Source organism: Geodermatophilus sp. URMC 65, assembly GCF_053502545.1.
The window spans coordinates 1,591,946-1,819,208 of sequence record NZ_CP199954.1; the positions used below are offsets into that span (position 1 = coordinate 1,591,946).

Genomic DNA, 227,263 nt, shown 5'->3' on the forward strand with positions numbered 1-227,263 from the left:
GCTCGTCCACGCCAGGCACGCTAGCCACCACCACCGACGACGGCGCTCAGCCCAGGCCCACGCCCACGGCGCCGGTCCGCAGGTCCTTGGTGTAGAGGTCGCGCAGCCGGTTGACGTCGGCCGCGGTCAGCGGCTGCGACGTCGTCACCAGCACCCGGTCGCCGGTGACCGCCACCAGCCGCCCGTACTCGGCCGGAGTGATCGCGCCGGTGGGGCCGGTGGTGGGGCGCCCGGAGGCGTCGGCGGTCACCAGCACGAGCGGCCCCGGGATGCCGCCGTCGAGGTCGCGCCGGTAGTGGTCGGTGTGCCCGTTGGTGTCGGCCGGCAGCGCCGCCGCAGTCGTGGCGTAGAGGGCGTAGCGGCCGGTCGGGTCGCGAGCTCGACCTGGTGCTCCCACACCGTCGTCTGCCCCGTCCCAGGCGGACGACGGCGCCGGTGACGGTGTCCACCCCCGTCACGCCGGTCGGGGCGGGCGGCGGGGTGAGGTCGGTGGGCGTGGCGCTCGCCGTGGCGGAGCCGGAGCGCTTGCCGTGGGCGTCCACCGCGACCAGCGCGTAGGCGTACGTCGAGTCGTTGGCCAGCCCGGGATCGGTGTACGTCGACCCGGCCGGTGTCGCGATCTCCACACCGTCGCGCAGCAGCACGTGACCGGCCAGGTCGGGCTCGGGACCCGCCGTCCAGGAGAGGGAGACCTGCCCGTCGCCGCGGACGGCGGTGAACCCGGCCGGCACGGCCGGAGGCGTCAGGTCGGGGGGCCGCGCCGCCGCGGCCCCGGACGGCCCCGAGGCGTTGCCCGAGGTGTCGACGGCGACCAGCGCGTAGCCGTACGTCGTGTCGTTGACGACGGCGGTGTCGGTGTAGGCCGTCCCGGTCACCGTGGTGAGGACGGCGCCGTCGCGCAGCACGCGGTAGCCGGCGACGTCGGGCTCGCCGTTCGCCGTCCAGGTGAGGTCGACCCGCCCGTCGCCGCGCGCAGCCATCACGCCGGTGGGGGCGGCCGGTGCGACGGTGTCCCGCGGCGTGCCGCGGACGGGGGTGCTGGCCTGGCCCACGTACGTGGTGGGGAAGAGGAACACGACCTCGCTGGTCACGGTGCGGACGGTGACCGTGTACTCCCGGCCGTTGACCAGCCCGGTCAGGGTCGCGGTCCGGGTGGCGGCGTTCGTCGTGACCCGGGGCGTCGTCTCGGCGTCCACGAACACCTGGTAGCCGCTCGTGGCGGTCTCGGCCGACGCGGTCCAGGTGACGGCCAGGGCCCGGTCGGTACCGGTCACCACGACGCTCGCCGGTGGCGCCGGGTCCTGGGTGCTCACCGTCTCCAGCCGCGGTGCGGGCACGGGCTGCCCGCCCAGCGCCACGGCGAGCACGGCGAGGACGACGGCCAGCAGCCGCAGCAGGCGGCTCCGGGAGCGCCCGGCTGCGCGCTGAGCAGCCCCGGCGTCGCGCATCTGTCGCGTCCCTCCTGCCGGAGGCGCCCGCGGACCGGCGGGTGCCGGAGTCGTCCTCGACACGCACCGGGACGTTGCTTGAGGCGAGCCCGACGGCCCCACCCGGACGGGGGACTCAGGGGACGGCGGCGTCCACGTCCCCCAGCTCGGTGCGGTCGCGGCGCACCGGGCTGCGGCGGGTGGCCAGCACGCAGCCGAGCACGACGACCGGCAGGCCGACCGCGAGGCCGAGGGTGAACGGCTCGTCGAGCAGCAGCACGCCGAGCAGCACCGCCACGGCCGGGTTGAGGAAGGTGATGACCAGCGCGCGCTGAGGGCCGACCTCGCGGATCAGCGCGAAGAACAGCGCCAGCGCCACGGCGGTGCACACGACCCCGAGGACGAGCACGGCCATCAGCGCGTCGGCGGGCGCCCGCGCGGCCGCGCCCAGCCGGGGGACGGCGAACGGTGCGTAGACCAGCGCGGTGACGGTGAGCGCCACCGCGCTGGCGGCCACGCCCGGCACGTCGGGGAGCGCGCGGCTGACGATGAGCGGCGCGGTGGCGTACCCGACGACGACCAGCGCGACCGCGAGCAGCGGCAGCGGCGCGATGCCCTCCACGTCCAGGCCGAGCAGCACGGCGATGCCGGCCACGCCCAGACCCATGCCGAGCAACCGGACGCGGCCGAGCCGCTCCTCCTCGCCGGTCAGCCGGCCGGCCAGCGCGGCCACGAACGGCACCCCGGCGACGAGCAGGCCGGTGAGCGAGCTCGACAGCGTCTGCTCGGCGTAGGCCAGCAGCAGCCACGGGCCGGTCATCTCCAGCACGGTGAAGGCCAGCAGCGGCCGCCAGCGCCGCAGCGCCGGGCGCAGCTGGCCGCGGGCGACCGTCCAGGGCAGCAGCAGCGCCGCGCCGAGCACGCACCGGCCGAAGACGACGACCACGGGCGGCAGCTCCTCGACGGCCACCTTGATCAGCAGGTACGGCACGCCCCAGATCAGCGACATCGCCAGGAACAGCGCCCAGCCCCGCCGGCTCACCGCTGCCCCCGCGCCTCGCCGCACTCCCGCACCCCGCCATCCTGCCCGGGCGTTTCCCGTCCCTCGCACCGGGCACCGCCCGACGGTGCGCGCTCCTCCCCCGTCCGGACGGCGGCTGACGGCCTCGGGGCTGCTGTTCGGCGCCGGCCTCATGGGCTCGGTCGACGAGATCGTCTTCCACCAGCTGCTGGCCTGGCACTCCTTCTACGACCGCGCCGGGGGCACGGCGGGCCTGGTCTCCGACGGGCTGCTGCACGCGGCCTCGCTCTCGGCCGTCGTCGCCGGGCTGGCCCTGCTGGCCGACCTCCGCCGCCGCGGTGCCCTCGACGTCAGCCGGTGGTGGGCACTGGTACTGCTGGGTGCCGGCGCCTTCCAGCTGTGGGACGGCGTGGTCGACCACAAGCTGCTGCGGGTGCACCAGGTCCGCTACGGCGTCGACCTCACCGGCTACGACCTGGCCTGGAACGCCTCGGCCGTCGTCCTCCTCGCCGCCGGCGCGGCGCTGCTGCTGCGCGCCCGCCGCCGTGCGGCCCGGTGACCGGGCTGGCCGTCCTGGCGCTGCTGGCCGCCGGCGCGCTGTACGTGGCGGCCGGCTGGCGCACGCCCTGGCCCCTGCGGCGGACGACGTCCTGGCTGACCGGCCTGGCCGCGGCCGGGGTCGGGGTCGTGCTCTCGACCGCCCACGGCGACCTGCGCACCCACATGGCCGGACACCTGCTGCTGGGCATGGTCGCGCCGCTGCTGCTGGTGCTGGCCGCCCCGGTCACCCTGGCGCTGCGGACGCTGCCGGTCGACGCGGCCCGGCGGCTGGCCCGCCTGCTGCGGACCCCGCCGCTGCGCTGGGCGGGCGACCCGCTGGTCGCCGTCCCGGCCAACGCCGCCGGGCTCTGGCTGCTGTACGGCACCGGGCTGCACGCCGCCGTCGTCCACCAGCCGGCCCTGGGCGCGCTCGTGGCGCTGCACGTGCTGGTCAGCGGGTACCTCGCCACCGCCGCGGTGCTGGCCGTCGACCCGGCGCCGCACCGTCGCGGGGTCGGCGTGCGCGCCGCCGCGCTGGCCGCCGGCGCGGCCGCCCACGACGTCCTGGCGAAGTGGCTCTACGCCGCGCCCCTGCCCGGGGTGGCGCACGCCGCGGAGGGCGCGCGGCTCATGTGGGACGGCGGCACCCTCGTCACCCTGGTGGTCGCCGCGGTGCTGTGGCGGCGCTGGTACACCAGCCGCGCCGCCGTCCGGGCCGCGGGAGCACCCGCGGCGGCGGCCGTCGGGGCAGCATGAGCGGGTGGACGCCGCCGACCGCCTCGCCGCCCTCGTCGACACCCTCGCCGGCGAGCCGGACGTGACGCTCCCCGACCCCACCGTTCCGCGCCGGTTCGGGTCCCGGGCCCTGAAGGTCGACGGCGCGGCGTTCGCGATGGTGGTGCGCGGCGCGCTGGTGCTCAAGCTGCCCGAGGACCGCGTGGCCGCACTGTGCGCCGACGGGCGCGGCGGGCCGTTCGGCGGCCGGGGCCGGCCCTACCGCGAGTGGGTCGCGCTGGCCGACGGCGAGCCGGCCACCGACCTGCCGCTGGCGCGCGAGGCGCTGGCCTTCGCCCGCACCCGGCGAGACGCCCTCAGCTGACCGGCCAGGTCACCTCGAGGTGCGGCTCGTCGGGGACGACGTCCCGGCCGCCGAGGTACACCTCGACGGGGCTGCCGGTGCGCTCCAGCCCGGCGGCGTCGCACCAGCGGGCGACGGCGTCGTAGGCGTCGAGGATGCGCGGGAACTCCGCCTCGGCGCGGGTCAGCACGGTGACCGCCTCGCGACCGGCCGGCTGCCGCCGCACCCGCAGCTCCCCCGCCGGCCGCACCGTGCCCGCGAACGGGACGGCGACCTCCACCGGGCCGTCGCTGTCGGCGGTGACCATGCCGTGGTAGACGACCCGCAGCGCGCCGGCGCGGGTCGCACCCGACGCCGCGAGGTGCTCCTCGAGGGCGCGGGCGGCGTCGCCGATGAAGGTGCCGAGCTCCTCGACGGTCAGCCGCCGCTGCGTGGTCAGCAGCGTGGCCTCGTCGGTGGTGCGCAGGGCGACGTCGTGCACGGGGGCCTCCGGGGGGTCGTCGTCGCCGGCGAGTCGCCGGTGCAGGGAGCGGACGAGCGCCCGCCGGAGGGCGACGTCGTCCTCGACGCCGGCCCACCAGTGGTCGACCGCGGCCAGCCGGTCGGCCGGCTCGAGGTCGACCACCTCCCGCACCCGCGCGAGCGGCATGCCGGCCTGGCGCAGCAGCCCGACCAGCCGGGCGCGGGCCACCTGCGACGGGGCGTACCAGCGGTGACCGGAGTGCCCGTCGACGCGCGCGGGCACGAGCAGCCCGCGGGCGCCGTAGAGCCGCAGCGCCTTGGGCGACAGCCGGGTGCGGCGCAGGAACTCCCCGACCCGCAGCAGGTGCTCGTCCACGCCGCTCACCCTCGGACCGGCCCCAGGGGCCGGGTCAAGCGCGGCCGGTGTAGCGCCGGGCGAAGTCGGCGAAGCGCTTCAGCGAGAGGCGGACGCCGGCCACCGCGGCCGGCTTGACCAGCGGCCAGCCGGCCTGCCCGAGCAGCCCGAAGGGCAGCCACAGCTGCTCGGTCCACGTCACCAGCGAGCCCGCGCCCTGCGGCGTGACCTCGAAGGTGCCCGGCCCGCGGATGATCCGACCGGTGTGCTGGACGACGGCGCGCCGCGGCGGGTCCCACTCGGTGACGACCATCGTGTCCAGCACGCCCAGGCGCCGTCCCCGCACGGGCAGGCCGGTGCGCGCCGCCAGCCGGCCGCCGACCGCGTGCGGGTCCCCGCCGGTGACCTCGACGTCGGTCAGCAGCATCCACTCGCCCTGGCGGGTCCAGTCGGTGAGCGCCGCCCACACCTGCTGCGGCGGGGCGTCCACGACCACCCGCTCCACCAGTTCACGCATCGGTCCGCGCTCCGTTCCCGCCCGCCGGGGCGTCGTCCGAGCCGGGCGCACGCCCGGCCTCCTCCAGCCGGGCGCGCAGCGCCGCGACCTCCGCGTCGCGCTCCTCGAGCGCCTGCGCCAGCTCCTCGAGCAGCCAGTCGACCTCGGTCATCCGGTAGCCCCGGACGGTCACCGACATGCGCACCCCGCGGACGTCGTCCGCGGTGACCGGCCGGTCCTCGGGCAGCTCCAGCGGCGAGCGGTCCGGATCGGCCGGCGGCTGGGTCTCCCCCCGGCCGAGCAGCACCGAGCCGCCGAGGAACAGCAGCCCGCCGACCACCGCGACGGTGAGGACGAAGACGACCGCCTCGAGCACCGCGACCTCAGGCCCTTCCCTCGGGTGTCATCACGCGTCGCTGGGGCTGTCGTCGACCGGGAAGGCCCGCATCCCGCCGCCGTTGTCGCCGGCCTGCCGCGCCTTCTCGGCCTCCTGGACGATCCGCACGACCTCGTCGACGTCGTCGGTCACCGTGAACAGGTCCAGGTCGGTGTCCTTGATGGTGGCCGCGGGCACCATCGTCGTCCGGAGCCAGTCGACCAGCCCCGACCAGTACTCCGACCCGAACAGCACCACCGGGAAGCGGGTCACCTTGCGGGTCTGCACCAGGGTGAGCGCCTCGAACAGCTCGTCGAGGGTGCCGAAGCCGCCGGGCAGGATGACGAAGGCCTGCGCGTACTTCACGAACATCGTCTTGCGGACGAAGAAGTAGCGGAACGCGATGCCGACGTCGACCCACTCGTTGAGCTCCTGCTCGAACGGCAGCTCGATGCCCAGACCGACCGAGAGCCCGCCGGCCTCCGACGCGCCGCGGTTGGCCGCCTCCATCGCGCCCGGACCGCCGCCGGTGATGACCGCGTAGCCGGCCTCGGCCAGCGCCGCGCCGATCGCCACGCCCGAGGCGTAGTGCGGCGAGTCCTGGGGGGTGCGGGCGCTGCCGAAGACGCTCACCGCGCGCGGCAGCTCGGCCAGCAGCCCGAAGCCCTCGACGAACTCGCTCTGGATGCGCAGGACGCGCCACGGGTCGGTGTGCACCCAGTCGGTCGGACCGCGGCGGTCGAGCAGCCGCGCGTCGGTCGTCGTCCCCTGCAGGCGGGGGTCCGGCTCGCCACCGCGCAGCATCACCGGGCCGCGGTGGCGGGTGGGCCGGGGCTTGCGGGCGTTGGCGGGCTCGGGCGTGGTGGTCATGCGCGCTCCTGGTCCGTGGGCGTCGACAGGTAGGCGACGAGCGCGTCCTCGGCCGGCTGCAGCCGGTCGACGAGGACGTGCTCCTCGCGGGTGTGGGCCAGCTGCGGGTCCCCGGGGCCGTAGTTGAGGGCCGGGATGCCGAACGCGGCGAAGCGGGCGACGTCGGTCCAGCCGAGCTTGGCGCGGGCCGGGCGCCCGACGGCGGCCACGAAGGCCGCGGCCGCGGGGTCGGCCAGCCCCGGCAGGGCCCCGCCGGCGTTGTCGACGACGGTCAGCGTCACCCCGGCGGCGAGCGCGTCGGCGAAGACCTCGCGGACGTGCGCCTCGGCGGCGTCCTCGTCGCGGTCGGGCGCGTAGCGGAAGTTCACCGTCACCGTGCAGGCGTCCGGGACGACGTTGCCGGCCACGCCGCCCTCGATGCGGACGGCGTTGAGCCCCTCGCGGTAGACGCAGCCGTCGATGTCGACCTCCCGCGCCTCGTAGGCCGCGAGGGTGGCGAGGATGCCGGCCGCGCCGTGGATCGCGTTGACCCCGAGCCAGCTGCGGGCGCTGTGGGCGCGCCGGCCGGGGACCTCCAGCACCGCCCGCAGGGTGCCCTGGCAGCCACCCTCGATCTCGCCGTCGGTGGGCTCGAGCAGGATCGCCAGGTCGCCGTAGAGCCAGCCGCGGCGCTCCCGCACCACCCGGCCGAGGCCGTTCTTCACGGCCTCGACCTCCTCGTTGTCGTAGAAGACGAACGTCAGGTCGTGGGCGGGCTCGGCGCCGGGGACACCGAAGCGCCCGGCCAGCCGCAGCATCACCGCGTCGCCGGCCTTCATGTCGCTGGTGCCGCAGCCGTAGAGCCGGCCGGTGGCCTCGTCGAGGCGGCTGGGGACGTTGTCGGCGATCGGCACGGTGTCCAGGTGACCGGCGAGGACCACCCGGGTGGGCCGGCCGAGGTCGGTCCGCGCGAGGACCGCGTCGCCGACCCGCTCGACCTCCAGACCGCCGAGCGCCCGCAGCGCCGCCTCGACGGCGTCGGCGAGGGGGCCCTCGCCGCCCGACACCGACGGCGCGTCGACCAGCGCGCGGGTGAGCGTCAGGACGTCGGCCGCGGGGTCCAGCGGGGGCAGGTCGGTCACGACTCCCGAGCCTACGGTGGCGCCGTGACCGAGCCGCCACAGCGCGCCAGCGGCACCGGCCCGTCGCCCACCGTTCACCCAAGCGCGCCGACGCGTCGGGTCCCGCCGTCCTGGCTCACCGCTCCGGGTCCGGGCTCACGACTGGTGCCGAGCCCGGACCTCGAACGACCAGCTGACCTGATCATCGCCGGCTGTCGGGCCGTGGGACCCCGGCCCCCGACCGAGTCGGCAGCGCGGGACCGGCGCTCGGTAGCGTCGTCCCCGTGACCGACTCCGCCCCGCTCTCCGCCGTCGCCGCCGGTCTGGCCACCGTCACCCCCACCGGGACGGTGCTCGACACCTGGTACCCCGAGCCGCGGCTCGGCGCGTCCGAGGGCGCGCGCCCCGGCACCACCCGGCTGGGTGCGCTCGAGATCTCCGGCGAGCTCGGCCCCGACTACGGCGGCCTGGTCCGCAGCGACGAGTCACGCGGCGTCGAGGTGATCGCCGTCCGGACGGTCATCCCGGACCTCGCCGCGCCGCCCACCGACACCCACGACGTCTGGCTGCGGCTGCACCTGCTCTCCCACCGGCTGGTGACCCCGCGCAGCATCAACATGGACGGCGTCTTCGGCCTGCTGACCAACGTGGCCTGGACCAGCGCCGGCCCGGTCGAGGCGGCGACGTTCAACGTCCACCGGCTGCGCGCGGCGCTGGGCCACGTGACGGTGTTCGGCGTCGACAAGTTCCCGCGGATGGTGGACTACGTCATCCCCTCCGGCGTCCGCGTCGCCGACGGCGACCGCGTGCGGCTGGGCGCCCACCTGGCCGAGGGGACGACGGTCATGCACGAGGGCTTCGTCAACTACAACGCCGGCACCCTCGGGCCGTCGATGGTCGAGGGCCGGATCAGCGCGGGCGTCGTCGTCGGCGCCGACAGCGACATCGGCGGCGGCGCCTCGATCATGGGCACCCTCTCCGGCGGCGGGAAGGAGGTCGTCTCGATCGGCTCGGGCTGCCTGCTGGGCGCCAACGCGGGCATCGGCATCTCCCTCGGCGACAACTGCGTCGTGGAGGCCGGCTGCTACGTGACCGCCGGCTCGCGGGTGACCCTGCCCGACGGCTCGGTGGTGAAGGCCGCCGAGCTCTCCGGGCGCGACGGGCTGCTGTTCCGGCGCAACTCGGTCTCCGGTGCGCTGGAGGCCCTGCCGCGGACCGGCACCTGGGGCGAGCTGAACGCGGCGCTGCACAGCAATTGAAGGACCACCCTTCCCCCCACGCCTCGCGAGCTCGGCGCGGGACCCTGGAGGGTGGCCGTTCCAGCACGTCACCAGGCTCGCGGCGAGCCTCTGGACGGGGCCGGCGGGACCCTGCGGGTACGACACCACTGCCGCGAGTCCAGGATCCGTCCAGGATCCGCCCCTACAGTCGCGGACGATGAGCAGCACACGCAGCGCGACGGCACGGCGGACGACGTCCGCGCGCCGGCCGCCGGCGCGCCGCCCGGCTGCCCGGCGCCGCCCGTCCGGACGGCCCGCCCCGGTCCGCCGTGGGCCCACGCGGACCGCGGCGTCCTGGGGGTGGCTCGCGGCAGTGCTCGCCGTGGTCGCGCTCGTGGCGCTCTCGGTCCACGCCGACGGGGAGGACGTCCCGATGGCGACCGCGGAGTGCACGCTGCCGGCGACCGGCATCCGGCTCACCGGCGAGCAGATCGGCAACGCCCGGACCATCGCGCAGGTCGGTCACGAACGCGGCCTGCCGGAGCGGGCCGTCGTCATCGCCCTGGCCACGGCGATGCAGGAGTCCCGGCTGCGCAACCTCGACTACGGCGACCGGGACTCCCTCGGCCTGTTCCAGCAGCGCCCCTCGCAGGGCTGGGGGACGCCCGCGCAGGTGCAGGACCCCGTCTACGCCGCCGGGAAGTTCTACGACGGCCTGGTGCAGGTCCCCGGGTGGGACACCCGCCGGCTGACCGAGGCAGCCGATGCCGTGCAGCGCTCGGCGTTCCCGGAGGCCTACCAGAAGCACGAGGGCGTGGCCGTCGAGCTGGTGGCCGCGCTCGACCTCGACACCGTGCTCTGCGGCTGAGCCGGGCCGGTGGTGCCCCCGCTCAGCCGGCGAGGCGCTCCACGGCGGCGTCGATCCGCTCGTCGGTGGCGGTGAGCGCCATGCGCACGTGCCGCCCACCCGCCGGGCCGTAGAAGGAGCCCGGGGCGGCCACGATGCCCAGACCCGCGAGCCAGTCGATCGTCGTCCAGCAGTCCTCGTCGCGGGTGACCCACAGGTACAGCCCGGCCTCGGAGTGGTCGATGCGCGCGCCGGCGGCCCGGACGGCGGCGGCCAACCGGTCGCGGCGGGCGCGGTAGCGCTCCCGCTGCTCGTCGACGTGGGCGTCGTCGGCCAGCCCGGCGGTCATCGCGGCCTGCACCGGCGTGGGCACCAGCAGCCCGAGGTGCCGGCGCACCTCCCACACCTGGCGGACCAGCGCCGGGTCGCCCGAGAGCAGCCCTGCGCGGTACCCCGCGGCGGTCGACTGCTTGGACAGCGAGTGCACCGCGAGCAGCCCGGTGTGGTCGTCCCCCGCGACCGACGGGTGCAGGACCGAGCGCGGCTCGACGTCCCACCCCAGGGTGACGTAGCACTCGTCGGCGACCACCGGCACGCCGTGCGCGCGGCCCCACGCCACCCAGGCGCGCAGCTCCTCGTCGGTCAGCACCCGGCCGTGCGGGTTGCCCGGCGAGTTCAGCCACACCAGGACCACGCCGGCGGCGTCGTCCGGTGGGGTGTCGGTCCGCCGCACGGTGAGCCCGGCCAGCACCGCACCGACCTCGTACGTCGGGTAGGCGACCTCGGGGATCAGCACCGAGCCGGCGCCGCGCAGCCCGAGCAGGGTCGGCAGCAGCGCGACCAGCTCCTTGGACCCGACGGTGGGGATCACGGAGGGGACGGCGCCGAGCGGGTCGGCCAGCCGCACGCCCAGCCGGCGCTGCAGCCAGCCGGCCGCCGCGGTACGCAGCGCGGCGGCGCCGAGCGCGGTCGGGTACCCCGGCGCGTTGCCCGCACCGGCCAGGGCGGTGGCCAGCAGGTCAGGCGTGTCGTCGACCGGCGTCCCGATGGAGAGGTCGACGACGCCGCCGGGGTGCCCGGCCGCCTCGGCCCGCGCTGCTCTCAGCGAGTCCCAGGGGAAGTCGGGCAGCCGACCGGCCGCCGTCCCCGGGGTGGTGGTCGTCAGTGACCCTCACCCTGCGGCGGCAGCGCGGCCACGAGCGGGTGGTCCTTGCCGATCTTGCCGGTCTTGGCGGCACCACCGGGGCTGCCCAGGTCGGAGAAGAACTCCACGTTGGCGTTGTAGAAGTCCTTCCACTTGTCCGGGACGTCGTCCTCGTAGTAGATGGCCTCCACCGGGCACACCGGCTCGCAGGCGCCGCAGTCGACGCACTCGTCGGGGTGGATGTAGAGCATCCGGTCGCCCTCGTAGATGCAGTCCACCGGGCACTCGTCGATGCACGCCTTGTCGAGGACGTCGACGCAGGCCTGGGTGATGACGTAGGTCACGGGTGTTCCCTCCCGGGGACGTGCGGGGCTGCTCCGCCGGCGCGACGGCCGGTCGTCTCTGGCCTCAAGTATGGCCCGTGGCGCTCTCGTGAAACGGAACGGGTGGCCCGGTCGACCCCGGCCGGGTGAGACCCCGTCGGATGGCCCCCGTGCCGACGGCGCAGGATCGGACCGTGGGACAGAGCCGGTCACCCCTCGACGTCGCAGGCCTCGAGCGCCTGGCCACCCGCGGCTGGCGCGGCGCGGAGGAGGCCCCGCTCGGCGAGTGGCTGCTGCGCGCGGGTGGCGGCTTCACCGGCCGGGCCAACTCCGCGCTGGTCGTCGGCGACCCCGGCATGCCGCTGCCCGACGCGGTGGACGCCGTCACGCGCTGGTACACCGACCGCGGGCTGCGGCCGTGCGCGATGCTGCCGGGCCGCCAGTCCCGCGCCGCCGACGACGCCTTCGCCGTGGCCGGGTGGGAGCGCGACGAGGACGTGCTGGTGCTGACCGGGCCGCTCACGCCGGTGCCGGCCGACGGCGTCCCGGTCGACCTCTCCCCCGAGCCGGACGACGCCTGGCTGGCCGGCTACCGGCACCGCGGCCGGCCGCTGCCGCCCACCGCCCGCGGCGTGCTCGTCAACGCCGAGGACGTCGTCTTCGCCTCGGTGCGCCTCGACCCGCCGCCGGCCCCGCTGGCCGCCGTCGCCCGCGGGGTGGTCACCGACGGCTGGCTCGGCGTCGCCGCGGTCACCGTCGAAGAGCGGTACCGCCGGCAGGGGCTGGCGACCGCCGTCATGGCCGCGCTGCAGCGCTGGGGTGCTCGGCGCGGCGCCCAGTGGCTGTACCTGCAGGTGTCGGCGTCCAACACCCCCGCGCGGGCGCTCTACCGGCAGGCGGGCCTCATCGAGCACCACCGCTACCACTACCGGTACGCACCGGCCTGACGCCGACCCGCGGCGTGGTCACCCGCTGGGGGCAGAGCGGGTCGGCCGGCTCAACACCCGTGCGACGACGGCCGACACCGGAGACGTGTCCGTTGCCAGGCTCCTCACTGCCAAAGCGTCGGCCCCGTACGACGCAGAGACCGCGGTCGAACGGCTCCTGACCCGCGTGCGGCAGCAGGTCCGCGCGGCCCGGGTCGTCGTGTGGGTGTACGAGGCCACGACCGAGACGGTCGTGGCCTACCGGCAGTCGGTGTCGGCCCAGACGACGCCGGGCTCGGGGCCCCTCGTGCTGCACCACGCGGTGCCGGTGGCCGGCTCCCCCCTGATGTCGGCCGTGGTGCACGACCGCCGGCCGGTGCGGGTGGAGGACGGGGACCCCGATGCCATCGCGCCCGGGATCGCCGCGCGGCTCGGCGTCCGATCGGTCCACGGCGAGCCGCTGCTGTTCGGCGACCGGGTCGTCGGGGTGCTCACCGTCGAGCCGGCCGCGGCGGCCGGGGAGCGTGTCGAGCAGGCCGCGCCGGCCATCGCCCGTGCGCTGTCAGCGGCATGGACGCGCCGGTCGGAGACCCGGCGGCTGGCGCAGGCAGAGGTGCTGCTCGGACTGATCGAGACCGCCGCCCGGGCCGAGTCGACCGAGCACCTGCTCGCGGCGGCCTGCGAGCTGCTGGCCGAACTCGGCGAGGCGGAGCGCGCGTGCGTGTTCCTGCTCGAGGACGACCGCCTGGTCCCGCGCATGGCCAGCTACGCCGACGGGCGTCGCGACGCCGAGACCTGGCGGCTGTTCCGCAACGCCCCGGTCCCGCTCGAGCTGGCCGAGGTGGTGCTCCGCACCGGTCAGCCGCTGGCCGCCGACCGGGACTCCGAACTGCTGGCGGGCTGGTGGGCGGACGAGTTCTCCATCGCCTCGGCCTTCGCCGTCCCGCTGGGCCGCCGGCCGCACGTCTCGGGCGTCCTCACGCTCGACAGCACCCGGCTGCGCCCCTTCTCCGAGGACGTCCGTCGGCTCGCTGCCGCCGCCGGCGCCCACCTTGGCAGCGTGATCGAGCAGGCCCGGACCAATGAGGCCCGCGCGGCCTCGCTGCGCACGGCCCGCGCCGTCCGGCAGATGCTGGTCGACGGCTCCGGGGCCATCGGGGCGGACGAGGCGGCGGAGGTCCTGGCCCGCGCCGTGCAGGACCTGACCGGCACCGAGCGCAGCGCCGCCTACCTCGTCGACGACGACGGCATCGTGCAGTCGGTCCAGCACCTGGACTGGTCGGACGAGCACCGGCAGGTGATCACCGAGCGCGTCGTGGGCAGCGCGGCGGACGACGTCCCCCTGTGGCGGGTGACCGTGCGCGACCGCCGTCCGGTCTTCGTCGAGGACGCCGAGGCCAGCGACCTGCTCGACCCCCGGCTGGTCGCCGCGCTGCGGCTGCGCTCCTACGTCAGCGTGCCCCTGCTGTCCGGCGACCGGCTGCTCGGCCTGGTCGTGTCCGGCGCGATCGAGTCGCCCCTGCAGTGGTCCCCGGCGATGCAGGAGGGCGTCCGGCAGGTCGCCCTGGAGGGCTCCCTGGTGGTGGAGGCCGCCAAGCTGCGCGAGGTCGAGCAGCTGCGTCTGCAGCAGCTGGCCCGGGACGCCCACCACGACCCGCTCACGGGCCTGGCCAACCGGCGCCGGTTCACCGAGGAGCTGGAGCGCACCGTCTACGGCACCGGCGACCGCCGGTGCGCGGTCGTGATGATCGACCTGGACCGGTTCAAGGAGGTCAACGACAGCTTCGGTCACACCGTCGGCGACGACCTGCTGTCCCTCGTCGGTCCGCGTCTGGAGCAGGCCCTGGGGCCGGGCGACCTCCTGGCCCGGATGGGCGGCGACGAGTTCGCCGTCCTGCTGCCGGATGCCGACGAGGCCCGCGCCCGGGAGGTGGCCGTCCGGATCGGGGACGTGCTGCACGAGGCGTTCGTCCTCGACGGGATGTCGCTGACCGTCGACGCGAGCATCGGCATCTCGCTGTGCCCGGACCACGGCCGTGACCGCTCCCTCCTGCTGGCCCGGGCCGACACCGCCATGTACGGAGCCAAGCGGGGCCGGCACGGTTTCGAGGTGTGGGGACCCGACGCGGACACCGGCTCGCGCACCCGTCTGCAGACCCTGGAAGACCTGCGCGTGGCGCTGGAAGCCGAGGAGCTGGACAACCACTACCAGCCGAAACTGGACCTGCGCACCGGCCGGGTCACCGGCGTCGAGGCGCTCGTCCGCTGGCAGCACCCCGAGCGGGGGCTGCTCGCCCCCGGTGCGTTCCTACCGCTGGCCGAGCAGGCAGGGCTCATGCGGCGGCTGGCGCTGCAGGTGCTGGAGCGGGCCATCAGGGACCTGCGCGACTGGCGCGCGGCTGGGCACTCGCTGTCCATGGCGGTCAACCTGTCGGTCTCCAACCTGCAGGACGTCGAGCTGCCGGAACAGGTGCAGCTCCTGCTGGACACGTACGGCGTCCCCGCGGACGCGCTCGTCCTCGAGATCACCGAGGACGTCCTCATGGCCGACGCGGCGCGCAGTCAGCAGGTGATGGCGGCGCTGCGCCGGCTCGGCGTCCGGCTGTCGATCGACGACTACGGCACCGGCTACTCGTCGCTGGCCTACCTGCGCGCGCTGCCCGTCGACGAGCTCAAGCTCGACCGCAGCTTCGTCTCCTCCCTCACCACGGACGCGAAGGCGGCCGCGATCGTGCGCAGCACCCTGCAGCTGAGCCGGGACCTCGGGATGACCATGGTGGTCGAGGGCGTGGAGGACGAGGCTGCACTCGACGCCCTGCGTCGGTGGAACTGCGACGTGGCGCAGGGTTACCACATCGCCCGCCCCATGCCGGCCGACCGGTTGGTGTCCTGGCTGGCCGGCCGGCCGGTCGACGCGGTGGTGTCCTGACCGGGTCCGACGTCAGGACGGCCGGTCCGCGCCCGCCCGCGGCGCGGCGAGCACCTTGCCGACGGCGAAGGCCGCGGCCACGACCCCGGCCAGCAGGAAGGCCAGCGAGAGGAACCCGAGGACGCCGCCGCCGGTGAGCAGCAGGTCGCCCTCGGGACGGCGCAGGCTGGCGCCCACCGCGACGACCAGCCACACCACGGCGGGCAGCACCGCGCCGAGACGGGAGCCGGTCAGCCGCGCGGCCAGGCCGACCAGCAGCAGGTTGCCGACGACCGCGGCCACCACGGACACGGGCACGGGGACGCCGAACACCCGCAGCGGCAGCCAGAAGACCTCGACCAGCGCCAGCCACGCCGCCAGCACGGTGACCAGCAGGGCCGCCCCGAGCCTCCGGATCACGCGTCCAGACCGGCGAACAGGTCGTCCTCCCAGCCCTCCCGCGTCACCGCCGGACCCCGCTGGCCGCGCACCAGCCGGTAGTACTCGGTGCCGAGGACCTCCTGGCCCAGGTTGTTCGACAGCGCGAAGAACGGGCCGTCGACGGTGATCTGGGTGGCGTGCGCGCGCATCGCGGCGTCCTTGCGCCCGGCGTGCGCCCGCCCGTCGACCGCCGCGGCGACCAGCTCGTCGGGGACGGCGAAGGGCACGTCGTCGAGCTCGCCCAGGGACTCGAACGGCGAGGCCTCCCCCAGCGCGGCCATCGCCTCGATGCCCTGCCGCATCACCGAGCGCGGCACGCAGCACCAGTAGACCTTCGCGACCTCCCACGCCGCGCCGAGGTCGGGGCGGTAGGCGGGGTCGGCGGCGGCGTCCACGGCACGCATGGCGACGCGGTGGGCCTGGATGTGGTCGGGGTGGCCGTAGCCGCCGTTCTCGTCGTAGGTGACGACGACCTGCGGCCGCACCTCGCGGACGACGGCGACGGCGTGCGCGACCGCCTCGTCGAGGTCGGCCTGCCAGAAGGCGCGGGGCTTGTCGTTGGCCGGCGTCCCCATCATCCCGGAGTCGCGGTAGCGCCCCGGGCCGCCGAGGAAGCGCCAGTCGGCGACCCCGAGGGCCGCCATGGCCGCGCTCAGCTCGCTGATCCGGTACCCGCCGAGCTGGTCGGCGTGGTCGGCGGCCAGCAGCTCCAGCTCGGGGACGAGCACCTCGCCCTCCTCACCCAGGGTGCAGGTGAGCAGGGTGACCGAGGCGCCCTCGGCGACGTAGCGGGCCATGGTGGCGCCGTTGTTGATCGTCTCGTCGTCGGGGTGGGCGTGCACCAGGAGCATGCGGCGGGAGGGCGTCACGCGCTCCATCCTGCAACGCCCGCGATCGCGGAGGACGACGCCGTCACGCCCGCCCCCTCCACCAGTCGATCATGGGGTTGGAGCGAGCGACACGGCCGGACACGCCGTGGCCACCGGCACCAACCCCATGATCGACTGCGGGACGTCCGTCGTCCGGGAGGACGGTGTCATCCCCTCACTCGGCGTCGACGGGGACGACCGTGCGGGCCTCGGCGAAGTGGCAGGCCGAGGGGTGGCCCTGGCCGCGGTCGACGAGCGCCGGCGCCTCCTGGGCGCAGATGTCCTGGGCCTTCCAGCAGCGGGTGCGGAACCGGCAGCCCGACGGCGGGTTCGCGGGGCTGGGCACGTCGCCCTGGAGCAGGATCCGGTCCTTCTGCCCGCGCAGGTGCGGCTCGTGCAGCGGCACCGAGGACAGCAGCGCCTGCGTGTAGGGGTGCGACGGCGAGCCGTAGACCTGCGCGTCGGTGCCCTCCTCCACCACGCTGCCGAGGTACATGACCGCGACCCGGTCGGAGATGTGCCGGACCACCGACAGGTCGTGCGCGATGAACAGGTAGGACAGGCCGAACTCGTCCTGCAGGTCCTCCAGGAGGTTCACGACCTGCGCCTGCACCGAGACGTCGAGGGCCGACACCGGCTCGTCGCAGACGATCACCTCGGGCCGCAGCGCCAGCGCCCGGGCGATGCCGATGCGCTGCCGCTGCCCGCCGGAGAACTGGTGCGGGTAGCGGTTGACGTAGTCGGGGTTGAGTCCGACGCGGTCGAGCAGCTCCTGGGTGCGCTGCAGCCGGCCCTTCCTCGGGGCGACGTCGGCGTGCACCGACCACCCCTCGGCGACGATGTCGCCGACGGTCATCCGCGGGTTCAGCGAGGCGTACGGGTCCTGGAAGATGATCTGGACCTCGCGCCGGTAGGCCTTCAGTGCGCGGCCGTTCATCTTCGCGACGTCGCGGCCCTTGTAGAGGATCTGCCCGTCGGTCGGCTTCTCCAGCGCCACCAGGAGCTTCGACACCGTCGACTTGCCGCAGCCGGACTCGCCGACCAGGCCCACGGTCTCACCGCGGTGCATGGTCAGGTCGACGCCGTCCACGGCTCGGACGTGACCGATGGTCCGCTTGAAGACGATCCCCTGGGTCAGCGGGAAGTACTTCTTCAGGCCCCGGATCTCCAGCAGCTTCTCGCCGGGGGTGGATGCGGCGGTCGCGCCGGTCGTGGCTTCAGACACCGAGGACCTCCTCGCTGTAGTGGCAGGCCGCCTCGCGGCCCGGGACGACCAGGCGCAGCGGCGGGATGTCGGTGGCGCACTCGCGGCCGGGTGCTGCCGCGGCCCCCAGCCGGCGGCGCGAGCACCGCGGGTGGAACGGGCAGCCGCTGGGGATCGCCGCCAGGTTCGGCGGCTGCCCGACGATCGGCTGCAGCCGGCCGCCCTTGGCCTCCACCTGCGGGACCGAGCTCATGAGGCCGTCGGTGTACGGGTGCGCCGGGTTGCCGAAGACGTCGTCGACGGTGCCGCGCTCGACGATCCGGCCGGCGTACATGACCGCCACGTTGTCGGCGACCTCGTTGACCACGCCCAGGTCGTGGGTGATGAGGATCAGGCCCATCCCGGTGTCGCGCTGCAGGTCCTTGAGCAGGTCCATGACCTGCGCCTGCACCGTGACGTCGAGGGCGGTGGTGGGCTCGTCGGCGATGAGCACCCGCGGGTCGAGGGCGATCGCCATCGCGATCATGACCCGCTGGCGCATGCCGCCGGAGAACTGGTGCGGGTAGTCGTCCACCCGGGACGCGGCCGCGGGGATGCGGACCCGGTCCATCAGCTCGATCGCGCGCTTCTTCGCGTCCCGCTTCGACATCCCGCGGTGCGCGCGGAACATCTCGCCGATCTGGTATCCGACGCTGTAGACGGGGTTCAGCGAGGACAGCGCGTCCTGGAAGATCATCGCGATCCCCGGACCGCGGACCTTCCGCTGCTCCTCGGGCGGGAGCTGGAGCAGGTCGTCGCCCTGGAAGTGGATCCCCCCGCCGGTGATGACCGCTGGCGGGCTGTCGAGGATCCCCATGATCGCCTGAGCCGAGACCGACTTGCCGGAGCCGGACTCGCCGAGGATGGCCAGGGTCTCCCCCTCGGCGAGGCTGTAGCTGATGCCGTTGACGGCGTTCACCACACCGGAGCGGGTGCGGAACTCCACGTGCAGGTCGTCGACCTCGAGCACGGGCGTGCCCACGCCGGCGCCGGGCACGGGCGAGGCGGACAGGTCGGGTCGGGTCATGCGCGCTGCCTCGGGTCGAGGGCGTCGCGCAGGGCGTCACCCATCATCACGAACGCCATCACGGTCAGGGTCAGGATGATGCTGGGGAACAGCACCAGGTGCGGGGCGCTGCGGATCGAGTCACGCCCGGCCGCGAGCTGCAGTCCCCAGGAGATCGCCGGCCGCTGCAGCCCGACGCCGAGGAACGTCAGCGTCGCCTCCGCGGCGATGAGCACGCCGATCGTGATGGTCGTGTAGACGAGCACCGGCGCCACCGCGTTCGGCAGGATGTGCCGGACCAGGATCCGCCTGTGCGACGCCCCCATGGCCCGGGCCGCCGCCACGTAGTCGGAGCTCTTCACCGCGATGACCTGTGACCGCACCAGCCGCATCGCTGTCATCCAGCCGAACAGCGCAAGGGCCAGGGCGACCGCCCCTGGTCCCCGGCTGTTGATGATCGGGATGTCGGTGGCCGGCCCCACTCGCAGGAGCACCAGGGCGCCGAGGATCAGGGGCAGCGCGTAGAAGATGTCGGCGATCCGGGACAGCACCCCGTCCGTCAGCCCGCCGAAGTAACCGGCGATGGCGCCCACGACGACGCCCAGGACGAGGACGACCACGACGGCGAAGACACCGATGATCAGCGAGTTGCGCGCGCCGTAGACGACGTTGGCCAGGTAGTCGCAGCCCTGCACGTCGTAGCCGAACCAGTGGTCGGCCGAGGGCAGGGCCTTGGAGTTGGCCAGGTCGCAGGCCCGCGGGTCGGCGCCCCGGGCGAACAGCTGGGGCACGATCGCCATGAGGACGAACAGGAGGCACAGCACGGCGCCGATCCAGAACAGCGGGTTGCGCCTGAGCTCGCCCCAGGCGTCGCTCCACAAGCTGTTCTGCCGGGACTCGGTGACGTCGACCGACGGGCTGGCCAGCCCGGTGGTGGTGCCGGCCTCGACCTCGTCGTGCCGCAGGTCCAGGTGCTGCTGATCAGTCATAGCGGATCCTCGGGTCGAGGACGGCGTAGAGCACGTCGACCACCAGGTTGAAGAAGATGAAGAAGGCGACCATCAGCGTCACGATGCCGACGACGACCGCACCCTCCTGAGCACGCACGGAGTCGAAGACCTCCCGTCCGATGCCGGGCAGGTTGAACACCGTTTCGGTGACGATGGCGCCGCCGAGCAGCGTGCCGATGTCGGCTCCGATGAACGTGACGACCGGGATCAGGCTGTTGCGCAGGGTGTGCCGGACGATCACCGTCCGGTTGGGCAGCCCCTTGGCCCGAGCCGTCCGGACGTAGTCGGCGCGCAGGTTCTCCGCGACGCTGGTGCGCGTCAGCCGGGCCACGTAGGCCAGGGAGCCCGACGCCAGCACCAGGCCCGGGAGCAGGTAGCCGTAGAGCCCCTCGCGCGTCCCGGCGATGGGGAACCAGCCGAGCTTGAGGCCGAACAGCAACTGGGCGACGAAGGCCAGCACGAGGATCGGGATCGAGACGATCAGCGTGGTCGAGACCAGCACGAGGTTGTCGAAGACGCTGTTGCGCCGGATGCCGGCGAGCACACCGGCGACCAGACCGATGACGGCCTCGAAGACGATGGCCACCAGGGCCAGCTTGACGGTGACCGGCAGGGTCCGCTCGATCGTGTCGAGGACCGGCCGGCCGCGGAAGTCGGTGCCCAGGTCCCCCCGGAACAGGCCCTTGAGGTACTCCCAGTACTGCACCCACAGCGGGTCGTTCAGGTGGAAGCGCTCGCGCAGGACCTCGACGACCGCCGGCGAGACGGGGCGGTCCCCGGCGAGTGCCCGGATGGGGTCACCGGGGAGGGCGTACACCATCCCGAAGATCAGGAAGGACGCGCCGAGCAGCACGGGGATGGTGAGCAAGAGGCGGCGCGCGACGTAGCGGCCCATGTTCCCCCTCGGGTCGTCGTGCCGCCGGGCTCCGCCGGTGACACGGGGTTCATCGTGCCCGCTGGGCGGCACACGCGCGCCGCCGGGGGCGACCGTCCTGCTCGGACGGGCGCCCCCGGCGGGTGGTGCGGTCCTGCTCGGCCGTCAGCCGGTGACGGTGACCTCGGACCAGACCGGACGCTGGAACAGGTCGATCCGGACGTTGTCCACGCGGTCGGTGTGCACGCTCTGGATCTTGGTGAAGAACAGCGGGGCCATCGGCATGTCCTGGGCGATGATGTCCTCCGCCTGCTGGTAGTCGGCGATGGCCTCGTCCTCGCTGGCCGCCTGGTCGCCCTGGGCGATCAGGTCCACCACCTGCTGGTTGGAGTAGAAGCTGTAGTTCGAGCCGATCGGCGGGAACGACGACGGCGTGAACAGCGGGGTCAGGTAGCTCTCCGCGGCCGGGTAGTCGAAGCTCCAGCCATAGCGGTACGGGCCGGTCCAGCCCTTCTGCTCACCGAGCGGCAGGTACTGGGAGAAGTCCAGGTTGCCCTGCAGCGAGAAGTCCACGCCGAGGTTCTGCCGCAGCTGGTTGCCCACGGCCTCCATCCAGGCGTCGTGACCGCCGCCGGCGTTGAACCACAGGTTCAGCGGCTGGCTGCGGTCGAAGCCGGCCTCGTCGAGCAGCTGGTTGGCCCGGTCGGGGTCGAACGTGCAGAACTCGCAGGAACCCTCGCGGTAGCCGTCGACGACCGGCGAGATGAACGAGTCGGCCGGGGTGCGGGTACCGGAGAAGATGGCGTCGGAGATGGCCTGCCGGTCGACGGCCATCGAGATGGCCTGGCGCACCCGCGGGTCGGCGAAGCGCGGGTCGTAGGTCGGGAAGCCGAGGTAGGTGATCTGCGAGACCTCGGTCTCGATGAAGCCGTCCCCGAACGCGTCTCGGGCCGACTCGATGACGTCGGGCGGGATGACGTCGACGATGTCGACGTTGCCGTCCTGGGCGTCGGTGTAGGCGGTGGCCTGGTCCGCGTACACGATGAACTCCATGCCGTCGGCCTGGGCCGCGTCCTCGCCGGCGTAGTCCTGGTACCTGGTCAGGGTGATGCCCTGGCCGGGGACGTAGTCGCTGTCGGCCTGGAACGGGCCGTTGCCGATCGGGCGGGTGCCGAAGCCCTCGGGGTCCTGGAAGAAGGCGTCGGGCAGCGGGTCGAACGAGTTGTAGCCGACGACCGCCGGGAACAGCCGGAACGGGGCACTCAGCTGCACCGTGAAGGTGCGGTCGTCGACCACCTGCAGCCCGCTCAGCGTCTGGGCGGCGCCGTCCTGCAGCTCCTGGAAGCCTGCGATGCGGGACAGGTAGGAACCGCCGTCCTGCGCGTTGGCCGGGTTGGCGGTGTAGTTCCAGGCGTCGACGTAGGACTGCGCGTCGACCGGCGTCCCGTCGTGGAAGGTCCAGCCGTCCTTGAGCGTGATCGTCCAGTTCTGGTTGTCGGTGGAGTCGATCGACTCCGCGACACCGGTGTACTCCACCTGACCGTCCTGGGAGTAGCCCACGAGACCGGTCCAGAGGGCGGCGATGACCTTGGCGCCCTCGCTCTCGGTGGTGTTGCCGGGGACGAGCGGGCTCTTCGGCTCGTTGATGTAGGCGGTGAAGGTGCCCCCGCCCTCGCCGCCACCGCCACCGCCGGAGCCGCCGTCGTCACTGCCACCACCACAGGCGGACAGGACCATCGCGCCGGACAGGCCGGTCGCGATGAGCGCAGCGAAGCGCTTGCTCAACCTCACGTGCAATGCCTCCCTCGTCCCGCTTCGCGGGGGGAACGGACTGGTTCGCCGGCAGCCGGGCGTCCGCGGACGGGCGGCCGGGGTCGTGCGGGCACACCGAGTCAACCCGGTACGAGCGGGGACCCTAGGCGCGCTCCGCGAAGGGCGTCCACGACCGTCACCGACTTGTGACCTCGAGTCAGCATCCCACAGGGTGGAATCGCACTTGCCACCGCCCAGGTCGCCCCGTTCTTGAGGACTTCCGCCCGGATGCGGGTCCCGCCGGACGTCTTCCGCCCTCACCGCCCCGGCGTGTCAGGTGCCTCGTGCGCGGGTACCCCGATGGGACCGAGGAGAGGAGTTCACATGAGCGGCGTCGACAAGATGAAGAACAAGGCCGAGGAGCTCTCGGGCAAGGGCAAGGAGAGCGTCGGCGAGGCGACCGGCGACCGCGACCTGCAGGCCGAGGGCAAGGCCGACAAGGCCTCGGGCAACCTCAAGCAGGCCGGCGAGAAGGTCAAGGACGTCTTCAAGTGAGCCGTGGGTCCCGTCCGGGCACCCGCCCGGACGGGACCCGCTCCCCCGGTCACCAGCTCTCGGCGACCAGCTCCACCTCGAACCCGGCGGCGTTTTCCAGGTAGGCCGCGTAGTGCTCCGGGCCGCCCGCGTGCGGGTGCCGGTCGGCGAACAGCAGCGACCAGCCCCGCCGTCCGGCCGCGGCGACGAGCGCGTCCACCTCGGCGCCGGTCGGCACGCTGAAGGCCAGGTGGTTGAGCCCCGGCCGACGGCGCTCGTGGACCCCCTCGACGACGTCGGGCCCGCTCTCCAGGACGACGTAGGTCTCCCCCAGCCGCCACGACCGCCCCCACGGCCACGACCGCTCCGGCGCCCACCCCAGCTCCGCGAGCAGCCAGCCCAGCGACGCCTCCGCGGCGGCGAGGTCGGCGACCCACAGCTCGACGTGGTGCAGCGTCCCGCGACCGGCCACGGTCAGTCCGGCCCCGGCCGGGCCAGCAGCGCGCGGACGGCGGGCAGCAGCGGCCGGTCGGCGGGGATCCAGTCCAGCGACTCGAGCTCGTCGGCGCCCAGCCAGCGCAGCTCGCTGTGCTCGTGCGCGGTCACCTCGCTGCCGGGCTGCACCCGGCCCCACCACACCCGCAGCGTCGACGCGCCGGGCAGCCCGCCGGCGACCACGCCGTCGAGCACCACCTCGCCCAGGAACGCCCGGGGGACGACGGCCACGCCGAGCTCCTCGCCGATCTCGCGGACCAGCGCGGCGAGCTCCTGCTCCCCCGGTTCGACCTTGCCGCCGGGGAACTCCCAGCAGCCGTCGTAGGGCCCGCCCGACCGCTGGGCCACGAGCACCCGGTCGCCGTCCACCAGCGCGGCGCCGACCACCTGGACGACGTCGAGTGCGCGCCGGGCCGCCGCGGCCGCGTAGCCGTCGAGGTGGGCCCGCATCGCGCGGAGCACCGGCCGCCGCAGCAGCGGGTCCACCACCCGCCCGAGCGGGCGCGGCAGCGCGGTGGCCCAGTCGACCTGCTCCTCGACGAGCGTGCCGGCGCCGGTGGCGGTGAACCGGCGGGAGTGGGTGAGCCAACGCCAGCCGCGGCCGGGTCCCACGGCGTACACGTCGCGGGTCGGACGGACCGACACGACCTCCTCCAGCGGCACCGGCCAGGGGCGGCCGAGGGCGCGGGCGACGTCGAAGGCCACGGTCAGCGGCGCCTCCACCAAGGTGGTGAAACGCAGCTGAGACACGGTGTCACCCTCCCAGACAGGGCAGACTGGCGGCCGTGCGCATCACCGCCCGGGTCGACTACGCCGTCCGGGCCGCCGTGGAGTTGGCCGCGGCGGCACCCGGAGCCCTGACCTGCGACCGCATCGCCGCGGCCCAGGGCATCCCCTCCCGGTTCCTCCAGTCGATCCTCGGCGACCTCCAGCACGCCCGGCTGGTCACCAGCCAGCGCGGCCGCGAGGGCGGTTACCGCCTGGCCCTGCCGCCCTCCGAGGTCTCCATCGCCCGCGTGATGCGCGTCGAGCAGGGCTTTCTCGCCGAGGTGCACGGCCAGCGTCCGGAGGACGTCGAGTACTCGGGCACCGCCGTCCCGCTGGCCTCGGTGTGGGTGGCCGCGCGGGAGGCCTACCGGCGGGTGCTCGAGGAGGTCACCCTCGCCGACGTCGTCGCCGGCAAGCTGCCGTCGCCGGTCGCCGAGCTGGCCGCGCTCGAGGAGGCGTGGCGCTCCTTCAGCGACGGGTCGACAGGCGACTGAGGGGGGCCGTGGCGCGCCACAGACCCGGCGTGGCCACTGCAGACCGACCGCCACGAGGGTGACCAGCCCGTGGCCCACCCGTCCGGCCGTGAGCCCGTCCGTCGGGTCCACCGCGTGGTTGGCCCACCCGTTGGCCACGGCGTCCGACACCAGCACCGCGACCGCCAGGACGACGCCGCTGCGCCGGCGCCCCGCCAGCAGGAGGGCGGCGAGCGGGTCGAGCACGGTCAGCGACAGGAAGTAGGTCCGCAGCCAGCCGGGCAGGTCCGGGTACGGGTCTCCGCCGGCGACGGCGAGCCGGGGGCGGGGCGGCGGGGCCGCGAGGCGCTGGGCGAGACTGGCGGCATGCCAGCTGAGCCGCGCCCGGGCGTCACCGTGTTCCTCACCGGCCTCTCCGGGGCCGGCAAGTCCACGATCGCCGACGCGCTGGTCGCCGACCTGGAGGCCGAGGGCCGGCCGGTGACGGTGCTCGACGGCGACGTCGTCCGCACCCACCTGTCCAGCGAGCTCTCCTTCTCCCGCGAGGACCGCGACCTCAACATCCGCCGGATCGGCTTCGTCGCCGGCGAGGTCGTCAAGCACGGCGGCACCGTGGTCGTGGCGGCGATCGCGCCCTACGAGGCCGCACGCGAGGCGGCCCGGGCGCTGGTCGAGCGGCACGGCCGGTTCGTGCTCGTGCACCTGTCCACGCCGCTGGAGGTCTGCGAGGGCCGCGACGTCAAGGGCCTGTACGCGCGGGCGCGCTCCGGGCAGATCACCGGGTTCACCGGCATCGACGACCCGTACGAGCCGCCGGCACGCGCGGAGGTCGTCATCGACACCTCGGTCACCCCGCTGCCCGAGTCGGTCGCCCGCATCCGGGAGGCGATGGACGGGGCCGTCGCGCCTGTCTCCTGAGTCACACTCCTCCGGCCCCGCCGCGTGTGGGACCATGGGGGCGTGACCGGTCGCGCCCTCCTCCTCGTCGCGCGCCGTCACATCGACCTCGCGCTGGTCAGCAGCGCGGTCTGTCGCCCCGCGCGCTGACCCCGGTCCCCCGCAGCACCCGCTGCGCCTCCCGATCCGGCAGCGCCCATCCCGTCCGGTCCGGCGCCGCGACGGCCGGCGCAGAAGGAAGTGCCACCGTGACCACTCCCCGCACGAGCAACAGGCCCCAGCGTGGCCAGGGCCAGTGGGCGCTGGGCTACCGGGAGCCGCTCAACCCCAACGAGCGGATGAAGAAGGACTCCGACGGGCTCGAGGTCCGCCAGCGCATCCTCGACATCTACGCGCACACCGGCTTCGGGGGCATCGACCCGAGCGACCTGCGCGGCCGCATGCGGTGGATGGGGCTCTACACCCAGCGGGCCCAGGGCATCCCCGGCGGGAAGACCGCCGTGCTGGAGCCCGAGGAGCTCGAGGACTCCTACTTCATGATGCGGGTGCGGACCGACGGCGGGGCGCTGACCAGCGCGCAGCTGCGGACCATCGGCGGCATCAGCACCGAGTTCGGTCGCGACGTCGCCGACGTCACCGACCGGCAGAACATCCAGTACCACTGGATCGGCATCGAGGACGTCCCCGAGATCTGGCGCCGGCTCGAGGAGGTCGGCCTCACCACGACCGAGGCCTGCGGCGACACCCCCCGCGGCATGCTGAACTGCCCGCTGGCCGGCGTCCTGGAGGACGAGGTCCTCGACGCCTCCGACGTCATGGCGGAGACCGTGGCCAAGTACGTCGGCAGCCCCGAGTTCAGCAACCTGCCGCGCAAGTGGAAGACGTCGATGTCCGGCTGCGTCGACCACTGCACCGAGCCGGAGATCGACGACGTCTCCTTCGTCGGCGTGCGCAACGCCGACGGCGAGGCCGGCTACGACCTGTGGGTCGGCGGCGGGCTGTCGACCAACCCGATGTTCGCCCAGCGGGTCGGCGTCTTCGTGCGGCCCGACCAGGTGACCGACGTCTGGGCGGCCTGCACCTCGATCTTCCGCGACTACGGCTACCGCCGGCAGCGCAACCGCGCTCGCATCAAGTTCCTCATGGCCGACTGGGGCCCGGAGAAGTTCCGCCAGGTGCTGGAGGACGAGTACCTGCACGAGGCGCTCCCCGACGGGCCGGCTGCGGCTCCGCCGAAGCACGAGTCCCGCGACCACGTCGGCGTCGCCCGGCAGAAGGACGGCGCCAACGCCGTCGGCTTCGCGCTGCGCACCGGCCGGATCACCGGCAGCCTGCTCACCCGGATCGCCGACCTCGCCGACGAGTACGGGCAGGGCCGCACCCGGACGACGACGCAGCAGAAGATGGTCATCCTGGACGTGCCGGACGAGCGGGTCGAGGACCTCGTCGCCGCGCTCGCCGAGCACGACCTGCTGGTCCGCCCGAGCGCCTTCCGCCGCGGCACGATGGCCTGCACGGGCCTGGAGTTCTGCAAGCTCGCGATCGTCGAGACCAAGCAGCACGCCCAGGACCTCTACGCCGAGCTGGAGAAGCGGCTGCCGGACTTCGACGAGCCGATCGGCATCAACGTCAACGGCTGCCCGAACAGCTGCGCCCGGTTCCAGACCGCCGACATCGGCTTCAAGGGCTCGATGGTGCGCGACGACAGCGGCGAGATGGTCGAGGGCTTCCAGGTGCACCTGGGCGGCCACCTCGGCACCGAGGCCGCCTTCGGCCGCAAGTTCCGCGGCCACAAGGTGACCAAGGCCGAGACCGCCGACTACTGCGAGCGGGTGCTGCGCGGCTACCTCGAGCGCCGCGAGCCCGGCGAGCGGTTCGCCGCCTACGTGGCGCGGGCGGAGGAGTCCTGGTTGCTGTGACGGAGGAGTCCGCAGGTGCCGGCGGAAGGGCACGGCAGCTGCCCGTGTTCTTCTGCCCGTACTGCGGGGACGAGGAGCTGACCCCGCACGGGGACGGGAGCGAGTGGCACTGCGCCGCTTGCCTGCGGACCTTCACCGTCCGGCTCACCGGGACAGGAGTGCACCGACCATGACGACCGCCGTCCGGCCCACGCCGGAGCTCGCCGCAGCGGCTGATGCCCGCTTCGAGGGGATCGCCGACCCCGTCGAGCAGGCGCTGGCCGTCCTGCGCTGGGCCGGGGAGACCTTCGGAGACGACTTCGCGGTCACCTCCTCCATGGCCGACGGGCTGCTCTCCCACCTGGCGTCGCGGGCGGTCCCAGGCGTCAACGTGGTCTTCCTCGACACCGGCTACCACTTCGCCGAGACCATCGGCACCCGCGACTGGGTCAGCGGGGTCATGCCGATCACGCTGGTCAACGTGCTGCCCGAGCAGACCGTCGCCGAGCAGGACGCCGAGTACGGCGCGCAGCTGCACGACCGCGACCCCGACCTGTGCTGCTCGCTGCGCAAGGTGCAGCCGCTGGCCAAGGCCCTCGCCGGGTACGCGGCGTGGGGCTCGGGCGTCCGCCGGGACGAGTCGCCCACCCGGGCGGGCACGAAGGTCGTCGACTGGGACGCCAAGCGCGGCATGGTGAAGGTCAACCCGCTGGCCGCCTGGACGCAGGACGACGTCGACGCCTACGTCGCCGAGCACCAGGTCCCGGTCAACCCGCTGCAGGAGATCGGCTACGCCTCGATCGGCTGCGCCCCGTGTACCCGCCCGGTGGCCCCGGGCGAGGACGCGCGCGCCGGTCGGTGGGCCGGCCGTGGCAAGACGGAGTGCGGGCTGCACCTCTGAAGGACCTCGTCCCACCCCACGCTGCAAGGACCCCGTCCTCCTCACCCCTCGCGAGCGCAGGGCGAGCCTCGGGACGGGGCCGTACGCCGTGGGCCCCTGGAACGAGGCCGTGCCAGGGCGGCAGGATGGGCCCGTGCCCCGACCGCCCCGCCTCTCCCCCGACGAGCTGACCGCCGCCCTCTCCGGCCTGCCGCTGTGGTCGGGGGACGGCGCGGGCATCCGCCGCAGCGTCGAGCTGCCCGGCTTCCCGGACGCCGTCGCCGCGCTCGTGCGCATCGCGTTCGTGGCCGAGCAGGTGGACCACCACCCCGACGTCGACCTGCGCTGGCGCACCCTGCACCTGACGCTGGTGACCCACTCCGCGGGCGGGGTCACCGAGCTCGACCTCCAGCTGGCCCGCCGGGTCGACGAGCTCTTCCCCGGCTGAAGACCCCCTGCCCGCCACGTCCGCACGCTCGGCGCGGACCCTGCAGCGGGGCCGCTTCAGCTGCCGACGCGGCCGCCGTCCTCGCGGGCGACCACCACCACGCTGGGCCGCGGGAACGGCCGCTCGTCCAGCCGGTCGGGCCAGGTGCTCGTGGGGGTGTCCCGCGTCGAGCCGGTGGTCTCGCCCGGGTGCTGGACGGACACGAACACCGACCGTCCGTCCCGGGGGATCATCGGGCCGCTGCACTCGGCACCGATCGGCACGGTGAGGAAGGCCTTGAGGTGCCCGCGCTCCGCGCCCTCGGTCGGGACGGCGAAGAGCCCGTCGTTCGTGCCCCCGATGGTGCCCGCCTCCTGGTTGCGGGTCGACAGCACGGTGCCGTCGGTGGAGATCCACAGGTTGCCGGCCGGGTCGAACTCCAGGTTGTCCGGACAGGACATGGCACTGACCTGGGACTTGTCGTAGCCGGCGAAGTAGGTCCCGGGGTCCTCCGGGTTGCCGGCCAGGATGAAGACCCGCCAGGAGAAGGTGTCCCCGGCGATCGAGCCGGTCTCCTCCCACTCGATGACGTGGCCGTTGCGGTTGCCGGGACGCTCCTCGTACCGGCCGTCCTCGGCGTCGAAGGCGAACGACCGGCTCACCGGGTTGGCCTCGTCCGCCCCGGGCCGCCCGTCCTGACCGGTCCGGTTCGAGTTGTTCGTCAGGGCGGCGTACACCCGCTGGTTGACGGGGTTGACCTGGATGTCCTCCGGCCGGTCCATCTTCGTGGGGACCTGCCCCGGGTCGACCACCACCGGGTTGGCCGGGTCGGGGAAGTCCCCGTTGGCGTCGAGCTGCTTGCCCAGGCGGTCGGCGGCCAGCCGGGTGAAGGTCAGCACCCAGGCGACGTCCTTGCCCGGGATCATCGAGCGGCCGTCCTGCACCAGCGGGACCCACCGGCCGGTGCCGTCGAACTCGCCGTCGGCGGGCAGGGTGCCGCTGCCGTCGATCTCCGCGGCCGGCGAGTCGCCGCCGAAGTGGGCGACGTAGAGGTCGCCCTCCTCGAGCAGCGTCATGTTGTGCGCCCGCGTCGCGCGGTCGTCGCCCTCGCAGTACTTCTTCTTCGACACGAACTTGTAGATGTAGTCGAAGCGCTCGTCGTCCCCGGAGTAGGCGACGACCCGGCCGTCCTCGGCGATGCGGACGTTGGCGGTCTCGTGCTTGAAGCGCCCCAGGGAGGTGTGCTTCCGCGGGGTCGAGGTGGGGTCGTGGGGGTCGACCTCGACGACCCAGCCGAAGCGGTTGACCTCGTTGGGCTCCTGCGCCAGGTCGAACCGCGGGTCGACGGCCTCCCACCGTCGACCGGCCGAGTCCTCGGCGCTGACGCTGTACCGGCCCAGGCGGGGCTCCCGCGGGTCCTCGGTGATCGGCGCGGACGTCCCGAAGTACTGGTTGAAGTTCTCCTCCCCGTGCAGCGTCGTGCCCCAGGGGGTGATGCCGCCGGCGCAGTTGTTGAGCGTGCCCAGGACGGTGCGGCCCTCGGGGTCGGCCGTCGTCCGCAGGTACTCCGACCCCGCGGCGGGCCCGGTGACCCGGAAGGGAGTCGAGGCGGTGATCCGCCGGTTGCGGTCGCGCTCGGGGGTCGGCAGCCACACACCCGAGTCGCCCTGCCGCTGGACCTGCACCACGGAGATGCCGTGGGCCATCATCGCGACGCGCTTCTGCTCGTCGGTTGTGGGCGCCTCCTCCTCGGCGACCCCCGAGAACATGAGCTGCTCATTGGTGTACTCGTGGTTGACGACGAGCAGCGCTCGCCCGCGCCCGAGCGGCAGGAACCCGATGAAGTCGCAGTTGTAGCCGAACTGCTTGGCCTGCGCCTCGGCGGTCTGGGCGTCGACGTCGAACTCCGGCGCCCCCTCCTCGACCGGGTCCCCCCAGCGCATCACGACGGCGGAGGCGTAACCGGCCGGGACGACGAGCTCGTCGAGGAAGTTCTGCTCGACCGGCTCGAAGGTGAGGGCACCGTCCCCGGCCGCGCCACCGCGTCCCGGCGCGGCCGCCGCCGACTCCGGGAACAGCGGGCCCGCGGCCACCACGAGGGCCCCGGCGCCGGCCGCCTTGAGCAGGGCGCGCCGGCTGAGGGCCGTCTGGACGACGGACTCGAACGTGGGGTTGTCCGTCCGGTTCGGCACGGCCGCGTCGCACGCGTTGCCGCACTTGTAGTAGCAGGTCGTGTGGCTGCGAGTGCCGTGACGGACCGAGTTGAGCAGGGGCAGGAAGAGGCGGCGGCGGGAGTTGGAGATGTCCGTCATCGGGTCCTCGGCTCTGGGAGACGTCGGTGCCCGGACGCTAACGGGGCGCACCGACGCCCGCATGACGCGCGGGCATGGGTCTCGTGAAGCCGCTCGTCACCTGCCGTTCACCCGGACCGGGGTACGGATGGTCAGGACCTGGTTACGGGCAGGACCAGCAGGTCCAGCAGCCGGTCGGCCTCGGCGTCCGGGTCGTCGGTCAGCCCGGTGTGCACCGGCCCGGCCTGGACGACGGTGCTGCGCGGTGCGGTGAGCCAGCGGAACCGCGAGCCCAGCGCCTCCCGCCCGGCGGCGCCCGAGGCGGGGTCGGCGGCGCAGACGTCGGCGGCGGCCTGCAGCGCGCGGCGGATCGCCTCGGCGTCGGCGGTGGGGTCCAGGGCGCGCAGCCGGTCGGTGTCCAGGTGCACCCGGGAGCCGAGGTAGTCCCGCTGCCGGCAGTACACGAGGACGCCGGCGTTCAGCGACTCCCCGCGCTCCACCCGCGGCACCACCCGCAGGACGGCGTACTCGAAGGTCTCGCGGCTCACCGCTGGCTCATCCCTGCCGGCGGTGGCGGGCCCAGCCACGACGGCCGGTTCTCCCCCCGCGGTGCCCTGCGGCGCGACCCGCCCGCGGCCGCGGTGGTCACCAGCGGCGGCAGCCAGGCGTCGCGGGCGGCCAGCCGGGCCAGCACCTGGTCGACGTAGCGGGTGCGCACCGCGTCCGGGGCGTCGTCCGGGGACGGGCCCTCCAGCCAGTCGTCCGGTACCTGCGCCAGCACCGCCTCCAGCAGCGGCCGGGTGACCCGCGCGCCCAGCGCCGCGTCGGCGGCGCGGACGTCGGGCGAGCACTCGACCAGCGCGTGCTGCGCGGCGTCGTACGGGCGGGCCACCGCGGCGGCCGCACCGGACCAGTTGTGGTGGAAGGTCAGCGCGGCCCCGTGGTCGATCAGCTGGAGCCGGCCGTGCCAGAAGAGCATGTTGGGGTTGCGCCAGGAGCGGTCGACGTTGCCGACCAGCGCGTCGAACCAGAGGACCCGGCCGGCCAGCTCCGGGTCGACGCCGTCGGCACCGGCCTCGAAGTCCAGCGCCCCGGGCAGGTAGTCCAGCCCCAGGTTGACCCCGGCCGAGCGCTGCAGCAGCTCCTGCACCTCGACGTCGGGCTCCCCCACCGCCAGCTCGGGCGCCACGTCGACGGTCACCAGCGCCGGCACCGGCAGCGACAGCGCCCGGGCCAGCTCGCCGCAGACCACCTCGGCGACGAGCACCTTCACGCCCTGCCCGGCGGCCCGCCACTTGACGACGTAGGTGCCCAGGTCGTCGGCCTCCATGAGCCCCGGCAGCGAGCCACCCTCGCGCAGCGGGGTGACGTAGCGGGTGGCGGTGACGGCGGGCAGCACAGTGGCCGCGACCCTACCGGCGGGCAGACCGCCGGTCCGCGGTGTCGCCGGGGACACTGCGGACGTGGGCCTCCTCCGTGCGACCGACCCTGCCGACCTGACCGACGTCCCGTTCACCTACCCGGAGGTGGGCGGGACGCGGGAGCCGGCGCTGCCGGCCGGCTACGGCACCGTCGAGCGCGCGGTGGTCGTCGGCTCGGGGACGGCGACCTTCGAGCGGGCCGCGGCGGCGGTGTTCGACTGGCGGATGCAGCGCGGCGTCGGCCTGCGGGTGCGAGCCACCGGGCCGGCGGGCGAGCCGGGCACCGTCGTCGTCCTCACGGCGGGGCTGCCACGGCTGGGCTACGACATCCCCTGCCGCGTGGTGTGGGCGCAGACGACCGGCGACGAGCGCGGCTTCGCCTACGGCACGCTGCCCGGCCACCCGGAGAGCGGCGAGGAGGCGTTCCTCGTGCGGCTCGAGCCCGGCGGGGACGTCGTCTTCACGCTGCGCGTGTTCGCCCGGCTGGCCTCGCCGCTGGCCCGCCTCGGCGGGCCGGTCAGCACGCTGGTCCAGCGGCTGGCCACCGAGCGGTACCTGACCGCGGTCCGCCGGGCGGCCGCCGGGCGATGAGTCCGCGGCCGGTCCCCGGTCGAACGACCAGGGACCGGGACCGGGGAGGCGACGTGGGGCTGGCAGAGGACGCCGAGGCAGCGGTGGCCGGTGCGGTGGCCGCCGGGGAGGTGCCGGGCGCGGCCTGGTGGGTGGCCCGCGGGGGCAAGGTCGCCCGCGGTGCGGCGGGGACGCACACGCCGGGCGCGGACGACCCGGTCCGGCCGGACACCGTCTTCCGGATCGCCTCGACCACCAAGCCCGTGGTGGCCGCTGCTGCACTGTCCCTGGTCGACGACGGCACGCTGGCGCTCGACGAGCCGGTGGACGCCCACCTGCCCGAGCTGGCCGACCGGGTGGTGCTCGCCGATCCGGCCGACGCCCTCGCGGGGACGGTGCCGGCCCGCCGGGCGATCACCGCGCGCGACGTCCTGACGTCCCGGCTGGGCCTCGGCCTGGACTTCACCGTCCCCTGGCCGTCGCCGGCGGTGGCCGCGCTGGCCGACGCCGGCCTGCCGGCCGGCCCACCGGCCCCGCAGGCCGCGCCGGGTCCGGACGAGTGGCTGCGCCGGCTGGCCACCGTCCCGCTGGCGTACCAGCCTGGTGAGCGGTGGCTGCACCACGTCGGGGCGAGCGTCCTGGGCGTCCTCGCGGCGCGGGCCGCCGGCCGACCGCTGCCCGAGGTGCTGCGCGAGCGCGTGCTGGACCCCCTCGGCATGCCCGACACCGGTTTCGCCGTGCCCGAGCACGCCCGCGACCGGTTCGGGCCGCACTGGACCCCACCCGTCGAGGACGGCAGCCGGGAGGTCTACGACCCGCCGGACGGTCAGTGGGCGCGTCCCCCTGCCTTCGCCGACGGAGGCGACGGGCTGGTCTCCACCGTCGACGACCTGGCCGCGTTCGCCGGGATGCTGGCCGCCGGAGGCCGCACGCCGACCGGCGGACGGGTGCTCGACGAGGAGACGGTGCGGGCGATGACGACCGACCAGGTCGGCCCGGTGGACGACGAGGGCGGCGGCTGGGGGCTGGGGATCGGCGTCCGCCGCACCGCAGAAGGACCCCCTGCTCCCCACCGCTCGCTCGCGGCGGGACCCTGCAGGGGGCCGAACCGGGCGGCCGCTCCGCTGGCTCGTACGGCTGGGACGGCGGCCTGGGCAGCTCCTGGTGGACCGATCCGGCGACCGGGACCAGCGCGGTCCTGCTCACCAACCAGATGTGGTCCTCACCGGAGCCGCCGGGGGTGTTCCGCGCCTTCCACGCGGCCGCCTTCGCGACCTAGACGTCGCGGCGCTCGACCAGCGCGACGCCGAGGCCGACCGCGCCGGCCGTCGAGCTCGATCACGCCGGAGAGCGTGGCGAGCACCGTGCGTCCCGCGGGAGGCTCGGCGGGACGGCGTCCTCAGCGGCCGGCGGCGGACCGCTCGCGCTGGATGAGCTCCTTGCTGCGCACCAGCCGCAGGAACGTGACGACGACCAGCCCGCCGACGACGTTGAGCAGCGTCGTGTACCAGAACCAGGCCAGCCAGTCGCCGTAGCCGTACGGGGCGCCGTGGTGGATGGCCCCGAAGACGATCAGCGAGTCCAGGATCGAGTGGAACAGCACCAGGCCGGCGAGCAGGAACGCCCCGGCCACCGCCGCGGCGAGCTTGCCGGCCTCGGAGTCGGCGCCGTGCTGCATGCGGGTCATCAGCGTGATGAAGGCGCCGGCGAGCAGTGCCAGCGAGACCGCCTCGAGGTCCAGCGGCGCCTCGACGAAGGTCCGGCCCGACTCGACCGCGGTCGCACCGAGCTCCGGGAGGCCGTGTACGACCAGCCACATGACCAGCCAGCCACCGACGAGGTTCGCGACCAGCGTCCCGGCCCACAGCTTGAGCAGCTGCCCGGTGCTCGCCCGGCCGGCCACGACGGCGGTCACCGGCACGAGGAAGCCCTCGGTGAACAGCTCGCTCTTGGCCAGCATCAGCGCGATGAAGCCGATGCTGAACGCCAGCCCGGCCAGCAGGTGACTGCCGGTCGCGGCGTAGACGGCCAGCAGCGCGACCACTCCGGTGGCCACCTCGAGCCCGCCGGCCAGACCGGTCGTGAGCACCTCCCGCCAGCTGCGGTGCAGCCGCTGCGCGCCCTCGTCGACGATCCGGTCGAAGGCCTGGACCACCTCGTCCTCGACCGGGGCGTCGGTCTCGCCCAGCTCCTCGCGTGCGGTCTGCGCCACGGCAGGCCTCCTCTCGGGCGGTCCGCCGGCTCCCGGGTCCGGGGCGGAGGCGGGACCGGACGAGGGCTACCCGAGTTCCCCGCGGCCGCACACGTCGGCGTCGCTCAGCCCGGCCGGGCCACGGCGGGCGCGTCGTCCACGAACGGGATCTTGGTGACGTACTGCTGGTAGAGCTTCACCCCGTCATCGACGGAGAGGGTGCCGAACTCCAGCAGCGTGGCGAGCCCCTCGAGTTCGGCGTCGGCTGCCTCGACCGCGCTGAGTTCCGCGACGGGGTCGCGCGCCCTGGTGATGTTGGTCAGGACCGTGGCGCCGACCGAGACCAGCAGCGCCAGCAAGCAGAGCGTCTTCCACACCGTCGAGGTGCTCCCGAGGCCCAGCAGGTTCTGGACCGCCTGGGCGAACGACACCCCGCCGAGCGCGGGCCCGGCGGTGAAGACCGCCGACAGGGAGGTGAGCACGAGCGTCACCGTGGCCCACCGCCGGACGCGGGGTCGGCGCCGGCGCAGGTATGCCTCGACCCCCGCCCGGCGCGCGTTGATCCGCAGCAGCAGGTCCTGCCGGCGATCGGTCTGGTCGGCCATGCCAGTCTCCCCGTTCCGCAGCACAGGAAGCACGCAGGGTAGCGGCGGTCCCGGCTCGACAGGGTCCTCGACGACGGCCCCGACGCGGCGCGAGCCGTCCGTGACGGGGAGGATCGGACCCGTGACCACGCGACGACTGGCGACCCTGCACGTGTGGGGCGTGCCGGGCCGGTCGGTGCCGACCGCGCTGCTGCGGATGGCGACCGACCGGCGTCCGCTGCGCCGCAGCCCCGGCCTGCGGTTCGCGAAGCTGCTGGGCACCGGCACCGGCCGGACCTTCACCGTGCGCGACGCCGACCCCCGCCGCTGGGCCCTGCTCGCGGTGTGGGACGACGAGCGCGCGGCCGCCGCCTTCGAGACCGGCGACGTCGTCGCCCGGTGGCAGCGGATCGCCGACGAGCAGTGGAGCGCCCGGATGCGGCCGCTGGCCGCCCGCGGCCGCTGGTCGCGGCAAGAGCCCTTCGGGAAGCCCTGGCCGCAGCGCTGGGACGGCCCGGTCGCCGCGGTCACCCGCGCCCGGCTCACCCCGCGCAAGGCGCTCACGTTCTGGCGCGCCGTCCCGCCGGTCTCGGCCGACCTGCACGAGAGCCCGGGGCTGCGCATGGCCCTGGGCATCGGGGAGGCTCCGCTCGGGCTGCAGGGCACCTTCAGCGTCTGGGACTCCGCCTCGGCGCTGAACTCCTTCGCCTACGACCGCGCCCCGCACGCCGCCGTCGTCACCCGCACCGCGCAGGAGGGCTGGTACGCCGAGGAGCTGTTCGCCCGGCTCGCGCTGCTCTCGGCGGAGGGGACGCTGGGCGGCCGCGACCCGCTGGCCTGACGCCAGTCCCGGTGGTGCGCTGAACCCCCGAACCTCGACCGCTGCCACTCCTGTGGGCAGCGGTCGAGCCTCCGCGACGACCGGTGGGCGGGGATCGGTCCGCGGTGGGTGCACCCCCCTCGGACCTCCACCCCTGCTTCCTCGTGTGAGCAGGGGTCGGAGCGGGGAGCGGACCGGGGCGGGGGTCAGGCCGACGGACACCGCGTCATCACAGCCGGCAGGTGAGGTGCAGCTCGTCGCGGTCGTCGCCGGGCGCCACGCGGATCGCCCCCGGCATCCGGCCGAACTCCCGATAACCGAGCTCCTGGTAGAACGCCTCCAGGCCGGTGCCGCCGCGCGCGGTGAGGTGGAGGAACTCCAGCCCCCGCTCCCGGGCGATGTCGTGCACCCCGGCCATCAGCACCCGCCCGAGGCCCTTGCCCTGCAGCTCCGGGCGCACCTGGACGCGCAGCACCGTGGCCCAGTGCCGCCGCAGCGGGCTGACCGGCAAAGACAGGACGGCGAACCCGGCGGCCTCCCCGTCGACACGCAGCAGCGCGATCAGCTCGCGCCCCTGGTGCACCCGCTCGATGACCGCGTCGAGGTAGGGCGCGAGGTCGGCCTCCGTCACCGGGGGGACGAAGCCGACCGACCCGCCGGCGTTGGTCACGTCGGTCCAGCAGGTGAGCAGCTGCGCCCGGAGCTCGTCGTCGACGGCCTCGACCGGGCAGACCTCGGTGTGCACGTCGCCATCCTCCCCGGGGAACCCGCGGGCGGGAGCCTCAGGAGGGCAGGTTCACCCGCTCGCGCCGAACCGCTCGACCCGGATGTCGGGGGCGGGGACGCCGAGGTCGACGAGCAGCTGACTGGCCGCCTCGGCGAACCCGGCCGACCCGCACACGTACGCGGTCTGGCCCGGTCCGCACAACGGCAGCAGGTCCGCCGCGGTCAGCCGCCCGGCCGGGCGCAGACCGCGCGGCTCCCGGGTGGTGACGACGAGCGCGCCGGCCTCGAGCAGCTCGTCGGCGTAGGGCAGTTCGGCGAGGGTGCGCGTGGAGACGACGATGCGCAGCAGGTCGGTGCGGCCGAGCTCGCGGGCGGTCCGCAGCATGGCCACCAGCGGGACGACGCCGGTGCCGCCGCCGACCAGCAGCGCCGGCCGCTCGCCGTCCCACACGAACCAGCCGCCGATCGGGCCGCGCACCTCCAACCGGTCGCCGGGCTCGACGACGTCGGCCAGGTAGGTGGAGACCTCCCCGTCGTCCAGGCGCTCGACGAACAGCTCCACCTGGGGCTCGCCGGGCGCGGAGGCCACCGAGTAGGACCGCTGCGCCGTGTAGCCGTCCTCGGCGGTCAGCCGGACGACGTAGTGCTGGCCGGCCAGGTGCTGCACCCGGTCGGGGACGTCGAGGCGCAGCTCCACGGCCCCGGGCACCGGCCGCCGGACACCTGCGACCGTGGCCGTGCGCCAGCCCCGTCCGGCCCCGTCCCGAGGCTCGCCCCGAGCCTGCGAGGGGTCCGACGGCCTCGGTGCAGGGTCCCGCCGCGAGCTCGCGAGCGGTGGGGGGCAGCGAGGTCCTTCCGGGGGGCCTTCGTCAGTCACCCTGGTAGCGCTGCTCGCGCCAGGGGTCGCCGCGGTCGTGGTAGCCGTTCTGCTCCCAGAAGCCGGGCTGGTCGCGCTGCAGCAGCGTCAGCCGGGTGACCCACTTGACGCTCTTCCAGAAGTACAGGTGCGGGACCAGCAGCCGCACCGGGCCGCCGTGCTCGACGGGCAGCGGGCCGCCGTCGTACTCCCACACCACCCACGCCCTGCCGCCGGTGACGTCCTCGAGCGGGAGGTTGGTGGTGTAGCCGGTCTTGGACGTCGCGACGACGAAGTGCGCGTCGGCTGTGGGGCGGGCCGCCTCGAGCAGGGTGTCCACGCTGACGCCGGCGAACCAGGTGTCGAACTTCGACCAGGTCGTGACGCAGTGGATGTCGCCGCGGTACTCCGAGCGCGGCAGCCGGTGCGCCTCGTCCCACGTCCACGTCGTCGGGTGCTCCACCCGGCCGTCGACGGTGATGCTCCAGGTCTCGGGCGAGACGCGCGGCGTGGGCTCGGCGGTCAGCACCGGCCAGTCGCGGCCGACGTCGTACTGCCCGGGCGGCAGCCTGGGATCGCGCTCACGACGGCGACCGAGGAATCCTCGCGTGGGTCCAGCCATGCCCTGCTCCTCCCCCACCGGGACGTCCGCCAACCCCGCGAGAGGTGTCGCTCGGGACACGCGGGCCGCGCACCATAATCGCCGGAGCCGGTAAGGGCACCCTTACGAGAGCTGTGTCACCACGTGTTCACGTGGTCGTGGGCCTGGTAGAGGCATACCTTCGGTGGCTGTGGTGACGGTGACACAGCCCGGCCAGCGCAGAGCGCCCAAGGCCGCGAAGACGAGCTCGGTCTTCAAGAAGGTCGTGATGGCGGTCAGCGGCATCATCCTGGTGCTGTACCTGATCGCGCACATGATCGGGAACCTCAAGGTCTTCGCGGGCCGCGAGTCGTTCAACGGGTACTCCGAGTGGATCCGCACGATCGGTGAGCCGGCCGTGCCCGCGCAGACGACCCTCACGATCATCCGCATCGTGCTGCTGGCCGCCGTGATCGCCCACATCTGGGCGGCGATCGCGCTGTGGCGGCAGGCCAAGCGCGCGCGGCCGAACGGCTACGTCACCAAGAAGGCGGTGGCGCAGAGCTACGCCTCGCGGACCATGCGCTGGGGCGGCGTGATCGTCGGCCTGTTCGTCATCTACCACATCCTCGACCTCACGATGGGCGTGGCGAACCCGGAGGGGCCCGGCACCACGCCCTACGACCGCCTGGTCGCCGGGTTCTCCAACCCGCTCATCACCGCGGTCTACGTGATCGCCCTGATCCTGCTCGGCATGCACCTGCGGCACGGCATCTGGAGTGCCACGCAGACGCTCGGGCAGAGCAACAAGCGCCGGGAGAAGACGGTCAACCTCTTCGCCCTGGTCTTCTCCGTGGTGCTGATCGGCGGCTTCCTGCTCGTCCCGTTCAGCGTCCTCTTCGGGCTCGTCGGCTAAGGAGCTCAACGCGATGCCTCTCGACCTCTTCACCGTCGGTGACCCGATCGCCGACACCAAGGCGCCGATGGACGTGCCGATCGGCGAGCGGTGGAGCACCCGCCGGTTCCGCGCCCGGCTGGTCAACCCGGCCAACCGCCGCAAGCTGACCGTCATCGTCGTCGGCACCGGCCTGGCCGGTGGCTCGGCCGCCGCCACGCTCGGCGAGGCCGGCTACAAGGTCAAGAACTTCTGGTTCCACGACAGCCCGCGCCGGGCGCACAGCGTCGCCGCGCAGGGCGGCATCAACGCCGCGAAGAACTACCGCAACGACGGCGACAGCGTGCACCGGCTGTTCTACGACACGGTCAAGGGCGGCGACTTCCGCTCCCGCGAGAACAACGTGCACCGCCTGGCCGAGGTCAGCGTCAACATCATCGACCAGTGCGTCGCCCAGGGCGTGCCGTTCGCCCGCGAGTACGGCGGCCTGCTCGACAACCGCTCCTTCGGTGGCGCGCAGGTGTCGCGCACCTTCTACGCCCGCGGCCAGACGGGCCAGCAGCTGCTCTACGGCGCCTACCAGGCGCTGGAGCGGCAGATGGCGGCCGGCACCGTCGAGCAGTTCGCGCGGCACGAGATGCTCGACCTGATCGTCGTCGACGGCCGAGCCCGCGGCATCGTCGCGCGCAACCTCATCACCGGCGAGGTCAGCACCCACTTCGCCGACGCCGTCGTCCTGGCCACCGGCGGGTACAGCAACGTCTTCTACCTGTCCACGAACGCCAAGGGCTCCAACGCCACGGCGATCTGGCGGGCCCACAAGCGGGGCGCGTACTTCGCCAACCCCTGCTACACGCAGATCCACCCGACCTGCATCCCGGTCAAGGGCGACTACCAGTCCAAGCTCACGCTGATGAGCGAGTCGCTGCGCAACGACGGCCGCGTGTGGGTGCCCAAGGAGCGCGGGGACACCCGTGACCCGCGGGACATCCCCGAGGACGAGCGCGACTACTACCTCGAGCGGATCTACCCCGCGTTCGGCAACCTGGTGCCCCGCGACATCGCCTCGCGCCAGGCCAAGAACGTCTGCGACGAGGGCCGCGGCGTGGGCCCGGGTGGGCTGGGCGTCTACCTGGACTTCGGCGACGCGATGAAGCGGTTGGGCCGGCCGGCCATCGAGGCCAAGTACGGCAACCTCTTCGACATGTACGCCCAGATCACGGGCGAGGACCCCTACGAGACGCCGATGCGGATCTACCCGGCGGTCCACTACACCATGGGCGGGCTGTGGGTCGACTACGACCTGCAGTCGACCATCCCCGGCATGTTCGTGATCGGCGAGGCCAACTTCTCCGACCACGGCGCGAACCGCCTGGGCGCCAGCGCGCTGATGCAGGGCCTGGCCGACGGCTACTTCGTCCTGCCGAACACCATCAACGACTACCTCGCCGACGGCCCGTTCGAGAAGGTCGACGACGGCCACCCGGCCGTCGTCGAGGCGCTGCAGGAGGTGCAGGGCCGGGTGGAGAAGCTGCTGTCGATCAACGGCAACCGCACCCCGGCCTCGTTCCACCGCGAGCTCGGCCGCCTGATGTGGGACCTGTGCGGCATGGAGCGCTCGGAGGAGAGCCTGCGCAAGGCGCTGGACCGGATCCCCGAGATCCGCCAGGAGTTCTGGACCAACCTCAAGGTCTCCGGCGACGAGAACACGATCAACCCGACCCTGGAGCACGCCGGCCGCGTCGCCGACTTCATCGAGCTCGCCGAGCTCATGTGCGTCGACGCCCTCCACCGCGCCGAGAGCTGCGGTGGGCACTTCCGGGCCGAGAGCCAGACCCCCGAGGGCGAGGCACTGCGCGACGACGAGAACTTCGCCTACGTCGCCGCGTGGGAGTGGACGCCGGAGAGCGCTCCCCCCGTCCTGCACCGCGAAGCCCTCGAGTACGAGTACGTCCACCTCGCCCAGCGGAGCTACAAGTGACTGCGACACGTGAGGGCGCGAGCTTCGCGTCCGGCACGGCGACCGACCCGGCCATGGCACCTCACGGCATGACCCTGACGCTGCGCATCTGGCGGCAGAGGAGCTCGGCCGACAAGGGCCGCATGGTGACCTACCAGGTCGAGGACATCTCCCCGGACATGTCGTTCCTGGAGATGCTCGACGTCCTGAACGAGAAGCTGATCCTCGCCGGCGACGACCCGGTCGTCTTCGACCACGACTGCCGCGAGGGCATCTGCGGCAGCTGCGGCCTGATGATCAACGGGACGGCGCACGGCCGCGGCACGTCGGGTGGTCCCACGACCACCTGCCAGCTGCACATGCGCAAGTTCAAGGACGGCGACACGATCGACATCGAGCCGTGGCGCGCGACGGCGTTCCCGGTGATCAAGGACCTGTCCGTCGACCGGAGCGCCCTGGACCGGATCATCCAGTCCGGCGGCTACATCAGCGCCCCCACCGGCACCGCGCCCGAGGCCCACTCGATCCTTGTCCCCAAGAAGGACTCCGACGCGGCCTTCGACGCGGCCACCTGCATCGGCTGCGGCGCCTGCGTGGCGGCCTGCCCGAACGCCTCCTCGATGCTGTTCACCGCGGCCAAGGTCAGCCACCTGGGCCTCATGCCGCAGGGCCAGCCCGAGCGCAACGAGCGGGTGGTCAACATGGTCGCCCAGCAGGACCGCGAGGGCTTCGGCGGCTGCACCAACATCGGCGAGTGCTCGGCGGCCTGCCCCAAGGGCATCTCGATGGAGAACATCTCCCGGCTCAACCACGACCTGCTCGGCGCCCTGCGCGCGGGGGCGCGGCCGAAGAGCTGAAGGAGGACCCCTCTGCCCCCCACCGTGGAAGGACCCCGTCCTGCTCGCCCCTCGCGAGCTCGGGGCGGTGCCCTGGACGGGCGGCCGGCGGCGGGCCCCTGCAGAAGGGCCACGGAGGGCGGGGACCCGAGCACCGGGTCCCCGCCCTCCGGCGCACCGGGGTCAGTCGCCGGCGGCGTCGACGTCCTGCCGGCCCAGCGCGCCCGCCTCGACCAGGACGTCGAGCGCGGGCTCGAGCCCCTGCAGCGCCCGGGCGAGGTCCTCGGGCCGGGCGATCGTCCAGGCCTGGCTCTCCACGTAGCAGCGCACCGCCGCGTCGAACGCCTGCTCGCCGGCCGCCTCGCGGGCGACCGCCAGCGCCGCGGCGCCCTTGCCGTACACCAGCGCCTCGTACTCGTCCTGGTCGTCGAAGTCGGCCATGGAGCCGCCGACGGCACCCGGCCGGTCCAGGTCGTCGGTGTCGACGTGCCCCTGGGCGTACGTCGCGAAGGCCTCGTCCAACCAGGGGTCGCGGAACTGCGAGTTGCCGACCATGCCGTAGAACCACATGTGCGCCACCTCGTGGACGAGGAGGTCCTCGTCGGCGTCCCCCATGAGGATCGCCGAGGAGTACTCCTCCCCACCGCTGTCGTCGGAGACGAGCGGCACGGTCAGGGTCGGGTACGGGAACGGGCCGAAGCGGCCCTCCAGCTCCTGGACCGCCTCGGCGGTGCTCTCGGCGAGCTCCTCGGCGGAGGTGTCGGCGTCGGCCAGCACCCCGGCGGTGACCCTGGTGCCGCCGACGTCGACGGTTGCGGTGTCGAACTCGCCCACCGCGACGAGCACGTCCCGGGCGACCGGGTCGTGCGACTCCCAGACCCGGCGGCCGCCCGGCTCCTCCCGCGGCGGCGCCTGGTCCCCCGACATGAGGACGACGAGGTCTCCGGGTGCCGAGACGCGCAGCGTGGTGTCGGCGGCGGGCGCGGCGGTCGTCTCACCGCTGACCTCGACCATCGGGTCCCTCGCCCAGCCGTGACCCGGCTCCCAGGTCAGCAGCGGGATCCCGCTCCCCCACCACGTCACGTCGTCCTCGACGCCGAGGCGGTCGAAGCCGGCCGGCGTCCGCTCGTCGGTGAGCCGCAGCCGCAGGTCCAGCTCCACCGCGACGGTCCCGCCCGCCGGCACGGGCTCGCGCAGGTCCACCCGGTACAGGCCGCCCGGCGTCCCCGGGGCGGCGCCGTCGTCGACGTACCCGCCGCCGGCCACCAGGTCCCCGCGCACCGCCTCGACGGTGAGCCGGTGCCCGGCCGACTACGGCGCGTTCGGGACCAGCCGGAACCACAGTTCCTCCACCGGGAGGTCCGGGGTGAGGGCGACGGTCTCGGTGCCGGTCACCGTGCGCCGGTCGTCGGCGAGCCGCAGGTCGAGGCCGACGACCGGCCGGTCCGGGTCGGGAGCGGCCCGTTCGGTCACCGGGCAGTCGGCGCCGGGCTCGGGCGCCGCCACCGGCCCGTCGGCGGACGTGCACCCGGCGAGCAGGACGAGCGCGCCGCAGACCGAGGCCGCGCGGACCGTCGCAGCGCGCATCGGCCACCCCCGCCCCGGCAGGTCGGCCCGGACCGCGTCCCACGAGTCCCGTACCCGCCGCCCCGCTCGTGGCGACCCTAGGGATGCGGGGTCGTTCCGCAACAGGCCCCGGCGTGCGGCGTCAGCCGACGGGGGTGGTGCTCCGGGCCTCGAGCCACGCCTCCAGCTGCTCGGGCGGCAGCGGCCGGCTGAGGTGGTAGCCCTGGACGACGTCGCAGCCCAGGGCGGCCAGCGCGTCGACGGTCGCCTGGTTCTCGGCGCCCTCGGCGACGAAGACCAGGCCGAGGGCGTGCGCGAGCTGGAGGGTCGAGGTGACGATCGACGCCGACCGGTCGCTGCCGGTCATCGCGCCGACGAAGGCGCGGTCGAGCTTGAGCTCCGTCACCGGCAGGGTGGCGAGGTAGGCGAGGCTGGACCAGCCGGTGCCGTAGTCGTCGATGGCGACGCCGACGCCGGCCTCGCGCAGGGCGGCGAGGACGCGGACGGCGCGCTCCCGGTCCTCCATGAGCAGGCTCTCGGTCACCTCGAGGACGAGTGCGGTCGCGGGGACGCCGTGCCGTGCCAGCATCCCGGCCACCTCGTCGGGGAAGCCCTCGTCGACCAGGTTGGAGGGGCTGACGTTGACCGCGACGGTCAGCTCGCGCCCGCGGTCGGACCACGCCCGCCGCTGCGCCAGGGCGGTGTCCAGCACCCGGCTGGTCAACGCGGCCATGAGGCCGGCGGACTCGGCCAGCTCGATGAAGGCGTCGGGGAACAGCAGCCCGCGCTCGGGGTGCTGCCAGCGCACCAGCGCCTCCACGCCGCCGACCCGGCCGGTCTCCAGGCTCAGCTTCGGCTGGTAGTGCAGCACCAGCTGGCCCTCGTCCACGGCTCCCCGCAGCTGGGCGACGGCCTCGAGGCGGTGCCGCCCGGAGCCGTGGCGCTCCTCGTCGTAGACGACCGGGCCGCTGCGGCTGGCCTTGGCCGCGTACATGGCCAGGTCCGCCATCTGCAGCAGCTCCTGGGCGTACCGGGAGTGCCGCGGGCCCAGGGCGATGCCCACGCTGGCCTCCACGCTCAGCGCCATGCCGGCGAGCTGGAACGGCCGCTCGAGCGTCGTGCAGAGCCGCCGGGCCAGCGCCAGGGCGCCGTCCTCCCCCAGCCCGTCCGCCAGGACGACGAACTCGTCACCGCCCAGGCGGGCCAGCAGGTCACCGGAGCGCAGGTGCCCGGCCAGCCGCGGGCCGACCTCGCGCAGCAGCGCGTCGCCGACGCCGTGACCGAGGGAGTCGTTGATCTCCTTGAACCGGTCGAGGTCCAGGACGAGGACGGCGGTGCCCCCGCCGGCCGCCATCCGCGCGTCGGCGGCGGAGAGGGTCTCGAACACCTGGCGGCGGTTGGGCAGGCCGGTGAGCTCGTCGGTGCGCGCCTGGTGCCGGCTGTCGGCCAGCGCCCGGACCTCGCGGAAGGTCAGCGCGGTGCGGGCGAGGGCGGCCACCACGGCGCCGAAGGCCAGCCCGCCGGCCAGCGGGTCGCCGTCCTCCAGGTAGCCCCGCAGCAGCAGGACCAGCGCGCCGACCGCGCACAGCCCGGGGACGACGAGCGCCCGGACGCCCCGCAACGAGTCGGAGGTGCGCGGCCGGGGCACCTGGCAGGCGGCCAGGCCGTAGCAGACGAACGCCACGCCCCAACCCACGTCGAGCGGGCCGCCCACGACGTAGTCCCCGTGCGCCACCTGGTAGGCGTAGACGGTGTCGGTGACCACGAACAGCGCCGTCCCGGCGGTGAGCCACCACCAGCCGGCACCGGCGCCGCGGCCGATGACGACGAGGGCCCCGGCGATGAGCACCAGCAGCAGCAGGTCGGCGATCGGGTACGCGGCGACGAGCACGGCGCCGTGCAGGGCGAGGTCGAGGTAGGCGCCGAAGGCGAACGCCACCGCGAACGCCGCGGCGGTCAACCCGGTGACGACGGCGTCGAGCCACATGCTCGACGTCAGCCGCGGCGCCCGTGTCCGGAGCAGCCGGAACAGCGCGGCGCAGGCCAGCGGGTGGAAGCCGACGAAGGCGACGTCGAACCAGTCGGGGCGGACGACCGGCCCCGGCGCGGCGTCGGCGATGGCGTAGCCCAGCGAACCGACCGTGTAGGAGCCCACGGCGGCGGCGAACAGCAACCAGGCGCCGCGGTCCTCCCGCACGGTGACCGCCCGCAGCACCAGCAGTGCGGTCAGCCCGACGAGGAACACCCACTTCCCGCCGACGGCAAGGGCGCCCAGCAGTCCGCTGCCCCCGAGCCCGTGGGCCGCCAGCGAGAGCACGTAGGCCGACGCCAGGACGGCGGCGCAGACGCGGACGACCCGCAGCGGCCGGTCGACCGGGTTCCGGGTTCGGCCGCGCCGGGCGCGCGGGGGGACCTGGACCACGGGGACAGCATCGGCCACCCGACGGCGGCCCTTCACCCCACGGCCGGTAACACCGGGCCTGCCTCACCCCGCGGAGGGGCACGCTCACCGGGCGTCCTGACTGCCACACTGCGCACGTGCCGGCCCGCCCGCCCCTCGTCCTGGCCGGGGGCCTGGGGGTCTGCGCCGCGCTGCTCGGGACCCCGCCGCTGGTGGCGTCCCTGTTCGGCGGCCCGGTGGCGCTGCCGCAGCCCCGACGGTCGCGTGCGTCCGCTGCTCCACGGCGGCCCCCGTCGCCCCGTACACCCGGTGACCCGCGCAGGTTCGGAGGGTTCCCGGGCCGCCCCGGTGCGGCGTGCCCGGCTGGCTATGCTCGTCGGCAGTCCAGTCAGGCGTCGAGCACCCGGCACCAGGCCGACGAGCGACGACTGGCATCGGGGGATCGATGACGACCGGCACGCCTGGGCCGGGACAGCAGGGGTCCGGAGCACCTGAGCCGCGGGACACGGCGACCCGGCACGACGACGCGACGCGTTCCCTCCTCACCGCCGAGGTCGACCGGTTGCGGAACGACCTGGACAGCGTCAGCCGGCAGTCGGAGAACCTGCAGGCGGCACTGGAGAGCAACCGCCGCATCGGCATGGCCATCGGCATCCTCATGGCCACCCGGCAGCTCACCGAGGCTGCCGCGTTCGACTGCCTGCGTCAGGTGAGCAACCAGCGCAACGTGAAGCTGCGCCTGGTGGCCGAGGAGGTGATCTACGAGGGCGCGCTGGACTAGCGGCTCTGCAGCGCGTCGAGCGCGACGGCCATGGACGCCGCGACGCGGAAGTCCAGCCGCGGGTCGGGCACGGTGACGGTGTAGCGGTCGCGGATGGCCTTCTGCCGCTCGCTGGTCATCACCGGGGCGCCGGTCGCGGTGTCGACGAAGTCGAAGTGGAAGACGAAGGGCACCCAGACGTCACCGAGGTAGGGGATGAAGTCCCAGACCCGGCGCAGGATGGCGATCGACTGCCGGCGCTCGCGACCCACGGCGTTGAGCGTCGGGGTCGACAGGGTCCAGGTGGAGCGCAGCAGGCTGGCGCCGAACTCCTTGCGGAAGTACCCGAGCGGGTTGCCGTACTCGTCGAAGACGTCGTGCTCGGCCGCGACGTCGAGCCGCTGCCGCGCCTTGAACCGGAAGACCGGGCGGCTCTTCGAGGTGTCGGCGTAGAAGACGACCTCCTCCTTGAGCTTCATGCGCTTCTGCTCCGCGAACGCGAGCAGCGGCCCCTCGGAGCCGTCGGGGTTCATCCCGACGACCTCGTAGCGGTTGACCATCAGCGTGATCCGCTGCCGCACGAAGAAGGCCGGCACGACCATCGGGGCGGGCGGCTGCTGCGGTCCGGGCGGAACGGTCACGTCGGGTCTCCCGTACGGGTCGAGGGTCGGTGGTCGGAGGTCATCGTGTCCCATCGGAGGCCGTCTGCGCTGGTCGAGGGTGTGGACCTCAGGCGTGGTCGGTCGGCGCGGGGCCGGACCGGGTGCCGACGAGGGAGGTGTGCAGCCGCTCGACGAGCCCGTCGAGCACCGAGGGACGGCGGTCGGGAGGCAGCGGCGCCGACGGCAGCAACACCCACAGCAGCAGGTAGACGACGACGCCGGCACCACCGGCCACGGTGAGGCCCACCATGCCGACCCGCCACAGGACGGCGTCGATGCCGCTGTACTCGGCCAGGCCGCCGCAGACGCCGCCGAGCATCCGGTCGGTGCCGCTGCGGCGCAGTTCGGGTCGGGAGGGGGCGGGGAGCGGGGAGGGAGTGGTCATGGCACGAGCCTGGCCCCGCCCGGACGGCGCGGGAACCCGGGAACGCCCGGATCGCTCCCGGGTTCCGGCGGTCGGGGTGTCCCCGGTGCGGGCTCCGGGTGTCGGCGCCGCGGCCCGGGGCTGCGGCGCCCGACGAGCTGGCGCGGGACCGTGTGGTCGCCGAGCTCGGCGCGCGGGCCGTCACGTCAGGAGCCGGCGGGCGTGCGGCTGCGCTGCTCGGCGCCGACGTCCCCGTACGGGTAGTCGGCGCGGCCGGGGTCGCTGGCCGCGTCCAGCCGCACGACGTCGTCCGGGTCCAGGTGTCCTCGAACCAGCCGACGCCCAGGCGGCGCCCACGGTCCCCCGGGGGCACCCTGCACGTCGGCTGGTTCGAGGACACCCTGCCCGGCTTCGCCACGCACCCCGGGCCGATCGCGTTCGCGCACATCGGCGCGGATCTCTACAGCTCGACGGTGACCATCTTCCGTGAGGCCGAGGACCGTCTCGTCGAGGGCTCGGTGCTGCTCTTCGACGAGTACTCCAACTCCCCCGGCTGGGAGCAGCACGAGCACAAGGCGTTCACGGAGTTCATCGAGCGGACCGGTCACGGCTTCGAGTACCTGGCCTACAACTCCCTGCACGAGCAGGTGCTGGTCCGGCTGACCAGCTGACCCGCCGGCTCCCGCGGTCGCCCGAGCCGGCCGGTGTCGTCAGCGGCTCCGCGGGTCGGCTGCCGCCCTGAGGAGGCCGGCGACCTCCGGTGTGGCGGCGTACGCACCGGAGGCCAGGAAGGACTGCTGGATCACCCCGCCCAGGTCGTGCCGCGACATCATGTCGTTGCCCATGGCGCGCTGCTCGGCCACACCGGGAGCGAAGACCACCGTCCGGGTCCCCGCCCGCTGCAGTGCCCTGACCTCGTGCTTCAGCAGGCGGGCGGCGTGCCGGCGCGAGGCCGCGTAGACGTCGGGGAGCCAGCCCGCGGGGCCGCTCATCGGCGAGATGACGATGACGAGGTCCAGCCCCCGACCGCGGAGGACCGCGGCGTTGGTGGGCGAGTGCACGCCCCCGTCGACGTACTGGGACCCGCCGATCTCGACCGGAGCGAAGTACCCGGGCACGGCACAGGACGCCGCGACCGCCAGGTGGACCGGCACCTCGGGCGTACCCGGGCGACCGAACACGACCCGGCGCCCGTCGCGCCGGCGGACGGCACAGATCCACAGGTCGGGTTCCGGCCACCCCGGTCCCTCCAGCTCGCGGAGGGCGGCCAGCTGTTCGGCGATGTCGTGCCGTCCGGGGGCGATGAGGGCCATGCCGGCCGCCAGCGGCCGGAACCGCCACGGCCGGGTCAGCGCCCGCTGCACCATGTGCCGCCCCGGCAGCCGCAGGGGCCGGCGCAGGACGTGAAGCGGGTTGAAGGGCGCGAGCTCGGGGACGGGAGTGCCGGCCACGTGACGGAGGACCTCGTCCTCGTCCGACAGCGGGGCCTTCACCGTCCAGGCGGCGAGGTCCTCGGCCGAGACGCCCAGCCGCAGCAGCGTGCCGGTGATGGAGCCGGCCGACGTCCCGACGATCACGTCGACCGTGCGCGCGTCGAAGCCGAAGTCGTGCTCGAGCACCGCCAGCACGCCCGAGTGGTACGCCTGGCCCACGACGCCGCCACCGCCCAGCACCACGCCGACGCGCATCACGCAGCGAGCGTGCCAGGCCCCCTGTCCGGTGCGCGACCACGTCCGCGGTGCGGGCCGACCACCGTGCCGGTCGGTGGAGGCGGTGCAGCTCCCGCCTCCACCGACCGCTGCGGCTCAGGTGCGGCTGCCGCCACCGATCATGGGGTCGTCGCCGCCGTCCCGCACGCCCGTCTCGACGCCCTCGGTGGAGGACGGCGCGGTGTAGCCCGCCGGGTTCGACTCCGTGGTCAGCGCGTCGTCCCGCACCACGTCCGGGGGTGGCTGCTCGACGACGGTGACCTCCTGGGGCTGGCGCACGCCCTCCTGCGGCTGCTGCTCCTGCTCGCTCCGCTGCGACGCGACCGCGGCGGCACCTGCCGCCGCAACGCCGGCCACGGCCGCGACGCCGGCGGCGACGGCCTTGCCCGACACCCCGGCCTTGCCGCTGTCACCGTGCGACCCGACGGCGTCCCCGACGCCGGGCGTGCCGACGTCGAGGTCCTCGTTGATCGAGCCGCGCCAGGCACCGGTGGCGTAGCCCTCGTCCTCGATGAGCGCCTTGAACCTCTCGAGGTCGGAGTTGACCTGCCGCCCGACGATCCCGAGCTTGTCACCGACCTGCTCGACCACACCCTCGGGCTCGTACTCCAGGGTCAGGTAGACGATCGTCGAGCTCGGGCCGGCGGCCTCGAACCGGACCGCGCCGGCGTTCGTCGCCCCACTGGTGGCGGCCCAGGCGACCTTGCGGTCCGGCTCCTGCTCGAGGACGGAGGCGTCCCACTCCCGCCGCACACCCGCGATCTCGGCGACCCAGTGCAGGCGCCGGTCGTCGAGCTGGCGGACCTCCTTGACCCCGCCCATGAAGTACGGGAAGTCCTCGAACTGGGTCCACTGGTTGTAGGCCTGGTTCACCGGTACGTCGACCTGGATCGACCTCTCGACCTTGGTCGTCATGGCTGGTCCTCCCTCGTCACGGGCAACGGACCACCCCCGCTACCCCCGGACGCGACAGGTGATGCACGCCACCCCTGAGCGCGCTGCGCTACGTGAGGCCCGTGTGACGCCCGGGTGCGCGCCGTGGGCGTCGGCCGCCGATGAGGCGGGCATGCGCGCCAGCCACGTCGCCACCGCCCTCGCCGCCTTCCTGGCCGGTTCGACCGCCGCCACGGTCCTGCACCGCCGGGCCGCCCGCCCGACCCCCGCCACCACTCCCCTCCCGGCCGCTCCGGCCGAGGAGCACGACGCCGTCGTCCTGGCCTTCCCCCGCCCCGTGGCCGAGCAGCCGGCGGCGCCGGCCGTGGCCGCTCCGGCCCGCTGCGGTGACAGCGGCGGGCGCACCAGGGCCGGGGCGCCGTGCGGCGCCCGCGCCACCGCCGGTGGCCGCTGCCACCACCACCCGCTGGCCGCCTGAGCCGATCCACGTTCCCGCGGGGACCTCTCGCCGGCGGACGCGGGCTCGAGAGCACCGCCGGACCCGGATCCACCCTGACTCGCTGACGGCTCGGCAGCGGTGTGCGCGGATGCGCAGTTCCTGGACGGCGAACTGCGCATCCATTGCACACCGTCGAGCCGTGTCGGCCCCACCGCGGGAGCGGAGCGCCACCGGGTGGGTCGATCGGCGTCGGCCATCGCCGAGTGGGGCGCGCGACGCCGCTCCTGGGCCCCCTGGCGGCCCGACCGGCCGGGCCGGTGCCCGGGTCCGACCGACAGGACGGGTTGCCGCGCCACCTGCTGGGTAGCTGCGGGCGACGGCCGTCGACGTGGCGGCCCGGTCGCTCACGACAGGGGGCAACCATGACACTGCCGGATCGGGACGCGGCGAGGGACTGGATCGGCCGGACGGTGGTCGACCGCGACGGCGCCGAGATCGGGGTGTGCGCCGCCCTGTTGGCTGACGAGGCGACCGGACTGCCGGAGTGGATGTACGCCGAACGCGACGAGGTGACCGTCGTGGTCCCGCTCCTCGACGCGACCGGCAGCGGGAACCGGGTGCAGGTCACGGTCACCGCTGCCGACGCCGACGGCGCGCCACGGTTCGGTCCCGCACGTGAGCTGTCCCGGGACCAGGAGGCGGAGCTCTACCGCCACTACGGGATCGACTACTCGACGGCCACCTCGGACAGCGTCCTGCCGGCCGAGGCCGAGGCGACCGGGGTCGAGGCGACGGAGGTGCAGGCCCCCGCGTCCGAGTCGGCCCGGTCCGAGCCGACCGAGGTCGAGGCCCCCGTGTCCCAGCCGACGGACGCCGAGCCGACCAGGGCCGCACCCGACGCGGCCGTCGGTCAGCACGCCGCGAGCGGCGCCGGGCGGCGCGGTCGCGCAGTGGCATCCGCAGTGGCCCTGCTCGCGGGCCTGGCAGCAGCCGTCGTCGCGGCGGCACGCCTGCGCCGCGGGTCGTCCCTCGGGTCGGTGCGCCTGCCGTGGCGCCGGACTCCCCCGCCGAGGTCGGTCGTGCAGCGTGCCCTCGCCCGCACATCCGCCGTCCGCGCTCGGGCCGTGCAGGTCGCAGCGGCGGCCGGACCGGCACTGGAGGCCTCGAGCCGCCTGGCGCAGGGAGGCGCCTCCGCCGGTGCTCAGGTGGTCGGCCGCGCTGCCATCGGTGCCGCGCAGCGCGCCCGCGAGGCGTCGACGGCGGCCAGGACCTACACCGACGCCGCTGTGACGCGGCTCGCGCCGCTGCTGACCACGACCGGACAGGCGGCCTGGCGAGCTGCCCGCGCGAGGACGGACTCGGCCCTGCGGGCGACCGATGCGGCCACCTTGGCGGTCGCGGCAGCCGTGCCGAGGGTGGCCACCGGCGCCGGTCGTGCCGGGTCGACGGTCCTGCACGCCGTGCTCACGGTGGGCGCGGCAGTCGAGGCGGTACCCGAGGCGATCGCCGCGACCGAGGAACGACTGGAGAAGGGCTGGAGGAGAGTCATGGGCAGGTTGTCGTTGGGGCTCGGTTTCGGTGTCGGCTACGTGCTCGGCGCGCGCGCCGGGCGAGCCCGGTACGAGCAGATCAAGCAGGCCGCGGCCGGCGTCATGGAGCGGCCGGAGGTCCAGCAGGCCGTGGAGCAGGTCAGGGCCGCCGCGCCGGCTCCCCTGCAGGGCAGCATCGACAAGCTGTCCGGGCGCGGGTCCGACCGGCAGGGCACCGGCGCCGGCACTGGCACTGGCACTGGCACCGTCGACGTCGAGACGGTCGCCGTCGCCGAGACCGACGTCGTGGTCACGCCACCCCCGCCGGTGTCCGGCACGGGCGGCCCCCGTGGAGCGGACACTCCCGTGCCCGACCCGCTGGTCCCGCCGGCCAAGTCGGACGACGGTCCCGCCGGACGGGCCTGACCACGGCACAGCCGTACCGGCCACTGCGAGTGCCGACCGCTGCGTCGGATCGGCCGGGGCGGGCGGCTGTCCTCCAGCCGCCCGCCCCTGTGACAGCCGGGCTCAGCGGTAGACGAGCGTCCCGTCCTCGAGGTCGGCCTTGGGCAGCAGCTCCGCCTCCTCCGCGTGTTCCAGCATGTGGGTCCACGGCTCCCGGTCGCCCTGCTTGAACAGGACGTGCTGCGAGCGCATCACGTACCCGGCGTTGAAGTTCTCCGGGTCCGACCACGGCCGGATCTGCATGTCGGCGTCCTCCGGCCGCAGCGTCGGGACGACCATGGTGGCGCCCTTCGTCTCCATGGTCTCGAACAAGCGGCAGACCAGGTCGCTGACGAGGTCTGCGCGCAGCGTCCAGCTGTGCCGGAAGTAGCCGAACACGTAGGCCATGTTCGGCACTCCGGTGATCATGATGCCGCGCCAGGTGACCCGTTCGGGGAACTCGACCGGCTCGCCGTCCACGGTGAAGGCGACGTCGCCGAAGGCGGACAGGTTGAACCCGGTGGCGCTGACGACGACGTCGGCCTCGAGCTCCTCGCCGGAGCCGACCCGGATCCCCTTCTCGGTGAACGTGTCGATGGTGTCGGTGACGATCGAGGCCTTCCCCTCGCGCGGTGCCGCGAACAGGTCGCCCTCCGGGACGATCGCGATGCGTTGCTGCCACGGGCGGTAGCGAGGCGTGAAGTGCTTCTCGATGTCGAAGCCCTCGGGCAGCAGCGGTCTCAGGGAGTCCATGAGGAACGTGTGCAGCTCGTCGGGTGCCTCGAGCGACATCCGCGCCAGCTCGTTGAACCGGGCGGCGTAGGCACGGCGGAGGATCTCGTGCGTCCAGTCCTCGGGGATGTCCAGCTGGCGCAGCGTCACGGCCAGCTCGTGCGTCAGGGGCGGGGCGAGGAAGTAGGAGGGCGAGCGCTGCAGCATCGTCACGTGCTCGGCCTCCTGCGCGATCGCCGGGATCAGCGTGGCGGCCGTGGACCCGGAGCCGATGACGACGACGCGCTTGCCGGCGAGGTCGAGGTCCTGGGGCCACTGCTGCGGGTGGATGACCAGCCCCTGGAACCGGTCCAGGCCCTCCCACTGCGGCTGGTAGGGCTTCTCGTGGTTGTAGTAGCCCTGGCACATCCACAGGAAGTCGGTGGTGAACTACAGCTGTTCGCCGGTGTCGCCGCGGGTGACCTCGACGGTCCACCGGCGGTCCTCGGTCGACCAGCTGGCCGCGGTGACGCGGTGACGCGGTGGTGGTAGCTGATGTGCCGGCCGAGGTCGTCCTCCTCGATGACCTCGTCGAGGTAGTCGAGCATCTCCTCCCCCGCGGCGATCGACGGTCCGCGCCAGGGCTTGAACCGGTAGCCGTAGGTGAACAGGTCGCTGTCGGAGCGCACGCCCGGGTACCGGTGGGTCCACCAGGTGCCACCGTGGTTGTCCTGGGCGTCCAGGATGACGACGACCGGTCGGGGAACTGTTCCTGGAGGTGGTGCGCGGCGCCGATCCCGGAGACCCCTGCCCCGACGATGAGGACGTCGACGTGCTGGGGCTCGGAACTGTCGCTGCGCGGCTCCTGGACGGGTGCCGCTTCGGTGGTCGTCGTCATGGGGGGGACCTCCAGTGTCCGGGAAGTGACTTAAGTCACATTGCCGTCCGACTGGGGTGCCCCAGGAGCGGTTGCGGAACCGCAGCGACCCGTGGGGCGGCTCTCTGGGCGTGGACGGGTCGCGTCCTCGCGACGCCCCTCGACGGGGTCGCCGAGGCGCGCTGGACGGATGGTCCAGGCGTCGGTCAGGAGAGCCGGTGCTCGGCGAGGAAGTCCTGCACCAGGGGCAGGAACTCCTCGGCGCGCTCGACGCCGAGGGCGTGGCTGGAGCCCGGGCCGGTGAACACGTGCAGCTTCGCCCCGGGGATCGACTCGGCCACCTGCCGGCCGTGCCACGGCGGGGTGAGCAGGTCCTGCTCGCCGGCGATGACGAGGGTGGGCGCGGTGATGCCACCGAGCCGGTCGAGCGTGTCGTGGGCCAGGTCGGCGTCCCACTGCTCCACGGTGGTCCGGACCTGCTGCTCGGTGTTCGGGAACAGCGGCAGCAGCTGCTGGATGAGCTCGCCGAAGTCGGGGCTGTCGAGCAGCTGCGGTGAGAAGGCGATGCCGAGGGCCGTGAGCGCGGCCTCGATGTCACCGGTGCGCCACGGGTGCGCGAGCCCCGTGATGACCGCGCGCCGGAAGCCGTCGGTGCGGGCCCAGGTGCAGTAGAGGACGAGGGAGGCCACCCGCTCCGGAGCGGCCAGCGCGAGTTCCTGCGCGATGGCGCTGCCCAGGGAGTAACCCAGGACCTGTGCCCGCTCGATGTCCAGCGCCTCGAGCAGCCCCCGGGCGTCCGCCGCCAGCGAGGCGACGCTGATCTCCCCCGACCCTCGCGCCGACCCGCCCATGCCGCGCAGGTCGTAGGTGACCACGCGGTGGCGGCCGGCCAGGACCGGCGCGCTCTCGGCCCAGAAACCCAGGGACTGGGTCGTCCCGTTGATGATCAGCAGCGGTTCGCCCTCGCCGTACTCCTGGACCGCGACGGAGATGTCGCCGACCTGGACGGTTCGCTGGGGGTGCGTGGTGGGTGCGGTCACGCCGTCTCCGTCGCTGATCCGTGGCGGGAGAGGAAGGGGGTGAGCAGACCACAGGGGCGAGACGGTCCGGAGGGGCGCACGTGGTGGCGGGCCGGCGCAGCGGGCCGCACGGCGCCGACGACCCGGTCCCGCCGGACCACTCAGGACGACCTAGAACCCCAGGGCCCGCCAGGTCGCAGGCCCGACGATGCCATCGGCCACCAACCCGGAGCGCCCTTGGAAGTACCGCACCCGAGCGTCCGTCCTCGGACCGAAGTCGCCGTCGACCACGAGTGGCGGGAGGCTCGGATACCAGCGGTTGAGCGTCTCCTGGAGTCTTCGCACCGCGTCCCCCTGGCTCCCCAGCCGCAGCACCGGCATGGGCGGCGGGGGTGGAGGCGGCGGTGTGCCGCCCGCCATGACCTGGTTGAGCCGATCCACGGTCAGCCCGCCGTTGGCAGCCCACCACATCACCTCGACGTGCCCGTGGTCGAGGTGCGGCGAGGACCCGGAGTACGGGCGCCAGTCCGGCGCCATCGACGACCAGATGCTCCGGTTGTGGATGACGCACTGGAGACCGAGTTCGTACGAGTTGAGGCGGAGGGTGTCCATCACCCCCCAGGACCAGTTGTTCCCGACCGGGGTCCCCAGGTCGGCGGCCCGCCCCTCGGCATGGACGCTCAGTACGGATCCGCCACCCACCGGACGGCAGTTGTAGATGCCGAGGTTCGTCGCGCCCCGGTTCCCGTAGGCACCGAGCCACCACGACATCAGGTTGCGCGCGCCCTGCGTCGGGCCCCCGGTGCAGCTCCGCGCCCCCTGGTAGCCCCCGATCTGGATGGTCACCGGCCGGCGTCCTCCGGTGCGGGCACCGCATGCGACGCCGGCTCGACGTAGTCCGGGTGCTCCGGGTCCACGATCGGCTCGGGCAGGCGCTCGGGGCCGCCCACGCCGGGTCCGAGTGCCACCTCCGGGTCGACGTCGAGCTCGTTCCGGGAGCCGGGGCCAGGGTCCGACATCGAGTACCTCCTCCCCCGTCGGGGCGGGTCCGTGGCGGGGTCCTCCCGGCGGCGTCGCTCACCGAGGACGAGCCGTTCCGCATCCGCGAGGCGCACTCTGCCCGCGTCGCCCGGACGTCGACCAGGGTCGGTCCCCGACACGCAGGGCCCGACAGGCCGACGGACGGCGCGGCGGACACGCGCAGTCCGCATCGCGCTCCCCGCCACAGCGGCGTCCCGGCTCGTCGCTCCAGCCCTCGAACGGAGGACGACGGACGAAGGCCCTGCACGTGTCGCAGCCCACGAGCGCGGGCGAGGCGCTCCGCGACGGCCTCGGGCATGCCAGCGGCCGGCGAGCACGGCCGGCACGAGGGTCGTGGGGCCAGATCGAGCGGAACGCCGGCCGCGCGCGGTGGATGCCCGGGCCCGTCGTCGACCGCGGCGCCCGGTGTGGCCAGGGCCGTGCAGAACGGCGCCCGCACGGCCGCCGGCAGGAGCGCAGCGGTCTCGGCCGCCAGGTCCTGCTCAGCCGTGGAGGACGCCGGTCGCCACAGCACCCACAGCGGACGGGGTCACAGCTTGTACAGCGGCGGATTGGGCAGCACCGTGCGTCCGAAGGTGGACGCACTGACCCCCGCGAGGCACGCGTACCAGGCGACGGCGGCGGTGAGGAGGCCCAGATAGCCGCCGACCCTCACCACGCTCTCGTTCTGCGCCACGTCTCCGAACCCGAGGAGGAAGAAGGTCGCGGCGAGGAGCGTGAAGAGCACGGCCAGCACCGCGGTGGTGCGCAGGGAGGCGACCCACATGATCACCGTGAAGATGCCCCAGCCGATGAGGTACCAGCCGACCGCGGTCGACCGGTCACCGGCATCCGGGATGTCGGCCGCGTAGAAGGTGACGAACGCCCAGAACGACAGCCAGAAGGCGCCGTAGGAGGTGAAAGCGGTCGCGCCGAAGACGTTGCCCTTCCGGAACTCCCACATGCCGGCGAGCACCTGGATCGCACCCCCGTACGCGAGTGCGACACCGAAGACGATCGGCTCGCCCGCCGCCGGCAGCAGACCTGCGTTGAACAGGCTCAGCAGGAACGTCGTCAGCGCGAAGCAGCCGAGACCCAGGGGCGCGGGGTCGGCGATCATCCGCACGTTCTCCGAGGCGAGCTCCCTCGCCATGGCCACCCGGCCGGCGGTCGGGTCGCTCAGGTCGGCGAGGAACTCCCTACCGACGACTACGGTCTGCGTACCTGCGTCGGGTGTTGCGTTGACTGCCACTGCGAGGCTCCTCCTGGTTCGACGCGGGGAGCGGCACGGCCCGGACGTGGCCGCGAGCAGCTCCTGCACAACGGGACACGACGTCTCTGGTCTGCGGATCCACGAACCTCCATGGCCACCATCGAGGTCGAGGTCGCCCTGTTTGCGCCCGCCGATCAGACGCGGAGGCCACTCTCATGCCGCCGGCGGCGGGTCGGTCCTGGCCGTCTGGCAGCGCTGGTCGGTCTGCCCGGCTGTGGGTGTCACTCGGGGTCGGCTACGCCCTGCCACAAGACGGTGAGGGAGACACATCGGGGCGTCAATACGGTCCTGCACCTCACTGCCCGGCCGGGACGTCGGACCAGTCCCTCGTCGTGCTCAGGGTGTCGACTGCCTCGCTCGACGGTGGAGGCAGCCGTCGTCCCCCCACCGGCGCGCTGCCCGTCGAGCGGACGTCCCCAGCGTGCGCGGTCGTCGTTGGACGCCGATCGGGATGGCCGCTGAGCAGCACTGTCATCGATGGGCAGCGTAGGCCGTCAGTGGTATGGGACGGGAGTCTCGTCGACTGCTTGTCCCCTGACGTCGACGCGCTCAGGCGTGGCGTCAGCTCCGATGCCCAGCGCCGCAGCGAGTGGCAACCCGGCTGTCCAGCATGGCCTTCAGGACGGCCGGTGGCTGGAGGAGCCCCGAAGGTGCTCTGCGGAGCGGCCAGGACCCCGAGGCCGGACCCGGATTCCTCGCCGTCGGCTGTATCTCCCGGGGCTGGGACGCGCTCTGTCTCAGTACAGGACACATCCTGGGAGGTGTGACCGATGGACCTCCTCCCCTACGCCCTCCTCGCGTTCGCGCCTGCAGGATCCCCCATCGCCTTCGCCGCGGCGCTCGAGTGGTGGACTCGAGGAAATGACGGGACCCGATCAGGCGCCGAAGTGCCGGGCCCGGAGATCGAACGGCTCGTGGCCGATCTGCGTCAGCTCGAGTGCGACTACTGCCGGATCGAGCGCTCTGATCTGTTCGACGGGATCCAGCGTCCGGAGATGGAGACGTCCCTGGCGCAGTGTGGCGTCACCTGGTGACCGTCACGCTGCAGAGGGACTCGAGGAAAACCGTCCAAGCCTGCTCGTGAACAACAGGAGGAACTCATGGCCACGATCCTCATGGAGTCCGACGACGGCGAACTCCCATCGGCATCGGCCGTGCTGCAGGTGAGAGCGACGAACGCGGAGTACAACCAACCGGCGCTGCGGATCGATCAAGCAAGCGATTCAGGTGGCGCTGCTTCCATGAAGATCTTCGATCCGAATCCCGACATCGAGTTCGTCGAGTTGGGCGCAGCCGATGCCGCTCACCCCGCGAGGGGGAAGTACGAGATCGCAGTACAGTCCGACGAGTTGCAGATCAACGGCCGCAAGGAAGACAACTCCGACTTCGATCCCATCATGGTGTTCCAGAGGCTGGGGGCAGGCGGGGCAGGCGGGAACGTCGGCTTCCGGACGGGAGACCAGTTCGGCGGCGGCCGGGGTGTCATCGCGATCGCGAATGCCATCGCCGCCCCATCGGCCAATCCTGGTGGCGGCGGCGTCCTCTATGTCGAGGGTGGGGCGCTCAAGTACCGCGGTTCCAAGGGCACGGTGACGACGATCGCGCCAGCCTGACCCTGGTCCCTCGTGAGGGCGGCGGCGTGTCGAGCACGGGCTGACCAGGAGCGCCTCCCCACTGAAGGGAGTTGGCCCTCCTGGTCCGCCCGCCCACGGCCATCTCGACATCGGGCTCGAAGAGCGTCAGGACGGCCAGGTGACGGCTGGCTTCAGTCGTCGCGCCCGACACCGCGATCGGGTGCGCTCATGTCCCCCGTCGCGGGCGTGCCACCGGCGAGCCCGTAGCGCAGGTACACGGTGCCCTTCGGAGTGGCCACCGGCGGTTCGAGGAGTGCGACGTTCGTGGGTACCGCGCCATCGTCGAACACCTTCTTGCCGACGCCGAGCACGATCGGGTGCACCCACAGGTCGAGACGGTCGAAGAGCTTCTCGCGCAGGAGGGTCTGCACCAGGTCCAGGCTCCCGACGACCTTGACGTGTTCGTGCCGGTCCCGGATCTCGCGCACCGCGCCGGCCAGGTCCGGGCCGAGCTGCGTGGACCGGGCCCACGAGAGGTCGGGCCTGCCGCGGGAGGCCACGTACTTCGGGACGCTGTTGAAGAGCCTGGCGATCTCGTCGTCCTCACCGCCCTCCTGGTGCGGCCAGTGGGCGGCGAAGATGTCGTACGTCCGCCGGCCGAGCAGGAGGGCGTCCGTGCCCTCATACGCGGCCATGACCTGCGCCCCGGCGACCTCGTCCACCAGGGGCGCCTGCCAGCCGCCGAACGGGAACCCCTCCGGGTCCTCCTCGGGGCCGCCGGGCGCCTGCCCGACGAGGTCGAGAGTCGCGAACATCTCGATGTGGATGAGGCCCATGACTGCTCCCGATGAGTCGGTCGTCCCGGTCAGGAGGTAGACCGGTGGGCGCCGGCAGACTCAGCGCTGCGACCGCACCCGTCTCCCCACTCGTCGACCGCCTCACCCGGTGCACCGACCACCCCGCCCTGCGGTCGGCGTCCTCGCCGTGCGCCTCGATCCAGGCCCGCACGTCCGGCTTCCTCGAACAGCGCATGTCGGTGTCGTGGGCGGGCAGCCGCTCGGTCGAGTCGACGAAGGCGACGTGCGCGTCGGCGGCCTCGATCTGGGCGTAGGCGCCGAGGTGGGTGGACCAGGCCTCGTGGAGCTGCCGGCTCGCTGGTGGATGCCGGGCACGCCTCGGCAACCACCACTCTGTCGACCTACTCGCCACCTCTGGCCGAGCACCGAGGACCGCACGCGGTCAGCAGCGCAGGCCTTGCTCGCAGGATCCTGTGGACTGGATGTTGGCTGAAGCACCAGCGCAGGCCTCCCGACCGCCCCGCTAGCGGCCCGGGGAGCTGTTCGTCGATCGCAGCGACGACCATGTTCCTACTGGCGGCTGCTGCGCGCCCGCGGGTCACGCCGCCGCGGGATCCTCCACGGCTCCGGCCGGGGACCGGGGCCACCAGCGCTGGGGTGGTGACCGATGCTGCCTGGCTGCACGATCTCGCCGCGACGCTCCGGCCCGGGGCACAGCGTTCGGCGCCGCAGCCGGTAGTGGCGTCGCCGTCGACTCCTCGGGCCGGACTCCCGCGATGCGCCGAGGACTTCGACGGCACCAACGACGGCATCGCCTGCAAGCAACGCCCACACGGTCGGTGGATACGCCGCTGCCGGTCGCCGCGCGAAGCCAAGGTCTGTGGGGCCCTGCGCGCCGCCGACCTCCGAGCATCGACGCCGGCTGACCCGGGACAGCTTCCGCGCGAGTGTCCTGCCCGAGGAGGACAAGGCGCGGCACCTGGCCGCGGTGGCAGCGAGCCAGCCCTGACGGCGTCGAACTGGTGGTGCACCTGAAGGACCCGCCGCCCTCCCCTGCTGCTGTGGTGGGTCAGAAGCCGGGCCGTGAACTCTCCTCGATCCGTTCTGCCCGACACACGCCCGCTCGCACTCCCGCGCGAGCCTTCACCGCTGTCGGCTGCGGTACCGGCCCGGCGTGACGCCGATCCGCTTCTTGAACTCGCGGGTCAGGTGGGGCTGATCGGCGAAGCCGCAGTTCGCCGCGATGTCGGGGAGGGAGGTGCCGGTGCGCTCCAGCAGCGTGCGGGCGCGTTCCACACGCTGCTGCAGCACGAATGCGTGAGGCGTCGTGCCGATCGTCGTGCGGAACTTGCGGGTGAAGTGGAAGCGGCTCAGTCCGGCGACGGCGGCGAGGTCGTCCAGGGAGATGGTCTCGGCGAGGTGGTCCTGGATGTAGTCGCGGACCGTACGGTCCTGCGCGAAGGTGAGCCCGTCAGGGCCGCCGGATCCCCGCAAGAGGACATGCGCGTGCTTCCGCAGGAGCTGCACGGCGAGCTGGCAGGACAGTGAGTCGACCATCAGCTTGCTACCGGCGGCGCCCTGGGCGGCTTCCTGAGCGATCTGCATGACGGTGCGGTGGATCGCCGGGTCGTCGGCCTTGACCGTGTCGTGCAGCTCGACCTCGTCCACGTCCCTCTCGTACATCTGGCGACACGTCGCGGCGAGCTCGTCCTGCGTCAGGTAGACGTGCACGACCTCGATGTCCTGGGGCCACACCCAGTGGGATTCGGCGGCGCGGGTGAGCAGCGAGACATCGCCCGGGCGCAGGTCCTCGGCCGTCCAGGTCGCGTGGACGCACCGGCGCATCGGGGTGGCGCCCCGCCGGTAAGCGATGACCGTGTAGTCGCGCAGTGGTGGCACGACGACGTCCGACGGCCCGTAGCGGTACCCGCGGACCGACAGCCCGTCCCAGCCGACGTCGGGGTTGTGGACGGTCAGCCGTCCGGGCACCCAGGCCGGCAGCTGGTCGGGGGCTATCAACTGCTGCGCCATGGTGGGCCTCCGGGTCCGCCCCGGCGTCGACGCCGACGACCTCTCAGAGAGTAGGTCCGGTGGCGCGGGTCACGACAGCCGCCGATCCGCTACTCCGTCGGACAGCCGACGTGCAGGCCGCTCCCCCGCACGTTCCTTCAAACCCGGCCACCCGGGGCTTCAAGCCCTGGCCGGGGATCGAGGGGCATGGTCACGGCATGCCACTCACCCACGTCCGTACCGGTGTCGGCCTGCACTACGAGATCACCGGGGAGGGAGAGCCGCTCCTGCTGGTCATGGGGACCTCAGGGGCGATCGGACTGTGGGCGGAGAAGGTCCGGCGGCTCGCCCAGCGGTACCGGGTCATCGCCTTCGACAACCGAGGACTCGGCGGCAGCGAACGCGGCGAGGGACTCATCACCGCGGCGTCCATGGCCGAGGACGCGTCGGCCCTGCTGGAGGCCCTGGAGATCCCGAAGGCGCACGTCATCGGCTGGTCGCTCGGCTCGGCGGTGGCCCAGGAGATGGCGCTCGCGCGCCCGCAGCAGGTCGCCACAGCCGTCCTGTACGCCACGTGGGGCCGCTGCGACGGCTTCCAGCGCAGCATCTTCACCGCGCTGCGGCACCCCTACGCGACCCGCGACATGGAGGCAGCGCTGGCGGTCGCCGGACTCGCCTTCTCACCGCAGATCCTCGACCACCCCGACTTCCTGCAGCTCCTGGAACCGATGGCGCCCTTCTTCCCGCAGAACGAGGAGCAGATGGCGGTCACCACGGAGCAGTGGGACGCGGACCTGGCACACGACACGCTCGACCGGCTCGGCGGCATCACCGCCCCCACCCTGGTCGTCGTGGGCGAGCAGGACCTGCTCACCCCACCGTGGCAGTCCAAGGCGGTGGCCGACCGGATCCCCGGCGCCCGTTACGAACTGCTCACCGGGCCCGGCTCGAGCCACTGCCTGCACTTGGAACGGCCGGAGGACCTGGTGGGCGTCGTCACCGACTTCCTCTCCGAGCACCCCGTCAAGGACTGACAGCCGCCCCGTCCGGCGGTGCCGACGCCGACCGCCGAGATCGAGAGCACCCGTCCAGCAGTGAACCCACTCCGCACGAGCGCGACACAGAAGGAGGAACCCATGGACACCGAGGTCTACGAGGTCGCCATCCTGGGAGCCGGCCTGGCCGGGCTGGGCATGGGCATGAAGCTGAAGATGGCCGGCGAGGAGTCCTTCGTCATCCTGGAGAAGGAGGACCGCGTCGGCGGCACCTGGCGGGACAACAGCTATCCCGGCGCCAGCTGCGACGTGCAGTCACACCTGTACTGGTTCTCCTTCGACGAGCAGCCCGACTGGAGCCGGGTCTTCGCCCTGCAGCCGGAGATCCAGGCCAACATCGAGCGGCTGGTCGCCCGACGCGGCCTCAACCACCACATCCGGTTGAACGCCGAGGTGACCGAGGCGGTGTGGCTGGAAGACAGCGGACACTGGCTCGTCACCACCCTCACCGGAGAGCAGGTGCGGGCCCGGGCGTTCGTGGCGGCGTGGGGACAGCTCAACCGGCCCAGCTTCAAGGGCATCGAGGGCCGGGAGCACTTCGACGGGGTCTCGTGGCACTCGGCGAGATGGCGGCACGACGTCGACCTGACCGGCAAGCGGGTCGCCAGCATCGGCAACGGGGCCAGCGCCGTCCAGTTCATCCCCGAGGTCGCCGAGGTGGCCGGGCACCTGTCGGTGTTCCAGCGGACGCCGAACTACTGCGTCCCCCGGCTGGATCGCCCCTACACCGAAGAGGAGCGGCGGCTGTTCCTGGACGACCCGGCCCGGCTGAAGGAGAGCCGGGACGGGTTCTACTGGGAGCACGAGGGCTGGATCGGGGCGATGAAGCTGGAGGACAACCCCGTCGCACAGGAATTCACCCGGCTCGCCCGACAACACCTGGAATCCCAGGTCCCCGACCCCGAGCTGCGGGAGAAGCTCTGGCCGAAGTACCCGATCGGCTGCAAGCGGCTGCTGATCGCCGACACGTTCTACCCGGCGCTCATGCGCGACAACGTCGAACTGGTCACCGAGCGGATCGACCGCATCGAGGCCGCCGGGGTCCGGACGGCCGACGGCCGGCTGCACGAGATGGACGTGATCGTCTACGCCACGGGCTTCGAGACGCTGTCGTTCATCGGCCACGTCGAGATCATCGGCCGGTCCCCGAAGAGCTGGCCGCCCCGGCGCGGCGAGGGCGTCTCCCTGCGAGACGCATGGCGGGAGGCTCCAGAGGCCTACCTCGGGATGACCGTGTCGGGGTTCCCCAACCTCTTCATCCTGTACGGCCCGAACACCAACCTCGGCCACAACTCGATCATCGCGATGCTCGAGTGCCAGTTCGACTACGTGCTCAAGGCCGTGCAGGCCGCCCGGCAGAAGGGTGCCGCACTGGACCTGAAGCCCGGGGTGCTCGAGCACTACAACGCGCAGTTGCAGGAGGAGCTCCGGAACAGCTCCTTCGCCGGGAACTGCAACAGCTGGTACAAGACGCCGGACGGCCGCATCACCAACAACTGGTCCGGCAGCGTCGAGGACTACCGGGAGCGCACCGCCGAACTCGATCTCGCCGACTACGAGCTGGTGCCCGCAACCGTCTGACCGTGAGCCGGCGCATCGGTGCCGGGCCGCTGCCGGGACCGAGCGGCACGGCCCGACGGAGACGGACGGCGTTCGGGGTCCCGCGACGGGCACTGGTCAGCGGCTCGTCCGCCAGGACCCTGACCGGGTTCGTGGTCGGTACAGGTCCGGTCGTGGCACTCGCGACGGGGCGGTCAGGAGTCGTCGATGAGGTGACCGTGCTCGGGGCCGGCTCGTGGGAAACGACGGTCAGCGCGTTGCTGTGCCGCCGTGCACAGTCCGTTCGAACAGCGACCGCGCTGCGGCGATGACGTGCGCCGTCACATCACCCGAGGGGTATCGATGGAGGTATCGGAAAGCCTGCGCACCACGCTGCGGGCGGTGCTCGTCGCCGCCCTGTCCGCGCTCCTCTTCGCCGTCCTCGTCGGCACGGCGAGCGCCGCTCCGTCCACCGAGGCGCCGGGCTCCTCCGCTTGCGCCGGCCGCAGCATCCCGGCGAGCAAGGTCTCCATCCAGCTGTGGACCTTCGCCGAGTACATCGGCTTCGGCTCCGACGCCGCCATCCAGGCGCGCCACGAGGAGGTCCTGCGCCGGCTCTCCGAGATGGGCTACCGCACCGTCGAGCCGTTCACCCTGAGCGGATCCACCGCCGAGCAGTACGCGGCACTGCTGCGGGGGTACGGCCTGAAGGCCTCCGGACGACACGTGGACGTCGGGGCGCCCGAGTCCCCGGTGAACATCACGCAGATCCTGGAGGAGAACCGGGTCCTCGGCACCACGTACTTCGGCTCGGGCAGCACCCCGCGGGACCACACCACCGAGGCGCAGTGGACGGCATACGCCCAGTACCTCGACACCGTCGGCGAGCAGGCCCGCACGGCTGGCCAGACGCTGATGATCCACAACCACGACTGGGAGCTCGCCACACTCGGCGACGGCCGCACCGGCTTCGACATCCTGATGCAGCACACCGAGCCGAAGAACGTCGTCTTCCAGCTCGACCTGTACTGGGCGACCTTCGCCGGCGCGGACCCGGTCCAGCTGATCGAGGAGTACGGCAACCGGATCCAGCTGTTCCACGTCAAGGACCTCAATCCCACGCTGAACAACCGGATCGAGATCGTCGGCCGAGGCAACATCGACTTCCCGTCCATCTTCGCGGCAGCCGGCGGCAGCACCCGGTACTTCGTCGTCGAGCACGACCCGCGCTTCGGCGACCCCACGTTCAACCCCTTCGAGGCCGCGCAGGAGGGCTTCGCCTACCTCACCTGCACGTCCTACTGACGCACAGCACGACCGCACCTCCACCGAGGACGGCCCCACGTCCTACGCCACGCGTTCGCTGCCGGACCGGATTGCGACCATTCCGGCATCATAGTTCTCGTCCCAAGAGATCTCCTTCTTTTTTCTATCAGTCTTGCCCCTGTCCAGCAATCGCCCGAAAGCGGAGCCCAGCGCGGCTGCGATCACCAACAGGACCTCGGTGGCGAGATCCTGCGTGAACACTTCGTCGCCCCCGTCGGGGGCTCATCGGTCCCGCTGCTGCAGGCAGTCGCCACGCACTTCTCAGCCCAAGCACAGGGCTAACTATCCATCCGACTGCCAATGGGTTCGATTCGGCAGCGTGTAGGCTTGCCCCGCACATCGACGCGTAGTGGAGTTCCACCGTCATCGTTCAGCGTCGCAGATGCAACTCACACGTTGAAGCGGAACATTGGCCCAGGGGCGGCTGACCAGCGCAGCCGCCCCCAACTTTCGCCCTGACCTCGAAAGACGTCGCCCGACCGCTCCCGTCGGTTCCCTGCATTTCTCATCCCCCTGTGCCCCAGATGTGCCCCGGGCGGAAAGGGTGGGCTTGACCTTGAGGCACTCTCCCGGCGAGGTCGGCCAGCGTCGAGGCGACCCGAAGCACACCGCCCAGCGGAAGTGACTGCTGGATCAGCCACTTCCGCCTACCGGGCGGGCCGTGCCCGTCCTCACTCGCAGATTTCCTCGCCCAGTTCTGCCTCATAGCAGAAGGGCTCGTAGTCGGGGTCACCCGGCTGGACCGGGGCGACCGGGTCGACGGGGTCAACGGTCGAGGTGTCCTCGCCCAGGTTGCCTACCGTGGTGGCCACCCCGTTGGCCGCGTAGAGCCCGAAGATCCCGACCACGATAACGGCGAGCATGATCACGATGCCGAGGGCGAGGGCGATGGTCGCCAGGGTGCGGTTGATCTTTTGATGCATGTCGATCCTTCGGTTGATCGTGGCAACGGCTTTGAGCATGGCCTGATCCCGGAAGCCGCGGCCGCGATGTCGCCGAACAAGGAGCCGGGCCAACGAAGGCACCATCGGCAGTCCGATGGGAAGCCTGAAGCAGAAGCGCGGCCCTGCATGCCACGGGAGGGGCAATGGCTTGGCCGAACTGTTCGGGGCAGCGTCATGTCAGGGGCACGCCTGACCTCGTCACGCCGGGCGGCGTGATCTACAGGAATGTTGGGCTTGATTATCCTCAGTCAGCTCCAGCTCGTGGCCAGCCGGATACGGACCAGGGCGGCCGGGTGAGGGAAGCCGAAGCCGACTCGGCAGGTGGCCCGGACGGCGACGCGGTCGCCGGTGAAGAACCCGACCGGTCGGCCTTGACCTCGGCGTCGTCCCGGACGGCGGTGACCACTCGCTCAGCCGGGAGGCCCCACACCGTGCCGACCGGGGCGTGTTGGCGCTGCGAGTCACATTCCAGGACCCGGGGGTGTACCGGCTCGCATTGCTCCGGGGCGCGGCGGCCCGCTCTCGGTTGGTCGACGGGTCCAGCGATGTGGAGCCGGACCCACGGGGATGGACGGGCACGCGTCACTCGAACGGGTGGACTTACCCGCAATATTGCGGATCCCGGGTGACCGTGGAGGCTCCGTACCTTGTCCGGGCGGCCCTCGGCCCACGCCCGCGCATCCCAGGCGCGCCACAGCGCCGGCCCGGGCGTCTGACCGGGGTGTGCGGTCGTCCACTGGTGTTCGTAGCGGTCTCGGTGGCGTCCGATCTGCGCCGCCCGGGCGCTGAAGGGACCGATGTAGTCAGCGAGCTCCAGTACTTCTCCAGTCGCTCAAGGTGTAGCCGTGGCTGGCTAGTGCGGCTCGGAACTGCGGGTCGGTGGCGACCGCGGCGTGTCCGATCCCGTTGACCGCGGCGAGGAAGTCCCGCACGCCCACGGTGTGCAATCCCCGCCATCGCCCGGCGGCGAACACCCGGGCGTTTGACCTGCAGGTGCAGATGCCGGTGTGGATCCCCGGCCCGGGAGGTGTGGTGGCGCACCGTCACCGCCTCCAGCACCTTCACCGGCACCTGCACCTGCCCACCGCGCGGCCCCACCCGGGTGGTCGCGTGCTGCGAGAGCCAGCCGAGGATCTGGGTCGCGGCGCGGTCCTGCGCGGCGTCGTAGGCGGCGGCGATGTCCGGGTGCAGGGCAGCGGCCAGCGACCACGACTTCGGCCCGTTGACCACCACCTCGACGAACCGCACCGCCCGCTCGTCGGTGCGCAGCCGACCCCGGGCCGTCCCGGTGTCGGGGTCCAGGCCGGCCACCCACGCCTCATAGGCATCCCCAGCCAAGGGCGCCAACTCCTGCACCCGGCCGCCGCCGGCGGAGTAGCGGCGCGCGATCCCGGTCCCCGCGGTCAGGTAATAGTCATCGGCCCGGCCCCGGCCGGCCTCCACATAGTGCCGAGTCGCCGACGGGGCACCGGCGTAGACCTTCATCCCGCCGTGCAATTGTCAACGCCACCCAACAATGACCAACACGTCACCCCCAGGAACGGCAGTGGGCCCCGCGAAGGGGGGCCCGGATTACCGCTATGGGTAGCATGCGTGCCGCTCTACAGTAAATGCTTGGGCGGTGACGGTAGGCATTGGTAGCTGTTAACCCATTCATCAAGGGCGGCCGAGATGCTGGGTTAGCAGTGACTCTCGATGGCTATCGAACCGCCTGGCCATCGATCTAGCGGCAGCTAGATGTACCGGCCATCAGGTTGGCGCCAGGCGGCTAATCGGCGGTAGCCCGCCGAGTGCGCTGCGGCGGCGTTTGGTGTTGTAGTGCTCGGTCCAGGGAGCAAGCGCGGCGGTGCGCTCGGCGTTGCTGGTGCAGACCTGCCGGTAGGCCCACTCGGTGACCAGGCCGCGGTTGAGGCGCTCGACCTTGCCGTGCGGCCAGGGGCAGTGCGGGCGGATGAACTTCTGCCGCGCCCCGAGCGAGGCGCACACGCCGCGCAAGGAGTACCGGTAGGCCCAGGCGTTGTCGGTCATCACCCGCTCGATGCGGTCGAAGCCGTAGGCGGCGAAGTAGGCCGCCGCGCGGGTGAGAATCCCGCGCAGGTGGCGCCCTTCTCATTGGGCAGCACCTCGGAGTAGGCCGGCCGCGAGTAGTCGTCGACCAGGGAGTGGACGTAGTCGTAGCCGATGCGGGTGGCCCGGTCGCGGCTGGTGCTGTCGGCGGCGCGGCCGTGCGCGCGCCAGCGCCCGCCGCCTCCGGAGGCGGCCCAGCTTCTTGACGTTCATGTGCACCAGCTCGCCGGGACGGGACCGCTTGTAGCGAGTCGCGCTGGCCTTGGAGGACCGGATCACCTTTCCGGTCATCGAGTTCAGCTCGCACAGCCGGGGCTGCCCGCGGCGGCCAGTTCCGCTCTAGCGCGTTCGTCTGGACGCTGAAGAACAACGGCTTGGTCGGCTCGACGGGAGATCGGCGCCCTTGGGACTTTGGGGTTTTGCAGCTCCCGTCACCCCGTACCGCAGTCGCTCGCTTGCTCGGCAACGACACCTTCATCCAGCCAATAGTCGCCTTCGATGCCAACCTGCTTATCCTCTGGCGATAGAGTCGTCGGCGGTTCACCCAGGTTCACGCGCCAGTCTACGTGGACATCCGCAAATTCCAGGTGGTCCCACGTGGCGTCCGTTATTTCGTCAACCTCCGAATCGCCCTCACCTTCGCGGACAAGGAAGGATCCAACCTCCGAGAGATCAACCGTGAAAATGGTGCACGGGGGAATCGTCCCCACAGTGATCACTGGCGGTCCGTGGACTTCCACATCGTCCTAGAGAGTTTCGGGGCCTTCCTGCGGTGGTGAGCTCTCGTACATCGCCTTGTATCGAACGACTACGTCAGTGATTGGCACGGGCGACCTATTCTGGAGTCGCAGAATATCGGCACCGCCTTATCGCCACCACGATACTCGCATTGCGTACTCAGTCCGCTTTTCGGCGCGCAGTTCATCGTTAACTCGGAGCTGCTCTCGTGTTGCGAAGATCTGGAGGATGAGGGCAGCCGACGACACAAACAAAGCAAGTAGAGCAAAAATGACGGTCCAGATGGAGGCCCGCGCCTGCGCGACTTCTGCGACGTTCGGAATTGGCGCTCCGTGTCCTGACCCAGTCGCCATGGCGCCGTCCCCCGTGTCCGACTGGCACGTCGCGTCATTCCTCGTGGCCTGACGTGTCAGTCACTAGGGTACGACCGGCACTCCGTGTATGGAGGTCGCAAGCTCACGCGACCGATGCGCCGAGGTCTACGGGGCGGCCGGACCGAACGAAGCACGATCGCTACGGGCGCACTTCCCGCACATCGGGCTGGCTCGCGTTCCTCCTGTGCATTGTCCTTGTCTTTGGGCGTTCGAAGACCTCCTCGCAGGTGATCACCCACTCCCGGGCCGGGACTGCCGCGCACAGGCATGCGAGCAGCGACATCTGTGCGGCTAGGCATAGGTAACTGCGCGTGGACCCCGGTTTCGGACCCGTGGGACCGCTCGCAAGGCGTCAATAGGGTTGGGCGTAGCCCGGCGGTTCTCCGTTTCATGTGCGCTGGCGACGGCGTAGCTCAGCTCTGTGGCTCGGTCGGTCCCCTAGGACAGGGCGCGCTCGACCTCGATCAGCTCGTTCAAGGACTGCGGGGGCTGTACGTCGATGCTCCGGCAGCGCTGTCCCACCGCGGTGGGACGGAACTCACTGAACGGTCCCGCACCCTTACCAGCCTCATCCACCTCGGCGAGCTGACCCTGCTCGGCCCCGCAGGATCTTTATGGCACGAGGCTCCAGGTCCCCGATGGGGGAAGAGACGTTCACAGCGGCCGACTCGGGTCGTCCGCGGTGACATCGCCACCCAGCGTGGGGCGACCGCTGCTGCCGGCCTGGGTCACGTACAGCGTGATCGGGTGATCGGGGCCTAGCACCCGGAGGCAGCGCCGCAGCGTGTCCTGACCCAGGGCGCGAGCCGGTCCCTCCTCGCCCATTGCGGTTAGGGCGCCGGTCAGGGCGCTCGCCGCTATCAAGGTGGTTGGGCGGTCCGGGCCGAGCACCCGGCGGCAGCGCTGCAGCGTGTCCTCGCCCAGAGCGCGGGCCTGCACCGCCTCACCGAGCTGAACCAGGGCAGAGGTGAGGGCGGCCGCCGCCCACAGGGTGGTGGCATGGTCCGGGCCGAACACCCGACGGCTGCGCCGCAGGGTGTCCTCACCCAGAGCGCGAGCTGGCTCCGCCTCGCCCAACTGGGCCAGGGCGAGGGCCAAGCCGGTCGCCGCTCCCAGGGTGAACCAGTGGTCCGGGCCCAGCACCCGGCGGCTGCGCTGCAGGGTGTCCTCGCCCAGAGCGCGAGCTGGCTCCGCCTCGCCCAACTGGGCCAGGGCCAGGGCCAGGGCGCCCGCCGCCCCCAGGGTGAGGAAGTAATTAGGGCCGAACACCCGGCGGCAGCGCTGCAGGGTGTCCTCGCCCAGGGCGCGAGCCGGCTCCGCCTCCCCCAGCCCGACCAGGGCGAGAGTCAGCGCAGCCGCGGCCGACAGCGTGGTGGCGTGGTCGGGGCCGAACACCCGGCGGCTCCGCTGCAGGGTGTCCTGACCCAGGGCGCGGACCGCCTCCGCAGCCCCCCCTCGAACCAGAGCGGCGGTGAGGGCAGCCGCCGCCCACAGTGTGGTGGCGTGGTCGGGGCCGAACACCCGGCGGCTCCGCTGCAGGGTGTCCTGACCCAGGGCGCGGGCCGCCTCCGCCTCCCCCTGGACTAGGGCCAGGGTCAGCCCGGCCGCCGCCAGCAGGGTGGTCGGATGGTCCGGACCCAGCATCCGGCGGCAGCGCTGCAGGGTGTCTCGGCCCAGGGCGCGAGCCGGCTCCGTCTCGCCCGCAAAAACCAGCGCAAAGGTGAGCCCGCTCCCGACGGTCAGGGTGTCGGGATGGTCAGGGCCGAGGACCTCGCGCCAGCGGTCGAGCAACTCCTCGCCGACGGCCCGGCCGCCGGAGCTGTCGCCGTGAACCTGCAGATAGCGGAGGGTGTCCAGGACCAGGTGCCGGCCGGCGGAAGACTGATCACCCAGGGGGGCTGTGGCCAACACGTGCGCAGCGAGCTGGGCGTAGCCAGCCCAGCTGACCGGGTCCTCCGGATCGCCGGCGGCTGCGGTGGCCAGCAGCGCCACCACCTGCTCGGCGGTGGCCTGCTGCCGGTCGGGGGACAGCTGGGTGCGGATCACCGCCTGCACCAGCCGGTGCAGCTGGAAGCCGCCGGCGGAGCGGCGGGCCAAGGAATAGCCGACCAGCGCGCCGACGGTGTCGGCGAGGGCGTCGGGATCGGCGGCGACGGTGCGCAGCGGCTCAGCCAACAGCTCAGCCTGCTCGCTGACTAGGGACAGCGGAATGGGCTCCGGCGCCAGGAAAGCGGCCAGCTCCAGCAGCTGCACCGCGGCCGGATCCTCACAACGCAGCCGCTCCAGCGACAGCGCCCAGGCGGTGTCGACCCGCCCGGAGTAGCCCACCACCTCACCGCGGGTGAGCAGGGTCGCCCGGTGGGCGCGGAAGCGGCGCAGGTAGTCCACGGGTGGCAGGTCGGTCTGCTCCAGGTAGCCGGCGGCCTGCGCGGCGGCCAGCGGCAGGTCACCGAGCTCGGCGGCGAGCTGGTCGGCCAGCTCCTCATCCAGGGCCGGAATGCGGGCGCGCAGCAGCGCCACCGTCTCGACCCGGGCCAGCACGTCCACCTCCAGCCGGCCGCCCAGTGCCCCCCAGCCGGGAGAGCGGGAAGTGATGAGCACGTGCCCGGCCCCGCCGGGCCGGTAGTCGGCGATGTCGGCCGGCCGTTCGGCGTTGTCGAAGACCAGCAGCCACCGGTCCCGGCCGCGCAACTCGGCGAGCAGCCGATCGACGGTGGCGGCCACCGTCGGGCCGGATGGCAGGTCGAGCCGGGCGGCGAGGGAGGCGAGCTGCTCGGGGATGAGCACCGGCTGTTCGGCGTCGATCCACCACACCAGGTCGTAGTCGGCGGCGAAGCGGTGCGCGTACTCGGTCGCCAGCTGGGTCTTGCCCACCCCGCCCAGCCCGTACAGGGCCTGCACCACCAGCGTGCCCTCCCCGGCGTGCAGCCGCCGGCGTAGTTCGGCGAGCAGGCCATCCCGGCCGGTGAACCGCGGATTGCGGGGCGGCACCCGCCACACCGCCGGCAGCGCGCCGGCGAACCCCGGCTTGCCCGTCGGCGCCGGTCCCGCACGGGGGAATGGCGGTGCGCTCGTCGGCCGGCCGCCAGCCAGCCGGGCCCGCAGCCGGGCCGCCGCCGCGGCCTCGTCCAGGCCGGTCAGGTCCAGGTGGATCAGCGGCGCGTACAACGGCGGCAAGCGCACCGGCTCGACCAGGACCGGCACGATCCGCCCCGCGGCCGCCGCGGACCCGGCGAACGCCGCCCGCAGCTCCGCACCGCCGAACGCAGACGAGAAGTAGGCCTCGGTGCACACCGTCAGCAGCCGGTCCGCGGACTCCAGCGCCGCGGACATCCGGGCCACGAAATCCTCACCCGGCGTCCAGTCCCATACGTCCAACTCAACGGTGTAGCCGGCCTGCTGCAGCTGCCAGGCCAGCCACTCCGCCCACCCGGTGTCCCGCCCGGCGTGACTGATGAAGAAATCGGTCCCCCGACCGCTCACGCACCAGGCGTACACCCATCACGGGCCGTAGGCGATACCCGGTGCCGTCGGCCACAAGAGCAGTCCATCCGGCCACAGACCCTCACCTCGCCCGCGTCAGGTGGAACCTCGTTGTCTCCGGGAGCAACTCATTGATCATCACCCGTGCCCTGCATCCGGGACCAGAAGGACTCGATCATCGAGTTGTCGTAGCAGTCGCCGATGCTGCCCATCGAGGGCACCAGCCCGCTTGCCTTGGCGCGGTCGGTGAACGCCCAGGAGCCGAACTGCACCCCGCGGTCGGAGTGGATGATCGCTCCTGCCGGTGGCTTACGGAACTCGATCGCCATGCCGGGGCGTTGGTCACCAGCGCCGCGGTCGGTGAGGAGTCGATCGACCAGCCCACCACTCGCCGCGAGTGAGCGTCGAGCACGACGGCGCAGTAGACCTTGCCCTCGACGGTGCGGTGCTCGGTGATGTCGGTGACCCACAGCTGATTGGGCGCCGCGCGAGCAAAGCGCCGGTCGACCGGATCCATGGCGACCACGTCGGGGCGGGCGCGCACCCACCTCGGCCGGCCGGTGACGCCCTGGAGCTCCGCCCGGGCCATCAGCAGCTCGACGGTTCCGTGCGCGACGACCAGGCCGCGACCGAGAGTGAGCTCGGCGTGCACTCGCCGGAAGCCGTAGGTGCCTCGAGAGACGGTGTGGACCTCACGGATGGCGTCGGTCAGCAGCGCGTAGCGGATGCTGCGGGCCGAGGGCGCGCGAGTCTTCCACTCGTAGTAGCCCGACGCCGAGACCTGCAGTACGCGGGCGGCCAGCTGGACCGAGAGTCCTTCGCCCGCCATCACGGCGATGGCCTCGAACCGCCTTGTGGGGGCACCACCTTCCCCAGCAGCTCCGAGGCCCGCCGGTGCACGGCCAGCTCGGCCTCCAGGGCGGCGACCCGCTGCTTGGCGGCCGCCAGCTCGGACTTCTCTGCGGAGGTCAGCCCCGGTTCCCGGCCCTTATCGAGGCGGTCTTGCCGGCGCCAGATGTAGATCGTCTGGTCACTGATGCCCAGCTCCTTGGCCACGTCGGCGACCGGACGACCGGACTCCACCAGATCCAGCACCTTGCGGCGGAACTCCGCCGGATATCCACGCCGCCCCATGCGGCCCTCCCCGGAACTCGGGAGGCCTCAGAATCCAGTACCCCGGCTCCGGGAAACAGGGGGCACACCAGAGCCTCCGGACTCGCCGGGGCGGTTCACGACCGCTGGACGCCGCGGTCCTGCGTGTGACGCTGCCAGACGGCCGCCGGAGGCCTCGCTGCCCCAAACCGGATCCCCCGTTGCTTGAGACAGAGATGCTGATGCGCTCTACGTGATGGTTGGGACCAAAGTCAAGTCAGCAGCCTCGCAGTGCCAATAGTGTCGTAGAAGTTCAGCAATTCACTTCCACATTGACGCAGCACCGAGTCCCCAGGATTGCGGTCATGTCTGCTCGACGTGTCCGTGCGGGGCTCATCGCCACGTTGATCATCGCTCCTGGTCTAGTCCAGGTCCCGCTAAGTGGGCTGTCGGTCGCGCACGCGGCGAGTGATCCGGATACCGCGCCGCCTGAGTTGGTGGCGTTCGACTTCACCCCGCAGACCGTCGACATCAGCAACGGGCCTGCCTCGATCACCGTCACCGCACGAATCACCGACGCCACCGGAGCCGAGGCGCCCACGATCTCGTTCGGCAGCGACAGCACCAGCCAGTCCGCCGGTTTCGGCGTCATGACCCGGACCTCTGGTACCGCCCAGGACGGCACCTACACCCGCACCATCACCATCCCCCAGGGTGCAGCACCCGGCACGTGGTCCGCCTCGCTCTTCCCGTTGAGCGACACCGCCGGCAACCACGGCAGCTTCGGGCCGCCTGCCGGCTTCCCCAAGACCCTCACCGTCAACGCCGGCAGCTCCGCGACGACCCCGGCGGCGCCGGCGATCTGGACCCCGTGGCGCGGCGACGCCTCGGCCACCGTCCGCTGGGCCGCCCCCACCAATACCGGCGGCTCGACCATCACCGGCTACACGATCCGCACCTACCGCGGCACCACCCTGGTCAAGACCACCACCGCCAGCGCCACGGCGCGGAGCCTGACGGTGACCGGGCTGACCAACGGCACCGCCTACACCTTCACCGTGGCCGCGACCAACGCCGTGGGCACCGGTGCCGCCTCGGCCCGCAGCACAGCAGTCACCCCCGCCACCCGTCCCGGGGCGCCGGCGATCTGGACTCCGTGGCGCGGCGACGCCTCGGCCACCGTCCGCTGGGCCGCCCCCACCAATACCGGCGGCTCGACCATCACCGGCTACACGATCCGCACCTACCGCGGCACCACCCTGGTCAAGACCACCACCGCCAGCGCCACGGCGCGGAGCCTGACGGTGACCGGGCTGACCAACGGCACCGCCTACACCTTCACCGTGGCCGCGACCAACGCCGTGGGCACCGGTGCCGCCTCGGCCCGCAGCACAGCAGTCACCCCCGCCACCCGTCCCGGGGCGCCGGCGATCTGGACTCCGTGGCGCGGCGACGCCTCGGCCACCGTCCGCTGGGCCGCCCCCACCAATACCGGCGGCTCGACCATCACCGGCTACGTCATCCGCACCTACAAGGGCACCACGCTGATCAAGACCACCACCGCCAGCGCCACGGCGCGGAGCCTGACGGTGACCGGGCTGACCAACGGCACCGCCTACACCTTCACCGTGGCCGCCAAGAACGCGGTCGGCACCGGTAGCGCCTCCGCCCGGAGCACTGCAGTCACCCCCGTTGCTCCCCCGCCCCCGGCCCCGCCCGCGCCGTACTACGACAACTGCGACGCCGTCCGCGCTGCAGGAGCGGCTCCGCTCCATCGAGGACAGCCCGGCTTCCGCTCGGGTCTTGACCGCGACGGTGACGGGGTTGCCTGCGAGGTGTGACTGAGAAGCTCGCGTCTCGCTGATAGCCACGCCCAGCGACCCCCTCAGAAGCCGCCTACAGCTTCGAGGGAGTCGCTGCCTGTCAGCTTTGGGCGCACCCAGCCGTTGCTTCGATCAGCGTGGTCTTGCCGGCCTGGGTGCCGCCGCGTGATGTCCGGGATGACGTAACGATGTCGCTCAAGCCGCCGAGTCTGGTGGGCGGCATCAGCGCGGGTGTGGTGCGGTGAGGTGGGGCAAGTGCGTCTCATAAGGCGGCTGATCCGAAAATCTCCCGGGATGTGGATCAGGCTGCGGGGTTGAGGGTGACCGAGTAGCCGAGGGCCTGCAGTTCGCGGATGTGATGACGGGCCTTGCGCTCGGGGTTGTTGCGCGCGGCGTAGTAGTCCGGACCAAGGTCGGTGAACTGGGCCTGCTCGTCGGAGAGCAGCGCCCAGATGATGACCAGGATCGAGCGGCCGATCGCGACGATGGCCCGCTTCTTGCCGCGACGTCGGGCGATCCGCCGATAGCGCTCGCCGAGGAAGGTGTCGGTGCGGGCGGCGCTGACGGCGGCCTCGCCGAGCACCCGGGCCAGGTAGCGGTTGCCCTTGCCGCTGCCTGCTTTGCCCGTGGGGCGGCCGGCGGATTCGTTGACTCCTGGCGCGAATCGAGCCCACGAGGCCAGGTGCGCCGGGGTCGGGAAGCGGGTCATGTCCGTACCGATCTCGGCCAGGATCATCTGCGCGGCGACCGGCCCCACGCCGGGAATCGCATCCAGCTTGGCGACCGCGGATGCCAACTCGCCGACCTGGGCCTCGATGCGGGCCTGCACCGTGGCGATGTCGGCGGTGACCGCATCGACCCGGTGCAGCATCTGGGCCAGCAGGAAGGCGTGGTGGTCGGTGAACCGCCCGGTCAGCGCCTCGGTCAGGCGAGCGGTCTTGGACCGCAGGCTGCCGCGGGCCAGGTTCGCCAGCACCACCGGATCCCGCTCGCCGGCGATGAGCGCGGCCATGATCGCCCGCCCGGAGGCCCCGAACGGATCGCTCACCACGGCCGTCAGCTTGATCAGCGCGTCCTCGAGCAGCTTGTCCACCCGCTGCTTCTCCGCGGTGCGCACGGCCAGCAGATCGACCCGGTAGCGGGTCAGATCGCGCAGGGCCCGGATCTGCGGCGGCGGCACGAAGCTCGGCCGCAGCATCTGCCGCTCGGCGACCTTGCACAGCCAGACCGCATCCAGCCGGTCGGTCTTCGGCCGGCCCGGCAGGTGCTTGACGTCGTGCGCGTTGACCAGCCAGGTCTCGAAGCGGTCCTCCAGCAGGTAGAACGGCGCCCGCCAGTAGTCGCTGGTCGCCTCCATCACCACTCGGCTCACCCCGAGCTCGGCCAGCCAGTCGCCCAGCCCCAGCAGTGCGGCGGTCATCGTGGAGACGGTGCGGACCTCCTGCATCCGCTGCCGGCCCGGGCCGGGCACCCGGGCGCAGCACACCACCTCGGCCTTGGCCACGTCGAGAGCGGCGACCCGCTCGATGATCTCGGGCTCGTCGGTGTCGACCCGCATCGCCCTCGCCCCCTTGACCCTGATCCGGAGGCGGCCACCCGTGGGAGCTGCAGGGAAGGGCGAATCTGATCCTCGTGCTCGAAGCACACGCAACGGCCCACAGCGCAGCTCCCGGCGCCCGACTTCAGACCGGCCTCGAACGACCAAGCCACCACGACGTCGACGGGCGGCCGCGCACCATTTTCAGCCCGGAACGGCACTCCCCGACAGGGGACACCCAGGACTTCAGGGACGTCTGAGTTCGCCAGCCAGGTGTGGCTTGGGGGAAGGGGCGTCCCCTGTCACACTCCGCGACGACCGACGGCCGGAGGCCGGACGAGATGCCTGCCGGCCCTGACCGACGGAGGGGATTTGATGACCCCCACACTGGTCCTCGTCCACGGCGCCTGGCACGGCTCCTGGTGCTGGGAGCCGCTCGCTGACGCGCTCGGCGACGTGCCGGTTCAGACCATCGACCTGCCCAGTGCGGGGAACAACCCGGCCGCACTGGGCGACCTGTACGCCGACGCGGCGGCGGTCCGGTCGGTGCTGTCCAGCATCGGCGGGCCGACCGTCGTCCTGGGCCACTCCTATGGCGGAGTGGTGATCACCGAGGCAGTCACCGCCGACAGCGGCGTCGCGCACCTGATTTATCTCTGCGCCTTCCTCCTGGACGAGGGCGAGTCGCTGGCGGGCGCGGTCGGCGGCACCGTACCTCCGTGGCAGGACGTGCGTGGCGACCACGTACTGGTGAAGACGCCGGCGGAAATCTTCTACAACGGCGTCTCCCCTGAGCTGACCGCGCGGTCGGTGGTCCGCGTCTCGGCGCACTCGCTGGCCGCCTTCCAGCAGCCGCTGACGAACGCCGGGTGGAAGGCGGTGCCCAGCACGTACGTGATCTGCGAGCAGGACCAGGCGATTCCCCCGTTCGCGCAGGAAGCGATGGCCCAGCGGGCCGGCGAGGTGCTTCGGATGGACACCGGGCACTCGCCGTTCCTGTCGCAGCCCGAGGCGCTCGCCGGGCTGCTGCGGCCGATCCTCGACCGGGCGGGGTGACCGCCGGCTAGCCGGGCACTCAGTGAGCGCCCGCACCGCCTGCACGGCAGGCGCGACCGCAGCATGTCCCAGAGTGGGCCGCTTTGGGACGCCCGGTTCAACCTCTTGGCCGCGACCGCCCCACAAGGGCTCGATGACGAGCAGCACCATTGGCGCCCGGGAACGAAACGGGAACGGTGCGCCTCTCCATGCTGTCCCGCGTGACACCGAGGACGCGGCCTCGCCCCGCTCAGCCGGACGTTGCACCGGCCGTCGATGCCGAGCCGCTCATGAGCGGACTGTCCTGTCCGAGTCGGCATTCCTGTCCGATCTCCACAACCGGCCCTGATCCGGCTGCAGCGGGTCGGGGGAAGGGTGGGCCGAAGGCCCATCCCGCAGGGACGCGCAGCGCGTTTTCGACGACCTCCTGCAGCCGGCACGCTGCTGCCGGGCGGGGAGCGGCGGTCCGAGTTCAACCCTTCCAGCGGCAACCGACACGGACGAGACCCGGGTTACCGCTACTGGGGAACAACTGGAGAAGCGGCGGGACGCTCCGGTGCAGCTGAGCGCCGCAGCGATCACGCCGATCCCCGGCGTCCACATGGCAGTGGTTCGCCATAGGTTCTCGCCCCAGCCCCCCAGCAGGCCTGTGAGCGCTACACCGGGACCTCGGGCGGGCGCCGGATCGACCGACGACGAGAGGCAGCAGCATGGCCAGCATCTCGTGGTTGCCGAACGGCAAGTACCGGCCGCGGTACCGGGACGAGCACGGCAAGGAGCACGCCCGCCGCTTCGACCGCAAGGTCGACGCCCAGCGCTGGCTCGACGAGGTCACGGCTGCCGTGGTCACCGGCACCTACGTCGACCCGGGCGCAGGCCGGCAGACCTTCGCCGAGTACTACGCCGAGTGGTCGGCCCGCCAGGTGTGGGCACCCGGCACCGAGACGGCGATGAGTCTGGCCGCCCGGTCCACGACCTTCGCCGACGTCCGGATGCGGTCGCTGCGCCGCTCGCACATCGAGCACTGGGTCAAGAGCATGGCCACCCGCGGCCTGGCGCCGGCACCGTGCACACCCGGACCAACAACGTCCGCGCCGTCCTGCGCGGCGCCGTCGCCGACCGGGTGATCCCGCGCGACCCGAGTGAGGGCGTCGCCCTCCCCCGCCGGCGCCGAGCAGCCGCCGCCATGACGCTGCCGACGCCCGCCCAGGTCGGGGCGATCCTCGAGGCCGCCGACGGGCCCTTCCGCGCCTTCGTCGGGCTGTGCGGCTTCGCCGGCCTGCGGCTCGGCGAGGCGGCCGCCGTCCGCGTCGGCGACGTCGACTTCCTCCGCCGCACCCTCACCGTCGCCGGCCAGGTGCGGCGCGCCCCCGGCGGCGCGATCGAGCTGCGCGCACCTAAGAACTCATTTCAGAACGACGGTCAGCTGCCGGTAGCAGATGAGGGCGCAGGCGAGCTGGAGCAGGCCGAGGTGGATGTCGCCGCGGTGCTCGTAGCGGGTGCGCAGCCGCTTGAAGGCGTGCAGCCAGGCGAAACTGCGCTCGACCACCCACCGCTGACGGCCCAGGCCGGAGCCATGGGCGACGCCGCGGCGGGCGATGCGCGGAGTGATCCCGCGGGCGCGCAGCTGTCGGCGGTAGACGTCGTGGTCGTAGCCGCGATCGGCGAACAGCTCCCGCGGTCGCCGGCGGGGCCGCCCGCGCCGGCCGCGGATCGGCGGAACGGCATCGACCAGCGGGATGAGCTGGGTGACGTCGTTGCGGTCGCCGCCGGTCAGGCTGACCGCGAGCGGAATGCCGCCGGCGTCGCAGATCAGGTGGTGCTTGGAGCCGGGCCGGCCGCGGTCGACCGGGGACGGGCCGACGTGGTCCCCCCTTTGAGCGCCCGGATGTGGGAGCCGTCGACCGCGCAGCGGTCCAGGTCCAGCTCGCCAAGAGCGCGCAGCTGGTCCAGCAGTTGTCCGTGCAGGGCCGGCCACACGCCGGCCTCGGTCCAATCGCGTAGCCGCCGCCAGCAGGTCACCCCGGAGCAGCCGACCAGGGACGTGGGCAGCTGGTTCCAGGTGATGCCGGTCTTGAGCACGAACACGATCCCGGCCAGCGCGGCACGGTCATCGATCGGCCGACGCCCCGGATAGCGGTGTCGGCGTGGCTTCCGCGGCGGCAGCAGTGGGGCGATCCGCTCCCACAGCCCGTCCGGCACGAGTTCCTCGATCACCCACCACAGCCTCGGCAGGCCGACCTGACGCCCGCGGAAGGCGCGCCGAGCTCATCTTGAAACGATCTCTAAGTACGGCAGCGAGCGGCAGGTGTACCTCGCGCCGTCACTGGTCGACCTGCTCGCCGGTCACGTCGCCGCCCACTGCCGGGAGGGCACCTGGCTCTTCACCGGCGACGCCGGCCAGCCGCCGCACCAGAACACCGTCGGCCACCGCTGGCGGACGACGCTCGCCGCGGCCGGCCTCAGCGGCGTGAAGCTGCACGACCTCCGGCACTTCTACGCCTCCGGGCTCATCGCCTCCGGCTGCGACGTCGTCACCGTCCAGCGGGCCCTCGGGCACGCCAGCGCCACCACGACGCTGAACACCTACAGCCACCTCTGGCCCACCGCGGAGGACCGCACGAGGCGGGCCGCCGAAGAACTCTTCGCGGACAGTTGCGGACTGGGTGCGGACTCGGCCACCTCGACAAGCCGCTGAACTGCGGAAACACCGCCACCTACACGTTGAAGCGGAACTCCACGACGTCGCCGTCCTGCATGACGTAGTCCTTGCCCTCCATGCGCACCCAGCCGCGGGCCTTGGCCTCGGCCATCGAGCCGGCCTCGACCAGCTGGTCGTAGGAGACGATCTCGGCCTTGATGAAGCCGCGCTGGAAGTCGGTGTGGATGACGCCGGCGGCCTGCGGGGCGGTCGCGCCGACCGGGATGGTCCAGGCGCGGGCCTCCTTGGGACCGGCGGTCAGGTAGGTCTGCAGGCCGAGGGTGGTGAAGCCGATGCGGGCCAGCTGGTGCAGGCCGGGCTCCTCCTGGCCGATGCCGGCGAGCAGCTCGGCGGCCTCCTCCTCGGGCAGCTCGGCGAGCTCGGCCTCGATCTTGGCGTCCATCAGGATCGCCTCGGCCGGGGCGACGAGCCCGCGCAGCTCGGAGATGAGCTCCTCGTTGGCCAGCTCCTCCTCGTCGACGTTGAAGACGTAGAGGAACGGCTTGATGGTCAGCAGGGTCAGCTCGCGCAGCGGCTCGGGGTCGACGCCGGCGGAGAAGAGGGTCTTGCCCTCGTCGAGCACGGTCTGCGCGGCTCGGGCGGCGTCGAGCAGGGCGGCCCGCTCCTTGTCCTTGCGGGCCTCCTTCTCCAGTCGCGGGATCGCCTTCTCCAGCGTCTGCATGTCGGCGAGGACGAGCTCGGTGTTGATCGTCTCGATGTCGTCGGCCGGGCTGACCTTGCCCTCGACGTGCACGACGTCGGGGTCGGTGAAGACCCGGATCACCTGGCAGATGGCGTCGCTCTCGCGGATGTTGGCCAGGAACTTGTTGCCCAGCCCCTGCCCCTCGCTGGCGCCGCGCACGATGCCGGCGATGTCGACGAAGGACACCGTCGCCGGGATCGTCTTCTGCGACGAGAACAGCTCGGCCAGCGTGTCGAGGCGCGGGTCCGGCACCCCGACCACGCCCACGTTCGGCTCGATCGTGGCGAACGGGTAGTTCGCCGCCAGGACGTCGTTCTTGGTCAACGCGTTGAACAGCGTCGACTTGCCGACGTTGGGCAGCCCGACGATGCCGATGGTGAGACTCACGCGCACTTCCTCGCTTCGCTCGTCGTCCGCGTTCGTCGGACTGCTGTGCTCGTCGCCGAGCTCGCACGCTCGCTCGGGCAGCGTCCAGCCTACGGGGCGCCTGCCGGCCCGGCCGCCGCCTCACGCCGTGGCCGGCCCAGCCTGCACGCTCACCCTGCAGATGCGCCGACGCCGACGAGCTGCGCGCCGCCCGCCGCACCGCCTGCCCGGTCGTCGGGCGCCGTCCTGCGCGTGATCGGCGCCGGTTGTGTCGTGGTCGTGCCCCGACGCTCCTCGCGGCGGCGCCTCGGCGGGACAGCCGGTGGGCCGGGCCGCCGTCCACCGGTCGGCGAACCTGCGATCGACTACACGACTGGATTGACTCCACGTTCGAGCTGCGGTTCCTGGTGACCCGTGTCACGGTAGGTGGCACGTCATGATGTCGAGTACGAGGGGGATCCGGTGTCCGCTGGACCACGTCGGGTCGGGATGGCCGTCGTCGGCCTCGGAGGAGCGGTCGCCACGACTGCCGTGGCGGGGCTGGAACTGCTCCGCACCGGTGCGGGCGACACGACCGGGCTGCCACTGGCAGGTCTGGAGGTCGACGGCCGCTCCCTCGAGGAAGTGACCGGCATCGCCGGCTACGCCGACCTGGTCGTCGGGGGCTGGGACCTCGACGGCACCGATCTGCGCAAGGCCGCCGAGCTGCACGGCGTCCTGGACCCCCACCAGCTGGAGCAGGCCGGGCCGCACCTGTCCTCCGTGACCCCGTGGCCGGCTGCCGGCGACGCCGACTTCTGCCGCAACGTGACCGGCGGCAACGTGGTGCTGGCCGAGACCCGCCGCGCGCAGGTCGACGCCGTCCGGGCCGACCTGCGCCGGTTCCGGGAGGAGCACGACCTCGACGGGCTCGTGCTGGTCAACCTGGCCTCCACGGAGCGCTGGCCCGACCCGGCGGCGCCCGCCCTGCAGACGGTCGAGGCCTTCGAGGCCGGGCTGGACGCCGACGACCGGGCCATCACCCCTGCGATGGTCTACGCCTACGCTGCGATCGCCGAGGGCGTGGGCTACGTCAACTTCACGCCGTCACTGGCCGCCGACGTCCCCGCGCTGGTGGCCTTCGCCGAGAGCCGCGGCGTCCCGGTCGCCGGCAAGGACGGCAAGACCGGCCAGACGATGCTCAAGACGGTGCTCGCGCCGGCCTTCCGCAGCCGCTCGCTCACCGTCGAGGGCTGGTACTCCACCAACATCCTGGGCAATCGCGACGGCCAGGCCCTCGAGGACCCGGACTCGCTGTCGAGCAAGCTGCAGACCAAGGGCAGAGTGCTGGACTCGATCCTCGGCTACCCGGTCGAGGACCACGTCGTGCGGATCGACTACTACCGCCCGCGTGGTGACCAGAAGGAGGCCTGGGACGCCATCGACCTGGTCGGCTTCCTCGGCCAGCGCATGCAGATCAAGGTCGACTTCCAGTGCCGCGACTCGATCCTGGCCGCGCCGCTGGCCATCGAGCTGGCCCGGCTGACCGACCTGGCCCAGCAGCGCGGTCAGGCCGGCGTGCAGACCCAGTTCGGCTGGTTCTTCAAGGCCCCGATGTCCCCGGACGGCAGCACCCCCGAGCACGCCCTGCACCGGCAGGAGCGGGTGCTGCTCGACTGGGTCGCCGGCGCTCCGGCCGGCCGGTGACGGGCGGCTCCCCCGCCCTCGCCGAGCTCCGCCCGCTGCTGACCGAGGTCGGCGACGCCAAGCGGATCCGCGTCGCCGACGCCCCCGGGTCGCTGGCCGAACGGGCCTTCGCCCGCGCCTGGGGGCGGCTGGTCGCGGGTGAGGACGCGGCCGCGGTCGCGCTGTCGGAGACGGCGGCGGCCGTGGCCCGCGCCCGGCTGGCCGGCATCGACGGTGCGGTGCTCCGGACTGCGGGCCTGACCGACGACGACGCCCGCGACGTGCTGTGCCGCGGGTTCGACGAGGTCGCCGGTCCGCTGGACGCCGACCTGCGGGTCCGGCTGCGCGCGGCCCTGCCGCTCGCCGTCCCGACGCCGCAGCCGCCCGCGCTCGCCGAGCGGCTCAACCGCCAGCCGCGCGCCGGGGCCACCGCCCCGGGCAAGCCGCGGGTGGTCGTCGAGCCGCCGGAGAGCCACGGCGACCACTGCCTGACCGTCGCCGTCTACGGCGTGCTCGTCGCCCCGGTGTTCGGTGCCGATCCGGTGGCGCCGTTCCTCGTCGGGCTGGCCCACCACCTGCACAACGTCGTGCTGCCCGACGCCGGGTTCGCCGGCGAGGTGCTGCTCGGCTCGGCGCTCGACCAGGTCGTCACGACGCTGGAGGAGCGCGAGCTGGCCGCCCTGCCCGGCTCCCTGGCCGAGCGGCTGCGCACGGTGCTGCAGCTGCGGGCGGACGCCGGTGCGCCGGAGTCGCAGGCCTTCCACGCCGCCGACGTCCTCGACCGGGTGCTGCAGGTGCACCACCACGCGCGCGCGGCGGCGTTCACCGCGTCGCAGGCGCTCGACGACCTCGAGCTCGTGCACGCGGGGCCGGTGCAGGCCTTCCACCTCGACGTCCTGGCGGCGGCGGGGCTGTGAGGACGGCCGCCCCCGCCGTCCCGGTGGTCGACGGCATCCCGTACGCCCGGGCCGGGCGCGACGAGCTGCGTGCGGAGGTGGCCGGCCTGCTGTCCCACGGCGAGGTCGACCGCGCCCGCGCCGCGCTGCTGGCCGACGCCGACGACTGGTGGACCGAGCCGCCCCCGCCGCCCGAGCAGCTGGCCCGCGTGCCGGCCGCGCGCACCCTGCGCGAGGCGATGGACCTCCTCGGCATGGGCCGGGTCGCCGACTACTTCGCCCACCGCTGGTCCGACCCCACCCACCTGGCCGGGCTGGCGCTGCTGCAGCAGCACTGGCCGGGCAGCAGGCCGGTGGTGGACGTCGCCTGCGGCACCGGCACCCACCTGCGCGAGCTGGCCCGCCGCGGCTGCACCGACCTGGTCGGCGTCGACGTCGTCTGGGCCAAGCTGTGGCTGGCCCGGCGCTTCGTCTGCCCCTCGGCGCGCTACGTCTGCGCCGACGTGGTCGGCGTCCCCGACCTGGGCGTGCCGACGCCGGCCTACGTGCTGTGCCACGACGCCTTCTACTTCCTGCGGGACAAGCCGGCGGCCGCTGCGGCGATGCGCGAGCTCGCGGGGGACGGCGGCACCGTCGTCGTCGGGCACGCGCACGTCGCCGACCCGCACGGGGAGCCGCTGACTCCGGAGGGCTACGCCGCGGTGCTCGGCACCGACCTGCTCTACGACGACGCCGAGCTGACCGACGCGCTGCTCGCGGGCCGGCGGCCGCGCCCCGCCCCGGCCACCGCGCTGCACGCCAGCGAGGCGGTGGCGCTGGTGGCCGGCGACCCGCTGTCGCCCGCGCCCGTCGACCTCGGCGAGCCGCTGCCGCCGCTGCGGCCCAACCCGCTGTACGCCGACGGGGAGCTGCGCTGGCCGAGCGAGCGCTACGCCGGCGAGTACGGCCCGCGCTCGGCGTACCTGCCGGCCCGCTGGCCCGACCCGCTGCCCGCCGACGCCGCCCGCCGCCGGCTGCTCGTCGACCTGCCGGAGTCCTGGTGAGCGCCGCCCCGCCTTCGTCGAGATCACGCGATCTCGCACGGATCTGCCCCCGCATACGTGCGAGATCGCGCGATCTCGACGGAGAGGGGTGGGGCCGGTGAGCGGCGTCGGGTGGGGCGTCGCCGGCTGCGGCTGGGTGGCCCGCGACCACGCGCTGCCCGCCCTCGCCGCGACGCCGGGCGCCCGGGTCGTCGCGCTGCACGACCGCGACCCCGGCGCGCTGGCCCGCACGCCCGTCGACGCCCCCGCGCACGCCGACCTCGGCGCCTTCCTCGCCACACCCGGGCTGGACGCGGTCTACGTCGCCGTCCCGAACGCCGCGCACCGCGAAGTGGTCGAGGCGGTGGCCGCGGCGGGCAAGGCGGTGCTCTGCGAGAAGCCGCTGGCCGCCGACGTCGCCGACGCGCGGGCGATGGTGAGCGCCGCCCGCGAGGCCGGCGTCCTCCTCGGGACGGCGTACGACCAGCGCTGGCACCCTGCCCACGTGCGGCTGCGCGAGCTGGTGCCCGAGCTGGGCACGGTGACCGCGGTGCGGATCGTCTACTGCTGCTGGTTGCCCGCCGACTGGTCGCCGGACGGCCGGCCGCACGACAACTGGCGGGTCGACCGGGCGCGGGCCGGCGGCGGCGCGGCGATCGACCTGGCCCCGCACGGCCTCGACCTGGCCGGCGTGCTGCTCGGGGAGGACGTCGTCGAGCTGCGCGCGCTGCTGCAGCGCCGGGTGCAGGACTACCCGGTGGACGACGGCGCGCTGCTGTCCGGGCGCACCGCGACCGGTGTGCTGGTCGACCTGCACGTCGCCTTCAACACCCCCGACGCCCTCCCCCGCCGCCGGCTCGAGGTCGTCGGCACCCGCGGGATGGCCGTCGCCGTCGACACGATGGGCCAGGCGGCGGGCGGCTCGCTCACGCTGCACCGGCCCGACCCGGTCGACGTCCCCTTCGCCGACCACTCCCCCTTCGCCGCGCAGTTCGCCGCCTTCACCGCCGCGGTCGCCGGGCACGCGCCCTGGCCGTACGACGCCGCGCGCGACCTGGCGCTGCACCGCCTCCTCCTCACCGCCCTGGGAGACGCGAGATGACCAATCCCTACCGCGGGATGCTGCCCGACCTGCCCGCCTACGCCTGCACCAACTGCGGGCACTGGCAGCGCTGGCCGGCGCCCGGGCCGCTGGTCTGCCCGGTCTGCGCCGACGTCCGCAACGCGCTGCCCGCGAACGGCTTCGAGTTCGTGACGCCGGCGCAGGTCGAGGAGCTGGTCGAGGGCTTCTGCCGGCCGACCGCCGTCGAGGGCGTCACCGAGTTCGGGACGCACCCGCGCTTCGGCCTGGACAGCCGCGGGTGGGTGATCGAGAGCGACTCCGGTCTGGTCGGCTTCGAGTGCGCCTCCTGGTACACCGCCGACATGCTCGCCCAGCTGCGGCGGATGGCCGCGACCAAGGGCGGGTTCGACGTCCTGGCCTCCAGCCACGTGCACGGGTACGGCGCGCTGTGGCAGCTGCAGCAGGAGCTCGAGCCGCGGGTGGTGTGCGTCGGCGTCCGGGACCTGGAGTGGACCAAGGCCTTCCGGGTCACCTGGCCGGCGGACGACGAGCTGGAGCTGGCCCCCGACCTCACCCTGCACCGCACCGGCGGCCACTTCCCCGGCCACTCGGTGCTGCACGACCGCCGCCGCGGCGTCCTCTTCTGCGGCGACTCGCTCAAGGTCGACCTCGACGAGGCCGGCGCCCCGGTCGCGCTGAGCGCGCACAAGGCCTTCCACGCGCAGATCCCGCTGTCCCATGGCGAGCTGCGCGAGTACCTGACCGTGGTCGGCGCGCTGGACTTCGAGGCCGTCGCCACGCCGTTCGAGCTGGTCCGCGGGGTGACCACCGACCACGTCGTCCACCTGGTGCAGCGGCTTCTCTCCGGTCCGCCGGACGCCGCCCCCGTCGCCCTGGAGGAACTGTGACGTCGACCCTCACCGCGTCGCAGCGGTACCTGCACTCCTTCCCCACCCCGGTCGAGGAGTTCGCCATCGAGGGCCTCGACGTCCTCGACGTGCCGCTGCACAGCGCCGTCCTGCCGCCCAGCGCGGAGCACCCGGGCGGCAGCGGCCTGGGCTACGGCGCCACCCGTGAGGAGGCGCGCACCGGGGCGCTGGGCGAGATGGCCGAGATGGCGCTGTCGCTGCGCGCGCACCAGGGCGTCGAGCGGGAGGAGGGCTCCTACGCGGAGATGACCCGGCGGCACGGCCGCGACCGGGTGGCCGACCCGCGCACCCTCTGCCTGGAGGCCGGCAGCGCCTACGACGACGACCGGCCGCTGCAGTGGCTGCCGATGACCCGGCAGCGGGACGGCGAGACGGTGCTGGTCCCCGCCGAGCTGGTCGCCTCCGCGCCCGACGACCTGCCCGGCGCCCCGCCCCCCGGTGGCTGGCTGACCACGGTGATCACCAACGGGCAGGGCGCGGCGTTCGACGCCGACCGGGCGGTCGCGCACGCGCTGCTCGAGGTGCTGCAGCGCGACGGCAACGCCACCTCCTTCCGCGCGATGGACGCAGGCGTCGTGGTGGACCTCGCCGGTCTCCGCGACCCCGACGCGCTGGCGCTGCTCGACCGGCTCGACGCCGCGGGCATCGACGTCATGGTGAAGCTTGCGACGACGGAGTTCGGCGTGGTCGACCTCTACGCGGTCGGCTGCTCGCGCGACCTGTCCGAGCCGGTGCCGGTCATGGCGACGGCGTGCGGGGAGGCGGCGCACCCCGACCGCGACACCGCCGTCCGCAAGGCGCTGCACGAGTTCGCGTCGGCGCGCAGCCGCAAGGCGTTCATGCACGGGCCGTTCGACGTCGTCCTGCCGGCCACGCCGCCGAGCTACCTCGACTCCTGGCGCGGCGGGCACCCGCCGGAGCGGCTGGTCGAGGAGGACCGCGCGCTCGCGGCGATGCTCGCCTGGACCCGGATGGGCACCGGCGCGCTGGTCGACCTGCTGCAGGACTCGGTCCTGTCGCGCCGGGGGACCGTCGCGCTGGCCGACCTGCCGACCTGGTCCGGCGACGACCTGCACGCGACCGTCACCGGGGCCCTGCACGCCGCCGGGCACGACGTGCTGGTGGAGCTGCAGCCCTCGGTCGGCGACGCGGTCGCGGCCAAGGTCCTGGTACCGGGCCTGGAGGTCGAGACGATGTCCTACGGGCGGATCGGCGAGCGCGGGGTGCGGCGGCTGCTCGACCGCGGTGAGCCGCTGGTGGCCGTCGGGGCCGACCCCGGCGGCTGGGCGCGGGTGCACCTGACCGCCGACGCGGAGGATCGCCTCGGCGGTCCTGCCTGGTTCGACCGGGCGGGTGCCGACCGGCGGGTGGGCGCGCTCTACGCCCTCTACCGCGAGCCGGGTCGGCACACGGTCGCGGAGGTGCTGGCCCGGTGAGCGCGCTGCGGTACGCGTACAACACCAACGGGCTGACCTCGCACCGGCTGTCCGACGCGCTGCCCTTCCTCGCCGACACCGGCTACGCGGGGGTCGCGCTCACGCTCGACGTCGTCCACCTCGACCCGTTCGCGCCGGACGCCTTCGCGCAGGCCGAGAAGACGCGGGCGCGCTGCGACGAGCTGGGTCTGGGCGTCGTCGTCGAGACCGGCGCCCGCTACCTGCTCGACCCGCGGGTGAAGCACGAGCCGACGCTGGTCACCCCGGACGCCGAGGGCCGGGCGCGGCGGCTGGCCTACCTGCGGCTGGCCTGCGACCTGGCCGAGGTGCTGGGCGCCGAGGCGGTCAGCTTCTGGGCCGGCGTGCCGCGGCCGGGGGTGGACCGCGACGAGGCGTGGGGCTGGCTGGTCGACGGCGTGCGCGCGCTGGTCGACAGCTCCGGCGGGCGGGGCTTCGCCCTGGCCGTCGAGCCCGAGCCCGGGATGCTGGTCGAGGACTGCGACGGCTGGGCGCGGCTGGCCGAGGCGGCGCCGGGGATCACGCTGGCGCTCGACACCGGCCACTGCGTCGTCGCCGGGGCGTACGAGCCGCAGGAGGCGGTCGCCGCGTTCGCCCCGCACCTGGGCACCGTCGCCGTCGAGGGCATGCGCCGCGGCGTGCACGACCACCTGCCCCTCGACGAGGGGGACGTCGACCTGCCCGCCGTGCTGCGGGCGCTGCGGGAGGTGGGCCACGAGCGGCTGGTCACCCTCGAGCTCTCCCGCGACGGACACCGCGCGCACCAGATGGTGCCGCGCGCGATCGCGACACTGAGGGAGGCCGAGCAGGCGTGAGGATCTGCTTCGTCAGCCGCCGCTACTGGCCGGCGGTCAGCGGGATGAGCGTCTACGCGGAGAACCTGCTGCGCGAGCTGGTGGCCCTGGGCCACGAGGTCACGCTGGTCAGCCAGTACCGCGACGACGAGGCGGGCACCCGCGTCTACGGCGGCGGCCCCCCTCCGCCCGACCGGGTCCCGGCCGGCGTCGAGGTGGTCGCGCTGCCCAGCCGGGGCGAGACCGTCGTCCCCGCCGACTGGGAGGGCGACATCGACGAGATCGTGCGCACCGTCGTCGGCCTGCACGCCGAGCGGCCCTTCGACGTCCTGCACGCCCAGTACGGCTACCCGCCGGGTCTGGCGGTGCTGGCTGCCGCCCGCGAGACCGGGCTGCCGGCCGTGGTGAGCATCCAGGGCGGCGACGGCCACTGGGTGGGCACCTGCTGCACCACCCACGCCGAGGCGATGCGCACGGTGGTGGACGCCTCGAGCGCGGTGCTGATCGGCAGTGCCAGCTTCCGTGACGAGGTGGTGGGCAACCTCGGCAGCGACCCGGCGCGGTTCACGATCGTCCCCGGGGCGACCGACACCCGGCGGTTCACCCCGGCGGAGCGGCCGCTGGGCGCGCTGCGGGAGCCGCCGGTGCTGCTGTTCCACGGCCGGGTGGACCGGCGCAAGGGCGTCCTCGACCTGCTCGAGGGGCTGCCCGACGGCGTCCGCCTGGTGGTCTCCGGCATCGGCCCGGACCTCGACGAGGCGAGGGCCCGCGCCGACGAGCGGACGACGTTCCTGGGCTACGTCCCGCCCGACGAGGCGCCGGAGGTCTACCGCTCGGCGGACGTGTTCGTCAGCCCCACCTACAGCGAGGGGTTCAGCAACACGCTGCTCGAGGCGATGGCCAGCGGGCTGCCGACGGTGAGCACCGACAGCGTCGGCGTCGTCGACTGCCTGCGGCACGAGGAGAACGGGCTGCTGCACACCCCCGGGGACGTCGCGGGACTGCGGGCCGCGCTGACCCGCCTGCTGGACGACGGCGCGCTGCGCACCCGGCTGGCGACGACGGCGCTCGAGGAGGTGCGGCGGCTCTACTCCTGGCCGGTGCTGGCGGCCTCGATCGACACCGTCTACTCGGCGGTCGCCGGGACGACGCCGTCCGCCGGCTGGTCGATGCCCTCGGGCGTCGACCTGTCCTGCCGGTTCCGCTCCGCGGCGCACCTGCTGTGAGGACGACGCGCGAGGGAGCATCGCAGGGAGCACTGGCGACCGAGGAGCGGACCGAGTGCGGAGTCGAACGGGGGACGCTGTGAGGGTGCTCGCGGTCAGCCCGCACCTCGACGACGCCGCCTTCTCCGTCGGCGGCACGCTGGCGGCGCTCGCCGCGGCCGGCCACGAGGTCACCGTGGTCACCTGCTTCACCGCGAGCGTGCCCGACCCGGGCGGCTTCGCGCTGGCCTGCCAGCTGGACAAGGGGTTGCCCGCCGACGTGGACTACCTGGCGCTGCGCCGCGAGGAGGACGCCGCGGCGATGGCCGTGCTGGGCGCCACGCCGGTTTACCTGGGCCTGCCGGAGGCGCCGCACCGCGGGTACACCAGCGCCGCCGACCTGTTCGCCGGCGTGCACGAGGACGACCAGGTGTGGCGGTCGCTCGGCGCGGCGCTGGAGGGGCACGACGCCGACCTCTGGCTGGCGCCGCAGGCCCTCGGTGGGCACGTCGACCACCTGCAGGTGCTGCGGGCGGTCGCGGCGCTGGACCGGCCGGTGCTGTGGTGGCGCGACAGCCCCTACGTGCTGCGCGACCCCGCCGCCGTCCCCGGCCCGGAACTGCCCGGTGGGCTGGCCGCGGTGCACCTGCCCCAGGACCTCGACCGGCGCGCCGACGCCTGCGCCTGCTACCCCACCCAGCTGGGCTTCCAGTTCGGCGGGGTCGAGCGGATGCGCACCGCGCTGGCCGCCCTGCCCGAGGTGCTGCTGGCCGGCGACCGGGCGCGGGAGGTGCTCGCGACCGCCGCCGTCCCGGCCGGCTGAGCCGCCGGCGTCCGGCCGGACCCGGCGCCGTCCACACCCGCCGCGAGCTCGACCGGCCGGCAAGCCCCCGGGGACTGCCAGGCTGCCGCGCATGCAGCAGGCCTTCGGCATGACCGTCCCCGAGACGGTGCGCGAGATGTGCCGTCCGACGACGTCGGCGGTGCTCGTCTACGACGCGCAGGTGGGCATCCTGGCCCACGTCCAGGACCGGGACCGGCTGGTCGAGCGGATCGGCACGGTCCTGCAGGCGGCCCGGGCCTCGGGTGTCCCGGTGCTCTACGTCCGCCACGTGTCGCTCCCGCCGACCCACATGGGCGTCACGGCGCTGCGCACCGCCATGGCGTGGCAGCGGGTTCGCGAGGCGGCCGCGGTGACCGCGGCCTTCCCGCCGGACGCGCCGCACACCCAGGTCGCCGACGAGCTGGCGCCGGCAGACGGCGAACCGGTGCTCGACAAGCTCGGCATGTCGGCGTTCGTCGGCACCCCGGTCGAGCAGGTGCTGCGCGACCGGGGCGTGACCACGCTGCTCCTGGTCGGCGCCGTCCTCGAGATCGGGATCGAGCCGACCGCCCGGCACGCCGCCGACCTCGGCCTCCTGCCCGTGGTGGTCGAGGACGCCTGCGGGGTGGTCGACGCGGAGGCGGCGCAGCGCTCGCTGGCGAGCCTCGACTACAGCCTGCTCGCCCACCGCTGCAGCAGCCAGGAGGTCGTGGACGCCTTCGGGACGGCGGGCCTGCCCTCCGAGGCCGCGTCGACCTAGCCTCACCAGGTGGCCGACGACGACCTGCAGCAGCTGGTGCAGCGGCGCCTGCTGGAGCTGTCCTCGAGCGCCCAGGCAGCATCGCGGAGGGCCCAGTGGGCGATCGCGCCCGAGACCATCACGCGCATCGCGGCCGGCCGGCACTCGGGGATGGTGAGCGAGCGCCTGGCGGCGGCGCTGGCCCGCGCCCTCGACGTCCCGGAGAACCGGGTCCGCCGCGTGGTCGGCCTGCCGCTCGTCGAGGACCCCCGCGCCGACATCTGCACCGGCCCGCACCTGCGCGTCGTCCGCGACGACGGCCGGCTCGCCTAGCCCGGCCTCCCGGGGCCCGTGATCGCGCAGTGCGCCGGTCCCGGCCGGGCCCACGGCCGCGTCCGGAAACCGCCAGTCCCCCGGTCGCGGCGGTGCCATGCTCGTCGCGTGACACCGCCACTGGACGCCGAACGCTGCTACCGCGCGGTCGCCAGCCGGGACGCCCGGTTCGACGGCTGGTTCTTCACCGCGGTCGCCACCACCGGCATCTACTGCCGCCCGTCCTGCCCGGCCCGCACGCCGCTGCCGCACAACGTCGCCTTCTTCTCCACCGCGGCCGCCGCCCAGGGCGCCGGCTACCGGGCCTGCCGCCGCTGCCGCCCCGACGCCGTCCCCGGATCGCCGGAGTGGGACACCCGCGCCGACGTCGTCGCCCGCGCCGTCCGGCTCATCGGCGACGGCGAGGTCGAGCGCTCCGGCGTCCCCGGCCTGGCCGCCCGGCTGGGCTACTCCGAGCGCCAGCTGCACCGGCTGCTCGTCGGCGAGCTGGGCGTCGGCCCGCTGGCGCTGGCCCGGGCGCAGCGCGCGCAGACCGCGCGACTGCTCATCGAGACCACCGACCTGCCCATGGCCGACATCGCCTTCGCCGCGGGGTTCGCCAGCATCCGGCAGTTCAACGACACCGTCCGCGAGGTCTTCGCCGCCACCCCCACCGAGCTGCGCCGCACCACGCCGGCCGGCCCGCCCGGCACCCCCGGCCGGCTGACGCTGCGGCTGGCCGCGCGCGCCCCGTACGAGGCCGCCGAGGTGCTGCTGTTCCTGGGCGTGCACGCCGTCCCCGGCCTGGAGGAGTGGGACGGGACGACGTTCTCCCGCGTGCTCGACCTGCCGCACGGGCCCGGGGTCGTGCACCTCTCCCCCGCCCCGGACGGCGGCCCCGCGGTGACCGCCCGGCTGGAGCTGCCCGCGCTGCGCGACCTGGGGACGGCGGTGGCCCGCTGCCGCCGCATGCTCGACCTCGACGCCGACCCGGCCGCGGTCGACGGCGTCCTCGGCTCCGACCCGGCGCTGGCCGGGCTCGTCGCCGCCGCGCCCGGCCGCCGGGTGCCCGCCTCCCCCGACGCCGACGAGCTGGCCGTGCGCGCCGTCCTCGGCCAGCAGGTCTCCCTCGCCGGCGCCCGCACGCTCACCGCCCGGGTGCTGCGGGCCGCGGGCACGCCGCTGCCCGAGCCGGTGGGCACGCTGACCCACGCCTTCCCGCGCCCGGCCGCCCTGGCCGACGCCGACCTCACCGCCGTCGGCCTGACCGGCGCGCGCCGGCGCACCGTGCACGCGCTCGCCGCCGCACTGGCGGCCGGGGCGGTGACGCTCGACCCCGGCGCCGACCGCGAGGAGGCCGGCCGCGCCCTGCGCGCCGTCCCCGGGGTCGGCCCGTGGACCGCCGCGCTGGTCGCGCTGCGCGGCCTGGGCGACCCCGACGTGTGGCTGCCCGGCGACCTGGCGTTGCGGCGCTCGCTCGCGACCCTCGGCAGCTCCGACGCCGACGCCGCCACCCGCTGGCGGCCGTGGCGGTCCTACGCCGTGATGCACCTGTGGGCGCTCGCCGTACCCGCGCTCTCGACCCGACCACTCCCCCTCGAACGGAGCGCCTCATGACCCCGCTTCCCGCCCGCTCCGCCACCGTCGAGACCCCGCCCGGGCCGTTCACCGTGGTCGTGGCCCGCGACGGCGCCGTCCTCGCCAGCGGCTGGACCGCCGACGTCTCCGACCTCCTCCCCGTCGTGCACCGCGCGCTGCGGCCGGCCTGGGTCGAGCCCGTCGAGCACCTGCCGGTGCTCGACGCGGTCGAGGCCTTCGTCGCCGGCGACGTCACCGCCATCGACGAGGTCCCGGTGCGCCAGCGCTCCGGCCCCTTCCTCGAGGACGCCTGGGAGGTGCTGCGCACCGTCCCGCCCGGGGAGCCGGACACCTACGCCGCCTTCGCGGCGCGCTGCGGGCGCCCCGCGGCGGTCCGCGCGGCGGCCAACGCCTGCGCCCGCAACGCCGCGGCGCTGTTCATCCCCTGCCACCGGGTGCTCGGCTCGGACGGCGGGCTGGGCGGCTTCCGCTGGGGGACGCCGGTCAAGCGCTGGCTGCTCGACCACGAGGCGGCCCACGCCCCCGTCCCCGCCTGAAAGAGGACCCCGTCGTCCTACCCCTCGCAGGCTCGGGGCGGTGCCCTGGAGGGGGCCACCCCTGCCCCCGTCCCTCCCGAGCTCGTGTCTGCCGGGAAGTGTCGGTTCCGTCCGGCACCCTCTGGGTGTGGACGCCGCCTCGCTGCTCACCGGTCTGTTCGTCGGCGCGCTGCTGGCCACCGCGGTCACCCTCGGCGCCGTCGCGCTGGTGTCCCGGCGCCGCCCGGCCGATGACGGCCTGGAGCCGGTGCACGAGTCGCTCGACCACCTGCACCGGCTGCTGGCCGGCATCGAGCGCGACCGCGCCACCGCGCACGGCGAGCTGCGCGAGCAGATGGGCACCGTCGGGCAGACCTCGGCGCTGCTCCGGCAGGAGACCGCCGCGCTGGTGACCGCGCTGCGCACCCCCCACGTGCGCGGCCGGTGGGGCGAGGTGCAGCTGCGCCGGGTGGTCGAGGTCGCCGGCCTGATCGAGCACTGCGACTTCGTCGAGCAGCCCTCCGCCACCAACGACGTCGGCGCGGGCGTGCGTCCCGACCTCGTGGTCACCCTCTCCGACGGCCGGCAGGTGGTGGTCGACGCCAAGGTGCCGTTCACCGGCTACATCGAGGCGGTGCAGGCCGAGGACGTCGCGGTGCGCGCCGAGCGGATCGCCGCGCACGCCCGGCAGCTGCGGGCCCACGTCGACGCCCTCGCCGCCCGCCGCTACCCCACGGCGTTCCGGCCGGCCGCCCCGTTCACCGTCCTCTTCGTGCCCTCCGACGGGTTCCTCACCACCGCCCTCGAGGCCGAGCCCGGGCTGCTGGAGTACGGCTTCGCCCGCGACGTCGTACTGGCCACCCCGAGCACGCTGCTGGCGCTGCTGCGCACCGTCGCCTACTCGTGGCGGCAGGAGCGGCTGGCCCGTGACGCCGACCAGGTGCTCGAGGTCGGCCGCCGGCTGCACGCCCGCCTGTCCACCCTCTCCGGCCACCTCACCCGGCTGGGCTCGGCGCTGTCCTCGACGCTGACCCGCTACAACGAGACGGTCGGCTCCTACGAGGGGTCGGTGCTCGTGGCCGCCCGCCGCTTCGACGACCTGGGGGTCGCCGAGTCGCCGGTGCCCACGCCGCCGCCGGTCGAGGCCACGGTCCGCACGCTGCGGCCGAACGAGCTGCCGCTGCCCGGGGAGCTGCCCCGGCCGACGGAGCTGTCGCCGCGGGACGACGGGGCCCGTCCCGTGGCGCGCGACGGCACGACCGGCTGAACCCCGGGCACGACCCGGGATGCCACCGTCGTCACGTCCGCACCGCTGCGTCACAGGGACCCCGCGGTCCTCACCGGATGTGCATCCGGGCCTGCGGTTTTGGCAGTTGTGCACAGCGCGCATCGGTGCCGTCCTCCGTCGCGACCGCCTCGGCCGTCGTTACCGTTGCCCGTGACAGGGACCCCCGTACGGAGGTCCGCCACGAGGGGACGGGAGGTCCGCCATGGCCTCGGTGAGAACCGCCGACACCTGGCGTGAGTCCGGGGGGCGTGCCGACCGGCGCGTCGCCGCCCGTCCCGAGGGCGCGGACTACGTCTCGCGCATCGGCCGCCCGCCGGTCCCGCCGCCGCCCCCGCGGATGCGGTCGACCGACCTGCCGCCGTTCCCCGAGGACATGGCGCGCGCCGGGCGCCGCCGCGACGACCGTCCCGCTTCGCTGCCGCCCCGCCCGTCCGCCGACCGCAGCGCGCGTCCCGCTGCTCCCCGCGACGCCGAGCGCAGCCGTCCCGCTCCCCGCGACGCCGACCGGCCGCGGAGCCGTGAGGACCGCTCGCGCGACCTGCCGCACCTCGACGCCGACGACCGTCGCCGCGACCGCTCGCCCGAGCCCCGGCCCGCAGGCCGCCGTCCGAGCGGTCGCGGCGCGACGGCGCAGGCGCCCGAGGGCGGCGGCCGGGTGCGCGGTGCGTTCGCCGTCCTCGCCGTCTTCCTGGTCACCCTGGCCGCTGCGGCCCTCGAGTCCTGGATCGGCACCGGTCTGGGCCTGGCCACGCTCGTCACCCTGACCGCGGCCGGCGTCGTGGCCGCCGTGGTGGTCCGCCGCAGCGACCTGCTCACCACGGTGATCGCCCCGCCGCTGGTCTACGTGGCCGTGGCCGCGCTGAACACCGCGCTGGCGCCGTCGGCCTCGCTGAACGTCGCGTCGGTGGCCACCCTGCTCATCCGCGGCTTCCCGGCGATGGCGGTCGCCACCGCCGCCGCGGCGGTCGTCGGGCTGATCCGCTGGGCCGCCCGCCGCTGAGAGAGGACCCCGTCCTGCCCACCCCTCGCACGCTCAGGGCGGGCCCCGGGACGGGGCCGGAGACGCCGGTGGCCCCCTCCCGGGTTCGGGAGGGGGCCACCGTCGTCTGCGGGGTGTCCGGGCTCAGGCCGGGTCGGAGGCGGGCCTCCCTGCGCGCTTCGGGCGCAGCTCGTGCGGCAGCGCGAACACCAGGCGCTCCTCGGCGGCCTTCACCGTCTCGACGTCGGGGTAGCCGCGCTCGGCCAGCCAGTCGAGCACCTCGCTGACCAGCACCTCGGGCACCGAGGCGCCGCTGGTCACACCGACGGTGCCGACGCCCTCGAGCCAGGCCGGGTCGATCTCGGAGGCGAAGTCCACCAGGTGCGCGGCCCGGGCGCCGGCCTCCAGCGCCACCTCGACCAGCCGGACGGAGTTCGACGAGTTGGTCGACCCGACGACGACGACCAGGTCGCACTCGCCGGCCATCTGCTTGACGGCCTGCTGCCGGTTCTGCGTGGCGTAGCAGATGTCGTCGCTGGGCGGCGACTGCAGGCCGGGGAACCGGGTCTTGAGCTGGTCGACCGTCGTCAGCGTCTCGTCGACCGACAACGTGGTCTGCGACAGCCAGACGACCTTCTCCGGGTCGCGCACCTGGACGTTGGCCACGTCCTCGGCGCCGTCCACGAGCTGGATGTGCCCGGGCGCCTCGCCGGAGGTGCCCTCGACCTCTTCGTGCCCGCGGTGGCCGATCAGCAGGATGTCGTAGTCGTCGCGGGCGAACCGCTTGGCCTCCTGGTGCACCTTGGTCACCAGCGGGCAGGTCGCGTCGATCGTCCTCAGCTGCCGGGCCGCGGCCTCCTGGTGCACCGCCGGGGAGACGCCGTGCGCGCTGAAGACGACGACCGAGCCCTCGGGCACCTCGTCGGTCTCGTCGACGAAGACCGCCCCGCGCCGCTCGAGCGTCGCCACCACGTGCTTGTTGTGGACGATCTGCTTGCGGACGTAGACCGGGGCGCCGTGGATCTCCAGGGCGCGCTCGACGGCGACCACCGCCCGGTCCACGCCGGCGCAGTAGCCCCGGGGATCGGCCAGCAGGACGCGTCCGCGCTGATCAGCCATGGCCCCATGGTAGAGAAAGGACCACCTGCCCCCCGGTGTTCGCAGGCTCACACCGAGCCCCTGCAGGGGGCCGCCTGCCCCCGCCACTCGCGAGTTCGCAGCGGGACCCTGCAGGGAGGCCGCCCTCGGGTGTCAGCGAACTCACACCATGACCGTGGGGGGTCGTCGCCCGGGGACGAGACGCGTAACACCATCGGTGTGGTCCGCACCGGAGCGGGGTGTCGGGCGCGGCGATTCGGGGCAGGGTGGGGCCATGTCGCGTGAGATCCCACAGGTCGTCCGTGCGGTGATCGGCCTGGCCGCCACCGTCCTCGACGACACCCGCCAGCTGCCGCGGACGCTGCCGAGCCTGCCGGTCCGCGTGATCGGCCTGGCCATGCAGGCCACGATGAAGCTGCAGCAGCACTACTCCGGCCTGGTCGCCCGCGGGGACGAGGTGTTCACCGGGCTGCGCGGCGAGTCCGAGCCCGGCCTGGCGACCTTCGACGAGGACCTCGCCGAGCAGACCCCCGGGCGCACCTCGGCCTTCGACCGCGCGCCCGGGTTCGACGAGCCGACGTCCTTCGACCGCGCCTCGGCGCCGGTGGACGACGAGGAGATCGCCGAGGAGGTCGCCGCGCTGATCGACGACGAGGTCTCCGGGCTGCCCGCCGAGCCGGCGCCCGAGGAGGTCGTCGAGGCCCTGGCCGACATCACCGACGAGGTGGCCGCCGCCGGCCTCGACGTCGACCGCGCCGAGCCCGGCCTCACGACCGAGGACGCGCTGGAGACAGCGCTGCTGGAGGCCGACGGCGCACCCGACAGCGCGCTGGTCGACGGCGGCTCAGGGGACACCGGGACCGTCGACACCGACGAGATCGCCGAGAGCCCCACGCCCCCGCCGGCGTCCCTGCTGGACGCCGAGGCCACCGAGTTCGACGTCCACCCGTCGGCACCCACCGAGGCCCCGGCGCCGAGCGACCCGGGCGGCTCGCCCGTCGGCGAGCTAGCCGGCGCCCCCGACGTCACCACCGAGGTCGACGTCCTCACCCCGGACGGCGGTGTGGCGACCGTGGAGGGCACGGTCACCGACGAGGGCGTGGCCGCGCCCGAGGCGCCCACCGAGGACGCCGCCGCGCCGGAGACGCCCACCGACGAGACGCCCGCTGCGACCGAGGCACCGGCCGACGACACCCCCGGCGCCCCGGCCCAGGTCGACCGGCAGGACACCGGCGTCGACGAGGCGCTCGGCAGCGAGGCCAGTGACGCCGACACCCGCCCCTCCACCGAGGGCGCCCCCGCCGGTGCCGACCACGAGGCGACCGGCCGCGGCGACGAGGTCGTCACCGCCGCTGGCGCGCAGGTCGACGACGAGCTCGGCGGGGGTGAGGACACCAGCGCCTCTGCCGTGACCGACGAGACCACCACCGACCAGGCCACCACCGGCGAGGCCGGCACCGACCAGGCCACCATCGGGGAGGCCGGCACCGACGAGGTGGTCGCCACCGACGAGGGCGGCGGCGACGTGGCGGCAGCGACCGGCGTCCGCACCGACGTCGACGAGTCGGGGACTCCCGACGAGGCCGAGGACACCACCGGCGCCGTGGCCGCCGGCACCGCCCCGGTCGAGGGCTACGACGGCTTCACCATCGCCCAGCTGCGCGGCCGGCTGCGCAGCTACCAGCTGTCCACCGTGGCGGACCTGGTCCAGTACGAGGAGGCCACCCGGGCCCGCGAGCCCTACCTGCGGATGCTGCGCAACCGGCTGGAGAAGCTGGAGCGTCAGGCCGTCGAGGACAGCCCGCTGGCCCCCCGCGGGGCCTGAGGGAGGACCCCCACGCCCCCGCCGCTCGCGGCGGGGGCGTGGGGGTCGCCAGGCGGGACCGACGCCGACGCGACGACCGCGTCCACCACCCGGTGGGCCGGCATGATCGACTCCCGCTCCGCTGCGGCGTCGCCCCGGCCCTCCAGCAGGTCCACGAACCGGTCGAGCTGCACGGCGAGCGGCTCCCCGAGCGGGACCAGGGCGGGGATCTCGATGACCGTCTGCTGCCGGTAGCCCAGTCCGTCCTCGGTGGCGATCTCGGCGTCGACGTGCCGGTAGATCGTCACGCTCTGGCGCAGCAGGTCGACCTCGATCGCGCGGTCCACCTCGGTGATGCGCAGGCTCCGGATCTTCTGCTGGCCGATCCGGGACGCCGAGACCGACGCCAGCCGCCCTCCGGGGAAGGACATCAGGGCCTCGGCCATGTCCTCGGCGCCAACGGCCGACCCGGGGTGGAAGTACCCGAGCTTGGCGGTGGTGGCCGAGGGCTCGTCCTGCATCAGCCGCAGCGCGATGTCCACGTCGTGCACCAGGAGGTCCCAGGCCACGCCGGTCCTGATCCGCGGGGCGTACGGGGAGTGCCGGACCGCGCTGACGTGAACCGGGTCACGGGCCAGCCGGGCGGCGGTGACGACGGCACTGTTGTAGCGCTCGAGCAAGCCGCACATCAGCGGCACGTCCGCCTTGGCGGCGGCGTCCACGATCTCCTGGCAGCGGGTCAGGTCGTCGGCGAGCGGCTTCTCCACCAGCAGGGGGAGACCGGCGTCGATGGCCTGCAGGGCCAGGCCGTGGTGCGCGGGGGTCGCGGCCGCGATGACCACGGCGTCGACCGCCGGGAGGTCGTCGAGGGAGGGGACCCAGGCGGCGCCGTGGCGGCCGGCGACGGCCCGGCCGACGTGTTCCTGCGACTCCACCACGACGGCGAGGTCGGCACGCGCGCTGTCGTGCAGGACGCGGGCGTGCAGCGACCCCATCGACCCGGTGCCCACGATGGCGATGGACGGACGGGCCACGTCAGCCTCCCAGCGCGCGTCGCAGGGACGCCACGATCGTGTCGAGCTGCTCGTCGGTCAGGTGCTGGTGCACCGGCAGGGACAGGCAGCGGCGGACCACCGACTCGGCCACCGGCACCTCCTCGACGACCACCCGGGGGTGGTCCCGGTAGCAGTCGTGGTCGAACACGGTGCGCGGGTAGTACACGCCGGCGCCGACGCCGGCCTCGGCCAGGTCGGCGACCACGCGGTCGCGGTCCACCGTCTCGTCGAGCAGCACGGTGTACTGGTGCCAGACGTGGGACCGGCCGGGCAGCTCCCGCGGGACCGTCAGGCCGGGGACGTCGCCGAGCCCCTCCGACAGCCGCCGGGCGTTCTCCTTGCGCCGCCCGACGATCTCACCCAGGCGAGCGACCTGCGGCAGCCCGACCGCGGCCTGCAGGTCGGTCATGCGGTAGTTGTGGCCGGGCACCTCGTACTGGTAACGCTGCCGCATGCCCTGGTTGCGCAGGACCCGCAGCCGGTCGGCGAGCCCGTCGTCGTCCGTGGTCACCATCCCACCCTCGCCGGTGGTCAGGTTCTTCGTGGCGTAGAAGGAGAAGCAGCCGAGACCGAACGAGCCGGCCGCCCTGCCGTCGTAGGTGGCCCCGTGCGCCTGCGCGGCGTCCTCCACCAGGTGCAGGCCGCGCTCCCGGGCGAGGGCCGAGAGCGGCCCCATGTCGGCGGTCTGCCCGTAGAGGTGGACGGGCAACAGGGCGCGCGTGCGCGCACCGACCCGCGCGGCGACCAGGTCGGGGTCGATGGCGAAGTCGTCCTCGCGGATGTCGGCGAAGCGCACCGTGGCACCCGCCTCGAGGGCCGCGTTGAGGGTGGCGGCGAAGGTGAACGGTGAGGTCACCACCTCGTCGCCGGGCCGGAGGTCCAGCACCTGCAACGCCGCCACGAGCGCCGTCGTCCCGTTGCTGACGGCCACGGCGTGGCGGACGCCCACGACGGCCGCGAACGACTCCTCGAGGCGCTGCACCATCGGGCCCTGGGCGAGGACGCCGGATCGGATGACTTCGAGTACGAGGGGTTCGGCGTCGCGGACGTCGACCACACTGATGGGGATCACGAGGACCTGTAGCTCCCGTTCGTTGTGCAGGACCCAGGGGATCCGCCGGCCTGGCAGGGCTCGCACGCGCTGTGCACCGGGCGAGGAGATGCCGGATCGGGGTCCCCTCGTCGGCAACCCGCACGACAGCCAGGGCACCCTCGCTCACGGAGTGTCGCAGAGGGCAGGAGGGCCCCCGACGAGGACACGCGGGCAGGTCCGCCGGGCCGCGTGGGCCGCGTGGGCCGCGTGGGCCGCGTGGGCCGCGTCTACGGTTCCCGGACGGCGCCGTCCGGCACGACGGCCGCCTCCCGTCGCCCAGGAGCTGCCGCATGCCCAACCGCATCCACCCCACCGCCGTCCTGGGTCCCGGTGTGGAGCTGGGCAGTGGGAACGTGGTGGGCCTCTACGCGGTCGTGCTGGGCCCGTGCCGGATCGGGGACGACGACTGGATCGGCCCGCACGTCGTCCCGGGAACCCGCCGGAGATCCGCGGGCACGACCACGGGGCCGCCTGGGACGGCGACCTGGTCGGCCGTGGCGCGGAGATCGGGGACCACACGACGCTGCGCGAGTACGCGACCGTCCACTCGGGCTCGGCGCAGGTGACCCGGATCGGGTCGGACTCCCTGCTCATGGACAAGATCTACGTGGGCCACGACGGCGACCTCGGGGACGGCGTCACCCTGGCCGCCGGCGGCCACGCTGGCCCCGCCCTCGCGTGGTGGCGGAGGCACGCGACCGCCCGGTGAGCCGACAGGCGCCCACGACCGCCCGGGGCTCCGCTGGACCGTCGGCCCCGTCCGGCAGGCTGGAGCCCATGACCGCCCCCTCCACGCCGGAAGCCCCCTGGCCGGTCCGCACGGTGGCCCGCAAGGTCGCCGAGTGGATCGGCCGGCTGGGTGAGGTCTGGGTCGAGGGGCAGATCGCCCAGCTGTCCCGGCGTGGCGCGGCGACGGTGTTCCTCACCCTGCGCGACCCGGCCGCCGACCTGTCGGTGCCGGTCACCTGCAGCCGGGACGTCGCCGACCGCCCCGGCCTCGAGCTGACCGAGGGCGCCCGCGTCATCGTGCGGGCGCGGCCGGACTACTACATCGCCCGCGGGTCCTTCTCGCTGCGCGCCACCGAGATCCGCGCCGTCGGCCTCGGCGAGCTGCTGGCCCGCATCGAGCGGATCCGCCGGCTGCTGGCCGCAGAGGGGCTCTTCGACACCGCCCGCAAGCGCCCGCTGCCCTTCGCCCCCGCCGTCGTCGGGGTGGTCACCGGGCGGGACAGCGCCGCCGAGCGCGACGTCCTGGTCACCGCGCGCCGGCGCTGGCCCGCCATCCGGTTCGCCGTCCACCACAGCCTGGTGCAGGGCCCGTCGGCCGCCGCGTCGGTCATCGAGGGGCTGCAGCGGCTCGACCGGGACCCCGAGGTCGAGGTCATCGTCGTCGCCCGCGGCGGCGGCTCGGTCGAGGATCTGCTGCCCTTCTCCGACGAGGGCCTGGTCCGCGCCATCGCCGCCTGCCGGACGCCGGTGGTGACCGCCGTCGGCCACGAGACGGACACGACGCTGGTCGACCACGCCGCTGACGTCCGGGCCGCCACGCCCACCGACGCCGCGCACCGCGTGGTACCCGAGATCGGCGAGCAGCGCCGGCTGGTCGACGGGCTGCGCGCCCGGGCCCGGCACCTGGTCGGCACCCGGCTGGAGCAGCAGGAGCGGTGGCTGGAGAGCGTCCGCAGCCGCCCGGTGCTGGCCGACCCGCAGCGGCTGCTGCACGGCCGGGCCGACGACGTCGAGCAGCTGCGCACCCGCGCCCGCCGGACCCTCGTGCACCGGCTGGAGGGCGCCGAGCGCGACCTCGAGCACGCCCGCGCCCGGGTCGCCGCCCTCTCCCCCGCCGCGACGCTGCAGCGCGGCTACGCCGTCGTCCAGCGGGCCGACGGCTCCCTGGTCCGGGAACCGGGCGAGGTGGCCGACGACGAGCGGCTGTCGGTACGGGTGGCGGGCGGCCGGCTGCCGGTGCGGGTCGCCAGGGAGGATGGGCAGCCGTGAGCGGACAGGAACGTGGGCATCGCAGCGAGGAGCAGAGCGTTCCGCGGGAGCGGACCGAGGACAGCGTGAGCGCGACGCCGGACGAGCAGCCCACGACCACCTACGAGCAGGCCCGGGAGGAGCTCGCCGACGTCGTCCGTCGGCTGGAGGCCGGCGGGCTGACCCTCGAGGAGTCACTCGCCCTGTGGGAGCGCGGCGAGCAGCTGGCCGAGCTGTGCCGGCACTGGCTGGACCGGGCCCGCGAGCGCCTCGCCGCCGCGACCCCCGGCGATCAGCCCGAGTAGGGCCGCACCGCCCCCGCGACGGCCTCCAGCTCCTCGTCGGGAGCCGACCCGGTGACCAGCACGGTGACGTCGCCGTCGGTGCGGGAGAGCACCGTCTCGCCGCGCTCGGTCGTCCCCCGGGTCCAGGCCTGGCCGCCGAGGTCGACGGCGCCGTGCTCCTGCGCGCCGTCCAGGACGTCGTCCACCGCGCTGGCCCGCGCGTCGTCGCTGACCACGAAGCCGGCGTACTCCGACGAGGGCGTCAGGTAGCCGATCTCCAGGGTGACCGGATCCCCGGCGTCCGCGTCTCCGGCGTCGGTGCGGGCGCTGGTCGTGCGGTAGCCGTCGGGCAGGCCGTCCGGGGCGACCACCGGGTAGCCGGCGCGGGCGGCGGCCAGCTGCACGGTGCTGGTCGGGTCGACCTCGCGGACGGTGTCGACCTCGGACTGCTTGAACGTCATCCAGCCCACCAGCGCCAGGCAGATCAGCACCAACGGGCCCAGCGAGCGCAGCATGTTGGCCGCGCTCATGCGGTTGGCCCGCTCGATCGTCGGCGAGGGCGTCTGCGCGGGCGGCTGACTGGTCGGGCCGGCTGAGCTCACCCCCCTAGGATGACAGGACTCATCGCCCCACCCCGCCGCCTGCCCAACGTCCGCGGCCCCCTCCAGGGCACCGCCCCGAGCTCGCGAGGGGTGGGGAGGAGGGGGTCCTTCCACAGGAGGTCCGCGTGTCCCTGCCCCTGCCCGACGGCTCCGCGACCCACAGCGGAGGCAGCTTCCGCTCCGACCGTCCGGCCCCCGACCGCAACCTCGCCCTGGAGCTGGTGCGGGTCACCGAGGCCGGTGCGATGGCCGCCGGCCGGTGGGTGGGCCGCGGGGACAAGAACGGCGGGGACGGCGCCGCGGTCGACGCGATGCGGGCCCTCATCGGCACGGTGAGCATGAAGGGCGTCGTCGTCATCGGGGAGGGCGAGAAGGACCAGGCCCCGATGCTCTTCAACGGCGAGCAGGTCGGCGACGGCAACGGCCCCGAGTGCGACGTCGCGGTCGACCCCGTCGACGGCACCACCCTCATGGCCAAGGGCATGCCCAACGCCATCGCGGTCATGGCGGTCGCCGACCGCGGCGCGATGTACGACCCGTCGGCGGTCTTCTACATGGAGAAGATCGCGGTCGGCCCGGCCGCGGCCGACGTCGTCGACATCACCGCGCCGGTCGCCGAGAACATCCGCCGGGTGGCCAAGGCCAAGCACAGCTCCGTCGGCGACGTCACGGTCTGCATCCTCGACCGCCCCCGCCACGACCAGCTGGTCCACGAGGTGCGGGAGGCCGGCGCGCGGATCAAGTTCATCACCGACGGCGACGTCGCCGGCGCGATCGCCGCCGCACGCGAGGGCACCGGCGTCGACCTGCTCATGGGCATCGGCGGCACGCCGGAGGGCATCATCGCCGCCTGCGCCCTGAAGTGCATGGGTGGTGCGCTGCAGGGCAGGTTGTGGCCCAAGGACGACGAGGAGCGCCAGAAGGCCCTCGACGCCGGCCACGACCTCGACCGGGTGCTGCAGATCGACGACCTGGTGCGCGGCGACGTCTTCTTCGTGGCCACCGGCATCACCGACGGCGAGCTGCTGCGCGGCGTCCAGTACCGGTCCGGCGGGTGCACGACGCAGTCGCTGGTCATGCGCTCGAAGTCCGGCACGATCCGGCTGATCGACAGCTTGCACTCGCTGGAGAAGCTGCGCGCCTACTCCGCGGTGCCCTTCGACCGCTCCGAGGGCTGAGTCTCCGCGGTCCTCCGGGCCGCACCGCAGTGTCACCGCGGTCCTCCGTCGAGCGGAGCCGCTGCGTCGCTCCGTCGCGGGGACCCTCCGGGCCCCTCCTCAGGACCGGCGGGTCCTCATCTGGAGGGCGGTGGCGGCAGGGGCGGGACCGGCGGCGGTGGAGGGATCGGCGGCAGGGGCGGGACCGGTGGGGGCGGCGGTGGTGGCGGCGGCGTGAGGTGGCGGGCGGCGAGGCGGTCGACCATGGCCCGCCAGCGGCTCGCCGACTCCCCCGGCGCCAGGCTGCGCAGCCGCAGGTCGCCGAACACGCTGCGCGCGTGGACCACGATCCGCGGCGTGCCGGCCAGCCGCGGCACCGGGGCCAGCTGCGTCTTGCGGTTGCCGAAGATCGTGCGGCCCTGCAGCTCGGCGTCCACCCCCTCGGCGACGACCACGTCGACGTCGCCGAACACCGTGCCCAGACTGATCTCGATGCGGTCGACGTCGGTGCGCAGGCCGCGCAGGTCCAGCCGGACGTCACCGAAGACGGTGCTCACCCGCCGAGGCGGGTTCGAGCCGGCGAGCTTCACGTCACCGAAGACGTTGTCGAGCTCCTCGGGGACGCGCGTGCCGACGATCTCGACCCGGGGTGGCGCGTCCGGCGGCAGGTCGGCGACGAGTGCAGCGAGGTCGTCGTGCGTGGCCGCCGCATAGGCGGCCTCGACCCGCTCGCCGAACTCGGTCAGGTCGATCCGCCCCTCGGCGACCGCCTGCTGCAGGCGCGTCACGGTGGTCTCGCGGTCGGCGTCCGAGGCGCGGACGACGGGCCGGGCGGGGACGGCGTCGGGCTCCACGCGGCCGACCGTATCTGAGCCGCCGCCCGCCGGCCCCGCCCTGAGGATGTGGAGGGCCGGACCCTGCCGGAGATCCTCTTTCACTCCAGCTCGGTGCAGGAGGCGACGGTGAGCGGTTCGACCCGGCCTCCGCAGGTGCTGCCGTACCGCTCGTACTCGGAGAACGGAACGGACTGCAGGTGGAGCTGGTCGCAAGCATCGTGGTCCCCGGCGAAGCACGCCTGCCCCCGGGGCTGGGCGGCCCGCGTGGGCCAGGCCGGCGTCGGCGCCCCTGCCCCGAGCGGGACGGCGTCGGACGGCTGCGGCTCGGCTGCGGCTGCGGCTGCGACAGGCGCTCCCCTCCGTCCAGGACGGACGTCCCATGCCGGGTCGCCCCTGCCGTCCGGGCCGCTGCCACGTCGGAGCGGTCCGGACCGTGACCTCGCGGGCATCTAGGGTCCTGGGTCGGAGCACTGTCACCGACGAACACCGGGAGCCGCAGCAATGCCCGCTGAGACCCAGGCCGCCGCGCAGGACGGCGCCGACTACCGCATCGAGCACGACTCCATGGGCGAGGTCCGGGTCCCCGCGTGGGCGAAGTGGCGGGCGCAGACGCAGCGCGCCGTCGAGAACTTCCCGATCTCCGGCACGCCCATCGAGCGGGAACTGATCGCCGCGCTGGCCGCCATCAAGGGCGCGGCCGCCGCCGTCAACGCCTCCCTCGGCGTCCTGCCGCAGGAGGCCGCCGACGCCATCGGCACCGCCGCCGCCTCCGTCGCCCGCGGCGAGTGGGACGAGCACTTCCCCATCGACGTCTTCCAGACCGGCTCGGGGACGTCGAGCAACATGAACACCAACGAGGTCGTCGCGACCCTCGCCACCGAGGCGCTCGGCTCGCCGGTGCACCCCAACGACCACGTCAACGCCTCGCAGTCGTCCAACGACGTCTTCCCGTCGGCGATCCACGTCGCGGCGACGAAGGCCATCGTCCGCGACCTCGTCCCCGCACTCGAGCACCTGGCAGGCTCGCTGGAGCGCAAGGCCGAGGAGTTCGCCGAGGTGGTGAAGAGCGGGCGCACCCACCTGATGGACGCCACCCCGGTCACCCTCGGTCAGGAGTTCGGTGGGTACGCCGCGGCGGTGCGCTACGGCATCGAGCGGCTGCAGGCCTCGCTGCCGCGGATCGGGGAGCTGCCGCTGGGCGGCACCGCCGTCGGCACGGGCATCAACACCCCGCCCGGCTTCGCCGCCGCCATCATCGAGCGGCTCGCCGGCGAACTGGACCTGCCGCTGACCGAGGCGCGCAACCACTTCGAGGCGCAGAGCTCGCGGGATGCGCTGGTCGAGGGCTCCGGGCAGCTCAAGACCATCGCCGTCGGCCTGGTGAAGATCGCCAACGACCTGCGGTGGATGGGCTCCGGCCCGCGCACCGGCCTCGGTGAGATCCAGCTGCCGGACCTGCAGCCGGGCAGCTCGATCATGCCGGGCAAGGTGAACCCGGTGATCCCGGAGGCGGTCATCCAGGTGGCCGCCCAGGTGATCGGCAACGACGCCGCCGTCACCTTCGCCGGCACCACCGGCGTCTTCGAGCTCAACGTCACGCTGCCGCTGATGGCGCGCAACGTGCTGGAGTCGATCCGGCTCCTGACCAACGTGAGCCGGATCCTGGCCGACCGCTGCGTCGACGGGATCGTCGCCAACGTCGACCGGTGCCGGGAGTACGCGGAGTCCTCGCCGTCGATTGTGACACCGCTGAACAAGTACATCGGCTACGAGGAGGCGGCGAAGGTCGCCAAGCAGTCGCTGGCCGAGCAGAAGACGATCCGCCAGGTCGTGGTGGAGCGCGGCTACGTCGAGCAGGGCAAGCTCACCGAGCAGCAGCTCGACGAGGCCCTCGACGTCCTCTCGATGACCCATCCGTGACCCGCCGGCCGGTTCGGGCCGGGGTCACGGACCCGTCAGGGACTGCCGATGACCCCGTCGTGGACGGGGATGGTCCCGGCCCGAACCGCTGGAGGTCCTGCCGTGCACCGCCCTCTGCCCCACGCCCCGGGACTCCTCGCCGAGAACCGGCGGCACTACGAGCTCCTGGTCGAGATGGCCGGGCACTACGCCCACCGGGGCGACGCCGAGCGGCTGCTCAGGACAGCGGTGCTGGCGGCCAACTACGCCTTCCTCGCCCCGGTCGGCCTCCTGAGCGACCTCCGTCTCGAGCGCATGGTCGTCTCCGCCGTCCGGGGCTCCGGGGTGGTCACCGTCGACGGCGACCGCCGCACGGGGCGGGTCGTGCACGTCCTCTCCGAGGCCTATGCCATCGGTGGTCACACCCGGCTGGCGTGGCGGTGGATGAGCCGGGACGAGCGCACCAGCGACGTCGTCCTGACCAACCAGCACAGCCCGGTGCCCGACCGCCTGGCCGAGTCCGTCCGCGCCTCGGGCGGTGAGCTCCACGACCTGCGGTCGGCGGCACCCAACCTCCTGGACCGGGCGCGTGCCCTCCGCGCCCACATGGACCGGGCCGACCTGGTCGTCCTGCACGTGCACCCCTACGACGCCGTCGCGCTCGCCGCCGTGAACCTGCCCGGTCGGCGTCCCCCGGTCCTCTTCCAGAACCACGCGGACCTCTCGTTCTGGCTCGGCGTCGCCGGCGCGGACCTGCTGTGCGACTGGCGCGCCCACGCTCGAGCCCTCGACGTCGGACTTCGCGGCGTACCCGGCGAGCGGATCGGCGTGCTGCCCATGCCGGTGGACGCGATGCACTCGCCCTCCGCGGACGCGGTCCGCCGCCAGCTCCGGGTCCCGGCGGACGCCGTCGTGGCCGTGACCGTCGCCGACGACTGGAAGGTGGTCGCGTCCTGGGGGCGCGGGATGCACCAGCTCGTCGACCGGGCGCTGCACTGGGCACCCCAGCTGGTGTTCGTCCTCGTCGGGGTCACGCCGAACCAGGACTGGGAGCGCCTGGAGAAGCGCTACCCCGGACGGGTCCACACGGTCGGGCGGGTCCCCGACCCGGCTCCGTACCTCGCCCTCGCCGACGTCTACCTGGAGTCCTATCCGACCCGGGCGGGGACCACGCCCCTCGAGGCGGCCATGGTCGGCCTCCCCGTCGTCACGCTGGTCGATGTGCCCGAGGACCACCCGGCGCGCGTCTTCCAGACCGGTTCGCCCGGACTCGACGGGCGACCGGTCGCCACGTCCGCCGAGCAGTTCGCGGTGGCCGTGCGGCGTCTCGCCGTCGACGCCGACCTCCGGCGCAGGGAGGGGGTCGACGTCCAGACCGCGGTGCAGGCACTGCACGACGGTGCGGGATGGCGCGCCCAGCTCGAGTCCCTCTACGAGCGGGCCCGCTCGTTGCCGGCCGCTGACGTCGACGCGCTCAGGGAATCCACGACCGACGACCGGTTCGGCGCCGTGCTGCTCAGCGCCTTCGCCCGGGACACGGCCAGCCCCGACCCGCAGGCCGGGGCCGGGCCGCTGGGCGACCTGTTCGACGACCAGATGCGGATCGACCTGCTGGCGGCGTCCTCCCGCGGTGCGGGGTCGCCGTTCCGGGTGCGCGTGGCACCGGGCTGGGAAGACCACGAGGAGTGGACCAGCCGCCTGCTCGACCTGTGCAGCACCCACCCCCGGCTCTCGGTCAGCCTGCCCTTCCTCCGCGGTGACGACTTCGACGGCACCCGGACCCAGACCACCCTCATCGCGCTGCTCGCGGGGATCGGGCGCACCGCGGACGACTGCGGGGACATCAGCGTCGAGGTCTCCCGTCCGCACCAGTCCGGACCGGGGCTGTCCGGTGACGCGCCGTTCACCAACGAGGTGCTCGACCAGCTCGAGTCGCTGATGACCTCGGCGCTGTGGTCCGCGCCGGCCGGCGCAGGACGCGGCCGGCCGACGCACACGTCCCGAGCCGTTCCCGTCCCCGCATGAGGGACGACGGACCCGCATGAGTGCTACCGACCAGTAGCTGAGTAGCGTCCGGAGGGATGAGCGAGACAGCGAGCGCACCTGCGGCCGGCAACCCCGACGTATCCCTGCGCTACCCCGGTGGAGAACTGCCCCTGCGCGTGGTCCCGGCCACGGAGGGCGCGGACGGACTGGACACAGGCAAGCTGTTGGCGACGACCGGGCAGGTCGCGTTGGACATCGGCTTCGTCAACACCGCGGCGTGCACCTCGGCGATCACCTACATCGACGGTGACGCCGGGATCCTGCGCTACCGCGGCTACCCGATCGACCAGCTCGCCGAGAACGCCAGCTTCGTCGAGGTCAGCTACCTGCTGATCTACGGCGAGCTGCCGACGACCGAGCAGCTGGCCGACTTCGACTCCCGGCTGCGGCGGCACACGCTGCTGCACGAGGACCTCAAGCAGTTCTTCAAGGGCTTCCCGCGGGATGCGCACCCGATGCCGGTGCTCTCCTCCGCGGTCAGCGCCCTGTCGACCTTCTACCAGGACTCCCTGGACCCATTCGACCCGCAGCAGGTCGAGATCTCCACGCTGCGGCTGCTGGCCAAACTGCCCACGATCGCGGCCTACGCCTACAAGAAGTCGGTCGGCCAGCCGTTCCTCTACCCGGACAACTCCCTGGGGCTGGTGGAGAACTTCCTGCGGATGACCTTCGGCTTCCCCGCCGAGCCCTACGAGGTCGACCAGGAGCTCGCCGCGGCGCTGGACATGCTGTTCGTGCTGCACGCCGACCACGAGCAGAACTGCTCGACGTCGACCGTACGGCTGGTCGGCTCCTCGCAGGCCAACCTGTTCGCCTCGGTGTCGGCCGGGATCAACGCCCTGTTCGGCCCGCTGCACGGTGGGGCCAACCAGTCGGTGCTGGAGATGCTCGAGTCGATCCAGCGCGAGGGTGGGGACATCCCGGCGTTCGTCGAGCGGGTGAAGAAGAGGGAGCCCGGCGTCAAGCTGATGGGCTTCGGGCACCGCGTCTACAAGAACTACGACCCGCGGGCCGCGATCGTGAAGAAGACCGCGGACCAGGTGCTCTCCAAGCTCGGCGGCAACAACGAGCTGCTGGACCTGGCGCGGCAGCTCGAGGAGATCGCCCTCTCCGACGACTACTTCGTCGAGCGCAAGCTCTACCCGAACGTCGACTTCTACACCGGCCTGATCTACCGGGCGATGGGCTTCCCGACCCGGATGTTCACCGTGCTCTTCGCCCTCGGCCGGCTGCCCGGCTGGATCGCCCAGTGGCGGGAGATGATCAACGACCCGGCCACCAAGATCGGCCGTCCCCGGCAGGTCTACACCGGGGCCACCGAGCGCGCGTTCGTGCCGATCGACCAGCGCTGAACGAGGATCCCCTTCCAGCACCTCACCACCCCGCCGAGGTCCCGTCGTCCGCCCCCGGACGACGGGATCTCGGCGTCTCCGGCAGCATGGGGCCCGCCACGTCCGTCCGCACGACCGTCCCGGGAGGGAGTCCCATGGCCGAGTCCCCACCCGAGGACGACCTGGTGCTGCCCCCCGTGCCGCTGGTGACGGGTGGAGCGGTGCAGGTCGGCGGCACCGGCCGCCGGGTGAGCCGGGTGGAGCTGGTCGTCTCCACCGAGGACGGCGAGGAACTGCGCATCCCGCTCGAGCACCACCACGGCGCCTGGTGGCCGCCGGCCGAGCGCACCGCACCCCCGGCGGGCGTGTACACCGATGGGGTGCCACCTGCGGATCATCCTCACCCGGAGGGGTGAGACCGCCTCCCCCTGCCTCCGGCGACTCCCCCGCCCCGTCGATACGAGGTCTGAGCGCACCGCGGGATCCCGCGGAGCCGGCCACGTAGGACGAGACAGCCCGGGGGACCCGCAGTGCCCGCACCACGCACGTCGGCCCCTCGCACCACCGCCCGTCCCACCGCCGGCCGGAGCGCCGCCCCCCGTACCGGCACCCGTCCCACCGGCAGCCGGACCGCCGCCACCCGCAGCACCACCGCCCGCCCGCCGCTGACCCCGCAGGAGGCGCAGGCGCTGCGCGCCGTGCTCGCCGCCCGCGCCGTCGCGGCTCCGGACGGCGCTGCGCCGGCCCGCCGCACCCCCTCCTCCGGCCGCTCCGCCGCTCGCCGTCCGGCCGCCGGCACCCGGGGCCGATCGAGCCGGGAGCGGCGGCGGAAGCCCTCGGCCCGCCGGGCGCCCGCCCGGCGGCGGCTCCCCGCAGCCGACGGGCGCCGCTGGCGGCTGCGCCTGTCGCTGGCCGCCCTCGGCCTCGTGCTGCCGGTGCTCGCCGGCCTGGTGGCCCCGGGCGCCCAGGTGCCCGGCACCGCCGCCGAGCCGACCGACGCCACGGGCCTGGCCCTCGCCGCGCAGAGCACGATGCTCGACGCCGCGACCCGCTACCGCGGCCTGGAGCAGTCCCTCGCCGCCCGGCAGGCCGAGCTGGCGGCGGCCCGCGCCGCCGAGCAGTCCGCGCAGCAGCAGGTGACCGCCACGCGCGCGACGGTGGGCACGGGCGCCGCCGCGCTCTACCGGTCGCCGGTCGAGGCGCGCACCCCGCTCGTGGCGCTCGACGTGCGGGCGGCCGACACCGCCCCCGACGTCCTCCACCTGACCGCGATCGCCGAGCGCGCCGCGCAGGGCCTCGAGGCCGACGTCGTCCGGGCCGAGCGCGCCGCGGTCGACCTGACGCTGGCCGGCCGTCGCGTCGCGGTGGCCGAGGCCGCCCTGGCGACCGTGCAGGCGCAGGCCGCCGCCGTCCTCGACGAGGTGCGCGCGGAGGTCGGCGGCCTGCGGACCGACGTGGCCGCCCAGCTCGCCGCGCTGGGCACCGGCCGCGCCGCGGCCGCCCAGCAGGAGGTCAACCAGCGGGCGCTGCGCCGCTGGCAGGACCACCTCACCCAGCTGGCGCTGGCCGGCATCGTGCCGCCGCCCGCGGCCGCCCTCACCGACCCGACGGCGCTGCCGGGCGGCCTGTCCCCCGCGCTCGACGGCGCCGGGCAGCCCGTCCCGGGCGTCGCCCGGGGCGTGGCCGGCAACCGCCCGGTCACCGTGCTGCCGGCCGAGACGGTGGCCGCGGTCAGCTCCGCACTGGCCCAGCTGGGCAAGCCCTACGTGCCCGGGGGCACCGGGCCGGACGCCTACGACTGCGGTGGCCTGGCGGCCACCTCCTGGCTGCTCGCCGGGTACGCCGTCCCGACCGCCTCGGGTGACCAGTGGGCGCACGGCGCCGCCGTCCCGCTCGCGCAGCTGCAGGTCGGCGACCTCGTCTTCGCCGACGGCGGCAGCGACGTGGGCATCTACCTCGGCGAGGGCCAGGTCGTGGCCGCGTCGGCCGCCGGCTACCAGGTCGGCGTCCGCCCGGTCGCCGACGGCGTCGCCGCGGTGCGGGTCACCCTGCCCGCCCCGGCGCAGCCGAACGCCGCGCTGCCGGCCGGCACCGCCGGACGCGGTGCGTGCGGTGCCCCGCCCGCGCCGGTCGGCCCGGTGAGCCCCGCCTGGGGTGGCTGGGCGAACGGCCGGATCCCGACCACCGCCCTGTGCCCGATCGCCCGCGGCCACGCGCTGCGCTGCGACGCCGCAGCAGGCTACGCGGCCCTGGCCGACGCCTACCGTGCGACCTTCGGCAGCCCGCTGTGCATCACCGACTCGTACCGGTCGCTGGGCGCGCAGGTCACCGCCTTCCGCGCCAAGCCGGGGCTCGCCGCGGTGCCCGGGACGTCGAACCACGGCTGGGCGCTGGCCGTGGACCTCTGCGGCGGCATCAACGCCGCCGGCACCGCGCAGTCGGCCTGGATGGCGGCCAACGCCCGCCGGTTCGGGTTCGTGCAACCGGACTGGGCGCGGCAGGGCGGCGAGAAGCCGGAGCCGTGGCACTGGGAGTTCGGCCACCTGGCCTGACAGACGGCCCCGTTCTCCCCCTGGCCTGACAGACGGCTCCGTCCTCCCCACTCCCAGAGCAGGACCTCGCCCTCCCCACCCTCGCAGGCTGGAGGTGGTGCATGGAACGGGGCCGCGGCGGGACCCCGCGCCCGGACGGAGCACCGATGAGGTGTTCCCTCCGCGACCTCAGGCGCTGCTTCCAGGAGTGAGCAGCGCCTGAGGTCGCGGGACGAGACCTGGTGGCTTGCCGCGGGTGCGTCCGGCGGCCAGCAGGTGCGGAGCCGGACGGGTCAGATCCAGCGCAGACGTGCGACCTGTCGCCAGGGCAGGCGCTGGCAGGCCTCGCCGGTCTCCCCCGCGAGGCGTGCGGCGACGGGGGCACCGGCACAGGCCAGCGGCGAGTGCGGCGTGACGACGACGTGCGGGTCGTGCAGGTCCAGGCCGGCCTCGGCGATCCGGTCGAGGAGCAGCTGCGGCGCGGCCAGCACGGCGGAGGCGAGCGTCGGCACCTCGGGGTGCGACCACAGGGCCACCGGGCCCTCCACCCGCAGCTGCCCGCCGACGGTGGCGGCGCGCTCCCCGGCGCCGATGCGCACCCGCTCGACGGCGCGCCGGTCCAGGCCGGACGACGGCGTCCACGGCAGCGCGCGGTCCCCCCGGCGGACGACGACCCGCCAGCCGACGGCGGTCTCGGTGCGGTCGGTCCAGTCGAGCACCGCGACGCCGGTCTCGGCGGCCACCGCGTCGGGGACCGGCCGGTCGTGCACCCACGCCGTCAGCGCGGCGGCGAGCTCCTCGGGCGTCGAGCCGACGCGGGCGTCGGTCATGTCCTCGGCCAGGTCGCGCAGCGGCGTGCGCACCCGGCGCTCGTCCTCCTCCAGCACCACGACCGGGCCGTCGACGCGGTCGTCGGTGAGCGCGATGCGCAGCCGGCCGGTGGCCAGCGCGGGCAGCACCTCGTCGGCGGTCCGCCGCAGGTCGGCGACCGCCACCGGGACCGAGCGCAGCCGCTGCAGGAGCCCGGAGCCGGCGAACAGGCCCCCGCTCACGGGCGGTCCTGGCACAGCGCGGTGCGCAGCGCCGGCACGAGCGCGGGAAGGGTCAGCACGCTGGAGAGCTCCCGGGAGGACAGCCGCACGGGCAGGACGTCGGCGCCCCAGCCGGTCACGCGGCGCACGCGGGCCGCGGACGCGGGCCACACGGCGTCGCGCGCCGCGGCCACGTGCAACTCGGTCAGCACGTCGGTGAGGTGGATGGCGGCCACCGGGTGCAGCGCCTCGTCCGCGAGGGCGGCGCGCACGACGGCGGCCAACTGCTCGCGCTGGGCGGCGGTCAGCCAGTGCGGGACCAGGACGTCGGGCGCGGGGCCGCCCGCGGCGAGGGCGCTCACCGCGGACCCGCCGCGGCCCGGGCGAGCCCTGCACCGCGGTGGCGGTGGGCTCCCCTGCGCTCTCTCACACCGGAGATATCGGCAGGCCGGCGCGGCGTTGGACCCGGATCCGCCCGATTTCCGGCGAATGGGCGGATCAGTCCGCGAGCTCGGCCAGGTGCGCCCTGAGCGCCCGCTCGACGCGGTCGGCGTGCACGTTCATGTTGCGCACCGAGGTCCCCAGGTCGGCCGACAGCTGCGTCTTCGTCCGACCGCCCCAGGTGGTCAGGTACCACGTCGCCCAGCCCAGGACGTTGGGCTGGCCGGCCCGCTGGTCCGGTCGCGCGTCGGGATCCGGCGCGCACGCCGCGGTCAGCGCGTGCGACAGCAGGGTCTGCTCGGCCTCGTCCATGATCTCGTCCGGCGCCTCGTGCGCGTCCGGCAGCATGATCTCGGTGCCGTCCGGGCCGACGCCGTCCAGGGACTGCAGGTTGCGCAGCCCGTTGAGGGTCGCCACCGTCTGCGAGTTGCGGCGCAGCGTCGCCACGCTCTGCCCCATGTACGCGGCCAGCTCCTTCTCGCTGGGCCGCCGCTGGTGGTCGGCGAGGAAGGCGGCGACCGCCTTCTGCTGCTTGTTCTCGGTGTCGGCTGCGGTGCGGCCGTGGGCGTTGCGGCCCAGGTCGTGCACCCACTTCGACAGCTGGGTGGCGAGGAAGGCGCCGAAGGGCACGCCCTTGCCCTCGTCGAACTGGCCGACCGCCTTGAGGATCCACTCGCTCACCTGCTGGGTGAGGTCGTCGGGGTCGGGCACGTGCAGCCGCAGGGTGCTGGAGTTGCGCTGCAGCCGCTTGAGGCTGACCGGGAGGTAGTGCCGGCACAGCTCGTCGAGGAAGGCCGGGGGCAGGTCGCGCGGCGCGCGACGGCGGACGTCGGTCTCCGCGCGCAGCCCCACGGTCGCCGTCCCGCGCCCGGCGCACCAGGCCCGGACCCACTCGGCGAGCACGGTGGCGGTGCCGCAGGCGCCGTCGACGCGGTACAGGCCCTCGCCCTGGTCGTAGCTGACCGTCACCCCATCGGGCAGCTCGCGGCGGAACTCCTCGAGGGACAGTTCGCGGTCGGTCCGGAAGTGCACCCGGTCGCGGGCCGTGATGGGCGCGAGGGCCCAGCCCTCGGCCTCGGGGATGCCACCGAAGACCAGCGGCTCGCGCGGGCGGGCGGGGGCGGTGTCGACGGCGGCGGTGGCAGGGAGGTGGTTCACCGGGACTCCTCGGCGCTGTGGGGAAGACGGCGCTGTGCGGACGACATGGCCGCGACGGATGGGAGCGGCCCCGCTCAGAGGCTCGCCGCGAGCGTGCGAGCGGTGAGGAGAACGGGGTCCTCCCCCTGCTCGACCGCGGCGGGCCGACGGGGCGCGGGGACGGCGGCCTCGGCCGCCGGGCCGGCCGCGAGACGGGCCATGAGGTCGGCGGCAGCGGCGCGCTCGGCCTCGCCCGGCTCCACGGTGTAGACCGGCATGTGGTCGTACAGCATGGTGAACACCGAGCTGACGAACGCGTAGGCGGCCTGCGCCTGCGGCGAGAAGCGCGCGACAGCGGCCCGCGGGCCGAGCTCGACGCCGACGGTCACGCGCACGACGCGGTCGTCCTTGCTCAGACCGGTCAGCGTGAAGGACACCCCGGGGTGCGCGCCGGCCAGCTCGGCCAGCGCCGCGAGGCACCGACGAGCGGACCCGCGGCGCGGCCGCAACTGCACGTGCACGACGACGGTGTCGGACTCCGTGCCGGAGCCGACGACCGCGGCGACCTGGTCGCCGGACTCAGTGATAACGCTGTGCTGCATCGTGATTGCCCCCTGTAACGTGCTTGAGGCAACTCTGGCGCATCAACGTGCCGGCGACGGGCACAACTCTCGCTGTGCCATACGCAATGTCCGGGCATCTCTTCAGCAGGTCTTGCCCGTGTCGATCGACCGTCCGACCTCACCGACGCAGTGATCAGCAGGAGTCCACAAACACGCGGGGCGATGCCTCAGCCAGTTCTGTCAGCCGGCGGAGCCCTCCGTGACCTGCCCGTGACCGGCCGGGGCGGCCACGGCGGGCGGGGCCGTCGACTCGGTGCCGGAACCGTCCTGGGCGACCGGCTCCGCCGTGTCGGCGTCAGCCTCCGCGGGGGCGAACGCGGCCAGCGCGCCGAGGGTGTCGGCGGTGACCTGCGCCGCGAGCAGGTTGGCCTCGGCGATCTGCCGGTAGACCTCCTCGCGGTGGATGGTCACCTCTCGCGGTGCCTTGAAGCCGAGGCGGACGGTGCCGCCGCGGACCTCCACGACGTGGACCTCGATGTCGTCGCCGATGCGGATGGTCTCGCCGACGCTGCGGGTGAGAGTGAGCACGAGCAACCCCTCCATGGGTGTGTGGTGGCCGTCCGTGGCGAGCCCGCGAAGCGGGCCGTGGCTGCAGAGCGGGAGCGGACCCTGATCGGGGCCGCCGTCGTGAGTTATCGGCGCAGGGGACGCCGGATGGGATGCGAACCGTCGAGCAGCACGACCTGCGCGGAGCGCCAGTTGGCCGCGTTGACCACCAGCGGGGCCCGCAGGTTGGCCGTGGCCGCGGCCGGACCCTCGGCCGGCACCGTCACCAGGCAGTACAGCCGCGCCTGCTCCGGGTCGTCGAGCGCCAGGTCTGCGCACACGGCCGGGGGCAGGGCCGGGGCGTAGTCCGGGAAGTACCTGCCCGGGTCGACGGCGAGGAAACGCGGACCCTCCGGCGCCATCGACTGCAGCCAGAACAGCCGGCCGTCGCCGTCGGCGGTCACCAGCACGTAGTCGCGGTGACCCGGGAACCCCGGCAGCGCCTCGGTCATCGAGAGCAGGGGCAGGGTCGCGACAGCCGAGAGCGTCATGCCAGGAAGTCCACGAGCGTCGGCTGGATCACCTGGGCGGTGGCCTGCAGGGCCGCCTTGTACCCGACCTCGGTCTGGTTGAGCTCCATGATCGTCTTGGCCAGGTCGATGTCCTCGACGTCCACGAGCTGCGAGGCCAGCGTCAGCTGCAGGTCGGTGTTGACCTGGCCGGCGGCCTCCATCCGGGCCGAGCGGGCGCCGACGGAGGCGGCGGCCCCGAGCAGCCGCTTGAGCGCCACGTCGAGTTGCTCGAGGTCGGCCGCCAGCGCGTCGGGGGCGCTCTCGACGTCGGTGGCGATCTTCCCGACGAGACCGAAGAGGTCGGGCTCCCCGGCGCTCGGCACGCCGAAGGCCTCGTGCCCGGTGACGTCGATGCGGATCCGGTCGGTGTTCGACACCCGCCGGGTGATCCCCTCCCCCACGGGCGGCGCGCCGACGTAGGTGCCGTCGCCGGCGTACGCCGTCGAGCCCTGGGTGACGCCACCGAAGAGGGCGCGGTCGTTGATGCTGGAGTTGGCCACGCCGAGGAGGCTCTCGCGGAGGGCCGCGACCTCGACGGCGATCGCCTTCTGCGAGCTGGTCGACGTCGCGCCCTCGTTCATGGCCTTGACGGTCAGCGCACGGACCCGCTGCACCTGGTTGATGGCCGTGTTCAGCGCGGTGTCGGTCGCGTCGAGCCAGCTCTGCCCGTCGGAGACGTTCGCGGCGAACTGCTGCACGGCGCTCTGGTCCTGACGGATCTGCAGCGCCTTGTTGGTGCCGGTCGGCGTGTCCGACGGGGCGCTGATCAGCTTCCCGGAGGTCAGCTGCTGCTGCAGCTTCGCCACCGACGCGAGGTTGTTGCCCAGGCCGAGGAGCGCGGTCAGGGTGACGGCCCGGTGGGTGATCCGCATCAGGTCACCGCCCCACGAGGCCGGTGCGGTTGATGAGGACGTCCAGCGCCTCGTCGATCGCGGTCACCATGCGGGCGGCGGCGCTGTAGGCGTGCTGGAAGGACAGCATGTTGGTCATCTCCTCGTCGAGGTTGACGCCGGACACGGACTCGCGGGCGGCGTCCACCTGGGTGGAGACCACCTTCTGCACCGTCAGGTCCCGGCTGGCGACCGAGGCCTCGACGCCGAGGGTGACGACGAGCGCCCGGTAGGTGGCGTCCACGCCGCCGGCCTCGAGGCTCAGGTCGAAGAACGCATCGGCGTTCCCGCCGTCCGCCGAGGGCTGCCCGAGGGCGCCGGGAGGGGTCTTCGCCGCGGCGATGAGCTCGGGCCTGGTGACGCGGAGGCTGAGGGTGCCGGCGTTGACGTTGGTCAGGTCGACGACGGGGGTGCCCGAGCCGTCGTCCATCAGCGGCTCGGCCGCCCCGGACGCGCCGGAGACGTCGTAGCCCTGGGCCTGGACGGCGTTGATCTTGCCCACCAGGTCGCGGGCCAGGTCGTCGAGCGCCCGGCGGTAGTTCGGGAGGGTCGTCGTCAGCACGGTCAGCTGACCGCCGGCGGTGCCGCCGACCGCCAACGTCGTGCCACCCGGGGCCGTGACCAGCCGCGGGTCGTCCCCGGTGCCGACCGTGCCGGGGTCGTCCACCCCGGCCACGCGCAGGGCGAGGGCCGACGAGCCCGCGACCAGCGTCGTGCCCCCCACGAGGACGTCGACCATGCCGTCGTCCGCGGCCACCGAGGTGGCACCGACCTTCTCGGCCAGCTGCGTGACGAGCAGGTCGCGGCGGTCGGAGAGCTCGTTGGTGGGCAGCCCCGACCGGGTGGCCTGGCGGATCTGGTCGTTGAGGCCGGCGATGGACGACACCGTCGTGTTCACCTCGGTGGCGAGAGCCACGACGTTGTCGCGGGTCTGCTGCCACTGCTCGTCGAGGGCGGCGCGCGTGGTGCGCATCCCCGAGGCCAGGACGTCCAGCGACTCGAGCACCTGGCTGCGGGCGGCCGGCTCGGTGGGGTCCGTGGAGTTGGCCAGCGCGCTGAAGCTCTTCCAGACGTCGTCGAGCATGCTGCGGATGCCGGTGTCGCCCGGCTCCCGGAACGCCGCCTCGACCTGGGTCAGCGACTCGGTGGCGACGGTCAGCTGCGCGGTGCGCGCCGTCTCGACCTGACCGCGCCGTTCCAGGAACACGTCGCGGATGCGGTCGACCTGGCTGGCGTCCACGCCGTTGCCGACCGGGCTGCTCACCGAGTGGATCGCCGGGACGGCGGTGCCACCCATGGCGCGCAGCTCGACGCGCTGCCGCGAGTAGCCGTCGGTGTTGACGTTGGCGATGTTCTGGCCGGTGACGTCGAGCCCGCGCTGCGAGGCCCACAGCGCCGTCCGGGCCGTGTTCAGCCCGCCGAAGGTGGAACTCACAGGGCACCGTCCAGGGTGACCGCGCGGTGCGCGCGCTCGTCGCTGCGGCCGGTCGAGCCGTAGGTGCCGGCCGACGGCGCCTTGACCGACAGCAGGGCGTCGCCGATCGCGGACAGGCCGCCCTCGATCAGCTCGCGGTTGGTGTCGGCCAGGCCGCGCAGTTCCGTCACGAGCACCAACAGCGTCTCGTGGTGCTTGGCGTACAGGTCGTTCCACGGGGCCGGCGCGGCATCGGCGAGCTTGCGCAGCGAGGGGTTGACGCCCACGCCCAGCCGCTCGGCCATCACCTCGGTGGCCGCCGCCCGCTCGACCTCCAGGGTGCGCAGCTGGTCGAGGACGACCTCGATCTCGTGCGCGATCCGCGACAGCCAGCGGGTCTTGCCCGTGACGATCAGGTACTGCTTCTCCTCCGCCTTGAACAGCAGCAGGTCCAGCAGCTCCTGCTCGCGCCACAGCAACGTCGACAGGTGCTGGTAGTCCACGCCCCCACCGTCCTTCCGCTCTCCCCGCGGCAGGCGTCGGTGCTGCCGGCGGGCTCTCAGGAGCACATTCGGCATCCCCCTGGGCGCCTTGAGCCGAGGCACTCAAGTCCGGACGGGTCCGTGCCGATGCGAGGGTGCCGACCGGGCCCGGCCCTGCCGAGAAGGGGGACGTGAGCCCATCGCGTGCCCAGGCGACCGTGCGGTCCCGTACCTCTGCCTCGCGCCACCCCGTCGCCCCGGTTGCCGGCGTCCCCGCCCGGCCGGTGGCGACGCGGGACACCACCCCGGGTGCCGTCCTCCCGAGGGACGTCGACGCCCTGGTGACCGAGCACCTGCCGCTGGCCGCCTTCGCGGTCAACGCGGTCGCCTCGCGCATCTCGCTGCCCGCGCACGTCAGCCGCGAGGACCTGCTGTCCTGTGCGCGGGTGGCGCTGGTCGAGGTGGCGCGGCGGTTCGACCCGTCGGCGGGCGCCTCGTTCGCGACCTACGCGCTGGCCCGGCTGCAGGGCGCCGTCCTGGACGAGCTGCGCTCCGGCGACTGGGCCAGCCGCTCGGTGCGGGCCGCCGCCCGGCGCACCGACGCCGCGGCCGACGCGCTGGCCACCCAGCTGGGCCGCCCGCCGACGCGCGTGGAGCTCGCCGCCAGCCTCGGCATGGCCACCAGCGACCTGGACTCGCTGCAGGTCGACGTCCACCGCGCCGTCATGGTGAGCATCGACGCGGAGACCGGCCCGGACGGCACCTCCCTCGACCTCCCCGACACCGGGGAGTCGCCGGAGCGGGCACTGCTGCGCAGCGAGCGGTCCCGGTACCTGCACGAGGCCATCCGCCAGCTGCCCGACCGGCTCGACGAGGTCGTGGAACGCAACTTCTTCGGGGGCGAGTCGCTCACCGACATCGCCGCCGACCTGGGCGTCACGCTCTCGCGCGTCTCGCAGATGCGGGCTCGCGCGCTGACCCTGCTGCACGCGGCGATGAGCGAGGTGTGGGAGGGGAAGAGCGTGCCGGCCGACGGCGGGGTGCGCGCCCGCAACCAGCAGCGCTCCTACGTCGACCGGGTCGCCGGCCGCAACGCCCCGCCGGCCGCGGCCCCTCCGCTGCCCACCTCCCGCCCCGCGGCCGTCCCGCCGCGCCGCAACCCCTGGGTGACCGCGACCGGCTGGAGCGCCTGACCCCACGCCACACAGCACAGCGCCCCGGGTCCTCGCCGAGGACCCGGGGCGCTGTGCTGTCCGGCGTGCCCTGCAGGGTCCCGCCGCGAGCCTGCGAGTGGCGGGGAGCAGGGGGGTGGTGGGCCTCTCAGGCCCCGATGCGATCCGCGCGCGAGCGCTTCTCCCGCGCAGTGCGCCAGGCGGTGGCCCACAGCTCCGCGGTGTGCTCGGTGAGGTGCCGGGCCAGCACCTGCTCGCGGTTGGCCGCGGCCTGCTCGCGACGCCAGTCGGCGTCCTCGACGGCGCGGGTGAGCGCCGCGGCCCAGTCCCGGGGGCGCTTGGCGCGGTAGCCGAGGCCCAGCCGCTCGTACTCCGCACTCGGCGAACGGACGGCGAAGACCCCGCGCGCGGAGTACTCGAGCACCTTGAGCCAGCTCTTGCAGTTGTTGAAGGCGTCGATGCGCAGGGGTGCGACGCCGATGTCGAAGCGCTCACCGATCGCGGCGGCGTAACCGTCGACGTCCATGATCCAGGGGATCTCGACCGGGTCCTCGGCCAGCCGCAGCATCTCGCGCGCGTTCTCGCCCTGCCCGAGGATCACGAACCGGCTCCGGCCGCGGGTGCGGTCCAGCGCCTGCGGCAGCCCGCTCCCCATCTCCTGCAGGTCGTAGGGGTGGGTGCCGACCGTCCCGGTCCAGCCGATGGTGAGCACCTCGGGCTCGCGCTCGTAGGCCGGCGGGAGCTCTGCGATCCGGCGGGGGATCGCGTTGGGCACCATCATCCCGTGCCCGCGGGCTCCGTACAGGGCCAGCAGGTTCGGGGTGGACACCGTCACGAAGTCGGCCTCCCGGACACACTGTTCGGCGAGCCGCCCGATGCCCTTCCGGATCAGGGCGTCGTGCCCCTGGTGGCCGGGCGGGAGCGCGGTCAGGTGGTCGTCGACCTCGACGACCACGGCGACGCCCTGGGCCTGCAGCAGCCGCAGGCAGTCGAGCATCTCCCGGGTCTTGGGCAGCTGCAGGACGACGACGTCGGCGCCCTGGGCGTCGACCTCGCGGACCCGGAGCGGGGCCGCCGGGTCCTCCGGGTCGGGGGCCATGACCGTCTTGAGGCCGTGCTGGACGGTCACCTCCACCCCGAGGTCTGCCTCGGCGACCGCCCGCGCCGGCTCGGCGATCCGGTGGAACAGCGACCCGGTGAACATCGTGTGGGACAACAGCACGTTCATGGCAGCAGACGTCCTCACGGCGCTCGGGCGTCGAGCGCCAGCTACATCGCCCGGGCCGCAGGCGCCGGACGGGGGATCTGGTCGAGCGAGGACGTCGCAGGAGGCGACTCCTCAGCCGGGTCACCCTGACCGCCGGCGCCGGGCCGACCAGCGATGACACGCCGAGCCGGCCACCCGGACGCCACACCCGTCCATCCCGCCCCGCGGACCGCAGGGCGGGCCGCAGAAAAAATCTCGGTTCGCCTCAAGATCCCCCGCCGCTGCGCCGAAACCACTCGTGCAAGGCCGCAGCACGGATGCAGCGGTTTCCGGATTCGACCCGATTCCAAGGAGGAACACGATGGGTCTGCGCGTCAACAACAACATCGCCGCGTTCAACGCCTACCGCAACCTGAACGTGACCGATGGTGCGATGGGCAAGTCGCTGGAGAAGCTGTCCAGCGGTCTGCGCATCAACCGGGCCGCCGACGACGCCGCCGGCCTGGCCATCTCGGAGGGCCTGCGCTCGCAGATCGGTGGCCTCAAGGTCGCCGTCCGCAACGCGCAGGACGGCATCTCCGTCGTGCAGACGGCGGAAGGTGCGCTCACCGAGACGCACTCCATCCTGCAGCGCATGCGGGACCTCGCGGTGCAGGCGTCCAACGACGGTGCCCTCACGAACACCGACAAGGCCAAGGCGGACGAGGAGTACCAGGCTCTCGCCAAGGAGCTGGACGACATCGCCAGCAAGACCACGTTCAACGGCACCAACCTGCTCAGCGGCGGCTACACGTCGAAGCAGTTCCAGGTCGGGGCGAACGCCGGTGAGACGCTGACGGTGTCGATCGGCAACATGGCCGCCAGCGGCACGGGCTCGCTGTTCGGTGCCACCGGTGCCGGCAACATCTCGTCCGCCGCCACCGCCAGCGCCGCGATCACCGCGGTCGCCAGCGCCATCGGGACGGTGTCCACCGAGCGCGCCAAGCTGGGTGCGGTCCAGAACCGGCTCGAGCACAAGATCAACAACCTGAACGCCACCGTCGAGAACCTCACCGCGTCGGAGAGCCGCATCCGCGACACCGACATGGCCGAGGAGATGGTCGCCTTCACCCGGTCGCAGATCCTGTCGCAGGCCGGTACGGCGATGTTGGCCCAGGCGAACCAGAGCTCGCAGGGCGTCCTGCAGCTCCTCCGGTGACCTCGGTCCCCGAGCGCCTGGACGACTAGCACCACCCGGTGAGGGGGGAGGCCCAGCCTCCCCCCTCACTGGCGTACCCACCCCTGACCCCGCCTGGAGGAACCCATGGTCAGCCTGAGCGTCGACGGCCTGATCTCCGGCCTGGACACCACCACCCTCGTCTCCCAGCTCGTCGCCGCCGAGGCGCTGCCGCAGACCCGGCTGAAGAACCAGATGAGCGCGGCGCAGGAGGCGGCCGACGCCTATCGCGAGGTCAACACCAAGGTCGACGCCGTGCGCACCGCCGCCGCGGCCCTCAGCGCCCAGGGCCTCGCTGCCGCCCGGACGGCGACCAGCAGCAACACGTCGGTGACCGCGAGCGCCACGACGACCGCCGTGCCCGGCAGCCGGATGAGCTTCACGGTCACGTCCCTGGCCTCGACGGCCGGCTACCTCAGCGGCACCAGCTGGGCCTCCACGAGCACCGACGTCCGCACGCCCACCGGCGCCAACGCCGCCACCCCCGCGCCGTCGCCGTGGCCGCTGACGATCAGCCGGCCGGACGGCACCGAGACGGACCTGACCCCGCCCACCGGCGCGACACTGGCGCAGACGGTCGCGTACATCAACGGCCTGGAGGACGCCGGCGTCCGTGCCGCCACGGTGAAGGGCAGTGACGGCTACCACCTGCAGCTGACCAGCAGCGCCTCGGGTGCCCGTGGCCACTTCACCGTCACGGCGGCGGCGGGCACGGCCTTCAAGCAGGTCTCCGCGGGCACCGACGCGAAACTGACCCTCGACGGCGGCATCACGGCCACGTCATCGACCAACACCTTCGCCGACGTGATGACCGGCGTCTCGGTCACCGTCACCGAGAAGGACGCCGCTGCCGTCGTCGAGGTGACCGAGGACGCCAAGTCCGTCGCCGCCAAGGTCAAGACGCTGGTCGATGCGGTGAACTCCGCGCTCGACCTGATCAAGAAGCACGGCAACTCCGAGAAGGGCAGCACCGCCGCCCTCAAGGGCGACTCCGAGCTGCGCACCCTCACCAGCCGGCTGCTGCAGACGATGTCCGACGCCGTGAGCGGCGCGGGCTCCCCCGGCCGCATCGGCATCGACCTGACCCGTGACGGCACGGTCAAGTTCACCGAGGCGACGTTCCTCGCCACGCTGGCCTCGGACCCCGAGACCGTGCAACGGATGCTCGCCGGCGCGCCGGCGGTCGACGCACAGCCAGCCACCGCCACCACGCCGGCCGTCGCCGCCCAGGAGGCCGTCGACGGTCTCAGTCAGCGCCTGGAGCTGCTCACCAAGCGGACGACCAACGCGACCACGGGCACGCTGACCCTGCTCGCGCAGGGCCGGGAGACCCTGGTCAACGATTTCAAGTCGCGGATCGCGGACTGGGACCTGCGCCTGGCCGCCCGCAAGGAGACGCTGACCCGCCAGTTCACCGCCATGGAGACGGCGCTGAGCTCGCTGAAGAACCAGTCCACCTGGCTGGCCGGCCAGCTCGGGTCGCTCGGCTGAAGACGAGGCCAGCCCGGCCGATCCTCCTAGTACTCCCCCGCTTCCCCAGGAGACCGCCTGATGAGCACCGCCTCCCTCCGTTCCCGCTACCTCGGCGACTCGGTCGCGACGGCGTCCCCCCAGCGGATCCTCGTGATGCTCTACGACCGGCTCGTGCTCGACCTCGAGCGCGCCGAGATGGCCCTCGACACCGGGGACCGCACCGAGGCCGCCGCCCAGATCCAGCACGCGCAGGACATCGTCTTCGAGCTCCGCGAGAGCCTGCGGGTCGACGCCTGGGAGGGCGGACCGCGGCTGGCCGCGCTCTACAGCTGGATGATCACCGAGCTGGTGCAGGCCGGCGTCAAGCGCGACCGCAACCGCGTCACCGCCTGCCGGCAGATCGCCGAGCCGCTCCGCGACGCGTGGCGGCAGGCCGCCGCCACCCTCGCCACCTCCGGCGCATGACCCCCGGTCGCCCCGCGGCGGCCGGCGGCGGGGACGCGTCCCGCGACTGGGCCACCGTCCTCGACGAGCTCGAGGGCGAGGTGCTGGCCGCCGAGTCCACCCTCCGGTCCGACCGCGAGGACGAGATCGCCGCCTGGGGACGCCGCGCCGCGGACTGGGTCCCGCCCTCGTCGTCCCTGGGCCCGGTGCCCGAGGACCTCCGCGAGCGTGCCGCGCGGCTGCTGCAGCACCAGCTGGCCGTCGCCGAGGAGCTGGTCGAGCGGATCATCCAGTCCCGACGGCAGCGCGACGTCGCCGCCCGGATGTCCTACGGCCCGCCCCGCCCGGTCCCCTCCTACATCGACAGAGCCCTCTAGCGCCCCACACGACGCACTTCCCCGCCCCCGTGGCGCCGGCACCCGGCGCTCCGGGGGGCGTCGTCGTCCCTGGGCCGGGACGGCGTCGTCGTGACCCGCCCGCCCCGTGACGCACCGCGAGTCACAGACGGCACGTCCACCCCACCGGCGAACTCGCACCACTCCCGTGGGACCCGGTCGGTCAGGGGCCCGCAGGGCCGTGCCGATGAGTGCAGAGCACGGAAAGCGCACCTCTCGCCACGGATCGGCGAACCACTCACTCGCTCGCGAGTGTCTCCTGCGTACCCGGAGGCCGATCGTGTCCTGCTGCCCTGCCCGAGGAACCGCCCGGTGATCGGCGACGTCACCTCGACGGCCCTGCACTCCGCCCTGCGCGGGCTCGCCCAGCGGCAGCGGGTCACCGCCGACAACATCGCGAACCTGCAGACCCCCGGCTTCCTGGCCGGCCGCGTCGACTTCGAGACCGGCCTGCGCGGCGCCCTGGCCAGCGGTCAGACGCCGACCGCCACGACCAGCACGGTCCGCCGCTCCCTGGAGCCGACCCGGATGGACGGGAACAACGTGAACCTCGACGCCGAGACCGTCATCGCCACCGAGACGGGGCTGCGCTACCAGCTGGCGCTCAACGCCCTCGACGGCAAGTACACGGTCCTGCGCACCGCCCTGAGGACGACCGGCTGATGAGCACCTTCGACTCCCTCGGCATCTCCGGCTCCGGGCTGCTCGTCCACCGCAAGTGGCTGGACGCGGTCTCGGACAACATCGCCAACATCAACAACGTCACCTCGACCGACCAGGACGCGTTCCAGGAGCGGCTGATCGTGGCGCAGGCCGTCGACTACGGCTCCGGCGAGGGCGGCGTCCGCGTGGCCCGGGCCGAGTACGGCAGCGCGGAGGGCCGGATGGTCTACGAGCCGGACCACCCGCTCGCCGACGCCAACGGCTACGTGAGGTACCCGGACATCGACCTGGGCGACCAGATGACCCAACTGATCATGGCGCAGCGCGGCTACCAGGCGAACCTCGCCGTCGTCGAGCGGGCCACCACCGCCTACCAGGCCGCACTCCAGCTCGGGAAGGGCTGACGACCATGACCTCGCCCATCGGCGGCATCTCGTTCCCCACGGCGATCACCGGCCTGTCCGGGGTCACCGGGGCGGCGGCCACGCCGGACGTCACGCAGACCACCGCGGCCGGCGGCGAGGGCTTCGCCTCGGCCCTGGTGTCCTCGCTGGAGGAGCTGCAGGCCACGCAGTCGACCTCCGACGGCCTCGCCGTCCAGGCCGCCACCGGCGACCTGCGTGACGTGCACGACTACATGATCGCGGCCAACGAGGCCAAGCTCGCCACCGACATGGTCGTGACCATCAAGAACAAGGCCGTCGAGGCCTTCACCGAGATCATGAGGATGCCGGTCTGATGCCTGCTGCCCTCGCCGGGCCGCTGGAGCGGATCCGCTCCGCGCTCTCCACGATCAGCCTCGGCCAGAAGGTCGTCATCGGCCTGCTCGGCCTCGGGCTGGTCCTCGGCGGGTTCTTCTTCTACCGGTGGATCACGGCCCCCACCTACGCCCCGCTGTTCTCGAACCTGGCCTCGACCGATGCGTCGGCGATCGTCGACGAGCTCAACGCGGCCGGCGTCTCCTACGAGCTCGCCGACGGCGGCGGGACGATCATGGTCCCGAACGAGCAGGTCTACGACCTGCGGCTGTCGATGAGCGGCAAGGGCCTGCCCGCGGGCAACGAGACCGGTTACGCGCTGCTCGACGAGCAGGGCATCACCACCAGCGAGTTCCAGCAGCAGGTCACCTACCAGCGGGCCCTGCAGGACGAGCTGTCGGCGACCCTGGAGTCGCTGGAGGGCGTGCGCACCGCCGTCGTCCACGTGGCCCTGCCCGAGGAGGAGGTGTTCGCCTCCGACGAGGCCGAGCCGACCGCCTCGGTGCTGCTTGACCTGGCGCCGGGCACCACGCTGGACAGCGGCCAGGTGCAGGCGGTGACCAACCTGGTCTCCTCGAGCATCGAGGGCATGGACCCCGAGCAGGTCACCGTCGCCGACGCCACCGGTGCGGTGCTCTCGGCGCCCGGCCAGGGTGTGACCACCGCGGCCGGCGACGCCCGCTCGCAGCTGGAGCAGGACTACGAGGACCGGCTGGCCGCCAACGCGCAGGCCGTCCTCGACCCCATCCTCGGCCCCGGCCGCGCCAAGGTGTCGGTCCGGGCCGACGTGGACCTCGACCAGCGCAGCACCACCTCGGAGACGCACACCTACGAGCAGGGCACCCCGCCCATCTCGGAGAGCACGACGACCGAGGAGTACACCGGCAACGGCGCCGCCGTCGGCGGCATCCTCGGCCCGGAGAACCAGGCCGACGCCGGGGCCGGCACCGGGGACTCCACGTACAACAAGGAGTCGACGACCGCGAACAACGCCGTCGGTACGACCGTCGAGACCGTCGAGGGCGCGCCCGGGCGGATCAACCGGCTCACCGTCTCCGTCGTCATGGACGAGGCCGTCGCCGGCAACCTCAACCAGGCGCAGGTCCAGCAGCTCGTCGGCAACGCCGTCGGCCTCGACGTCGCGCGCGGCGACGACATCACCGTCGCCGCCATGGCCTTCGACACGACTGCCGCCGACGCCGCGGCCGCCGAGCTCGAGGCCGCCCAGGAGGCCGAGAAGCAGGCCCAGATGTGGTCGCTGATCCGCACCGGCGGCATCGCCCTGGGCATCGCCCTGCTCGTCCTCGTCGTCTGGCTGCGCTCGCGGCGCAGGCAGGACGACGACGAGGAGGAGGACTACGAAGCGCTGGAGCTCGCCGACGACGTGATGGCCGAGCTCGACCGGATCCGCATCGAGAGCACGCGGGCCGTGCCCGTCGACGACGCCACCCGGGAGCTGGAGGCCGCCGAGCGGGCCCGGGTCCGGGGCGAGATCTCCGCGATGGTCAGTGAGAAGCCGGACGAGGTGGCCGCCATGCTGCGCGGCTGGCTGAGCGAGAGCGGTGTGAAGTGACCGAGCTCGCGAGGTCGACAGACGACAGAGCACCCGGGGCACAGCTCCGACGAGCGCTAGCGAGGAGGAGTCCATGACCGAGCTCGCGAGGTCATGCAATGGCGGGGCACTCCTGGGCATCGGAACACCGAGCGCCAGCGAGGTGTCCCGATGACCCTGGCGTCCGTCGAGCAGATGGTCGGCATGGCCCCCGCGGCCGCGCAGACCGCCGTCCTCCCCGCGGTGCGGGAGCGCAAGGAGCTGCCGGGCCTGCGCAAGGCCGCGGTCTTCATCGCCCAGCTGTCCAAGGAGGAGGCCGGCGCGCTGCTGGCCAAGATGCGCCCGCGCGAGGTCGAGATGCTGACCCGCGAGCTGATGAAGCTCGGCTCGGTCGAGCCGGACGACGTCGACGGCGTCCTCGAGGAGTTCCACGACCTCATGACCGCCCAGCGGTTCGTGGGGCGTGGCGGCGTCGAGTTCGCCCGCGAGATCCTCGCGGCCGGCCTCGGCGAGGACAAGGCCGACGGCATCCTGTCCCGGCTCAACGTCGTCTACACCGAGGTGCCCTTCGCCTCGCTGCGCAACGCCGACGTCCGCCAGCTGGTCACCTTCCTCAAGGACGAGCACCCGCAGGTCATCGCGCTGGTGCTCGCCCACCTGACCGCCGCGCAGTCGGCCGAGGTCCTCTCCGGGTTCGCCCCGGAGCAGCAGGCCGCCGTCGCGCACCGGATCGCGACCATGGACCGCACCTCCCCGGAGATGGTCCGCCTGGTCGAGGAGGAGCTCGGCCGCCGGATGGGGTCGCTGCTCGCCCACCAGGACATGAGCACCGTCGGCGGCGTCGAGACCCTCGTCGAGATCATCAACCGCTCGCCGCGGCCGACCGAGCGCTCCATCCTCGAGTGGCTCGACAGCACCGACCCGGAGCTGGCCGAGCAGGTCCGCGCGCAGATGTTCGTGTTCGAGGACATCGTCACCATCGACGACCGCTCGCTGCAGCTGGTGCTGCGCGAGGTGGAGGCCAACGACCTGGCCACCGCGCTCAAGGGCGTGCGCCCCGACGTCCGCGACAAGGTCGTCCGGAACCTCTCCGAGCGTGCCGCCGAGAACCTCGCCGAGGAGATCGAGCTGCTCGGCCCGGTGCGCACCCGCACGGTCGAGGAGGCGCAGGCCAAGGTCGTCGGTGTCATCCGCACCCTCGAGGAGCAGGGCGTGCTGACCATCTCGCGGGGCGGTGAGGACGATTTCGTCGCGTGAGCCGGCGCGGGAGTCCGCGCTGCTGCGCGGCGGCACCGCCGCACAGGCCGCACCCCGTGCGCCGTACACCCGCGCGGTGCCGGTCCCGCCGCAGCCGACCGCCGAGCGGCGTACCACCGACCGGCGCAGCTCGGTGCGCCGCGCCGCGGACGTGCCCGCCGCCTCCGACCGGACGTCGTTCCGGCTCGGCGACGTCTACGCCGAGGAGCTGGCCCGGCTGCGCGAGCACGCCCGCCAGGAGGGGTACGCCGCCGGCCACGCCGAGGGCTGCACGGCCGCCGAGGCCGTGGTCGCCGAGGCCGAGCGGGCCGCCGAGGCGCGGCTGGCCGAGGTCCAGGCCCGCTGGGAGCGGCGGATGGTCTCGGCCACCGCGGCGCTCGGCGCGGCGGTCACCCAGCTGGAGCAGGCCGCCCTGCCGGTCGCCGAGGACGTGCGCGACTCGGTGATCACCATCGTGCTGACCCTGGTCGAGGACGTGCTGTGCCGCGAGCTCGCGCTCGCCGGGTCCCCCGTGGTGGACGCCGTCCGCCGGGCGCTGACGCTGTGCCCGGCCGACGCGCCCACCGTCGTCCGGCTGCACCCCGACGACCTCGCCGAGCTGCCCGCCGAGGCGCTGGCCGAGCTGCCGGACACGGTGCGGGTGGTCGGCGACCTCTCCGTCGAGCGGGCGGGCGCCGTGGCCGAGACCGGTCCCACCCGCGTCGACGCCCAGCTGGGCGCCGCGCTCGAGCGGGTGCGGGCGGTGCTGGCGCCGTGAGCGAGCTCGCGAGCTCACGCGGAGGCTCAGCACCCTGGGTCGTGCGGCCGACGAGCGCCGGCGAGGAGGACGCGTGACCCTCGGCCTGCTCGACCGCGCCCGTGCGGCGGCCCGCCCGCAGGTGACGGGCTCGGTTGTCGGCGCGATGGGCCTGACCCTCTCCGTCGAGGGCGTGGTCGCCGCCGTCGGCGACCTGGTGGAGATCAACCCGTCGCCGCGTGGCGGCCTGCTCGCCGAGGTGGTCGCCGTCTCCCGCGAGCGGCTGACCTGCATGCCGCTGGGCGAGCTCTCCGGCGTGCACGCCGGCGCGCGGGTGCGTGCCACGGGCATGCCGCTGCAGGTGCCGGTCGGCGAGGCGCTGCTGGGCCGGGTGCTCGACGGCCTCGGCCGGCCGGTGGACGGCGGCCCGCCGCTGGACCAGTCCCTGGAGTGGGTCGACCTGGCCAGCGAGACCCCGCACGCGCTGGCGCGCACCCGCGTCGAGGAGCCGCTGACCTCCGGCGTCCGGGTGCTGGACACGATGGTGCCCCTGGGCAAGGGCCAGCGGCTGGGCATCTTCGCCGGCTCCGGCGTGGGCAAGTCGACGCTGCTGGCCCAGATCACCCGCGGCACCGACGCCGACGTCCGGGTCATCGGCCTGATCGGCGAGCGTGGCCGCGAGGTGCGCGAGTTCCTCGAGGAGAACCTCGGCGAGGAGGGCATGGCGCGCACCGTCGTCGTCGTCGCGACCTCCGATGAGCCCCCGCTGGTGCGGCTGAAGGCGGCGTTCGTCGCCACCCGCATCGCCGAGGGCTTCCGCGACCAGGGCCGCGACGTGCTGCTGATGATGGACTCGATCACCCGCACCGCGATGGCCCAGCGCGAGGTCGGTCTGTCGGCGGGCGAGCCCCCGGCGACCCGCGGCTACCCGCCGAGCGTCTTCGCGATGATGCCCAAGCTGCTGGAGAAGGCCGGGACGGCGTCGGTCGGCTCGATCACCGGTCTCTACACCGTGCTGGTGGACGGCGACGACCACAACGAGCCGATCGCCGACACCGCCCGCTCCATCCTCGACGGGCACGTGGTGCTCACCCGCAAGCTCGCGACCGCCGGCCACTTCCCGGCGATCGACGTGCTCGAGTCGATCTCCCGCGTGGCCACCGCCGTCGTCCCGCCGGCGCAGATGGCCGACGCGCGCGAGGTGCGCCGGCTCATGGGCGCGCTGCGCGACGTCAAGGAGCTCATCGAGATCGGCGCCTACCAGGCCGGCACCGACCCGCTGGTCGACCGCGCCCGCCAGCTGGCGCCGCAGATCGAGGCGTTCCTGCAGCAGCCGACCGGCGAGCTCACGCCGGCCGGCGACTCGTGGGTGTGGCTCAACCGCATCGTGCGCGCCGCGTGAAGCGGGCCGCCTTCCGGCTGCAGCCGGTCCTCGAGCTGCGCCGCACCGAGGAGCGGGCGGCCGCGCTGGCCGCGGCCGAGGCCGCGCGTGCCGCCGCCGACGCCGACCGCCGCGCCACCGAGGCCGAGGCCGCGGTCGCCGCGGTGCTGCCCACGGGGCCGGTCTCCCCCGGCGCCTTCGCCGCCGCGATGGTGCTCGGCCGGCTGGCCGCCGAGGACGCCGCCGCGGCCCGGGCGCTCGCGACCGCCTCGGCCGAGCAGGCCGAGCTGGTCCGCGCGTCCTGGACGGCGGCCGCCCAGCGCACCAAGGGCCTCGAACGGCTGCGAGAACGACACCTCCAGGCGGTGCGACTGGCCGAGCAGGCTGCCGAGGAGAGGACCGTGGACGACCTCGTCACCGGCCGCTCCGGCCGCCCGACCTCGACCGGCCCGGCGACGGGGTGGCCTGGCGCTGGTCTCGGAAGTCACGTCGCGAACTCGGCCGGGGGGACCCGAGGGGAGGTGGCGTGGACGGACTGACCGCGGTGCAGTCCCGGATCAGCGAGATCCAGGCCCGCTTCCTCGTCGTGCCCCGTCCGGCGGCCTCCGCCGACTGGACCGCGGCCGCCACCGCCGCCGGGCTCACCGGCACGAGCGCGACCTCCGCGGCGACCGGCACCGCCACCACCGGCAGCGCCTCGGGAAGCGCCGTCGTCGCCGAGGCGCGCAAGTACCTCGGCGTCCCCTACCTGTGGGGCGGCACCGACCCGGCCAAGGGCCTGGACTGCTCCGGCTTCACCAAGCTCGTGTACGGCAACCTCGGCATCGACCTGCCGCGCACCTCCTCGCAGCAGGCCACCGCCGGCACCGCGGTCGCCTCGCTGGCCGACGCCCACCCCGGCGACCTGGTCTTCTTCGACCACTCCCCCGGCCGGCCGGGGATCGACCACGTCGGCATCTACGTCGGCGACGGCAAGATGATCGCCGCCCCGCAGGAGGGCGAGGTCGTCAAGGTGCAGGACGTCGGCAACCCGTCCGTGATCCGCCGCGTGCTGCCGGCCGAGTCGGCCTCCGCGGGATCCGGGGCGGCGGCCGGCGCGTCGCTGTGCGGCGTCCCGTACGCCGACCTGTTCACCCGGGCCGGCAGCCGGTACGGCGTCGACCCGGCCCTGCTCGCCGCGGTGGCGCAGCAGGAGTCCGGCTTCGACGTCTCCGCCGTCTCCCCCGCCGGCGCCCAGGGCCTCATGCAGTTCATGCCCGGGACCGCCCGGGGTCTGGGCGTCGACCCGTTCGACCCGGCCTCGGCCGTCGACGGCGCGGCCCGCTACCTCGCCGACCTGACGCGGCAGTTCGGCTCCACCGAGCTGGGCCTGGCCGCCTACAACGCCGGGCCCGGCACCGTCCGCCGCTACGGCGGCATCCCGCCCTACCCCGAGACCCAGGACTACGTGCGCAGCGTGATGAGCAAGGCAGAGGCCCTCCGATGACGACGCCCCTGGTGACGGCCGCACCGGCGCCCGCGCCGGCCGCTCCGTCCTCCTCCACCCACCCCACGGCCGCGACCGACGCACCCGGCGGCGCCGAGCGCTTCGCCTCCGCCCTCGACGACGCCCGGGACGACGCAGTGTCGCGCGGGCAGGACGGCCCCCGCGGCCGCGAGCGCACCGCGGAGACCGACGGCGCCCCCGCCGAGCCGGCCGCCGAGGCCACGGACGGCGAGCAGCCCGCCACCGAGCAGCCCGTCGCCGGACAGCCCGCCGCCGGACAGCCCGCCGTCTCCGGCGCCGGCATGCCCCCCAGCCTGTGGGCGCTGCTGACCGGCATCGGTCCGGGCGCGCCCGGACCGGCGAACGCCGTCGACCACGCGGCCGCCGGCTCCGCGGTCGTCCCGGCGGCCGACGCCGTCGCGGCCGGCACGGTGGTCGCGCCGCCCGTCGTCCCCGAGGGCGTCCCGGACGGCGTCCCCGCGGCGGTACCGCCCATCGACGTCCCCGCGCCCGCCCTGACCGACCTCCCGGCCGGTGCGGTCCCCGTCCCGGACGCGCCGGCAGCCGACGCCGTCCGGCCCGCCACTCCGGGGCCGACCCCGGCGACCGCCACGGCCGACCCGCTCCCCGGGCTCACCGTCGTGCTCCCGGCTGCGGACGCGCCCGGGATCCCGACGGCGCCGGAGCTCGTGGCCCCGGAGACCGTCGTCCCCCTCCCCCAGCCGGCCGCCGCCCCGGCGCCGGCCGAGGGCGCGGGCACCGATCCCGGCGCGACCTCCGACCAGGACGCCCCGGCGCCCGCCCCGGCGCCTCCCGCTGCGCCGACCGCCGCGGTGGCCGCGCCCGCCGTCCCGGCGGCGACGCCGGTCGCCACCGCCGAGCCGGCCGCCCCTGCGGCACCGCCGGTCGCCGGTCAGGTCGCGCAGCACGTCGCCGTCCTGCGCTCCGCCCCGGACGGCACGCACACCATGACCCTGGTGCTCACCCCCGAGACCCTCGGGCCGGTCGAGGTCCAGGTGACCCTGAACCAGGGCTCGGTCGACCTCGCACTGAAGAGCGCCACCGAGGCCGGCCGCGCCGCGCTGCTCGACGCCCTGCCCGACCTGCGCCGCGACCTGGCCAGCGCTGGCCTGACCTGCACCAACGCCTCGGTCGACCGGGACGCCGGAGCGTCGTGGGCCTCGGCTCAGCAGCACGCCGCCGGTGACCGGGCCGGCCAGCAGGGGCAGCCCGACGGCCGCGGTCGGCCGTGGCTGCGCGGCGCCGAGGCCGACCCGGGCCGCCCCGCCCCCGGGACCACCGCCATCCCGTCGTCCGGCCTGGACGTCCGGGTCTGAGAGGAGCGACCGACCGATGACCAGTCCCGTTGCCGGGGTGGGCGGCGCCGCCACCACCCCGGCCACCAGCACGGTGACCCGCACCGACCAGATGGGCAAGGACGTGTTCCTGCAGCTGCTGGTCGCCCAGATGCGCTACCAGGACCCGAACAGCCCGGCGAGCACCACCGAGTTCATGTCGCAGACCGCGACGTTCACCCAGGTGGAGAAGCTCGAGGAGATCGCCGCGCAGAACGCCTCCCTCGTGGCGCTGCAGCGCTCGCTCTCCGCCGGCGCCCTCGTCGGCCACACGGTGAGCTACACCGGCGAGGACGGCGCCACCAAGACCGGAACCGTCGGCTCGGTGAAGATCACCGGCGATGAGCCCAGCGCGGTCGTCGACGGCGTCGACGTCCCGATGGGCCGGCTCACCGAGGTCTCGCTGCCCAGCACGCGCTGACGCGCCCCCGACCCCTCCCCCAGGCCGGACCCCGGCCACCCACCCCACCCGAGGAGCATCCCCGTGCTGCGTTCCATGAACTCCGCGATCTCCGGTCTGCGCGCCCACCAGACCAAGCTCGACGTCACCGGCAACAACATCGCCAACGTCAACACCGTCGGCTACAAGGCCTCCCAGACCGTCTTCGAGGACACGCTGTCCCAGGTCATGCGCAACGGCTCGGCGCCCACGGCGCAGGCCGGTGGCACCAACCCGGCGCAGGTCGGCCTCGGCGTGAAGGTCGCCGGCATCACCACGAACTTCGAGCAGGGCTCGGCCCAGAACACCGGTCGCTCGACCGACTTCATGATCAGCGGCGACGGCTTCTTCGTCACCCAGGCCGGCAACGAGCAGCTCTACACCCGCGCCGGGTCGTTCAACTACGACACGTTCGGCAACCTCGTGACCCCGGACGGCGCGCTGCTGCAGGGCTGGATGGCGACCGACGGCGTCGTCGACACCAACCGGCCGATCGGCACCCTGGCCGTTCCCTTCGGTGAGGTCATGCAGCCGACGCGGACCCAGAACGGGCAGGTGGTGGGCAACCTGTCCAGCGGCGCGGCCGTCGGTGCCGGCTCGGCGGTCCAGACCCAGTTCACGGTGTACGACGCCCTGGGGACCGCGCAGCAGATCAACGTCACGTTCACCAAGACCGGCGCCAACCAGTGGGACGTCCTCACCCGCGACGGCAACGGCGCCACCCAGACCACCGGGCTGACCTTCAGCACGGCCCCCGGCAACGAGGGCCAGCCCACGGCGGGCGGGACCGTCACCTTCACCCCGTCGACCGGTACCTGGCCCGGGCCGATCACGATCGACCTCACGGCGATGCGCCAGTTCGGCGGGGCCTCCGCGCCCGTGCCGGGTGACGTCGACGGCAACGCGATGGGCACCCTGCAGTCCATCTCGCTCAGCGGCGACGGCACGATCATGGGCGTCTACTCCAACAACCTGAAGGAGCCGATCGGCAAGCTGGCCCTGGCCACGTTCGCCAACCCCGGCGGCCTGGCGAAAGCCGGCAACAGCTCCTTCCGGGTCGGTGACAACTCCGGGCAGCCGGCCATCGGCGAGGCAGGCACCGGCGGGCGGGGCTCCCTCGTCGCCGGCGCGCTGGAGATGTCCAACGTCGACCTGGCCGAGGAGTTCACCGGCCTGATCGTCGCCCAGCGCGGGTTCCAGGCGAACAGCCGCGTCATCACCAGCTCCGACGAGGTGCTGCAGGACCTCGTCAACCTGAAGCGCTGATCGAGGACCCTCCTGCCCCCACCGCTCGCAGGCTCGCGGCGGGCCCCTGCAGGAGGGCCGTCCGCCAGGGCGCCCATGCGGCCCGGTCCCTCCTCCGCGAGGGGCCGGGCCGCCGTCGTCCGTGCCTCCCGGGATCACCGCAGGTCACCCGCCTCACCCGCGGGGGTGAGGCGCCCTGTTCGGCTCAAGGGGCGCCCGCGCCGGGCCGAAGACAACTGCAGACCGGCAGCCTGCGCGAGCGGTCGCCGTCTCCCCCTCCCCGATCGAGCAAGAGGACCTCCCGTGATCCGTGTGACGCGCCTGAACGGAGAGCGGTTCGCGCTCAACCCCGACCTCGTCGAACGGGTCGAGGGCCACCCCGACACCGTCGTGTTCCTCGTCGACGGCACCAAGTACGTCGTCTCGGAGAGCGTGGAGGAGGTCCTCGTGGAGATCCGCGAGTACCGCGCCAGCATCCTGGCCACCGCCTACGAGATGGACCGCGGCACCTACCGCTCGCCGTCCCGTGCGGAGGCGGCCGACGCGAGCGCCGCCGTCGTCCCCTTCCCGGCCCGCGAGGAGCGCTGAGCCCCGTGGACCCCGCCACCCTGATCGGGTTCGTCATCTCGCTCGCCGCCCTGCTCATCTTCATGATCATGGAGGGCGCCGACCCGATGTCGCTGCTGTTCCTCCCGGCCATCGTCCTGGTCATCGTCGCCACCTTCGGCGCGGCGATGTCCGGCCAGACGATGGACGACCTCAAGAAGATGCCCGGCTGGTTCAAGCTGGCCCTCACGCCGGCCAAGGTGCCGCCGGCCACCGAGCAGATCCAGACGCTGGTCAGCCTCGCGGAGAAGGCCCGCAAGGAGGGCCTGCTCGCCCTCGAGGCGCAGGTCAAGGCCATCGAGGACCCGTTCCTCAAGCGCGGCCTGCAGATGGGCATCGACGGCACCGACCCGGAGGAGCTGCGCGCCGTCCTGGAGAGCGAGATCGCCGCCAAGAAGGCCGAGGACAAGGTCGCCGCCAAGTTCATGACGACGATGGGCGGCTACGCGCCGACCATCGGCATCGTGGGCTGCATCGTCGGCCTGATGAACGTGATGGGGAACCTCAGCAACCCCGAGTCGCTGGGTCCCATGATCGCCGCGGCGTTCGTCGCAACGCTGTGGGGCGTCATGGCCGCCAACTTCTGGTTCCTGCCGATGGGCGCCAAGATCCTGCGGGTCAGCGAGCTGCAGGCCGCGCAGATGGAGCTGCTCGTCGAGGGCATCACCGAGATCCAGGCCGGCACCAGCCCGCGCGCCGTCCGGCTCAAGCTGAACTCCCTCATCCCGCCGAGTGAGCTGGCCAAGGAGGCCGCGTGAGTTCCGGCGGCCACGGCGGCCGCCGGCGCGGCAAGAAGCACGAGGAGGAGGAGCACGAGAACCACGAGCGGTGGCTGGTGTCCTACGCGGACATGATGACGCTGCTCCTCGTGCTCTTCGTGGTCCTCTTCGCGATGAGCCAGGTGGACAAGACCAAGTTCGCCGCCCTGGCCAAGGGCCTGTCCGCGAGCTTCGGCGGCCCCGTGACCGTGCAGCCCGGCCCCACGCCGGAGGGCTCGGTGCTCGACGGCCTGCCCGGTGCCATCGACATCGCCTCGGCCATCGCCCCCGACCAGACCGTCCAGCAGGCGGAGGTCGACGCCGCCGCGGCACAGGCCGCGCTCGCCGAGGCCCAGCAGGTCGCGGCCGAGGCGCAGGCCGAGTACCAGGACCTGTCCGAGGTGCGGGAGCGGATCGAGGCCGCGCTGGCCGCCGCCGGCCACGCCGGTGCGGCCCGCTTCGAGATCGACGAGCGGGGGCTGGTCGTGCACATCGTGGCCGACCAGGTCCTGTTCGACGCCGAGCAGGCGGTGCTGCGGCCCGAGGGCCGGCAGCTGCTCGACGCGCTCGCCCCCACCCTGCGTGACCTGCCCAACTCACTCGGCGTCGAGGGCCACGCCAACCACCTGCCGGTCACCCCGGGCGGGCCGTGGCCGTCGAACTGGGAGCTGTCGGCCTACCGCGCGACCACCGTCGTCCGGTACCTGACGACCGACGGCGTCCCGGGCGCCCGGATGGTCGCCAACGGCTACTCCGACACCCGGCCCCTCATCCCGCCGACGGACCCGAACTCCATCTCCGTGAACCGCCGCGTCGACGTGGTGGTCCTGTCCGACGCCTCGGCCGAGGCCAAGGAACTGCTCCCCGGTCTCGACGCCGGGACCACTGACGCCGGCACCCCCCAGGAGGACACCCATGGCTGACAAGAAGAGCAAGAAGGACGAGACCCCCGAGGACGACGAGGCCAACGGCGGCGGCAAGAAGAAGCTGCTGATCATCGGCCTGGTCGCGGTGCTCGCGATCGCCGGCGCCGCGTACTTCTTCCTGTTCGCCGGCAGCGGCGAGGCCGAGGCGGCCGCGGAGCCCGAGCACGGCGGCTACACCGCGCTGGAGCCGGTCGCGGTGAACCTCGCCGGCGGCGGCTACCTCAAGATCGGCATCACCCTGGAGTACACCGCGGCCGCCGCCGCCGGTGGCCACGGTGGCGGCGGCGTCGACGGGTCCAAGGCCCTCGACCTGCTGATCGCGACCTACTCGCAGGCCCAGCCCGCCGACGTCGTGGGCGCACGCGACGCGCTCAAGGAGGCCCTGGAGCACAAGATCATCGAGGCCTACACCGAGGACGGCGTCCCGATGGTCATGCACGTCTACCTCACGGAGTACGTCACCCAGTGACCACCGGGGCGCCCCTCGGGAAGCCCCGCTCGCACCACCCGTCACACCCGTCCGCCCTGACCGGCAACGCCTCGCGCCGCCGGTCAGGGCGGACTCGTCCCCCGCCGATGAACCTGGCGTGACCCGCCCCGAGAACGGAACCGCCCCCACCGGGCGCAGCCGCCGCGGCGAACCCCGCACCTACGACTTCCGCCGCCCCACCAAGCTCTCCCGCGAGCACGTGCGGGTGCTGCAGATCGCCCAGGAGGCGTTCGCCCGGCAGACGACGACGGTCCTCACCACGATGCTGCGGGCCGGCGCGCGACTGGAGCTGCTCGGCATCGAGCAGCACTCCTACGACGACTACGTCGCCTCGCTGCCCGACCCGTGCTTCATCGCGACCTTCACGATCGAGCCGCTGGCCGGCAAGGGCGTGCTCGCCTACCCGCTCGACATCGCGATGGCCGCCGTCGACCACATGCTCGGCGGCTCGGGTGCCGCCGACCAGCCGGACCGGCCGATGACGGTCATGGAGACGGCGATCACCAACCACCTGCTCACCCGGCTGCTGCAGGAGTTCGGCGGGGCTTTCGCGCACATCGTCGAGCTGCAGCCCGAGCTCAGCGAGGTCGAGTACAACCCGCAGCTGGCCCAGGCCGCGTCCGGCTCGGACACCGTCATGGTGGCCTCGTTCACCATCGGGATCGGCAGCCGCACCGGCGAGGCCACGCTGGTGCTGCCGTTCTCCTCCTTCCAGGTGCCGCTGAACAACGCCGCCTCCCCGCAGCTGTCGGAGTCGGCCCAGGCCAAGCGGCGGCGCGCCTTCGAGGCCCTCAACGAGCGGCTCACCCACGTACCGGTGGACGTCGGCGTGCGGTTCGCCCCGCTCGAGGTCTCCTCCGAGGACCTGCTCTCCCTCGCGGTCGGTGACGTGCTGCTGCTGCGCCACCCGCAGGACGCCCCGCTCGAGGTCACCACCAACGACGTGACCTTCGCCTACGCGATCGCCAGCAACCACCGCCGCCGGCTGGCCGCCGCCATCGTCCCGACCCCGGCCACCTCCCAGCACCCAGCCCAGAAGGACACCGCATGACCGCCACCGTGGACCACTCGCAGGCATCCGAGACCGTGATCGCCGTCGTGGCCTCCGCCGCCCGGGCCGCGGCCGCGCTGGTGCCGGCTGCGACCGAGCTCGTCCCCGACGCGCCGGTCAGCGACCCCGACGCCGTCCTCGCGCCGGCGACGGCCGCCGCCGCGGTCGCCGCACGGCTCTCCGGGGAGGTCAGCGGGGACGTCGTCCTCGTCCTCTCCGCCGAGGTCGTCGACGCCCTCGCCAACTCCCCCGTCGGTCCGATGGACGTCGCCACCGCGCTGCGCCCGGCCCTCGAGGCCGCGGCGGCCACGCTGGGCCGGGTGCGCGTCGACGCCGAGCGCACCGAGGACCCGGACACCGCGATGGACGGGCTGCGGGACAAGGGCATGTTCGTCGCCGTCCCGCTGATGGGCGCCGGCGGCACGGTCGAGGCGGTGTTCGCGCTGCAGGTGACGCTGCCCCAGGCGCGCACCCAGCGCGGGAGCCTGGACCTGCTGCGGCACGTGGCCATGGAGGTCACCGTCGAGATCGGCCGCACCCGGATGACCGTCGGCGAGCTGCTCTCGCTGCACCCCGGCGAGGTGGTCGAGCTCGACCGCGCCGCCAGCGCCCCGGCGGACCTGCTGGTCAACGGCACGCTGATCGCCCGCGGCGAGGTGGTCGTCGTCGACGAGGACTTCGGCCTGCGGATCAGCGAGATCATCACCGACGCCGCCGCCTCCGAGATCGGGGGGCACCAGCCGTGACGTGGATGGTCATCCGGCTGGTGCTCTCGCTGGCCTTCATCGCCGCCGTCCTCTGGTTCGCCGCGCGGTTCGCGCAGAAGCGCGGCCTGGGCCAGGGCAACGGCCTCATCGAGGTCGTCGCCCGGCAGCGCATGGGCCGGGCCAGCAGCGTCAGCGTCGTCCGCATCGCCGACCGCGTGCTGGTCGTCGGCTCCACCGAGGAGCAGGTCACCCTGCTCGCCGAGGTGGACGGCGACGTCATCGAGGAGGCCATCGCCGAGCGGCGGCCGGCCTCCGCGCAGCCGGCCGTGGCCGGCACCCCCGGCGCCCTCGCCGGCTCGGTGTTCGACCGCAACGGGTGGACGTCGATCGTCTCCCAGCTGCGGGAGCGGACGGTCCGCCGCTGATGACCTCCTCCCCCGCTCCCGTCCGGGGCGTCCCGGTCGCCCGGCGCGTGGGGCTGGTCCTGCTGCTCGCGGCGCTGCTCGGCGTCGTGCTCGCGCTGCTGGCCGGCCCGGCGTCCGCCGCCCCCACCGCGCCGGTCGAGCCGACGGCGCCGACCGCCCCCGTGGTCCCCACCGTCGACGGCGGCGTGGACATCTCGATCGGCGGCGGCAACCCCAGCACCTCGATCACGCTGATCCTCGCGATCACCGTGCTCTCGGTGGCGCCGGCGGTGCTGCTGCTGGCCACGTCGTTCACCAAGATCATCGTGGTGCTGTCGCTGACCCGGAACGCGCTGGGGATGCAGATGTCGCCGCCGAACACGGTGCTCACCGGCATCGCGCTGTTCCTGACGCTGTTCGTCATGGGCCCGGTGTTCTCCGAGATCAACGAGACCGCCGTCCAGCCGTACCTGAGCGGCGCCGTGACCATGACGCAGGCCTACGACGTCGGCGTCGTCCCGTTGCGGGACTTCCTGCTGGACAACACCCGCGAGGACGAGCTGTCGCTGATGGTCGGGCTCTCCGGCGAGGAGGCGCCAGCCGACGCCGCGGCAGTGAGCATGACGACGCTGGTGCCGGCGTTCGTGCTCTCCGAGCTCAAGAGCGCGTTCATCATCGGCCTGGTCGTCTTCATCCCGTTCCTGGTGCTGGACATGCTGGTCAGCGCCGCGCTCATGTCGATGGGCATGATGATGGTGCCGCCGGTGATCGTCTCCCTGCCGTTCAAGCTGCTGCTCTTCGTGGTGGTCGACGGCTGGGCGCTGATCACGACGGCGCTGGTGGGGAGCTACGGATGAGCGAGCTCGCGAGCTCATCGATGAGCACAGCAGCGCCGCGAACGGCCACGACGATCGCCAGCGAGGAGCTGTCGTGAGCGACGCGGACGTCACCGAGATCGCCGTCCAGACGATGCTGGTCGCCGCCAAGGTCGCCGCCCCCGTGCTGCTGACCGCCCTGCTGGTGGGCTTCCTCATCTCGCTGTTCCAGGCGGCGACGCAGATCCAGGAACCGACCCTGTCCTTCGTGCCGAAGGTCATCGCGGTCGCGATCGCGCTGCTGGTCACGGGCAACTGGGTGCTCTCCGAGCTGGTCAGCTTCACCCAGTCCCTGTTCGACTCGCTGCCCCGCCTGCTCGACCGGACGTAGCGGCCGTGGACCTCGAGGTCCCGGCGGGCACCCTGGCCGCGCTGCTGCTCGGCACCGCGCGCGCCACCGGCTTCGTGCTGCTGTCCCCGCCGTTCAACTCCAAGAGCATCCCGGCCCCGGTGAAGGGAGCGCTGGCGCTGGCCCTGTCGGTCGCGCTGATGACCCGCATCGCGCCGGGGCTGCCCGAGCCGACCACCGGTTTCCTCGTGGTCGGCGCCATCACCGAGGTCGCCATCGGCGCGGCGCTGGGCTTCGTCGTCCACGTGCTGTTCGCCGCCGTCCAGTACGCCGGCGACCTCATCGACCTCACCGGCGGCTTCTCGCTGCAGCCGGCCTACGACCCGCTGTCGATGACGACCAGCTCCTCGGTCGGCCGGCTGCACTACCTGCTGGCGACGACGCTGCTGTTCACCAGCGGCGGCCACCTGCTGATCGTGCGCGGCTTCGCCACCTCCTACGAGGGGATGCCGGTCGGCGGGTCGGTGCCCACCGAGCAGCTGGCCCAGGTGCTCATCACCGCGCTGTCGCTGATGTTCCTGGCCGCGCTGCAGATCGCCGGGCCGATGGTGGCGGTGCTGCTGCTCGCCGACGTCGCACTCGCGCTGCTGTCGCGCGCCGCGCCCGCGCTGAACATCTTCTCCTTCGGCTTCCCGGTGAAGATCCTGCTGACGATGGCCCTGCTGGGCCTGACCTTCCCGTTGCTGCCCCCGGCCCTGGACGCGCTGCTCGAGCACGCGGCCCGGGCGATGGTCTCCCTCCGGAGCGGGTGATGCGGCGCGGACAGCGGGCGGCGCCGTCCCCGGCGAGCGAGAGCGCCGGTCCCACCGGTCCCGGGAGGAGGTGAGCCGTGGCCAAGGACGGACCGGGTGGGGAACGGACAGAGGACCCCACTCCGCAGCGCCTCAAGAAGGCGCGCAAGGACGGTCAGATCCCGCGGACCCAGGAGCTGGGGACGTGGGCCGGCGCCGCGGCGGCCAGCTTCCTGCTGCCGATGCTGGTGGGCAACGCCTTCGACGAGGTCGGCCGGATGTTCGTGCAGGTCGGCGTGGTGGTCGACGACCCGGAGGTCGAGAAGGTCACGGCTCTGCTCGGCCAGGCCCTGGAGACCTTCGTCACCGTGGCGCTGCCGATGGCGGTGGCCCTGATGGTGGTCGGCGTCGCCGCCTCGGCCGCCCAGGGCGGGGTCACCGTGAGCAGCAAGCCGGTGAAGCCGACGCTGAAGAAGCTCAACCCCCTGCCGGGGATCAAGCGGATGTTCGGTGGGCACGGCCTGTGGGAGGCGACCAAGGCGGTCATCAAGACCGCGGCGCTGGGCACCGTCGTCGTGGTCACCAGTGACAAGGCCCAGGCGCTGGTGTCGGCGTCCGGGGCACTGCCGCTGTCGGCGGTCACCGCCACCTTCACCGACTCCGCGGTCCTGATGATCCGGGTGGTCGCGGTCACCGGCCTGGTGATCGCGGTCGCCGACTACGTCGTCGTCCGCCGGCAGACGATGAAGCAGCTGAAGATGACGAAGTACGAGATCCAGCAGGAGCACAAGAACTCCGAGGGCGACCCGCACGTGAAGGCGCAGCGCCGGGCCACCCAGATGGCGATGTCGCGCAACCGGATGATGGCCGAGGTCGCCGCCGCCGACGTCCTGCTGGTCAACCCCACCCACGTCGCGGTCGCGCTGAAGTACGAGGCCGACCGCGGCGCCCCCCGGGTGGTGGCCAAGGGCGCCGACGAGGTCGCCGCGAAGCTGCGCGAGCGGGCCGCGGAGGCGCGGGTGCCGCTGGTGCAGGACGTCCCGCTGGCCCGCGCGCTGCACGCCTCCTGCGAGATCGGCCAGGAGGTGCCCGCGCAGCTGTTCACCGCGGTCGCGCGGGTGCTGGCGTTCGTCATGCAGCTGTCGGCGCGCGGCGTGCGCGGCGGTTTCCACCGGCCCGGCTTCGCCGCGCCGGACGTCGAGGGGCTCCCCCGGGCAGGGCGCCGCCGCTGACGGTGCACCCCTCTCCTGTCGAGATCCCGGATCTCGCACCGCCCGAAGCCCTGCCTCGTACGAGATCGCGCGATCTCGGCAAGAAGTGGCCGCTGGGACGGGCGTGACGGCTGGGGCGGACGGCGGTGCCCCGGGGTGGGCGCTCTGCCGATGAGGGGTCCGTGCAGAAGCTGACGAAGGCCGCCGTCCCCATCGGCGTGGTGGCCATCGTCCTCATGCTGGTCGTGCCGCTGCCCGCCGCGGTGCTGGACCTGCTGCTGGGACTGAACGTCACCGCCTCGCTGCTGATCCTGCTGGTCGCCATGCAGATCAGGCGGCCGCTGGACTTCGCCGTCTTCCCGTCGCTGATCCTCATCGCGACGCTGTTCCGGCTCGCGCTCAACGTCTCCTCGACGCGCCTGGTGCTGACCGACGGCTACGCCGGCAAGGTCATCGAGGCCTTCGGGCACTTCGTGATCGGCGGCTCGCTGATCGTCGGCCTGGTGATCTTCGTGATCCTCACGATCATCCAGTTCGTCGTGATCACGAACGGCGCCGGCCGCGTCGCCGAGGTCGGCGCCCGCTTCACCCTCGACGCGATGCCCGGCAAGCAGATGGCGATCGACGCCGACCTCAACGCCGGGTTGATCAACGAGAAGCAGGCGCGCAAGCGGCGCACCGAGGTCACCGCCGAGGCCGACTTCTACGGCTCGATGGACGGTGCCTCGAAGTTCGTCAAGGGCGACGCCATCGCCGCCATCATCATCACGCTGATCAACCTCATCGGCGGGATGGCCATCGGCGTCATGCAGCTGGGCATGGCCCCGGCGGACGCCGTCTCCACCTACTCGCTGCTCACCGTCGGCGACGGCCTGGTTTCCCAGATCCCCGCGCTGCTGCTGTCCACCGCGACCGGCATCATCGTCACCCGCTCGGCCTCCGACGGGGACATGGGCTCGGACCTGATCTCCCAGCTCGGCCGCTTCAAGCAGCCGGTGCGCATCGCCGGCGGTGCCGCCCTGGCGCTGTGCCTGATCCCCGGCCTGCCCAAGCTGCCGTTCCTCCTCATCGGTGGGCTCTTCCTGCTCATGGCCTCGCGCATGCAGGAGACCCCGGAGGTCGACGAGGACGCCGACCCGCAGGCCGCCGTGGACGACGAGCCCCGCCCGGACTCCCCCGAGGCGATCGCCGAGAAGATGCGGGTCGACCCGCTGGAGCTCGAGGTGGCCTTCGACCTGGTCGACCTGGTGGACGCCTCCCGCGGCGGCGACCTGCTCGACCGCGTCAAGGCGCTGCGCCGGAAGGTCGCCATGGAGACCGGCCTGGTCATCCCGCTGGTGCGCACCCGCGACAACCTCGACCTGCCGGCCTCGCAGTACGTCATCTGGCTCAACGGCGTCCCCGCGGCCAAGGGCACCTCGCCCGCCGGCACGGTCCTGGCGATCGGCGACATGCTCGACGGGCTGCCCGGCCGGGCCACCCGCGAGCCGGTGTTCGGGCTGCCGGCGAAGTGGGTGCCGGTCGAGCTGCAGCGGCAGGCCGAGATGGCCGGCGCCACCGTCGTCGACCGCTCCTCGGTCATCACCACGCACCTGGCCGAGGTCGTCCGGCAGAACGCCGCCGACCTGCTCGGCCGGGAGGACGTGCGGCTGCTGGTCGAGATGGTCAAGCGGACCCACCCGATCGTCGTCGAGGAGCTCACCCCGACGCTGCTCACGCTGGGCGAGATCCAGCGGGTGCTGCACGGGCTGCTCGAGGAGAACGTCTCCATCCGCGACCTGGTGCGCATCTTCGAGGCGCTCTCGGTCCGGGCGAAGGTCTCCACCGACGTCGACGGCCTGGTCGAGGCCGCCCGCTCCGCGCTCGGGTCGGCGATCAGCCACCCCTATGTCGCGCCCGACGAGCGGCTGCACGTCATGACCCTCGACCCGGCGTTCGAGCAGCGCCTGCTCGAGGCCGTGCGGCAGAGCGAGGCCGGCCAGGTCCTCGCCCTGGACGCCGGCACGGTCGACGCGCTGGTCAACGGGTGCAGCGGACTGCTGACCGACGCCGAGCGGCTGGGCCTGTCCCCCGTGCTCGTGTGCTCGCCCCAGGTCCGGGCCGCGCTGTCCCGCCTCATGCGTCAGGTCCTCCCCCGCCTGCCGGTGATCTCCTACACGGAGGTCTCCCGCACGGCCCAGATCGAGTCACTGGGAGTGGTGAACGGTGCCGTTGCCGTCCGTTGAGGCCGCCTCCCGCGAAGGCGCCATCGCCGCAGCGCGGGAGAAGTACGGCTCGTCCGTCCGGATCGTCGGCATCCGCCGCATCCGCACCGGTGGGGTGATGGGCTTCTTCACCACCGAGCGCTTCGTCGCCGAGGTGGAGGAGGTCGCCCCGCCGCCCGTCGTCGAGCGCCGGCCCGCGTCGAAGGCCGAGTCGATGGCCCGCATCGAGGCCGCGCTGCGCCGCGACCCGGTGCTGCCCGACCCGGTCGACGAGGTCGCCGACCTGCTCGGCGGTGGCGGCGGTGGCCAGCCCTCCGTGGGGCTGTACTCGCGGACCTCCGCGCCGCGCGCCGCCCGTCCGGCTGCGGCGAGGGGCTTCCGCAAGGCCCCGGCTGCAGCTCCCGCTGCTCCTCCGGCGACGGCACCGTCCCCGGCCCCGGCTGCGCCCGTGGTGGACGACGCCGCACTGCCGCCGTCGCCGTTCACCGCCGCGCTGGCGCAGATGGTGGCCCGGGACGTCGACGTGCGCGAGGCCGTGGACGAGGCAGTCGCCGCCGCCGCGCCCACCCCGGCGCGCACTGCTGCCCGGGCGCCCGCGGCTCCTCCCGCTGCTCCGGCGCCTCCTCCCGCTGCTCCGGAGGCTCCTCCCGCTCGCGCGGCTGCAGCGCCGGTGCCCGCCCCGGCTCCGGCGCCCGTCGTCGCCCCCGCTGCGGCGGTCGACCTCGACGACCAGGACGACGACCTGGACGCGGGGCTCGACATCCTCTGGGGCTCGGCTCCCACGCCCGCCCCTGCTCCGCGACCGGCCGCCGCCGTCGTCCCCCCGGCCCCCGCACCCGCTCCTGCTCCGGAGCCGGCCGCCGTCCTCCCGCCGGTGCCGGCCCCGGCACCGCAGCCCGAGCCGGTCTCCGTGCCCGAGTGGGTGCACGAGCCGGACTTCAGCACCGGGCCGATCACCTCCCGCGAGGAGGCGATCGCCGAGGTGCTGCGGGCCGCCCTGGCGCACGACACGTCCGACGTGGCGCTGACCCAGCTGCTGCGCGGCGTGCTCGCCGGCTCCCCACCGGCCGAGCACGACGCCGCCGCGGCCGACGACGCGTGGGCCGAGGCCGACGCCTGCGCGCACACCGCCGAGATCCCGGTGTGGGTCGAGGCGACCGCCGAGGCCGACGAGTGGGAGGTGGAGGCCGAGGTCCTGGCCCCGACCGCCAGCGACCCGGCTCCGCTGCCGCTGCCCGCCGACGCCACCACGATCCTGCCGCCGCTGTCGCTGCTGCCGCCGCCGGCACCCGGCACCGCGCGCGCCGTCCCGCCGCTGCTGGGCCGCCCGCCCGTGCCGCCGGCGATCGGCCGCGCCCCGGGGCAGTCGGTCGCCCGGGTGGCGGCGCCGTCCGCGGAGGCCCGCCTGGCCACCGTGACCCGGCTGCCGGTGGACAAGCGCGCCGCCGCCTGGCGTCGGTCCGCGCCGATGGTCGTGCCCTCGGTCCGCGGTCGGTCGACGTCGGGCGGGGCCGGCGCCCCGCGGCCCGGCGCGGCCGAGGACGCCCTCATCTGCCGGCTGCTGGAGCTTGGCGTGCCCGAGCGGCTGCTCGGCGAGGACTTCGCCGTGGGGGTCGCCCGGCTCGGCGCCTACGCCGCGCTGACCCGCGCGCTGGCCGCCGGCCTGCCGGCCGCTCCCGCGCTGCCCTCCGGTGCCGGCGAGGTGCTGCTGGTCGTCGGCCCGGGCGTGGAGACCCTCGCCGCCGCCCGCTCCCTGGCCGCCTCGATGCGGCTGGACGGCGAGCAGCTGCAGTGGGCCTCCCGCGGTGACCTGGCCGCGCTGGCCCCGCGCAGCAACCGGATCACCAGCATCGACACGGCTCTCGAGCGCAAGCAGGAGGCCGACCGGTCGAGCGCGCTGACGATCGTCGCCGTCGACGTCCCGCTGCGCGCCGGTGGCGGCGCCTGGCTGGAGCAGATGGTCGCGGTCTTCGCGCCGGTCGGGGTGTGGGCGGTCGTCGAGGCCACCCGCAAGCCCGAGGACGTCGGCCCGTGGCTGGACGCGCTGACCCGAGTGGACGCGCTCATGGTCCAGGACACCGACCTGACCGCCGACCCGGCCGCGGTGCTCAGCCGCACCTCCACCCCCGTGGCCCTCCTCGACGGTGCGCGGGCGACCGCCCACCGCTGGGCCTCGCTGCTCTGCGAGCGGCTGGAGAGCTCGGGGGCATGAGCCCGCTGCGCTGTGACGTGCTGGCGGTGTCCTTCCTCCTGGCCCTGCCGGTGCTCGCCCTGGGTCTGCGCGGCGACCTGGGCGTGCACGACGTCGTCACGCGGCTGCCGTGGTGCCTGGCGGCGGGCTGGGGTGTGGTGGCGCTGCTGCGCTGGGCCGCCACCCCCCGCCCGTCGGCTCCCTCCTCCCCCGCCGACGAGGACGCCGACCCCGCGGCGCCCTGACCCCTCGGCGCCTCGCCCCCGCGCCGTTGGCCACTCTCGCGCGGTTCCCGCAGCGCACGCGCTGGTGCACCAGCGCCATCGCAGGTGGAACGGTGCGGGAGCGGCCGTCGTCCACAGATCCGCTGGATCGCTCCCGCGGCTCCGGTGTCGCCGCCAGGCTGGGTGCGGGACGGTCCCGGATCCCGACCCACCGCTCCCGCTGCGCCGCGCCGACGCGCTGGCCGGAGGCTTCGACGACGCGGAGCTCGCCCGGATGGTGCGCCGCGGTGAGCTGCGCCGGCTGCAGCGGGGCACGTACGCACACGCGCCCGCGGAACTGCCCAGCGATGCCGTCGCGCGCCACCGCCTCGCCGTGCTGGCCACCATCCCGGGACTCCGCTCACCGGCGGTGGTGAGCCACCTCTCGGCCGCGGTCCTGCACGGCCTGCCCGTGTGGGGCGTGCCCCTCGACCGGGTCCACGTCACCCGTCACCCGCCGGCGAGCGGCTCCGGCAGCAGGCGCCTGCACCAGCACGTCGGTCGGGTGCCCGACGAGCACCTCACCCTGGTCGACGGCCTCACCGCCACCAGTTTTCCCCGGACCGTGGTGGACGTCGCCCGCTCGGCGCCCTTCGAGTCCGCCGTCGTGGTCGCCGACCGGGCGCTCCGGACGGGCGGCACCACCCGGGAGGACCTGGTGGGCTGCATCGCGGACATGGGACGGGTCCCCGGGATCCGTGCCGCCGCTCGCGTCGTCGACTTCGCCGACCCCTTGAGCGAGAGCGTGGGCGAGAGCCGCAGCAGGGTGCTCATCCACCGGCTCGGGCTCACCGCACCGGACCTGCAGGTACGGGTCCGCCGCCGCGACGGCAGCGTCATGGCGCGGTGCGACTTCGGCTGGGAGGAGCACCGCACGGTCGGCGAGTTCGACGGCCGGGCCGAGTACGGCCGTCTGCTCCGGCCGGGGCAGGAGCCGGGTGAGGTCGTCTTCCGGGAGGACGAGCTGCGCGACCACCGCTGGCAGGTCGCCCGCTGGACGTGGGACGACCTGGACCGCCCCCGCGTCGTGGGCGATCGGCTCCTGCGGGCCTTCGCCCGGGGAGACCGCTGACTCTCGCGCGGTTGGCCTCCCTGCCGCGCCGATGCACCGGCGCGACGACGCGACGGCGCGAGGAACCGCGCGAGAGTGCGGTCGGACGTGAAGCCCAGCGTCCAGCTGGGTCAGCGCGGGAGGTCCTCCAGCATCTCGGTGACCAGCGCGGCGATCGGCGAGCGCTCGGAGCGGGTCAGCGTCACGTGCGCGAACAGCGGGTGGCCCTTGAGCTGCTCGACCACCGCGGCGATGCCGTCGTGCCGGCCGACCCGCAGGTTGTCACGCTGGGCGACGTCGTGGGTGAGCACCACCCGCGAGCCCGACCCCAGCCGGGACAGCACGGTGAGCAGCACCCCGCGCTCGAGGGACTGCGCCTCGTCGACGATCACGAACGAGTCGTGCAGCGACCGCCCGCGGATGTGGGTCAGCGGCAGCACCTCGATGAGGTCGCGCGAGGCGATCTCGTCGAGCACGTCCTTGGACACCAGCGCGCCGAGGGTGTCGTAGACCGCCTGCGCCCAGGGCGACATCTTGTCGCCCTCGCTGCCCGGAAGGTACCCGAGCTCCTGCCCGCCGACGGCGTAGAGCGGCCGGAAGACGACGACCTTCGCGTGCGCCCGCCGCTCCATCACCGACTCCAGGCCCGCGCACAGCGCCAGCGCCGACTTGCCGGTGCCGGCCCGCCCGCCGAGCGAGACGATGCCGATCTCCGGGTCGAGCAGCAGGTCCAGCGCGATCCGCTGCTCCGCGGAGCGGCCGTGCAGCCCGAAGGCCTCGCGGTCGCCGCGCACCAGCCGCACGTGCTTGTCCGGCACCACCCGCCCGAGCGCCGACCCGCGGGAGGACAGCAGCACCAGCCCGGTGTGCGCGGGGAGCTCGGCGGCGGCAGGCGCGTACACCTCGCCCTCGTCGTACAGGGCGGCCAGCTCGGCGTCGTCGAGGGAGACCTCGGCCATCCCGGTCCAGCCGGCGTCGACGGCGTCCAGCGCCCGGTACTCGTCGGTGTCCAGGCCGACGGCCGCGGCCTTGACCCGCAGCGGCACGTCCTTGGTGATGAGGCAGACGTCCTGACCCTCGGCGCGCAGGTTCAGCGCCACCACCATGATCCGGCTGTCGTTGCTGTCGTTGCGGAAGCCGGCCGGCAGCACCGACGGGTCGCTGTGGTTGAGCTCGACGTGCAGCGTGCCGCCGTCCTCGCCGACGGGGACCGGGGCGTCGAGCCGGCCGTGCCGGACCCGCAGGTCGTCGAGCATCCGCAGCGCCTGCCGGGCGAACCAGCCCAGCTCCGGGTGGTTGCGCTTGTCCTCGAGCTCCCCGATCACGACGAGCGGGAGGACCACGTCGTGGGCGCCCATGCGCAGCAGCGCACCGGGGTCGGAGAGCAGGACGGAGGTGTCGAGGACGTACGTGCGGCGGCGAGTGGTCACGGTCGACTCCCGTTGGGGCGCAGCACGCGCCCCGGCTCGAAGGTGGCCGGGCCCCGGCCGAGGAGCCGGGTGCCGGCCCCCCTGGTCGACGAGTTCGTCAGCACCAACCGGGCCTCCCGTGGACGGCGAGGTGAGCTCGCCCTCCACCGCGGACGTTAGGCCCGTGAGGTGACAGGAACATGTCGGAGAGGGGGCGTGTCCCCCCTTCGGGGCACCAGCGGCACCAGCCGCCTCAACGACGACGCGGCCGGACGGCGACCAGCACCCACACGAGCGGCACCAGCAGGACCGGCCACTGGAGCCTCAGGTCGCCCAGCCACCACAGTCCGCCGACCAGCAGCACGGCCAGCCAGCCCGCCGTCCACAGGCCCAGGTCCCGGGCCTCCTCCGGGCTGTGCCGCGCCATGTCACCCCCCGCCACGTCATCCCCACCCGCCTGCTCAGCCGGCCCGCAGCTCGCCGGCGACCGCGGCCGGGGTGAGGGGCTCGTCGAGCAGGCGGACGAAGCGGTCGGCCACCGGCTGGTCGGCCGGGCGGGCGTGCAGCCACCGCGAGAGCAGGTCGAAGCCCTCGACGTAGGTGGTGGTGTAGGCCCGCCACAGCGGGTGGGTGAGGAAGCGCAGCTGCTGGCGGGCCCGGTCAGCGCTGACCAGCGACCAGCGCTGGATGAAGGCGGCCACCTCGTCGGTCGAGGCGCCGCGGTCGTGCAGCAGGACGGCGGCGTCCTGGCGCACCCGGTTCAGCGGCGCGGCCGCCGCGGAGACCCGCTCGGCGAGGTGCCCGTCGAAGTGCAGCCCGAGGTCGCCGAGCACCTCGGCCGCCCAGGGCCCCCAGCCGTCGCCGATCGCGGCCTGCACGCCGAGGTCGGCCAGCCCCTCGGCCATGAGGCACTCGGGGGTGTTGACCAGGAAGACGGTGTGCTCGAGCCGCGAGCCGCGCTCGACCAGGCCCAGCTCCTTGCGGCAGTGCTCGGTGTGGTGCCCCGGATAGGCCTCGTGGGCCACCAGGTGCGGCAGCTGGCCCAGCCGGTGCGGCAGGTCGGCGTTGATCGCGACGCGGGAGCGGTAGTCGCCCTCGTAGTAGTTGAAGCCCGACCACGGCTGGTCGGTGACCACCTCGTAGCGGACCGTCTCCACCTCGGGCAGCCCGTAGTCGGCGCGCACCCGGTCGCGAAGCGCGCTGGACAGGGCGTGCACCGCCTCGGCCAGCCGCTCGGGCGGGCACTCCTCGCGGCGCCGGTGGGCGGCGTAGCGGTCGGCCAGCGGGCCGCTGCCGGGCAGCAGGACGTCGAGCTCGGCGTGCGCGGCGGCATAGGCGGCCGGGTCCCCGAGGGTGAGGTCGACCTGGAAGTAGCTGCGCACCTCGTCGAGGAAGGGCACCGGCTCGCCGGCCATCTTCCGGGCGCTGCACTCCAGGCCGGTGAGCTGCCCGCGGAGGAACCCGGCGCGGTCGGCCGGCAGGTCGGCCGACGTCAGCTCGGCCAGCAGCCCGCGGGCCTGGTCGCGCAGCCCCTGCGGGGCGGGCGCCGGCTCGTCCTCCACCGCGGCGCGGACCCGTTTGTCACCGGTGTACGCGTCGACGAAGCCGGGCTCGAGCCGGTCGAAGCGCAGCCCGAGCCGCACGTACTCCAGGGGGACGTCGAGGACAGAGGCCATGACCAGCAGTTTCTCAGCCCCCGAAGCGCCGGTGGCGGGCGGCGTAGGCCCGCAGCGCCCGCAGGAAGTCGACGCGGCGGAAGTCGGGCCAGTAGACGTCGGTGAAGTGGAACTCCGAGTGCGCGGTCTGCCAGAGCAGGAAGCCCGAGAGGCGCTGCTCCCCGCTGGTGCGGATGACCAGGTCGGGATCGGGCTGGCCGCGGGTGTAGAGGTGCTCGGCGATGTGCTCGACGTCGAGCACGCTCACCAGCTCGTCCAGCGTCGTCCCCCGCTCGGCGTGCTCGGCCAGCAGCGAGCGGACGGCGTCGGCGATCTCCCGCCGTCCGCCGTAGCCGACGGCGAGGTTGACCGTCGCGCCCGGCCGGTCGCAGGTGTCCTCGGCGGCCTGCTTGAGGACGGCGACGGTCTCGGCGGGCAGCAGCTCCAGGGCGCCCACCGGGCGCAGCTGCCAGCGCCGGTCGGGGGCGGCGAGGTCCTCGGCGACGCCCTCGATGATCCGCAGCAGCGGCACCAGCTCGGGCTCGGGGCGGGACAGGTTGTCGGTGGAGAGCAGGAAGAGGGTGACCACCTCGACGCCGGCCTCGTCGCACCAGCCGAGGAAGTCGGCGATCTTGTCCGCGCCGCGGCGATGGCCGGCGTTGGGGTCCTCCAGGCCGATGGCCCGCGCCCACCGCCGGTTCCCGTCGACGATCACCCCGACGTGCCGCGGGATCGCCGCGCCCTCGAGCGCCCGGGCCAGCCGGCGTTCGTACACCTGGGTGAGGACGTCGCGTGCCCACTGCCGCATCCCCACGGTGGGTCACACTAGGCCCACTCCGCGAGGTCGCGCGCACCCGTTCCCCACCTGCACGAAGGTCCGCGGGACTGCCAGGGACCTCACACCCCGGCCGCGTCGCCGCCCTCCCTACGCGTGCGTAACCTCGGCTCATGAGCGTCCCCAACAGCGAGGGCGAGGCCGTCCGCGTCGAGGCCGACGGCGCCCGGATCGAAGCGCCTCCCGGCCCGGCGGTGGCCACCGTCCTCCGGGAGGGCGAGCAGGTCGAACGGACCTGGACCGCCGAGGACTTCGGCGACAGCGACTGGGACCACCCCGACACCCGGCCGCGGATGCGCGGCTGGCTGCACCTGTTCTCCTTCTTCGGCGCGATCGTCGCCGGGGCGGTGCTCGTCCCGTTGGGCTTCGTGCTCGGTGCCCGCGCCGGCGTCTCGGTGACCGTCTACTGCGTGACCATCTGCGGGCTGTTCGGCACCAGCGCGCTCTACCACCGCCGCCGCTGGTCACCGCGCGGCTGGAAGACCATGAAGCGGCTCGACCACTCGATGATCTTCCTGTTCATCGCGGGCACGTACACGCCGTTCTCGCTGCTGGCGGTCGACCAGCCCACCGGCTACTGGGTGCTCGTCGGCGTCTGGGCCGGGGCGCTGGCCGGCGTCTCGCTCAAGCTCACCTGGCCGACCGCGCCGCGCTGGGTGGGTGTGCCCCTCTACATCGGCCTGGGCTGGGTCGCCGTCTTCATCCTCACCGACATCCTGCACATCGCCGGCGTGACGTCGCTGGTGCTGCTGGCCGTCGGCGGCGTGCTGTACACGCTCGGCGGGGTGGCCTACGCGGTCAAGAAGCCCAACCCCTGGCCCGGCGTCTTCGGCTACCACGAGGTCTTCCACGCGATGACCGTCGTGGCCGCCATCTGCCACTACATCGCCGTCTACTTCGCGATGTACTCGAGCCCGTTCATCTGACCTCCGGTCAGACACCGCGGCCAGGTGCCGTGCTCTGACATCGCCGTCCTACCGGACGGCACCGCGGCCACGTGCCGTCCCCCCGACCGATGAGCCGCTTCGTCCCGCCTGCGCGGAGCCCTCCGGGCCCCACTCGGCGCGACCCGGCGCCGGGTCGGCTCAGCTGAACGGCTCACGATCGTCGAGCCGGGTCGACAACCGGCCGGCGGTGCGCCAGGCTCGGGCGACGAGGTCGCGGTCGGCGTCGGTGACCAGGTTGCCCATGACCCGCAGCGCGACGGTCATCAGCGCCTGCGAGCGCATGCCGACCGGGCCGGCGGCCGGCAGGAAGCGCGGAACGGTGAGCAGGCCGGCCAGGCGCCGGGCGATGGAGAACGCCTCGCCGTAGTGCCGCCGCAGCTCCGCCGGCCAGGCGGTGGTCCAGTCCTCCTCCGCGAAGAGGTCGACCACGCTGCGACCGGTCTCCAGGCCGTAGTCGATGCCCTCGCCGTTGAGCGGGTTGACGCACCCGGCCGCGTCGCCGACCAGCGCCCAGTTGCGCCCGGCCACCCCGGAGACCGCGCCACCCATCGGCAGCAGCGCCGACGCCGGCGCCTCCACCGGCCCGTCGAGCCGCCAGTCCTCCCGGCGGGCGTCGGCGTAGACCTCCATCAGCGCCTTGAGCTGCACCCCGGCGGGACGGCGGGCGGTGGCCAGCGTGCCGACGCCGATGTTGACCTGCCCGGCCCCCGCGCCCAGCGGGAACACCCACCCGTAGCCGGAGAGCAGCTCCCCCTCGGCGCCGCGCAGCTCCAGGTGCGAGGAGATCCACTCGTCGTCCGCACGGCCGGAGCGCACGTAGCCGCGGGCGGCCACGCCGTAGGCGGTGTCGCGGTGCCACTCGCGGCCGAGCACCCGGCCCAGCGGCGAGCGGACGCCGTCGGCCACGACCAGCCGCCGGCAGCCGACGGTCACCGTCTCGTCGTCGGCGAGCTCGAACACCACCCCGGTCACCCGGTCGCCGTCCCGCTCGACGTCGACGGCGCGCGCCCCCTGCAGCGGGACGGCGCCGTCGGCCAGCGCCACCTCGCGGATGCGGGCGTCGAGCTCCGTGCGCGGCACCGCGCTGCCGTGGTCGGGGAACGCGCCGCCGGGCCAGGGCAGCTCCCACGTCCGGCCGAAGCCGGCGGCACGCAGGCCGCGGTTGCGCGCCCGCGAGCGGGCCCAGTCGCCCAGGCGCAGGAAGTCGAGCTCGGCGATCGCCCGCGGGGTCAGCCCGTCGCCGCAGGGCTTGTCGCGGGGGAAGACGGCCGCGTCGGCGAGGACGACGTCGTGCCCGGCCCGCGCGGCCCAGGCGGCGGCCGCCGCACCCGCCGGACCGGCACCCACCACGAGGACGTCGGTGTCGATGGGGACGGCGGCGCTGGCTGGCACGCCTCCAGTGTCCCTGGCTGCGCGGAACGGGGGGCGCCCCTCAACCGAACAAGGGCAAGCGCTCCGCCGACGGCCCCAGGACAGCGCGGTCGGCGTCGTCCAGCGGCTCCCGGCCGGTGCCGCGCCGAGCCGCCGTCGCGTCGTCCCACCCGGCCGGCAGCGGGCCGCCGAGCAGGCCCTCGAGCACCCGGCGGACCTCGGCGAGCGCCTCCGGTGCCGGGCCAGGACGGTCGAGGCAGGCCACCAGGTCCAGGTGGTGCACCGCAGCCTCCACGGCCAGCGTGGACAGCAGGTCGTCGGTGCGCAGCACGTGCCCCTGGGTGCCGACCAGGTCGTCGGGCCGGGACCGGCCTGCGGCCACACCGACTGCCGCCACGAGCTCGGCGTACACCCCGGACAGCTCTGCCGGGCCGCCGGCCACGCTGGCGCGGACGCGAGTGCGCCAGGCGACGTCCTCGTCCTGCGCCGCGGTCGGCTGCCAGGCCCGCCAGTAGGTGACGGCGTCGCCCGTGGCGGGCGGTGCCGCCGGTGTGGCCAGTGCGACCAGGCCCCGGCGGGCGTCGTCGACCAGGTGCAGCGTCAGGTCCAGGACCGCCCACCCGGTGCACCCGGTCGGCTGCCACGCCTCCTCCGGCCGCAGGTCCGTGACCAGCGTGGACAGGGCGCGGTAGGTGGCCTGGAGCAGCTCGGTGGACGACGGCACCCCGGCAGCCTGGCAGAGGCGGCCCTCGTGCAGGGTCCCGCCCCGAGCGGGCGAGGGGTGGGGCCAGGCGGGGCTCAGTCGACCTGCGGGCCGCGGGCCCGGACCTCCTCGACCGAGGCCATCGCCGCACGCAGCTCACCGAGCCACTCGTCGGTGTGCTGGGCGACGAGCCGGACCGCCCAGGCCAGCGCCTCGGACCGGGACCGGGCGACCCCCGCGTCCACGAGCGTGTCGAGGACCAGCCGCTCGGGCTGCCGCAGCCGGGTCATCACCGGCACCGAGAGGTTGGTGAACACCTCGCGGACGTCGCCGCAGACCGCGCCCCACGCCACCGACCGGCCGTAGCGGGCCTGCGCGGCGTCGGCGACGGCCATGCGCTGCTCGCGGGTCTCCTCGCGGAAGCGGGCGATCCGCCCGGCCCGCGCCGCGGTGGCGTCGCCCCCGCCGGCCTCCGGTTCGGCCAGGGTGCCGACGACGGTGATCTCGTCGCGGTCGACGGTGAGCTCGACGGGCCCGGTGAACCAGTCGTCGGGCAGCCGCCCGGCGAACCAGCCGGCGACCTCGGCCCGCTCGACCGGGGGTGGAGCGTCCGGACCCCGGCCACGACCGCCGGGACCGCGGCCGCGGAACCCGCCGCGCATGCCGGCGAAGGGGTTGTCAGCGAAACGGTGGTGCTGTCCGTGCACGACGGCCTCCCGAGTGAGGTGATTACACACTTACACGGTAAGCCGCTGCAGCGCGGTCAGGAAGGGGCCATCGCTGCGCCGAGAGCGGACACGTCGGTGACCGGCGCGGAGCAGACGAAGCCGCGGCACACGTAGGCGGCCGCCCGGCCGCCCACCAGGGGGCGGCCGGCCAGCAGGGGGACGCCGGGCGCGTCCGGCTCGCCGACCACCACCACCGCGCCCGGGCTGGTCGAGGCGCGGGCAGCGGCCGCGAGAGCGTCCCGCTCGGGCCCGGTCGGCCCGCTGACCGCGACCTCGAGCGGGCCGGCCAGCAGCGCCTCCCCGACCGCGAGCGCCCAGCCGACGGCCCGCGGGGCCCGCTCGGCCAGCTTCGCCAACTGCCCCACGGCCGCCTCCCCCAGCTCCCGGTGCCGGGGCGCGCCGGCCAGCGCGGCGTACGACACGGCGGCACCCGCGACGGCGGCGATGCCGGACGGCGTCGGGCCGTCGGCCGGGTCGAAGGGCCGGTGCACGAGCGCCTCGGCATCGGCGGCGGTGTCGTGCCAGCCGTCGGCGTCGACGAATTGCTCGGCGACGACGTCCAGCAGGTCCCCGGCCAGCTCCAGCCAGCGCCCCTCGCCGGTGGCCTGGTGCAGCGCGAGCAGTCCCTCGGCCGCGTCGCCGTAGTCCTCGAGCACCCCGGCCGGGGCACCGGCGACGCCGTCCCGCGAGGCCCGGCGCAGCCGCCCGCCGACCCAGTGCACGTCGGCGAGCAGCACCGCCGCCCGCCGCGCCGCCTCGACCGAGGACGGCGACCCGGTGAGGACCCCGTGCTCGGCCAGCGCGGCGATCGCCAGCCCGTTCCAGGCGGTCACGACCTTGTCGTCGCGCGCCGGCTGCGGGCGCTGCGCCCGCGCCGCGGTCAGCCGCTCGCGCACCGAGGCCAGCCGGGCGGGGTCGTCGGGGTCGCGCAGCAGCTGCAGTGTCGAGGTGCCGTGCTCGAAGGTCCCGGCGTCGGTCACCTCGAACACCGCGGCCGCCCACCGGCCGTCGTCCTCCCCGAGCACCTCGACCAGCTGCGCGGGGGTCCAGACGTAGGTCAGCCCCTCGACGCCGTCGGTGTCGGCGTCCAGCGCGGAGGCGGAGCCGCCCTCCGGGGTGCCGAGGTCGCGGATGAGGAAGGCGGCGGTGGCGTCGGCGACCCCGCGGGCCCACTCCTCACCGGTCGCCCGCCACAGGTGCAGGTATGTCCGCAGCAGCAGCGCGTTGTCGTAGAGCATCTTCTCGAAGTGCGGCACGACCCACCGCGCGTCGACGGAGTAGCGGGCGAAGCCGCCGGCGAGCTGGTCATGGATGCCGCCGCGGGCCATCGCCTCGAGCGTGCGGCGCGCCATGGCCAGCGCCCGGTCGTCCCCGGTGCGGGCGGCGTGGCGGAGCAGGAACTCCAGCAGCATGGACGGCGGGAACTTCGGGGCGCCGCCGAAGCCGCCCCAGCGCTCGTCGAGGTCGGCGGCCAGCGCGGCGACGGCGCGGTCGAGCACCTCGGGCGTCAGCGGGGCCGGCGTCCCGAGGTCCAGCCGGGCGGAGATCCCCTCGGCGATGCGCGTGCCGGCCGTCTCCAGCTCCTCGCGCCGCGTCCGCCACGCGTCGGTGACCGCGGCGAGCAGCTGGCGGAACGACGGCATGCCGTGCGCGGGCCGGGGCGGGAAGTAGGTGCCGCAGTAGAACGGCCGGCCGTCGGGTGTGGTGAAGACCGTCATCGGCCAGCCGCCCTGCCCGGTCAGCGCCTGGGTGGCGGCCATGTAGACGCTGTCGACGTCCGGCCGCTCCTCGCGGTCGACCTTCACGCAGACGAAGTCGGCGTTCATCTGCGCCGCCGTCGCCTCGTCCTCGAAGGACTCGTGCGCCATGACGTGGCACCAGTGGCAGGCGGCGTAGCCGACGCTGAGCAGGATCGGCACGTCCCGGCGGCGGGCCTCGGCGAAGGCCTCCTCCCCCCACTCCCACCAGTCGACCGGGTTGTCCGCGTGTTGCAGCAGGTACGGGCTCGTCGCGCCGGCGAGACGGTTCGGCATGCACCTTCCCTTCCCCCACTGGTCCGCGTGCGAACGGATGCCGGGGACCGGCTCGAGGACGGCTCCACAGCATCCGGACCGCGGCGGGGCGGACAGCCGGACTCGCCTGCCGCGGTGACGGTCAGCCGCCGAGCTGGGTGAGCAGTTGCTGCGTCTCGGTGATCTCGGCGTTCCGCGAGTCCTGACGGCCTCGGCGAGGGGCGATCGCGTCGGCGTTCTGCCCGCGGGCGACCTCCTCCTCGGCCCGTGCACGGACAGGACCGCGAACAGCGGCAGCACCGCCGCCCCGCCCCGCCCCGCCATGCCACCCCCTCCTCGAGGCCACGAGCCCTCCCCGGCGGGCCGCCGGGGAGGGCTCGGTGCCGGGCTCAGCGGGACACCGGCTCCGGCTCGGGCGCCGCGGCGGTGGTCGCCGAGGGCGCCTCCGGGGCGGGCAGCCGCAGCCGCTTGAGCAGCAACGCGTTGACCGCGACCAGGAACGACGACCCCGACATCGACAGGGCGGCGATCTCCGGGCGCAGCACCAGGCCGAACGCCGGCTCGAACACGCCGGCTGCGATCGGCAGCGCGATGGCGTTGTACCCGATCGCCCAGGCCAGGTTCTGCCGCATCTTGCGCAGCGTGCCCCGGCCGATGGTCAGCGCGATGGGCACGTCGAGCGGGTCCGAGCGCATGAGCACGACGTCGGCGGTCTCGATGGCGACGTCGGTGCCCGCCCCGATGGCGATGCCGAGGTCGGCCTGCGCCAGCGCCGGGGCGTCGTTCACCCCGTCGCCGACCATCGCCACCCGCTTGCCCGCCCGCTGCAGCTCGGTGATCCTCGCGGCCTTGTCACCGGGCAGGACCTCGGCGATCACGGTGTCGATGCCCAGCTGGCCGGCGATGCGCCGGGCGGTGGCCGCGTTGTCCCCGCTGAGCATGACCACCTCGACGCCGGCCTCGTGCAGCGCGGCCACCGCGGCGGCCGCGGTCTCCCGCGGGGCGTCGGCCAGGGCGATCACGCCGGCGGCTCGGCCGTCGATGGCGACCAGGACGGCGGTGCGGCCGCTGCCGGCGAGCTCGTCCCGGCGCGCGCCGAGCGTCCCGAGGTCGACGCCCTCGTCGGCCATCAGCTTGGCGTTGCCGACCAGCACCCGGCGTCCGGCGACCTCGGCGGACGCTCCGTGACCGGGGACGTTGCGGAACCGGGTGGCGGTCAACGCGGGCACGCCGACGTCGTCGGCGTGCCCGGCGACGGCGGCGGCCAGCGGGTGCTCGGACTCCCGCTCGACGGCCGCGGCCAGTGCCAGGACGTCGTCCGGCTCCATCCCGTCGACGACGACGTCGGTGACCTCCGGCTCGCCCTTCGTCAGGGTGCCGGTCTTGTCCATCACCACGGTGTCGATCCGGGCCGAGGTCTCCAGCGCGGTGGCATTCTTGAACAGCACGCCGCGCCGTGCACCCAGCCCGGTGCCGACCATGATCGCGGTCGGGGTCGCCAGGCCGAGCGCGTCCGGGCAGGTGATGACGACGACGGTGATCGCGAACAGCATGGCCATCGCGAACGTCGCCCCGGCCAGCAGCCACACGGCCAGGGTCAGGCCGCCGCCGATCAGCGCGACGAGCACCAGCCAGAACGCGGCCCGGTCGGCCAGCCGCTGCCCCGGGGCCTTGGAGTTCTGCGCCAGCTGCACCATCTGCACGATCTGCGCCAGCGCGGTGTCCGAGCCGACCTTCGTCGCCCGCACCCGCAGGGTGCCGGTGGTGTTCACCGAGGCGCCGATCACCTCGGCGCCGACCGCCTTGTGCACCGGCAGGCTCTCCCCGGTGACCATCGACTCGTCGACCTCGGAGTCGCCGTCCTCGACCGTGCCGTCGACGGGGATCTTCGCGCCCGGGCGGACCAGCAGCAGGTCGCCGGCGACGACCTCGGCCGTGGGCACCTCCACCGGCTGCCCGTCGCGCAGCACCACCGCACGTGGCGGCGCGAGCTCCAGCAGCGTGCGGATGGCGTCGTTGGCCCCGCCGCGAGCGCGCATCTCGAACCAGTGCCCGAGCAGCACGAAGGCGGTCAGCACCGTGGCGGCCTCGTAGAAGACCTCGCCGCCGCCGCTCAGCGTGATGACCAGGCTGTAGGTCCAGCCGGCGCCGACCGCGACGGCGACCAGGACCATCATGTCCAGCGTCCGGGCGCGCAGTGCCCGCCAGGCGCCGTCGAAGAAGATCCAGGCCGACCAGAAGACCACCGGCAGCGACAGGATCAGCGAGAAGACGTCGTCCCGGAGCCCGAACGGCGCCGGCGCGGTGAAGCCGAGCACCTCCCGCCCGATCGGTGACCACAGCAGGATCGGGATCGACAGCACCGCGGCGACCAGGAACCGGTTGCGCATGTCCCTGGCCATCTCGTCCATCGACATGCCGGCGTGGTGGCCGCCGTGACCCATCGCCTCCTGCGGGGTCGTCCCGCCGTGCCCGGCCTCGTGGCCGCCGTCGTGCCCCGCCTGGCCGCCGCCGTGTCCCGGGTGGTCGGGCGGGTGTCCGCTCCCGCGGTGCAGACGCCCGTCCTCCGCCACGGCGTGAGCCGCAGGTTCGGCCGCCGGGTCGCAGACGTGGGCAGGGACCGACTGGCCGGCACAGTGCCAGCCGCACTCGCGCACCCAGGCCGCGAGCGCGGCCACGGACGTCTGCGCCGGGTCGTAGGTGACCACCGCGGTCTGCGCGATCGGGTTGGCCGCCACGGCGAGCACGCCTGGCCGCCGCCCGAGCACCTTCTCGGTGACCGCCTTCTCCGTGGCCCAGTGCACACCGGCGACCTCGAGCACCGCCGTCGTCTGCCGAGTCGACATCACCCAGACCTCCTCCACTCCGGTTCTGCGCCCGCTCCAACCATATACCCCATGGGGGTATTTCGGGCGAGCCGCGTAGCAGGCGCGCCGTCTCGGTGGGGCGGCTCAGATCGGTTGCGCCCGTCGGGTGGCCCGGCGGACGGCGGCAAGGGTGAGCGCGACGACTGCTGGGCGCGGCCGCCGAGTGGCGCCGGCGGCGGCACCGGCCCGCATCCCGGCTCGAGCGGGCCGACGCCGAACGGGCCGAGTGCCGCGCACACGGTGCTGGGCGGGACGACTCCGGTGCGGAGCGTCAGGCCGGTGCCACCCGACCCGATGCAGTCGCCGGTGAGCTGGAGGCATCGTCGCTCAGCGCCGACCGCAGCGTCGAGCGAGGAGGTCGACAGCATCTGGGCACCGCGACTCGCCCGCTGCAGACGCGGCCGTCCCGGGGTCCAGGACCGGCTGCTGCGACCCCGCACGACGTCGCGGGCGGACCCACCGGCCACCGGTCCGAGGTCATGGCCCACCGCGATCCAGCTCCGGGTGCCGCCTCCCTCTGACCCTCCGGCATGACTGACAGGAGTGGCGGCGTGACCCGGGATGCAGATAGCACGAGGTGACATCGCGCCCGCGAAGGTGCGCCCGTCCCGTTCGTCATCTCCTGCTGGAGGACCGGCGGAGGGTTCGTCGAGTCGACATGTCGACGCCCATGGCGTCGGCGGATGAACAGGGCAGATCCTGCCGTCGGCACCGAATCCCCGAGGAGGTCCGCCATGAACCGATCCCGGTTCTTCGTCCTCGCCGTCTCCGTCCTCGCCACGCTGGGGGTGGTCGCGCCCGCTCCGGCGAGTGCGAGTCCCTACTGCGGGATCACCTGGGGGTCACAGACCAAGACCGCGGACGCCGGCGACCGGGAGCGGCTGTACGACATCCGTGCGGGAAGGCACGCCTGCTTCGACCGGCTCGTCGTCGACGTGGGCGGGGAGGACACGACGTTCGGCTCGTACTCGGTCCAGTACGTGCCGGTCGTACGGCAGGACGGCTCGGGCGAGCCAGTACCCGTCCGCGGCGCCGCGGACCTCGAGATCGTCGTGCGGGCACCGGCGTACGACGATCAGGGGCGGCCGACGTTCCTGCCGGCCGACCCGCGTGAGGTCGTGGACGTCGGCGGGTACACCACCTTCCGGCAGGTGGCCTGGGCCGGCTCCTTCGAGGGCTCGAGCACCCTGGCCCTCGGTGTGCGTGCCCGGCTGCCGTTCCGCGTCTTCAGCGTCGCCGGCACGCCGAACTCCGACGACACCCCACGACTGGTGATCGACGTGGCGCACCGCTGGTAGCCCGGACCGGCGGCGGCCGGCCGGTCAGCCCTCCGTGGCGTCCGGCCGGCCGTCGTCCCGGCGCGGGCCCTCGATCGCCCGCGGTGCCCGCCGCAGCGTGTCGAGCAGGTCCTGCCCCGGCTCGGAACGCGGGTCCACCAGTTCGGCCGGGGTGTCGGGGACGACGACCCGCGGGCCGTCGTCCCCGTGGTCGAAGCTGCGCGGCACCCGCTTGAGGTGGGTGGTCATCGACTTCACCAGCAGCAGGATGGCGATGAAGAGCAGCACGGTCAGCAGCGCACCGATGGGGCCGGCCTTGCCGACGTCCTCGGGCAGCTGCTGGTCGGCGGCCAGGAGCACGAGGTCGGTCATCGGACGACCACCTCACTGCGGACCCCGGCGAAGAGGTCGTCCTCGGGCACCGGCGAGTCGACGACCGACCGGGCCAGCTCGTAGTCCTCGGTCGGCCAGACCCGCTGCTGGACCTCCAGCGGGCAGGCGAACCAGCGGCCGTTCGGGTCGATCTGGGTGGCGTGCGCGATCAGCGCGGCGTCCCGGACGGCGAAGTGCTCCGCACACGGCACCTTGGTGGTGACCCGGTGCGACATGTCCCGCTCGGGGTCCCAGTTCGCCAGCCACTCGGCGTAGGGCGACTCCTGGCCCGAGGCGAGGATCGCCTCGTGCAGCGCCCGCGTCCGGGGCAGCGTGAAGCCCATGTGGTAGTAGAGCTTGAGCGGCTGCCACGGCTCCCCGAGCCCGGGGTAGCGGTCGGGGTCGCCGGCGGCGTCGAAGGCGTGCACCGAGACCTCGTGGGTCTTGATGTGGTCCGGGTGCGGGTAGCCGCCGCGCTCGTCGTACGTGGTGATCACGTGCGGCTTGAACCGGCGGATCAGCTCGACCAGCGGCGCGGCCGCCTCCTCGGTGGGCACCAGCGCGAAACAGCCCTCGGGCAGCGGCGGCAGCGGGTCGCCCTCGGGCAGGCCGGAGTCCACGAACCCGAGGAACTCCTGCTCGACGCCGAGGATCTCCCGTGCCCGGGCCATCTCCTCGCGGCGGATCTCCGGCAGGTGCTCCCAGACGTCGGGCCGGTCCAGCGCCGGGTTGAGCACCGAACCGCGCTCACCCCCGGTGCAGGTCGCCACCATGACGCGGACACCCTCCGCGACGTACTTGGCCATGGTCGCGGCGCCCTTGCTCGACTCGTCGTCGGGGTGGGCGTGCACGGCGAGCAGGCGCAACGGGTCTGCTTCGGTCACCGGCCCATCATCCACCGGTGACGCGGGGTGCCGCCGCCGCCAGGGCCCTCGATCGGGCGATCGTGGCGCTCGTCACCTCCCGGTACGCTGGCGTTCCGCATCCCGGAGGCCGGGGTGCGGGTGGAACACCGACCCCGGCCGACGGTGTTACGTTGGCCGTTCTGAACGCGGCCGTTCCCCGGACGGGGGGCGGCCACCGACATTTCAGGAGCACCGCCGTGTCCACCCCCACTGACGAGCAGGACCAGGGCGTCTGGCTGACCCAGGAGGCCCACGACCGGCTGAAGGCCGAGCTCGACCAGCTGGTGGCGGGCCGTCCGGCCATGGCCGCCGAGATCAACGCCCGCCGCGAGGAGGGCGACCTGCGCGAGAACGGCGGCTACCACGCCGCCAAGGACGAGCAGGGCAAGCAGGAGGCCCGCATCCGCCAGCTGGAGGACCTGCTGCGCAAGGCCCGCGTCGGCAACGCGCCCACGACGGCGACGCACGCCGCCACCGGCACCGTGATCACCATCCGCTTCCAGGGTGACGACGAGAGCGAGAAGTTCCTCCTCGGCTCGCGTGAGATCGCCGGGACGACGGGACTGCAGGTCTACTCCCCCGAGTCGGCGCTCGGCTCGGCCATCCTCGGCGCGGAGCCCGGGACGACGGTGACCTACCAGGCGCCCAACGGCCGCGACATCACCGTCGACGTCGTCGCCATCGAGCCCTTCGTCCCCTGACCGGGTCCCGGCCGTGAGCCCCGTCCGCTCCCGGCGGGTGGAGAACACCGGGTTCGCTTGCGTGCACTGCGGGTCGGCGGTGCCGGCCAACAGCGACGGGCACTACCGCAACCACTGCCCGGTGTGCCTGTGGTCGCTGCACGTCGACGACCTCCCCGGCGACCGGGCGAGTACGTGCCGGGCGCCGATGGAGCCGATCGGCCTGGTGGAGAAGTCGGGCAAGGGCTGGCAGGTGGTCCACCGCTGCACGGCCTGCGGCCACCGCCAGCCCAACCGGCTGGTCCGGGAGGGCGAGGGACAGGACGACCTCGACGTCGTCCTGTCCCTGCCCTGGCTGTAACACTGCGGTCCTACCGGACCGCACCGCGGCCAGGTGCCGTCCCCCTGCCGCGCTGAGCCGCTGCGTCGCTCCTCGCGGGGACCCTCCGGGCCCCCACTCGTCACGACCGGATGGGTCGGCTCTGCGGCCAGGTGCCGTCCCTCTTCAGCGCTGAGCCGCTGCGTCGCTCCCCGGCTCTCAGGCCGGCAGCAACCCGCGGCGGCGCAGCAGCGGGGTGGGGTCGGCGTCCCGGCCGCGGACGGCGCGGAAGGCCTCCAGCGGGTCCACCGCTCCGCCGACGGACAGCAGCCGCGACCGGAAGACCTCGCCGTTCTCCCGGCGCAGCCCGCCGTTCTCCTTGAACCACTCCACCGTGTCGGCGTCGAGCACCTCCGACCAGATGTAGGAGTAGTACCCGGCCGCGTAGCCCCCGGCGAAGACGTGCTGGAAGTACGTCGTCCGGTAGCGCGGCGGCACCAGGTCGTAGGCGACACCCGCCGCCTCGAGCGCGGCCCGCTCGAACTCCCGCGGGTCGCCGACCTCGGTCTCCGGCGTGATCCGGTGCCAGGCCTGGTCGAGCAGCGTGGCCGCCAGGTACTCCAGCGTCGCGAAGCCCTCACCCCACAGCTGGGCGGCCTCGATCGCCTCGACGACGCTGGCCGGCAGCGGCTCACCGGTCTCGACGTGCCGGGCGTAGCCGGCCAGGACCTCCGGCCACAGCGCCCACATCTCGTTGACCTGGCTCGGGAACTCGACGAAGTCCCGCGGCACGCTGGTGCCGGAGAAGCGCGGGTAGGTGACGGCGGAGCTCAAGCCGTGCAGCGTGTGGCCGAACTCGTGGAACAGCGTGTTGACCTCGTCGAGGGTCAGCAGGGTGGGCTGCCCGTCGGCGCCACGGGTGACGTTGAGGTTGTTCACGACGACCGGCTGGGTGCCCAGCAGCCGTGACTGGGTGACGAACGAGCTCATCCAGGCCCCACCGCGCTTGCCCTCGCGGGCGTAGAAGTCGCCGAGGTAGAGGCCGATCCTCCGTCCGTCCGCGTCGGTGACCTCCCAGACCCGGACGTCGGGGTGGTAGCCGGCGAGGTCGGGCCGCGGCGTGAACCGGTAGCCGTAGAGCCGCTCGGCGGCGGCGAAGACGCCGTCGACGAGCACCCGGTCCAGCTCGAACCACGGTCGCAGTGCCGCGGTGTCGACCGAGTACCGCTCGGCGCGCACCCGCTCGCTGTAGAAGGCCCAGTCCCAGGGCGCCAGGTCGGTCACGCCGTCCCGCGTGGCGACCTCGCCCAGCGCGGCCGCCTCCGCCTGCGCGTTGGCCAGCGACGGGCCCACCATCCGGCCGAGCATCGCGTCGACCGCCGCGGTGCTGCGCGCGGTCTGGTCGGCGAGCACCAGGTCGGCGTGGGTGGCGAAGCCGAGCAGCCGGGCGCGCTCGGCGCGCACCCCGGCGATCCGGACGGCGACCGGCCCGTTGTCGTGCTCGCCGCCCGACGCCCGACCCACCGAGGCCTCGAACACCCGGCGGCGCAGCTCCCGGTTGCGCAGCTTGGTCAGCACTGGCTGACCGGTGGGCAGCAGCAGCGGGATGAGGAAGCCGGTCGCCCCTCGATCGGCGGCGGCGCGGGCTGCCGCGGCGACCTCCTCCGGGCCCAGCCCGTCGAGCTCGGCGGCGTCGCGCACCACGACCGCGGCGGCCTCGGTGGCCAGCTGCAAGTTCTGCCCGAACGTCGTCGACAGCTCCGAGAGCGCGCGGTTCAGCTCGGTCAGCCGGGCCCGGCCGGCCTCGTCGAGCCGCGCGCCGGCGAGCACGAAGTCCAGGTGGTAGCGCTCCACCAGCCGGACCGCCTCGGCGTCCAAGTCCGAGTCGTGCCGCTGCGCGTGGACGGCGTCGATGCGGGCGAACAGGGCGGGGTCCAGCCGCAGGGCGTCGCCGTGCGCGGACTCCAGCGGCGCCAGCTCCCGCTCGATCTCACGCAGCCGGTCGGTCGCGACCGACGAGGCGAGGTTGTGGAACACCGCACCGGCCCGGCGGTACAGCCGCCCGGACCGCTCCAGCGCGACGACGGTGTTCTCGAAGGTCGGCGGCTCGGGCGACCCGACGATGGCAGCGACCTCGGCACGCTGCTCGGCCATCCCGGCCAGCACCGCCTCGCGGCAGTGCTCGAGGGTGATCTGCGCGAACGGCGGCAGCTGCAGGGGGAGGGCCGAGGGTTCGAGCAGCGGGTTGTCGACGGACGGGACGGCGGGAACAGGCATGGCACTCATCGCCGCCCATTGTCACGACAGAGCGCCGGACGCGGGTGGCCCACAACCGATCCGGTCCCGGGCCACCCGCGTCCGGGGGATCACCTCGTCGCGGTGCGCTGGTAGAGCCGCACCGAGAGCGGCACGAAGACGGCCAGGATGACCGCCGTCCAGATCAGCGTGTAGAGGACCGGGTTCTGCAACGACCAGGCGTCGGGCACCGGGGTGCCAGGAGGCACGTTGCCGAACAGCTCCCGCGACGCCAGGGTGACCGTCGAGACGGGGTTCCACTCGGCGAAGACCCTGAGCACGGAGGGGAAGGTCTCCAGCGGCACGAAGGTGTTGGCGATGAACGTCAGCGGGAAGATGACGATGAAGCTGGCGTTGTTCACCACCTCCGGCGTACGGACCAGCAGCCCGACCACCGCCATCAACCACGAGATCGCGTAGGCGAAGACCAGCAGCACGAGGAAACCGGCGAGCGCCTCCCCGAGCGAGGAGTTGATCCGCCAGCCCACGACCAGGCCGGTCAGGGCCATGACGGCGATCGAGATGACGTTGAGCCCGGCATCGGCGACCGTCCGCCCGACGAGCACGGCCGAGCGGGACATGGGCAGGGAGCGGAACCGGTCGATCAGTCCCTTCTGCAGGTCGTCCGCGATGCTGGCGCCGGTGATGGTGCTCCCGAAGACCACCGTCTGGGCGAAGATCCCCGGGAGCAGGAACTCGGCGTAGCTGATGCCCGGCGGCAACCCGCCGATCGCGCCGCCGAACACGTAGCGGAACAGCACCACGAACATGATCGGTGAGAGCGTCGCCAAGACGATCAGGTCCGGCACCCGCTTGACCTTGATCAGGTTGCGCTTGGTGATGACCACGCTGTCCGACAGCGTCGTCGCGAGACTGCTCATGCCATCCCCCCGGTCGCGGCCGGCTCCGCCTGTTGGTCGTCGGTGGCGGTCTCCTCCGCCGCGTGCCCGGTGAGGGCGAGGAAGACGTCGTCGAGGTCGGGACGGCGCAGACCGACGTCGAAGATCTCCGCGGTGTGGCCGTCGAGCCGCTGCAGGGCCTCGGCCAGCACCTCCGCACCGCCGGACACCGGCAGGCTGAGCCGGCGCGCCTGCTCGTCGACGTGCGGCTCGTCGACGGCCAGCCCGCGCAGCCGCGCCACGATGTCGGGCAGGACGGCGGCCGTCGTCACGGTGAACTCCAGCCGCTGGCCACCCACCTGCGCCTTCAGCTCGTCGGCGGTGCCGCGGGCGATCACCCGGCCGCGGTCGATGACCACCATCCGGTCGGCCAGCCGGTCGGCCTCCTCCAGGTACTGGGTGGTCAGCAGGATCGTCGTCCCGCCGTCGGCGAGGTCGGCGATGAACTCCCACATGCCCAGCCGGCTGCGCGGGTCCAGCCCGGTGGTCGGCTCGTCGAGGAAGAGCACCCGCGGCCGGGCGATCAGCGAGGCCGCGATGTCCAGCCGGCGGCGCATGCCCCCGGAGTAGGTCTTGGCCGGCCGGTCGGCGGCCCCGGTGAGGTCGAAGCGCTCGAGCAGCTCGCCCGCCCGAGCCCGCGCCTCACGCTTCCCCAGCCGGTACAGCCGCCCGACCATCTCCAGGTTCTCCAGGCCGGTGAGGTACTCGTCGACGGCGGCGTACTGACCGGTCAGCCCGATGGAGGCGCGCACCGCGTCGGCATCGCGCACGACGTCGAGCCCCACCACCTCGGCCCGCCCCGCGTCCGCGCGCAGCAGCGTGGTGAGGATCCGCACCACCGTCGTCTTGCCCGCGCCGTTGGGGCCCAGCAGCCCGAGGACCGAGCCCTCGACCACGGTCAGGTCCACCCCGTCGAGGGCCGTGGTGGCGCCGAAGCGCTTGACCAGCCCCTCGACGACTATCGCGTCGTCCATGACCGGGAAACTATGTGACGAGGCGGACACTTCCCGACCGCTTTTCCCGGCGTCCCCCCGCAGAGGGGACCTCTCTCACCCGGTGGTGACCGTGTAGCCGGCCCGGTGCAGCCGGGCCAGCACCTCGTCGGCGTGCTCGGGCCCGCGGGTCTCCAGGACGACGAACACCTCCACCTCGCCCAGCCCGAGCCGGGTCGCCGTCCGCTCGTGCTCGACCTCCAGCACGTTGGCGCCGACCTGCGCCAGTTCGCCGAGCACCGCGGCCAGGGACCCCGGCCGGTCGGGCACCCGCAGCCGCAGCGACAGGTAGCGGCCGGCCGCGGCCATGCCGTGCTGCACGACCTTGAGCAGCAGCACCGGGTCGATGTTGCCGCCGGAGACGACCGCGACCACGGGCGGCGGGAAGGCCGCGGGCTCGGCGAGCACGGCCGCGACCGCGGCGACGCCGGCCGGCTCGACCACGAGCTTGGCCCGCTCCAGGCAGAACAGCAGCGCCTGCGACAGGTCCTCCTCGCTGACCGTGCGCACCTCGTCGACCAGCTCGCGGACGTGCGCGAAGGTCAGCTCCCCCGGCGCGCCGACGGCGATGCCGTCGGCCATCGTCGTCATCGCCGACAGCGCCACCGGCCGGCCGGCGGCGAGCGACCCGGGGAAGGCGGCAGCCGCGGCGGCCTGCACGCCGACCACCCGGACGTCGGGACGGCGGGAGCGGACCGCGGCCGCGATGCCGGAGACCAGACCCCCGCCCCCCGTGCAGACGACGACGGTGGCGACGTCGGGGCACTGGTCGAGGACCTCCAGACCGACCGTCCCCTGCCCGGCGATCACGTCGGGGTGGTCGAACGGGTGGATGAACACCGCGCCGGTGCGCTGCGCGTGGTCGGCGGCCGCGGCCAGGGCCTCGGTCAGCGAGGCGCCGCCCAGGCGGGCCTCGGCGCCGTAGCCGCGGGTGGCCGCCACCTTGGGCAGCGGCGCGCTCTCGGGCATGAACACCGTGGCCCGGATGCCGAGCAGCTGCGCGGCCAGGGCGACCCCCTGCGCGTGGTTGCCCGCGCTGGCCGCGACGACGCCGCGCGCCCGCTCCTCCGGTGTGAGCCGGGCCAGCCGGGTGTAGGCGCCGCGGATCTTGAACGAGCCGGTGCGCTGCAGGTTCTCGCACTTGAGCCAGACCGGGCCGCCGACCCGCTCGGCCAGCGCGCGCGAGTGCTCCAGCGGCGTGCGCCGGACGACCTCCTCCAGCAGCGCCGCCGCGGCGTCGACGTCCGCCCCGCCGACCAGCAGTCCGGTCCCGCCCTCCTCCTCCGCAGCCGCCATGCCGCGATCCTCGCAGGGACTGCGCCCAGGTGGCAGCGGCCGAACGGGTGACCAGCGAGGCGCCTGCGTCGTACCGTGGCGGGGGTGACGGACCCTGGCACCCCCGCCTCCGCTCCCCCCGCCCCCACGACACTGGGCGAGCTCCGCGACAGCGGGGCCACCTTCCGGCCGGTCAAGGCCGAGATCCGCGCCAACCTGCTCGCCCGTCTGGCGGCCGGCGAGCCCTCCCTGCCGGGTATCGTCGGCTTCGAGGACACCGTCGTCCCCGAGGTCGAGCGCGCCCTCATCGCCGGCCACGACCTGGTCCTGCTGGGCGAGCGCGGGCAGGGCAAGACCCGCCTGATCCGCACGCTGGTCGGCCTGCTCGACGAGTGGACGCCGGTGCTCACCGGCAGCGAGCTCAACGAGCACCCGCTGGCCCCGATCAGCGTGTGGGCGCACCGCCAGATCGCCGAGCACGGCGACGCCACCCCCGTCGGCTGGCTGCACCGCAGCGACCGCTTCGGCGAGAAGCTGGCCACCCCGGACACCAGCGTCGGTGACCTCATCGGCGACGTCGACCCGATCAAGGTGGCCGAGGGCCGCACGCTGGGCGACCCCGAGACGGTGCACTACGGCCTGGTGCCGCGCACCAACCGCGGCATCTTCAGCGTCAACGAGCTGCCCGACCTCGCCGAGCGCATCCAGGTCGCGCTGCTCAACGTGCTGGAGGAGCGCGACATCCAGATCCGCGGCTACCGGGTGCGGCTGCCGCTGGACCTGCTGCTGGTGGCCAGCGCCAACCCCGAGGACTACACCAACCGCGGCCGGATCATCACCCCGCTCAAGGACCGCTTCGGGGCCGAGGTGCGCACCCACTACCCGATCGAGCTGACCGACGAGGTGCGCCTGCTGCACCAGGAGGCGCACACCAGCTGGGTCGGAGCCGACGGCACCGCACGGGCGGGGGACGCCGGGCTCGCCACACCCGTCATCCCCGAGCACCTGGCGGAGATCGTCGCGCGCTTCACCCGGCTGGTCCGCGACTCCAACCACGTCGACCAGCGCTCCGGCGTCAGCGCCCGCTTCGCCATCGCCGGGCTGGAGACGGTCGCCGCCTCCGCCGTCCGCCGGGCTGCCGTCGCCGGGGAGACCCGGCCGGTCGCCCGCGTCGTGGACCTGCCGGCCATCGTCCCGGCCAGCCGCGGCAAGGTGGAGTTCGCCGATTCCGGCTCCGACCCGGACGACGAGCGGGAGCTGGAGGTGCTCGAGCACCTGCTGCGCCAGGCGACCGCGCAGACCTTCCGGGCCCGCTGCGCCGGGCTGGACCTCACCGGCCTGCAGGAGCACTTCACCGGCGGGGAGACCGTCGAGTCCGGCGAGCTGGTGCCGGCCGCGGCCCTGCTCGGTCAGCTCGGCACGATCCCGAAGCTCGCCGAGCTGCTCGGCCGCCTCGGCGTGCCGGAGGGCGAGCAGTCGGCCGAGCAGGCCGCCGCCGCGGTGGAGTTCGCCCTCGAGGGCCTCTACCTGACCCGCCGGCTGGCCAAGGACACCGACGGCCCGCGCACGGTCTACGGAGCCTGAGGTGGTGAGGAGGCCCGGCAAGGGCTACCGGTACGGGCGCTGGCGCGGCGGGCCCGACCCGCTCGCCCCGCCCTACGACCTGGGCGGTGCGGTCGACGAGATCGGCGACTCGGTGCTCGGCGGCAGCGGCGTCCGCGAGGCGCTGCGCGAGCTGCTGCGCCGCGGGATGGACGGCCGGCGCGGGCTGGACGAGCTGCGCCGGTCGGTCCGCGAGCGGCTGCGGCAGGCGCGCAACGCGGGACGGATGGACGGCACCCTGCAGGAGGTCCGCGAGCTGCTCGACCACGCCGTGGAGGCCGAGCGGCGCGAGCTGTTCCCCGACCCGGACGACATGGCCCGGCTCAAGGAGGCCGAGCTCGACGCGCTGCCCGAGGACACCGCGGGCGCCGTCCGGGCGCTCAAGGAGTACGACTGGCGCTCGGCCGAGGCCCGCCAGGCGTACGAGCAGATCCAGGACCTGCTGCGCCGCGAGGTGCTCGACAGCTCCTTCGCCTCGATGAAGCAGGCGCTGGAGAACGCCTCCGCGGGCGACATGCAGGCGGTCAAGGACATGGTCGCCGACCTCTCGCAGCTCATCGACGCGCACAACCGCGGCGAGGACACCGACGAGCGGTTCCAGCAGTTCATGGACAAGCACGGGCAGTTCTTCCCCGAGGACCCGCAGTCGGTCGAGGAGCTGATCGACCAGCTGGCCCGCCGGGCGGCCGCCCAGGAGCGGATGATGGCCGGCCTCTCGCCCGAGCAGCGGGCCGAGCTGGCCGACCTGATGGCCCAGACGATGCAGGACATGGGGCTGGCCAGCGAGATGGCGCACCTGCAGGACGCGCTCCGCCAGGCCCGGCCCGACCTGCCGTGGGGGCAGCGCGGGCAGGTGCCCGACGGCGAGCAGTCCCTCGGCATGGGCGACGCCACGAGCGCCGTCGCCGAGCTGGCCGACCTGGAGGCGCTGTCCAACCAGCTCTCCCAGGGCTACGCGGGCGCCTCGCTGGCAGACGTGGACGAGGAGCTACTCGAGCGGGCGCTGGGCCGGCCCGCCGTCGACGACCTCGGTGCGCTGCGCCAGCTGGAGCGGGAACTGGAGCGGCAGGGCTACCTCAACCGCTCCGACGGGAAGCTCGAGCTCTCCCCCAAGGCCGTCCGCCGGCTGGGCGCGACCGCGCTGCGCCGGGTGTTCGCCAAGCTCGACGCCACCGGGCGCGGTGAGCACGACGTCGCCGACGCGGGCGCGGCCGGCGAGCTGACCGGTGGCTCGCGGGAGTGGCGGTTCGGCGATGAGCAGCCGCTGGACGTCGTCCGCACGGTGCGCAACGCCGTCCTGCGCACCGCCCACGAGCCACGTCGTCGGGCCCACCCCACCACCCCCGGCGCGACCGCCGACCGCGCGGTGCACATCGCTGTCGAGGACTTCGAGGTCGTCGAGACCGAGCGGCGCACCGGGGCCGCGGTCGCGCTGCTGGTCGACCTCTCCTACTCGATGGCGCTGCGCGGCACGTGGGGCGCGGCGAAGTCGACGGCGATGGCCCTGCACTCGCTGGTGACCACCCGCTTCCCGCAGGACGCCATCCAGATCATCGGTTTCTCCTCCACCGCCCAGGTGCTGCGGCCGGAGACCCTCGCCGAGCTGAGCGTGGACACGCTGCAGGGCACCAACCTGCAGCACGGGCTGATCCTGGCCCGGCGGTTCCTGGCCCGGCACCGGGACGCCGAGCCGGTGGTGCTGGTGGTCACCGACGGGGAGCCGACGGCCCACCTGGAGGACGACGGGACGCCGTTCTTCTGCTGGCCGCCGATGCCGGAGACGATCGCCCGCACCGTCGCCGAGGTGGAGCGGGTGGCCCGGTCCGGAGCGGTGATGAACGTCTTCGCCCTCGATCCGGAGCCCGGGCTGGTGCACTTCGTCCACGACATCACCCAGCGGGCCGGCGGTCGGGTGTTCACCCCCGACAGCGAGCGGCTCGGCGAGTACGTCGTCGCCGACTACCTGCGCACGAGACGGGGCCGCCGGGCCCGCTGACGCGGCCCTCCTGCAGGGGCCCGCCCCGAGCCTGCGAGGGGTGGGGGTCAGGGGGGTCCTTCAACCGCTCGAGCTGATCCCCGGGATCCGCCCCGCGCGGAACGCGTCGACGAACAGCCGGTGGTCCTCCTGCGTGCGGCGGGCGTAGGAGTGCGCGAAGTCGACCAGGTCGGCGACGAACTCCTCCCGCCGGCCGCCGACCATCTCGGTGATCGCCTCCTCGGTCTGGAACGGCACCAGGGTGTGGTCGCTGTCGGCGTCCCCGACGCAGTGCACCTTCGCCGTGGCCCGGCCCAGCTGCGCGAGCACCGGGGCGATCTCCTCGGGCTCGGTGAGGTCCTCCCAGTCCAGGTCCAGCTCGTAGGGCGAGAGCTCCTGCACGACGAACCCGACCCCGTTGATCTCGGTGTAGCCGAGGAACTGCGAGGCGTTGGCCTGCAGCGCCCGCTGGGACACCGCCGTGCGGTGCCCCTCGTGCTCGAAGGAGGCCCGGATGCCCGGGTCGCGGACGACCCGGCTCGGCGCCGGGACGTTGCCCTGCTTCAGCGAGAGGACGACGTCGTTCTCCAGCGCCTGGTCGTAGCCCTCGAGCAGGACGTTGTAGGCGGGCAGCCCGGCACTGCCGATGCCGAAGCCGCCGGTGGCGACGACGTCCTTCACGTCGTAGGCGACGTCTCGGCGCCGCCGGGGCGGGAAGACGGTCCCCCGGTAGCGGTCGAGGGCGGCGAGCACGCGGTCGCGCTCGGCGTCCTGGAGCCGGCGGGTGCGCGGCCCGTCGGCGAAGCGGCGCTGGAAGTCCTCGACGACGGTCATCCGGTCCAGCAGCGCCGAGCGGCTGCGGGCGCTGGTCTCCAGGATGACCTCGTGCACCGCTCCCTCGGTGTTCTCCTTGACCAGGGCGAAGGACTTGTCGTCGTCGAGGCGGGTGAACGCCCGGACCTGGTCGAGGTAGGCCCCGAGGTAGCCGTGCAGCAGGTCGGAGATGACCTCGTCGCCGAAGGCCTTGCGCCAGGCGAGCAGCGCGAAGCTGGCACAGAAGCGGCGCAGGTCCCAGCTGACGTGACCGACGTAGGCCTCGTCGAAGTCGTTGACGTCGAAGACGATCCGCCCGGCGCCGTCCATGTAGGTGCCGAAGTTCTCCGCGTGCAGGTCCCCCTGGATCCACACGCGGCTGGTGCGCTCGTCGCACCAGGAGTCCTCCAGCTGCGCCATGTCGGCGTAGAACAGGCAGGCAGTGCCCCGGTAGAAGGCGAACGGGTCGGCCGCCATCTTGCGGAACTTGGTGCGGAAGGCGTCGGCGTCGGCGGTCATCAGCTCGGAGAAGGCGTCGACCAGCACGTCGACGATCTGCTGAGCGCGGTCACCCTGGGTGACCCCTACGGGGGATTCGGCCACGGGGGGACCGTAGGGGGCGGTTAACCTGCTGGGACAGGTGTGTTCTCCATCCGAGGGACGGGGTGGCGGTGACTCGAGCGACCACGGCATGGCGGCTGGCCACGGGTGCCGCCTACGGCGGCGGGGGGCTGGGCCTGGCCGGCGCCGGGATGCTGGCCGTGCTGCGGCAGCAGGCCCGGTCCGCGAGGCGGCGGGTCGAGTCGAACAACCTGCGCGGGGACCCGCCCTCGGGCGAGGGCGTCTACGGGCGCGGCCGCGGCCGGCCGATCGTGCTCGCCGTCCTCGGTGACTCCAGCGCCGTCGGGCTGGGCGTGCACCGCGCCGCCCAGACCCCCGGCGTGCTGCTCGCCGCGGCGCTGGCCGAGCTGGCCGAGCGCCCGGTCCGGCTGGTGCGGCTGGCCGTCTCCGGCGCGAAGTCCTGGCAGCTCGACGAACAGGTCGACAAGGCCCTCCTCGAGCAGCCCGACGTCGCCCTCGTGATGATCGGCGCGAACGACGTCACCAGCCGCACCGCACCCCAGGTCTCGGTCCGGCACCTGCGCGACGCCGTCGGCCGGCTCACCGAGGCCGGTACGCAGGTCGTCGTCGGCACCTGCCCGGACCTGGGCACCGTGCGCCCGATCGCCCAGCCGCTGCGCTGGCTGGCCCGCCGGTGGAGCCGGCAGCTGGCCGCCGCGCAGACCATCGCCGTCGTCGAGGCCGGTGGGCGCACCGTGTCGCTGGGCTCGGTGCTCGGGCCGTCCTTCGCCGAGGACCGGGACCTGTTCAGCATCGACGAGTTCCACCCCAGCGCGGCCGGCTACGCCGCGGCGGCCGCCGTCCTGCTGCCCTCGATCGCCGACGCCCTCGGCGTCTGGCCGGCCGCGGCCGACCGGGGGCTGCGCAACCTGCGCCGCGACACCGTCCGCCCGGTCGCCCGGGCCGCCGCCCGGGCCGCCGGCCGCACCGGCACCGAGGTCCAGGCGACCGCCGTCCGCGGTCAGGACACCGGGCCGCGGGGTCCGTGGGCCCGGCTGCGCCGGCGCCGGCCGCCGGACCTCCCGACGCCGGAGCAGGCCGAGCGCGCCGCGGAGACGACACCCCTCGGCTGACGGTGGACCGACCCCTACCGGGGAGTAGGTTCGGGGGTGACCCGACGTCCGGCGACCCGTCGTCGGAGCCCCTCATCGTGGAGGACCCATGCCCGAAGCCGTCATCGTCGCGACCGCGCGCTCGCCCATCGGCCGCGCGTTCAAGGGCTCGCTCAAGGACCTGCGGCCCGACGACCTCACCGCCACCATCGTGCGCGCGGCGCTCGACAAGCTGCCGGCGCTCGACCCGACCGACATCGACGACCTGATCCTCGGCTGCGGCCTCCCCGGTGGCGAGCAGGGCCACAACATGGGTCGTGTCGTCAGCATCCTGCTCGGCATGGACCACCTGCCGGGGACGACGATCACCCGCTACTGCTCCTCCTCGCTGCAGAGCACCCGCATGGCCATGCACGCGATCAAGGCCGGCGAGGGCGACGTCTTCATCTCCGCCGGCGTCGAGATGGTCTCCCGCTTCGTGAAGGGCAACAGCGACTCGCTGCCCGACACCCAGAACCCGGCGTTCGCCGACGCGCAGGCCCGCGTGGCCAAGACCGCCGAGAGCGGCGCGGACTCCTGGACCGACCCGCGGGAGGTGGGCGAGGTCCCCGACATCTACATCGCGATGGGGCAGACCGCCGAGAACCTGGCGCTGCTCAAGGACGTCTCCCGCCAGGAGATGGACGAGTTCGCCGTCCGCAGCCAGAACCTGGCCGAGCAGGCCATCGCCGACGGCTTCTGGGAGCGCGAGATCACCCCGGTCACCACGCCGGACGGCACGGTGGTCAGCAAGGACGACAGCCCGCGGCCGGGCACCACGCTGGAGGGCATCTCCGGCCTCAAGCCGGTCTTCCGCCCTGACGGCCGGGTCACCGCGGGCAACGCCTGCCCGCTCAACGACGGCGCCGCCGCGGTCGTGGTCATGAGCGACACCAAGGCCCGCGACCTGGGGCTGACCCCGCTGGCCCGCATCGTCTCCACCGCGGTCACCGGCCTCTCGCCGGAGATCATGGGCTACGGCCCGGTGGACGCCTCCAAGCTCGCGCTGCAGCGCGCCGGGATGAGCATCGGCGACATCGACCTGGTCGAGATCAACGAGGCCTTCGCCGCGCAGGTCATCCCGAGCTACCGCGACCTGGGCATCGACATCGACAAGCTGAACGTGCACGGCGGGGCGATCGCCGTCGGCCACCCCTTCGGCATGACCGGCGCCCGCATCACCGGCACGCTGATCAACGGCCTGCAGACCAAGGACAAGACCTTCGGTCTGGAGACGATGTGTGTCGGTGGCGGCATGGGCATGGCGATGGTCCTGGAGCGCCTCTCCTGATGAAGGACGCACCGGCGATCTTGGCGCCATGACCACCGACCGGGTCCCCCGCGTGGTCACGGCGCCATGATCCCGGGGTACTCCCCACCAACGGCCAGTGGCCCGGCCCCCTCGCGGGGACCGGGCCACTGGTGTGTGCTACGGCCCCGTCCCGGGTCCCGCCCTGAGCTCGCGAAGGGTGGGGAGGACGGGGTCCTTCACCAGATCACTCGCTGCTCTGCAGGTAGGACAGCAGCCGCAGGATCTCCAGGTACAGCCAGACGACCGTGATGAGCAGGCCGAAGGCGATGTACCAGGCGAACTTCGCCGGGGCGCCGCGGCGGATCGCCTCGTCGGCCATGTCGAAGTCGAGCAGCAGCGAGAACGCCGCGACGCCGATCACGACCAGGCTGAAGATGATCGACAGCGTGCCGCCGTCACGCAGGCCCAGGCCGCCGGGGACGAAGAACCCGACCACCAGGTTGACCAGGACCAGCGCCAGGACACCGAACATCGCGCCGACGATCCAGCGGGTCAGCTTGGGGGTGACCCGGATGGCGCCGGTCTTGTAGACGACCAGCATGCCGGCGAAGACACCGAAGGTGCCAACCAGCGCCTGCATCACGATGCCGGGCCACAGCTGGTTGAAGGCTTCGCTGATGGCACCGAGCGCGATGCCGTACAGGGCGCCGTAGGACAGAGTGGCGACCGGGTTGGCGATCTGCTTGAACGAGATCACCAGGCCGAGCACGAGGGCCACGAGGACCGCGGGCAGGGCCAGCCCGAACGCCAGCTCCTGCGGGAGCAGCGCCCAGGTGACGGCGGCCGAGAGGACGGTGACCAGGAAGGACAGGCCCGTCTTCTGGACGACGTCGTCCATCGTCATGTAGCGGGTGGTGGGCGGGGCGTACGGCGACTGCGCGTACGGCGAGGGCGCGGCGTACGGGTCCTGCGTCCCGGAGCCGTACTGCGGAGCGCCGTACTGGGGCGCGCCGCCCCACGGGGACTGCTGGCCGTAGCCGGGGCCCGTGTTCTGGAGTCCCCGGCCGAAGACCGGGTTGGAGCTGGGCATCGTCATCTCCTCGAGGTGACCTGGCTGTCGTGGGGCCCACGGTCCTGCACCCCACTCGTCCAGGTCAACGCCTGAAGGGCCCTGCACGTTCCTGGATGTCCCCTGGACACCCGGACGGGGGGGTGCGCAGACGCCGCGGGGCGGCCCCCCTGCAGGGTCCCGCCACGAGCTCGCGAGTGGCGGGGCAGGGGCCTCGCTCAGGCGGTGTCACCCCCGTGGTCGTGGTCGTGCCCACCACCGCCTGCCTGGGGCGCCTCCCCGGGCGGCGTGAGCCGGTACTGCCGCGCCTGCGGGTCGCCCTGGTAGGTGCCACCGGGGACCGGCTGGCCGGCCACGCCGTTGACCCGCTGGGTGTCGTACGCCAGCGTCAGGACGGCGTAGGCGATGGCGTCGGAATTCTGGTCGAGCGCCTCGGGCTCGAGGTTGGCGATGTCGTCACCGACCTGGTGGTAGTTCGGGTCGTAGGCGACGCCCGCCGCACCGCCGTAGGCCGCGACCTGGTACTCCTGCTTGAGCTGCTCGGCGCCGGTGAAGAGACCCCCGGCGGGGATGCCTGCGATCGCGAACGCCTGGTAGTCACTGCGGCCGCTGAACTCCGTGCCCTCGTAGAAGAGCCCACGCTCCTCGTAGAAGTCCTCGAACACGTACTCGATCTGCGCCGAGCCCTCGGGGACGAAGAAGGGGTTCTGCTCGGTCGGCGGCGGGACGGTGAAGGTCGACTGGTCGCCGTCGTAGATGAACCGGGCGAAGTTCGGCGAGCCGACCATGTCGAAGTTCAGGTACAGGCCGATGTCCTCGCGCTGCTCGGGGGTCAGCGACGCCACGTAGTGGTTGGACCCGAGGAGGCGGAGCTCCTCGGCACCCCACCAGGCGAGGCGGACCGTGTTGGGCAGCTCCGTCCGGGACAGGTTCTCGGCGATCTCGATCAGCGCCGCACTGCCCGAGCCGTTGTCGTTGATGCCCGGACCGGCGAGCACCGAGTCCAGGTGGGCACCGGCCATCACCACGTTGTCCGAGGTGGCACCGGGCAGCTCGGCGATCACGTTCTCCGTCGTGCGCACCTCGCTGGTCGAGTCGACCGCGACCCGCACCTGGTCACCGGCGAGGTCGGTGCCCGCCGCGGCGGCCACCCCGATCACCGGGACGGTCACCCCAGGGCTGCCCAGGGTGCCCTGCACCACGCCGGTGCGGTCCTCGCCCCCGCCGTCGTTGAAGACGATGACCGCGGTCGCGCCGGCGGCCTGGGCGTTCTGCGCCTTGACGCCGAAGGTGCAGGTGCCGCGCTCGACGAGGGCGACCTGCCCGACGACCGCCGCCGGGAAGTCCTCGGCCTCGCAGCCGCTGGAACCCGAGTCGACGTCGACCGGCACGGCGGTGCCCGTGACGTCCCCGCTGCCCGAGTAGGTCATGACCGCGTAGTCGGTGCCCTCGGCGAAGATGGCGGGGTCGGGCGACACCCGCTCGAAGGAGCTCCCGTTCAGCTGGAAGAACGGGAACTCGAACGCCTGCCGCGAGACCTCCCAGCCGGCCTTCTCCAGCCGCTGCTCCACGTAGCGGACCGAGTCGGCGTAGCCCTCGGTGCCGGAGGCGCGGTTGCCGCCGTTGCGGTCGGCGATCTCCTGCAGCGCCTCGAGGTGCTGCACGACCCCGTCGAGGGTGACACAGTCGGTGAGCTCGGCGACGGTGTCGTTGACCTGCTTCTCGCACGCCCTGCCGTGCGGCGTCGCGCCGGCCGGGCCGGCGAGGGCGGCGGTGCCGGCCAGCGTGAGCGCGCCGGCGGCGCCGAGCGCCACCACCCGTGCCCAGGGGGAGTCGGTCCGGGTCATGCAGGGTCCCGTCTGCTCGGGGGTGTCTCGACGTTGAGACACCGTGTGTGACTGCTGTCACTCTCTGTCGGGTGACAGCGCACCGTCAAGCCTTGACGCGGGCGCACCGGCCCACGAGTGCCCCCGGTCGGGTTCGAACCGACACTGGGACCCTTTTAAGGGGCCTGCCTCTGCCAGTTGGGCTACGGGGGCCGCCGAGGACGCCAGCCCGGCGGTCAGCCTGCCCGCAGGGAGCCGGACTGGGCCTTGTCCTCCGCCGAGGGCGGCGGCAGCGAGCCGGTCCGCCCGGTGTTCGCGGCCTGGACGAACTCGCGGCGCGGGTCCTGCAGCTGGCCCAGCGAGATGATCTCCCGGCGGAAGAGCGCGGCCATGGTCCAGTCGGCCACGACCCGGGCCTTGCGGTTGAAGGTGGGCACCCGGCTGACGTGGTAGGTGCGGTGCATGAACCAGGCCGGCCAGCCCTTGAGCTTCACGCCGTAGACCTGCGCGACGCCCTTGTGCAGGCCCAGGCTCGCCACCGAGCCGGCGTAGGCGTGCCGGTAGGGCTCGGGCTCGCGGCCCTCGAGCGTCGCGACGATGTTGTCGGCCAGCTGCTTGGCCTGCCGGACGGCGTGCTGCGCGTTGGGCGCGGTGGTCGCGCCGGGGCTCTCCTTGGTGAGGTCCGGGACGGCGGCGAGGTCACCGGCCGACCACGCGTCGGGCAGCCCGCGCACCTGCAGCGTGGGCTCGCAGACCACCCGCCCGCGCTCGTCCACGGGCAGGTCGGTCTGGGTGAGCATCGGGTTGGGCTTGGTGCCCGCCGTCCACACCAGGGTGTCGCTGTCGAACTCGTCCCCGTCACTGAGCCGGACGTGGCAGTCGGACACCGATTCCAGCCGGGTGTTGAGCCGGACGTCCATCCCACGCGCCGTCAGCTGCTTGACCGTCCAGGCGGCCATGTCCAGGTCGACCTCGGGCAGGATCCGGCCCATCGCCTCGACCAGCACCCAGCGCATGTCCGCCGGGGACAGCCGCGGGTAGTAGTGCGTGATGGCGTAGTGCGCCATGTCCTCGAGCTCGGCGAAGGCCTCCACGCCCGCGTACCCGCCGCCGACGAAGGTGAAGGTCAGCGCGCGGCGGCGGACCTCCGGGTCGTCGGTCGAGCTGGCGGCGTCCAGCCGGGCCAGCACGTGGTTGCGCAGGTAGATCGCCTCGCCGACGTTCTTGAAGCCGATGCCGTGCTCGGCCAGCCCCGGGATGGGCAGCGTACGGGCGACGGAGCCCGCGGCCATCACCAGCACGTCGTAGCGGAGCTCGTAGGGCTCACCCACGAGGGGGGCGATCCGGGCCCGCTTGTCGGCGTGGTCCAGCCCGGTCACCGCACCGGTGACCACCCGGCACCGCGGCAGCGTCCGGCGCAGCGGCACCACGACGTGACGCGGCTCCACGGAGCCGGCCGCGGCCTCGGGGAGGAACGGCTGGTAGGTCATGTGCGGCTGGGGGTCGACGACGATGACCTCCGCCCGCCCGTGCGAGAGGCGCTTCTGCAGCCGCAGGGCGGTGTAGAGCCCGACGTAGCCGCCGCCGACGATGAGGACCACGGGTCGGTCTGCCATGCGCCCGAGCCTAGGGCCGGGACGGCACCTCGGGCAGGTCGGCGAGCTCGGTGGCCCGGGTCAGGACGGCGTCCAGCATCGGTTCGGTGAGTTTCCCGGTGAAGGTGTTCTGCTGGCTGACGTGGTAGCTGCCCAGCAGGGTCAGCGGCCCGCGCGGCCCCTCCAGGGACACCTCGACGCCGTGCCCGAACGGCGGCCGCGGCCGCGGCAGCGCGTAGCCGGCCTCGGCCAGCACCGGCCACAGCGCCGTCCAGCCGAACCCACCGAGGACGACGGCGACCCGCAGCCGCGGCAGCAGCGCCAGCTCCCGCGCCAGCCACGGCGAGCAGGTGTCCCGCTCCTCGGGGGTCGGCGCGTTCGCCGGTGGCGCGCAGCGGACCGCGGCGGCGACGCGCACACCGGTGAGCTCCAGCCCGTCGCCGACGTGGGTGGACGTCGGCTGGTTGGCCAGGCCGGCCCGCCACAGCGCGGCGAAGATCCAGTCGCCGCTGCGGTCGCCGGTGAACACCCGGCCGGTGCGGTTGCCCCCGTGCGCGGCCGGCGCCAGCCCGACGACGGCGATCCGGGCGTCGGCCGGGCCCAGCCCAGGCACCGGCCGGCCCCAGTACTCCTCGTCGCGGAAGGAGGCCCGCTTCACGCGGGCGACCTCCTCCCGCCAGGCCACCAGGCGCGGGCAGGCGCGGCAACCGGAGACCCGGGCGTCGAGGACGGCGAGGTCGTGGGCGCCGCGCGCCGAGCGGACGACCCCGACCGGAGTGCGGGTGACCGGGAAGCCGGCTGCGTCGCCATGGCGGCCCCGCTGCAGGGGCCCACCGCGAGCCTCGATCGGCCCCCCTGCAGGGTCCCGCCGCGAGCCTGCGAGTGGCGGGGGGCAGGGGCGTCCTTCACGGGGGGCAGCGGGGTCCTTCATAGGCTCCAGCAGACCACCCGGGCGAGCGCGGGGGCCCCGCGGGGCGGCATGATCGCCGGGTGGCCCGGAAGAAGAAGCAGAAGGCACCGCTGACCTGGAAGCTCCTGGGCACCGGCACGGCGGTCCCCGCGGGGATCGCCGTCCGGAAGCTCAGTGACGCCGCCTGGTACGCCGTGCGCGGCACTCCCCCGCCCAAGAACCCGGCCGCGCCGGGCGTCGGCTGGGGCGAGGCCCTGGCGTGGGCGGCGGTGTCGGGGGTCGCCGTGGCGGCCGGCCGGCTGGTCGCCGCCCGAGGCGCGGCGGCGGCCTACCAGTCGCTGACCGGCAAGCTGCCGCCCGGGGTCAACGAGGGCTCCCCCTGACCGGTCCACGGGCCAGCTGCAGCGCGATGCCGTCGAGGATGTCGTGCTCGCTGACCACGACGTCGTCGAGCGCGAAGGCGTCCATGAGCACTCGCAGGATGAGCGAGCCGGCGCCGATGACGTCGACCCGGCCCGGGTGCATGACCGGGTACGCGGCGCGCCGCTCCCGCGTGGCGGTGAGCAGCCCGGCGGTCACCGCGCGGACGGCGGACACCGGGATCCGCGAGCCGTGGATGGCCGCCGGGTCGTAGGCCGGCAGGCGCAGGGCGAGCGCCGCGACGGTGGTGACCGAGCCGGCGAGGCCCACGAGGGTGGCGGCCTCCCCCACGGGGACGACGGCGGCGACGTCGGCCAGCGCGGCGCGGATGTCGGCCTCGGCGCGCTGGACCTCGTCGGCCGAGGGCGGGTCGCCGTGCAGGTGCCGCTCGGTCAGCCGGACGCAGCCGACGTCGACCGAGCGGGCCGCGCGCATCCCGGCCGCGTCGCCGAGCACGAACTCGGTGGAGCCGCCGCCGATGTCGACGACCAGGTACGGCGGGCGGGGGCGGGCCTGGCCGTGCGCGGCGACCGCGGCGTCCAGCGAGGCGGTGGCGCCGAGGAAGGACAGCTGCGCCTCCTCGTCGCCGGGGACGACGTCGGGCAGCTGGCCGAGGGTGGCCAGCACCATCGCCTCGAAGTCGGCGCGGTTGGCGGCGTCCCGGCTGGCGCTGGTGGCGACCATGCGGACCGCCGTCGCGCCGAGCTCGCGAGCCTGGGCAGCGTACTGCGCCAGGACGACGCGGGTGCGCTCGATGGCCTCCACGGCGAGCCGGCCGGTGGCGTCGACGCCCTGGCCGAGCCGGACGACCTCCATCCGGCGCAGCAGGTCGGTGTGCGGACCCTCCGGCGGGACGTCGGCCACCAGCAGGCGGATGGAGTTGGTGCCGCAGTCGATGGCCGCGACGCGGGTCATCGCCCCTCCTCGTCCGTGGCTCGACTCCGGCCTCGTTCCGCTCCTCGGTCGCCGGCGCTCCCTGCGATGCTCGTCCGGCCGTCGTCTTCGGCGGTCCGGGCGCACGGCCCGTTCGCCCACCACTCCCCCATCTCGGCCACCGCCCGGTCGCCGACCGGGTTGACCCCCGGGCCGGCGGCGAGCGCGTGCGCGGCCAGGGCGTGCAGGCACTTGACCCGGTCCGGCATGCCGCCGGCGGTGTTGCGGGTGGGCAGCTCGCCGAGGGCGTCGCGCTCGGCCAGGTAGGCCCCGTGGGCGGCGCGGTAGCCCGCGGCCAGCTCCGGGTCGGTGCCCAGGTCGGCCTGCCACTCCCGCATCCGGCCGGTGGACTCCAGCCGGCTGGCCGCGGCGCTCGCCCGCGGGCAGGTCAGGTAGTACAGCGTCGGGAACGGGGTGCCGTCCTCGAGCCGCGGGGACGTCTGCACGACGTCGGGCTGGCCGCACGGGCAACGGTGCGCGACCGCCCGCAGGGCACGCGGCGGCCGGCCGAGCTGGCGGGCCACGACCTCCCGCTCCTCCGGCGTGATCGGTCCGCTCACTCGCTGGGCTCCTCGCCGGCGCTCGTCGGCCGCGTTCGCGTCACTGCCGTACACATCGGTGAGCTCACGAGCTCGCTCACTTGCCGGGCTCCTCGTCGCCGTCGGCCACCGCGACCGACTGCAGCAGCGCCTCGTACCAGGGCAGGTCGCCGTCCTCGGGCTCCGGCACCGTGCCGGCGTCCCCCTCGACGGCCTCGCCGTCCACCACGACCACCAGCCGGTCACCCGGCAGGACGTACGCCAGCCGCTCGCGGGCCTGCCGGGCCTGGTAGTCCGGGTCGGTCTGCCGCTCCAGCTGTTCCTGGAGCTGCTCGGCCCGCTGGTCGAGGGCGGTGCCCTCCGCGGCCAGCCGGGTCAGCTCGGCACGACCGGCCAGGAACTGGCGCACCGGGCCGGCCAGGGTGAGCAGCAGCACCAGCACCAGGCCGGCCAGCAGCACCGCGCGGCCGGTGACCAGGGGACGCCGGGGCGCACCGCCGGCCGGCGCCGGCCGCGCCGTGCGGCGGACGGCCCGCTTCGGCTCCGGCCGGCTGCCCGCACCCGAGCGGGAGCCGGCCGGCACCGGACGGGACGGCGCACCCGACAGCGGGCGTCCGGTGGCGCGCCGTCGTCCGGAGGGCGCCGCGCCCGACCCGCCGCGGCGGCCGCGCGCCGCGCTCATGGGCGGGCGCGACCGGTCACTCGCCGGCCGCCGCGCCCAACCGCGGGAAGGCGGCCGCACCGGCGTACCGGGCGGCGTCGTCCAGCTCCTCCTCGATGCGCAGCAGCTGGTTGTACTTGGCGACGCGCTCGCTGCGGGCCGGCGCACCGGTCTTGATCTGCCCGCAGTCGGTGGCGACGGCGAGGTCGGCGATCGTGGTGTCCTCGGTCTCCCCGGAACGGTGGCTCATCATGCAGCGGTAGCCGTTGCGGTGCGCCAGGTTGACCGCGTCCAGCGTCTCGGTGAGCGTGCCGATCTGGTTGACCTTCACCAGCAGCGCGTTGGCCGCGTTCCGGGCGATGCCGTCGGCCAGCCGCGCCGGGTTGGTGACGAACAGGTCGTCGCCGACGATCTGCACCCGGTCGCCGAGGGCGGCGGTCAGCGCGATCCAGCCGTCCCAGTCCTCCTCGGACAGCGGGTCCTCGATGGAGACGATCGGGTAGGCGTCGACCAGGCCGCGGTAGTAGTCGATGAGGTACTCCGCCGAGCGGGTCTGCCCCTCGAAGTCGTAGCCGCCGTCGGCGTGGAACTCGGTGGCGGCGACGTCGAGGGCGAACGCGATGTCCCGGCCGAGGGTGTAGCCGCTCTTCTCGACGGCCTCGGCGATGAGGTCGAGCGCGTCGCGGTTGCTCGGCAGCGAGGGCGCGAAGCCGCCCTCATCGCCCAGGCCGGTGGCCAGCCCGCGGCCCTTCAGCACCGACTTCAGGGCGTGGTAGGTCTCGGTGCCCATGGCCAGCGCCTCGACGAAGGTCGGCGCGCCGATCGGGGCGATCATGAACTCCTGCACGTCGACGTTGCTGTCGGCGTGGGCGCCGCCGTTGAGGATGTTCATCATCGGCACCGGCAACAGGTGGGCCGAGGGCCCGCCGACGTAGCGGAACAGCGGCAGCCCGGCGGACTCGGCGGCGGCCTTGGCCACCGCGAGGCTCACGCCGAGGATCGCGTTGGCGCCCAGGCGCTCCTTGTTCGGCGTCCCGTCGAGGTCGAGCAGCCGCTGGTCGACCAGGCGCTGCTCGCTGGCGTCGTAGCCGACCAGCTCGGGGCCGATGACGTCGAGCACGTTGTCGACGGCCTTGGTCACGCCCTTGCCGGCGTAGCGCTCACCCCCGTCCCGCAGCTCCACCGCCTCGAAGGCGCCGGTGGAGGCGCCGCTGGGCACGGCGGCCCGCGTGATCGTCCCGTCGTCGAGGGCGACCTCGACCTCCACGGTGGGGTTTCCGCGCGAGTCGAGGATCTCCCGCGCGCCTACGGCGTCGATGCTGGGCACGGGGAGCAGCCTAGCCAGCCCACCGCGGGCCGGGGGCGCGCCCCGCGGGCCCCGTTCCCCCCTGTAGGAGTGAGGCCCGCCGGCGCACCGTTGCCCGCTCCCGCCCCGCACGGGTGGACTGCTCCGCGACCGGTGAGCTGCTCTTGGCCCCGGGGGGAGGGAGCAGATGACCACGCAGGGGTCCCATTCGCCGTCGGTGCTCGCCCGCACCGGCTCACTGCTGTGGGTGCGGCTGCTCGTCCCGCTGCTGTTCGTCGACCTGGCCTTCGTGGTGGCGTCGGTCGTCCACGAGGCCCGGTTCGGGATCGACGTCCAGGACCCGTCGCCCTGGCTGCTCGAGGCCGACGGCGGCTGGTCGGAGGTGTGGGGCTACTGCCTGCAGGCCACCCTCGTCCTCTCCCTGCTGGTGCTCGCGGTGCGCACCCGGCACGCCGTGTGGGCCGCCTGGGCCCTGCTCTACGCGGCCGCGCTGGCCGACGACGGGATGCGCCTGCACGAGAACAAGGGCGCCTGGCTGGCCGAGATGCTGGGCAAGAAGCTCTGGTTCCCGCCCGACGGGTTCCTGGGGCTGCGCGCGAACGACCTCGGCGAGGTGCTCGTCTGGGGCCTGCTCGCCGTCGTGCCGCTCGGCCTGGTCGTCCTGCTCCACCGGCGCAGCGACCGGTGGAACCGCCGCGGGAGCATCGCGGTGGCCGTCCTGGTCGCCGCGTACGTCTTCTTCGGTGGCGTCGTCGACCAGCTGCACGTCCTCGTCCTGGACACCCCGCTCGAGGGGGTCATGGGAACGGTGGAGGACGGTGGGGAGCTGGTCGTCCTCAGCGTCACGGTGGCCTTCGTCGCCGGCCTGCTCGGTCGGGCCCGTCAGGTGCGGTCGTCGGCCTCGCCCGGGCCTGAGGTGCTGGCCGCCGCGGCGTCGAGCTCCCCGGCGTAGCGGCGGACCGCCTCGCGCAGGGCGTCCTCGACGTCCCAGCCGCGCCGCTCGGCGGCAGCGACGACGGCCAGCAGCCGCTCCCCCAGCTCCTCGGGGCTGGCCGAGCCGAGTTCTGCGGGCTCGGGCGTGGTCAGGCCGGCGCGGGCCGCACGGCGCACCAGCGCCGCCCCCCACGAGGCCGCGGGCTGCGACCGCGAGACGCCCTCGGTCGGCGAGCGCCGCTGCTTCTCGGCCTTCTTGATCTCCTCCCAGCCCACCTCGACCTGCGCCACGTCCCGCGGGCCGGCGTCGCCGAACACGTGCGGGTGCCGCCGGACGAGCTTGTCGACGAGGTCGCCGGCGACGTCGTCCACGTCGAAGCGCCGTCCGGGTGGCGCCTCCGCGGCGACCCGCGCGTGGAAGACCACCTGCAGCAGCACGTCGCCGAGCTCCTCGCGCATGCCGGCCGGGTCGTCGTCGACGATCGCGTCGTAGGCCTCGTGCGCCTCCTCGAGCAGGTAGCCGCGCAGCGAGGCGTGCGTCTGCTCGGCGTCCCACGGGCAGCCGCCGGGCGAGCGCAGCACGTCCATCACCCGGACGACGTCGAGCAGCCGGCTGCCGCGCAGCGGCGGGGCGTCGACGACCTCCCCGGCGTCCACCTCGACCCCGGCCGGGACGAGCGCGACGACGCTGTCCGGGCGGGCGGCGGCGGCCGCGGCGTCGGGGACGTCGTCCACCGCCCAGCCCTCGGCGCGCAGCGCGTCGGCGCTCGCGGCGGCGCCGGGCAGCGCGACGACCGGTCGGCCGCTGGCGACCGCCCGCCAGGCCGCGGGGGCCAGCAGGCCGGGGAAGGCGGGGTGGACGACGACGGCGAGCGCGACGGACACCCGGTCAGTCTCCGGCAGCCGCCGGCGCGGTGCCGCCCGCCTCCTCCAGGAGGTCGACGACCCCGTCGTCGGACGGGACGACCGCGCCGTCCTCGATGGCGCCGTAGCGCGGGTTCACGGTGACGTCGATGTCGGCGCGGACGTCGGTGACCAGCTCCTGGGCGGCGGCGTCGGCATCGGCCCGGGCGGCCTCCTCGAGGTCGGGGCGGACCTCCTCGAAGCTCGGCACGGCCGGCTCGCCGACGAAGACCACCAGGACGCCGGGCAGGTCGGGCACGGTGAGCGAGGTGGCCGAGTTGGGCGCGGCACCGCCCACCACGTCGGCGAGCGGCGCCGGCACGTCCCCGGGCGCGCGCGCCGTCACCTCGGGCAGCGTTGCCTGGCCGGGGTACTGCGCGGCGATCGCCGGGTAGGCGCCCGGGTTCGCGTTCAACGTGGCGACCGCCGCGTCGGCGGCGGCCTGGTCGGGGACGTTGACGTAGCCCAACCGGACCTGCGCGAGCGACGGCACCTGCTGCTCGTACGCCGCGCGAAGCTCCTCCTCGCTCGGTTCGCCGGCCAGCCCCTGGGACTCCGCGACCCGCTGGCGCAGCAGCTGCTGGCGGACGGTCTCGAAGACGTCGGCCCGCGCGACGCCCTGGGCGGCGGCCTGCGCGTAGACGGCCTCCGGGTCCTCGCCGGCGAGCAGCTCGTCGAGGCGCGCCTGCACGTCGGCGTCGTCCACCGTGACGCCGTAGCGCTGCGCGACCCGGTCGTAGACCTCGGCGGTGACCAGCCGGGTGAGGACCAGCCGGGTGAACTCGTCCTCCCGGCCCGTGGCGGCCTGGGCCAGGGCCGGGTCCTCCAGGCGGGTGTCGACCGCCGTCTGCAACTCGTCGACGGTCACCTGCTCGTCGCCGACGTAGGCGGCCACGCTCGGGTCGCTGCGGCAACCGGCCACCCCGGCCAGCGCGACCAGGCCCACGGCCAGCGATGCGGTCAGGCGACGCTTCTGCACCGACCGAGCGTGCCACACCGGGTGGCCTCGTCCGGGGAACCGCCCTGAGCTGGCGAAGGGCGGAGAGGACGAGGTCCTCCTGCCACGGCGCAGGAGCCGATAGCCCAGGAGGGTGTCCGCACCGGCCCCTCCCCCCGACGAGGGATCCGCCCGGAGCACCCGGCTGCCAGCATCGCGGCATGCCGCCGTCCGCTCCCTCGTCGTCCTGCGAGCCGCGGGCGGACGTCGTCGTCCGGCTCGTCGACCTGGCCGCGGCAGACGACGAGCTGGCCCTCGCCCTGGCGGTGCTGAGCCCCGCCGAGCTGGCCTGCGCGCGGCGCGGCACCCCCGCGGTCCACCGGCGCCGGGTGCTGCTGCGCGCCGCCCTGCGCACCGCCCTCGCCGCCGAGCTGGGCACCGGCCCCGCCGGTGTGCCCCTCACCGCCACCGCCACGGGCCGCCCGCAGCTGCCGGCGGCCACCGCCGTGGACGCCAGCTGCTCGGCCAGTGGCCCGCTCGGGATCGTCGCCGTCGGCCGTGGCTGCCGGGTGGGTGTGGATCTGGAGCGTCTGGCCCCGTGGACGCCCGACGTCCTCGACGAGGGCTGGCTGGACCGCACCGAGCAGCAGGCGCTCACCGCCCTCCCGGAGCCCGCCCGACCGCTCGCGGTGACCCGCGCCTGGACCCAGAAGGAGGCCGTCCTCAAGGCCCGCGGCACCGGCCTGCGCGACGACCCGGCGGCCACGGTCACCGTCATCGGGCGCGCTGAGGGCACGGTGGCCGGCTGGACGGTCCGGGACGTGCCCGTGCCTGACGGATGGGTGGCCAGCCTCGCCACCGCCCCCGACGAGGAGACCCGTAGATGACGCTCGCCCCCACCGTCCCGCAGCTCGCGCTGTTCCGGGCCCGCTGCGAGGACGCGGCCGGCGCCGCGCTGGACGCGCCCGGCGCCCTGCACGCCTTCTCCGTGGACCGGCCGGAGGTCTTCTGGCGCACGCTGCTGGAGTGGACGGAGCTGCCGTGGTCCGGCTCGGCCGACGTCGTCCGCACCGACGGGGACGTCGAGAGCGCGCGGTTCTTCCCCGACGTCCGGCTGAACTACGCCGAGGCGCTGCTGCGGACCCTGCCCGGCGTCACGGACGACGCCCCCGCGGTCACCGCCATGCACGCCGGACGGCCCGCCGACACCCTCACCCGCGGGCAACTGCGCGAGCAGGTCCGGGCCACGGCGGCCGCGCTGGCAGCGGCGGGGCTGCGGTCCGGGGACCGGCTGGTGCTGGTGGCCCCGCACGACGCCCGGACGATCGTGGTGGCGCTGGCCGCCGCGGCCCTGGGCGCCGCGGTCTCCACCGCCGCCCCGGACATGGGCGCCGCGGCCCTGCTCGGGCGCTTCGAGCAGGTGGAGCCGGCGCTGCTCGTCCTCGACCGCGCCGCCATGGGCGGGGCGACGGCGGACGCCCTGGTCGCCGGCCTGCCCACCGCGCGGGGGCTCGTCGTCCTCGACGACCTGCCGCTGCCCGGGGGGACGCTGCCCGCGGACCGGCTGGCCGACCTCGTCGACGGGGCCGGCCCGGCACCGGCGTGGGAGCGGCGGCCCTTCGACCAACCGCTGTTCGTGATGTTCTCCTCGGGGACCACCGGCCCGCCGAAGGCGATGGTGCACGGCGCGGGCGGCACGCTCCTCGAGCACGTCAAGGAACACCGGTTGCACGGCGACCTGACGCCGGCGGACACGCTGTACTTCCACACCACCACCGCCTGGATGATGTGGAACTGGCAGCTGTCGGCGCTGGCGGTGGGCGCGCACGTGGTCACCTACGACGGCCCGGTCACCGGTCCGGAGACGCTGTGGGAGCTGGTCGCCGCGCACGGGGTGACCGTCTTCGGCACCAGCCCGGCCTACCTGCAGCTGTGCCAGGACGCCGGCTACCGACCGGCCGCCCAGGTCGACCTGTCCCGCGTGCGCGCGGTGCTGTCGACCGGCGCGGTCCTGCACGACTGGCAGTTCGACTGGGTCGCCGAGCACGTCGGCCCGGTGCCGCTGCAGTCGATCTCCGGCGGCACCGACATCATCGGCTGCTTCGTGCTGGGCAGCCCGGAGGCGCCGGTGCGCCGCGGCCGCAGCCAGGTCCGCAGCCTCGGGCTGGACGTGGCCGCGGTCGACGAGGACGGGACCGAGGTCGTCGGCGCCGTCGGCGAGCTGGTCTGCCGCAACGCCTTCCCCTCCCGCCCGGTCGGGTTCCTCCGCGACCCGGACGGCGCCCGCTTCCACGCCTCCTACTTCGCCGAGCACCCGGGGATGTGGACCCACGGCGACCTGATCGAGTTCGACGCCGATGGCTCGGCCCGGCTGCACGGGCGCTCCGACGGCGTCCTCAACATCGACGGCGTCCGCATCGGGCCGAGCGAGATCTACACCGTGCTGCGGGGGCTGCCCGAGGTCGCCGATGCCATGGCCGTCGAGCAGCGCGACCCCGACCGGCCCGGGGCGACGCGGATGGTGCTGCTCGTCGTGCTGCGCGGGGGGGCGGTGCTCTCCGGCGGACTGGACCGGACGATCCGCCGCCGGCTGCGGGAGCAGGCCTCGTCCGCGCACGTGCCGGCGCTGGTGGTCGCCGTCCCGGAGCTGCCGGTGACCCACAACGGCAAGCGCTCCGAGCGGGCCGCCCGCGACGCGGTGAACGGCGACCCGGTGGCCAACGCCGACGCGCTGCGCTCCCCCGGCTGCCTCGAGGCGATCCGGGTGGCCGTGGCCGCCGCCGGTGCCGCCGTGGGCACCTCCGCGGCGGACGACGGCGACCCGCTGCTGCAGGCGGTCACCGCGCTGTGGGGCGAGGTGCTGCAGACCGGGGGCATCGGTCCCGACGACGACTTCGGCGACCTGGGCGGGACCTCCCGGCAGGTGCTGAGCCTGCTGCGGCGGGTCCGGCTGGACCTGGGCGCCGACGTGCCGCTGCAGGTGTTCGCCGACGAGCCCACGCCGCGGGGCCTGGCCCGGGCCGTGGCCGCCGCGACCCCCTACGAGGACGGCGGCGTGGCGGTGCTGCGCGCCGGGACGGGTCGGCCGGTCGTCCTGGTCGCCGACGCCTGGGGCCAGCTGAACCTCTACGCCGGGCTGGTGCGCCGGCTGGCGACCGACCGGCCGGTGCTGGGCCTGCAGCCGCGGCTGACCGGTCCGGACGGGGGGCACTGGGCGATCGAGGAGGTCGCCGCCCGCGCGCTGACCCAGCTGCGCGAGGTGCAGCCGGAGGGGCCCTACAGCCTGGTCGGCTACTCCTTCGGCGGTCTGGTCGCGGCCGCGATGGCGACGTCCCTGGAGGCGGACGGCGAGCCGGTCGCCTGGCTGGGGCTGCTCGACGTCCGCCCGCCCCGGGCGGCGCTGGGCCGCCGCGAGCTCGCCGCCCAGCGCTGGCTCGGGCGGCTGCGCACCCTGCTGTCCGGCCGCGCGGCAGCGGCACTGCGGAACCGGCTGCGCCCCTCGCCCCCCACCGGTCCGGCCCCCTCGGCGGCCGCGGTCGCGGACCCGGAGCTGGCGTTCTTCGCCCGGTCCGAGGCGGTCGGCGAGGCCTTCCGGCCCGGGCCGGTCAGCGCCCCGGTGACCTTCTTCCTCGCCGAGGGTTCACGGCCCACCGTCCGCGGGACCCTGTCCGCCTGGCGGCGGGTCGCCCGGGACCTCGCCGTGGTCGTCGTGCCCGGCCACCACGGCGACGTCGACGACGACCGGGTGGGCATGCTCAGCGAGCAGCACGTGGGCACGCTCGCCGCCCGGGTCTCCGCCGCGCTGCGTTGACCGGAGTCGGCCCCGTCCCGGGTCCCGCCCCGAGCTGGCGAGGGGTGGGGACGGGGCCCTCCCTCAGGCGGCCACCGGCTGCTCGAGCAGCGCGGCGAGCAGCGAGTGCAGGTGGTCCAGCAGGGCGACGTCGCGCAGCGGCGTGCGCCGGTCCGGGCCGACCGGCACCTTGAGCGAGATGGTGTCGACGGCGGACTTGTAGGTCGCGCCGTCGGCCAGCCGGGCCAGCCGCATCTGCCTGGACTCCGGCAGCCGGACCGGTGAGATCCGGATCGCCCGGCCCTGCATGGACACCTCGGTGATCCCCCACTGCCGGACGGCAGCCCGGAAGCGCGCCACGGCGAGCAGGTTGAGCACCGGCGCCGGCGGGGTGCCGTAGCGGTCGGTGAGCTCGTCGAGCACGGCCTGCGCCTGCTCGTCGGACTGCACCGAGGCCACCTTGCGGTAGGCCTCCATCCGCAGCCGCTCACCGGGCACGTAGTCGTGCGGCAGGTGCGCGTCGACCGGCAGGTCCACCCGGACGTCGGCCGGCTCGGCCGGCGGCTCCTCCCCGTTGAGCTGCGCCCGGTAGTCGGTGACCGCCTCGCCGACCAGCCGCACGTACAGGTCGAACCCGACGCCGGCGATGTGCCCGGACTGCTCGCCGCCGAGCAGGTTGCCCGACCCGCGGATCTCCAGGTCCTTCATGGCCACCGCCATGCCGGCGCCGAGGTCGGTGTTGTGCGCGATGGTGGTCAGCCGGTCGACCGAGGTCTCGGTCAGCGGCCGCGTGGGGTCGTAGGTGAAGTAGGCGTACGCCCGCTCCCGGCCGCGGCCGACCCGCCCTCGGATCTGGTGCAGCTGGGAGAGGCCGAAGGTGTCGGCCCGGTCGACGATCAGGGTGTTGGCGTTCGGGATGTCCAGGCCGGACTCGACGATCGTCGTCGCGACCAGGACGTCGTACTCCTTCTCCCAGAAGCCGACCATGATCCGCTCGAGCTCGTGCTCCTTCATCTGCCCGTGGCCGACCGCGACCCGGGCCTCGGGCACCAGGTTGCGGATCTTCGCCGCGGCCTTGTCGATCGACTGCACCCGGTTGTGGATCACGAAGACCTGGCCGTCGCGCAGCAGCTCGCGGCGGATCGCGGCGGCCATCTGCTTGTCGTCCCAGGCGCCCACGTAGGTCAGCACCGGGTGCCGCTCCTCGGGCGGGGTGAGGATCGTCGACATCTCGCGGATGCCGGTCAGCGACATCTCCAGCGTGCGCGGGATCGGGGTCGCCGACATCGACAGGACGTCGACCGCCGTCCGCATGGTCTTCAGGTACTCCTTGTGCTCGACGCCGAAGCGCTGCTCCTCGTCGACGATGACCAGGCCCAGGTCCTTCCACCGGGTGGTGGGCTGCAGCAGCCGGTGGGTGCCGACGAGCACGTCGATCGTGCCGTCGGCGAGCTGCGCCAGGAGCTGCCGCGTCTCGGCGTCGGACTGGAAGCGGGACAGCACCTTCACCGTCACGGGGAACTGCGCGAAACGCTCGGAGAAGGTCTTGAAGTGCTGGTTGGCCAGCAGCGTCGTCGGCACCAGGACGGCGACCTGCTTGCCGTCCTGCACCGCCTTGAAGGCCGCCCGCACCGCGATCTCGGTCTTCCCGTAGCCGACGTCGCCGCAGATGATCCGGTCCATCGGGACCGGGTTCATCATGTCGACCTTGACCTCGTCGATCGCGGCGAGCTGGTCGGGGGTCTCGTGGAACGGGAAGGCGTCCTCGAGCTCGCGCTGCCAGACGGTGTCCGGGCCGAACGCGTGGCCCCTGGTCGCCATCCGCGCCGAGTACAGCCGGATCAGCTCGGCGGCGATCTGCTTGACCGCCTTGCGCGCCTGGCCCTTGGTCTTCTGCCAGTCCGCGCCGCCGAGCTTGGACAGCGCCGGGGCCTCGCCGCCGACGTAGCGGGTCAGCTGGTCGAGGGCGTCGGTGGGCACGAACAACCGGTCCGGCGGCTGGTTCCGCTTGCTGGGCGCGTACTCGACGATGAGGTAGTCGCGCTGCCCGCCGTTGACGGTGCGGCTGACCATCTCGATGTAGCGGCCGATGCCGTGGTGCTCGTGGACGACGAGGTCCCCGGGCTGCAGCTGGACCAGGTCGACGGCGTTGCGCCGGCGCGCGGGCATCTTCACCGAGTCGCGCATCGAGGTGCCGCGCTGCCCGGTGAGGTCGTGCTCGGTGAGCAGCGCCAGGCCGACGCCGGGGAAGGCGAAGCCGGCGTCCAGGCTGCCCTGTGTGACGTGGGTCAGCCGCGGCTCGGGTGCCGTCGCGATGTCCGGGACCAGCCGCGCGCCGAGGTCGGCCTCGGTGAACTGGTCGGTGGCGCGCTGCGCGGGGCCGGGACCGGCGAAGGTCACCACCACCCGCCAGCCGTCGCGGGACCAGGTGCGCAGCTGCTCGATCGCGCGCGGGACGTCGCCGGCGAAGCGGTCGACCGTCGTCGCGTCCAGGGTGACGTGGGTGTCGTCGTCCTCGCTCTGCAGCGTGAAGGCGCCGGTGCCCCACCACGGCAGGCCGCGGCCGCGCGCGGCGGTCTCGACGTCCTCCAGGGACCGGAACGACGAGGCGCCCAGGTCCAGCGGGGCCTCGCCCGCCTCGGCGGCGGTCGCCCACGACGCGGCGAGGAACTCCTCGGCGGTGCGCACCAGGTCCGCGGCGCGGCTGCGCACCCGCTCGGGGTCGCACACCAGCACGTGGGTGCCGGCGGGCACCAGGTCGGTGAGGAGCTGGAGGTCGCCTTCGATCAGGGCCGGGGTCAGCGACTCCATGCCCTCGACGGCGATGCCCTCGGCGAGCTTGCCGAGGACGTCGAGCAGGCCCGGGTGCAGGTGCGCCAGCTCGGCCGCGCGGGCCCGCACCTCGTCGGTGAGCAGCAGCTCGCGGCACGGCGGGGCCCACAGCCGCTCCGGGCGCTCGTCGAGGGAGCGCTGGTCGGCCGCGGAGAAGTAGCGCAGCTCGTCGACCTCGTCGCCCCAGAACTCCACCCGGACCGGGTGCGGTTCGGTGGGCGGGAAGACGTCGAGCAGGCCACCGCGGACGGCGAACTCGCCGCGCTTCTCCACCAGCTCCACGCGGGTGTAGGCGGCGTCGGCCAGGGCGCGCGCGACGTCGTCCAGCTCGGCGGTGTCCCCGGGTCGCAGCTCGACCGGCACGAGGTCGCCCAGCCCGGGGGCGAGCGGCTGCAGCACGCTGCGCACCGGCGCGACGAGCACGTCGACCACCCCGTTGACCCCCGGATGTGTCAGGTCGCGCAGCACCGCGAGCCGGCGGCCCACGGTGTCCGCCCGGGGGGAGAGCCGCTCGTGCGGCAGCGTCTCCCAGGCCGGGAAGACCTCGGTGCGCCGGTCGGGCAGGAAGCAGCGCAGCTGGTCGGCGACGGCGTCGGCGTCCCGCTCCCCCGCCGTGACGACGAGGACGGGCACCCCTGCCCCACCCCGCTTCGCGGCGAGCGCCGCGACGACCAGCGGCTGCACGGACGGCGGCGCGGTGACCGCCAGCTCGGCGTTCCCTGCGGCGGCCACGACACGGGCCATGCCGGGGTCGGTGAGGACGACGTCGAGCACGCCGCGGAGGGTCACGAGAGGTCGCTCCTGGAGTCCGGTGGCCGCACACGTCGCGCCGGGTGCGCGGGGGGCCGTTCCTCCAGGTTAGTCCGACCCGTGCCACCCGGCGCGGCCGTCGGGCAGCTCAGACCGCGGAGGGGACGCCGCGCATGCGCAGCGAGTGCCGGGCGAGTCTGGCCAGCAGGTGCGGTGCGCCGTCGCCCGGGGCGACGTAGGAGCGCGGCAGGGTGAAGCGGTCCCCGGGCAGGAAGTCGCCGGTCACGCAGGCGTGGTCGTACCCCGCTGCGCGGACCGCGTCGGCGGCGGCCGCGTCGAAGTAGCCCCACGGGTAGCAGAAGCCGGGCACCTCGGCCTGGAGCACGTCCTCGAGCACCCGGCGGCTGCCGGCGACCTCGCGCTCGAGGGCGGCCGCGTCCGCACCCCGCAGGTCGGCGTGGGTGAGGGTGTGGCTGCCGACCTCGTGGCCGGCCGCGGCCACGGCCCGCACGCCGTCGGCATCGAGCAGGTGCAGCCGCGGACCGTCGTCCCACGCGTTCTGCCCGCCGAGGAGCCCGGCCACCACGTAGAGGGTGGCGGTCATCCCGTGCCGGGCGAGGACGGGGACCGCGTGCTCGACGAAGTCGGCGTACCCGTCGTCGAACGTGAGCCCGACCAGCCCCGCCCCGGCACCCCGCTGCTGGGCGTCGAGCAGCTCGGCGAGCGAGACGCCCCGCAAGCCGAGCCGGCGCAGCAGCCGCAGGTGCCGGTCGAGCCGGTCCGGGGTGACCCGGACCCGGTGCGGGTCGGGCCGGCCGGCCGGGCGGATCGAGTGGTACATCAGCACCGGCGGGATGCGCAGGCGCCGCCGGTCAGCGGCCAGCTGCTCGGCCGGGACGGTCACCGGCGGCCGTCCCCGGCCAGCACGGTGCCCCGGGTCCCGCGGGACTCCCGACCCGCCGTGCCGCCCTCGAGCGCGACGAGCGCCCGGCGCAGCGCCGTGCTCGAGGTGTGCACGGTGTAGGGGAAGTAGCGGACCTCGACGCCGACGGCGGCGAAGTCCCGCTCCAGCCGGTCGCCCTTCCCCGTGCCGCGCCAGTCGTCGCCCTTGAAGATGACGTCGAAGCCGACCTCGCGCCAGGTGTCGATCTTGTCGGGGACGACCTCGGCATGGACCTGGTCGACCATGCGCAGGCTGCGCACGATCTCCATCCGCTCGGCCAGCGGGATCACCGGCGCCCGCCCCTTGGTCAGGACGAGCATCTCGTCGGAGACGACGCCGGCGATGAGGTGGTCGCACTGCTGGGCGGCGTGCCGGAGCAGGTTGAGGTGGCCGATGTGGAACAGGTCGTACGCGCCCGGCGCGTACCCGATCACTCGAGACATGTGCGTTTCTCCCCCGTGGCAGCACGTGCTGCGTCATCCCGTCCAGTGCACCAGGAGCGACTACGGACGGTCATCGCCCTGAGGGGTCATCCACCCGAACGTGCGTAGTCCGCCCGGGGAGGGATCCCGCCGTCCGGTGACGTACCGTCACCGGAGTGGATCGCGAGGACGTCGAGGAGCACCTTGACCGCGGCCTCGATCCGGGTGAGGGCGCGGACGAAGACGTCGTCGGGCCGCCCGTAGGGGTCCTCGACGTCGTCGTCCCGGGCACCGGTGCGCAGCGCACGCAGCCGAGGCGCCCCGGCGACCAGGGCGGCGAGCCGGCCGGCGGGGTGCTGCTCCTCCGGCAGGTCGCCGGCCAGCCGGGCGAGCTCGGCGAACTCCTGCAGGGTGAAGGCCCGCCGGACGGTCGCCGGGGCACGGGTCACCACCGCCGACCGCTGAGCGGCCGTCATGGTCAGCACCAGCCCGGTCGAGCGCAGCTCCGGGGGCTGCAGCTGGCGGGCGACGAAGCCGCCCGGGTCGACGCCCCGGGCGGCCAGCAGCCGGGCCATGGCCGGGGCGACGGGTTCGCCGGCGCGCGCCGCGAGCCCCGCACTGGACACGGCGACCCCCGCGTCCTCGCCCAGCCCCGCACGGAGCAGCAGCTCCGCAGCCGGGGAGCGGCAGATGTTGCCGGTGCACACCACCAGCAGCGGGAAGGGCGGCCGGACCACCGTGGCGGCCACGCTCAGCCGACGGGCTGCTTGCCGGCCCGAGTGGCGCGCGCGTCCGGCACCCGGGCAGCCGGCGCGGCGGCGCCCTCGTTGCGCCCGTAGGAGTACGACTCCTCGTCCCGGCGGACCTGGTTGAGGACGACGCCCAGGACGCGGGCCGAGACCTGGTCCAGGTCGCCCAGCCCCTGGACCAGCTGACGACGCCGGACCCGACGGGCGTTGGCCACCACGACCACACCGTCGACGACCCGGGACAGCACGCTGGCGTCGGCCACCGGGAGCACGGGCGTGGTGTCCACGACCACGTGGTCGTACCGCACACGCAGGTCCGCGAGCAGGCGTCGCATCGCCGGCGAGCCCAGCAGCTCCGCCGGGTTCGGCGGCACCGCCCCCGACGGCAGCACGCGCAGGCCTGCCGAGCCCCAGTCCTGGACGACGTCGTCCACCTCGGCCAGCCCGGCCAGCACCGTGGTCAGCCCGACGCCGCCCTCGATGCCGAGGACGTCGGCGACCGCCGGGCGGCGCAGGTCGGCGTCCACCAGGAGGACCCGGGCGCCGGTCTCCGCGAGGGTCACGGCCAGGTTCGCCGCGACGGTGGACTTGCCCTCGGCCGACAGCGACGAGGTGACGGCCACGACGTGGCCGCCCACCCCCACTGCGGCAGAGCCGTCGTCGGCGACGCGCAGGAACTGCAGGTTGGTCCGCAGCTGGCGGAAGCTCTCCGCCGGCGGGCTGTGCGGCGCTGCGGCGACCACGACCCGGCCGGTGCCCGCCGACCAGGCCGGCACGCTGCCGACGACCGGGAGGTCGGTCAGCTCGGACACCACCTCCGCGTCGCGGACCCGGGTGTCCAGGGCCTCCCGCAGCCAGGCCAGCCCCAGACCGGCCAGCAGGCCGACGACGAGCCCGGCGGCCAGGGCCAGCGGCACGTTGGGCGAGGCCGGCTCGGCCGGCACCTCGGCAGGGGCCACCGTCGTGGCGACGACGGTGGCGTTGCCCGCGGCGTCCTTGGGCGCGATGCGTTCCACGACGTCGGAGAGGGAGGAGATCACCGCGTTGGCGAGCGTGGCGCTGCGCTCGGGCGAGCCGTCGGTCACGGTGACCTCGACGATCACCGTGCTCGTCGGCACGGTGGCCTGCACCCGGTCGGCCAGGTCGGCCGGGGTCATGGTGAGGCGGAGGGAGTCGATGACCGGCTGGAGGACCTCCGGCGTCGTCGCGAGCTGGGCGAAGGACTCCACCTGGTTCTGCGCGTAGGTCGAGCCCTGCACCAGGTCGGAGGCGGAGCTGCCGGAGACCAGGGAGAAGAAGGCGCCCGCCTTCGCCTGGTAGGTGACCGGCGCGCTCCAGGCGTACCCCAGGCCGCCGAGCAGCCCGACGACGGTCACGACGAGGATCGAGATCCACCGCCGACGGAGCACGTGCAACGGCCCTCTGGTGTTCACGCCTGACTCTCCTCCATCTGTGCACGCGAGCGGGAGCGGGTGCCCGCCGCCCGCCGGACCGGCCCCCACCCGGTCGTCCGGCGGTCGGGGCCTCACTGGCAGTGAGTGTGCTGCTGCGGACGGCTGACGGACGGCGCCCCGGCCCGGAAGCCACCCGATGGGGTCATGCGCGGGCTCGGATCCGGTCCGGACCGGCGGAACGGCCCGGAACGCGGGCCAAGATGTCCGCCGGACGTCAGGAAGGGGGCTGACCATGGAGTTGAGGGACTACGCACGGGCGATCGCCGGCCGGTGGGTCTGGGTGGTGGCGGCCGGTGCTGTCGGCGTGCTCCTCGCCGTCACCGTCGGCCTGCTGTCCCCGGCCGCCTACCAGGCCGACGTCACGCTGTACGTGGACGCCGCCCTCGTGGAGGAGGAGCAGGACCCGTCCTCCGCCGCCGAGGTCCGGACGACGGTGCTGCCGTCGGTCGCCGAGCTGGCGACCTCGGCGTCGGTGCTCGGCGAGGTGGCCGACACCCTCGGGCTGCCCGACTCCCCGGCCGCGCTGGCGGGCGACCTCGACGTGGCGACCGACGACGACGTGGCCGTCCTGCACGTCGCGGTGACCCGGGCGACCCCCACCGAGGCCGCCGCCGTGGCGGAGGCCGTCGGGGCCGAGGTCCGGCGGCGCGCCGGCCTGCTCTTCTCCGGGACCGACGGGCCGATGCTGTCCGTGACCCTCGTGCGGGACGCCGCGGGAGCCGTCCCCGCGTCCCGGTCGGTGACCGTCCTGGCCGTGCTCGGTGCGGTCGCGGGCGCCGGCGTGGCCGGACTCGTCGCCGGCCTGGCCGAGCTGGCCCGCCCGCGCGTCCGCGGACGCGGCGACGTGGCCCGGCTGACGACGGCACCGGTGCTCGGCGTGCTGCCCGCGGACGGCCCGCCCCCGGGACGCCGTCCGGCGAGGGCGCGGCGCAGGACCGGTGACGCCCCGCAGCGCGCGGAGGAGGTGGCGCGGCTGCGGTGGGCCCTGCGGTCCGCCACCGGCGACGAGGAGGGACGGCGGATCGCGGTTGTCGGCGCGGCTGCTGGCGCAGCACCGCTCGCCGGGGAGCTCACCGCCCCGGGGCTGGACGTGGTCGCGGTCGATGACCCGCGGTCGCTGCCGTCGGCCGGCCGGTGCGACGGCGTACTGGTGGCCGCCGACGGCCGGACCACCACGGCCCGCCGGCTCGAGGCGACGCTGGGCGCGGTCCGCGCGTCCGGGGTGCCGCTCGCCGGTGTCGTCGTGGACGGCCTGCTGCGACCCGGAGCCGGGTGGCGGGCCCGGCTGCGCGCCGGCACCCGCGGGAACGCGACATGGCGGCTCGACGGCCGTCCGGCGGCCGGCGGGGGTCGTGCGGCCACGGTGGCCACCCGGGTGACCGCGGTGCTGGCCGTCGCCGCGGTCGGGTTCACGCAGCCCCTCCCGATGGGTCTGTCGGCCGGGCTGCTCGCGGCGGTCGCCCTGCTGCCGCTCTGGCTCCCCGTCGTCCGGCGCTACCACGGCATGACGCTGCTGGTCGTCCTGGCCGGCGTGGGCCTGCTGTGCGGGGCCCTGCTGGCCTGGTCGTACGCCGCCGACCACGCGTTCGCCCCGCACGAGGCCGTGGTGCGCGCCGCCATGGTCCTGGGCACGGTCGGCGGGGTCGGTGTGCTGCTCTGGGCGCGCGGCCTGCTGCCGATCCCGGTGCTGGGCACCGCCTTCGGCCTGGCCATGCTGGGCACCGAGCTCGCGGAGATGTCCGGGTCGGAGAACATCTGGAAGTTCCAGCTGTCCTCCCCGCTGATGGTCGTCGGGATGGCGCTCGCCGCCCGTTGGGGGAAGCCCCTGGTCACCGTCGCGGTCCTCGGCGTCCTCGGTCTGCTCGACATCACCCACGACGCCCGCAGCGCGTTCGGGTTCTGCGCGGTGGCGGCCGCCCTGGTCCTCTGGCAGCAGCGCCCCGGGCGGGACCGCGTCGTCCCCCGGCGACGGCAGCTGCTGGCGCTCCCGGTGATCGGTGTGCTGGGCACCGCCGGGTACTGGCTGCTCAGGGAGCTCATGCTCGCCGGGGCGCTCGGTGCCGAGATCCAGGCGCGGACGGCCACCCAGATCGCGCAGTCCGGCTCCCTGATCCTCGGGGGCCGGCCGGAGTGGACCGCCACCTGGGCGCTGATGCAGGTCCACCCGTTCGGCTTCGGCCTCGGCACCGTCCCCAACAGCGTGGACGTGGCCGTCGGCGAGGCCGGGATCGCGGTCACCAACATCCCGACGGCCGACTCCTACCTCCGCAACTACATGCTCGACGGCGGCGTGCAGCTGCACTCGATCGTCGCGGACCTGTGGGCGGGGCTGGGGCCGGCCGGTGTGCTGCTGGGGCTCGCCACGGGCGCCCTGGTGGTCATCGGGCTCGCCGACCGGCTGCGGCGCCGACAGGCCTCCGGGCTGGTGTGCCTGGCCGTCCCGATGGCGCTCTGGGGCCTGCCCTTCGGTCCGATGGCGAGCAACGTGGACACCCTCACCCTGGCGCTCGGCCTCCTCCTCCTGGCCCGTGGCCCCCAGACGGGGGACGGTGCGCCCGACCCGGCGGCCGACGCCGAGCCGGCGGGGCCGCCGCCGCGGCCGCTGGTCGCCGCGTGACCGCGCGCCGGCGCCACGCGGCGGAGGCCGGGGTCCCGGCCGGCGCGGTGGGTGGGACACGGAACGGCGGACCGGGCGGAGCGCCGGTCCCGACGGGAAACGGGGAAGACGTGTCAGGAGACGGCATCCCGGGGGGCACGGTCGTCGCCGTGCTCACCTACCGGCGGACGCACCTGCTGCCCCCGCTGCTGGCCGAGCTGGTCGCCCAGGCCGGGACCGTCGAGCCCCGGGCGGAGGTCGTCGTCGTGGACAACGACCCCGGGGGCAGCGCCGCGGACGTCGTCCTCGGCTGGGCCGGACGGGGCGTCCGGTACGTGCACGAGCCCCGGCCGGGCATCTCCGCGGGCCGCAACCGGGCGCTGGCCGAGGCCGGGGACGCCGAGGTGCTGGTCTTCTTCGACGACGACGAGCACCCCTGCCCGGACTGGCTGGCCACCATCGTCGGTGCCTGGCGCGACTGGGGCTGCGCCGCGGTGGCCGGGCCGGTGGGCGCCCAGCTCGCCGTCCCGGCCGAGCCCTGGGTGCTGGGCACCGGGGTGTTCGACCGCCCGACCCGGCCGACCGGCACGTCGGTGCGCGGCGCCGGCGCCGGCAACCTGCTGCTGGACCTGCACCGGGTCAGCGCGCTCGGGCTGCGCTTCGACGAGCGGCTGGGCCTGGTCGGGGGCGAGGACACCTTCTTCACCCACGCCCTGGTGCACGCCGGCGAGGAGATCCGCTGGTGTGACGAGGCGGAGGCGGTCGAGTTCGTCCCCGCCGAGCGGCTGACCCGGCGCTGGGTGCTGCGGCGCTGCTTCCGGTCGGCCGGATCGTGGAGCCGCGCGGAGGTCCTGCTGGCCCCCGGCCGGGCCGGTCGGTGGCAGGTCCGGGGCAGCGTCGTCGCCAAGGCGGCGGTGCGCGTGGTGCAGGCGCTGCTCGCGCTGACCGCTGCGACGGTGACCGGCCGGGCCGGCGCCCGCGGCCGCGCGGCCAGCACCCTGGCGAGCTACGCCGGCCTGGTCGTCGGGGCCTTCGGTTACACCGTCGGCGAGTACGCCCGGCCGGCCGCCGCGCCCCGCTCCCCGGCCGTCGGGCCGGTGCCCGCCGCCGCCCCGGCCCCGGCCCCGGCCGGAGCGCAGGAGCGGGACCGTGTCGTCGTCCGCTGACGACGGCGGCGCGCGGGCCGTCGTCCTGCCGTCCCCCGACGCGGGTCCGCCCCCCGGTCCGACCGGCACCGGGGACGGCCTCGGCCGCGTCGCCGCCCGCGGCGCCGGGGTGACCCTGGCCGGCCAGGGCGCGCGCATCCTGCTGCAGCTGGCCTCGGTCACCGTGCTCGCCCGCCTGCTGGACCCTCGCGACTACGGCCTGTTCGCCATCGGCCTGGTCGTCGTGGGCATCGGCGAGGTCGTCCGCGACCTCGGTCTGTCCACCGCGGCCATCCGCGCTCCCTCGCTCAGCCGGCTCCAGCGGGACGGGTTGTTCTGGCTCAACACCGCTGCCGGCGTCGTCCTGGCACTGGCGGCCGTCCTCGCCGCCGAGCCGGTGGCCGCCACCTTCGGCGAGCCGCAGCTGGTACCGGTGATCCGCCTCCTGGCGGTCACGTTCCTGCTCAACGGGCTGGTGGCGCAGTACCGGGCCGGGCTCACGCGCGACCTGCGCTTCGGCGCGCTGGCCAGTACCGACGTACTGGCCCAGGTGCTCGCGCTCACCACCGCGGTCGTCACCGCGACCCTCGGTGCCGGGTACTGGGCCCTGGTCGCCCAGCAGCTCACCCAGGGCGCCGTCGTCCTGGTCACGGCCGTCGCGCTGGCCCGCTGGCTGCCCGGCCGGCCGCAGCGCGGCGCCGGCCTGCGCCCGTTCCTGCGCTTCGGCGGCGGGGTCACCGGTACCCAGCTCGTCTACTACCTCGGCAACAACCTGGACAACATCGCCCTCGGGCTGTGGGCCGGGCCGGCCGCGCTGGGGGTCTACAACCGCGGCTACCAGCTGCTGATGAACCCGCTCAACCAGGTCCGCGCCCCCGCGAGCAACGTGGCGATCCCGGTGCTGGCGCGGCTGCAGGAGGACCCGGCGCGCTCCGGCGAGTACCTGCGCCGCGGTCAGCTGGCCCTCGGTTACACGCTGGTGGCCGGCATGGCGCTGGGCGCGGGCGCGGCGGTCCCGCTGGTCGACCTCGTGCTGGGCGACCGCTGGGCCGCGGTGGCTCCGGTCCTGGCGCTCCTGGCGGTGGCCGGCAGCGCGCAGACCCTCGCCTACGTCGGCAACTGGGTCTACCTGTCGCGCGGCCTGTCCGGGGCCCTGCTGCGCTACACGGTGGCGACGCTGGTGCTCAGCGCCGCCTGCATCGGCATCGGCAGCCGCTGGGGGGTCGTGGGCGTGGCCGCCGGGTACGCCGCAGCGGCCGTGCTCGAGTGGCCGCTGTCGCTGTGGTGGCTCTCCCGGGTCACCGTGATCCCGGTGCGGCCGCTGCTCCTCGGCGCCCTGCGGGTCAGCGCGTGCGCCGTGGCGGCCGGCGGAGCGTCCTTCCTGGGCACCGAGCTGGTCGCCGGAGCGCACCCGGTGCTGCGGATCGCAGCCGGTGTCATGGGCGGGCTGGCGGTCTACGGGGCAGCCGCTGCGCTGCCGGTGGTCCGCGCCGACCTGCGCGGCGTGGCCGCGTGGGCCCGGTCGATGGCCGGCCGCGGCCGCTGACCCCCGGAGACGCCCACGACGCACGAGTCCCCGGCCGGGCAGCAGCCCGACCGGGGACCGGTGCGCTGGAGGTCAGCCGGGGAACCACGTCTCCCGGACCAGTCCCCCGTCGCCGAGGGCCTGTCCCAGGGAGCGGGCCCGCAGGCCCCGGACGGCGTAGCCGTCGAGGACGGCCGCGATCAGCTCGCCGCGGTCGAACGTCGGCGGTGGCCCGTCGCACGCGCCGTCCTCGGGGCCGGCGAAGCCGTCGTGCGCCAGCACGATCGACCCGCGGGCGACCCCCTGCAGCGACTTGTCCAGGCGCTCGGCGTCGGACACGTCGCTCTTCCAGTCCCACGTCGTGGGGCCCCACAGCACCGGGAGCATCCCGGCGGAGGTCACCGCCCGCCAGTTGCGCACTGTCTGCCGGCCGTAGGGCGGCCGGTACCACCGGACCGCCTGCCCGACGGCGTCCTCGAGCTCGGCCCTGCCGTCACGCACCAGCCGTCCCACCTCCTCCGGAGGGAGGGTCGGCAGCGCCCGGTGGTCGACACCGTGCAGGGCCACCTCGTGCCCCGCAGCCACGACCTCGTCGAGCAGGCTCCGGTACCTGCGCACCCGGGTGAGCAGCACGAAGAACGTCGCGCCGGCACCCGCGTCGGCCAGTGCCGACAGCACCCGGTCGGTGCCGCCGGGCTCCGGGCCGTCGTCGAAGGTCAGGACGACGTCGGGTGCGTCCGTGCGCACCTCGACCGCCGAGCCGAGCAGGACCCCGGCACCCCGCCGGACCGTGCGTCGGGCCGCTCTGACCGTGTTCCGGGCGGTCGTCGCCGCACTCATCGGGCTCCTCTCCACGACAGCCGCCACCGGCGGCCGCTCCGCGCGTACTCCTCGAAGACCACGCCGCAGGCGGCGCCGACCATCCCGGCGCCGCGGCACAGCGCCCGCAGGCCCCGCGCCCGGTGCCGGTCGGAGCGCACGAGCGCGCCCCACACCCACCGGCCCGCGCCCCCGGCCACCCGGAGCAGCCCCCGGGCCGTCCCGCGCAGCCGCACCGCCGGGCGGGCCCCCGGCCCGTCGACGAGTCGCAGCTCGGTGAGGACGGCGGCGTTGCCGTGGCTCCACGCCCGGGTGAGCACCCAGGACCGGGTCATCCGCGACAGCGGCACGCGGTCGACGGCGACGGACTCGTCGCACCAGACCATGCGCCCGCCCGCGCGGGCCAGCGTGCGGCTGAACAGCGTGTCCTCGCCGCCGCCGAGCCCCAGCGCCGAGGAGAAGCGGACGCCGAACCGCCGGATCTGCTCCAGGTCGAGCAGCAGGTTCCCGGTCGCGGCGACGTCGATCCCGGTACCGGTGGGCAGGCTGCGGCGGACGAAGAAGTCCCCGGCCCGGATCCACGGGTCCAGCTCGCCGGCGTACTCGGCCAGGATGCGGCCGGACACCGCCGCGGCGCCGGTGGCCGCCCAGGTCGTGACGAGGGCGTCCAGCCAGCCGGCCAGCGGCCGCTCGTCGTCGTCGATGAATGCCAGGAGGCGGCTGCCCGCGGCCTCGTCGATGGCGCGGTTGCGGACGGCGGCGATGCCCGGCGTCGGCTCGGCGACGTACCGCAGCTCGGGTGCGGCGAGCTCGGCCACGACCGCCGCGCCGCTGCGCTCGGGGTCGTTGTCCACCACGAGGACGTCGGCGACGTACCGGTCGGCGATCCCGCGTGCCTGCTCCAGCAGCAGCGGCAGCGCCGCGCGCAGGTCGTCGGGGCGTCGGTAGGTCGGCACGGCGACGGTGATGCGCACCGTCTCGGTGGCGGTCCCCGGGAGCGCCCCGGCGAGGCTCACGCTCGTCCGCCGCGGGTCACCGGGGGACCGGCCGGTCGGGCGAGCCCGACCGCGTCGGCCAGCCGTGCGGCGAACCGCCCGACGGCATGCCGCTCCCGCGCCTCGGCGGCGTCCCGGGTGGCTGCCTTCCGCACCCGCGGCCAGTCGCCGACCAGCGCCTGCACCGCGTCGGCCCACTCCGCGGCCCGGCCCGGGGCGGCCACCCGGACGCCCTCGTAGCCGGCGGTGGCCTCGCGCAGCCCGCGCAGGTCGCTCACGACGACCGGCCGGCCGGCCATCACGGCCTCGACCGCGGTGTTGCCGAAGGACTCGTCGAGCACCGAGGGCACCAGCACGACGTCGGCCTGCTGCAGGACCGGCCACACGTCGGGCACGAACCCGGTGAACTCCACCCGGCTGCTGAGCCCCGCGCGGCGCACCGCGTCGCGCAGCCGCACCTCGAACCACTCGTAGCCGCCGAACACCGAGCCGGCCAGGGTGAGCCGGGCGTCGACGCCACGGTTCAGCAGCTCGTGCAGGACCTCGACGGCGACGTCGGCGCCCTTGCGGGGCGAGAGCCGGCCGACGAAGAGCAGCCGCACCGGACCCTCCAGCCGCTCGCGGGCGGGGTCGGGGGCGGCCAGGCCGGGCACGGGGTTGGGCACGACGGTCGTCCGCCCGGCGAGCGCCGGGACGAGCCCGGTGACCACCTCGGCGGTGAACCGGCTGTTGGCCACCACGGTGTCGGCCGCGAGCAGCGGCGCCAGCAGCAGCCGTTGCAGCACGGCCGGGCCCGGCCACTCCGCCTCGTGCACGTGGCAGACGATGCGGCGGCGGGCCAGCCGGCCGAGCAGCAGCCACCAGGGCAGGACCGTTGTGTTCACGTGGACGACGTCGGCGCGGTGCAGCAGGACCAGCGCGGGGAGCACCCCCCGCACGGCGTCGCCCAGCAGCCGCAGGGCGCCGGCCGGCCGGAACACCGCCTTGCGCAGGACCGGCATCGGACACGGCACGACGCGGGCGCCGCGGGCCTCGAGCTCGGCGACCAGCGGGCCGGGTCCGGGCAACGCCACCGTCACGGCGTGCTCGCGCAGCAGCGCGCCGACCGACTCGAGCAGCACCCGGTCCGAGCCGTACAGCTCGGCGCCGGGGTGGACCACCAGCACGGATGGGCGCGCCGGGGTCCGCCGCGGGCCGCGGAGGAGCGCGGGCAGGACCCGGACCAGGCCCGCGAGCGCGCCGCGCGCCGCCGCCCAGAGCAGCGACGGCGTCTGCAGCAGCTGCCGCCGTCCGCCCCGGAGCAGGATCTCCCAGCTGACCGCCGGGGTGGTGAGGACCCAGCGCAGCAGTGCCCGCCGGTCGAGGTTGCGGGCGGCGAAGACCAGCCGGTTGCGGCAGTTGTAGCGGTAGTAGAGGGCGGACTTGGCGCGGCCCCGGCGCGGGCCGTGGGTGCCGCCCTCGTCGTGCACGGCCACCAGGTCCTCGCGCAGCACCACGGTGGCGCCGGCCGCGACCGCCCGGTAGCCGAGGTCGACGTCCTCCCAGTACAGGAAGTAGTCCTCGTCGTAGCCGCCGATCCGGGTGAACAGCTCGTCGTGAACGACCACGCAGGCGCCGCAGAGCCAGTCACCGGGGTCGTCGGTGCGCGGTCCGTCGGTGCCGGGTCGGCGCCGGACCCGGCCGTCGCGCAGGTCGGTGCGCGCTGCGAGGAACACGACCTCGCCGTCCGAGGAGAGCAGCCGCGGGCTGATGATCGACAGCGGCTCGCGCAGGCTCTGCGCCCGCAGCTCGGCCACGACGGCGGGCGTGATCACCGCATCGGGGTTGAGGAAGAGGAAGGTGCGGCAGCCCAGCTCCCGGGCGGCCGCCACGCCCGCGTTGCAGGCCGCGCCGAAGCCGCGGTTGTCGGGCATGCCGACGACGTGCCAGCCGGAGGCGGCGCCGAGCTCGAGGACGGCGCGCCGGTTGGCCTCCGAGGAGAAGTTGTCCACGACGACGACGCGCACGTCGCCGCTCGGCAGGCCGGCCGGTGCGAGGTTGCGCCGGAGCAGCTCCACGCTGCCGTACGAGACGACGACGACGCCGAGCGGCGCTCCGTCGTCCGGTCCGGCGTCCGGTCCGCTGGGCGCGAGTGCGGTCACCGTCACGGGAGCTGCCTCCCGCCGGCCTCGTCCGTCCTGCCCTGATGGCCGGTCAACACAGTGGTGCCCCCTCCCCCGTTCCGGGCTCGGAGCCGTGTCCGGCCGACCCGGTGTGCTCATCCTCCGGTCGGCCGAATGCCCCGTCTTCCCTCGGAGGGGTGACTCAGACCTGCTGGTCCGCCCTCCCGAACGCCGACGAGCGGACCGGCCCGCAGGCCGGTCCGCTCGTCCGATCCGTAGGCCGGGGGCGGGGGAGCGATCCCCCCGCCCCCGAGCCGTCACGGCGTGGTGCCCGGAGCCCCCACCCACACGTCGTCCACGCGCAGGGTCTGGGCGCGGCCTGAGGTCGAGGACTCGTACAGCTGGACTCGCAGGTCACCGGCCCGCTGCAGCGCCGCCGTGGTGTCGGTGGCGGTCACCTGCCAGGTCGCCGGCTCGGCCGACCCCGCCAGCCAGGCCTTGGCCCGCAGCGCCGTCGACCCGTTGCCGACCGTCTCCAGCCGCACCGTCACCACGGTCCCCGCGGTGTAGGTGCCCGCCAGCCGGTAGGACCCCATCGTGGTCTCCGCCCCGTTGACCGCCGAGACCAGGCTCAGCGTCATCGAGCCGGTCGCGCTGAACCGGATCTGCGCGTCGTACCGGGTGGTCCCGACGGTGCGGGACGCCAGGGACACGTAGCTGCCGCCACCGGCCGGGGCCTGCGCCAGCGCGACGTCGGCCTGCAGGACGACGTCCCGGCCGGCGATCGCCAGCTGCCCGCCCCGGGTCGACCCTGCGTTCGCGCTGAGCCGGGCGACCCCGTCGGCCACCGTGGGGTTGGCCGAGGTGCCGGTGATGGTCCAGTCGCCACCGCGCTCGGCGGTGCCCCAGCCGTCGGCCACGGTGCGGCCGAAGGTGTCGCGGGCGATCGCGGTGTCCGCCGGGGGCTCGACCACGACCGGCGCCTGCACCGTGACGGCCCTGCTCACCGTGCCGGTCGCACCGGCGGCGTCGGTCACCGTCAGCTTCACCGTGTAGGTGCCGCCGGCCGCGTAGGTGTGCGACGCCGTCGCCCCGGTCCCGGTGGAGCCGTCACCGAAGTCCCACGCGTGGGAGGCCACCGGCCCCTCGGCGTCCCGGGACCCCGAGCCGTCCACCGACACCGCCAGCCCGCTCACCGCGGAGGTGAACGCCGCCGTCGGAGCCGTGTTCGCCGGCTGCTCGGGTGCCGTCGGCGCGCTCACCGTGACGGCCCTGCTCACCGTGCCGGTCGCCCCGGCCGCATCGGTCACCGTCAGCTTCACGGTGTACGTGCCGGCCGCCGCGTAGGTGTGCGACGCCGTCGCCCCGGTCCCGGTGGAGCCGTCACCGAAGTCCCACGCGTGGGAGGCCACCGGCCCCTCGGCGTCCCGGGACCCCGAGCCGTCCACCGACACCGCCAGCCCGCTCACCGCGGAGGTGAACGCCGCCGTCGGAGCCGTGTTCGCCGGCGGAGCGGCCACGCCCAGCTGCGCGACTTGCAGGTTGTCCATCCGCAGGGTCTGGGCGCTGGTGGCCGTCGTGGAGTGGTAGAGGTCCGCCCGCACGGTGCCGGCCTGCTGCAGGCCCGCGGTCGTGTCGGTGGCGCTGACCTGCCAGCCCGCCGGCTCGGCGGAGGCGGAGTCCCAGGCCTTGGCGCGCAGCGCCGTCGACCCGTCGCCGACCGCCTCGAAGCGGACCCGCAGCACGCTGCCCGGCGCGTAGGTGGCGGGCAGCCGGTAGGACCCGAGCACGGTCTCCGTGCCGTTGACCACGCTGGTCAGGCTGACGGTCACGGAACCGGACGCACTGAACCGGAGCTGCGTGGTGTACCGGGTGGTGCCGACGATGCGGCTGCCCAGCGACACGTAGCTGCCGCCGCCGGTGGGGGCCCGCTCCAACAGCACGTCGGCCTGCACGGCCACGTCCAGCACCGAGACCGGCAGCGTTGCCGCACTGGTGCCCCCCACGGCCGCGGACAGCCGCCCGGACCCGCCGGTCACCGTGGCGTTGGCCGAGGTCCCGGTGACCGTCCAGGCGCCGCCGAGGTCGGCGGTCCCCCAGCCTCCGGTGACGTCCCGCCCGAAGGCGTCCGACGCCACGACCGTGCCCGCCGGCGGCGTCGGCGCGCTCACCGTGACGGCCCTGCTCACCGTGCCGGTCGCCCCGGCCGCATCGGTCACCGTCAGCTTCACGGTGTAGGTGCCGCCGGCCGCGTAGGTGTGCGACGCCGTCGCCCCGGTCCCGGTGGAGCCGTCACCGAAGTCCCACGCGTGGGAGGCCACCGGCCCCTCGGCGTCCCGGGACCCCGAGCCGTCCACCGACACCGCCAGCCCGCTCACCGCGGAGGTGAACGCCGCCGTCGGAGCCGTGTTGGGCGCCTGCCCGGTCGTCCCGGCCCGGTGGTGGTCGGCCATCTCCGCGGCGGAGAGGGCACGGGAGTAGACGGCGACCTCGTCGATCTGCCCGGCGAACCAGTCCAGACCCGTGGCCCAGCTGGTGTCGCCGCCGACCCGCCAGTAACCCGTGATGGGGTTGGCGGTCGTCACGTCCGTGCGGCTGCTGACCAGCGCGCCGTCGACGTAGAGCGCCAGGCCGCTGGGGCTGAGGGTGCCGGCGACGTGGTGCCAGCGACCGTCGTTGAACGCGGCGGTGCTCTGCACGGTGCGCTTGGCCCCGTTGTACACGCCGAAGTACACCCGGCCCTGCGCGTCCATGTAGACGTGCCGGTCGTAGGACGTGCTCAGACCGGTGCGCGCGTTGCCGAAGCCGACGATCTTCCCGCCGCCGGTGGTCGTGGTCTGGAACCACGCCTCCACGGTGAAGACCTGCGGGCTGGCCTGGGCGGTCTGGGTGGCGGCGGAACCGGCGGAGGTCCCGTTGAACCGGTACGCCTTGTCCCCGTCGCCGGCGATCGCGCCGGTGACGTTGCGGGTCACGCCGGAGCCGACGGTCATGTTGTTCGGACCGGCGTAGTCGTAGGCCGTCGTGCCGGACGTCTCGCCCAGGCGCCAGTGGTCGACCGCGCCGTCGCCGTCCACCATCGTGTCGTAGGGACGGCTGGCGCTGCCGGCGCTGCCGGACGGGACGGTCGCCGTGATCGTGCTGGAGGTCAGGCTGTTGCCGAACGCGTCGACGGCGACGACCCGATAGGTGTGCGAGCCCGCGGTGGCACCGGTGTCCGAGCAGCTGTACGTCGGCAGCTTCCACCACCGCGACGGCTGCACGACCTCGCAGGCCGGCGTCCCGGTCGTGCCGTCGCGGTGGACGCGGTAGGTGAGGTACTCGTTGTCCTGGTCCCAGACGGCCGGCCAGGAGACCCGCACCGCGCCCGGGTTCATCGTGGCCGTGGGGGCGAACGTCCCCGACGTCCGCGGCTTGACCTTGTTCGGCGCCGCGGTCGGCAGGGCGAAACGCACCAGGCCCTGCTGGGCGACGTCGTTCACGAACGGGAACTCACCGCCGTAGACGACGTACTGCGAGTTGGCCGAGACCGTCCAGCCGGCCTGGAACTGACCGGTGAAGCTGCCGGCGTCGAACAGCGGGTGCCACGCCAGGTGCGCGGGGGCGGGCTGGCCGGCGAGCCGGCCGCCGTTCCAGTTGTTGGCGGTGGTGTTGACGCCCGCCGCCGCGATGCTGAAGGCGTTGGCGTGCCAGAAGCTCCTCGGGTCCGTGTCGGCGAAGCTGCCGATGTTGCGGCAGTCGTGCGCGTGCGACGCCGTGTAGACGGCCCCCTTCATCGGGAAGGAGGAGTAGGTGTCCCCGCGGCAGTCGGCGAACCAGCGGACCGTGCCGCCGTTGGCGCTGGCGGCGAAGGTGCCCTCGAGGTCACCCGGGCCGAAGTAGTCGTAGGCGGTGCCGTACACGTTGGTGCCGTCGGTGCTGAGGCTGTAGACGGCGGAGTTGATGCCCTGGTTGGTCAGGTGGCCGTTCAGCGCGAACGTCTTGGTGGCACCGGTCGTGGCGTCGAGCGCCCCCACGCCGGTGGCCTTGGTGCCGTTCAGCGAGTCGAACCGCCCGCCGACGACGACCTGGTTGGTGCCGGCCAGGACCATGGCCATGACGTCCCGGCTGGTCGTGGTGTTGCCGTCCCGGTTGCCGGCCGTCGAGCCGACCCCTGGCTGCGGCGCCCACGCCAGCAGCGCGCCGTCACTGGCCCGCGCGGCCGCGAGCCGGTTGCGCGCGGAACTCCCGACCGCGGAGAACTGACCCCCGAAGTAGACGGTCGTGTTGGTGGCCGCGATCGCCCGCACCTGGCTGTTGGCGGACGGGCGGAACGAGCTGACCAGCTGCCCCGTCGCCGTGTCGTACGCCGCGATCCGGTTGCGGACCTGACCGTTGGCCTGGGTGAAATCGCCGCCGACGTAGAGGCGGGAGCCGTCCGGCGAGACCGCCAGCGCCACGGCCTGCGCGTTGAGGCTGGGCGCGAAGGAGGTGATCAGCTCGCCGGTGCGGATGTCGTAGGCGAGCAGGTTGTTGCGCGGCGTTTCTGACGTGCCCGCGCGGGCTCCGGCCGGGCGCGCGCTGGTGAACCTGCCGGCGACGTAGACCGTGTTGCCGACGACCGTCTGCGCCCACGCGACGCCGTTGATCTGGACCGTGGGCAGCGGGTCGGCGCTCACCGTGGTGGGCGTCGTCGGGGCCGCCGCGTCCAGCGGCGCGGTGTCGGCCAGGGCGGATGCCGGCAGTGCCGCCGTCCCGACCCCCACCAAGAGGCTGAGGAGGCCGGCCAGGAGGGGCTTCCCCCAGGCGGCCGACAGTGAAGACATGTGATTCCCCCGCTCGTGCAGCACGACTCGCCGGTCTCCACGGACCAGCAGACGGACACTAAGCGTCACCGCCGGGGCCCCGGCATCCCCCGATGCGGTGACGAGTCCCAGGTCAACGCTGACCACGCTCCGTGGCTCATCACTGTGGGTGACATCCGGGCCTGTCGGCGATGCGCGCAGGGCCCCGGCGAAACCGCCGGGGCCCTGCAGGGGTGGAGCTGGTGGGGAGGCGTCAGCCGACCGCGCCGGCGAAGACCAGGAACGGGACGCCGGCTCCGTAGCCGACGGTCAGGGTGACGACCTCGCGGTCGTCCTCGGGCACGGTGAAGACGTAGACGCCCTCGGTGGACCCCCCGGGGTCCAGCGTCCCCGCGAACGGGGCCCGCGAGGGGTCGTCCAGCGGCGAGGCCGGCGTGTGGGCCGGCCCGTGGGTGAGGGTGATGCTCACCATGCCGAGGTCGACGGGGTCCGCCGTCCCGTTGGTCAGGCGCACGGTGGCGCGCAGGGCCGGCCCGGCGACGTTGCCCACGCCCTCCGCGGTCCCGTCGATCCCCTCGAGGGAGACGACCTGGCCGCGGACGCCGTCCTCACCCGCGGCCTCCTCGTCGAACGCGACCGCAGGCAGGCTGCGGGGCAGCTCGGCGGCGTCACCCGGGGCCGCCTCGTCGGCGGTCGCCGGCGCCGCCTCCTCCGGAGGCGTCGTCGGAGCGGCCCCGGCAGCGCTGCTGGGAGCAGCGGGGGACGACGTCGCCGTCCCGGCCGCCGCGACGTCGCCGTCGTTCCCACCGCGGACCAGGAGGCCGAGGAGGACGATCGCCAGCACGACCAGCGCCGCGACCGCGCCACCGATCGCCTCACGTCGGAGCGAGGGCGCCGGCCGGTTCTCGGGGACACTCATCGCGGCAACCTGCCCATCTCGCGGAACCACTTGACCGAGGCGAGGGCGAGGAAGCCGGCCGCCGCCAGGAAGAGGACGGTGTAGGTCGGGACGAACAGCGGGGGCGCCCCGAAGAGGACGAAGACGCAGGCCAGCAGGCCGTAGTCGGTCGGCAGCGTCAGCAGCGAGCGGCCCACGCCGACCCGCTGGGCGGTGCGCTGCGCCCGGGTGGCGACCCCGTGCTGGGCGCGCAGCGCCTCGTTGAGCATCGTGCCGAAGTAGGTGACGGCGTCGACCACGCAGTAGCCCAGCGGCACCAGCAGCCAGATCTCGTCGACGACGTCGGCGCGGTACCAGCCGATCAGCACGGCCAGGTGCAGGCTGGAGGCCTTGGCGGCGTCGACCATGTGGTCGAGCCACTCCCCCGCCGGTGAGCCGCCGCCGCGCAGCCGGGCCAGCTGCCCGTCGGCGGCGTCGAGCGCGTACCCGAGCACCAGGCAGGCGGCGACCGACAGACCCATGGGCACCGAGGGCGGCGCCAGGGCGAGCAGCGCGACGCCGGTGGCGGTGAACGCGGCGCTGACCGCGGTGACCGCGTTCGGCGTGAGCCCGGCGTGGAAGGCCAGCGCGGCGAACAGGCGGCCGAGCGGGCGGTTGACGAAGCGCGAGTAGGCCGGGGCTCCGGTGGCGCCCTTCTGCGCGGCGGCCAGCCGGCGGACCGTCGTCCGCAGGTCGTCGGCCGGGCGGGCCCCGACGGCTGCGGTCACGGCCGCACCACCGGGAGGTCCTCGACCGCCGGGGCGGGCGCGGGCAGCGGGACGACGTCGGCCGGCCGCTGCGCCGGGCGCGGGGCCGGCGGCGCGTCCGCCGCGGTCGGCCGGCGGCGCCCCGAGGGACGGCGGGCCGGGAAGCGCCGCTCGGCCAGCGCGCGGGCGAGCTCCCCGTAGCCGGCGGCGACGGAGTCCCAGTCGTAGCCGCCGGCCAGCTCGCGGGCGCGCTGCCCGGAGCGGGTGACCCGCTCCGGATCGGCCTCGACCGCGACGACCTCGCGGGCGACGTCGGCCGGGGTGCGGAAGTACCGCCCCGCGTCGGCGACCACCTCGCGGTTGAAGTCGACGTCGAAGGCGGTGACCGCGGCGCCGGCGCCGATCGCGCGCAGCAGCGAGGGGTTGGTGCCGCCCACGGAGTGCCCGTGCAGGTAGGTGGCGCAGTTTGCGTACAGCTGGTCGAGCAGCTCCTGGTCCCAGACGCCGCCGAGGAAGCGCACCCGGTCGTCGGCGAGGCCGTGCACGCGGGCGGTGTACGCGTCGGCGTAGGGCGCCGAGCCGACGACGACCAGCGGCTTGGTGGCCGTGCTGGCTGCGTAGCCCTCGACGATGACGTCGACGTGGTTCTCCGGCTCGAACCGGGCGACCACCAGGTGGTAGCCGCGCGGCTCGAGGCCGAGCTCGGCCAGCCGATGCGCGCCGGGCTCGATGAGCGGCGCGCCGTAGGTCAGCAGCGTGGTGGGGGCGGCGAAGGCGTCGCGGTAGTAGTCCGCGATGCCCTGCGCGTCGGCGATGAGCGCGTCGGACCAGCGGACGGCGAGCGCCTCCGCGGCCCGGTAGTAGCGCCGTCCCGTGCCGCCCCACTTGGCCCGCTTCCACTCCAGGCCGTCGACGTGCGTGGCGACCGGGATGCGGGCGGCGCGCAGCGCCGGCAGCAGCGGCGAGTTCGCCGCGTTGAACAGGATGGCTGCGTCGGTGCGGTGGGCCAGCAGGTGGCGGACCGACAGGGCCGTGTGGCTGAGGGTCTCGAGCGACCGGCGGCGGGCGGCCGGCAGGTGCACCAGCTCCATGCCCAGGTGCTCGGCCGGCGGCGGCTCCTGCGCCCCGGGGACCGTGCGGCAGTACACGACCACCCGGTGCCCGGCGTCGGCCAGCCGGCGGCCGATCTCCTCCACGGCCGTCTCGAAGCCGCCGTACCGGGCCGGCACGCCGCGCGTGCCGACCATGGCGATGCTCACGTGGTCCACCGGGGGCCTCCGTCTCGCGTCCGAGCAGGTCGGACGCCGTCTGCGTGCGGGACGCGCGGTTCCGTCGCCCTGGGTGAGCATCGACGGACACCGCGCTCGTGGGGAGGTGTGCGGGGGGTGCCCTCACCCGCACGGGGCACGGCCGTGCAGGGCGCCTCGTTGCCGCGGTCGGGGGCAGGGAGGCCGCCCCTCAGGGCCCGCGCCGAGCCCGGTGTGGTGCTGGAACGGCCACCCTTCAGAGGCCCGCGCCGAGCCCGGTGTGGTGCTGGAACGGCCACCCTTCGGAGGCCCACGCCGAGCCTGGTGAGGTGCTGGAACGGCCACCCTTCAGGGGCCCGCGCCGAGCCTGCGAGTGGCGGGGGGCGAGGGGGTCCTTCAAGGGGGGGGAGGGTGGTCCTTTCAGTAGGCCCCGGAGCTGCTGACGACGGCGCGCACGGTCTTGACGAGGATCAGCAGGTCCATCGCCAGCGACCAGTTCTCGACGTAGCGCAGGTCCAGCCGCACGGACTCCTCCCACGGCAGGTCTGAGCGCCCGGAGATCTGCCACAGCCCGGTGAGCCCGGGCTTGACCAGCAGCCGGCGGCTGACCGACGTGTCGTAGCGGGCGACCTCACCGGGCAGCGGCGGGCGTGGGCCGACCAGCGACATGGAGCCGCCGAGGACGTTGAACAGCTGCGGCAGCTCGTCCAGTGACAGCCGGCGCAGCACCCGGCCGACCGGGGTGACCCGCGGGTCCACGCGCATCTTGAACAGCAGGCCGTCGGAGATGTTCTGCGCCTGCAGCGCGTCGACCTGGCGGTCGGCGTCGACGACCATGCTGCGGAACTTCAGCATCGTGAAGGCCTGCCCGTTCACGCCGACCCGCTCCTGGCGGTAGAGCACCGGGCCGGGGCTGGTCACCTTGACGGCGAGGGCGATCGCGAGCAGGACCGGGGCGAGGAGCACCAGCGCCAGGGCGGCGACGGCGCGGTCCATGCCGCCCTTGATCACCCGCTGCCAGCCCTCGAAGCGCGGCTGCTCCACCGACAGCAGCGGCAGCCCCTCGAACGGGCGGATGTGCAGCCGCGGGCCGGCGACCTCGACGAGGCCGGGCGCGACGAGCAGCTCGATGCCGGTGCCCTCCAGCTGCCAGGACAGCGAGCGCAGGTACTGCGAGGCGGTCTCGCTGGCGGAGGTGACGGCGATGGTGTCCGCACCGAGGTGGCCGGCCAGCGTCAGGACGTCGTCCAGACCGGCGACGGGGACGCCGGCGACGCGGGACACCCGATCGCGGTCGTCGGGGGTGACGCAGGCGGCGACGACCTCCAGCCCGGCGAACCGCTCGCGGCGCAGCCGGTCGACCAGCTCGAGGGCGGCGGTGCCGCGCCCCACGACGACGACCCGCTTGGTGCAGCGGCCCTGCGCGCGCAGGCCGCGCAGCGTGCAGCGGGCGGCGAACCGGCCGAGCAGGGTGCCCAGGGTCAGCGCGGGGACGGCGCCGACGACCAGAGCCCGGCTGAGGTCGAGGTCGGCGGCGTAGGAAGCGAAGCCGGCGACAGCCAGCAGGACGAAGCCGGCCTTCCCGACGGCGCGGTACTCGTCGCTGCCGGTGCCGAAGACCCGCTCGGCGTGGGCGCCGGTGGCGTGCAGCAGCACCGGCCAGACGACGACGAGGCCGAGGCTGGCCCAGAACAGCGAGGTCGTCGGTGAGGCGTCCGGGTGGGCGCCGAGGACGGTCCAGGCGGCGACCGCGGCGGCCACGACCTCGAAGCCGGTGAGGGCGCGCGAGTAGCGGCCGGCCCAGGCGGCGCCGCCACGCCACAGCCGAGGACGGCGCAGGGCGGACGGCGGCTCCGCGAGCGCACGGGACGCCGTCCCTAGTCGAATGGTGGACTGGTCGAGCAGCACGGTCCCCCCCCGGACACACGTGACAACGTGTAGTCGGCATCACTCGTACGTGGGCGACCACTCGTCCATGAGCAGCGAATCCGCCCGGGCACGGCGCCCGACGTCGGATCGACCATCACAGCGCGTCACGGGTGGGTCAATGCGGGGGGGGACTCGTTCACCCGTTGGGGACGGTGGGTCACCCACCCGGGGCGCCCGGTCAGGTGCGGGGGTGGACGACGTTCTGCGCCGCCTCGAGGCCCTGCGCGAGGAGCTCCTCGGTCGCGTCGGCGGCCTCGGCGACCAGGAGGCCGAGCTCCTTGCGCTCGGTCGCGGAGAAGTCCTTGAGCACGAAGTCGGCGGGGTCCTGGCGGCCGGGCGGGCGGCCGATGCCGACGCGTACCCGGAGGTAGTCCTTCGTGCCGGTGGAGCGGGTGATCGACCGCAGGCCGTTGTGGCCGCCCTCGCCGCCGCCGCGCTTGAGCCGCACGCTGGCGAAGGGGATGTCGAGCTCGTCGTGCAGCACGACGAGGTCGGTGGGCGGGATGGAGTGGTAGTCGAGCAGGCCGCGGACCGGGCCGCCGGACTCGTTCATGTAGGACGTGGGCCGGGCCAGCACGACGCGGCGGCCGGCCAGCCGTCCCTCGCCGATCAGCGTCCGCGCCCGCTTCCCCTTGCCGGGGGACAGCTTCATCCCGGCGCGGGCGGCGAGCTCGTCGAGCACCATCGCGCCGACGTTGTGCCGGTTGCCGGCGTAGGAGGAGCCGGGGTTGCCCAGCCCCACGACGAGGAAGGGCCCCTCGGACACAGCCGCAGGGGCGCCGGCGTCGCCGGCGCCCCTGCGGGTCGTGTTCTCGCTCAGGGTCGACCTCAGCCCTTCTCGGCCGACTCCATCGACTCCCCGCTGCCCTGCTCCTGCGGCTCGGGGACGACGTCGCCCTGGCCGACGCCCTCGGCGGGCTCGGCGGACTCCTCGCGCTCGATGCCGGCCTCGGCCTCGGCCTCGGCGAGCTCGGCCTCGAGGGCCTCGGCGGTCGGGGCGCCCAGGAAGCCGATGACGAGCGCCTCGGGGTCGGTGACCAGCGTCGCGCCGGCGGGCAGCCCCAGGTCGGCCGCGATGATGTTCTGCCCCGCGGTGTGACCGGTGACGTCGACCTCGATCGTCTCGGGCAGGTTCGTGGCGTCCGCCTCGATCGAGACGGTGTTCAGCTGGTGGTTCGCGATCGCGTCGACGCCGGGCTCACCGACGATGACGATCGGCACGTCGACGGTGGTCCGCTCGCCGCGGCGGACCAGGAGCAGGTCGACGTGCTCGTGGACGCGGGTCAGCGGGTCGCGCTGCACCGACTTGGTGAGCGCCAGCTCCTCCCGGCCGTCGAGGACGACGGTCAGCAGGACGTTGGAGCCGCCGTTGCGCAGCGCCGCGGCGAACTCGCGGGCCGGCAGCGACAGGTGCACGACGTCCTGGCCGTGCCCGTAGAGGACGGCGGGGATGCGGCCGGCCCGGCGGGTGCGGCGGGCGCTGCCCTTGCCGAACTCGGTGCGGGCCTCGGCGACGAGGCGGAAGTCAGCCACGGTGGTGTGCTCCTCGGGAGGTGGATCCGGGTCGGTGGCCGGCACACGGCGCGGCACGCCCCTGGAGGCACACGCACGTCGATCACGGAGTACGGCGGACCGTCTCCCTCGCCGGGCAACTCCTCCACGGTACCTGACGCCGCAGGACCGCCGTGCGGGTAGGCAAGAGGCCGGCACTCGAGCCGGGACGGCAGGTGGCCGGAGTGAACCGGTCGCGGGGGCCCGGAGGGCCTCCCGACCGGGGCACGGGGAGGGCTCAGCTCAGCAGGGGCACGGCACCTGGCCGCGGTGCGGTCCGGAGGACCGCGGTGTCATGGCCGCGGTGTCCGCCGGTAGGCCGACAGTTAGCTCGCGCCGCCGAAGAGGCTCGTCACGGAGCCGTCCTCGAAGACCTCCTTGATCGCCCGCGCCAGCAGCGGGGCGATGGACAGGACGGTGAGCTTGTCGAACTGGCGGGCCGGCTCGATGGGCAGCGTGTTGGTCACGATGACCTCGCTGATCCGGCTGTTCTTCAACCGGTCGACCGCCGGGCCGGAGAGCACGCCGTGCGTGGCACAGACGATGACGTCGGCGGCGCCCGCGTCGAACAGCGTCTCGGCGGCCTTCACGATCGTGCCGCCGGTGTCGATCATGTCGTCGACCAGGATGCAGACCCGGCCCTCGACCTCACCGACGACGCGGTTGGCGACGACCTCGTTGGGCTTCATCGGGTCGCGGGTCTTGTGGATGAAGGCCAGCGGGACGCCGCCGAGCTTGTCGCTCCACCGCTCGGAGACGCGCACCCGCCCGGAGTCCGGTGAGACCACGGTGATGTCGCGGTCGCCCCAGCGCTCGCAGACGTGCCCGACGAGCAGGTCGAGGGCGAAGAGGTGGTCGACCGGGCCGTCGAAGAAGCCCTGGATCTGCGCGGTGTGCAGGTCGACGGTCATCAGCCGGTCGGCACCGGCGGTCTTGAACATGTCGGCGACGAGGCGGGCGGAGATGGGCTCGCGGCCGCGGTGCTTCTTGTCCTGCCGGGCGTAGGGGAAGAACGGCACGACCACCGTGATCCGCTTGGCCGACGCGCGCTTGGCAGCGTCCACCATGAGCAGCTGCTCCATGAGCCAGGTGTTGATCGGCGCGGTGTGGCTCTGGACGATGAAGGCGTCGGAGCCGCGGACGGACTCCTCGAAGCGGACGAAGAGCTC

The 227,263-nt window shown here is 74.1% G+C and carries 210 protein-coding genes, 1 tRNA gene and 5 pseudogenes (2 of these 216 cut by a window edge); 105 read left to right on the forward strand and 111 right to left on the reverse strand.

Annotated elements, in window-relative coordinates; genetic code table 11:
* From ACWIX7_RS07690 to ACWIX7_RS07700, 3 genes are all read right to left on the reverse strand, one after another.
* A protein-coding gene (locus ACWIX7_RS07690) for a DNA-3-methyladenine glycosylase I (protein WP_448620959.1) crosses the window boundary here: on the reverse strand, positions 1 to 10 show its beginning. It extends 539 nt beyond the left edge of the window; 10 of the gene's 549 nt are visible here — the first part of the coding sequence; its start codon is at positions 8 to 10; the stop codon falls past the left edge of the window.
* Positions 11 to 20: 10 nt separating this feature from the next.
* A complete protein-coding gene (locus ACWIX7_RS07695) occupies positions 21 to 1,448 on the reverse strand; it encodes a fibronectin type III domain-containing protein (protein WP_448620960.1) in 1,428 nt (475 codons plus the stop codon).
* Positions 1,449 to 1,563: 115 nt separating this feature from the next.
* Positions 1,564 to 2,469, reverse strand: a complete 906-nt coding sequence (locus ACWIX7_RS07700; RefSeq protein WP_448620961.1) for a DMT family transporter — start codon at positions 2,467 to 2,469, stop codon at positions 1,564 to 1,566.
* Positions 2,470 to 2,554: 85 nt separating this feature from the next.
* Here ACWIX7_RS07700 and ACWIX7_RS07705 point away from each other — a divergent pair, with 85 nt between their 5' ends.
* The 3 genes from ACWIX7_RS07705 to ACWIX7_RS07715 are packed head-to-tail and all read left to right on the forward strand — an operon-like array spanning position 2,555 to position 4,087.
* Positions 2,555 to 3,007 carry a DUF2243 domain-containing protein gene (locus ACWIX7_RS07705; RefSeq protein WP_448620962.1) on the forward strand — a complete coding sequence of 151 codons (453 nt, stop codon included), beginning with the start codon at positions 2,555 to 2,557 and terminating at the stop codon, positions 3,005 to 3,007.
* Positions 3,004 to 3,744, forward strand: a complete 741-nt coding sequence (locus ACWIX7_RS07710) for a cytochrome c oxidase assembly protein (protein ID WP_448620963.1) — start codon at positions 3,004 to 3,006, stop codon at positions 3,742 to 3,744. Before ACWIX7_RS07705 ends, ACWIX7_RS07710 begins: the two co-directional genes overlap by 4 nt.
* 4 nt (positions 3,745 to 3,748) lie before the next feature.
* Entirely contained in the window at positions 3,749 to 4,087 is a 339-nt protein-coding gene (locus ACWIX7_RS07715) for a hypothetical protein (RefSeq protein WP_448620964.1), read from the forward strand.
* Here the strand turns inward: ACWIX7_RS07715 and ACWIX7_RS07720 are convergent.
* Genes ACWIX7_RS07720 through dapE form a run of 5 tightly spaced genes read right to left on the reverse strand, consistent with a single transcriptional unit; the run spans position 4,080 to position 7,746 of the window.
* The gene (locus ACWIX7_RS07720; RefSeq protein ID WP_448620965.1) at positions 4,080 to 4,904 is read right to left on the reverse strand and encodes a MerR family transcriptional regulator; all 825 of its coding nucleotides are present in this window, start codon (positions 4,902 to 4,904) and stop codon (positions 4,080 to 4,082) included. The two genes, ACWIX7_RS07715 and ACWIX7_RS07720, sit on opposite strands and share 8 nt — an antisense overlap.
* Before the next feature lie 34 nt (positions 4,905 to 4,938).
* Complete coding sequence (locus ACWIX7_RS07725) at positions 4,939 to 5,400, reverse strand: SRPBCC family protein (protein ID WP_448620966.1); 462 nt, start codon at positions 5,398 to 5,400, stop codon at positions 4,939 to 4,941.
* A complete protein-coding gene (locus tag ACWIX7_RS07730) occupies positions 5,393 to 5,755 on the reverse strand; it encodes a DivIVA domain-containing protein (RefSeq protein ID WP_448620967.1) in 363 nt (120 codons plus the stop codon). The genes ACWIX7_RS07725 and ACWIX7_RS07730 overlap by 8 nt, the downstream gene beginning before the upstream one ends.
* A gap of 30 nt (positions 5,756 to 5,785) precedes the next feature.
* Complete coding sequence (locus ACWIX7_RS07735) at positions 5,786 to 6,625, reverse strand: LOG family protein (RefSeq protein ID WP_448620968.1); 840 nt, start codon at positions 6,623 to 6,625, stop codon at positions 5,786 to 5,788.
* Positions 6,622 to 7,746 carry a succinyl-diaminopimelate desuccinylase gene (dapE, locus tag ACWIX7_RS07740; protein ID WP_448620969.1) on the reverse strand — a complete coding sequence of 375 codons (1,125 nt, stop codon included), beginning with the start codon at positions 7,744 to 7,746 and terminating at the stop codon, positions 6,622 to 6,624. Before dapE ends, ACWIX7_RS07735 begins: the two co-directional genes overlap by 4 nt.
* A 263-nt stretch (positions 7,747 to 8,009) precedes the next feature.
* On the opposite strand from dapE, the gene dapD reads away from it, so the two are divergent.
* Positions 8,010 to 8,984, forward strand: a complete 975-nt coding sequence (gene dapD / locus ACWIX7_RS07745) for a 2,3,4,5-tetrahydropyridine-2,6-dicarboxylate N-succinyltransferase (RefSeq protein ID WP_448620970.1) — start codon at positions 8,010 to 8,012, stop codon at positions 8,982 to 8,984.
* 178 nt (positions 8,985 to 9,162) lie between these two features.
* A complete protein-coding gene (locus ACWIX7_RS07750; protein WP_448620971.1) occupies positions 9,163 to 9,813 on the forward strand; it encodes a hypothetical protein in 651 nt (216 codons plus the stop codon).
* A gap of 22 nt (positions 9,814 to 9,835) precedes the next feature.
* Here ACWIX7_RS07750 and dapC read toward each other — a convergent pair whose 3' ends face one another.
* Together dapC and fdxA are read right to left on the reverse strand one after the other, a co-directional pair.
* The gene (dapC, locus tag ACWIX7_RS07755) at positions 9,836 to 10,957 is read right to left on the reverse strand and encodes a succinyldiaminopimelate transaminase (protein ID WP_448622140.1); all 1,122 of its coding nucleotides are present in this window, start codon (positions 10,955 to 10,957) and stop codon (positions 9,836 to 9,838) included.
* Positions 10,954 to 11,280, reverse strand: coding sequence for a ferredoxin (fdxA, locus tag ACWIX7_RS07760; protein WP_012947287.1), 327 nt, complete (start codon positions 11,278 to 11,280; stop codon positions 10,954 to 10,956). Before fdxA ends, dapC begins: the two co-directional genes overlap by 4 nt.
* A gap of 173 nt (positions 11,281 to 11,453) precedes the next feature.
* On the opposite strand from fdxA, the gene ACWIX7_RS07765 reads away from it, so the two are divergent.
* Together ACWIX7_RS07765 and ACWIX7_RS07770 are read left to right on the forward strand one after the other, a co-directional pair.
* Positions 11,454 to 12,206: a GNAT family N-acetyltransferase gene (locus ACWIX7_RS07765; protein WP_448620972.1), complete on the forward strand. Its 753-nt coding sequence runs from the start codon at positions 11,454 to 11,456 to the stop codon at positions 12,204 to 12,206.
* A gap of 85 nt (positions 12,207 to 12,291) precedes the next feature.
* The gene (locus ACWIX7_RS07770; RefSeq protein WP_448620973.1) at positions 12,292 to 15,114 is read left to right on the forward strand and encodes a bifunctional diguanylate cyclase/phosphodiesterase; all 2,823 of its coding nucleotides are present in this window, start codon (positions 12,292 to 12,294) and stop codon (positions 15,112 to 15,114) included.
* A 12-nt stretch (positions 15,115 to 15,126) separates the two neighbouring features.
* On the opposite strand, the gene ACWIX7_RS07775 is transcribed toward ACWIX7_RS07770, so the two are convergent.
* The 7 genes from ACWIX7_RS07775 to ACWIX7_RS07805 all read right to left on the reverse strand — a co-directional run bounded on the left by ACWIX7_RS07775 (position 15,127) and on the right by ACWIX7_RS07805 (position 22,327).
* Positions 15,127 to 15,513, reverse strand: coding sequence for a hypothetical protein (locus ACWIX7_RS07775; protein WP_448620974.1), 387 nt, complete (start codon positions 15,511 to 15,513; stop codon positions 15,127 to 15,129).
* Positions 15,510 to 16,403 carry an N-acetyl-1-D-myo-inositol-2-amino-2-deoxy-alpha-D-glucopyranoside deacetylase gene (gene mshB / locus ACWIX7_RS07780; protein WP_448620975.1) on the reverse strand — a complete coding sequence of 298 codons (894 nt, stop codon included), beginning with the start codon at positions 16,401 to 16,403 and terminating at the stop codon, positions 15,510 to 15,512. The genes ACWIX7_RS07775 and mshB overlap by 4 nt, the downstream gene beginning before the upstream one ends.
* 175 nt (positions 16,404 to 16,578) lie before the next feature.
* Positions 16,579 to 17,628, reverse strand: coding sequence for an ABC transporter ATP-binding protein (locus tag ACWIX7_RS07785; protein WP_448620976.1), 1,050 nt, complete (start codon positions 17,626 to 17,628; stop codon positions 16,579 to 16,581).
* On the reverse strand, positions 17,621 to 18,673 hold the full coding sequence (locus ACWIX7_RS07790) for an ABC transporter ATP-binding protein (protein ID WP_448620977.1): 1,053 nt from the start codon (positions 18,671 to 18,673) through the stop codon (positions 17,621 to 17,623). Before ACWIX7_RS07790 ends, ACWIX7_RS07785 begins: the two co-directional genes overlap by 8 nt.
* Positions 18,670 to 19,641: an ABC transporter permease gene (locus ACWIX7_RS07795; protein WP_448620978.1), complete on the reverse strand. Its 972-nt coding sequence runs from the start codon at positions 19,639 to 19,641 to the stop codon at positions 18,670 to 18,672. Before ACWIX7_RS07795 ends, ACWIX7_RS07790 begins: the two co-directional genes overlap by 4 nt.
* Complete coding sequence (locus ACWIX7_RS07800) at positions 19,634 to 20,557, reverse strand: ABC transporter permease (protein ID WP_448620979.1); 924 nt, start codon at positions 20,555 to 20,557, stop codon at positions 19,634 to 19,636. Before ACWIX7_RS07800 ends, ACWIX7_RS07795 begins: the two co-directional genes overlap by 8 nt.
* A gap of 144 nt (positions 20,558 to 20,701) precedes the next feature.
* The gene (locus ACWIX7_RS07805; RefSeq protein ID WP_448620980.1) at positions 20,702 to 22,327 is read right to left on the reverse strand and encodes a peptide ABC transporter substrate-binding protein; all 1,626 of its coding nucleotides are present in this window, start codon (positions 22,325 to 22,327) and stop codon (positions 20,702 to 20,704) included.
* A 345-nt stretch (positions 22,328 to 22,672) separates the two neighbouring features.
* On the opposite strand from ACWIX7_RS07805, the gene ACWIX7_RS07810 reads away from it, so the two are divergent.
* A complete protein-coding gene (locus ACWIX7_RS07810; protein WP_448620981.1) occupies positions 22,673 to 22,843 on the forward strand; it encodes a CsbD family protein in 171 nt (56 codons plus the stop codon).
* A gap of 49 nt (positions 22,844 to 22,892) precedes the next feature.
* On the opposite strand, the gene ACWIX7_RS07815 is transcribed toward ACWIX7_RS07810, so the two are convergent.
* Together ACWIX7_RS07815 and ACWIX7_RS07820 are read right to left on the reverse strand one after the other, a co-directional pair.
* Positions 22,893 to 23,294 carry a VOC family protein gene (locus ACWIX7_RS07815; protein WP_448620982.1) on the reverse strand — a complete coding sequence of 134 codons (402 nt, stop codon included), beginning with the start codon at positions 23,292 to 23,294 and terminating at the stop codon, positions 22,893 to 22,895.
* Between the two features lie 2 nt (positions 23,295 to 23,296).
* Positions 23,297 to 24,067 carry an NUDIX domain-containing protein gene (locus ACWIX7_RS07820; RefSeq protein WP_448620983.1) on the reverse strand — a complete coding sequence of 257 codons (771 nt, stop codon included), beginning with the start codon at positions 24,065 to 24,067 and terminating at the stop codon, positions 23,297 to 23,299.
* 35 nt (positions 24,068 to 24,102) lie between these two features.
* Between ACWIX7_RS07820 and ACWIX7_RS07825 the strand changes: the two genes are divergently transcribed.
* From ACWIX7_RS07825 to ACWIX7_RS07845, 5 genes are all read left to right on the forward strand, one after another.
* A complete protein-coding gene (locus tag ACWIX7_RS07825; protein WP_448620984.1) occupies positions 24,103 to 24,579 on the forward strand; it encodes an RrF2 family transcriptional regulator in 477 nt (158 codons plus the stop codon).
* 345 nt (positions 24,580 to 24,924) lie between these two features.
* Positions 24,925 to 25,476 (forward strand): adenylyl-sulfate kinase, encoded by a 552-nt coding sequence (gene cysC, locus ACWIX7_RS07830; RefSeq protein WP_448620985.1) that lies wholly within the window; start codon positions 24,925 to 24,927, stop codon positions 25,474 to 25,476.
* Positions 25,477 to 25,703: 227 nt separating this feature from the next.
* The gene (locus tag ACWIX7_RS07835; RefSeq protein ID WP_448620986.1) at positions 25,704 to 27,374 is read left to right on the forward strand and encodes a nitrite/sulfite reductase; all 1,671 of its coding nucleotides are present in this window, start codon (positions 25,704 to 25,706) and stop codon (positions 27,372 to 27,374) included.
* 169 nt (positions 27,375 to 27,543) lie between these two features.
* On the forward strand, positions 27,544 to 28,254 hold the full coding sequence (locus ACWIX7_RS07840; protein WP_448620987.1) for a phosphoadenylyl-sulfate reductase: 711 nt from the start codon (positions 27,544 to 27,546) through the stop codon (positions 28,252 to 28,254).
* 133 nt (positions 28,255 to 28,387) lie between these two features.
* Positions 28,388 to 28,681 (forward strand): 4a-hydroxytetrahydrobiopterin dehydratase, encoded by a 294-nt coding sequence (locus ACWIX7_RS07845; RefSeq protein WP_448620988.1) that lies wholly within the window; start codon positions 28,388 to 28,390, stop codon positions 28,679 to 28,681.
* Between the two features lie 56 nt (positions 28,682 to 28,737).
* Here the strand turns inward: ACWIX7_RS07845 and ACWIX7_RS07850 are convergent, their stop codons facing one another.
* The 3 genes from ACWIX7_RS07850 to ACWIX7_RS07860 all read right to left on the reverse strand — a co-directional run bounded on the left by ACWIX7_RS07850 (position 28,738) and on the right by ACWIX7_RS07860 (position 32,350).
* Positions 28,738 to 30,972: a PhoX family protein gene (locus ACWIX7_RS07850; protein ID WP_448620989.1), complete on the reverse strand. Its 2,235-nt coding sequence runs from the start codon at positions 30,970 to 30,972 to the stop codon at positions 28,738 to 28,740.
* A gap of 131 nt (positions 30,973 to 31,103) precedes the next feature.
* A complete protein-coding gene (locus tag ACWIX7_RS07855; protein WP_448620990.1) occupies positions 31,104 to 31,499 on the reverse strand; it encodes a DUF3037 domain-containing protein in 396 nt (131 codons plus the stop codon).
* On the reverse strand, positions 31,496 to 32,350 hold the full coding sequence (locus tag ACWIX7_RS07860) for a HipA family kinase (RefSeq protein ID WP_448620991.1): 855 nt from the start codon (positions 32,348 to 32,350) through the stop codon (positions 31,496 to 31,498). Before ACWIX7_RS07860 ends, ACWIX7_RS07855 begins: the two co-directional genes overlap by 4 nt.
* Positions 32,351 to 32,414: 64 nt before the next feature.
* Here ACWIX7_RS07860 and ACWIX7_RS07865 point away from each other — a divergent pair, with 64 nt between their 5' ends.
* Entirely contained in the window at positions 32,415 to 32,963 is a 549-nt protein-coding gene (locus tag ACWIX7_RS07865; RefSeq protein WP_448620992.1) for a DUF1990 family protein, read from the forward strand.
* Positions 32,960 to 33,976, forward strand: a pseudogene (locus ACWIX7_RS07870) (serine hydrolase domain-containing protein); the annotation flags it as partial. The gene ACWIX7_RS07865 and the pseudogene ACWIX7_RS07870, both read left to right, overlap by 4 nt.
* Positions 33,977 to 34,341: 365 nt before the next feature.
* Here ACWIX7_RS07870 and ACWIX7_RS07875 read toward each other — a convergent pair.
* On the reverse strand, positions 34,342 to 35,154 hold the full coding sequence (locus ACWIX7_RS07875; protein WP_448620993.1) for a formate/nitrite transporter family protein: 813 nt from the start codon (positions 35,152 to 35,154) through the stop codon (positions 34,342 to 34,344).
* Between the two features lie 104 nt (positions 35,155 to 35,258).
* The gene (locus tag ACWIX7_RS07880; RefSeq protein ID WP_448620994.1) at positions 35,259 to 35,738 is read right to left on the reverse strand and encodes a hypothetical protein; all 480 of its coding nucleotides are present in this window, start codon (positions 35,736 to 35,738) and stop codon (positions 35,259 to 35,261) included.
* A gap of 121 nt (positions 35,739 to 35,859) precedes the next feature.
* On the opposite strand from ACWIX7_RS07880, the gene ACWIX7_RS07885 reads away from it, so the two are divergent.
* A complete protein-coding gene (locus tag ACWIX7_RS07885) occupies positions 35,860 to 36,558 on the forward strand; it encodes a monooxygenase (RefSeq protein ID WP_448620995.1) in 699 nt (232 codons plus the stop codon).
* 208 nt (positions 36,559 to 36,766) lie between these two features.
* Here ACWIX7_RS07885 and ACWIX7_RS07890 read toward each other — a convergent pair whose 3' ends face one another.
* The 3 genes from ACWIX7_RS07890 to ACWIX7_RS07900 all read right to left on the reverse strand — a co-directional run bounded on the left by ACWIX7_RS07890 (position 36,767) and on the right by ACWIX7_RS07900 (position 38,741).
* On the reverse strand, positions 36,767 to 37,282 hold the full coding sequence (locus ACWIX7_RS07890) for a GNAT family N-acetyltransferase (protein WP_448620996.1): 516 nt from the start codon (positions 37,280 to 37,282) through the stop codon (positions 36,767 to 36,769).
* Positions 37,283 to 37,333: 51 nt separating this feature from the next.
* Entirely contained in the window at positions 37,334 to 37,972 is a 639-nt protein-coding gene (locus tag ACWIX7_RS07895) for an FAD-binding oxidoreductase (protein WP_448620997.1), read from the reverse strand.
* Between the two features lie 160 nt (positions 37,973 to 38,132).
* Positions 38,133 to 38,741 (reverse strand): sulfite oxidase-like oxidoreductase, encoded by a 609-nt coding sequence (locus tag ACWIX7_RS07900; protein ID WP_448620998.1) that lies wholly within the window; start codon positions 38,739 to 38,741, stop codon positions 38,133 to 38,135.
* 172 nt (positions 38,742 to 38,913) lie between these two features.
* Here ACWIX7_RS07900 and ACWIX7_RS07905 point away from each other — a divergent pair, with 172 nt between their 5' ends.
* Genes ACWIX7_RS07905 through ACWIX7_RS07915 form a run of 3 tightly spaced genes read left to right on the forward strand, consistent with a single transcriptional unit; the run spans position 38,914 to position 42,411 of the window.
* Positions 38,914 to 39,615 carry a succinate dehydrogenase cytochrome b subunit gene (locus ACWIX7_RS07905; protein WP_448620999.1) on the forward strand — a complete coding sequence of 234 codons (702 nt, stop codon included), beginning with the start codon at positions 38,914 to 38,916 and terminating at the stop codon, positions 39,613 to 39,615.
* 13 nt (positions 39,616 to 39,628) lie between these two features.
* A complete protein-coding gene (locus ACWIX7_RS07910; RefSeq protein ID WP_448621000.1) occupies positions 39,629 to 41,575 on the forward strand; it encodes a fumarate reductase/succinate dehydrogenase flavoprotein subunit in 1,947 nt (648 codons plus the stop codon).
* Positions 41,572 to 42,411, forward strand: coding sequence for a succinate dehydrogenase/fumarate reductase iron-sulfur subunit (locus tag ACWIX7_RS07915; RefSeq protein ID WP_448621001.1), 840 nt, complete (start codon positions 41,572 to 41,574; stop codon positions 42,409 to 42,411). The genes ACWIX7_RS07910 and ACWIX7_RS07915 overlap by 4 nt, the downstream gene beginning before the upstream one ends.
* Before the next feature lie 162 nt (positions 42,412 to 42,573).
* Here ACWIX7_RS07915 and ACWIX7_RS07920 read toward each other — a convergent pair whose 3' ends face one another.
* The 3 genes from ACWIX7_RS07920 to ACWIX7_RS07930 all read right to left on the reverse strand — a co-directional run bounded on the left by ACWIX7_RS07920 (position 42,574) and on the right by ACWIX7_RS07930 (position 46,378).
* Positions 42,574 to 43,671 carry a peptidase M1 gene (locus ACWIX7_RS07920; RefSeq protein WP_448621002.1) on the reverse strand — a complete coding sequence of 366 codons (1,098 nt, stop codon included), beginning with the start codon at positions 43,669 to 43,671 and terminating at the stop codon, positions 42,574 to 42,576.
* A gap of 30 nt (positions 43,672 to 43,701) precedes the next feature.
* The gene (locus ACWIX7_RS07925) at positions 43,702 to 43,977 is read right to left on the reverse strand and encodes a hypothetical protein (protein WP_448621003.1); all 276 of its coding nucleotides are present in this window, start codon (positions 43,975 to 43,977) and stop codon (positions 43,702 to 43,704) included.
* Positions 43,978 to 44,098: 121 nt separating this feature from the next.
* Positions 44,099 to 46,378, reverse strand: coding sequence for a putative bifunctional diguanylate cyclase/phosphodiesterase (locus tag ACWIX7_RS07930; protein WP_448621004.1), 2,280 nt, complete (start codon positions 46,376 to 46,378; stop codon positions 44,099 to 44,101).
* A gap of 541 nt (positions 46,379 to 46,919) precedes the next feature.
* Here ACWIX7_RS07930 and ACWIX7_RS07935 point away from each other — a divergent pair.
* Entirely contained in the window at positions 46,920 to 47,138 is a 219-nt protein-coding gene (locus ACWIX7_RS07935) for an ANTAR domain-containing protein (RefSeq protein WP_448621005.1), read from the forward strand.
* Here the strand turns inward: ACWIX7_RS07935 and ACWIX7_RS07940 are convergent.
* The gene (locus tag ACWIX7_RS07940) at positions 47,135 to 47,758 is read right to left on the reverse strand and encodes a hypothetical protein (RefSeq protein WP_448621006.1); all 624 of its coding nucleotides are present in this window, start codon (positions 47,756 to 47,758) and stop codon (positions 47,135 to 47,137) included. The genes ACWIX7_RS07935 and ACWIX7_RS07940 overlap by 4 nt on opposite strands.
* Before the next feature lie 88 nt (positions 47,759 to 47,846).
* Entirely contained in the window at positions 47,847 to 48,164 is a 318-nt protein-coding gene (locus ACWIX7_RS07945) for a PspC domain-containing protein (RefSeq protein WP_448621007.1), read from the reverse strand.
* A gap of 299 nt (positions 48,165 to 48,463) precedes the next feature.
* Here ACWIX7_RS07945 and ACWIX7_RS07950 point away from each other — a divergent pair, with 299 nt between their 5' ends.
* The gene (locus ACWIX7_RS07950) at positions 48,464 to 48,814 is read left to right on the forward strand and encodes a TylF/MycF/NovP-related O-methyltransferase (protein WP_448621008.1); all 351 of its coding nucleotides are present in this window, start codon (positions 48,464 to 48,466) and stop codon (positions 48,812 to 48,814) included.
* A gap of 39 nt (positions 48,815 to 48,853) precedes the next feature.
* Here ACWIX7_RS07950 and ACWIX7_RS07955 read toward each other — a convergent pair whose 3' ends face one another.
* Together ACWIX7_RS07955 and ACWIX7_RS07960 are read right to left on the reverse strand one after the other, a co-directional pair.
* Positions 48,854 to 49,831, reverse strand: coding sequence for a patatin-like phospholipase family protein (locus tag ACWIX7_RS07955; protein WP_448622141.1), 978 nt, complete (start codon positions 49,829 to 49,831; stop codon positions 48,854 to 48,856).
* A gap of 117 nt (positions 49,832 to 49,948) precedes the next feature.
* On the reverse strand, positions 49,949 to 50,767 hold the full coding sequence (locus ACWIX7_RS07960) for an SRPBCC family protein (RefSeq protein WP_448621009.1): 819 nt from the start codon (positions 50,765 to 50,767) through the stop codon (positions 49,949 to 49,951).
* A gap of 151 nt (positions 50,768 to 50,918) precedes the next feature.
* Between ACWIX7_RS07960 and ACWIX7_RS07965 the strand changes: the two genes are divergently transcribed.
* Positions 50,919 to 51,224, forward strand: coding sequence for a hypothetical protein (locus ACWIX7_RS07965; protein ID WP_448621010.1), 306 nt, complete (start codon positions 50,919 to 50,921; stop codon positions 51,222 to 51,224).
* A gap of 383 nt (positions 51,225 to 51,607) precedes the next feature.
* Positions 51,608 to 53,140 (forward strand): hypothetical protein, encoded by a 1,533-nt coding sequence (locus ACWIX7_RS07970; RefSeq protein ID WP_448621011.1) that lies wholly within the window; start codon positions 51,608 to 51,610, stop codon positions 53,138 to 53,140.
* A 102-nt stretch (positions 53,141 to 53,242) separates the two neighbouring features.
* Here ACWIX7_RS07970 and ACWIX7_RS07975 read toward each other — a convergent pair whose 3' ends face one another.
* From ACWIX7_RS07975 to ACWIX7_RS07995, 5 genes are all read right to left on the reverse strand, one after another.
* A complete protein-coding gene (locus ACWIX7_RS07975; RefSeq protein ID WP_448621012.1) occupies positions 53,243 to 54,298 on the reverse strand; it encodes a flavin-containing monooxygenase in 1,056 nt (351 codons plus the stop codon).
* 654 nt (positions 54,299 to 54,952) lie between these two features.
* Entirely contained in the window at positions 54,953 to 55,786 is an 834-nt protein-coding gene (locus tag ACWIX7_RS07980; protein WP_448621013.1) for an alpha/beta fold hydrolase, read from the reverse strand.
* A gap of 150 nt (positions 55,787 to 55,936) precedes the next feature.
* The gene (locus ACWIX7_RS07985; protein ID WP_448621014.1) at positions 55,937 to 56,611 is read right to left on the reverse strand and encodes a peptidoglycan-binding domain-containing protein; all 675 of its coding nucleotides are present in this window, start codon (positions 56,609 to 56,611) and stop codon (positions 55,937 to 55,939) included.
* On the reverse strand, positions 56,608 to 56,784 hold the full coding sequence (locus tag ACWIX7_RS07990; RefSeq protein WP_448621015.1) for a hypothetical protein: 177 nt from the start codon (positions 56,782 to 56,784) through the stop codon (positions 56,608 to 56,610). Before ACWIX7_RS07990 ends, ACWIX7_RS07985 begins: the two co-directional genes overlap by 4 nt.
* A gap of 551 nt (positions 56,785 to 57,335) precedes the next feature.
* On the reverse strand, positions 57,336 to 58,037 hold the full coding sequence (locus ACWIX7_RS07995) for an acetate uptake transporter (protein ID WP_448621016.1): 702 nt from the start codon (positions 58,035 to 58,037) through the stop codon (positions 57,336 to 57,338).
* 791 nt (positions 58,038 to 58,828) lie between these two features.
* On the opposite strand from ACWIX7_RS07995, the gene ACWIX7_RS08000 reads away from it, so the two are divergent.
* Positions 58,829 to 59,092: a hypothetical protein gene (locus ACWIX7_RS08000; RefSeq protein ID WP_448621017.1), complete on the forward strand. Its 264-nt coding sequence runs from the start codon at positions 58,829 to 58,831 to the stop codon at positions 59,090 to 59,092.
* Positions 59,093 to 59,158: 66 nt separating this feature from the next.
* Positions 59,159 to 59,671 carry a hypothetical protein gene (locus tag ACWIX7_RS08005; RefSeq protein WP_448621018.1) on the forward strand — a complete coding sequence of 171 codons (513 nt, stop codon included), beginning with the start codon at positions 59,159 to 59,161 and terminating at the stop codon, positions 59,669 to 59,671.
* A gap of 152 nt (positions 59,672 to 59,823) precedes the next feature.
* On the opposite strand, the gene ACWIX7_RS08010 is transcribed toward ACWIX7_RS08005, so the two are convergent.
* Entirely contained in the window at positions 59,824 to 60,468 is a 645-nt protein-coding gene (locus ACWIX7_RS08010; RefSeq protein WP_448621019.1) for a dihydrofolate reductase family protein, read from the reverse strand.
* A 44-nt stretch (positions 60,469 to 60,512) separates the two neighbouring features.
* On the opposite strand from ACWIX7_RS08010, the gene ACWIX7_RS08015 reads away from it, so the two are divergent.
* Positions 60,513 to 60,743, forward strand: coding sequence for a hypothetical protein (locus ACWIX7_RS08015; protein WP_448621020.1), 231 nt, complete (start codon positions 60,513 to 60,515; stop codon positions 60,741 to 60,743).
* An 829-nt stretch (positions 60,744 to 61,572) separates the two neighbouring features.
* On the opposite strand, the gene ACWIX7_RS08020 is transcribed toward ACWIX7_RS08015, so the two are convergent.
* A complete protein-coding gene (locus ACWIX7_RS08020) occupies positions 61,573 to 62,460 on the reverse strand; it encodes a helix-turn-helix domain-containing protein (RefSeq protein ID WP_448621021.1) in 888 nt (295 codons plus the stop codon).
* 197 nt (positions 62,461 to 62,657) lie between these two features.
* Between ACWIX7_RS08020 and ACWIX7_RS08025 the strand changes: the two genes are divergently transcribed.
* From ACWIX7_RS08025 to ACWIX7_RS08035, 3 genes are all read left to right on the forward strand, one after another.
* A complete protein-coding gene (locus tag ACWIX7_RS08025; protein WP_448621022.1) occupies positions 62,658 to 63,473 on the forward strand; it encodes an alpha/beta fold hydrolase in 816 nt (271 codons plus the stop codon).
* 102 nt (positions 63,474 to 63,575) lie between these two features.
* Positions 63,576 to 65,075: a flavin-containing monooxygenase gene (locus ACWIX7_RS08030; protein ID WP_448621023.1), complete on the forward strand. Its 1,500-nt coding sequence runs from the start codon at positions 63,576 to 63,578 to the stop codon at positions 65,073 to 65,075.
* Between the two features lie 321 nt (positions 65,076 to 65,396).
* The gene (locus tag ACWIX7_RS08035; RefSeq protein ID WP_448621024.1) at positions 65,397 to 66,338 is read left to right on the forward strand and encodes a sugar phosphate isomerase/epimerase family protein; all 942 of its coding nucleotides are present in this window, start codon (positions 65,397 to 65,399) and stop codon (positions 66,336 to 66,338) included.
* A gap of 42 nt (positions 66,339 to 66,380) precedes the next feature.
* On the opposite strand, the gene ACWIX7_RS08040 is transcribed toward ACWIX7_RS08035, so the two are convergent.
* The 9 genes and pseudogenes from ACWIX7_RS08040 to ACWIX7_RS08080 all read right to left on the reverse strand — a co-directional run bounded on the left by ACWIX7_RS08040 (position 66,381) and on the right by ACWIX7_RS08080 (position 75,099).
* Positions 66,381 to 66,560 (reverse strand): hypothetical protein, encoded by a 180-nt coding sequence (locus ACWIX7_RS08040; RefSeq protein WP_448621025.1) that lies wholly within the window; start codon positions 66,558 to 66,560, stop codon positions 66,381 to 66,383.
* 470 nt (positions 66,561 to 67,030) lie between these two features.
* Positions 67,031 to 67,321 (reverse strand): hypothetical protein, encoded by a 291-nt coding sequence (locus ACWIX7_RS08045; RefSeq protein ID WP_448621026.1) that lies wholly within the window; start codon positions 67,319 to 67,321, stop codon positions 67,031 to 67,033.
* A gap of 625 nt (positions 67,322 to 67,946) precedes the next feature.
* A pseudogene (gene mobF / locus ACWIX7_RS08050) lies at positions 67,947 to 68,788 on the reverse strand (MobF family relaxase); the annotation flags it as partial.
* 264 nt (positions 68,789 to 69,052) lie between these two features.
* A pseudogene (locus ACWIX7_RS08055) lies at positions 69,053 to 69,697 on the reverse strand (integrase core domain-containing protein); the annotation flags it as partial.
* Positions 69,698 to 69,801: 104 nt separating this feature from the next.
* On the reverse strand, positions 69,802 to 70,089 hold the full coding sequence (locus tag ACWIX7_RS08060; protein ID WP_448621027.1) for a hypothetical protein: 288 nt from the start codon (positions 70,087 to 70,089) through the stop codon (positions 69,802 to 69,804).
* Between the two features lie 1,047 nt (positions 70,090 to 71,136).
* Positions 71,137 to 73,965 carry an FxSxx-COOH system tetratricopeptide repeat protein gene (gene fxsT / locus ACWIX7_RS08065; protein ID WP_448621028.1) on the reverse strand — a complete coding sequence of 943 codons (2,829 nt, stop codon included), beginning with the start codon at positions 73,963 to 73,965 and terminating at the stop codon, positions 71,137 to 71,139.
* 128 nt (positions 73,966 to 74,093) lie between these two features.
* Positions 74,094 to 74,294: a hypothetical protein gene (locus ACWIX7_RS08070; protein WP_448622213.1), complete on the reverse strand. Its 201-nt coding sequence runs from the start codon at positions 74,292 to 74,294 to the stop codon at positions 74,094 to 74,096.
* A 20-nt stretch (positions 74,295 to 74,314) separates the two neighbouring features.
* Positions 74,315 to 74,794: pseudogene (locus ACWIX7_RS08075) on the reverse strand (IS3 family transposase); the annotation flags it as partial.
* On the reverse strand, positions 74,794 to 75,099 hold the full coding sequence (locus ACWIX7_RS08080) for a transposase (protein WP_448621029.1): 306 nt from the start codon (positions 75,097 to 75,099) through the stop codon (positions 74,794 to 74,796). The pseudogene ACWIX7_RS08075 and the gene ACWIX7_RS08080, both read right to left, overlap by 1 nt.
* A 455-nt stretch (positions 75,100 to 75,554) precedes the next feature.
* Between ACWIX7_RS08080 and ACWIX7_RS08085 the strand changes: the two genes are divergently transcribed.
* A complete protein-coding gene (locus ACWIX7_RS08085; RefSeq protein WP_448621030.1) occupies positions 75,555 to 76,898 on the forward strand; it encodes a fibronectin type III domain-containing protein in 1,344 nt (447 codons plus the stop codon).
* 283 nt (positions 76,899 to 77,181) lie between these two features.
* Here the strand turns inward: ACWIX7_RS08085 and ACWIX7_RS08090 are convergent, their stop codons facing one another.
* The gene (locus ACWIX7_RS08090) at positions 77,182 to 78,438 is read right to left on the reverse strand and encodes an IS110 family transposase (protein WP_448617358.1); all 1,257 of its coding nucleotides are present in this window, start codon (positions 78,436 to 78,438) and stop codon (positions 77,182 to 77,184) included.
* A gap of 354 nt (positions 78,439 to 78,792) precedes the next feature.
* Between ACWIX7_RS08090 and ACWIX7_RS08095 the strand changes: the two genes are divergently transcribed.
* Entirely contained in the window at positions 78,793 to 79,473 is a 681-nt protein-coding gene (locus tag ACWIX7_RS08095; protein ID WP_448617357.1) for an alpha/beta hydrolase, read from the forward strand.
* A gap of 689 nt (positions 79,474 to 80,162) precedes the next feature.
* Positions 80,163 to 80,579, forward strand: coding sequence for a hypothetical protein (locus tag ACWIX7_RS08100; protein WP_448621031.1), 417 nt, complete (start codon positions 80,163 to 80,165; stop codon positions 80,577 to 80,579).
* A 278-nt stretch (positions 80,580 to 80,857) separates the two neighbouring features.
* On the opposite strand, the gene ACWIX7_RS08105 is transcribed toward ACWIX7_RS08100, so the two are convergent.
* Positions 80,858 to 81,669, reverse strand: a protein-coding gene (locus ACWIX7_RS08105; protein ID WP_448621032.1) for an IS5 family transposase whose coding sequence is annotated in 2 segments (ribosomal slippage) — positions 80,858 to 81,321 and positions 81,321 to 81,669 — 813 coding nt in all. Because the reading frame shifts where the segments join, the coding sequence is not laid out codon by codon here.
* Positions 81,670 to 81,724: 55 nt separating this feature from the next.
* On the opposite strand from ACWIX7_RS08105, the pseudogene ACWIX7_RS08110 reads away from it, so the two are divergent.
* Positions 81,725 to 82,150 (forward strand): annotated as a pseudogene (locus ACWIX7_RS08110) (tyrosine-type recombinase/integrase); the annotation flags it as partial.
* A 19-nt stretch (positions 82,151 to 82,169) separates the two neighbouring features.
* Here ACWIX7_RS08110 and ychF read toward each other — a convergent pair.
* The gene (gene ychF / locus ACWIX7_RS08115; protein WP_448621033.1) at positions 82,170 to 83,243 is read right to left on the reverse strand and encodes a redox-regulated ATPase YchF; all 1,074 of its coding nucleotides are present in this window, start codon (positions 83,241 to 83,243) and stop codon (positions 82,170 to 82,172) included.
* 441 nt (positions 83,244 to 83,684) lie between these two features.
* Here ychF and ACWIX7_RS08120 point away from each other — a divergent pair, with 441 nt between their 5' ends.
* The 15 genes from ACWIX7_RS08120 (at position 83,685) to ACWIX7_RS08190 (ending at position 98,526) form a co-directional block, all read left to right on the forward strand.
* On the forward strand, positions 83,685 to 84,908 hold the full coding sequence (locus ACWIX7_RS08120; RefSeq protein ID WP_448621034.1) for an inositol-3-phosphate synthase: 1,224 nt from the start codon (positions 83,685 to 83,687) through the stop codon (positions 84,906 to 84,908).
* Entirely contained in the window at positions 84,905 to 85,804 is a 900-nt protein-coding gene (locus tag ACWIX7_RS08125; protein ID WP_448621035.1) for a hypothetical protein, read from the forward strand. The genes ACWIX7_RS08120 and ACWIX7_RS08125 overlap by 4 nt, the downstream gene beginning before the upstream one ends.
* Entirely contained in the window at positions 85,801 to 86,826 is a 1,026-nt protein-coding gene (locus tag ACWIX7_RS08130; protein ID WP_448621036.1) for a class I SAM-dependent methyltransferase, read from the forward strand. The genes ACWIX7_RS08125 and ACWIX7_RS08130 overlap by 4 nt, the downstream gene beginning before the upstream one ends.
* Positions 86,827 to 86,923: 97 nt before the next feature.
* Complete coding sequence (locus ACWIX7_RS08135; protein WP_448621037.1) at positions 86,924 to 87,907, forward strand: Gfo/Idh/MocA family protein; 984 nt, start codon at positions 86,924 to 86,926, stop codon at positions 87,905 to 87,907.
* Positions 87,904 to 88,776: an MBL fold metallo-hydrolase gene (locus ACWIX7_RS08140; RefSeq protein WP_448621038.1), complete on the forward strand. Its 873-nt coding sequence runs from the start codon at positions 87,904 to 87,906 to the stop codon at positions 88,774 to 88,776. The genes ACWIX7_RS08135 and ACWIX7_RS08140 overlap by 4 nt, the downstream gene beginning before the upstream one ends.
* The gene (locus ACWIX7_RS08145) at positions 88,773 to 90,233 is read left to right on the forward strand and encodes a YcaO-like family protein (RefSeq protein ID WP_448621039.1); all 1,461 of its coding nucleotides are present in this window, start codon (positions 88,773 to 88,775) and stop codon (positions 90,231 to 90,233) included. The genes ACWIX7_RS08140 and ACWIX7_RS08145 overlap by 4 nt, the downstream gene beginning before the upstream one ends.
* Positions 90,230 to 91,066, forward strand: coding sequence for a sugar phosphate isomerase/epimerase family protein (locus ACWIX7_RS08150; protein ID WP_448621040.1), 837 nt, complete (start codon positions 90,230 to 90,232; stop codon positions 91,064 to 91,066). Before ACWIX7_RS08145 ends, ACWIX7_RS08150 begins: the two co-directional genes overlap by 4 nt.
* Complete coding sequence (locus tag ACWIX7_RS08155; protein ID WP_448621041.1) at positions 91,063 to 92,271, forward strand: glycosyltransferase family 4 protein; 1,209 nt, start codon at positions 91,063 to 91,065, stop codon at positions 92,269 to 92,271. Before ACWIX7_RS08150 ends, ACWIX7_RS08155 begins: the two co-directional genes overlap by 4 nt.
* Before the next feature lie 85 nt (positions 92,272 to 92,356).
* Positions 92,357 to 93,073, forward strand: a complete 717-nt coding sequence (locus ACWIX7_RS08160; protein WP_448621042.1) for a PIG-L deacetylase family protein — start codon at positions 92,357 to 92,359, stop codon at positions 93,071 to 93,073.
* 91 nt (positions 93,074 to 93,164) lie between these two features.
* Entirely contained in the window at positions 93,165 to 93,833 is a 669-nt protein-coding gene (locus tag ACWIX7_RS08165; RefSeq protein ID WP_448621043.1) for a cysteine hydrolase family protein, read from the forward strand.
* A 9-nt stretch (positions 93,834 to 93,842) separates the two neighbouring features.
* Positions 93,843 to 94,145 (forward strand): hypothetical protein, encoded by a 303-nt coding sequence (locus ACWIX7_RS08170; protein ID WP_448621044.1) that lies wholly within the window; start codon positions 93,843 to 93,845, stop codon positions 94,143 to 94,145.
* Between the two features lie 108 nt (positions 94,146 to 94,253).
* Positions 94,254 to 95,741, forward strand: coding sequence for an AlkA N-terminal domain-containing protein (locus ACWIX7_RS08175; RefSeq protein WP_448621045.1), 1,488 nt, complete (start codon positions 94,254 to 94,256; stop codon positions 95,739 to 95,741).
* Positions 95,738 to 96,259 (forward strand): methylated-DNA--[protein]-cysteine S-methyltransferase, encoded by a 522-nt coding sequence (locus ACWIX7_RS08180; RefSeq protein ID WP_448621046.1) that lies wholly within the window; start codon positions 95,738 to 95,740, stop codon positions 96,257 to 96,259. Before ACWIX7_RS08175 ends, ACWIX7_RS08180 begins: the two co-directional genes overlap by 4 nt.
* 127 nt (positions 96,260 to 96,386) lie before the next feature.
* Entirely contained in the window at positions 96,387 to 97,505 is a 1,119-nt protein-coding gene (locus ACWIX7_RS08185) for a DNA recombination protein RmuC (RefSeq protein ID WP_448621047.1), read from the forward strand.
* Positions 97,506 to 97,728: 223 nt separating this feature from the next.
* The gene (locus tag ACWIX7_RS08190) at positions 97,729 to 98,526 is read left to right on the forward strand and encodes a DUF6542 domain-containing protein (RefSeq protein WP_448621048.1); all 798 of its coding nucleotides are present in this window, start codon (positions 97,729 to 97,731) and stop codon (positions 98,524 to 98,526) included.
* 123 nt (positions 98,527 to 98,649) lie between these two features.
* Here ACWIX7_RS08190 and ACWIX7_RS08195 read toward each other — a convergent pair whose 3' ends face one another.
* Complete coding sequence (locus ACWIX7_RS08195) at positions 98,650 to 99,624, reverse strand: 4-hydroxy-3-methylbut-2-enyl diphosphate reductase (protein ID WP_448621049.1); 975 nt, start codon at positions 99,622 to 99,624, stop codon at positions 98,650 to 98,652.
* Between the two features lie 253 nt (positions 99,625 to 99,877).
* Here ACWIX7_RS08195 and ACWIX7_RS08200 point away from each other — a divergent pair, with 253 nt between their 5' ends.
* Positions 99,878 to 101,428, forward strand: coding sequence for a hypothetical protein (locus ACWIX7_RS08200; protein WP_448621050.1), 1,551 nt, complete (start codon positions 99,878 to 99,880; stop codon positions 101,426 to 101,428).
* On the opposite strand, the gene ACWIX7_RS08205 is transcribed toward ACWIX7_RS08200, so the two are convergent.
* Positions 101,386 to 102,441: a Gfo/Idh/MocA family oxidoreductase gene (locus ACWIX7_RS08205; protein WP_448621051.1), complete on the reverse strand. Its 1,056-nt coding sequence runs from the start codon at positions 102,439 to 102,441 to the stop codon at positions 101,386 to 101,388. The genes ACWIX7_RS08200 and ACWIX7_RS08205 overlap by 43 nt on opposite strands.
* Position 102,442: 1 nt before the next feature.
* Positions 102,443 to 103,534, reverse strand: a complete 1,092-nt coding sequence (locus ACWIX7_RS08210; protein WP_448621052.1) for a DegT/DnrJ/EryC1/StrS family aminotransferase — start codon at positions 103,532 to 103,534, stop codon at positions 102,443 to 102,445.
* 406 nt (positions 103,535 to 103,940) lie between these two features.
* On the opposite strand from ACWIX7_RS08210, the gene ACWIX7_RS08215 reads away from it, so the two are divergent.
* From ACWIX7_RS08215 to ACWIX7_RS08225, 3 genes are all read left to right on the forward strand, one after another.
* Complete coding sequence (locus ACWIX7_RS08215; RefSeq protein ID WP_448621053.1) at positions 103,941 to 104,264, forward strand: hypothetical protein; 324 nt, start codon at positions 103,941 to 103,943, stop codon at positions 104,262 to 104,264.
* A gap of 68 nt (positions 104,265 to 104,332) precedes the next feature.
* Positions 104,333 to 105,553 (forward strand): exodeoxyribonuclease VII large subunit, encoded by a 1,221-nt coding sequence (gene xseA, locus ACWIX7_RS08220; protein ID WP_448621054.1) that lies wholly within the window; start codon positions 104,333 to 104,335, stop codon positions 105,551 to 105,553.
* 65 nt (positions 105,554 to 105,618) lie between these two features.
* Positions 105,619 to 105,837 (forward strand): exodeoxyribonuclease VII small subunit, encoded by a 219-nt coding sequence (locus tag ACWIX7_RS08225; protein WP_448621055.1) that lies wholly within the window; start codon positions 105,619 to 105,621, stop codon positions 105,835 to 105,837.
* Here ACWIX7_RS08225 and ACWIX7_RS08230 read toward each other — a convergent pair.
* Positions 105,825 to 106,418, reverse strand: coding sequence for a DUF4245 domain-containing protein (locus ACWIX7_RS08230; protein WP_448621056.1), 594 nt, complete (start codon positions 106,416 to 106,418; stop codon positions 105,825 to 105,827). The two genes, ACWIX7_RS08225 and ACWIX7_RS08230, sit on opposite strands and share 13 nt — an antisense overlap.
* A gap of 125 nt (positions 106,419 to 106,543) precedes the next feature.
* Here ACWIX7_RS08230 and glpX point away from each other — a divergent pair, with 125 nt between their 5' ends.
* Positions 106,544 to 107,596: a class II fructose-bisphosphatase gene (gene glpX / locus ACWIX7_RS08235; protein ID WP_448621057.1), complete on the forward strand. Its 1,053-nt coding sequence runs from the start codon at positions 106,544 to 106,546 to the stop codon at positions 107,594 to 107,596.
* Between the two features lie 116 nt (positions 107,597 to 107,712).
* Here the strand turns inward: glpX and ACWIX7_RS08240 are convergent, their stop codons facing one another.
* A complete protein-coding gene (locus ACWIX7_RS08240; protein ID WP_448621058.1) occupies positions 107,713 to 108,429 on the reverse strand; it encodes a DUF1707 domain-containing protein in 717 nt (238 codons plus the stop codon).
* Between the two features lie 483 nt (positions 108,430 to 108,912).
* Here ACWIX7_RS08240 and ACWIX7_RS08245 point away from each other — a divergent pair, with 483 nt between their 5' ends.
* The 5 genes from ACWIX7_RS08245 (at position 108,913) to ACWIX7_RS08265 (ending at position 116,239) form a co-directional block, all read left to right on the forward strand.
* The gene (locus ACWIX7_RS08245; protein WP_448621059.1) at positions 108,913 to 110,331 is read left to right on the forward strand and encodes a class II fumarate hydratase; all 1,419 of its coding nucleotides are present in this window, start codon (positions 108,913 to 108,915) and stop codon (positions 110,329 to 110,331) included.
* A 102-nt stretch (positions 110,332 to 110,433) separates the two neighbouring features.
* Positions 110,434 to 112,335, forward strand: coding sequence for a glycosyltransferase (locus ACWIX7_RS08250; RefSeq protein WP_448621060.1), 1,902 nt, complete (start codon positions 110,434 to 110,436; stop codon positions 112,333 to 112,335).
* A gap of 56 nt (positions 112,336 to 112,391) precedes the next feature.
* Positions 112,392 to 113,708 carry a citrate synthase gene (locus ACWIX7_RS08255; protein WP_448621061.1) on the forward strand — a complete coding sequence of 439 codons (1,317 nt, stop codon included), beginning with the start codon at positions 112,392 to 112,394 and terminating at the stop codon, positions 113,706 to 113,708.
* 134 nt (positions 113,709 to 113,842) lie between these two features.
* Positions 113,843 to 114,103, forward strand: a complete 261-nt coding sequence (locus tag ACWIX7_RS08260; RefSeq protein ID WP_448621062.1) for a hypothetical protein — start codon at positions 113,843 to 113,845, stop codon at positions 114,101 to 114,103.
* Between the two features lie 114 nt (positions 114,104 to 114,217).
* A complete protein-coding gene (locus tag ACWIX7_RS08265; RefSeq protein WP_448621063.1) occupies positions 114,218 to 116,239 on the forward strand; it encodes an NlpC/P60 family protein in 2,022 nt (673 codons plus the stop codon).
* Positions 116,240 to 116,511: 272 nt separating this feature from the next.
* On the opposite strand, the gene ACWIX7_RS08270 is transcribed toward ACWIX7_RS08265, so the two are convergent.
* The 9 genes from ACWIX7_RS08270 to ACWIX7_RS08310 form a co-directional block, all read right to left on the reverse strand.
* Positions 116,512 to 117,270 carry a hypothetical protein gene (locus ACWIX7_RS08270; protein ID WP_448621064.1) on the reverse strand — a complete coding sequence of 253 codons (759 nt, stop codon included), beginning with the start codon at positions 117,268 to 117,270 and terminating at the stop codon, positions 116,512 to 116,514.
* The gene (locus ACWIX7_RS08275) at positions 117,267 to 117,611 is read right to left on the reverse strand and encodes a hypothetical protein (RefSeq protein ID WP_448621065.1); all 345 of its coding nucleotides are present in this window, start codon (positions 117,609 to 117,611) and stop codon (positions 117,267 to 117,269) included. Before ACWIX7_RS08275 ends, ACWIX7_RS08270 begins: the two co-directional genes overlap by 4 nt.
* A 136-nt stretch (positions 117,612 to 117,747) precedes the next feature.
* Entirely contained in the window at positions 117,748 to 118,848 is a 1,101-nt protein-coding gene (locus ACWIX7_RS08280; RefSeq protein ID WP_448621066.1) for a flagellar biosynthesis protein FliA, read from the reverse strand.
* 74 nt (positions 118,849 to 118,922) lie between these two features.
* Positions 118,923 to 119,429: a hypothetical protein gene (locus ACWIX7_RS08285; protein WP_448621067.1), complete on the reverse strand. Its 507-nt coding sequence runs from the start codon at positions 119,427 to 119,429 to the stop codon at positions 118,923 to 118,925.
* A gap of 201 nt (positions 119,430 to 119,630) precedes the next feature.
* Positions 119,631 to 119,978 carry a carbon storage regulator CsrA gene (gene csrA, locus ACWIX7_RS08290; protein ID WP_448621068.1) on the reverse strand — a complete coding sequence of 116 codons (348 nt, stop codon included), beginning with the start codon at positions 119,976 to 119,978 and terminating at the stop codon, positions 119,631 to 119,633.
* 104 nt (positions 119,979 to 120,082) lie between these two features.
* Positions 120,083 to 120,487 carry a flagellar assembly protein FliW gene (gene fliW, locus ACWIX7_RS08295; protein ID WP_448621069.1) on the reverse strand — a complete coding sequence of 135 codons (405 nt, stop codon included), beginning with the start codon at positions 120,485 to 120,487 and terminating at the stop codon, positions 120,083 to 120,085.
* The gene (locus tag ACWIX7_RS08300) at positions 120,484 to 121,380 is read right to left on the reverse strand and encodes a flagellin N-terminal helical domain-containing protein (RefSeq protein WP_448621070.1); all 897 of its coding nucleotides are present in this window, start codon (positions 121,378 to 121,380) and stop codon (positions 120,484 to 120,486) included. The genes fliW and ACWIX7_RS08300 overlap by 4 nt, the downstream gene beginning before the upstream one ends.
* 4 nt (positions 121,381 to 121,384) lie before the next feature.
* Positions 121,385 to 122,833 (reverse strand): flagellar hook-associated protein FlgK, encoded by a 1,449-nt coding sequence (gene flgK / locus ACWIX7_RS08305; RefSeq protein WP_448621071.1) that lies wholly within the window; start codon positions 122,831 to 122,833, stop codon positions 121,385 to 121,387.
* Positions 122,830 to 123,315 (reverse strand): flagellar protein FlgN, encoded by a 486-nt coding sequence (locus tag ACWIX7_RS08310; RefSeq protein WP_448621072.1) that lies wholly within the window; start codon positions 123,313 to 123,315, stop codon positions 122,830 to 122,832. The genes flgK and ACWIX7_RS08310 overlap by 4 nt, the downstream gene beginning before the upstream one ends.
* Positions 123,316 to 123,578: 263 nt before the next feature.
* Between ACWIX7_RS08310 and ACWIX7_RS08315 the strand changes: the two genes are divergently transcribed.
* A complete protein-coding gene (locus ACWIX7_RS08315) occupies positions 123,579 to 124,487 on the forward strand; it encodes a sigma-70 family RNA polymerase sigma factor (protein ID WP_448621073.1) in 909 nt (302 codons plus the stop codon).
* A gap of 127 nt (positions 124,488 to 124,614) precedes the next feature.
* On the opposite strand, the gene ACWIX7_RS08320 is transcribed toward ACWIX7_RS08315, so the two are convergent.
* On the reverse strand, positions 124,615 to 125,694 hold the full coding sequence (locus ACWIX7_RS08320) for a glycosyltransferase family protein (protein ID WP_448621074.1): 1,080 nt from the start codon (positions 125,692 to 125,694) through the stop codon (positions 124,615 to 124,617).
* A gap of 340 nt (positions 125,695 to 126,034) precedes the next feature.
* Here ACWIX7_RS08320 and ACWIX7_RS08325 point away from each other — a divergent pair, with 340 nt between their 5' ends.
* The 31 genes from ACWIX7_RS08325 to ACWIX7_RS08475 all read left to right on the forward strand — a co-directional run bounded on the left by ACWIX7_RS08325 (position 126,035) and on the right by ACWIX7_RS08475 (position 153,911).
* Positions 126,035 to 126,871 (forward strand): flagellin N-terminal helical domain-containing protein, encoded by an 837-nt coding sequence (locus ACWIX7_RS08325; protein ID WP_448621075.1) that lies wholly within the window; start codon positions 126,035 to 126,037, stop codon positions 126,869 to 126,871.
* 105 nt (positions 126,872 to 126,976) lie between these two features.
* Positions 126,977 to 128,380, forward strand: a complete 1,404-nt coding sequence (fliD, locus tag ACWIX7_RS08330; RefSeq protein ID WP_448621076.1) for a flagellar filament capping protein FliD — start codon at positions 126,977 to 126,979, stop codon at positions 128,378 to 128,380.
* A gap of 60 nt (positions 128,381 to 128,440) precedes the next feature.
* Positions 128,441 to 128,827, forward strand: coding sequence for a flagellar export chaperone FliS (fliS, locus tag ACWIX7_RS08335; RefSeq protein WP_448621077.1), 387 nt, complete (start codon positions 128,441 to 128,443; stop codon positions 128,825 to 128,827).
* A complete protein-coding gene (locus ACWIX7_RS08340; RefSeq protein WP_448621078.1) occupies positions 128,824 to 129,183 on the forward strand; it encodes a hypothetical protein in 360 nt (119 codons plus the stop codon). Before fliS ends, ACWIX7_RS08340 begins: the two co-directional genes overlap by 4 nt.
* Before the next feature lie 330 nt (positions 129,184 to 129,513).
* Positions 129,514 to 129,864 carry a flagellar basal body rod protein FlgB gene (locus ACWIX7_RS08345; protein WP_448621079.1) on the forward strand — a complete coding sequence of 117 codons (351 nt, stop codon included), beginning with the start codon at positions 129,514 to 129,516 and terminating at the stop codon, positions 129,862 to 129,864.
* On the forward strand, positions 129,864 to 130,268 hold the full coding sequence (locus tag ACWIX7_RS08350) for a flagellar basal body rod protein FlgC (RefSeq protein WP_091153373.1): 405 nt from the start codon (positions 129,864 to 129,866) through the stop codon (positions 130,266 to 130,268). The genes ACWIX7_RS08345 and ACWIX7_RS08350 overlap by 1 nt, the downstream gene beginning before the upstream one ends.
* 5 nt (positions 130,269 to 130,273) lie before the next feature.
* Positions 130,274 to 130,603 (forward strand): flagellar hook-basal body complex protein FliE, encoded by a 330-nt coding sequence (fliE, locus tag ACWIX7_RS08355; RefSeq protein WP_448621080.1) that lies wholly within the window; start codon positions 130,274 to 130,276, stop codon positions 130,601 to 130,603.
* Positions 130,603 to 132,195: a flagellar basal-body MS-ring/collar protein FliF gene (gene fliF, locus ACWIX7_RS08360; RefSeq protein ID WP_448621081.1), complete on the forward strand. Its 1,593-nt coding sequence runs from the start codon at positions 130,603 to 130,605 to the stop codon at positions 132,193 to 132,195. Before fliE ends, fliF begins: the two co-directional genes overlap by 1 nt.
* Before the next feature lie 150 nt (positions 132,196 to 132,345).
* Positions 132,346 to 133,431: a flagellar motor switch protein FliG gene (gene fliG, locus ACWIX7_RS08365; protein WP_448621082.1), complete on the forward strand. Its 1,086-nt coding sequence runs from the start codon at positions 132,346 to 132,348 to the stop codon at positions 133,429 to 133,431.
* Complete coding sequence (locus ACWIX7_RS08370) at positions 133,409 to 134,188, forward strand: FliH/SctL family protein (protein ID WP_448621083.1); 780 nt, start codon at positions 133,409 to 133,411, stop codon at positions 134,186 to 134,188. The genes fliG and ACWIX7_RS08370 overlap by 23 nt, the downstream gene beginning before the upstream one ends.
* Before the next feature lie 73 nt (positions 134,189 to 134,261).
* Positions 134,262 to 135,569, forward strand: coding sequence for a FliI/YscN family ATPase (locus tag ACWIX7_RS08375; protein ID WP_448621084.1), 1,308 nt, complete (start codon positions 134,262 to 134,264; stop codon positions 135,567 to 135,569).
* Positions 135,566 to 136,087 (forward strand): flagellar export protein FliJ, encoded by a 522-nt coding sequence (locus ACWIX7_RS08380; protein WP_448621085.1) that lies wholly within the window; start codon positions 135,566 to 135,568, stop codon positions 136,085 to 136,087. The genes ACWIX7_RS08375 and ACWIX7_RS08380 overlap by 4 nt, the downstream gene beginning before the upstream one ends.
* Positions 136,075 to 137,034, forward strand: coding sequence for a transglycosylase SLT domain-containing protein (locus ACWIX7_RS08385; protein ID WP_448621086.1), 960 nt, complete (start codon positions 136,075 to 136,077; stop codon positions 137,032 to 137,034). Before ACWIX7_RS08380 ends, ACWIX7_RS08385 begins: the two co-directional genes overlap by 13 nt.
* On the forward strand, positions 137,031 to 138,371 hold the full coding sequence (locus ACWIX7_RS08390; protein ID WP_448621087.1) for a flagellar hook-length control protein FliK: 1,341 nt from the start codon (positions 137,031 to 137,033) through the stop codon (positions 138,369 to 138,371). The genes ACWIX7_RS08385 and ACWIX7_RS08390 overlap by 4 nt, the downstream gene beginning before the upstream one ends.
* A gap of 16 nt (positions 138,372 to 138,387) precedes the next feature.
* The gene (locus ACWIX7_RS08395; protein ID WP_448621088.1) at positions 138,388 to 138,810 is read left to right on the forward strand and encodes a flagellar hook capping FlgD N-terminal domain-containing protein; all 423 of its coding nucleotides are present in this window, start codon (positions 138,388 to 138,390) and stop codon (positions 138,808 to 138,810) included.
* Between the two features lie 63 nt (positions 138,811 to 138,873).
* Positions 138,874 to 140,094 carry a flagellar hook protein FlgE gene (locus ACWIX7_RS08400; RefSeq protein WP_448621089.1) on the forward strand — a complete coding sequence of 407 codons (1,221 nt, stop codon included), beginning with the start codon at positions 138,874 to 138,876 and terminating at the stop codon, positions 140,092 to 140,094.
* A 291-nt stretch (positions 140,095 to 140,385) separates the two neighbouring features.
* Positions 140,386 to 140,661: a flagellar FlbD family protein gene (locus tag ACWIX7_RS08405; RefSeq protein WP_448621090.1), complete on the forward strand. Its 276-nt coding sequence runs from the start codon at positions 140,386 to 140,388 to the stop codon at positions 140,659 to 140,661.
* A 5-nt stretch (positions 140,662 to 140,666) separates the two neighbouring features.
* Entirely contained in the window at positions 140,667 to 141,437 is a 771-nt protein-coding gene (locus tag ACWIX7_RS08410; RefSeq protein WP_448621091.1) for a motility protein A, read from the forward strand.
* Entirely contained in the window at positions 141,434 to 142,360 is a 927-nt protein-coding gene (locus ACWIX7_RS08415) for a flagellar motor protein MotB (RefSeq protein ID WP_448621092.1), read from the forward strand. The genes ACWIX7_RS08410 and ACWIX7_RS08415 overlap by 4 nt, the downstream gene beginning before the upstream one ends.
* Positions 142,353 to 142,832, forward strand: coding sequence for a flagellar basal body-associated FliL family protein (locus tag ACWIX7_RS08420; RefSeq protein WP_448621093.1), 480 nt, complete (start codon positions 142,353 to 142,355; stop codon positions 142,830 to 142,832). The genes ACWIX7_RS08415 and ACWIX7_RS08420 overlap by 8 nt, the downstream gene beginning before the upstream one ends.
* A gap of 118 nt (positions 142,833 to 142,950) precedes the next feature.
* Positions 142,951 to 143,904 carry a flagellar motor switch protein FliM gene (locus ACWIX7_RS08425; protein WP_448621094.1) on the forward strand — a complete coding sequence of 318 codons (954 nt, stop codon included), beginning with the start codon at positions 142,951 to 142,953 and terminating at the stop codon, positions 143,902 to 143,904.
* Positions 143,901 to 144,650 carry a flagellar motor switch protein FliN gene (gene fliN / locus ACWIX7_RS08430; protein WP_448621095.1) on the forward strand — a complete coding sequence of 250 codons (750 nt, stop codon included), beginning with the start codon at positions 143,901 to 143,903 and terminating at the stop codon, positions 144,648 to 144,650. Before ACWIX7_RS08425 ends, fliN begins: the two co-directional genes overlap by 4 nt.
* 5 nt (positions 144,651 to 144,655) lie before the next feature.
* Positions 144,656 to 145,036: a flagellar biosynthetic protein FliO gene (gene fliO, locus ACWIX7_RS08435; RefSeq protein WP_448622142.1), complete on the forward strand. Its 381-nt coding sequence runs from the start codon at positions 144,656 to 144,658 to the stop codon at positions 145,034 to 145,036.
* The gene (fliP, locus tag ACWIX7_RS08440; RefSeq protein ID WP_448621096.1) at positions 145,036 to 145,872 is read left to right on the forward strand and encodes a flagellar type III secretion system pore protein FliP; all 837 of its coding nucleotides are present in this window, start codon (positions 145,036 to 145,038) and stop codon (positions 145,870 to 145,872) included. The genes fliO and fliP overlap by 1 nt, the downstream gene beginning before the upstream one ends.
* 73 nt (positions 145,873 to 145,945) lie before the next feature.
* Positions 145,946 to 146,221: a flagellar biosynthesis protein FliQ gene (gene fliQ / locus ACWIX7_RS08445; RefSeq protein ID WP_091223336.1), complete on the forward strand. Its 276-nt coding sequence runs from the start codon at positions 145,946 to 145,948 to the stop codon at positions 146,219 to 146,221.
* A gap of 5 nt (positions 146,222 to 146,226) precedes the next feature.
* The gene (fliR, locus tag ACWIX7_RS08450) at positions 146,227 to 146,991 is read left to right on the forward strand and encodes a flagellar biosynthetic protein FliR (protein ID WP_448621097.1); all 765 of its coding nucleotides are present in this window, start codon (positions 146,227 to 146,229) and stop codon (positions 146,989 to 146,991) included.
* Positions 146,992 to 147,068: 77 nt separating this feature from the next.
* Positions 147,069 to 148,202 (forward strand): EscU/YscU/HrcU family type III secretion system export apparatus switch protein, encoded by a 1,134-nt coding sequence (locus tag ACWIX7_RS08455; protein ID WP_448621098.1) that lies wholly within the window; start codon positions 147,069 to 147,071, stop codon positions 148,200 to 148,202.
* A 161-nt stretch (positions 148,203 to 148,363) separates the two neighbouring features.
* Positions 148,364 to 150,406: a flagellar biosynthesis protein FlhA gene (gene flhA / locus ACWIX7_RS08460; RefSeq protein WP_448621099.1), complete on the forward strand. Its 2,043-nt coding sequence runs from the start codon at positions 148,364 to 148,366 to the stop codon at positions 150,404 to 150,406.
* Positions 150,387 to 152,597 (forward strand): hypothetical protein, encoded by a 2,211-nt coding sequence (locus tag ACWIX7_RS08465; protein WP_448621100.1) that lies wholly within the window; start codon positions 150,387 to 150,389, stop codon positions 152,595 to 152,597. The genes flhA and ACWIX7_RS08465 overlap by 20 nt, the downstream gene beginning before the upstream one ends.
* On the forward strand, positions 152,594 to 152,821 hold the full coding sequence (locus tag ACWIX7_RS08470) for a hypothetical protein (protein ID WP_448621101.1): 228 nt from the start codon (positions 152,594 to 152,596) through the stop codon (positions 152,819 to 152,821). Before ACWIX7_RS08465 ends, ACWIX7_RS08470 begins: the two co-directional genes overlap by 4 nt.
* Before the next feature lie 64 nt (positions 152,822 to 152,885).
* Positions 152,886 to 153,911, forward strand: a complete 1,026-nt coding sequence (locus ACWIX7_RS08475; RefSeq protein WP_448621102.1) for a type IV toxin-antitoxin system AbiEi family antitoxin domain-containing protein — start codon at positions 152,886 to 152,888, stop codon at positions 153,909 to 153,911.
* A 110-nt stretch (positions 153,912 to 154,021) separates the two neighbouring features.
* Here ACWIX7_RS08475 and ACWIX7_RS08480 read toward each other — a convergent pair whose 3' ends face one another.
* The 4 genes from ACWIX7_RS08480 to ACWIX7_RS08495 form a co-directional block, all read right to left on the reverse strand.
* The gene (locus ACWIX7_RS08480) at positions 154,022 to 155,320 is read right to left on the reverse strand and encodes a PhoH family protein (RefSeq protein WP_448621103.1); all 1,299 of its coding nucleotides are present in this window, start codon (positions 155,318 to 155,320) and stop codon (positions 154,022 to 154,024) included.
* Between the two features lie 232 nt (positions 155,321 to 155,552).
* Positions 155,553 to 155,741, reverse strand: coding sequence for a hypothetical protein (locus ACWIX7_RS08485; protein WP_448621104.1), 189 nt, complete (start codon positions 155,739 to 155,741; stop codon positions 155,553 to 155,555).
* 19 nt (positions 155,742 to 155,760) lie between these two features.
* Positions 155,761 to 156,975, reverse strand: coding sequence for a DUF885 domain-containing protein (locus tag ACWIX7_RS08490; RefSeq protein WP_448621105.1), 1,215 nt, complete (start codon positions 156,973 to 156,975; stop codon positions 155,761 to 155,763).
* A 13-nt stretch (positions 156,976 to 156,988) separates the two neighbouring features.
* Complete coding sequence (locus ACWIX7_RS08495) at positions 156,989 to 157,762, reverse strand: isoprenyl transferase (protein ID WP_448621106.1); 774 nt, start codon at positions 157,760 to 157,762, stop codon at positions 156,989 to 156,991.
* 140 nt (positions 157,763 to 157,902) lie between these two features.
* Between ACWIX7_RS08495 and trhA the strand changes: the two genes are divergently transcribed.
* Entirely contained in the window at positions 157,903 to 158,715 is an 813-nt protein-coding gene (gene trhA, locus ACWIX7_RS08500) for a PAQR family membrane homeostasis protein TrhA (RefSeq protein ID WP_448621107.1), read from the forward strand.
* Positions 158,716 to 158,874: 159 nt separating this feature from the next.
* On the opposite strand, the gene ACWIX7_RS08505 is transcribed toward trhA, so the two are convergent.
* From ACWIX7_RS08505 to ACWIX7_RS08525, 5 genes are all read right to left on the reverse strand, one after another.
* Positions 158,875 to 160,128 (reverse strand): geranylgeranyl reductase family protein, encoded by a 1,254-nt coding sequence (locus ACWIX7_RS08505; RefSeq protein ID WP_448621108.1) that lies wholly within the window; start codon positions 160,126 to 160,128, stop codon positions 158,875 to 158,877.
* 40 nt (positions 160,129 to 160,168) lie between these two features.
* Positions 160,169 to 160,831, reverse strand: coding sequence for a maleylpyruvate isomerase N-terminal domain-containing protein (locus ACWIX7_RS08510; RefSeq protein ID WP_448621109.1), 663 nt, complete (start codon positions 160,829 to 160,831; stop codon positions 160,169 to 160,171).
* A gap of 74 nt (positions 160,832 to 160,905) precedes the next feature.
* Positions 160,906 to 161,517 carry a hypothetical protein gene (locus ACWIX7_RS08515; protein WP_448621110.1) on the reverse strand — a complete coding sequence of 204 codons (612 nt, stop codon included), beginning with the start codon at positions 161,515 to 161,517 and terminating at the stop codon, positions 160,906 to 160,908.
* Between the two features lie 56 nt (positions 161,518 to 161,573).
* Positions 161,574 to 163,571 carry a thioredoxin domain-containing protein gene (locus ACWIX7_RS08520; RefSeq protein WP_448621111.1) on the reverse strand — a complete coding sequence of 666 codons (1,998 nt, stop codon included), beginning with the start codon at positions 163,569 to 163,571 and terminating at the stop codon, positions 161,574 to 161,576.
* 368 nt (positions 163,572 to 163,939) lie between these two features.
* The gene (locus ACWIX7_RS08525; protein ID WP_448621112.1) at positions 163,940 to 166,396 is read right to left on the reverse strand and encodes a heavy metal translocating P-type ATPase; all 2,457 of its coding nucleotides are present in this window, start codon (positions 166,394 to 166,396) and stop codon (positions 163,940 to 163,942) included.
* A 755-nt stretch (positions 166,397 to 167,151) separates the two neighbouring features.
* Between ACWIX7_RS08525 and ACWIX7_RS08530 the strand changes: the two genes are divergently transcribed.
* On the forward strand, positions 167,152 to 167,715 hold the full coding sequence (locus ACWIX7_RS08530) for an AMIN-like domain-containing (lipo)protein (protein WP_448621113.1): 564 nt from the start codon (positions 167,152 to 167,154) through the stop codon (positions 167,713 to 167,715).
* Positions 167,716 to 167,739: 24 nt separating this feature from the next.
* On the opposite strand, the gene ACWIX7_RS08535 is transcribed toward ACWIX7_RS08530, so the two are convergent.
* The gene (locus ACWIX7_RS08535) at positions 167,740 to 168,066 is read right to left on the reverse strand and encodes a hypothetical protein (protein WP_448621114.1); all 327 of its coding nucleotides are present in this window, start codon (positions 168,064 to 168,066) and stop codon (positions 167,740 to 167,742) included.
* Positions 168,063 to 168,950 (reverse strand): mycothiol conjugate amidase Mca, encoded by an 888-nt coding sequence (gene mca / locus ACWIX7_RS08540; protein ID WP_448621115.1) that lies wholly within the window; start codon positions 168,948 to 168,950, stop codon positions 168,063 to 168,065. Before mca ends, ACWIX7_RS08535 begins: the two co-directional genes overlap by 4 nt.
* Before the next feature lie 218 nt (positions 168,951 to 169,168).
* Here mca and greA point away from each other — a divergent pair, with 218 nt between their 5' ends.
* Together greA and ACWIX7_RS08550 are read left to right on the forward strand one after the other, a co-directional pair.
* Positions 169,169 to 169,672, forward strand: coding sequence for a transcription elongation factor GreA (gene greA / locus ACWIX7_RS08545; RefSeq protein ID WP_448621116.1), 504 nt, complete (start codon positions 169,169 to 169,171; stop codon positions 169,670 to 169,672).
* A gap of 13 nt (positions 169,673 to 169,685) precedes the next feature.
* Entirely contained in the window at positions 169,686 to 170,012 is a 327-nt protein-coding gene (locus tag ACWIX7_RS08550; protein WP_448621117.1) for an RNHCP domain-containing protein, read from the forward strand.
* Positions 170,013 to 170,189: 177 nt separating this feature from the next.
* Here the strand turns inward: ACWIX7_RS08550 and ACWIX7_RS08555 are convergent, their stop codons facing one another.
* From ACWIX7_RS08555 to ilvA, 4 genes are all read right to left on the reverse strand, one after another.
* Positions 170,190 to 172,256, reverse strand: a complete 2,067-nt coding sequence (locus ACWIX7_RS08555; protein WP_448621118.1) for a M3 family metallopeptidase — start codon at positions 172,254 to 172,256, stop codon at positions 170,190 to 170,192.
* 80 nt (positions 172,257 to 172,336) lie between these two features.
* Positions 172,337 to 173,146: an ABC transporter permease gene (locus ACWIX7_RS08560; RefSeq protein WP_448621119.1), complete on the reverse strand. Its 810-nt coding sequence runs from the start codon at positions 173,144 to 173,146 to the stop codon at positions 172,337 to 172,339.
* Positions 173,143 to 174,138 (reverse strand): ATP-binding cassette domain-containing protein, encoded by a 996-nt coding sequence (locus ACWIX7_RS08565; RefSeq protein ID WP_448621120.1) that lies wholly within the window; start codon positions 174,136 to 174,138, stop codon positions 173,143 to 173,145. The genes ACWIX7_RS08560 and ACWIX7_RS08565 overlap by 4 nt, the downstream gene beginning before the upstream one ends.
* A 75-nt stretch (positions 174,139 to 174,213) precedes the next feature.
* Complete coding sequence (gene ilvA, locus ACWIX7_RS08570) at positions 174,214 to 175,452, reverse strand: threonine ammonia-lyase (RefSeq protein ID WP_448621121.1); 1,239 nt, start codon at positions 175,450 to 175,452, stop codon at positions 174,214 to 174,216.
* An 84-nt stretch (positions 175,453 to 175,536) separates the two neighbouring features.
* Between ilvA and ACWIX7_RS08575 the strand changes: the two genes are divergently transcribed.
* The gene (locus ACWIX7_RS08575; RefSeq protein WP_448621122.1) at positions 175,537 to 177,015 is read left to right on the forward strand and encodes a sigma 54-interacting transcriptional regulator; all 1,479 of its coding nucleotides are present in this window, start codon (positions 175,537 to 175,539) and stop codon (positions 177,013 to 177,015) included.
* Between the two features lie 4 nt (positions 177,016 to 177,019).
* Positions 177,020 to 179,029 (forward strand): VWA domain-containing protein, encoded by a 2,010-nt coding sequence (locus ACWIX7_RS08580; RefSeq protein WP_448621123.1) that lies wholly within the window; start codon positions 177,020 to 177,022, stop codon positions 179,027 to 179,029.
* A 60-nt stretch (positions 179,030 to 179,089) separates the two neighbouring features.
* On the opposite strand, the gene ACWIX7_RS08585 is transcribed toward ACWIX7_RS08580, so the two are convergent.
* Complete coding sequence (locus tag ACWIX7_RS08585; RefSeq protein WP_448621124.1) at positions 179,090 to 180,424, reverse strand: DUF2252 domain-containing protein; 1,335 nt, start codon at positions 180,422 to 180,424, stop codon at positions 179,090 to 179,092.
* A 68-nt stretch (positions 180,425 to 180,492) separates the two neighbouring features.
* Between ACWIX7_RS08585 and ACWIX7_RS08590 the strand changes: the two genes are divergently transcribed.
* Both ACWIX7_RS08590 and ACWIX7_RS08595 read left to right on the forward strand, forming a co-directional pair.
* A complete protein-coding gene (locus tag ACWIX7_RS08590; RefSeq protein ID WP_448621125.1) occupies positions 180,493 to 181,515 on the forward strand; it encodes an SGNH/GDSL hydrolase family protein in 1,023 nt (340 codons plus the stop codon).
* An 88-nt stretch (positions 181,516 to 181,603) separates the two neighbouring features.
* Positions 181,604 to 182,824, forward strand: a complete 1,221-nt coding sequence (locus ACWIX7_RS08595) for an acetyl-CoA C-acetyltransferase (protein WP_448621126.1) — start codon at positions 181,604 to 181,606, stop codon at positions 182,822 to 182,824.
* 205 nt (positions 182,825 to 183,029) lie between these two features.
* On the opposite strand, the gene ACWIX7_RS08600 is transcribed toward ACWIX7_RS08595, so the two are convergent.
* The 5 genes from ACWIX7_RS08600 to ACWIX7_RS08620 all read right to left on the reverse strand — a co-directional run bounded on the left by ACWIX7_RS08600 (position 183,030) and on the right by ACWIX7_RS08620 (position 187,933).
* Positions 183,030 to 183,875, reverse strand: a complete 846-nt coding sequence (locus tag ACWIX7_RS08600) for a Bax inhibitor-1/YccA family protein (protein ID WP_448621127.1) — start codon at positions 183,873 to 183,875, stop codon at positions 183,030 to 183,032.
* Positions 183,876 to 184,072: 197 nt separating this feature from the next.
* The gene (locus tag ACWIX7_RS08605; RefSeq protein ID WP_448621128.1) at positions 184,073 to 185,701 is read right to left on the reverse strand and encodes a M28 family peptidase; all 1,629 of its coding nucleotides are present in this window, start codon (positions 185,699 to 185,701) and stop codon (positions 184,073 to 184,075) included.
* A gap of 118 nt (positions 185,702 to 185,819) precedes the next feature.
* Positions 185,820 to 185,893 (reverse strand) — tRNA-Leu (locus tag ACWIX7_RS08610).
* A gap of 23 nt (positions 185,894 to 185,916) precedes the next feature.
* The gene (locus ACWIX7_RS08615; RefSeq protein WP_448621129.1) at positions 185,917 to 187,296 is read right to left on the reverse strand and encodes an NAD(P)/FAD-dependent oxidoreductase; all 1,380 of its coding nucleotides are present in this window, start codon (positions 187,294 to 187,296) and stop codon (positions 185,917 to 185,919) included.
* A gap of 10 nt (positions 187,297 to 187,306) precedes the next feature.
* A complete protein-coding gene (locus ACWIX7_RS08620; RefSeq protein WP_448621130.1) occupies positions 187,307 to 187,933 on the reverse strand; it encodes a uracil-DNA glycosylase in 627 nt (208 codons plus the stop codon).
* A gap of 332 nt (positions 187,934 to 188,265) precedes the next feature.
* Between ACWIX7_RS08620 and ACWIX7_RS08625 the strand changes: the two genes are divergently transcribed.
* On the forward strand, positions 188,266 to 188,568 hold the full coding sequence (locus ACWIX7_RS08625) for a DUF4235 domain-containing protein (RefSeq protein ID WP_448621131.1): 303 nt from the start codon (positions 188,266 to 188,268) through the stop codon (positions 188,566 to 188,568).
* Here the strand turns inward: ACWIX7_RS08625 and ACWIX7_RS08630 are convergent.
* From ACWIX7_RS08630 to eno, 4 genes are all read right to left on the reverse strand, one after another.
* Positions 188,549 to 189,520 carry a Ppx/GppA phosphatase family protein gene (locus ACWIX7_RS08630; protein WP_448621132.1) on the reverse strand — a complete coding sequence of 324 codons (972 nt, stop codon included), beginning with the start codon at positions 189,518 to 189,520 and terminating at the stop codon, positions 188,549 to 188,551. The genes ACWIX7_RS08625 and ACWIX7_RS08630 overlap by 20 nt on opposite strands.
* A complete protein-coding gene (locus ACWIX7_RS08635; RefSeq protein ID WP_448621133.1) occupies positions 189,517 to 190,098 on the reverse strand; it encodes a DUF501 domain-containing protein in 582 nt (193 codons plus the stop codon). The genes ACWIX7_RS08630 and ACWIX7_RS08635 overlap by 4 nt, the downstream gene beginning before the upstream one ends.
* Before the next feature lie 76 nt (positions 190,099 to 190,174).
* On the reverse strand, positions 190,175 to 190,759 hold the full coding sequence (locus ACWIX7_RS08640; protein ID WP_448621134.1) for an FtsB family cell division protein: 585 nt from the start codon (positions 190,757 to 190,759) through the stop codon (positions 190,175 to 190,177).
* 16 nt (positions 190,760 to 190,775) lie between these two features.
* Complete coding sequence (eno, locus tag ACWIX7_RS08645) at positions 190,776 to 192,065, reverse strand: phosphopyruvate hydratase (protein WP_448621135.1); 1,290 nt, start codon at positions 192,063 to 192,065, stop codon at positions 190,776 to 190,778.
* A 166-nt stretch (positions 192,066 to 192,231) separates the two neighbouring features.
* Between eno and ACWIX7_RS08650 the strand changes: the two genes are divergently transcribed.
* Entirely contained in the window at positions 192,232 to 192,996 is a 765-nt protein-coding gene (locus ACWIX7_RS08650; protein ID WP_448621136.1) for a hypothetical protein, read from the forward strand.
* Here ACWIX7_RS08650 and ACWIX7_RS08655 read toward each other — a convergent pair.
* Both ACWIX7_RS08655 and ACWIX7_RS08660 read right to left on the reverse strand, forming a co-directional pair.
* Positions 192,927 to 193,862, reverse strand: coding sequence for a MazG family protein (locus ACWIX7_RS08655; RefSeq protein ID WP_448621137.1), 936 nt, complete (start codon positions 193,860 to 193,862; stop codon positions 192,927 to 192,929). The genes ACWIX7_RS08650 and ACWIX7_RS08655 overlap by 70 nt on opposite strands.
* A gap of 4 nt (positions 193,863 to 193,866) precedes the next feature.
* Positions 193,867 to 194,859 (reverse strand): peptidyl-prolyl cis-trans isomerase, encoded by a 993-nt coding sequence (locus ACWIX7_RS08660; RefSeq protein ID WP_448621138.1) that lies wholly within the window; start codon positions 194,857 to 194,859, stop codon positions 193,867 to 193,869.
* 179 nt (positions 194,860 to 195,038) lie between these two features.
* Here ACWIX7_RS08660 and ACWIX7_RS08665 point away from each other — a divergent pair, with 179 nt between their 5' ends.
* On the forward strand, positions 195,039 to 195,704 hold the full coding sequence (locus ACWIX7_RS08665; protein ID WP_448621139.1) for a 4'-phosphopantetheinyl transferase family protein: 666 nt from the start codon (positions 195,039 to 195,041) through the stop codon (positions 195,702 to 195,704).
* Entirely contained in the window at positions 195,701 to 198,628 is a 2,928-nt protein-coding gene (locus tag ACWIX7_RS08670) for an acetoacetate--CoA ligase (protein WP_448621140.1), read from the forward strand. Before ACWIX7_RS08665 ends, ACWIX7_RS08670 begins: the two co-directional genes overlap by 4 nt.
* A gap of 63 nt (positions 198,629 to 198,691) precedes the next feature.
* Here ACWIX7_RS08670 and mfd read toward each other — a convergent pair whose 3' ends face one another.
* The 5 genes from mfd to ACWIX7_RS08695 all read right to left on the reverse strand — a co-directional run bounded on the left by mfd (position 198,692) and on the right by ACWIX7_RS08695 (position 205,736).
* Entirely contained in the window at positions 198,692 to 202,228 is a 3,537-nt protein-coding gene (gene mfd, locus ACWIX7_RS08675; RefSeq protein ID WP_448621141.1) for a transcription-repair coupling factor, read from the reverse strand.
* Positions 202,229 to 202,337: 109 nt separating this feature from the next.
* Positions 202,338 to 203,093: a polysaccharide deacetylase family protein gene (locus tag ACWIX7_RS08680; protein WP_448621142.1), complete on the reverse strand. Its 756-nt coding sequence runs from the start codon at positions 203,091 to 203,093 to the stop codon at positions 202,338 to 202,340.
* Positions 203,090 to 203,575, reverse strand: coding sequence for an adenylyltransferase/cytidyltransferase family protein (locus ACWIX7_RS08685; RefSeq protein ID WP_448621143.1), 486 nt, complete (start codon positions 203,573 to 203,575; stop codon positions 203,090 to 203,092). The genes ACWIX7_RS08680 and ACWIX7_RS08685 overlap by 4 nt, the downstream gene beginning before the upstream one ends.
* An 86-nt stretch (positions 203,576 to 203,661) precedes the next feature.
* A complete protein-coding gene (locus tag ACWIX7_RS08690; protein WP_448621144.1) occupies positions 203,662 to 204,303 on the reverse strand; it encodes an arsenate reductase/protein-tyrosine-phosphatase family protein in 642 nt (213 codons plus the stop codon).
* A gap of 2 nt (positions 204,304 to 204,305) precedes the next feature.
* Positions 204,306 to 205,736 (reverse strand): polysaccharide biosynthesis tyrosine autokinase, encoded by a 1,431-nt coding sequence (locus tag ACWIX7_RS08695; protein ID WP_448621145.1) that lies wholly within the window; start codon positions 205,734 to 205,736, stop codon positions 204,306 to 204,308.
* Between the two features lie 253 nt (positions 205,737 to 205,989).
* On the opposite strand from ACWIX7_RS08695, the gene ACWIX7_RS08700 reads away from it, so the two are divergent.
* From ACWIX7_RS08700 to ACWIX7_RS08710, 3 genes are all read left to right on the forward strand, one after another.
* On the forward strand, positions 205,990 to 208,374 hold the full coding sequence (locus ACWIX7_RS08700) for a hypothetical protein (RefSeq protein ID WP_448621146.1): 2,385 nt from the start codon (positions 205,990 to 205,992) through the stop codon (positions 208,372 to 208,374).
* A gap of 149 nt (positions 208,375 to 208,523) precedes the next feature.
* Positions 208,524 to 209,519 carry a glycosyltransferase family 2 protein gene (locus ACWIX7_RS08705; protein ID WP_448621147.1) on the forward strand — a complete coding sequence of 332 codons (996 nt, stop codon included), beginning with the start codon at positions 208,524 to 208,526 and terminating at the stop codon, positions 209,517 to 209,519.
* Positions 209,503 to 211,044: a lipopolysaccharide biosynthesis protein gene (locus ACWIX7_RS08710; RefSeq protein ID WP_448621148.1), complete on the forward strand. Its 1,542-nt coding sequence runs from the start codon at positions 209,503 to 209,505 to the stop codon at positions 211,042 to 211,044. The genes ACWIX7_RS08705 and ACWIX7_RS08710 overlap by 17 nt, the downstream gene beginning before the upstream one ends.
* Positions 211,045 to 211,116: 72 nt before the next feature.
* Here the strand turns inward: ACWIX7_RS08710 and ACWIX7_RS08715 are convergent, their stop codons facing one another.
* The 11 genes from ACWIX7_RS08715 to ACWIX7_RS08765 all read right to left on the reverse strand — a co-directional run.
* Complete coding sequence (locus ACWIX7_RS08715; RefSeq protein ID WP_448621149.1) at positions 211,117 to 211,863, reverse strand: polysaccharide deacetylase family protein; 747 nt, start codon at positions 211,861 to 211,863, stop codon at positions 211,117 to 211,119.
* Positions 211,860 to 212,858 (reverse strand): glycosyltransferase family 2 protein, encoded by a 999-nt coding sequence (locus tag ACWIX7_RS08720; protein WP_448621150.1) that lies wholly within the window; start codon positions 212,856 to 212,858, stop codon positions 211,860 to 211,862. The genes ACWIX7_RS08715 and ACWIX7_RS08720 overlap by 4 nt, the downstream gene beginning before the upstream one ends.
* Positions 212,855 to 214,984, reverse strand: coding sequence for a glycosyltransferase (locus tag ACWIX7_RS08725; protein ID WP_448621151.1), 2,130 nt, complete (start codon positions 214,982 to 214,984; stop codon positions 212,855 to 212,857). Before ACWIX7_RS08725 ends, ACWIX7_RS08720 begins: the two co-directional genes overlap by 4 nt.
* Before the next feature lie 272 nt (positions 214,985 to 215,256).
* Positions 215,257 to 219,684: a PKD domain-containing protein gene (locus ACWIX7_RS08730; protein ID WP_448621152.1), complete on the reverse strand. Its 4,428-nt coding sequence runs from the start codon at positions 219,682 to 219,684 to the stop codon at positions 215,257 to 215,259.
* A 292-nt stretch (positions 219,685 to 219,976) separates the two neighbouring features.
* Entirely contained in the window at positions 219,977 to 220,642 is a 666-nt protein-coding gene (locus ACWIX7_RS08735; RefSeq protein ID WP_448621153.1) for a hypothetical protein, read from the reverse strand.
* The gene (locus ACWIX7_RS08740) at positions 220,639 to 221,388 is read right to left on the reverse strand and encodes a CDP-alcohol phosphatidyltransferase family protein (protein WP_448621154.1); all 750 of its coding nucleotides are present in this window, start codon (positions 221,386 to 221,388) and stop codon (positions 220,639 to 220,641) included. Before ACWIX7_RS08740 ends, ACWIX7_RS08735 begins: the two co-directional genes overlap by 4 nt.
* A complete protein-coding gene (locus ACWIX7_RS08745) occupies positions 221,385 to 222,635 on the reverse strand; it encodes a DUF1972 domain-containing protein (RefSeq protein ID WP_448621155.1) in 1,251 nt (416 codons plus the stop codon). The genes ACWIX7_RS08740 and ACWIX7_RS08745 overlap by 4 nt, the downstream gene beginning before the upstream one ends.
* A gap of 399 nt (positions 222,636 to 223,034) precedes the next feature.
* Positions 223,035 to 224,522, reverse strand: a complete 1,488-nt coding sequence (locus ACWIX7_RS08750; protein WP_448621156.1) for a sugar transferase — start codon at positions 224,520 to 224,522, stop codon at positions 223,035 to 223,037.
* A 199-nt stretch (positions 224,523 to 224,721) separates the two neighbouring features.
* Positions 224,722 to 225,309 (reverse strand): aminoacyl-tRNA hydrolase, encoded by a 588-nt coding sequence (pth, locus tag ACWIX7_RS08755; protein ID WP_448621157.1) that lies wholly within the window; start codon positions 225,307 to 225,309, stop codon positions 224,722 to 224,724.
* Positions 225,310 to 225,371: 62 nt separating this feature from the next.
* Positions 225,372 to 226,076 (reverse strand): 50S ribosomal protein L25/general stress protein Ctc, encoded by a 705-nt coding sequence (locus tag ACWIX7_RS08760; RefSeq protein ID WP_448621158.1) that lies wholly within the window; start codon positions 226,074 to 226,076, stop codon positions 225,372 to 225,374.
* Between the two features lie 344 nt (positions 226,077 to 226,420).
* Positions 226,421 to 227,263: the 3' portion of a ribose-phosphate diphosphokinase gene (locus ACWIX7_RS08765; RefSeq protein WP_448621159.1), read on the reverse strand. 138 nt of this gene lie beyond the right edge of the window; the window shows 843 of its 981 coding nt (coding positions 139-981); its start codon lies off the right edge, out of view; its stop codon occupies positions 226,421 to 226,423.

What these genes read in the sequence shown, in the direction of transcription:
- fliN (WP_448621095.1), top strand. Translation starts at nt 143,901, where the DNA reads ATGACCGCCACCGTGGACCACTCGCAGGCATCCGAGACCGTGATCGCC.
- ACWIX7_RS07925 (WP_448621003.1), bottom strand. Translation starts at nt 43,977, where the DNA reads ATGCGCGCTGCGACGGTCCGCGCGGCCTCGGTCTGCGGCGCGCTCGTC.
- ACWIX7_RS08340 (WP_448621078.1), top strand. Translation starts at nt 128,824, where the DNA reads ATGACCCCCGGTCGCCCCGCGGCGGCCGGCGGCGGGGACGCGTCCCGC.
- cysC (WP_448620985.1), top strand. Translation starts at nt 24,925, where the DNA reads ATGCCAGCTGAGCCGCGCCCGGGCGTCACCGTGTTCCTCACCGGCCTC.
- xseA (WP_448621054.1), top strand. Translation starts at nt 104,333, where the DNA reads ATGACCGCCCCCTCCACGCCGGAAGCCCCCTGGCCGGTCCGCACGGTG.
- ACWIX7_RS08285 (WP_448621067.1), bottom strand. Translation starts at nt 119,429, where the DNA reads ATGCAGCACAGCGTTATCACTGAGTCCGGCGACCAGGTCGCCGCGGTC.
- fliG (WP_448621082.1), top strand. Translation starts at nt 132,346, where the DNA reads ATGACCCTGGCGTCCGTCGAGCAGATGGTCGGCATGGCCCCCGCGGCC.
- ACWIX7_RS08090 (WP_448617358.1), bottom strand. Translation starts at nt 78,438, where the DNA reads ATGCGGGTCGACACCGACGAGCCCGAGATCATCGAGCGGGTCGCCGCT.
- ACWIX7_RS07910 (WP_448621000.1), top strand. Translation starts at nt 39,629, where the DNA reads ATGCCTCTCGACCTCTTCACCGTCGGTGACCCGATCGCCGACACCAAG.
- ACWIX7_RS08165 (WP_448621043.1), top strand. Translation starts at nt 93,165, where the DNA reads ATGCAGCAGGCCTTCGGCATGACCGTCCCCGAGACGGTGCGCGAGATG.
- ACWIX7_RS08420 (WP_448621093.1), top strand. Translation starts at nt 142,353, where the DNA reads ATGGCTGACAAGAAGAGCAAGAAGGACGAGACCCCCGAGGACGACGAG.
- ACWIX7_RS08650 (WP_448621136.1), top strand. Translation starts at nt 192,232, where the DNA reads ATGACCACGCAGGGGTCCCATTCGCCGTCGGTGCTCGCCCGCACCGGC.
- ACWIX7_RS07735 (WP_448620968.1), bottom strand. Translation starts at nt 6,625, where the DNA reads ATGACCACCACGCCCGAGCCCGCCAACGCCCGCAAGCCCCGGCCCACC.
- ACWIX7_RS07880 (WP_448620994.1), bottom strand. Translation starts at nt 35,738, where the DNA reads ATGGCCGACCAGACCGATCGCCGGCAGGACCTGCTGCTGCGGATCAAC.
- ACWIX7_RS08140 (WP_448621038.1), top strand. Translation starts at nt 87,904, where the DNA reads ATGACCAATCCCTACCGCGGGATGCTGCCCGACCTGCCCGCCTACGCC.
- ACWIX7_RS08255 (WP_448621061.1), top strand. Translation starts at nt 112,392, where the DNA reads ATGAGCGAGACAGCGAGCGCACCTGCGGCCGGCAACCCCGACGTATCC.
- ACWIX7_RS08080 (WP_448621029.1), bottom strand. Translation starts at nt 75,099, where the DNA reads ATGGGGCGGCGTGGATATCCGGCGGAGTTCCGCCGCAAGGTGCTGGAT.
- fliS (WP_448621077.1), top strand. Translation starts at nt 128,441, where the DNA reads ATGAGCACCGCCTCCCTCCGTTCCCGCTACCTCGGCGACTCGGTCGCG.
- ACWIX7_RS08525 (WP_448621112.1), bottom strand. Translation starts at nt 166,396, where the DNA reads ATGTCGACTCGGCAGACGACGGCGGTGCTCGAGGTCGCCGGTGTGCAC.
- ACWIX7_RS07725 (WP_448620966.1), bottom strand. Translation starts at nt 5,400, where the DNA reads ATGCGTGAACTGGTGGAGCGGGTGGTCGTGGACGCCCCGCCGCAGCAG.
- ACWIX7_RS08035 (WP_448621024.1), top strand. Translation starts at nt 65,397, where the DNA reads ATGGAGGTATCGGAAAGCCTGCGCACCACGCTGCGGGCGGTGCTCGTC.
- ACWIX7_RS07810 (WP_448620981.1), top strand. Translation starts at nt 22,673, where the DNA reads ATGAGCGGCGTCGACAAGATGAAGAACAAGGCCGAGGAGCTCTCGGGC.
- fliF (WP_448621081.1), top strand. Translation starts at nt 130,603, where the DNA reads ATGCCTGCTGCCCTCGCCGGGCCGCTGGAGCGGATCCGCTCCGCGCTC.
- ACWIX7_RS07960 (WP_448621009.1), bottom strand. Translation starts at nt 50,767, where the DNA reads ATGACGACCAAGGTCGAGAGGTCGATCCAGGTCGACGTACCGGTGAAC.
- ACWIX7_RS08640 (WP_448621134.1), bottom strand. Translation starts at nt 190,759, where the DNA reads ATGAGCGCGGCGCGCGGCCGCCGCGGCGGGTCGGGCGCGGCGCCCTCC.
- ACWIX7_RS08605 (WP_448621128.1), bottom strand. Translation starts at nt 185,701, where the DNA reads ATGACCCGGACCGACTCCCCCTGGGCACGGGTGGTGGCGCTCGGCGCC.
- ACWIX7_RS08390 (WP_448621087.1), top strand. Translation starts at nt 137,031, where the DNA reads ATGACGACGCCCCTGGTGACGGCCGCACCGGCGCCCGCGCCGGCCGCT.
- ACWIX7_RS07965 (WP_448621010.1), top strand. Translation starts at nt 50,919, where the DNA reads ATGCGCGCCAGCCACGTCGCCACCGCCCTCGCCGCCTTCCTGGCCGGT.
- ACWIX7_RS08325 (WP_448621075.1), top strand. Translation starts at nt 126,035, where the DNA reads ATGGGTCTGCGCGTCAACAACAACATCGCCGCGTTCAACGCCTACCGC.
- ACWIX7_RS08180 (WP_448621046.1), top strand. Translation starts at nt 95,738, where the DNA reads ATGACCCCGCTTCCCGCCCGCTCCGCCACCGTCGAGACCCCGCCCGGG.
- ACWIX7_RS07750 (WP_448620971.1), top strand. Translation starts at nt 9,163, where the DNA reads ATGAGCAGCACACGCAGCGCGACGGCACGGCGGACGACGTCCGCGCGC.
- ACWIX7_RS08535 (WP_448621114.1), bottom strand. Translation starts at nt 168,066, where the DNA reads ATGACCGACCTCGTGCTCCTGGCCGCCGACCAGCAGCTGCCCGAGGAC.
- ACWIX7_RS08005 (WP_448621018.1), top strand. Translation starts at nt 59,159, where the DNA reads ATGGCCACGATCCTCATGGAGTCCGACGACGGCGAACTCCCATCGGCA.
- ACWIX7_RS08685 (WP_448621143.1), bottom strand. Translation starts at nt 203,575, where the DNA reads ATGTCTCGAGTGATCGGGTACGCGCCGGGCGCGTACGACCTGTTCCAC.
- ACWIX7_RS07795 (WP_448620978.1), bottom strand. Translation starts at nt 19,641, where the DNA reads ATGACTGATCAGCAGCACCTGGACCTGCGGCACGACGAGGTCGAGGCC.
- ACWIX7_RS08700 (WP_448621146.1), top strand. Translation starts at nt 205,990, where the DNA reads ATGGAGTTGAGGGACTACGCACGGGCGATCGCCGGCCGGTGGGTCTGG.
- ACWIX7_RS08070 (WP_448622213.1), bottom strand. Translation starts at nt 74,294, where the DNA reads ATGGCGATCGAGTTCCGTAAGCCACCGGCAGGAGCGATCATCCACTCC.
- ACWIX7_RS08000 (WP_448621017.1), top strand. Translation starts at nt 58,829, where the DNA reads ATGGACCTCCTCCCCTACGCCCTCCTCGCGTTCGCGCCTGCAGGATCC.
- ACWIX7_RS08200 (WP_448621050.1), top strand. Translation starts at nt 99,878, where the DNA reads ATGTCGCGTGAGATCCCACAGGTCGTCCGTGCGGTGATCGGCCTGGCC.
- ACWIX7_RS08300 (WP_448621070.1), bottom strand. Translation starts at nt 121,380, where the DNA reads ATGCGGATCACCCACCGGGCCGTCACCCTGACCGCGCTCCTCGGCCTG.
- ACWIX7_RS08195 (WP_448621049.1), bottom strand. Translation starts at nt 99,624, where the DNA reads ATGGCTGATCAGCGCGGACGCGTCCTGCTGGCCGATCCCCGGGGCTAC.
- ACWIX7_RS08025 (WP_448621022.1), top strand. Translation starts at nt 62,658, where the DNA reads ATGCCACTCACCCACGTCCGTACCGGTGTCGGCCTGCACTACGAGATC.
- fliO (WP_448622142.1), top strand. Translation starts at nt 144,656, where the DNA reads ATGGTCATCCGGCTGGTGCTCTCGCTGGCCTTCATCGCCGCCGTCCTC.
- fliP (WP_448621096.1), top strand. Translation starts at nt 145,036, where the DNA reads ATGACCTCCTCCCCCGCTCCCGTCCGGGGCGTCCCGGTCGCCCGGCGC.
- trhA (WP_448621107.1), top strand. Translation starts at nt 157,903, where the DNA reads ATGAGCGTCCCCAACAGCGAGGGCGAGGCCGTCCGCGTCGAGGCCGAC.
- ACWIX7_RS07800 (WP_448620979.1), bottom strand. Translation starts at nt 20,557, where the DNA reads ATGGGCCGCTACGTCGCGCGCCGCCTCTTGCTCACCATCCCCGTGCTG.
- ACWIX7_RS08615 (WP_448621129.1), bottom strand. Translation starts at nt 187,296, where the DNA reads ATGGCAGACCGACCCGTGGTCCTCATCGTCGGCGGCGGCTACGTCGGG.
- ACWIX7_RS07955 (WP_448622141.1), bottom strand. Translation starts at nt 49,831, where the DNA reads ATGCGCGTCGGCGTGGTGCTGGGCGGTGGCGGCGTCGTGGGCCAGGCG.
- ACWIX7_RS08395 (WP_448621088.1), top strand. Translation starts at nt 138,388, where the DNA reads ATGACCAGTCCCGTTGCCGGGGTGGGCGGCGCCGCCACCACCCCGGCC.
- fliW (WP_448621069.1), bottom strand. Translation starts at nt 120,487, where the DNA reads ATGACGCTCTCGGCTGTCGCGACCCTGCCCCTGCTCTCGATGACCGAG.
- ACWIX7_RS08665 (WP_448621139.1), top strand. Translation starts at nt 195,039, where the DNA reads ATGCCGCCGTCCGCTCCCTCGTCGTCCTGCGAGCCGCGGGCGGACGTC.
- ACWIX7_RS08260 (WP_448621062.1), top strand. Translation starts at nt 113,843, where the DNA reads ATGGCCGAGTCCCCACCCGAGGACGACCTGGTGCTGCCCCCCGTGCCG.
- ACWIX7_RS08520 (WP_448621111.1), bottom strand. Translation starts at nt 163,571, where the DNA reads ATGCCGAACCGTCTCGCCGGCGCGACGAGCCCGTACCTGCTGCAACAC.
- ACWIX7_RS07850 (WP_448620989.1), bottom strand. Translation starts at nt 30,972, where the DNA reads ATGACGGACATCTCCAACTCCCGCCGCCGCCTCTTCCTGCCCCTGCTC.
- ACWIX7_RS08555 (WP_448621118.1), bottom strand. Translation starts at nt 172,256, where the DNA reads ATGAGTGCCATGCCTGTTCCCGCCGTCCCGTCCGTCGACAACCCGCTG.
- ACWIX7_RS08320 (WP_448621074.1), bottom strand. Translation starts at nt 125,694, where the DNA reads ATGAACGTGCTGTTGTCCCACACGATGTTCACCGGGTCGCTGTTCCAC.
- ACWIX7_RS08530 (WP_448621113.1), top strand. Translation starts at nt 167,152, where the DNA reads ATGAACCGATCCCGGTTCTTCGTCCTCGCCGTCTCCGTCCTCGCCACG.
- ACWIX7_RS07790 (WP_448620977.1), bottom strand. Translation starts at nt 18,673, where the DNA reads ATGACCCGACCCGACCTGTCCGCCTCGCCCGTGCCCGGCGCCGGCGTG.
- ACWIX7_RS07695 (WP_448620960.1), bottom strand. Translation starts at nt 1,448, where the DNA reads ATGCGCGACGCCGGGGCTGCTCAGCGCGCAGCCGGGCGCTCCCGGAGC.
- ACWIX7_RS08735 (WP_448621153.1), bottom strand. Translation starts at nt 220,642, where the DNA reads ATGAGTGTCCCCGAGAACCGGCCGGCGCCCTCGCTCCGACGTGAGGCG.
- ACWIX7_RS07945 (WP_448621007.1), bottom strand. Translation starts at nt 48,164, where the DNA reads ATGACCACTCCCTCCCCGCTCCCCGCCCCCTCCCGACCCGAACTGCGC.
- ACWIX7_RS08010 (WP_448621019.1), bottom strand. Translation starts at nt 60,468, where the DNA reads ATGGGCCTCATCCACATCGAGATGTTCGCGACTCTCGACCTCGTCGGG.
- ilvA (WP_448621121.1), bottom strand. Translation starts at nt 175,452, where the DNA reads ATGGCGGCTGCGGAGGAGGAGGGCGGGACCGGACTGCTGGTCGGCGGG.
- ACWIX7_RS08030 (WP_448621023.1), top strand. Translation starts at nt 63,576, where the DNA reads ATGGACACCGAGGTCTACGAGGTCGCCATCCTGGGAGCCGGCCTGGCC.
- ACWIX7_RS08600 (WP_448621127.1), bottom strand. Translation starts at nt 183,875, where the DNA reads ATGCCCAGCTCCAACCCGGTCTTCGGCCGGGGACTCCAGAACACGGGC.
- ACWIX7_RS08565 (WP_448621120.1), bottom strand. Translation starts at nt 174,138, where the DNA reads ATGGACGACGCGATAGTCGTCGAGGGGCTGGTCAAGCGCTTCGGCGCC.
- ACWIX7_RS08020 (WP_448621021.1), bottom strand. Translation starts at nt 62,460, where the DNA reads ATGGCGCAGCAGTTGATAGCCCCCGACCAGCTGCCGGCCTGGGTGCCC.
- ACWIX7_RS07900 (WP_448620998.1), bottom strand. Translation starts at nt 38,741, where the DNA reads ATGGCTGGACCCACGCGAGGATTCCTCGGTCGCCGTCGTGAGCGCGAT.
- fliD (WP_448621076.1), top strand. Translation starts at nt 126,977, where the DNA reads ATGGTCAGCCTGAGCGTCGACGGCCTGATCTCCGGCCTGGACACCACC.
- ACWIX7_RS08190 (WP_448621048.1), top strand. Translation starts at nt 97,729, where the DNA reads ATGGCCTCGGTGAGAACCGCCGACACCTGGCGTGAGTCCGGGGGGCGT.
- ACWIX7_RS08245 (WP_448621059.1), top strand. Translation starts at nt 108,913, where the DNA reads ATGCCCGCTGAGACCCAGGCCGCCGCGCAGGACGGCGCCGACTACCGC.
- ACWIX7_RS08495 (WP_448621106.1), bottom strand. Translation starts at nt 157,762, where the DNA reads ATGCGGCAGTGGGCACGCGACGTCCTCACCCAGGTGTACGAACGCCGG.
- fliE (WP_448621080.1), top strand. Translation starts at nt 130,274, where the DNA reads ATGACCTCGCCCATCGGCGGCATCTCGTTCCCCACGGCGATCACCGGC.
- ACWIX7_RS08595 (WP_448621126.1), top strand. Translation starts at nt 181,604, where the DNA reads ATGCCCGAAGCCGTCATCGTCGCGACCGCGCGCTCGCCCATCGGCCGC.
- ACWIX7_RS07970 (WP_448621011.1), top strand. Translation starts at nt 51,608, where the DNA reads ATGACACTGCCGGATCGGGACGCGGCGAGGGACTGGATCGGCCGGACG.
- ACWIX7_RS08490 (WP_448621105.1), bottom strand. Translation starts at nt 156,975, where the DNA reads ATGGCCTCTGTCCTCGACGTCCCCCTGGAGTACGTGCGGCTCGGGCTG.
- ACWIX7_RS08630 (WP_448621132.1), bottom strand. Translation starts at nt 189,520, where the DNA reads ATGACCCGCGTCGCGGCCATCGACTGCGGCACCAACTCCATCCGCCTG.
- ACWIX7_RS08095 (WP_448617357.1), top strand. Translation starts at nt 78,793, where the DNA reads ATGACCCCCACACTGGTCCTCGTCCACGGCGCCTGGCACGGCTCCTGG.
- ACWIX7_RS08470 (WP_448621101.1), top strand. Translation starts at nt 152,594, where the DNA reads ATGAGCCCGCTGCGCTGTGACGTGCTGGCGGTGTCCTTCCTCCTGGCC.
- ACWIX7_RS07975 (WP_448621012.1), bottom strand. Translation starts at nt 54,298, where the DNA reads ATGTGCCAGGGCTACTACAACCACGAGAAGCCCTACCAGCCGCAGTGG.
- ACWIX7_RS08560 (WP_448621119.1), bottom strand. Translation starts at nt 173,146, where the DNA reads ATGAGCAGTCTCGCGACGACGCTGTCGGACAGCGTGGTCATCACCAAG.
- ACWIX7_RS08350 (WP_091153373.1), top strand. Translation starts at nt 129,864, where the DNA reads ATGAGCACCTTCGACTCCCTCGGCATCTCCGGCTCCGGGCTGCTCGTC.
- ACWIX7_RS08715 (WP_448621149.1), bottom strand. Translation starts at nt 211,863, where the DNA reads ATGAGTGCGGCGACGACCGCCCGGAACACGGTCAGAGCGGCCCGACGC.
- ACWIX7_RS07990 (WP_448621015.1), bottom strand. Translation starts at nt 56,784, where the DNA reads ATGTCGGACCCTGGCCCCGGCTCCCGGAACGAGCTCGACGTCGACCCG.
- ACWIX7_RS08045 (WP_448621026.1), bottom strand. Translation starts at nt 67,321, where the DNA reads ATGCTCAAAGCCGTTGCCACGATCAACCGAAGGATCGACATGCATCAA.
- ACWIX7_RS08670 (WP_448621140.1), top strand. Translation starts at nt 195,701, where the DNA reads ATGACGCTCGCCCCCACCGTCCCGCAGCTCGCGCTGTTCCGGGCCCGC.
- ACWIX7_RS08100 (WP_448621031.1), top strand. Translation starts at nt 80,163, where the DNA reads ATGGCCAGCATCTCGTGGTTGCCGAACGGCAAGTACCGGCCGCGGTAC.
- ACWIX7_RS07840 (WP_448620987.1), top strand. Translation starts at nt 27,544, where the DNA reads ATGACGACCGCCGTCCGGCCCACGCCGGAGCTCGCCGCAGCGGCTGAT.